Below are 166,780 nucleotides of genomic sequence, written 5' to 3'. Positions count from 1 at the left end.
CCGCCGCCATGCTCATGCTACGCCGTTTGGCTCGGTCAGCGTGAGTTTCGAAACCGACTCTAAGCAATCGGTGAGGAATCTAATTGCTGATTGGCGCCACATTTTTGCCGCGCCTCCATCCTGACCTCCAAACGCATCCGGCATCACTGATGAGGCCGTAAAATCATCTAGCGAAGCTGCGATTAAGCTGATTTGCGCAGGAATGCTGGGCTCTATCACTGTATCTTCCAGAAGGTTGAAGGCTCCTCTTATTACTCAAAACGAAGTACGTTGAATCATTCGCCGTCCGCTTGATCCTTAATTATCCGACTGCTTTCGGAAAGTTCGTGCGGCTGCGATGATGCCCGTAAAGGGGCGGAAGCTGCCGCTCGATAAAAGGCAGAAAAAACGGGTTCGCGCGGAGGCGCAAAGGTGTCGCGTGACGCCTCGAACTCTTTCATCATTTCAGCGGTGAGGAAAACGCGCCGATGGAAAAGAAAGCTGCGCTGCCGCGAGCGGACATCTTTGCGCCTCCGCGCCTCTGCGCGAACCATTCTGCTTTTCCTAGCCGGGCCCTAGGCCCAGCACGCTCCCGCAATGTCCGCCATGAGCGTGTCCAAAACAGCAGCCGGCCCTTACTCGAAACCAATCCACCTGCCTCAGGCCAAACCCACCTCGTCGCGCGGGAGCACTGCTCGTCGCATCCCGGTTTGCATCCGCCTCGCCGCCTCGACAAGGAGCGGGAAGATAACCCGGGGACGGAGACGAGAATAATGAGGGGTCCGATGATGCGTCCGGCCAGGTCGCTGCGGCGCATGTTGCTGGTGCTGGGCACGGCGGTGCTTTCCGCGCAGGCCTTTTCGGGCACGGCCCATGCCGACGATCCCAACGATCGCATGACGCCCGAGGATATCGCCCGCGATTCCGCGATCATCCGCAAGCTCAATCGCGACCAGCTGGACTATGTCCGCAAGCGCGACGCGCAGTATGCCTCGGGCTGGAAGGCCTATCGCGACAGTCATGGCGGCGATGACGAGGATGACTATTCCGGCGTCGATTATGCCGACGACGACAAGGGGCATAACCGGGACATGGCGGACTACAAGGCGGGCAGGCGCGAATATGCCGGTCAGTCGCGCGCCTATGCCCAAGCCCGCCGCGACTACGAGGCTGACCTCGCCCAGTGGCGCCGCGACGTGGCCGCCTGCCGCGCGGGAGACTATTCGCGCTGCGAATGAGCATGCCGCGCCGCAGGGCTTCATGGCCGCTTCTTTGCGCCGCGATCGCCCTCCCTTGTTCAGCAAGCGCAGCGCCGGCGGACGGGGAGATTGCGGGTGAGGGTTTCGAAGTCACCCGCTACGCGCTTGCGCTGACGCCGGATATGGCAGGCGGCACGATCGCCGGGCGCGAGATCGTATCGCTGCGCGCGACCCGCGAGGGCCTGAAGCGGCTCATTTTCTCCGGCAACGGCCTCAGCATCGACAGCGCCCGTCTGGACGGCGCGCCGGTCGCGCAGCGCCGGGGGGAAAAGACGCTTGCCTTCGATCTCGTCCGGCCGCTGGCGCGGGGCCGCACGGTCAGGCTGGAACTGACCTATCACGGACGGCCCGCGCGCGGCCTGGCCGCTTCGGCGACGGGGCTCTACACCAGCTATTTCGCCTGCGACTGGATGATCTGCGCCCAGGACAAGTTCGGAGAGAAGGCCGCCTTCTCGCTCGACCTCAGCGTGCCCGCCGGGATGCAAACGCTCTCGCTCGGCCGCCGCACGGCCGTTCGGCCCGGGCCGGACGGCCGCGAGATCCATCGCTGGCAGGCCCCTCGCCCCTATTCCGCCTATCTCTACGGCTTCGCGGTGGGCCGCTTCGCCCGCGCGAATGCGCGGGTCGGCGGGGCGGAACTCGCCCTCCTCTCCGACGTGGCCGGTGAAACCGAGTTGAAGCGCCGGTTTGCGGAAACGCCCGCGATGGTCCGCTTCCTTTCCGGCAAGGCGGGCCTGCCGCTTCCGGTGCGGACCTATAGCCAGCTTCTGGTGGAAGGCGGCGAAGCGCAGGAAGCCGCGACTTATTCGGTGCTCGGCAAGGATTCCCTGCCTTCAGGTGACGCTGTGCCCGAAGAGGACTGGGCGATCGTTCACGAACTGGCCCATCAATGGTGGGGCAATCTCGTTACTTGCGAGACGCTCCGGGATTTCTGGCTCAACGAGGGGATCACGACCTTCATGACCGCGGCCTGGAAGGAGCATCGCTACGGCCGCGCCGCTTACGATGCGGAACTCAGGGTGGCGCGCGCCCGGCTCGACCGGGCCAGAGCGCTGGGTTTCGACAAGCCGCTGGCCTGGGCAGGCCGCTACCCCTCGCTGGGCGCGCGGCGCGCCGTTCAATATGGCAAGGGCGCGCTGTTCATGGCCCATCTGCGCGAGCAGCTTGGCGAAGCGGCGTTCTGGTCGGGCCTGCGCCGCTACACCCGCGCCCATGCAGGAGGCACCGTCACCAGCCGCGACTTGCAGGCGGCGATGGAAGCGGCCAGCGGACGCGACCTGGCGCCGCTGTTTGGCGAGTGGGTCTATGGCAGCAACCCCGAACAAACCGCCGCTCCGCAATCTCACCCATAGGAGAACGGCGCCTGCGGGTTCATAAGCGGGGGGACCTGAGGGAGACGAGCGATGAAGCCGAAGTTCACCGTTGCCGGGCGGATCGCGAAGCCTCTGTCCGAAGTGTTCGAAGCGGTGGTCGCGCCGGGCGTGCTGTCCGAATACTTCACCACCGGCGGCGCTGCCGGGCGGCTGGAGACCGGCAGCGTCGTCACCTGGGATTTCCACGACTTTCCCGGCGCCTTTCCCGTCCATGTCGTCGAAGTGGTGCAGGACCGGCATATCCTGCTGCGCTGGGACGGCGAGGCGGATGCCGTTCTCCCCGATGTCGAGGGCCGGAACCGCACGCTGGTGACCTTCGCCTTCGAGGCGCTGGACGACGGGCGCACGCTCGTGCAGATCAGCGAGGAAGGCTGGTCGGACACGCCCGAGGGCCTCAAGGCCTCCTACGGCAATTGCGAGGGCTGGACCGGCATGCTGGCGGCGATGAAGGCCTGGCTGGAGCACGGCGTGAAGCTGCGCGAGGGGTTCTACAAGTAGGCGGCGATGTTCGTCGTCCCGGACCTGATCCGGGACGACGCGCCCCTTGCCTCCCCTGCCCCGGTCCCTAAAAGCGCAGATCATGAAGACTTCGCTCCTCCTCGCGCCGCTCGCCGCGCTGCTCGCCACCACCGTGTCTCACCCCGCCATCGCCCGGGAGGCCATAGACGGCGACCGCATGGTGGCCGACGTGAAGACGCTGGCCTCCGACACGTTCGAGGGCCGCGCGCCGGGCACCGTGGGCGAGGAGCGCACGATCGGCTATCTCATCGCCCGCTTCCAGGACATCGGCCTCCAGCCCGCCGGGCCGGACGGGCAATGGGTGCAGAAAGTGCCGCTGCTCCACACCACCCTGGGCGCGCCGAAGACGCTGGCCTTCAGCGGGCCGAAGGGGGCGATGCCGGTCACGGTCGCCAAGGACATCTATCTTTCCACCCTGCGGCCCGACGACAGCGCGCGCATCGCCGGCGCGCCGGTGGTCTTCGTCGGCTACGGCGTGAACGCGCCGGAACGCGGCTGGGACGACTTCAAGGGCATGGACCTCAAGGGCAAGGTCGTCGTCTTCCTCATCAACGACCCGGATTTCTACGCAAAGAAGGGCGAGCCAGTCGCGGGCAAGTTCGGCGACCGGACGATGACCTATTACGGCCGCTGGACCTACAAGTTCGAGGAGGCCGCCCGCCAGGGCGCCGTGGGCGCGCTGATCGTGCATGACACGGCGGGCGCGGGCTACGGCTGGAACGTCGTCACCAGCCCGGGCGGCGAGAACTACGATATCGTGCGCGAATCCGACAAGCTCACCAGCCTTGCCCTCCAGGGCTGGCTCTCGGGCGAGGCAGCGACGCGGCTGTTCGCCTCGGCCGGGCTGGATCTTGCGAAGCTGTCGGCTTCCGCCCGCCGCCCGGACTTCCGGCCGGTCGCGCTCAAGGGCGTCACTTTCGATGCCGACGTGCCGGTGAACCATCAGGAAGTCATGAGCCACAACGTGCTGGCCCAGATCCCCGGCACCACGCGCAAGGACGAAACGGTGATGTTCGGCGCGCACTGGGATGCCTACGGCAAGGGCGCTCCCGACGCGCAGGGCCGCATCTACCGCGCGGGCGCCAACGACGACGGCGTCGGCATTGCCGCCCTCTTCGACATCGCCCGCGTCATGAAGGCGGCCCCCGCGCCGCAGCGCACGGTGGTCTTCGCCGCCTGGACCGCCGAGGAGCGCGGGCTGCTGGGCTCGGAATTCTATGCCGCCAATCCGGTCTTCCCGATGGAGAAGACCGTCGCCAACCTCACCATCGACGTGCTCCAGACCGCCGGTCTCGCCAATGACGTGACCCTGATCGGCAAGGGGCAGGACACGCTGGAGGACGACATGGCCCGCATCGCCGCCACGCAGGGGCGCCGGGTCACGCCGGAAAGCCTGCCGGAACGCGGGCTGTTCTACCGCGCCGACCACTTCTCCTTCGCCAAGCGCGGCGTGCCGGTGATGCTGATGATGGGCATTGCCGGAGCCTCGGACCTCAAGCAGGGCGGCGTCAAGGCGGGGCAGGCCTGGATCGATGCCTATACCGGCCAGTGCTATCACCAGGCCTGCGATGCCTGGTCGCCCGACTGGAAGATGGAAGGCGCCGTGCAGGACGTGGAACTGGTCCGCACGATGGGCGAGGAACTGGCGAACTCGGCGCAGTGGCCGCAGTGGAAGGCCGGCTCCGAGTTCAAGGCCGCGCGGGACAAGTCGGACGCGGTAAGGAAGTAAGCCTACCTCGGCGTCCAGCCCCCTACCTCGCGTCCCCCCACCTCGTCATCCAGTCCCCACCTCGTCATTGCGAGCATAGCGAAGCAATCCAGGGCGGCTCTGCGCCCGCTCTGGATTGCCGCGTCGGCTTCGCCTCCTCGCAATGACGAAGTTTTTGGGAACTTGCGGCGTGGCATTGGGACGACCGAGGCCTTAGAACCAGTGAACAATCAAGCCCGCCGCCGCATGGATCACCACCGCGCCGCCGACCAGCCATCCCGCCAGCCTGACCGCCCGCGCCGTGCCTTCGTCGCGGGCGGGCGGTAGCGGCGCTTCCATCCGCACCGCCGCCGCGCGCAGGAAGCGCGGCGCTTCCTCGGCCACCCGCGAGAGTTCGAGCAGCGCGGTCTCCAGCTTGTCCGGCGCGGCAAGGCGCTGGAGGCGCGAGGCGACCAGCCTGCCGCGCATCCGCCCGAGCGCTTCCGACAGGTCGAAGTCCGGTGCGATCCCGGCCAGCACGCCGTCCATCGTCACCATCGCCTTGAAGATCAGCACGAGGTCGGGCGGCAGCACCAGCCCTTCCTGCCGCAGCAGCGGGAAGAAGTCCGCCACCATCGCGTTCAGCACCAGCGCCCCGGTGCCATGCCGCGCGACGAGGCGCTCCGAGGCGCGCAGCAGTTTCTCGCGCGGGACTTCGCCGTCCTGCGACCATGTCGCCAGCATGTCCGCCACGCCGCCGGGATCGCCGCTGCGCAGGGCGAGGATGAACGTCAGGAATTCGTGCTGGCGGCGCGGGCTGACGAAGCCCACCGAGCCCAGATCGAGCAGCGCCAGCCGGTCCCCGGAAAGACACAGGAGATTGCCCGGATGCGGGTCGGCATGGAAGCGCCCATTGACCAGCACCATCTCCAGCACCAGTTCCGCCCCCAGCGAGGCGATGCGCGAGGGATCGATCCCAGCCGCCCGCAGCGCCTCGGGATCGCGCGGGGGAATGCCCTCCACATAGTCCATGACCAGCACCTGCTCGCCAGTCCACTGCCAATGGATGCGCGGCACGTCCACCCGCTCCAGCGACGCGAGATCGGCGCGCAGCAGGTCGGCGTTGCGGCCTTCATTGGCGAAATCGAGTTCGTCGAGAATCTCGCGCCCCAGCTGCTCGATCATGGCGGAGGGCTTCATCCGCCGCACGACGAGACTGCGCGCCTCGGCCAGCGCGGCGAGATGGCGCATCAGCCGCAGATCCGCCTCCATCCGCGCGCGAATGCCGGGTCGGCGGATCTTCACGACGACTTCGGTGCCGTCATGCAGACGCGCGCGGTGGACCTGCGCGATCGAGGCGGCGGCCAGCGGCTCGGTATCGAAACGGGCGAAAGCACTTTCGGGCGCTTCGCCCAGCGCCGCTTCCACGTCTCCGCGCAACTGGTCGAAAGGAATGCGCGGGGCATCGCTCTGAAGCTGCTCGAAAGCGGCGATCCACGGATCCGGCAGAAGATCGCGCCGCGTGGCCAGGATCTGGCCGAGCTTCACATATGTCGGCCCGAGCGCTTCCAGCGCCTTGCGCGTCCGCGTCGGCAAGTCGCGGGGTTCGGCGCTCTCTTCAGGCTCACCCTCCCCGATCCCGAGGCGCACCCCCAGCGCGTCCAGCCCGAAGCGGGCGATCACCGCCGAGACTTCCGCCATCCGCCCGCGATCGCGCGCGGCCACGGCTATCGACTTGAACATGCCTGACTCCTTCGACCCTGCACAACCTGCCGTAACGCCGCGAAGTTCCTCCTACCATGGACAGGACGGCGCATCGGAGGCTAGTCCCCCCGCATGAGCGGCAGTTTAACGGCGGTGCTGAGGCCCGCATTCGCAATCCTCCTCACCGCGGCGCTGGCAGCCTGCGGCGGGGGCACGAAATTCCGCCCCGTCAGCGACACCCCGGTTCGCGTCGGGCCGCCGTACAAGGTACGCGGCAGCACCTACACCCCCGCCGCCGAGCCCGGCTACGACATGCTCGGCTATGCCACCTGGTACGGCAGCGAATCCGGCAACCAGGTCGCCAACGGCGAACGGTTCCGCCCCCAATGGATCACCGGGGCGCACAAGACGCTGCCCCTGCCCAGCTACGTCGAAGTGACCGCGCTCGATACGGGCCGCCGCATCCTGGTGCGGGTCAACGATCGCGGACCTTTCGGGGAAAGCGCCCGGATCATCGACCTTTCGCGCGGGGCGGCCGAGGCGCTGGGCATCCGGGGCAAAGGCAAGGCGGCCGTGCGCGTGCGCGTGGTGGACCCGGCCGAAAAGGACCGCGCCGCCCTGCGCAAAGGCAAGGCCGCAAAGGACCTGCCGCCGATCTCGGGCGCAACGCTGGCGAACCTGCAATCGCAGTTCGAGAGCGGCGTCGGCACGCGCTAGAACAACGGAAGCCCGCAGAACAACGTCGTCCCGGACCTGATCCGGGACGACGTGTCAGGTCAGGCCGCTTCCAGCTCCGCGTAGGCTGCGGCTTCCTTGCCTATGAGGATATCGGCCAGGAACCAGTAAGCCTCGCCCCAGGCAGCAAGCACTTCGTCGGTGGCCACCTCGGCGCCCAGCACTTCGCGGATGGCAGGCAGCAGCGCCTCGGCCACCAGCGGATAGTGCTCGGCCTTCACGCCGGTATCGACATGGCGCTGCACCATGCGCGCAACCGCGCCCGTCAGGTTCTGGAGCTTGTCGACATTCTGGGCATAGCCGAGGATCGCCGCTGCCAGACGACGCGGCTGCTCTCCCGATTCCTGGGCGGCCTGATCAAACATGGCGCGCACCTCGGCATTCTCGAACAGGCGGGCGTACATGCGCGTGGTGATCTCCACCCCGTGCTGCTGGAGCGCGGGCGCGGTGGCCTTGATCGTGGCGACGGTCTGTTCGCTGAGCGGAGCGGCCATTCGATTCGTCCTTTTTAAAGATGCAAACTGGATGCATCTATACGCCGATCTAAAAAGATGTAAACAAGCTGCATCATTTATCGGAGAAGCCGCCTTGCGCCTGACCGCGCACACCGACTACGCCTTGCGCATCCTGCTCCACGCCGCCGTGGAACCCGAGCGGCTGTTCTCGATCGCCCAGGTGGCCGAGGCCCATGCGATCTCGCGCAACCATGCGATGAAAGTGGTGAACCTGCTCGGCAATGCGGGCCTGCTGGAGACGGTGCGCGGCCGGAACGGCGGATTTCGCCTCGGCCGCCCGGCAGGTACGATCACGCTGGGAGAAGTGGTGCGGCTGACCGAACCGAACATGAGCCCGGCAGACTGCGGCAATTGCCTGCTCCAGGGTGCCTGCGGGCTGACGGCCCTGCTGCGCAAGGCCATGGGCGCCTTCCTGTCCGAACTGGACGCGCATACGCTGGCCGATGCCGCGAACGGAACCCGGCTGCCTTTTCCCTTGCTCGCCTAAAACGGTCGCCGAAAAACCCTCCCACAGGGGAACTTTCCCCGCCCCGCCGCGTTTCTCCTCCAAAGAGGAGAGCCTGAAATGAATATCGGAGCCGAAATTCCGTTTCGCCGCAGCCGTTTCGCGCGCAAGACGGGATCGCTGATCCTGGATCGCCAGCGCGAAGAGCACCGCCGCGACCATGAAGACGGCACCGATTCCATGCTGGTGTGGACCAACGGTCGCTTCCGGTCGAACTGACCGGACCGATTCCCCCTGTCGGAGCGACCGAACGGCGCGCCGGAGCGTAACTTGATTACGCTCCGGCGCGAATTCGTGTGCGCCTGGAAATGTCGCATACGTCATTTGCGCAAGGTGCTTCCACAGACCTGACCTGTGCTTGCAAGCCCCGGTCATCTGCGCTTCAACCCTGCTCCTCGATTACCTCGGCAGCCTATCGCGACGCCCCAGGGAGGCGCCGCGATTTCCCTACCTGACTGCCGAAGCCAGGAGAAAAACGAAGATGAAGACCCGGCTCATGGCCGCCGCCGCGCCGTTCGTGCTTGGCGCCGCGCTGCTTGGAGGATTTTCCGTGACGGCGCATGCGACGACTGCTGAAAAGACCGCTGCGACCTATAGCGGCCCCTTCGCCAAGCCCAGCACGCTGCCGTTCCATGCCCCGGACTTCACCCAGTACAAGGACGCCGACTGGCAGCCCGCCATCGAAGCCGGCATCGCCGCCAAGCGCGCCGAGATCAAGGCGATCGCCGCCAACAAGGCCAAGCCCAGCTTCGAGAATACGATCGTCGCGATGGAACGCGCCGGTACGCTCTATGACCGCGCCTACAACGTGTTCAGCCAGCTGACCTCGGCCAATACCAGCGATGCGCTCGACGCCATCGACACCGCCATGAGCCCGAAGATTTCCGCGCTCAACGACGATATCTACCTCGACGACGCCCTCTTCGCGCGCGTCAAGGCCGTCCATGACAGCGCGGAAGGCAAGGCCCTGACCGGCGAGGACGCCATGCTGCTGGCGACGACTTATGACAAGTTCGTCCATCGCGGCGCCCTGCTCTCGGCCGCGCAGAAGGTCGAGCTGAAGGCGATGAACCTCGAGATCGCCAAGCTCGAAACCGCCTTCTCGCAGAAGCTCACCACGGCCACCGCCGCCAAGGCGCCGATCTTCGACAGCGCCGCGCAGCTGGACGGCCTCTCGCAGGCCGAGATCGCCGCCGCCGCCAAGCTCGCCGCCGACAAGGGCCATGCGGGCAAGTTCATGCTGGCGCTGGACAACACCACGCAGCAGGCCGCGCTCACCAGCCTCAACAACCGCGCCAGCCGCAAGATCCTGTGGGACGCCAGCGTGAACCGTACCTCGGGCGCCGACGCTTACGATACCACCGCGATGGTCACCCAGATCGCCACCTTGCGCGCGAAGAAGGCCAGGCTGGTCGGCGCCCCGGACTTCGCAACGTACCAGATGTACGACCGCATGGTGAAGACGCCCGCCAAGGCGATGGAATTCATGAAGGGCTTCGTCCCCGCCCTGCGCGCCACGCAGGACCGCGAGGCCGCCCTGCTCGAAGCCGCCGCCAAGGCCGATGGTCAGGCCATCAAGCTGGAGCCCTGGGACTGGTCCTACTACGCCGAGAAGGTGCGCAAGGCGAAGTACGATCTCGATGAAAACCAGATCAAACCCTACTTCGAAGTCTGGCGCACGCTGGAAGACGGCGTGTTCTACGCCGCCAACAAGACCTACGGCCTGACCTTCAAGCGCCGCACCGACCTGCCGGTCTATCATCCGACCATGCGCGCCTACGAAGTGTTCGATGCCGACGGATCGTCGCTGGCGATCTTCTACTACGATCCCTTCGCCCGCTCCAACAAGCGCGGCGGCGCCTGGATGAACAACTACGTCGAGCAGTCCTACCTGCTCGGCGAGAAGCCGGTCGTCAGCAATACCCTGAACATCGCCCCGCCGGCGGAAGGCCAGCCCGCGCTGGTCAGCTTCGACAACGTGGAAACCATGTTCCACGAATTCGGCCACGCGCTGCACGGCTTCTTCGCCAGCCAGAAGTACCCCTCGCTCTCGGGCACCAATACCGCACGCGACTTCGTGGAGTTCCCCAGCCAGTTCAACGAGAACTTCGCGACGATCCCGGAAGTGCTGAACCACTACGCCAAGCATTACCAGACCGGCGCGGCGATCCCGCCCGAACTGATCGCCAAGATCGAGGCCGCCAAGACCTTCAACCAGGGCCTTGGCCTGGGCGAGACGCTGTCTGCGGCGATGCTCGACATCCAGTGGCACCAGCTCTCGCCGGAAGAAGCCGCGCAGCCGCCGATGGCCTTCGAGGCCAAGGCACTGGCGGCGACCGGCCTCAACACCGACATGATCCCGCCGCGCTACAAGACGCCGTATTTCCGCCATATCTGGGACAACGGCTATGCCTCGGGCTACTACTCGTACATCTGGACCGAGATGCTCGCACATGACGGCTGGGACTGGGTGGTCAAGCACGGCGGCATGACCCGCGCCAACGGCGACCACATCCGCAAGACCTTCCTCGGCCAGGGCCACACCAAGGACTTCGCGGAACTCTACCGCGACTTCACGGGCCATGATCCCGAAGTCCAGCCGATGGTGGAAGCACGCGGTCTGGCGCCGAAGGCGAAGTAAGCGGTCGGTCGGAAATCCGCCCTAGGCGGATTTCGGCGGCACCAGCCCTCTCCCCCACCCGACCTCCCACTAGTGTATCCTGATGGGAGGTCGGGTGGGGGAGAGGGCTGGTGCCGCCAAAAATGCCCACCGGGCATTTTTCAAGCAAACACAACACGCCGCCGTTCCCGCGAGGGGACGGCGGCCTTGTTTTTGGCAGGCGAGATGGTAGCAGCCCGCCATCCGATCTTGAAAAGGTGCCGAATGGACATTCGCGACGCCGTTCCGGCCGATGCCGAGGCGATTACCTCGATCTACAACGACGCGGTCGTCAACACGACGGCGATCTGGAACGATACCCCGGTCGATGCCGCCAATCGCATCGCCTGGCTGGCTGACCGGGCGCGGCAGGGCTATCCGGTGCTGGTGGCGCTGGATGAGGACGGCACCGTCGTCGGCTATGCCTCGTTCGGGGACTGGCGCGCCTTCGACGGCTATCGCCATACCGTGGAGCACTCCGTCTACGTCCGCGCCGACCAGCGCGGCGGCGGCATCGGCAAGGCCCTGATGATCGCGCTGATCGACCGCGCACGCACAATCGGCAAGCATGTCATGGTCGCGGGGATCGAGGCGGGCAACAGCGGCTCGATCGCCCTGCACGAGAAGCTCGGCTTCGAACATACCGGCGTGCTGCGGCAGGTCGGCATGAAGTTCGGCGCCTGGCTGGACCTTGCCTTCATGCAGCTCACGCTGGACGATCGCGAGAAACCGTAAGTTCTAGAACTGCTGCCGGAAGTCCACCGCCAGCGGCGCCGGGGCACCGATCGACAAGGCTCGCTCCCCCGGTTCGCCCAGCCAATGCGCCGGGCAGTTCCACACCCGGCTGATCACTTCTCGCGAGAGGGCCATTTCCGGCGGCCCTTCCGCCTCCACCCTGCCCTTCGCGAGGACCAGCACCTGATCGGCATGATTCATCGCCGTCGCCAGGTCGTGCAGGACCAGGACAACGCCCTTGCCTGCCCGCGCCTGCTGGCGAAAACGCTGCATCAGGGCCAGCCCGTGGGCGAGGTCGAGGCTGGCGAAAGGCTCGTCGGCCAGCAGCCAGCCGGGCTGGGTGGCCAGGACCCGCGCCATGAGCGCCCGCGCCCGCTCGCCGCCGGAAAGGGTCGAGACCGGGCGGTGGCGCAAGTCCTGAAGGTCCATCGCGGCGATCGCATCCTCGATCGCGTCCTGCGCTTCGGCAGCGGGGGCATCGCGCCAGGGCAGGCGGCCGAGCGAGATCAGCACTTCCACCGAGACGTCCCAGGCCACTTCCGGGGTCTGCGGCAGATAGCCCAGCCACTGCGCGCGCTGCGCCAGCGAAACGGCGGCAAGCGGCCGGCCGCCCATCACCGCCTGGCCGGAGTCCGGCTTGACCAGCCCTGCCATGACCGACAGCAGCGTGGACTTGCCCGCGCCGTTGGGGCCGCAGATCGCCGTGATCATGCCGCGCCGGCAGTTGAGCGAAACCCCGTCGAGACGGCCCGCTACCGTGACGTTGTCGGCGCCGAAGCCGAAGCTCATGCCACCATCCCCTGCCGCATCTTCAGCAGCAGCCGCAGGAAGAACGGCGCGCCGATCAGGCTGAGCGCGATACCCAGCCGCAGTTCGCCGCCCGCAAGCGGCATGATGCGGCAGAGGCAGTCCGCGAAGAGCAGCAGCAGCGCTCCAGCCAGCGCCGAGGGCACGATCAGCGAGGACGGCTTGCGGTCGGTCATCGGGCGCACCAGATGCGGCACCATCAGGCCGACGAAGCCGATGATCCCCGCCACCGCCACGCCCGAGCCGACGATCAGCCCGGCGCCCAGGATCATCATGGCCTGAAGCCGCAGCGGCTCCACGCCCAGCGACCGGGCGGCCATCTCGCCCAGGGTCATGGCGTCGAGATCGCGCCCGGCATGGAGCAGCACGCCGATCCCCGCGAGCGTCAGCGGCGCCGCGATCCAGACTTCACGCCACGACCGGTCGGCGAGCGACCCCATCATCCAGGTGACGATCTCGCTCATCGCGAAAGGCGACGGGGTGAGGCTGATGGCGAGGCTCATCAGCGCGCCCGCGAGGCTGGAGACCATGAGCCCGGCCAGCGTGAACAGTGCGACGCCGCCGCCGCGCCCGGCGATCAGCGCCAAGAGGGTCATTGCCCCGCCTGCACCGATCAGCGCGAAGACCGGCAGCATCCACGGGGCCGAGGCATAGCCGGTCCAGAAACTCAGCACCGCCCCCAGCGCCGCACCCGGCGCTATGCCGAACAGGCCCGGATCCGCGAGCGGATTGCGCAAGTAGCCCTGCATCGCCGCACCCGCCGCGCCGAGGCCCGCCCCCAGCACCAGGGCCAGGACGGCACGCGGCATCCGCAGCTCCACCAGGATGGTCGAGGCGCTGTGCAGCTCGGGAGAAAAAGGGTTGATCCAGACGCGGCCCGCCAGCAGCGACAACGGCACCGCCACGCAGAGCGCGAGGGCCAGAAGCAGGACAAGACGCAGGTTCATGGCGTTGAAGAAACGGTCCTTACGGCAATCGGCGCATTGGCAGTCCGGGATGAAAGGTATTCCCGGCGGGCCTCGCCCAGCTCGTCCAGCGCGCCTGGAATCGTCGGCCCGCCGCACCACAGGATGGAGCGGCTGAGCAGGAAACGCCGGGTACTTTTCAGCGCGGAAAGCGCCGGGTGGTGCAGCATTCGGTCCTCCTCGGCGAGCGGATCGCCCACCGCGAAGACCACGCGCGGCGGATCCGCCAGCACTTGCTCCAGAGGCAGGTAATCGGCCTGGGAGAGACCGCGCGCGCCGGCAATATTCGTAAAGCCGGTGTGCCTCATCATGTCAACGATCAGGGTCCGGTCTCCGGCGACAAGTCCACCGGATTCCCACACCAGTGCCGGAATTTCGCGCAAGTCCGCAGGCGGCGCATTGCGGGCCACGGCAGCGTCTATCTGGGCGACCAGCCTTTCGCCCTCGGCGACATGTCCCGTCAGCCGCGCCAGTTCGCGCACCTGCTCGCGCGCGGCGGCAAGATCGGAGGCGATCGGCATCTTCACCAGCCGGTAGCCCAGCCTGCGGAACGCCGCCTCGCTCGCGGGATCGAGGAAAGCGCTGGCCACCACCACTTGCGGATGGATCCTCGCCACTTCCTCCACCGTGCCGGAAACGGCGCGATAACGCCGCGCCTCGGCGATCGGCATGGAACTGCTCTCGGGATCGTGGCTATAGCTGGAGATCGCCAGCAACTGGCCCGGTCCGGTCACTTGCGCCAGAATCGCATCGGTGCAGGGGTTGAGCGAGACGATCGTCGGATAGCGGCCCGGTTCCGCGGGGGCGGCCTCGGTGGTGTCACCGCCCCCGCAGCCCGCCAGCGCCGCGACCGCTCCGGCAAGTGCCAGCGCGGCCGCGATGCGACGGGCCTCGCGCTTCCCCCTCCCGAAAGAGGACGGGGAAAGCGACAGGATCACATCTTCACCCGAACCCCGGCATAAGCCGCGCGGCCGGGCGTGCCGTAAGTCCGCACCACTTCGTAGTGCTCGTCGAACAGGTTCTCGACCCGGCCGTAGACCTGGACGTTGTGGGTGACATCATAGGCGGCGCGCAGGCCGACCACGACGTTTCCGCCGAGATAATTGACGTTGGCCACATCGTCGTAGCGCCCCCCGCCCACGCGCAGGTCCGCGCCGAGGCGGAAGCCCTGCGACCAGTGCTTGTCGAGGCTGGCGTAGAGGTTGGTCTTGGGACGGCGGGCCAGGCGCGCGCCGGTGATCTCGTTGGTGGCGTCGAGGTAAGTGGCCGAAAGGCTCATGTCGAAGCCCTCCCAGTCGGTCACCTGCATGCCCAGTTCCACGCCCTTGGCGCGGGCGCGGCCGACATTGTAGTAGTTCCACGCGGCCAGGTCGTAATCGATCAGGTTCTTCGTCTTGCGATCGAAGTAGGTGACCGAGAACGTGCCGTGCCCTTCCGCGAAGGGCTGCTCAACGCCCACGTCCCACGACTTCGAGGTCTCGGGATCGAGCGCGCGGAAACCGGCATTGGTATAGAGCTGGTAGAGCGAGGGCGCCTTGAAGCCCTCGCCATAGCTGGCGCGCAGGATCGGCGCGCTTTCGCTGCCGCCGATCACCCAGGCGCCATTGGCCGAGAAGGTCGTCTTGTGCCCGAAGTCCGAATTGTCGTCATAGCGCAACCCGCCGTTCAGCGTCAGGCCGGTGACCGGGCGCAGGGTGAGCATGCCGAAGACGCTGTCGATCGAGGTGGAATCCTTCGAGCCGTAGTTGTCCGAGAACTTCTGCTTCTCGGTCTCGGCGCCGACCAGCACGCTGACCATGCCGATCGGGGTGTAGGAGACCTGCCCTTCGAAGCGGTCGTTGCGGCCATTGGTGGTGAAGGGACCGAATACGGCATCGTCCGAGATGCGGCGGGTATCGGTAAGGCCGTAGCCGACACGCGCGGTCAGGCGGCCGTCGAGCCCCTTGTAGCGCAAGTTGGCATAGCCCACGGTGTCGCGCTTCATGCCCACATTCAGGGCATCGGCGCCGGTATTGTCGTAATCGTAGTTCGCCTTGGTCCAGTAGGTCCCGGCGTCGGCGGAAAGGCCGTTCACGATCTGCACTTCGGCGCGGGCATTGGCGCTCTTGCTTTCGAAGCCGTCTTTTTCGGCGCCGCCGCGGCGCTCGTTGAAGGCGGAATAGCCGTCACCCTTGAGCCAGTTGCCGCCCAGCGTCAGGCCGACCGGCCCCACTTTGCCCGCGGCCGAGGCGCCGAGCTGCTTCTGGTCACGCCAGCCATATTCGGCCTGGCCGCGCGCGGTCCATTCCTCGGTCGGGCGCGCGGTGATGAGGTTGATCACGCCGCCGATAGCGCGGCTGCCCCAGAGCACGCCGGAGGATCCGCGCACCACCTCGATGCGGTCGAACTGGCCGACGGTGAGGCTGCCGAAGTCGAAGCCGCCGCCCACGTCGCCCGGATCGTTGATGCGCACGCCGTCGATCAGCACCAGGCTCTGTGCGTTCTCGGCCCCGCGGATGAAGACGCTGGCGGGCTGGCCGAAGCCGCCGGACTGGGTGAAGGTCACGCCCGGCAGGCGGGCCAGCACGTCGGTGGCGGTCACCGCCTGGGTGCGCTCGATATCCTCGCGGGTGACGACCGAGACGGACTGGCCGATTTCGCTCGTGGGCGTTTCGGTGCGCGTCGCGGTGACGACGATATTATCGATGGCCGCTTCATCCGCCAGAGCGGGGACGGCAATGGACGTCGAGACCGCAAGGGCGGTCCCCAGCAAGAACAGGTACTTCACGCGTATTCCTCCAACCTGAACGACTTGTGCCGTCCATGGCGGAGCCGCGCGCCTTTTCCTTGCGCGTCTGCTCGCTGCAAGCCGGGACACCCCGCCCGGCTGCGGAACGACGGTCACAGGCAGGTCTCCTGGCTCCCGGATCGTCGCGCCGCCCTCCGCCTTCCCGGTGTGACCCAGTGGCATCGCGTGGAAGGGGCGCTCCCCGGTCACAGTTGCGGGGGCAGCTTTTCGACTTGCGCCGAAATTCCCTCTATGGGCCCGGCTCCGGGCCACCCATGACGTGGCGCGCAAATACGGGGCCGCGCGGGGGTTGGCAAGCGGGGCAGATGGGTGACGCACCGGTATCGCCGGGGGAAATCGCAAAGAGAGTCTTAAGCGATTCAGGCTATCCCGCGCGCCTGTACCGCTTCGGGACGCGCCGATCTCGATGGATGCCGCGCGGGCCAAAGCAGGATAGGCGCGAAGGGCGCCTCATGCGAGGAATGCCGAGAGGAACCGAATTGACCGCCGCCGCCCTGCCTTCCTGCGCCGAGACCTGGGAACCGCGCCCGCGCGATTTCCAGGGGAACTTCGTGCGCGGCGGACGCAGGCGGCTCCAACGCAGGCGACGGCGCTGGACGCTGGGCGCGGCCGGGCTGGTGGCGATCGCCCTGCCCGCTTTCGCCTCCCCGCCGCTCACCGCATGGAACAGCCTGACGGTCGGCACCGCCACGGCAGCGGACCAGACCGTTCTGCCCATGCCTTTCGAACAGGTGGGCGCCAGCTTCCCCGGCTCGGCCTATTACTACCTCGAAGCGGAAAAGCCGGTGCTGAAGGTCGGCGAAGGCATTCATTCGGACGCCGGCGATGCCGCGAGCGGCCCTGTCGCCCGCGCGTTCAGGATCGACAATTCCGGGGTGGACCGCAGCCGCGCGCTCCAATGCCTCACCGCCGCGATCTACTACGAAGCCGCCAGCGAGCCGGACGGCGGCCAGCGCGCGGTGGCCCAGGTCGTGCTCAACCGCGTGGCCCATCCGGCCTATCCCAAGACCGTCTGCGGCGTCGTCTACCAGGGATCGGAGCGGCCAACCGGCTGCCAGTTCTCGTTCACTTGCGACGGTTCGCTGGCCCGCGCACCGCAGCGCTACTTCTGGCAGCGGGCGGAGGACGTCGCCCGCGCGGCGCTGTCAGGCTACGTCTACGCGCCGATCGGCCTGGCGACGCATTACCACACGATCCAGGTCAATCCCTACTGGGCGCCGAGCCTCCGCTACCTGACGACGATCGGCGCGCACCGCTTCTACGCCTTCAACGGCGCGGCCGGAAACCCGGCCTCGTTCCGCTTCGCCTATCTCGGCGGCGAACCGCTCGCCGCGCCCCATCGCCGCGACGATTCCGCCGCAAGCGCCCTGGCCAATGCCGCACTCGACCCGCTGGCCGTGCAGCGGGCTTTCGAGGTTACGGCGCCCGTCCGGGGTGAGACCGTCACGCCGCCCGCCGCACCGGTCGCGGCGGCTCCCGCCTATTCCAGCGACGTGCGCGAACGCGGCGGCGAGGATCTCTACCGCGCCCGCAACCTGCCCGAAGCCACCGTGCGCCCCGAATATGCCAACTCGGGCAAATGGATCGCCCAGCCCACGAGCTAGGCGCGCGCTTTAAGGATTCGCCAAGGATCGGCCGCAAGGTTTCAGCAACCATAGGCCATCACCAAGACTTAGCGGCTTCATCCTATAACTGCCCTCCGAGACGCCATCTCCGAGCGTCCTTCAAAAAGAGGCGCACTTACCCATGGCCATCCGCTTTTCCGCAGCCCGGAAACGCTCCTGCCCCGTGATCGTGCGCGCTCTCTGCCCCTCGGTACCGCTCTGCGCAGCCAACGACAATTCCGCGCCCCGCGCACGCCTCCGCCGCCGCATCCGCGAGGCCACCGCCGATACCGCCAACGCGCGCATCTTCGCGGAAGCCCTGCGCCACTTCGCCCGCCACGGCCTTTCCGCCGCCGCCCATGCCCGCGCCCATGCCGCCGCCGCGCGTCTCGCCGGGGACGAGCATGCCTGCACCTGGTGGATTGCCATCTGCCGCCAACTCGACCGCCCCATGGCCGACGCCTTCGCCCGGCGCATCGGCAACGGGTAAGGCCTGCACAGCGCTTACGGGAGGGGACTTCGACAAGCTCAGGCTGAGCGGGGTTGAGAGCTGAGAGCGGACCGGAGCTAAAATGGCGCGCGGACGGGTCATTTCAGGCCCGGCTTCTGCCCTTCACATGCGGCATTACCCCCATTCCGCTCGCCCTGAGCCTGTCGAAGGGCTTGCACAGCGCCCGCCGGAGGAGCCTTCGACAGGCTCAGGCCGAGCGGCGTTGAGGGCCGGAGCAGACCGGAGCAAGAATAGGCATGGACGGGTCATTTCAGACCCGGCTTCCGTCCTTCACATGCGGCATTACCCCCACTCCGCTCGCCCTGAGCTTGTCGAAGGGCCTGCACAGCGCTCGCCGGAAGGGCCTTCGACAAGCTCCGGCTGAGCGGGGTGAGAGCTGGGGGCAGAATGGAACGGGTCGAGAGCACCATCATAGACAGTCCCCTTCGGAAACATTCCGCAAGAACGGCGACACCCGCCATTCGTCTGCGCCCTCTACAATAGCCTCGAGCACAATCTTCGGCGCGACCGTCTGCCCTTTCTTCGGGGCGACTCGCTGGCGGTGACGCTTGCCGGTCATCGGCGCGTGCGAGAGACTCGAGAGCGCGATGCGGGCCGGATGCGCAGGATGCAATCTGCGCCCTGACGGTTGCGGAAAAGAGGCCGAAACCCTCGTTTCGGACAGTGTTTTTCGCGCACTCCCGTGGCTTATTGCAATTGCGAACTATTATCAGTAAAAAGCGACGCACCAGCCATCCATGCGGGCTTTTCCCGGTTGCAATGTCGGTTCGGGGGGCGTAGGCCGCCCCTCGTTGAACACCGGCACCTGCCTCAGCGGGACAAGAGCAGGCCGCCTTTTCGTCCGTAGGTCCCGCCTTTGGGAAGGACAAGCAAGCATCATGGCTCGTAAGAAGATTGCCCTCATCGGCGCCGGCAACATCGGCGGCACCCTCGCGCACCTCGCCGCGCAGAAGGAACTGGGCGACATCGTCCTCTTCGACGTTGCCGAAGGTCTGCCGCAGGGCAAGGCGCTCGACCTGTCGCAGTGCGGCCCCGTCGAAGGCTTCGACGCCAAGATCACCGGCACCAACGACTATGCCGACATCGCCGGTGCAGACGTGATCATCGTCACCGCCGGTGTCGCCCGCAAGCCCGGCATGAGCCGCGACGACCTGCTGGGCATCAACCTCAAGGTGATGAAGTCGGTCGGCGAAGGCATCGCCGCCAACGCGCCCGACGCTTTCGTGATCTGCATTACCAACCCGCTCGACGCGATGGTCTGGGCGCTGCGCGAATTCTCGGGCCTGCCCGCGAACAAGGTCGTCGGCATGGCCGGCGTGCTCGACTCGGCCCGTTTCTCGACCTTCCTCGCCTGGGAATTCGGCGTCTCGATCCGCGACGTGAACACTTTCGTGCTCGGCGGCCACGGCGACACCATGGTGCCGGTCGTGCAGTACTCGACCGTCAACGGCATCCCGGTTCCCGACCTCATCAAGCAGGGCCGCACCACCCAGGAAAAGATCGACGCGATCGTCCAGCGCACCCGTTCGGGCGGCGGCGAGATCGTCGGCCTGCTCAAGACCGGCTCGGCCTTCTACGCGCCTGCCGCCTCGGGCATCGCCATGGCCGAAGCCTACCTCAACGACCAGAAGCGCATCCTGCCGATCGCCGCTTACGTCGACGGCCAGTACGGCGTTGACGGCCTCTATGTCGGCGTGCCCGCCGTGATCGGCGCGAACGGCGTCGAGGAAATCGTCGAGATCGAACTGGACGCGGAAGCCAAGGCCAACCTCCAGGTCTCGGTCGACGCGGTCAAGGAACTGCTGGTCGCCTGCAAGGGCATCGACCCCGCCCTCGCCTGATCCGAACACCACGGCCCCGCCCGCCCCGTAATTCGACGGGGCGGGCGGGGCTTCGGCCTATCCGGCCGTTGATTTTAACACTGGGGCGGTTGCACTTCGCGGAATTTGCGCCATGGCGCTACTCAAGCCGGAATCGGCCTACACCAGGAACAGGAATTAGGATCGACCTATGTCCATTCTCGTCGACAAGAACACCAAGGTCATTACCCAGGGCATGACCGGCAAGACCGGCAGCTTCCACACCGAAGCCGCGCTGGCCTACGGCACCCAGATGGTTGCCGGCGTCACCCCCGGCAAGGGCGGCACCAGCCACCTTGACCTGCCCCAGTACGACACCGTCGCCGAAGCCAAGGCCGCGACCGGCGCGACCGCCTCGTGCATCTACGTGCCGCCCGCAGGCTGCGCCGACGCCATCCTCGAGGCGATCGACGCCGAGATGGAACTGATCGTCGCGATCACCGAAGGCGTGCCGGTTCTCGACATGGTTCGCGTGAAGCGCGCCCTTTCGGGTTCGAAGTCGCGCCTGATCGGCCCGAACTGCCCCGGCGTCCTCACCCCCGGCGAATGCAAGATCGGCATCATGCCCGGCAGCATCTTCTCCAAGGGTTCGGTCGGCGTCGTCTCGCGTTCGGGCACGCTCACCTATGAAGCCGTGTTCCAGACCACCAACGCCGGTCTCGGCCAGACCACCGCAGTCGGCATCGGCGGCGACCCGGTCAACGGCACCAACTTCATCGACGTCCTGGAACTGTTCCTGGCCGACGAAGCCACCAAGTCGATCATCATGATCGGCGAAATCGGCGGCAGCGCCGAAGAAGAAGCGGCCCAGTTCCTCAAGGACGAAGCCAAGCGCGGCCGCAAGAAGCCCATGGTCGGCTTCATCGCCGGTCGCACGGCGCCTCCGGGCCGCCGCATGGGCCACGCCGGTGCCATCGTCTCGGGCGGCCAGGGCGGCGCCGAAGACAAGATCGCAGCCATGGAAGAAGCAGGCATCCGTGTCTCGCCCTCGCCGTCGCTGCTGGGCGAAACCCTTGTGGAAGTCCTCAAGGAATACGCCTGATCCAATACCCGCGGGCGGCGCGAATCTTCGGATTTGCGCCGCCCGCGGGACCCACAGGCGATCCGGCACGTTCGAGATGCCGGACGCACAATGCGAACGAAACGGCCCCTCCTCTCCCTCGGGACCATCGAACGCACTATTTAGCTTGGTAGCGCCGGCCGTTTTCCGGCGCGACAAAAGGTGACACCCGATGGGCGACGAAAGTTTCGACTTCACCCCCGATGATATCCTCGACGGACCGCAGGCCGGCCCGAGCTGGCAGCGCAAGAACTGGCCGCTGGTAGGCGCCGAGTTCGAGGACGACCTGACCCAGGGCCTCGACCCCAGCGCGCTGAAGGTCAAGATCGAGAAGGCAGCGGCAAAGGGCGGCCAGAAGGTCGACCAGTCCCGCATAGACGAAGCCGCGGCCGACGCAATCCGCGCCATGATGCTGATCCGCACATATCGCGTGCGCGGTCACCTGGCTGCCGATCTCGATCCGCTCGGCCTCAACCAGCGTCAGCTTCCCGCCGACCTGACCCCCGAATACCACGGCTTCGTAGGCGCCGCGCAGGACCGTCCGGTCTATGTCGGCGGTGCGCTCGGCCTGGAGTGGACGACCGTCCGCGAGATCGTGCAGATCCTGCGCGCGAACTATTGCGGCAAGGTCGGCCTCGAATACATGCACATCGCCGATGTCGAGGAACGCCGTTTCCTCCAGGAGCGGATGGAAGGCGCCGACAAGGAAATCGAGTTCACCCCCGAAGGCAAGAAGGCGATCCTTCAGGCCGTCGTGCGCGGTGAGCAGTACGAGAAGTTCCTCGGCAAGAAGTACGTCGGCACCAAGCGCTTCGGCCTGGACGGCGGCGAGGCCATGATCCCGGCGCTCGAAGCCGTGATCAAGTACGGCGGCACGCTGGGCGTCAAGGAAATCGTCTACGGCATGGCCCACCGCGGCCGCCTGAACGTCCTCGCGAACGTCCTTGCCAAGCCCTACAAGGTGATCTTCCACGAATTCTCGGGCGGCACCGCCAACCCGGAAGACGTCGGCGGATCGGGCGACGTGAAGTACCACCTCGGCACTTCGGCCGACCGTGAGTTCGACGGCATCAAGGTCCACATGAGCCTGATGCCGAACCCGTCGCACCTCGAAACCGTCGACCCGGTCGTGCTCGGCAAGGTCCGCGCCTACCAGACCATCGCCGACGACATCGGCGACGACATCGGTCCGGGCGCCAAGCACAAGCAGGTCCTGCCGGTCCTCATCCACGGTGACGCGGCCTTCGCCGGCCAGGGCATCATCTGGGAGTGCTTCGGCCTCTCGGGCGTGAAGGGCTACAACACCGGCGGTTGCATCCACTTCATCATCAACAACCAGATCGGCTTCACGACGAGTCCGCAGTTCGCGCGCAACTCGCCGTATCCCTCGGACGTCGCCAAGGGCGTCCAGGCGCCGATCCTGCACGTCAACGGTGACGATCCGGCTGCGGTGACCTTCGCGTGCAAGCTGGCGATCGACTATCGCCAGACCTTCGGCCGCGACATCGTGATCGACATGTGGTGCTATCGCCGCTTCGGCCACAACGAAGGCGACGAGCCCGGTTTCACGCAGCCGCTGATGTACCAGAAGATCCGCCAGCACCCGCCGGTCAGCAAGATCTACGGCGATCGCCTGAAGCAGGAAGGCGTCATCGACGACGCATTCCTGTCGCAGACGGAAGCGGAGTTCACCGCGCACCTCGAAGACCAGTTCGAGGCGGCCAAGACCTACAAGTCCAACCAGGCCGACTGGTTCTCGGGCCAGTGGAGCGGCTTCCACAAGCCCGCCGATCCCGAAACCGCGCGCCGCAACGTCGACACCACGATCGAGAACAAGCTGTTCGACAGCCTCGGCCGTACCCTGACCACGGTTCCCGAAGGCCTGACCGTCCACAAGACGCTGGCCCGCGTGCTCGCGGCCAAGGAAGAGATGTTCAAGTCGGGCGACGGCTTTGACTGGGCCACGGCGGAAGCACTCGCTTTCGGCAGCCTCGTCACCGAAGGCTACAACGTGCGCCTCTCGGGCCAGGACTGCGAACGCGGCACCTTCTCGCAGCGTCACTCGGTCTGGGTCGACCAGACGGACGAACGCAAGTACACGCCGCTGACCACCCTGCCCCACGGCCGCTTCGAAGTGCTGAACTCGACGCTGTCGGAATATGGCGTGCTCGGCTTCGAGTATGGCTTCGCCAGCGCCGATCCGAAGACGCTGGTGCTCTGGGAAGCCCAGTTCGGCGACTTCGCCAACGGTGCGCAGATCATCATCGACCAGTACGTCGCCTCGGCCGAGTCCAAGTGGCTGCGCGCCAACGGCCTCGTCATGCTGCTGCCCCACGGCTACGAAGGCCAGGGACCGGAGCACTCGTCGGCCCGTCTGGAACGGTACCTGCAGCTCTGCGCGCAGGACAACATCCAGGTCTGCAACATCACGACGCCCGCGAACTACTTCCACGTTCTGCGCCGTCAGATGCACCGCCCGTTCCGCAAGCCGCTGATCATCATGACCCCGAAGTCGCTGCTCCGCCACCCGCTGGCGAAGTCGGCTGCCTCGGAGTTCACCAGCGGCACCTTCTCGCGCATTCTTTCCGACCCCAAGGGTTCGGAAGACGCCGCGACCAAGAAGGTCATCCTGTGCTCGGGCAAGGTCTTCTACGACCTGCTCGAAGCCCGCGATGCCGCAGAGATCGACGACACCCAGATCATCCGCATCGAGCAGCTCTACCCCTTCCCGGGCGAGCCGCTGGCCAAGCGCTTGGCGCGCATGCCGAACCTCGAAGAGGTCGTGTGGTGTCAGGAAGAACCGCAGAACAACGGTTCCTGGTTCTTCGTCGAATCGCAGATCGAGGCTGCCGCCAAGGAAGCCGGCGCGGCCCAGCCGCGTCCGCGCTACGCCGGCCGCAATGCCTCGGCCTCGCCTGCCACCGGCCTCGCCAAGCGCCACGTTGCCGAACAGGCCGCGCTGGTTGCCGACGCGCTGCACCTTTCCGTTCGTTCCGAACTCCGTCGCAAGCAGAAGGCTTGAGATAAATCATGACCACCGAAGTCAAGGTCCCCGTCCTTGGGGAATCCGTCGCCGAAGCCACCATCGGCCAATGGCTGAAGCAGCCCGGCGAAGCCGTTGCCGCTGACGAGCCCATCGCCAGCCTCGAGACCGACAAGGTCGCGATCGACGTCATGGCGCCCCACGCGGGCGTCATGGGCCAGCAGATCGCCAAGGAAGGCGACACCGTCGTCGTCGGCGCGCTGATCGCCACGATCGAAGAAGGCACCGGCGGCGCCGCTGCACCCAAGGCCGCAGCCGCTCCGGCCGCTGCTGCCCCGGCTCCCGCTCCGGCAGCTGCTGCCGTGGCTCCCGCTGCCGCTGCTTCCGACGAAGGTTCGGCCGGTTCCTCGGTCCTCTCGCCGGCCGTGCGCCGCGCGATCCTGGAACACGGCATCGACCCGGCCACCATCAAGGGCACCGGCAAGGACGGCCGCATCACCAAGGACGACGTCCTCGAAGCGGCCAAGAACAAGCCCGCCTCGGCGCCTGTCGCAGCCTCGGCTGCCGCTGCTCCGGCTGCGCGCAGCGAGGAACGCGTCAAGATGACGCGCCTGCGCCAGACCATCGCCAAGCGCCTGAAGTCCGCGCAGGACAACGCCGCGCTGCTCACCACCTTCAACGACGTCGACATGTCGGCCGTCATCGAGGCGCGCGAGAAGTACAAGGACGTGTTCCAGAAGAAGCACGGCATCAAGCTGGGCTTCATGTCGTTCTTCGCCAAGGCTTCGGTCCTGGCGCTCAAGGACATCCCGGCGGTCAACGCGCAGATCGACGGCGACCAGATCGTCTACCACGACTACGTGGATATCTCGATCGCCGTCTCGGCCCCGAACGGCCTGGTCGTTCCGGTCGTCAAGGACTGCGACAAGCTGGGCTTCGCGGGCATCGAGAAGGCCATTGCCGAATTCGGCAAGAAGGCCAAGGAAGGCACGCTGACCATGGCCGACATGGCCGGCGGCACCTTCACGATCTCCAACGGCGGCGTGTTCGGCGGCCTGATGTCGACCCCGATCATCAACCCCCCGCAGTCGGCCGTGCTCGGCCTGCACCGCATCGAGGACCGCGCCGTCGTGCGTAACGGCGAAATCGTGATCCGCCCGATGATGTACATCGCGCTGTCCTACGATCACCGCCTGATCGACGGCCGCGAGGCGGTCACCGCGCTCAAGACGATCAAGGAAGCGATCGAGGATCCCACGCGTCTCCTCATCGACCTCTGAGTTACGAAACCCCGCCCACCCCGATCCGGTCGGGCGGGGTTTTCACTTGAGCCGAAATGACTATTTTCCGCTCGTGCCCTGAATAGTGCGAAGCACGAGCGTACGGAGGCCTGAACAATGGCTGATTACGATTACGACGTCCTTGTCATCGGTGCCGGCCCTGGCGGCTATGTCGCAGCGATCCGCGCCGCGCAGCTCGGTCTGAAGACCGCCTGCGCCGAAGGCCGCGAGACGCTGGGTGGCACCTGCCTCAACGTCGGCTGCATCCCCTCGAAGGCCCTGCTCCACGCTTCGGAATATTTCGAAGCAGCGAAGGAAGGCGGCTCGATGGCCAAGATGGGCATCAAGGTCACGCCCGAGCTGGACCTCGACACCATGCAGGGCCAGCGCCTCGACGCAGTGAAGGGCCTGACCGGCGGCATCGAGTTCCTGTTCAAGAAGAACAAGATCGACTGGCTGAAGGGCTATGCCCAGTTCAAGGACGCGCACAGCGTCGAGGTGGCCGGCAAGACCGTGACCGCCAAGAACATTGTGATCGCCACCGGCTCCTCGGTCACCCCGCTTCCGGGCGTCGAGATCGACAACGCCGGCGGCGTGGTCGTGGATTCGACCGGCGCGCTGGAACTGAAGGCCGTCCCCAAGAAGATGGTCGTCATCGGCGGCGGCGTGATCGGTCTGGAACTCGGTTCGGTCTGGCGCCGTCTCGGCGCGGAAGTCACCGTCGTCGAGTTCCTCGACCAGCTCCTGCCGGGCATGGACGGCGAAGTGCGCCGTGAAGCCGGCAAGATCTTCAAGAAGCAGGGCATGACCCTGAAGCTCGGCACCAAGGTCACCGGCGTGACCGTTGAGGGCAAGACCGCCAAGGTCACGGTGGAACCCGCCAAGGGCGGTGACGCGGAAGTCATCGAAGCCGACGTCGTGCTGGTTTCGATCGGCCGCCGTCCCAACACCGAAGGCCTCGGCCTCGGCAATATCGGCCTCGAACTGAACGCCCGCGCCCAGATCGAGACCGACCACGACTTCGCCACCAAGGTGGACGGCGTCTGGGCCATCGGCGACGTGATCCCCGGCCCGATGCTCGCCCACAAGGCCGAAGACGAAGGCATCGCCGTCGCCGAGAACATCGCGGGCCTGACCGGCATCGTGAACCATGACGTGATCCCGGGCGTGGTCTACACGCAGCCGGAATTCGCGGGCGTCGGCCTCACCGAGGAAGCCGCCAAGGAACGCGGCGCCATCAAGGTCGGCAAGTTCCCGATGCTGGCGAACTCGCGCGCCAAGACCAACCACGAGCCCGACGGTTTCGTGAAGGTGATCGCCGATGCCGAGACCGACCGCGTCCTCGGCGTGTGGTGCATCGCCTCGGTGGCGGGCACGATGATCGGCCAGGCCGCGCAGGCCATGGAATTCGGCGCGACCTCGGAAGACATCGCCTATACCTGCCACGCGCACCCGACCCACTCGGAAGCGATCAAGGAAGCGGCCATGGCCGTGCTGGGCAAGCCGATCCACATCTGATCGGCGGCCTCTTTCCCAGGGTTTGCAAAAGACCGGCGGTGCGCAAGCATCGCCGGTCTTTTCGTTTTGGTGAACCTGTTGAAAACTACCCTATCCACCCGCTCAGGCTGAGCCTGTCGAAGCCCCCTGCGGCGTGGCGCTAAGGGTCCGTTGGCTGAAGAACGCCACATTGTGGAGCAAGAGCGGCCGATAGTCCGGCGTGGCGGGTGGGCTTCGACAAGCTCAGCCTGAGCGGGTGGGTTAAAACCGCGCCAGCGTGCGGGTGCTCCGGCACTCGGAGAGATAACAAGCCCCCGAAACCACCGGCAACCTTTCAATGGTTTAATACACTAGCGGACTGATTGGGAACGCCGAAATTGCGGACATCACTTAGCTTGGGCATTGTAGATTAATGCATCAATCCGAACGCAAATTTGCCCATGTCGACGCCCCTAAAGCAAGAAAGCAATTCGGCAGCATTGCCGGAGTTCTGTTTGTGTTTTTCTCCACCGCAACCCAAGCGGAGGCGCCGCCGTCGTCAGTCCCCGATGTCCTGAAAGCAACGACAACTTATATTTGCACACTCGACCGGCCCGATGGAGCAATGACATTACTGGCATTGCAGACTTCCAGCACGCAAAAAGACCTTTACTTTCGCGCGACAGGACTAAACGGTTGGCCTGAGAAGACAGTGTCAGCCAAAGCCCAGACACTCATCGCCGCCCCAATACCGCCGTTCGAGGGTGGAATTTCTCATCTGGTAATCTTCGAAACATCCATGGCAGGAAGCCCTTACCGGTTTCAATTCACGGTTAGCCAGGTCCCGGTGCTAAAGGCACACAAACCCATTGATCAGAATGGAATCATCCTGACTAATCGATCCGCAACCCTGTCAGTCAGCACAAGACAACAAAATGCCACCAATTTCAAACCCGTTGGCAGCGGCTATTGCGAAGTCCAAAAGGATGCCGAGGTGTTCGAACTCGTCGAATGACTACTTCGCGGCGCGCCCGCTGACTTAACCACTTGCCAGGCGACATCGCGCCGAAAAGCATCGCCCATTTAGTTAGCAACCGGAAGTGCTCTTGCCGTACAACGCTCCGATGCGAGCGGCATGATGGATCCTGAAACAAGTTCAGGATGACGGCGGGGTGATACCCATGGCCTCCCCTCGCCATCCCCGCTATCCCTCCCCCATGACCCTGCGCCCGTTCCATCTCGCCTTTCCCGTCCACGATCTCGATGCCGCGCGGGCGTTCTGGGGTGGGGTCATGGGGTGCCGCGAGGGGCGCAGCAGTGCCACCTGGGTGGACTTCGACTTCCATGGCCACCAGATCGTCGCCCATCTCGTGCCGGGCATGGCGCGCGGGGATGCCGGGGCCAATCCGGTCGACGGCCACGGCGTGCCGGTGCCGCATTTCGGCATCGTGCTTGACATGGAGGACTGGCAGGCGCTGGCCGCAAGGCTGCGCGAAGCAGGGACGGCGTTCGGCATCGAACCTTATATCCGCTTTGCCGGACAGGCGGGCGAGCAGGCGACGATGTTCTTCCGCGACCCTTCTGGCAATGCCGTCGAGATGAAGGCCTTCGCCGATCTCGGCCAGCTTTTCGCGAAGGACTGAACGCCTTCCAGGACAGGCAATTTCAACCGCCGGACACAAACCGGACATGTCCGCCTGCTACCTCCGATGCACAACAATTGAGCAGGCAATGCCTTATTTTTAGGCAACATCTGTTCCTGAGCACAACGAGAGGATGTAAGACGTGAGCCTCCTGATCCTGACTGCCGCTGCCCTCGGCGCCTCTACGCCCGTCCCCGCGCCCAATGCCGCCCACAGCGTCCAGATCGACCATCGCGGCGCCAGTTATGCCGTGGACTACGTCACCCACGTCGAGACGCGCGCCAAGGCCATAGGCATTTCGCCCTCGACCCGGCCCAGCTCGCGCCGCTGCATCGTCACTGCCGAAGTCAGCGTCGAGCGCCGCATCCAGCCCGCGGGCGGCGGCCATGCCATCGCCACGCGCCTGCCTGGCACCCGCAGCTTCACCCAGAACCACCCGGGCGACTGCCGCAAGGGCAGCGACGACGGCGCCCGACTGGTCGCGGCCCGCTCCGACGCGATCGACGCCCACGTCCGCGAACTCGCCTCGGCCGATCATCACGACACCCTGGCCGCCATCGACGCCGCCCGCGATTTCGCCGTGAACTGAATCAGGCTAGAGGCCTGCGAATGAACCGTTTCCTGATTCCGGCGGCCCTCTCGGCCGCCGCCTTCGCCGCGCCCGCAGCCGTTCTCGCGCAGTCCGCCTCCCCCAGCGTTTCCATCGAAGCGACCACGGACCTGCGCGAACGCGGGCTGAGCTGGTCGGACGGCAAGGCGGCCATGTCGCTCGACGCCACCCTGCCCCTGTCGCAGAGCGTGACCGTCGACGTCAGCGCCGCGACCCTGAGGGACAGCGCGCGCCACGGCGGCGCCGACCTTGGCCTCGACGTCACCCCCGAAATCGCGCTGCTGTCTAGCGGCGGATGGACGCTCTCGGCCGGTGCCGCGGGCCATGTCTTCGTGGGCGGCGCGGGCCTGAGCTACGGCGAGGCGACCTCCCGGCTCTCCTACGCCCTCGGCCCGGCGCAGCTGGCCCTGGGTGCCAGCTTCGCGCCTTCGCAGAAGGCCATCGGCGGCAGCAACCTCTACCTTGAAGCCAATGCGGCGATGTCGCTGCCCGGCACCGCGTTCACGCTCTACGGCGGCGGCGGCTACAGCTCCGGCTCGACGCGGGACGGCCTGCAGGCCGCCGAACGCGTGCGCCGCCTGCGGCCCGACGGCAGCTACTGGGACTACTACCTCGGCGTCGAGCGCCAGATGGACCGCCTTGCACTGGGTCTGCGCTACACCGGCACGTCGGTGAGCGACGACACCGCACCCGGCCGCTATCTGGACCGCGACACCGGCTCGCGGATCTCGGCCTATTTGCGTTTCACCCCCTGAGGGGATGAGTCTGTTTGAAAATCCGCCGCAGGCGGATTTTGGCGGCACCAGCCCACGCCCCCACCCGACCTCCCATCAGGATACACTCGTGGGAGGTCGGGTGGGGGCGCCTGAATCCAAACGGGGCTGGTGCCGCCTTGAAAATGCCTCTCGGGCATTTTCAAAAAACTCCAACTCGCAACCAGCGCCAGCCTCGGGTATTGTCCCTTCTCAAGGGGAGATATCCGGGGCAACCACGGCATGAGGACAGCAACCATTCGCTCGGCCCGAGCGCCTCGCAGGCGAGCCTCGCGGGCGCTCATGGCCCATCTGGCTCTCGTCCTCGCAGTGGCCGGATGCAAGGGCGGCTCCGACGACGAGCCGCCGCCCAGAGCGAACGACACGATCGCGGTCGAGCCGCAGGCCTCGCTCATCACCGTGCCGATCCATGCCGACGTCACCGGCCTTGCCGCCGCGCTGGAAGAGGAAATCCCGCGCCGGCTCTGGGCGATAGACCGGCCCGAAACGCCCTGCGTCGCCTCGAAGCGGGTCAAGGTGGCCTTCGTCAAGCTCAAGACCCCCACCATCAAGTGCCGCATCGTCGGCGAAGTGACGCGCGGTCCCTTGCGCTTCGTGGGCAAGGGGCGCGACATCGTGCTGTCCATGCCGCTTCACGCCGTCGTCCGTGCCGAGGATATCGGCGGCATCCTGAAGCGCGAGACCGCCACTGCCGATGCCAATGCCCATGCCACCATCCGCCTGACCATTGGCCGGGACTGGTCCCCGCGCGGCACCGTGGATATCCGCTACGACTGGACCAACCGCCCGCACCTCGACTTCCTGGGCCAGCGCGTGGACTTCGCGGACAAGGCCGACGAGAAGCTGAAGCCGGTGATCGCCCGCCTCGAACGGACCCTGCCGCGCCACCTTGCCCGCATGGAACTGCGCCCGCAGATCGAGCGCGCGTGGGATTCGGCCTTCACCTCGCTGCTGCTCAACGAGAAGAACCCGCCCGTCTGGATGCGCGTAACGCCGCAGGAGCTGCAATATGGCGGCTACGAGCTGAAGGGCAATCACCTGCTGCTGCGCCTCGGCCTCAAGGCGCTGACCGAGACTTTCATCGGCGATCGGCCAGCCGATCCGGCGCCCCGCGCGCTGCCGCCGATGCGGCCGCTGGAGGAGGAAGCCGGAAAGCTCGCCTTCTTCATCCCCGTGATCGCCGACTACCGCCAGCTGGAACCGGTGCTGATCCGCGCCTTGTGCAAGCGTGCGCAGCGGCCTTTCGAAGTGCCGCATTTCGGGCCGATCTTCGCCGATTTCCAGAAGGCGACGATCTACGGCACCACCGGCCGCCGCATCGCCGTGGGCGTGACTTTCACAGCCCGCGACAAGGCAGGCCGGATCAAGCCCGCGCGCGGCACCGTGTGGATGACGGCCATGCCGGTCAATGCGGAGAATTCCCGCAAGGTCGATTTCGCCGACTTCCACGTCAGCGGCACGACCGACGCCGTCGGCGGGGACCTGCTGCTGCGGCTGGCCAATACGCCGGGGATGTCGGGCACCCTGTCGTCGGCGCTGGGGCAGAATTTCGAGAAAGACTACCAGGAACTGCTGGGCAAGATCGCCCATGCCATCGACGACAAGCGCGAAGGTTCCTTCATCATCCGCGCCCAGGTCCGCCAGGCCCAGACCGGACGGATACAGGCAAGCGGACAAGGCCTCTACCTTCCCGTTTCCGCCCAGGGCACCGCCGCGATCGAGCTGCGCCCGCAGAAGTGACCCCCGGCCCAAATCGGGAAGGGAAAGGCCCCGCCTGCACCAAAACGGGATTCCCCGGAATTCGAGCAGCCTTGACGTGCAAACGATTTTATACAGAGTTGTCCAACATTCCTAACTCCAACCAGACGACTACGGGGATCGCTTGAAGGCTGTACTTTGCTCCGGGACAGGAGGCCGCCCCACACTGACATTCGGTGAGGCACCCGATCCGGTCATCGCGGACGACATGGTGCTGATCCGCGTGGAACTCGTCTCCATCGAAGCGATCGACGTGGTCAAGCTCGCGCTCTATCGCAGCGGGCTGGCGGACGTACCGGCAGGCGGCATCGTCGGCTGCCAGGCCAGCGGCACGGTGATCGCGATGGGCAGCGCCGTCACCCGGTTCGGCGTGGGCGACCGGGTCGTGGCCTATCACGGCTGCGGCAGCCATGCGGAATTGTTCGCGGCGCCCGAAGCCTCGACCTGGCACCTGCCCGAGGGCCTCGACCCCGGCAGCGCCGCCGCCGCGCCCTTCACCCTGGCCGCCACCCACGACACGCTTCTCGCACGCGGCAAGCTTGTGCCGGGCGAGACGATCCTGATCAACCATGTCACCAGCAGCCTCGGCCTCGTCTCCGTGCAACTGGCGATCGAGGCCGGCGCCCGCGTGATCGGCATCGCCCGCGACCCGATGTGCGAGGAACGGCTGAACCGGATCGGCCTTGCCGACGTGCTCAACGCGGGCCGGGACGACATCATCGCGCGGTGCCTGGAACTCACCGGGGGCCAGGGCGTGGATTTCGTGTTCGACGTAAGCGCGGGAGACCGGATCACCCAGCTCGCCAGACTGGTCAAGCCGGGCGGCCGCTATGCCGCGTTCTCCCCCGCCGAAAGCCTGGCGAGCGTGGGCTATGGCCGCGATGGAACCACGCCCGATATCGGCCGCCTGACGATCATGCCGTCATCGCCGATGCAGGATCCCCTCGTCCATGCCCAGGTCGCCGCGATGCTCGCGCGCGTCGCGGGCGGCGAACTGCTGCTGCCGATCGAGCACGAATTCGCCTTGTGCGAGGCGGCCGAGGCTTACGAATTCATCCTGAGCGGCCAGCCTTTCGGCCACATCGTGATGCGGCCCTGAACGACCGGTCCCCTCACACGCCCTCAGGATAGACCGGACGGATGTCCACCGGCAGGTCCGCCATGCTGGCGATCACCGCTTCCGCCTGCGGATCGAGCTTCGCCCAGCGCGCCATGAAGGCCTTGGTGCCTTCGTAGTCGCCGCGCGCCTGAAGCATCAGCATGTCGTGCAGCAGGTCGCGCAGGCCCGCTTCCATCTTCGCATCGTCGTAAGTGTAGCGCCTGGTCGCCGCGTCGTAAGTGAAGGCACCCTTGTCGAGCAGGTAGCCGTATTGCAGGGCCGCGCCCTTGCCATGGGCCTCCACCGCGCCGAAGCGCACCGCGCGGAAGATGCCCGCGACATAAGTGGCGAAAAGCTGCGGGCGCTCCGAAGCGGGGATCTCGCCCTTCTTCATCATCAACAGGATGTCCCAGACCCCGGCGACATCGGCCTTGGCTTCCTCGATCGCCGAGTTCTGCTCCTTGAGCGCCTTGTCCACCGTGGTCGTCTGGCCGTTCACGACGATCGTGCCCGGCCCCAGGCTGTGCGACAGTTCGTGGAACAGCGTTTCCAGCTGCATGTACTTGCGATCGACCTGCGCCGCCTGCGCAGGCACCAGCACCAGCGCGCCCATCGGCTTCAGGATGCGCTCGAACTTGGCGCCAAGCACGTTGGAAAGGATCACTTTCTTCGCGCCTTTCGCCTCGCGCACGCGCTCGTCGTTGGGCAGGTTGAAGGCCACCGTCTGCGGCCCCGGCACATTGTCGCCGCCGCCGCGAATCTGCTCCGCCACGGCAATCGGGCTTTCGAAGCCGCGCTGGAAGTTCTTGTATTCCTCCTCGATCGGCAGGTTCGCTTCCATGTCGCGCAGATAGTTCTTGTACTTGGCGAGCGACGCCGATTCCACCGGGTCCTTCAGCGTCACGAAGCTCTCGAACGAGGTCTTCGCCCCCATCAGCCGGTCGGTATAGACCTCGTAAGGCCCGATCGCGACTTCGATGGGCGTGTCCTTAAGGTCCATCCACGCCAGTTCGCTCTCGTAGTAGTCGTCCGTGCGGAAGGCCTTGGCGCGAAGGGAGAGGAACTTCTTGAGGCTGGCATTGGTGGTGCGCGCCGCCGCCTGGTCCAGCAGCTTGGCCGCCGGTTCCAGCCATTCCTTGTAAGCGACCGAATAGGGCACCGCCACCAGCTTCGCGCCGTCGCGGCGAACCACCGTGTAAGGGCTGGTGAGCGCCGCCTTCTGGTCCGGGTGCGCGGCGAGATAGGCCTCGAAATCGGCGCGCGTCAGGTCCTCGGGATAGAAGCCCGCGCCTTCCGGCATCGGCGCGGTGCCCCAGAACGGGTGCAGGTCGGCCAGTTCGTCCCAAGGACCGAAATTGCGGTCGAACATCTCGACCAGCAGGTCGCGATCGGCGCGGCGGTTCATCGCGATCGCGCGGCGCACTTGCGGGTTCTCGGCATAGCGCTGTCGCAGATAGACCTCGCTCATCAGGTCCGACGCCTTGATGAGCAGGTTCACCACGTCGCGCTCCTCGGCGGAGAGGAACTTCGTCTCCACTTCCATGGGAATCGTCGCCAGCTTCGCCTTCTGCGCGGCAAGGTCGTAGGCCGGTTCAGCAGCAAGCGCCGAAACGGAAACGAGACCGGTCGCGGCGAGCAGCGCGGAGGCGAGGAGGAACTTGGGCATGGAATAGGGTCCGTCTGGGGGATTGATGGAGCGGACCCTAGGCCTCTCGTTTAGGGAAAGAAAGGTAGAAGCAGGGGAGCTTAGCCCCCCTGCACCCCCAAGACTGTCGAGGTCATGCGGACCAACCACGTCGTGCGCCCATGGCTGCGTCGGGAGACATATTGGCTGCGCCGCAAGGAGCGCACTACGGATAGGTGGCGCACGACGTTGACATTCCGAGGGTCCGGGGGATCATCCCCCGGAATCTTCTTAAACTTCCAGCAACCGATCCGCCTGCGCCCGCGCCTCAGCCGTCACCTCGGCCCCGGAGAGCATCCGCGCGATCTCTTCCTTGCGCTCGCCCTCGTCGAGCAGCGCCACGGAGGTCCGCGTAACCGTCCCCTCGCTGGACTTGGCGATCATGTAGTGCCGCCGCCCACGCGCCGCGACTTGCGGGCTATGGGTGACGGCCAGCAGCTGCCCATCCGAGGCGAGCCGCGCCAAACGCTCACCGATGGCACTCGCCACCGCGCCGCCCACGCCCCGGTCGATCTCGTCGAAGATCACCGTCGCCGCGCCGCCCTCTTCCGCCAGCGCCACCTTGAGCGCGAGGATGAAGCGCGAGAGTTCGCCGCCCGAGGCGATCTTGGCGAGCGGGGCGAAATCGGCGCCGGGGTTGGTGCTGATCAGGAATTCGACCCCGTCCATGCCCTGCGCGTTCCAGCGCTCCTCGGGCAGGCGGATCACCGAAGTCTGGAATCGCGCGGCATCGAGCTTGAGCGGTGCCAGTTCGGCGGCCACGGCCTTGTCCAGCCGCTTCGCTGCCGAGCGCCGCAGATCGTGCAGCGCCTCGGCCAGTTCGCGATAGGCCAGCGCGGCCTTCTGCGCCGTGCGCTCCAGCGCCGCGACATGCTCCTCGCCGCCTTCGATGGCATCGAGCGCGCTGCGCATCTCGCGCATCTTCTCGGGCAGATCGTCGACCTGGCAGGCCTGCTTGCGCGCGGCGGCGCGAAGATCGAACAGACGGGTCTCGATGCGGTCCAGCTCGTCGGGATCGAAGGCCAGCGCCTCGGCGGCGCGGTCAAGCCGGTCTTCCGCCTCGCTTGCCTCGATCACGGCGCGGTCGAGCGCCTCCATCGCCTCGGCCAGCAGCGGATGCTCCCCGGCGATCCGGTCGAGCCGCCGCGATGCACCGCGCAAGCTGGCCAGCGCGGAATCGGAGCCGGTCCAGAGATGCTGAAGCGCGGCCAGATCGTCGGCCAGCTTCTCACCCTTCTGCATGCCGGCGCGGGCCTGCGCGAGTTCCTCTTCCTCGCCTTCCAGCGGCGCAAGGGCATCGAGTTCGGCAAGGTGCGCCAGCAGGAGGTCCTGGTCCTCGGCCGCCTTGGCCACTTGCGCGCGGGCACTGTCGAGCGCCTGCTGCGCCGTGCGCCAGGTCTTCCACGCCGCCTCCACGCCCGCGACGTCGCCCCCGGCGAACCTGTCGAGCAAGGCGCGGTGGCCCCGGGCATTGACGAGACCGCGATCGTCGTGCTGGCCGTGGATCTCGACCAGCGTGGGCGCGATCTCGCGCAGCAGGGCGACGCCCACCGGCTGGTCGTTGAGGAAGGCGCGGCTGCCGCCGTCGGCCTTGAGCTGGCGCTTGAGGATCAGCGGCTCGCCCGGCTCGATCTCCACGTCGGCATCGTCGAGCACGGCGCGCAAGCCGTTCGGAAGCTGCGCGAACTCGAAACTGGCGGTAACCGTGGCCCGGTCCTCTCCCGCCCGCACGAGGCCGCTGTCGGCGCGGTTGCCGATGACGAGGCCCAGCGCATCGAGCAGGATCGACTTGCCCGCGCCCGTTTCACCGGTGAGAACGCCCAGCCCCTTCGCAAAGTCGAGGTCGAGCGCTTCGATCAGCACGATATTGCGGATGGAAAGGCGGTTCAGCATGTTCGCGGTCCGTTCTAGCGAAAGAAGTTCCGCCCGTCACGCCCGTTTGCAACTTTGCCGGAGGCGAATTCCGGCGGCGCCAGACCCTTTCGCATCGGAGAGAGCCCTTGCCGCCGGGAAAATGCCTCAGGCCGCGGCGAGGTTCTCGGGCGCGTTCTTGCTCATCAGCTTGTAGGCGCGGTCGTACCACTTGCTGTTGGGATAGTTGTGTTCGAGCACGGCGGCGGCCTTCTGCGCTTCCTCGGGAACGCCGAGGGCCAGGTAGCCTTCCACCAGGCGGAACAGCGCCTCGGGCGCGTGGCTGGTGGTCTGGAAATTGTCCACCACGTTGCGGAAACGCAGGGTGGCGGCCAGCCACTTGCCGCTGTTCTCGTAGCCGCGGCCGATGGTCATTTCCTTGCCCGCGAGGTGATCGTTGACGAGGTCGATCTTCAGCTTGGCGTCCGAGGCATAAGCCGTGTTCGGATAGCGGCGCATGATGTCCGTCAGCGCCTGCTTGGCCTGCTCGGTGGTCTTCTGGTCGCGCGTGACGTCGCTGATCTGTTCGTAATAGCAGATCGCGATCAGGTAATAGGCGTAAGGCGCGTCCTTGTTGCCCGGATGGATCGAGAGGAAGCGCTGCGCCGACTGGATCGACTTGGTATAGTCGCGCGCGGCATAGTAGCTGAACGCGCTCATCAGCTGGGCGCGGCGGGCCCAGGGCGAATAGGGATGCTGGCGCTCGACTTCGTCGAACAGCGCGGCGGCCTGACGGGTGCGGCCCTGGTTCAGGCGATCCTGCGCGGCGGCATAGAGCGTGTCCACGTCGCGCGCGACATAGGCGGTATCCTTGTTCCCGCCTCCACGTCCGGCGCAACCGGCAGTCAGTACGAGCGCCCCGGTAGCGGCGGCGGCGAGAGCGATCTTGAAGCGCGAACGTTCGAACATGGGGCAGGTCTATAGCCAGCGCTTTGCTGAACGCCAAGTGAAGTTGCGCGGGGATACACTATCGCAGGAGTGGACAAGTCGGAGCGGGCCGGAATGCCGTCGGGAAACGCAGAAATACTCGGGAATAGCGCCCCTTCGCCATTGTCTGGCGCGCCGCGCCTGCCATAGTCGGGCCATGGCCGGCAGCAACGCACTCTCTTCTCCCGTCATGTCCGACGCGCTCGTTATCCTGGGCGCGGCAGGCATCGTGATTCCCGTCTTCAATCGATTCCGCATCACCCCGGTCATCGGCTTCATCCTGGTGGGCCTGCTGGTCGGCCCGTTTGGCCTGGGCAGGCTGGTCTTCGACCACCCCGCCTTGTCATGGGTCACCATCACCGACCCGGACGGGCTGGAGATATTCGCGGAATTCGGCATCATCCTGCTGCTGTTCTCGATCGGGCTCGAACTCTCGTTCGGGCGATTGTGGGCCATGCGCCGGTTCGTCTTCGGCCTGGGATCGCTGGAACTGATCCTGACCGGCTCCGCGCTGACCTTCTTCTTCGCGGCGATCGGACAGGGCTTTTCCGGCGCCATGGCGCTGGGCCTCGCGCTGGCGCTCTCCTCCACCGCGCTGGTCCTGAAGATGACCGACACGACCACGCCGGTCGGCCGCGCGGCGCTGGCCATGCTGCTGTTCGAGGATATCGCGCTGGTGCCGATCATCTTCCTGCTCGGCGCGCTGGCCCCCCATGCCAAGGGCGCGGGCGTGGACGGCCTGATCCACACGCTGGTCTGGGGCACCCTGGTCGTCACCGCGCTGCTGGTGCTCGGCCGCTACCTGCTGCCGCCGCTCTTCGCGCAGGCGGCCCGCACCAAGAGCCCCGAACTGTTCCTGGCAGCCAGCCTGCTGGTGGTGATTCTCGCCTCGCTGGCAACCGGGGCCACCGGCCTCTCGCCGATCGTCGGCGCGCTCGTCGCGGGCCTGCTCATCGCCGAGACCGAATACCACACCGAAGTCGAACAGATCATCGAGCCGTTCAAGGGCCTCGCCCTCGGGGTGTTCCTGATCACCATCGGCATGAGCATCGACCTCAGGATCGTGTGGGAGAACCTCGCCTCGATCCTGATCGCGACGGTGGGCGTGGTCCTGCTCAAGTCCACGGTCACCGGCCTGCTCCTGCGCATGATGGGCGCGCGGCGCGGCACCGCGACCGAGACTGGCATCCTCATGTCGAGCCCTTCCGAAACCACGCTGATCGTGCTGAGCGCCGCCAGCGCCGCCCAGCTGATCCAGCCCGGCACGGCGATGTTCTGGCAGATCGTCACTGCGCTGGGCCTGACGGTCACGCCGCTGCTGTCGATGATCGGCAAAGTCCTCGCCCGGCAGGTTGACAGCGTGGAGGCGCCGCACCAGCCCGCCGAAGCGCCGGACAAGCCGCCCGTGCTGATCGTCGGCTTCGGGCGCGTCGGACGGCTGGTGGCCGATATGCTGGCGCGCCACGGCCGCCCCTACCTTGCGGTGGACAGCAATACCGACCTCGTCACCGAAGGGCGGCGCCACGGCTACACGGTCGCCTTCGGAGACGCCGGGCGCGGCGATGCCATGCTGCGCTTCGGCGCGGCGGGCGCGGCGGCGGTGATCCTGACCATGGACGAACCCGTCACCGCCCAGCGCATCGTCCGCAAGCTGCGCGCCGACTTCCCCGAACTTCCCATCATCGCCCGCGCCCGCGACGCCGAACACGCCGCCGTGCTCTACCGCGCCGGGGCCACCCATTCGGTGCCCGAAACGCTGGAAAGCTCGCTCCAGCTATCGGAAGCCGCGCTGGTGGAAATCGGCGTCGCCATGGGCCCGGTGATCGCCTCGATCCACGAAAAGCGCGACGAATTTCGCGAGCAGATCATGCAGCAGGGCGGCCTCTCGCAGAAGCCCGCACTCAAGTCGGGGCAGCTGCGGGAACCGGAGAAGGCCTGAGGCAGACTGAGATCGGCACGCCCCATACTTCCGCGTCCGCTCATACTGGGCATCCTCCTCCCCCGCTCATCCTGAGCTTGTCGAAGGATGGGAGACACAGCATCACGCCGCCGGGGGCTTCGACAAGCTCAGCCTGAGCGGTGTTGAGAGCGCTATTGAAAAAAGAAGTTAAATCACGCGCGGCTCGAACACCGACCATCCGGTGCGCTGGACGAGCCGCTCCAGCGCCATCTGGCCAAGCTGGGAATTGCCGCTCTCGTTGAGGCCCGGCGACCAGACCGCCACGCTGGCGATCCCCGGCGCCACCGCCAGGATACCGCCACCCACGCCCGACTTTCCGGGCAGGCCGATGCGATAGGCAAAGTCGCCGGAATTGTCGTAATGCCCGCAGGACATCATCAGCGCATTGATGCGCCGTGCCCGCTTCTCGCTGATGACGCGGTGGCCGTCAGACCGCCCGCCGTCCATCAGGTAGCGGCCGGCAAGCGCCAGCTGGCGGCAGCTCATGGCGAGCGCGCAGAAGTGGAAGTAGGTCCCCAGCACCGGCTCGACATCGCCGCGGACATTGCCGAAGGCGCGCATGTAATTGGCCAGCGCGCGGTTGCGGAAACCGGTCTCGCTTTCGGCGGCGGCCACCGTCTCGTCGATGGCGATGCTGTCGTCGCCCGCCAGTTCGCGCACGAAGCGCAGCATCTGCCCGATCGCCTCGCGCGGTTGCAGGCGGCCGAGCAGCACGTCGGTCACGACGATGGCCCCGGCATTGATGAAGGGATTGCGGGGAATGCCGTGCTCGGTCTCCAGCTGGACGATCGAGTTGAACGCGCTACCCGAAGGCTCGCGCCCCACCCGCTCCCAGAGCTGGTCGCCCACCGCACCCAGCGCGAGCGTCAGCGCGAAGACCTTGGAGATCGACTGGATCGAGAAAGCCTCGTCCGCGTCGCCCGCGACATGAGCCTCGCCATCCGCCATGACCACCGCCATGCCGAACTTGTCCAGCGGCACCGCCGCCAGCGGCGGGATATAGTCGGCAACCCTCCCCCGGCTGCCGACCTCGCGCATTTCCTCGGCGATTGCGGTGACGATGGCGGCGATGGACGACATTGGCAGCTCCCCTCCCCCGTCGTCCCGGACTTGATCCGGGACCGCTGGCCCTGTCCAGCACACCTCGCGATAGGGCGCTATCGATACCTCATGCCTGAAGAACCGCCAGCGGTCCCGGATCAAGTCCGGGACGACGAGCGGATCACCCCGCCAGCACGGCCTTGACCGCAGCGATGGCGTCTGCCGCCTTGTCACCGTCAGGACCGCCGCCCTGCGCCATGTCGGCGCGGCCGCCGCCGCCCTTGCCGCCCAGCGTCTCGACGCCCTTGCGGACGAGATCGACGGCGCTGATCGTGCCGGTGAGGTCCTCGGTCACAGCAGCGGCGATGCTCGCCTTGCCCTCGTTCACCGCGACGATCGCGGCGACGCCCGAGCCCATGCGCTGCTTGGCCTGATCGAGCAACCCGCGCAGTTCCTTGGGATCGAGGCCGTCGAGCACCTGGCCCGAGAACTTGACGCCGTTCACCTCTTCGTCGGCCGCTTCGGCCTTGCCCGAGCCGCCGCCGAGGGCGAGCGCCTTCTTGGCTTCGGCGAGTTCGCGTTCCAGCTTGCGGCGCTCATCGAGCAGCGCGGCAACGCGGGCCTCGACATCTTCCGGCGTAGTGCGCAGCGCGCTGGCCGCACCCTTGAGTGCTTCCTCGCGAGCCACGAGCCACTGGCGCGCGCCTTCGCCGGTCAGCGCCTCGATACGGCGCACGCCCGAGGACACCGCGCTTTCCGAAACGATGCGGAACACGCCGATGTCGCCGGTGGCGCGGACGTGGGTGCCGCCGCACAGTTCGACCGAGTAGTTGCGCTCGCCCGCTTCGGTCCTGGCGCTGCGGCCCATCGAGAGCACGCGCACTTCATCGCCGTACTTCTCGCCGAACAGCGCCATGGCGCCCGCTTCGATGGCGTCGTCGGGGGTCATCAGGCGGGTGAGCACCGGATCGTTGGCGCGGATTTCCGCGTTCACTTCGGCTTCGATCGCGGCAATGTCCTCGGCTTCGAGCGCCTTGGGGTGCGAGAAGTCGAAACGCAGACGCTCGGCGGCGACCAGCGAGCCCTTCTGGGTGACGTGATCGCCCAGACGGTTGCGCAGCGCCGCGTGGAGCAGGTGCGTGGCCGAGTGGTTGGCGCGCACGGCATCGCGGCGCTCGGCATCGACCGTGAGGTTGACGGCGTCGCCCACCTTGATCGTGCCCGCCTCTACCGTGCCGCTCATGGCATGGAGACGGCCAAGCGGCTTGGCGGTGTCGGTCACGACGATCTTCAACCCGTTCGCGCCCAGGATCGTGCCGCGATCGCCTTCCTGGCCGCCCGATTCGCCGTAGAACGGCGTCTGGTTGGTCAGCACCACCACCGCTTCACCGGCGGCGGCGGACTGGACTTCCTTGCCGTCCTTGACCAGCGCCACGACCTGGCCTTCGCCGGTGGTGGAGGCATAGCCGGTGAACTCGCTGGCGCCTTCGCGCTCGGCGATGTCGAACCAGACCTCGCTGTCGGCGGCTTGGCCCGAGCCCTTCCAGGCGGCGCGGGCGGCGGCTTTCTGCTGGGCCATGGCGGCATCGAAACCGGCGCGGTCAACGGCGATCCCGCGCGAACGCAGGGCGTCTTCGGTCAGATCGTAAGGGAAGCCGTACGTGTCATAGAGCTTGAATGCGGTTTCGCCGGGAAGCTCTCCGCCTTCGCCCATATCGCCGGTCGCCTCGTCGAGCAGCTTGAGGCCGTTCGACAGGGTGCGGCGGAACTGCACTTCCTCGCGTTCCAGCGTTTCCTCGATCAGCGGCTGGGCGCGGCCGAGTTCGGGATAGGCCTGGCCCATTTCGGCCACGAGCGCGGGCACCAGGCGGTGCATCAGCGGGTCGCGGGCACCGAGCAGATGCGCGTGGCGCATGGCGCGGCGCATGATGCGGCGCAGGACGTAGCCGCGGCCCTCGTTCGAAGGCAGCACGCCGTCGGCCAGCAGGAAGCTGGTCGAGCGCAAGTGGTCGGCAATGACGCGGTGGCTGGCGCGCTGCTCGCCCTGCGCCGCAACGCCGGTCAGGCTTTCCGACGCGGCGATCAGCGCCTTGAAAGTGTCGATGTCGTAGTTGTCATGCACGCCCTGCATGACCGCCGAGATGCGCTCCAGGCCCATGCCGGTGTCGATCGAGGGCTTCGGCAGGTTGCCGACGATCTCGCCCGCCGACTGCTCGAACTGCATGAACACGAGGTTCCAGATCTCGATGAAGCGGTCGCCGTCTTCTTCCGGCGATCCCGGAGGGCCACCCCAGATGTGGTCGCCGTGGTCGAAGAAGATTTCCGAGCACGGACCGCACGGGCCCTCGTCGCCCATGGCCCAGAAGTTGTCCTTGGTGGGGATGCGGATGATCTTCGATTCCGGCAGTCCGGCCACTTTTTTCCAGAGGTCGAAGGCTTCGTCGTCGGTGTGATAGACAGTGACGAGCAGCTTCTCGACCGGAAGGCCCCATTCCTTGGTCAACAGGGTCCAGGCGTGGGTTATCGCCTGTTCCTTGAAATAGTCGCCGAACGAGAAATTGCCGAGCATCTCGAAGAACGTGTGGTGGCGCGCGGTGTAGCCGACGTTGTCGAGATCGTTGTGCTTGCCGCCGGCGCGGACGCACTTCTGCGAGGATGTGGCGCGCGGCGCGAAGGGCGTTTCAAGACCCGTGAACACGTTCTTGAACGGCACCATGCCGGCATTCACGAACATCAGCGTCGGGTCGTTGTAAGGAACGAGCGGCGCGGACTGAACGGCCTCGTGACCATTGCTGGCGAAATAGTCGAGGAAGGACCGGCGGATTTCGTTGGTCGTGTGCATAGAACGCGCCGATAATCCAGCGACGCGGCGGCGGCAAGCGGGTTGCTGTGGTCAGACTGTTCGCTTCTCGCGATAAGCGGCTGCGGTGCAGGTGTGTTGCATGTAGGCCACGGGTTTTGGTCGCGGATTTTCGGTCGTCGTCGTCCCGGACGTGATCCGGGACGACGTAATTCCCCCGCTCCCCCTGGTCGCCAAACAAAAACCCCGGCGCGGGGGCCGGGGTTTTCTTCGTCCTGCGGGGACACGCAGACTTGTTCGGCCCGGACTTATTCCGCGTCGTCTTCCGCCGAAGGGCCGACCATCATTTCCTCGGCCAGCCCGGCGGTCTGCGCGCGGATCGCCTTTTCGAGGCGGTCACAGACTTCCGGGTTTTCCTTCAGGTAGTTCTTGGCGTTCTCACGGCCCTGGCCGATGCGGATCGAATCGTAGCTGAACCAGGCGCCCGACTTCTCGACGATGCCCGCCTTGACGCCAAGGTCGAGGATCTCGCCGATCTTGGAAATGCCCTCGCCGTACATGATGTCGAATTCGACCTGCTTGAACGGCGGTGCGACCTTGTTCTTGACGACTTTCACGCGGGTGGCATTGCCGACGATATCGTCGCGGTCCTTGATCTGGCCGGTGCGGCGGATGTCGAGGCGGACCGAGGCGTAGAACTTCAGCGCGTTGCCGCCCGTGGTCGTTTCCGGGTTACCGTACATGACGCCGATCTTCATGCGCAGCTGGTTGATGAAGATCACCATGCAGCGCGAGCGGCTGATCGAGCCGGTCAGCTTGCGGAGCGACTGGCTCATGAGGCGGGCCTGGAGGCCGACGTGGCTGTCGCCCATCTCGCCTTCGATTTCAGCGCGGGGGACCAGCGCGGCGACCGAGTCCACCACCAGCACGTCGATCGCGTTCGAACGCACCAGCGTGTCGGTAATTTCCAGAGCCTGCTCACCCGTGTCGGGCTGCGAAACGATCAGTTCGTCGATGTTGACGCCCAGCTTCTTCGCATAGACCGGATCGAGCGCGTGTTCGGCGTCGATGAAGGCGGCGGTGCCGCCCGTCTTCTGCGCCTCGGCGATGACGTGGAGCGCTAGCGTGGTCTTGCCCGAGCTTTCCGGCCCGTAAACTTCGATCACGCGGCCGCGAGGAAGGCCGCCGACGCCCAGGGCGATGTCGAGGCCCAGCGAGCCCGTGGAGATCGCCTCCACCTGCATCGCTTCCTTCGACCCCAGCTTCATCGCGGAGCCCTTGCCGAACGCCTTGTCGATCTGTGCAAGCGCGGCTTCGAGGGCCTTCTGACGGTCCATGTTGTCCTTTTCCTTGCCTTCCTGGATCAGCTTGAGCTGAGCAGCCATGTCACTTCCCCTTTGCTACCGGCCTGACCGGAAAGGTCAACGTCGCGGGGATCTATGTATCGCCTTTGTTCTCGTGGAACAAGAGGCGAACAACGGCTTATTTCCTATTTTTAACGCCGCCTGCCGTCCGTGCCAGAACATCCCCGACTTTTTCCGAGAGCTGCTGCACGGAGAACGGCTTGGGCATGAACCAGGCGTTGGCAATGCCGATTTCCTTGCGCAGCTGCTCTTCGGCATAGCCCGACATGAACAGCACCGGCAGGTCCGGGGCGATGCGGCGAATCTCGCGCGCCATGCCGGGGCCGTCGAGCGTGGGCATGACCACGTCGGAGACGACGAGGTCGAAGCGCCGGCCTTCCTCCACGAGTTCCAGGCCCTCCTCGCCGTCGCGGGCGCAGGTGACTTCGTAACCCTGCCGGGTCAGCGCGCGTTCGGCGACGATGCGCACCGGGTCCTCGTCCTCGACCAGCAGGATGGCGCCGCCGCCCGCCCACTGGCTGGGTTCCGCTTCCGGCTCCTCGACCGGGACCGGATCCGGCACGGAGCCCGGCGCGATGTGATGGACCGGCAGGTAGACGACGAAGCGGGTGCCCCGCCCTGGCTCGCTTTCCGCGAAGATGAAGCCGCCCGACTGCTTGACGATGCCGTATACGGTCGAAAGACCAAGCCCCGTGCCCTTGCCCTGCTCCTTGGTGGTGAAGAACGGCTCGAAGATCTTGCCGAGATGCTCGGGCGGAATGCCGCCGCCGGTATCCTCGACGATCAGCGCGGTATAGTCGCCCGCCGGAATGATCTCGCTGCGCATCGCCCGCACGTCGGTATTGCTGATGCGGCGGGTGGCGAGCGTAAGCGTGCCCGGGCCGTCGCCCTTCATCTGCATGGCGTCGCGCGCGTTGACGGCAAGGTTGACGATCACCTGTTCCAGCTGCGTCGGGTCGGCGCGCACCGGGCCGAGATCGCGGTCATGCGTGACCACCAACTGGATCTTCTCGCCGATCAGGCGGCGCAGCATCTGCGAGACGTCCGCCACCACGTCGGGCAGCTGGAGCACTTCCGGGCGCAGGGTCTGCTGGCGCGAGAAGGCCAGGAGCTGGCGGGTCAGCGAGGCCGCGCGGTTGGAATTGGCGCGGATCTGCTGGATGTCGTCATAGTCCGAATCGCCCGGCGTGTGGCGCATCAGCATGAGGTCGCAGGTGCCCAGGATCGCCGTAAGCACATTGTTGAAATCGTGCGCCACGCCGCCCGCGAGCTGGCCGACCGCCTGCATCTTGGTGGCCTGCGCGACCTGCCGCTTGAGGCGGGTTTCCTCGGACGTGTCGGTAAGGCCGAGCAGCACCGCCGCCTCTCCGAGGCCCCGCACGCCTGCAAGGCTCAATGAGACGGGATCGTCGGGCTGCGAGGCCAGGCGCACGGCGATGTCGCCGGCGGCGGCGGGCCCTTGCGCGAAACGGCGGATCGCCTCGGAAAGCGCGCGCTTGTCGTCGCGCACGACGAGGTCGGTCGGATAGCTCGGCGGAAGCTGGCCCTCCTGCCCGGCGGCGCGCATGAAGGCGGGATTGGCGAAGAGCAGGCGCCCGTCGCGATCGGCCATGGCAAGGCCGAGCGGCAACTGGCTGAGCAGCGCCTCCAGATGCGGCGCGGCCGTACCGCCGCCGCCGCCCGCGCCGATGCCCTGCCCGGCTTCCACCACCAGCATCAGCGAGGGCGTGAGGTTGGGGTCGGGCTCATGCGGGGAATCGGGGTCGGCAATCGGCACATGGTAGAGCACCAGCGCCCCACCGCGCCCGGCATCGCGCGCCCAGCCGATCCGCTCGCCCTCCTCCTGGCTGATCAGGGACACGAAATCGAGGCCGGTCATGTCGGCCAGCACGTCGCCGGTCGCCCGCTGCGAGAAGCCGGCGCTGGCGGCGCGGATCATGCCGTCCGGGTCGACGACGGCGGCGGAAATGCTTGCCCGCGCCAGGCCCCGGCCCAGCTTGCCATCGACCTGCCGCACGAGTTCGCCGACCAGATCGACCGTGCTGACCGGCTGGATGCGCCAGACCAGGAAGTCGTCGCCCCGGCCCGAACGCTGGATTTCCACCCGCCAGTCGGCCGCCGTCTCGCCTTCGGTCCGCACTTCGGCGCCGGCATGGCCGTCACGCCAGGCCGCCCGCACTGCTTCGGTGAGGCGCTCCATCGCGGCATCGTCCACCGGCAGGCGCGGCGGGGGATTGGCGGTGCCGAACCAGAGTTCGAAGCTGCCGTTGGCGCAGGCCAGTCGCCCGGCCCTGTCGGTAACGGCAATGGCGGTATCGGTGCGGTCGATCGCGGCAACGGTGACCGACCAGTCGGGCTGCGCGAACTCCGCCTCGGGGGCATCCGGGCGGCGATTGGCCACCATCCAGGCAATGCCCGCAAAGACCAGCAGGGCTCCGGCGAGAACGGCGGTCAGCAGGCCGTCGCCGCTCACCACCCAGACCAGCGCGGCGCTGGCCACCAGGGCGAGCGCGACGACCATGGTATCCGAAAGCCCGGCGATCCGGCCGCTGGCCTGCCCGATGCTGGCCTGCCCGATGCTGGCCTGCCCGATTTCGTCGCCTCGCTGGCCTGCCTTCATGCAATCCCTTCCGTGTCGCCCGGCTTGACCGAGGAATGGCCCTCTTCGCTTTCGGCATGGCGGAACAGCGAGCGGTGGCGGCGCGCGTGGTGCTTGCGGCCGATCCAGTAGCGCCAGAACCACATGGCCAGGAAATAGCTGACGAAGGCGGCGACGATCGACTGGATGAACAGCCCGATCAGAACGGCGGGCGCGGTGTCAGAGAGCAGCCAGCCGCGCCACTCGGCCAGCCCCGCGCCTTCGCGCACCATGGCCTCCACCGTGGCGATGTCCGCGTGGTAGCCGAAGCTGTTGCCGATCGCGACGGCGACCGGGAGGATGATCAGCAGCGTCGTCACCGGATTGGAAATGAAGGTGACGGCGGCGGCGAGCGGGATATTGCCGCGAAACGGCACGCACATCAGCGCCGCACCGACGATCTGCACGCCCGGAATCAGCGCGAAGATGCCGATGAACATGCCCACCGCCACGCCGCGCGGCACCGAGCGGCGGGTGAAGCGGAACAGTTCGGGGCGGCGCGTAAACGGCGCGGTGAAGCGATTCGCCTCAAGCTGCGCATGCGTGGGCATCTGGCCGTGAAGCCAGGCGCCCAGGCGGTGCAGCAGCGCGCTCACTTGTGCTCGCGCAGGATGCGGCCCTGCTCCCGCTTCCAGTCGCGTTCCTTGATCGTATGGCGCTTGTCCGCCGCGTTCTTGCCCTTGGCCAGGGCCAGTTCGACCTTGGCGCGGCCGCGTCCGTTGAAATAGATCGAGAGCGGCACCAGCGTCATGCCCTTGCGCTCCACCGAGCCTTGCAGGCGCGAGATCTCGCGTTCGTGCAGCAGCAGCTTGCGCGGGCGCTTGGGCGTGTGGTTGTAGCGGTTGCCGTGGCTGAATTCCGGCACGTTGGAATTCACCAGCCAGCATTCGCCGTTCTTGATCTCGGCGTAGGATTCCGCGATCGACCCCTCGCCGAACCGCAGCGATTTCACCTCGGTACCGGTCAGCGCGATGCCGGCCTCGAAGGTTTCCTCGATGTGGTACTCGAAGCGGGCCTTGCGGTTTTCCGCGACGCTCTTGTGCTTGTCGAATGTCTTGTGCTGCGGACGTGCCATGATGACCCGGCATGTAGGGATTCGCGCGCAAAAAGGAAACGCCCCCTTTGCGTCATTTCGTCATGTCGTGACCGGCCCCGGACGAGAGGCGCGGGCGAAGCCTTCCCCGGCTCGCCCCTCCGCCCCCGACCGCCCTGCGCAAGTGCCGACAGGATGACGCTAATTTAATCGCGGAGACGCCGCCAATTGTCCTTGCCAAAATCGCGCGGCGGCTCGAAGGATCGGGAACAAACGGGGGAAATACATCTTGCGCCTGATACTTGCGACGGTCCTTCCGGCCGTGCTTCTTGTTGCCGAAGCTGCGTCTGCCGCGGCCGTGGAACCGCCACCGCTCGATTTCTACGGCGAACTTCCGCAAGTGGAGGACGCCGCGATCTCGCCGGACGGCCACTCCATCGCCAGCGTCGTGCGAACCGGCGGCGAGCGCCGGGTTCTCGTGCTGAAGGACGGCAAGACCCTGCTCAACGCCTCGCCCGGCACCACCAAGGTCCGCGCTATCGAATGGGCGGACAACGATACCGTGCTGCTGACCAACAGCGCCACGGTGCCGCTTTTCGGTTTCATGGCCGAGAAATACGAGATGACCGGCACGATCATCCTGCCGATGCGTGCTGGCAACGAATCGGGCATGGTCTTCGGCAAGAGCAAGGCAATCGCGAAGACCACGCGCGGGCGCTACGGCATCCGCACCGTGGACGGGCGCACGGTCGGCTATTTCGGCGGGATCGCGCTCGACGTGGACGGTTTGAACACCCGCTGGCGCCACGGCCGCGCGACGCTCTATGCCGTGGACATCGCCACCAACCGCCCCCGCGTTCTCGCGCCGCCGCCCGGCGAGGAACATTACCGCGACTGGCTGATCGACCGGGGCGGCAATGTCGCCGTCATTCTCGACATCTCGGAGACGAACGGCAGCTGGAAGATCACGGTGCCCAAGGGACCGGAACTGGCGCGCGGCGTGGATCCCACCGGCGACGTCAGCCTGATCTCGTTCGGCAAGGGCGGCTCCACCGTCGTCTACGAGATCGAGGACGAGGACGGCACCTCGCACTGGTACGAAGTGCCGCTGGCCGGCGGAGAGGCGAAGGAGATCCTCGGCGACGTCGCCATCGATCGCCTCTTCGTGGACCGCAGCAACGGCGACATGATCGGCTACCGCACCGCGGGCGAAACCCCGCAGACGGTCATGGACAACCCCGTCTACCAGAGCGCGATCAGCCGCATCTTCAAGGCATTCGCCGGCCGCGAGGCGCATCTGATCGACTGGACGCCGGATTTCTCGAACGTGCTGGTGCGCACTACCGGCAACCGGGACAGCGGCACCTGGTATCTCGTGGACGTGCGCGCCAAGCGAGCCGACCCGATCGGCAACGAGCGGCCGGAAATCGCCCCGGAACAGGTCGGCGCCATTTCCACGGTCGGCTACAAGGCGCAGGACGGCCTCGACATGGACGGGATCCTCACGCTTCCGCCCGGCCGCGAGGCGAAGAACCTGCCGGTGATCCTGCTGCCCCACGGCGGCCCCGCCGCGCATGACAAGGCCGAATTCGACTGGTGGGCACAGGCCTTCGCCTCCCGCGGCTATGCCGTGTTCCAGCCCAATTTCCGTGGCTCCACCGGCCGCACCGACGCCTTCCGCCATGCCGGAGACGGCCAGTGGGGGCGCAAGATGCAGACCGACATTTCCGACGGCCTGGCCGAACTGGCCAGGCGCGGGATCGTCGATCCCAAACGCGCCTGCATCGTCGGCGCCAGCTACGGCGGCTATGCCGCGCTGGCGGGCGTCACCCTGCAACAGGGGCTTTACCGCTGCGCGGTCTCGGTGGCCGGGGTGGCCGATCTCAAGCTGATGTATGCCACCGACATCCGCGAGAGCGGCGATTCGAAGATGCTCACCAAGTCCCTGCGCGAACAGCTGGGCGATCCCAGGCTCTACGACGAAGTCTCACCCCGCCGCTTCGCCGCGCGCGCCGACGCGCCGGTGCTGCTGATCCACGGTAAGGACGACACGGTGGTCGGCTACAAGCAGAGCCTGGTCATGGCCGATGCCCTGAAGGATGCCGGAAAGCCCTACGAACTGGTGACGCTGGCGGGCGAGGACCACTGGCTCTCGCGCGAGGAAACCCGCAAGCGCATGCTCTCGGAAGCCATGCGTTTCGTGCAGAAGCACAATCCGGCAGATTGAGGGGCCGGCGGATTGAGGGGAGCGGGCCGAGATCAGCCGTCGTCCCGGGCTTGACCCGGGACCGCTGGCCGTGAACGGCCCACCTTTCGGCAAGCCGCCCAGCCGATGGCGCGCGCCTGAAGAACTGCCAGCGGTCCCGGGTCAAGCCCGGGACGACGTCGTTCTTCAAGCCCCATTCCTCAGGCCGCCAATCCTCAGGCCGTCTGCAGCAGTCCCGCATGGACGAGCGCTTCGTCTACTGCCGTGCGGGCCTTTTCGCTGCACGGCACCAGCGGCAGACGAAGTTCGTTCTCGATCCAGTCGTGGACCTTCGACAGCGCGTACTTGCACGGTCCCGGCGAGCTGTCCTCGAACATCGCATAGTGCAGCGGATAGAGCAGGTCGTTGAGGCGGCGCGCTTCTTCCAGGTCGTTGGCCGCGCAGGCCGCCTGGAACTCGGCGCAGAGCTTCGGCGCGACGTTCGCCGTCACCGAGATGCAGCCCACGCCGCCCGCCGCATTGAACGGCAGCGCCAGTTCGTCATCACCGCAGAGCTGCACGAAATGCTTGCCGATGCCCATGCGGTGGTCGGTCACGCGGCTGAGATCGCCGCTGGCGTCCTTGATGGCGATGAAGCGATCGGGGAAACGGCGCGCCAGTTCGCAGACGGTTTCCGGCAGCAGGTCGGTGACGGTGCGGCCGGGCACGTTGTAGAGCACGATCGGCAGGTCGTTGTTTTCCGCCAGATATGTGAAGTGGGCAAGCAGCCCTTCCTGGCTCGGGCGGTTGTAGTAGGGCGCCACCAGCAGCGCGGCAGAGGCGCCGCACTTCTTGGAGAAATTCATGTGCAGCAGTGCATTCATCGTATCGTTGCTGCCGCAGCCGGCGATCACCGGCACACGTCCGGCCGCCTGCTCGACGCAGAGTTCGATGACGCGGTGGTGCTCGGCGTTCGAAAGCGTCGAATTCTCGCCGGTCGTGCCGCAGGGAACGAGCGCCGAGGAGCCCGATTCGATCTGCCAGTCCACGAGTCGCCGAAAGGCCTGTTCATCGAACGCTCCGTCGCGAAACGGTGTAACAAGCGCAGGAATGGAACCCGAGAACATGGACTTTACCTCACCTGATGTTCAATGATCGGGGCCGACGGACCCGATGTTCAGCGCCTGATAAGGAGCCTTTTCCCAAAATGTCCAGCATGCAGCGTGTCGCCCCCCTCGTCTTGCTTGCTTCGACCGCCGCATTCGGCATCGCTTTCGGGACCCCCGCAGCCGCTCAGGACGGCCGCGAATGGGACCTTGCGAAGGCGCGTTCCATGCAGTCGCACGACATGGCCGTCCACCAGTCGATCGACCGCTGGCGCCAGCTCGTGGCGTCGGACGGATTCGATTTCGGCAGCTATTCCAGCTTCCTGCTGACGTTTCCCGGTTATCCCCAGGCCGACAAGATTCGCGGTTCGGCTGAACGCGCGCTGGTGAATCAGGCGCCCGACGCCAATTCCGTGGTTGCGTTCTTCACCCGCTATCCGCCGCTCTCGAACCAGGCCGCCGGGCGCTATGCCACGGCGCTGACCACTTTGCGCCGTCCCGATGCGCAGCAGCGCGCCCTCGCCGCTTGGCGCGGCGGCACGCTTTCGCCCAGCGACGAGGTGGCAATCCTCGCGACCTGGCGCGGCGCGCTCACCACGGCCGACCACGACATCCGCATGGACCGCCTGCTCTGGCAGGGCGAAACCGCGCAGGCCGAGCGGCAGATCTCCTTCGTCTCCGCCGAACGCCGTGCCCTGTTCATGGAGCGGCTGACGATGCTGCAAGGCTCGCCTCCCGGCACCCTGGGCCTGACGCTGACGCCGCAGATGAACGCCGATGCGGGATACATCTATGCGCGCGCCGTCCAGGCCCGCAAGAGCGGCAACCTGCCCGCCGAGATCGCCCTGCTCTCCAGCCGTCCCACCCTGACGACCCCGGTGCCGGAGCAGGAAAAATGGGTGCGCGAACTGCTCACCGCCGCCAAGGGCGCGGGCGCGGATTCGGCCGTGCGCATCGCCAGCGGCATCGATGACGCTTTCGCCCCCGGCACCGACATCAGCCAGCTCTCGTTCCGCCTGCGCGACGACTACACCACGCTTGTCTGGCTGGGCGGCACCAAAGCGCTCTGGCAACTGGGCGACGCCCGCCGCGCCGCGCCGCTGTTCTACCGCTACGGCGCCGCCGCGCAGACCCCGGGCACGCGCTCCAAGGGGTTCTACTGGGCAGGCCGCGCGCTCGCCAAGGCGGGGGACACCACAGGCGCCAACCGCTACTTCCAGATGGCCGCCGCCTATCCGCACTACTTCTACGGCCAGCTCGCGCTCGAACGGCTGGGCCGCCCCCTGCCCGACCTCGACACCCGCCCGCGCGCGGTGCCGACCCAGGCCGAACGCAGCGCCTTCAACGCCAAGCCGCTCACCAATGCCGTGCGCGACGTCGCCCGCGACGGCGACTGGCGCACCACCGTCCAGTTCTTCCGCGAGATTTCCGACCAGGCGCAGAGCGAGAGCGACCATGTCCTCGTGGCCGATCTCGCCCGCGAAATCGGCCGCCGCGACCTTGCCGTGATCCTCGGCCAGAGCGCGCATGGCGACGGCTACCAGGACTTCGGCCAGATCGCCTATCCGCTGATCCCGGTGCCGCCGGGCGCAGACTTCGCCATGGTCCACGCCCTCACCCGGCAGGAGAGCCAGTTCGCGCAGAACGCGCTCAGCCACGCAGGAGCGCGCGGCCTCATGCAGCTCATGCCCGCCACCGCGCGCGAACAGGCCGGCAAGCTCGGCATGGCCTACGACCAGAACCAGCTGGTCAGCGACGCCAGCTACAACATCCGCCTCGGCGACGCCTACTTCTCGCGCATGCGCAACTACTTCAGCGGCTCGCTGCCGCTGGCGGTGGGCGCCTACAACGCAGGCGCGGGCAACGTGAACAAGTGGCTGCGCGCCAACGGCGACCCCCGCACCGGCGCCGTCGACTGGATCGACTGGCTGGAGCAGATCCCGATCTACGAGACCAAGAACTACATCCAGCGCGTGCTGGAAAACGCCGTGGTCTACGAGACGATGTACCCGAAGGAATCGGGCTATCGCGGGAATACGCCGCTGACGCAGTTGATCGGGAAGCGGACGCCGGGGTGACGGTTTGGAAGGTTCAGGGGAAGAAGCAGGGGTTAACACCCCTGCACCCCGATACCGTCTAGGTCACGCCCAGCCTATCCGTTGTGCGCTCATAGCAGCGTCGGGAGACTTATTGGCTGCGCCGCAGGGAGCGCGGTACCGATAGGTTGCACGCGACGGTAACATTCCGAGGGTCCGGGGGATCATCCCCCGGGTCTTCCCCTTCTTAAATGCCCTTAACCCTGAACAACCCCGCCCCGTGCGAAGCAAGCCGCGCTGAAACGCGCCCTTCGGCCGCACCGAGGTCCTTACCCTCCCAAAGGTCCCGCACCGAAGCCTTCGCGCCCAAATCAAGCAGTGAAAGCGGCACGCTCACCTCCCGCTCCTTGTCCGACACATTGAACAGCGCCACGTAGCGCTCCCCGCCGCCCTCCGCGCGCGCGGTCCAGACCTTGGTGCCGTCGTCGAGGAACAGCGGCGTGTTTTCGGTGCTGGACTGGTTCACCGCCAGCACTTCGCGGTTGGTGAGCAGCGCCAATGTCGGTGCGTCGAGGTGACGCAGATCGCCGCCCATGATCAGCGGCGAGCGGGCAATCGACCAGAGCGTCATCAGCGTGCGCTGCTCGTCGGGCGTGAAGCGGGTGTCGCGGTCGCCCAGCGCGAGGCGGCCGAGCGGCAGCATGTCGGCGTCGGGCCAGGAGCCGGGACCGCGGAACGGCGTCCAGTTTTCGAGGCGGGTGAACTGCGCGTAGAGCTGCGCCCATTCGTCCCAGAAGTCGTCGGAGATGCGCCACATCTGCGCATGCTGGCGGACATGGGCACCGCGCAGGACGGGGGTTTCGCCCGGCGAGAGGCTGAGCACCATGGGGCGGCCGCAGCGGGCGATGGCCTTGGCGGCGGCCTCGATCTCGGGCGCGTGGGCGTCGTAGGGGCGGCTCATGTCGTCCATCTTGACGAAATCGACGCCCCACGAGGCATAGAGCCTGAAAATGCTGTCGTAGTATTCCTGGGCGCCGGGTTTGCTCATGTCGACGCCGTACATGTCGGGGTTCCAGGAGCAGATGCTGGAGGTGTCGGCAATGTCCTGCGCGCGCAGTTTGGTGCCGAGCACCGGGAGGTTGAGCTTCACGGCGTGGCGCGGGATGCCGCGCATGACGTGGATGCCGAACTTCATGCCCATGGCGTGGACCTTGGCGGAGAGCGGCGCGAAGCCCTTTCCGCCCTTGGACGAGGGGAAGCGGTTCGGCGCGGGGATCATCCGGCCGTTGGCGTCCAGCGCCGGCACCGGGTTGGCGTTGTAGGTGTAGCTCTTGGCATCCGGCTCGTACCACTGGATGTCGACGGTGAAGACGTCGTAGCCGAAGGGCAGCAGCTTCTCGCGCATGATCGCGGCGGTTTCGAGCGCCTGTGCCTCGGTGATGGTTCCGGCGAAGCTGTTCCAGCTGTTCCAGCCCATCGGCGGGCGCGGCGCGAGAGCGGCGCCTGGCGCGGTAGGCAGCGTTGCGGAAGTGGCGCCGGCAGGAGCGATCGCCTGGGCACCGGCCTTGGCGGCAAGCCCGGCCAGCGGTGCGGAAGCGGCGGCGAGCAGCGCGGTGCGGCGTGAAATGTCCATGATGATCCTCAAATCCCGTTAGATCTTGGCCGTTCTTTTGTCGGACTAATAGGCAGTGCGCAAGCCGGTGACGAAGCGGATCGGGGACTTGGCCGAACCGGCAATGCTTTATAAGGATCAGGCCATGAAACCCGCCGGTCCTCCGATTTCGCCCGCAGGCATGGCTGCCCTGCGCGCCCGTTACGATCACCTGCTCGGCAAGGAGCGCCCGGAGATCGTCGAGATCGTCTCCTGGGCGGCCGGCAACGGCGACCGCTCGGAGAACGGCGACTATCTCTACGGCCGCAAGCGCATGCGCGAGATCGACCGCGAACTCGGCTATCTCGCCCGCCGCATGAAGGCGCTGCGGGTGGTGAACCCGGCCGACCAGACCGAGCGCGGCAAGGTCTTCTTCGGCGCCACCGTGACGATCGCGGACGAGGACGACAACCACAAGACGCTGACCATCGTCGGCGACGACGAACAGGACGCGGCAAAAGGCCTGATCGGCTGGAGCGCCCCCCTCGCCCGCGCCCTGCGCGGCGCCGCCGTGGGCGACCTCAAGATGGTCCGCCTGCCTTCGGGCGAGAAGGAATGGGAAGTGATGGAGATCGAGTACCCGGCACCGTGACACTCCGCTCGATAGCCGTCACGCTCCTTGGCGCCTCCCTGCTCCTGACCCTTGGCTACAAGGGCAAGGCGGAGGCGACGAACACGGCATTTGCAGAGTCGGTAGCGCAATCTTCTGGAGAAGCGCTGAACTTGCAAAGGCGAGTGAACGATGCGGCTGGAGCATTGAGCCGTGACGCCGAAGAACGATTGACGCGCCAGTCCGAAGCACTGGAACGCGCGACGAAGCATCAACTCGTGATCGTGACCACCCCATCTCTGGGCGGCGAAACGATATCCGATTATACCCGAAAGCTCGGCAATCGCTGGGGTATCGGCCGTAAGGACGCGAATGACGGGATCATCGTGCTGATCGCACCGACCGAACGCCAGGCCCGTATCGAAGTCGGCAAAGGCCTGACAGACCAGCTCCCCGACGAACTCTGCAAGACGATCACGGAACACGACATGACGCCGCATTTTCGGAACGGCGATTATGCCGGTGGCCTGGACGCGGGAGTTTCCGCTCTGATCGAACACTTGCGCTGAGACTTCCGGGCGGGGCGCTTTCGTGCCATGAGCCGCGCTCGATGCTTCCCATCCGCTTTCATCGCCTGGCCGCCCTGGCCGCCTTCCTCGCCCTCCCGTCCGTGCCCGCGATCGCTCGCGAGAGTCTGGGCATCTACGCAGGCTGGGGGGCGTTTCGCGATCCGGTGATCCCGCGCTGCTATGCCATCGCCATGGCCGAGCCCAATGCCGCCGCGCGCGAGTATCAGCCCTTCGCGGCGATCGGCACCTGGCCCCGGCGCGGCGCGCGCGGGCAAGTCCATTTCCGGCTCTCGCGCCGTATCGCACAAGGGGCGCAAGTCACGCTGTCACTGGGCGGTCAGCGCTTCATCCTGGTCGCGGGCGAAGGCGATGCCTGGGGGCGGGACGAGAAGGACAATGCCGCGATCGTCGCCGCCATGCGCTCGGCCCCGCGCATGACCGTGACCGCGCGCGATCGTCAGGGGCGGCGTTTCGTCAATGCCTGGGCCTTGGCCGGCGCGGCATCCGCAATGGACGCCGCGCTGATCGGTTGCGCCAGGCCGCAGTAGAGCGCGGCCGGGGGTTATTTCCCGTTCTCAGCCTCCCACCCCGCTCATCCTGAGCTTGTCGAAGGATGGGAGCCACAGCGCCACGACGCAGGGGGCTTCGACAAGATCAGCCTGAGCGGGGTGGGAGGTGGGCGTTTGGGGGAGCGGACAGAAATTGACCCTCACCCACCCACGAAAAAGGGCGGGAACTTTCGTCCCCGCCCTCTTCCTCACTCGCCGTTCGCTCAGAAGCGGACGCCGGCGCCAACCATGACCTGGTGGCGGTCGGTGTCGAGATTGAAGCGGGTGCCGTCCGGGATGTCGCCGGTGTAGTCGAACTCACCCTTCTCGTAGTTCGAATAGCGGTATTCGAGCTTCACGAAGGCGTTGTTGGTCACGGCCTGCTCGACGCCCGCGCCGATGCGCCAGCCGTCCGCATCGATGTCGCGGTTGGTTTCGACGTCGCCGAAGGTGCTGCGCACGTCGAACTTGGCATTGGTGTAGCCGCCCTTGGCATAGACCATCGTGGTCGGGGTCACGACATAGCCCACGCGCGCGCCGACGTAGAGGTCGCGGTTGGTCTTGACGTTGCCGAGACCGAAGCCTTCGAAGTCGCCGTCATCGAACTTGGTCTTGGCGGTGGACCAGGTTACTTCCGCCTCGGGGCCGAACACGAAGTTGCCCGAGCGGAAATCGTAACCCGCGCCGACGCCGTAGGCGAAGCCGTCGATCGACTGGTCGTTGTCGACATTAACGTCGTCATCGACGCTGCTGCCTGCCTTGGTCACGTCGTAACCGGCGAGCGCTTCGACGTGGAAGCCCGAGAAGGGCTGTGCCGGGCCGGTGTCCTGCGCCATGGCGGGAACCGAGGCGATTGCCGAACCGGCGGCGAGGCAGATGAGAATCTTCTTCATGGGATGCTCCATACGTAGTTCTTTTTCGACGGGCATCCGTTGCGGCGACCGGCCCGTCTGGAATGGTCAAATGTTCGTCATGCAGGGCTGGTTTCCTGAACCTAACACAACGAAATGACTGATGTTTTTCTGTCACACTTGATCGACGGAGCGCCTTTGGCACGCGCCCGGAAGCGGGAACCGCGCAACCATTGCGAGGGTTCGCGCGGGCCTGTCTGCGCGCGCATCTTCCGTTTTTGCCGGGAATGCACTATATGCCCGCCCAATCATGACAGACGCGACCCACACCCTTTCCGGCGCCACCGGTGCTGCAGCCCATCCCGGTGCTTCCATGCCGATCCCCGGCCATATCGACCCCGTGCCGGTGCCCCGCCCGAACCTCGTGGAGGGCGTGACCCCGCGCGAGGACGGCCGCCTGGACCTTATCGGCCTGCCGAAGAAACGGATCGCGGAACTGTTCGAAAGCGCCGGCCTCGATGCCAAGGCCGCCAAGCTGCGCGCCAAGCAGGTCTATCACTGGCTCTACCACCGCGGCGTGACCGAGTTCGAGGCGATGACCGACATCGCCAAGACCATGCGCCCCTGGCTTGCCGAGCGTTTCGTGATCGGCCGCCCGGAAATCGTCGAGGCCCAGCACTCCAGCGACGGCACCCGCAAGTGGCTGCTGCGCACGGCGGACGCGCACGATTTCGAGATGGTGTTCATTCCCGACGCGGATCGCGGCACGCTTTGCGTGTCCTCGCAAGTCGGCTGCACGCTCAACTGCCGCTTCTGCCACACCGGCACCATGCGCCTCGTGCGCAACCTGACGGTGGGCGAGATCGTCGGCCAGGTCATGCTGGCGCGCGACACGCTGGGCGAATGGCCCAAGGGCCGCATGGACTTCGCCTTCGGTGACGGCGTGGACGGCGCAGAATCCGATGACGAGGAAGGCGGTTACTCGTCCGACGGCCGCCTGCTCACCAACATCGTGATGATGGGCATGGGCGAGCCGCTCTACAATTTCGACAATGTGCGCGATGCGCTGAAGCTGGTGATGGACGGTGACGGCCTGGCCCTGTCCAAGCGCCGCATCACCCTCTCCACTTCGGGCGTGATCCCGCAGATGGCGCGCTGCGGCGAGGAAATCGGCGTGAACCTGGCCGTCTCGCTCCACGCGGTGACCAAGGAAGTCCGCGACGAGATCGTGCCGGTCAACAAGAAGTACGGCATCGAGGACCTGCTCCAGGCCTGCGCCGACTATCCGGGCGCCTCGAACGCGCGCCGCATCACCTTCGAATACGTGATGCTCAAGGACAAGAACGACAGCGACGCGGACGCGCACGAACTCGTCCGCCTGCTCAGGAAGTACGACCTGCCCGCCAAGGTCAACCTGATCCCGTTCAACCCCTGGCCGGGCGCGCAGTACGAATGCTCGACGCCGGAGCGGATCAAGGCCTTCTCCGAGATCGTGTTCAAGGGCGGCATCTCGGCCCCGGTCCGCACCCCGCGCGGGCGCGATATCGATGCGGCCTGCGGCCAGCTCAAGACCGCCGCCGAGAAGAAGAGCCGCGCCGAACTGGAACGGCTCTATGCCGAGAAGGAAAAGGAACTCGGCTGAGCCGAATGTCGATCTCACGCCGTCCCTGACGTCGCTTTGACATTACGCGTTTGGCGCGAGGTCAAAGCGACTCTAGACAGAGCGGAAGATCGACAGAGAGGCCCTTCCGAATGACCGAGACTTTGCCCCCGACTTCGGCCGAAGGCAGCACGCAGTTGCGCGGCATGATCCACGTACCGGGCGGTACGTTCACGATGGGCTCGGAGCGGTTCTACCCGGAGGAGGCGCCGCTGCGGCGTGTCTCGGTCGATGCCTTCTGGATCGACGAAGTGCCTGTCACCAACCGGGATTTCGCACGCTTCGTGGAAGCGACCGGCCATGTCACCGTGGCCGAGGTTGCGCCGGACCCCAAGGACTATCCCGGCATGCCGCCCGAAATGGCGCAGGCCGGATCACTCGTGTTCCGCAAGACTTCCGTGCCGGTCGACACCTCCAACCCCGCAAACTGGTGGCGCTTCGAATTCGGCGCGAACTGGCGCCATCCGCTCGGGCCGGACAGCGATATCGACGCGCTCGACCTCTGGGACCATCCCGTCGTCCACGTCGCCCATGCCGATGCCGAGGCTTATGCGAAATGGGCGGGCAAGGACCTGCCGACCGAGGCCGAGTTCGAGTTCGCGGCCAAGGGCGGCCTGGACGAGGCCGACTATGCCTGGGGCGACGAACTCGCGCCGGAAGGCTGGATGATGGCCAACTACTGGCAGGGGCTGTTCCCCTTCGCCAACCAGTGCCTGGACGGCTGGGAACGGACTTCGCCGGTGCGCAGCTTTCCCGCCAACGGCTACGGCCTCTACGACATGATCGGCAATACCTGGGAATGGACGCAGGACTGGTGGTCCGAGCGTGCCGAGGCGCCGAAGAAGTCCGGCGGCTCCTGCTGCACGATCAGCAATCCCAAGGGCGCGAAGCTGAAGGACAGCTTCGATCCCGCGCAGCCGCAAGTCAGGATCGGGCGCAAGGTCATCAAGGGCGGATCGCACCTTTGCGCAGCCAACTATTGCCAGCGCTATCGCCCTGCCGCGCGCCATCCCGAGATGATCGACACGGCCACCACGCATATCGGCTTCCGCTGCGTGGTCCGCCTTTAAGGCGGATCGACATTCAGCCCATGCGGGCCTGCGAAGCGCGATTTCCTGTGCTTCGGTGCTCACGGACCGAAAGTCCGCTGCGCTCCGATGCTCGGAAATCACGCTTCTCGGCTCCACCTGAACTGAATGTCGATCCGCCCTGGGTAAATCGCTGCGGCCCCGCGCCGCAGCTTATTGGGCAGTTGGATGGGGCCGGTGCGAAACCGGCCCCATCGAAACATCCGGTCAGCGCGCCAGGGCGAGCGGAACGGGTGCCCGGCTGATTTCCTCGACCGGAACGAAATCCGGGGTTTCGCGGAATTCGCCGCCATGGGTGATCAGCCCCTGGTTCACTGCCCAGATCGCCGCCTGCGTGCGGTTCTGCACCATCAGCTTGCGCAGGATCGCCTTGACGTGGACCTTCACCGTCGCCTCGCTGATATCGAGACGATAGGCGATAACCTTGTTGGGATAACCCATGACCAGGCAGCGCAGCGTGTCGATCTCGCGATCGGAAAGCAGCTCGCTGAGTTGGACCTGCACTTCGGCCTTGCCTTCGGCGATGGCCTGCTTCTGCGGAAGATGCTGAAGCAGCGCGCTGGGCAATACCTTTTCACCCTGATTAACCAATCGCAGCGACTCGATCAGGGGTTCGGCGCCGATTTCCTTGAGCAGGAAGGCATGGGCGCCAAGCTGGAAGGCTTCGACCATCTGGCCGAATTCGAACTCGTCCGCCAGCAGGACCGCCCGCATATGGGGGTGGCGCTCCTTCATGGCCGGAAGGCATTCGAGCAGATCGCCGCAGGTTCCCATATCGAAAACCGTGAGGGCCACCGCCGGAACATCGCTGTCGCTGAGCACCGCGTCACAGTCCTTGAAGAACCGGGTGCACGTGAATTCGCACTTGTCGAGGATCTTGCAGATCCCTTCCCTGACCAGGGAATTGAAACCGACAATGCTCACGCAAACTTCATCAAAAGTCGACATCGTCTTTCTCTCCTGAACAACGGAAATACGGACGACCCAAGTCATTATAATATTATTTTAGGGCTGCTCCCGACACACCTAAGCGCAGGACGAAGCAGCCAAAGGATTATCCCGATGGGAAAATCCCGAAATCAGAAATCATCGACAATCGCCGGATGAGATAGCCAGAATGGCAAGCCCCCCTTTGTATGCCCCCTATTTCCACCCACACCTTAGGTAGATCACCTTAGAACATATCCTCGTCTTTAAGTCGAGGGGGTGGATGTGTTCTATTCGAGCCCCGAACGAGCATTCGAGGTGGTGCTCAATTCCTCTTATGATCAGTGAGATAACCCCCCTTTCCAAATGTTCATTCTGGAGGCGAGGGAGTCGACCGTATAATTCTGGTACAGTGTACCCCGAAAGAGGTAGCGTTAGTATAAGTCGCGCTTTTTCAAGGCGTTAACTTACACAAACTAATGCCTGCCCGAATTGCCGCAGGATGCCGGAAGGCCGCGCGGCTTACCGGCCCGAGGCGCGGGATGGGATCGCCGATTCTGGAAAAGCCAGCTTTTCCGCCACGCGACTCGCGCTGCATCTGCCCATTGCCGTGGATCGGGCGAAAGACGGCTGAATTCAGACAGACACCATTGCGAATCGATTCCCCGAGTCGCGCGCCCTTCGATTCTCCTTCGCGGCTGCACCACTGTTATGCTGCACTGCCGTCGCAACTCCTGCAGGCCGATGCTCCAAGGTTGTACAGTAAACTAACCAGGCGAATCGATTCGGAGTGTGGCCGCGTCCATTGGAGCCTGTGCCCGGCTACCCATCGGCATAGTCTCCAGACGACATGCAAAGACGACGCAAAGAGAACATCCAAAGTATTCATTGCCTATACACGTACAGTTCGGAAGCGCACGAAAGACGCCAGAGACGTCACTCCGAATGCAGTCTTGCCTGTCGCGCTCAAAGGTCGCGGCAACGTAAGGCGGCAGCGACGGATCTGTGCGGAAATGTTCGGAACAAGGGCGCGGATGATACCGCGCTGCCGCAAGGGCATTTGTTTGAAAATCCGCCGCAGGCGGATTTTGGCGGCACCGGCCCTCTCCCCACCCGACCTCCCATCAGGATACACTCGTGAGAGGTCGGCCCCCTCAGCGAAAAGGTCCCCCGGACCTTTTCGTGTTCTTCGGGACGGGAGAGGGCCGGTGCCGCTCAAAAATGCCCTTCAGGCATTTTTCAAACAAATACTCAGCGCTCGATCGCGCGCACCAGAACGAAGCCTTCGGCGGCTTCGGAAAAGACCGTCGAGCCGCGCAGGCGGGCCAGGGCCTCGATGGTGATCAGCGAGCGTTCGTCGGGAAAGTCGCGGACCTGGCTTTCGAACATCGCGAAGGCATCGAGCTTGCGTTGCAGCGTGGCGGCGATGTCGATGTGGACGTTCGGCACGAAGGGCGGCGTGAGCGGCGCGGCGTACCAGTTGGTTTCCGACAGCGTCTCGTAGGCGAGTATCCGCGTCGGCACGGTGCGGTCGCGCGGCCGGGCCGCCACCATCGCGGCAAGGAAGGCCAGTTGGTGATCCTGGTGGATATCGCCGAGAAACGGCACGAACAGCGTGTCCGGCCTGACCTCGCGGACCACCCTGCCCAGCGCCGCGTTAAGCTCCGCTGCGGGCACGATATCCAGCGAGGCCGCCGGGAAATCGAGCATATGCACCTGGCGCACGCCGATATGGGCATGGGCGCGGCGCATCTCGGCTTGGACGCGCGCCACCCCGTCCTCGGAAAAGGCCGGAGGCCGCCCGCTGGTGACGACCACCACCTGCACGTCCATTCCCGCAGCCGCCATGCGCGCCATCGTGCCGCCGCAACCGAGAATCTCGTCATCGGGATGCGGCGCGACGACGAGGACCTTTCCGTAGTGTTCGAGAGCCAAGCGCTATCCTTTCAGCACGGCATGCAGGGGCGGAGGCTTGCCCTCGGCCATTTCCCAGTCGGTCAGTTCGAGCAGGCCCTCGCCGGTCTGCACCGTCAGAACGCCCTCGCGGCTGGCCATGACTTGTCCGGGAATGGCGTGATGCCGGTCGGCGCCGCCCACCGGGCGGGTCGCCCAGACGGTCAGCCTGCGCCCGGAAACATGGGTGAAGGCCCCCGGATAGGGCCGCCCCACCGCGCGGACCAGCCGGTCGATCGCAGAGGCCGGATCGCGCCAGTCGATCAGGCCGTCGGCGGGGGTGCGTTTGGTCGCCCAGGTCGCATAGCGTTCGTCCTGTACCCGGCGTGGCTGCTCGCCCGCCGCCAGCCGGGGCAGCGCGTCCTTCAGCATCGCGCGCAATGCATCCATGTGCTTGTCGTAGAGCCCTTGCGCGGTCTCGTCGCGGGCGAGGTGGAAATAGTGCTGCGCCAGGATGTCGCCGTCGTCGGTGCCTTCCGCGATCCAGAACAGGCTGGAGGCCGAGATCGGCTCGTCCAGCAGGATCGTCCAGGGGATCGCCGCCCTTCCCCGCAGGCGCGGCAAGGGCGCGGGATGATAGCCGATCGCGCCTTTCGCGGCGATCGACAGGAATTCGGGGCCGACGATCTGCGACCAGCCGACCACGAAGACATAGTCCGGTCGCTCCGCGCGGACCAGTTCGAGCACTTCGGGATCGTTGCTGCGAGCGATATGGGCCAGCCGCGCGCCAGCCTTCCGCGCGAAAGGCGCCATGTCCACGAGGTCAGAGTGGCGGGCGTGCAGTTCGGGCGGGAGCGTTCCCACCAGGGTAAGCTCCCAGCCCGGCGCCTCCGCCAGTTCCTCGACAAGAACCTGGGTGCTCCCGACGGCACCGATCACGACAGCCCGCATCGCCTTTAACCCGCGACGGCCCGCGACGGCCCTCCGCCCGCTGCGGAGCCAAGCCCTTGCAGATGCGGCCCTGTCGTTTCGGGGCCCTTGGTTCCGGGGCCCATCGTTTCGGGCGGAAGATCGTCGCCGGAGGCCGCGCGGACCGTCGCCGGCTCGTTCCAGGGTTCGCGCAGGAGGTCCATCTCGTCGAGCAACTGGTGGTTCACCTTGCGCACGTCGTAGATCTTCTCGGCTAGGTCGCGCGAGCGGGCGGCCATGCTGGTGACCAGCGCGGGCGCCTCTATGAAGCGCTGCATGGCCGCCTTGAGCGCGGCGGCATCGCGCGGGGCGACGAGGAAGCCGTTCTCGCCCTCGATGATCGGCTCGCGGCAGCCCGGCATGTCGGTGGTGATGACCGGACGCCCGGTCGCCATGGCTTCGAGGATCGTGCGGGGCAGCCCCTCGCGGTAATAGGACGGCAGCACGAAGACCGAGCAGCTCGCCAGATAGGGGCGCACGTCGCTGGTGCCGGGGATGAACTGGACCGGGTACTGGCGCGCCAGCCGGGCGCATTCCACTTCGTCGATCCCGGTGGGATTGTCGCGCTCGTAATGGCCCAGCACGCAGAACTCCACCTCCGGGTGGTCGAGCTTGAGCTGACGCGCGGCCTCCAGGAATTCGTAGATGCCCTTGTCGCGCATGAGGCGGCCCACCAGCAGGAACCGCAGGCGGCCCCGCGGCAGCGGTTCGAGGCGGAAGCGTTCGAGGTCGATGCCCGATCCCGGCACCTGCACCACGTTCTGGCGCGGGGTGACGATGCCCAGGTCGATCATGTCCTGCCGGTCGTCGGCATTGAACACGAAGACCCCGCGCGCGCGGCGCACCGCCTCGCGATAGAGCCGGGTCACTACCCAGCGCAGGCCCTTGCGGGCGCCGCTGTCCTCGCTGAACACGTAGCCGAGGCCCGACATCAGCGCGAAGAAGCGCGGCACGCAGAGCATGCGCGCGGCGATGCCGCCGTAGATTATCGGCTTCTGCGTATAGGCCAGCACGAGATCCGGCTTCTCCGCCATCATCAGCCGCACGTAGGCGGAGAGCAGCGCCGCATCCTTCGCAGGATTGGTGCCGGTGCGCGCCATGGGCACGATGCGCAGGCCGATGCCCCAGGCGGCGAGGTCCCTCTCCACGGCGGGGTTGCTGTCTGGCGCCACGGCGACGACCTCATGCCCGTTCGCCTTCAATTCCCGGAGCAGCGCGCCCCGGAAATTGGTGAGCGAATAGGCCAGACTGGACAGGACGAGTATCTTCATGCGTAATCGAGCCCCAGGCTGACGGATGGTGCCGTGAGGCCGCCACCACGCCCCCGCGTGAGTGCCCCCATCCCTTGTCGCCCTGAATGATGGCCCTCGAACCGCTGATCGCAAGCGACTAATCGGCTGATAGCCCTTCGAGATAAACGGCGGCGATTAAGGGATGGGGCAGCACGGCGAAGCCCGCTCCCTTTGGATCAGCGCCCTGTCCGACAGTCGAAACCGCGACCTATTCGCAAGAGTATCGGCAATTACGGTTGATGGCTTCATGCACAAGTGCGCGGGCCGGAAATGGTCAATAGATCATGAACAAGAAGGTCGGATGCGGCCCTTCGAGCATTGTTGCCGGTCCCGAAAAAGCCCCGGAAATGCCCTCCCGAAAAGGCAGGGCGGAAGAGCCGGAGCCGAAAAGGCCAGGGAAATGAAGGCAGGCTCGGCGGAACTGCGTTCCGGGAAAAATGGGACTGAAGGACACCGCGCTGCGGCACCGGACCCGAACAGCTGAGAAGGTCGACGCGATGAGTCATACCGCTACAGGAGGCAGTGCCACGATGTCCGTCGGCACCGCGAACAGGTTCCTCAAGGTACGCAAGTTCGGTTCGTCAAACGCGCGTTCGCGTTCTTCGGTGTCCCAGTTCAGCCTGCGGCGCACGTTCCGCAACACCGTGCTGATGACGATCGACTTCCTGGTCCTGTCGCTGACCCTGGCGCTGGCGTTCGAACTGATCGGCAAGACGGGCTTTCCCAAGTCCGACGGGCATCTCGGCGCGATCCTCTCCTTCGCATTGGTGGTGATCGGGGTGTTCTACACGGCGGGCATCTATCGCCGGTCTTGGCGTTACTTCAGCTTTTCCCATGCGATCCAGCTGGCCATGCTGACCCTGCCCGCCTTCGCACTGGCCTGGGTGGCGATCCTGATCGTGCCGGGCGTTCGCGCCGAGCGCGGCCAGCTGATGGAAATCGCGCTGGCCCAGTGGCTCTTCGCGATGACCGCGCTGTTCTTCGTGCGCGGCGCCCGCCGCGCCCTGCGTGAAAAACTGACCCATACCGCCAAGGCGCTGCCCGCCCATGTCGACAGCAAGAACCTGCGCGGCGCCCTGCTGGTCGGCTCGCCCGACTGGGTGCTCTCGATCATCGAGATGCTCAAGCGCGAGACCACGCCCAGCTTCTTCGTCACCGGTATCCTGCTGCCCGCCGACAACGACACCCTGCAACAGATCGCCAGCGTGCCCGTGCTGGGCAGCCACGACGATCTGGCCCATGCGGTCGAGACCTTGGAGCTTCAGGGCCGCCGCCCCTCACTGGTGATCGCCTGCGACGACGGCACCGACCTTTCCAACCGCGAGATGGCGCGCCTTACCTCGCGCGCGCGCAATCTCGGCCTCGAACTCTCGCGCATCCGCGACGGCTGGAGCCATATCCTCCAGCGCAACCACGGCGCATCGCCGGACGAGCTTTCCGTGAAGGACCTGCTCGGCCGCAACGAATTCACGCTGGAAGGCGAGCAGGTCACCAGCCAGATTTCCGGCAAGTGCGTGCTGGTGACCGGCGCCGGCGGCACGATCGGCGGCGAACTGTGCTGGCAGCTCGCCAGCTTCCGCCCCTCGCGCCTGGTGCTGGTGGAGCACAGCGAGTACCACCTCTACGCGATCGAGATGAAGCTGCGCGAGCAGTACCCCGATCTCGATATCCAGCCCGAGCTGTGCAACATCCGCGAGCGCGACGAAGTGCGCCGGGTGTTCGAGCGCCACCGGCCGGTGATCGTCTACCATGCCGCCGCGCTCAAGCATGTGCCCATCGTCGAGGCCAGCCCTTGCGCCGGGGTCCATACCAATATCCTCGGCACCCGGATCGTCGCCGACGCGGTCTGCGAATATTCGGCCAAGGCCATGGTCCAGGTCTCCACCGACAAGGCGGTGAACCCGGTGGGCATGATGGGCGCCACCAAACGCGTGGGCGAACTCTACAGCCAGGCGCTCGACATGTGCGGCGTCGACGATCCCGAGGCCCCGCGCTTCATGACCGTGCGCTTCGGCAACGTACTGGGATCGAGCGGTTCGATCGTTCCGCTGTTCCACCGCCAGCTGCGCGAAGGCCGCGCCCTGACGGTGACCCATCCCGATATCGAACGCTTCTTCATGACCGTGCGCGAGGCGGTGCAGCTGATCCTGCAGAGCAGTTCGGCAGCGCTCAGCCAGAATTCCCAGCGCGGCACGATCTTCGTGCTCGACATGGGCAAGGCGGTGCGCATCGTCGACCTCGCCTACCGCATGATCCGCCTCTACGGCCTCCAGCCGGAGATCGACGTGCCGGTGGAATTCGTCGGCCTGCGCCCCGGCGAGAAGCTCTATGAGGAGCTGTTCGACATCTGCGAGGAGCAGCTTCCCTCCGGTATCAAGGGCATCTTCGAGGCCCAGTCCAAACCGATCCCCCTGCCCTTCATCTCGCGCAGCATCGACCGCCTCGCCCGTGCGGTGGAGCTGGGCGACCATACCGAAGCACGGCGGATCACTCATACGCTCGTCAAGGTTCCCAGCGGCAGCGCCGGTTTCGAGGTGATCGAGAACCAGAGCCTGATCCATCCGCACGGCACCGGCGAACCGGTAAAGGCTTGAGGAGAACGCATCCGTGAATCTGGCCAGTACGCCCGCAGTCGAGGATTCCTCCCCGACGCTGGAAATCCTTCCCGCTGCCTCCTCTTCGCCTCCCGAGCCGGTCCGCAGCCTCTGGCCCCGGCACGAGCCTGACGAGATCGAGGCCGTCGCCCATGTCCTGCGCTCCGGCAAGGTCAACGCACTCGTCCACGGCGAGCAGAACCGCGCCTTCGCGGCGGAATTCGCCCGCTTCGTCGGCATGCCGGAGGGGCAGTACCCCAGCGGTCTTTGCATCGCCAATGGCACGCTCACCCTGGAAGTGGCGCTGCGCGCGCTCGGCGTCGGGCCGGGACACGAAGTGATCGTGCCCGCCCGCAGCTTCTTCGCAACGGCCAGCTGCGTGTTGGCGGTAGGCGCACTGCCGGTCTTCGCCGATGTCGATCCGGTCAGCCAGAACATCGATCCCGCCTCGGTCGAGCGGCTGGTGACGCCCGCCACGAAGGCAGTGATCTGCGTCCATCTGGCCGGCTGGCCCTGCGACATGGATGCGCTCGGGCGGATCTGCGACGAACACGGCCTTTCCCTGATCGAGGACTGCGCCCAGGCCCACGGCGCCACCTGGAAGGGGCGGCAGGTCGGCTCGTTCGGCGCGGCATCGTCGTTCTCGTTCTGCACCGACAAGATCATGTCGACCGGCGGCGAAGGCGGGCTGCTGCTGCTGCGCGACCCCGAAGCATGGCTGCGCGGCTGGGCCTTCAAGGACCACGGCAAGAGCTACCGCAAGGTCACCGAAGGCGCGGCAGGCGGTACGCCGGGCGCCTTCCGCTATATCCACGACGGTCCCGGCTCCAACTACCGGATGACCGAGATGCAGGCCGCGCTCGGCCGCTGTCAGCTCGGCAAGCTGCCGCGCTGGCTGGCGGCCCGGCGCCGCAATGCCGAAACGCTGCTCGGCGCACTCGCCGGCGTGCCCGGCCTGCTGCTGCCCGATCCGCCCGCACATATCGGCCATGCCTGGTACAAGTTCTATGCCCGCCTCGACGGCCCCGAAGAGCAAGTCGAGGAACGCCGCCGCAAGGTGCTGGCCGGTCTGCTGGCGCGCGGCATTCCGGCAGGCAGCGGCTCCTGCCCCGACATGAGCCGCGAAGAGGCGCTGCACGGCCTGCCCGTCCGCCGCGACGGCACGCTGGCGAATGCCGTGGCGCTGGGCCGCCGGACCCTGATGTTCCCGGTCGACCATACGCTGGAGACGCGGGACATGCTGCGCATGGCCGAGGCCCTGCGCGAGACGATGCCCGAGACGATGCCGGAGACGACTACCCGATGAAGGCTCCCGACTGGCAACCCCGCTTCATCGTGATCGGCGCCGTCAAGGCGGCCACGACCTGGATACAGGCACGCCTCCAGGACAATCCCGCGATCCATATGCCCGACCCCGAGCCGCACTACTTCAGCAGCGAATTCGATCGCGGCGAGGACTGGTACCGCGCATTCTTCGAACACCGCGCCCAGGACGCCGCGCAAGGCCGGATCGTGATGGGCGAAAAATCCGCCGACTACCTGGCCCATCCGCTGGCCGCCGAGCGCATCGCCCGCGCCCTGCCGCAAGTCCGCCTGGTGCTGCAACTGCGCAACCCGGTGGAACGCGCCTATTCCGACTACAAGATGTTCTTCCGCCGTGGCACCGTGAAAGGGCCGCCCGAGGACTATCTCCGCTCGCCCGACAATCCCCATCCGCGCTTCCTCCAGGACGGCCTCTACGCCCGCCATCTCGCGCGGTGGTACGACCTGTTCCCGCGCGAGCAGATCCTGATCTACCTCTACGACGACGTGCGGGTGCAGCCCCGGCGCATCGTCGAGGCCGTGTCCGGGCATATCGGCGTGCCCCCGGTGTTCCGCCCGGAACTGGCACTCGCGCAGGAGAACAGCAGCCGCTCCGCGATCCTGCCCCTGTCGCTGCGCAAGGCGCTGGCGCCGCTGAAGCAGACGATCCGTCCCTTGCGCGGCAAGCCGGTGTTCGAGAACATGCGCTCGCTGCTCGCCCGCGAAATGCACTATCCGCCGCTGGCACCGAGCCTGCGCGAGCAGCTGCGCGACTTCTATGCGCGGGACGTGGAAACGCTGGAGGCGATCTGCGGCCTGGACCTCTCGCGGTGGAAGGCCCCGGCGCGCAGCGCGGCGTGATCCGCCGGAGTTAGTCCAGATCCAGCAACTTCGGCGCGCCCATGCCGTCCATGAAGTTCGCCAGGTTGCGGTGGAGATTGATGACCTTCTGCTCCTGATGCGGATTGGGCAGCGGGCCGCGAAAACCGCTCGACTTCATGCCCTTCTGCACGAACTGCATGTTCGAGAAGTCCTGTGCCAGCACCGATCCCCAGTTCTCGCCGATGGGATCGGCATAGACCCATTCGGTCTGCGGCGCTTCGCCTTCGGGGAAGCGTTCGAGGGCGTAGCTTTCGAAAATGCACTTGTCCGGGTCGTCGCCGTAGGGGCGCACGCGGTAGCAGAGCGCGAAAGTCTCGCCGTGGAGGATGTTCTGGTTGGGGAACAGGCCCCAGGCGAGGCCGCCCTCCTTCTTGATCTCCGGCGGGACTTCCGGCCAGACCACCCCGCGCGCGGCATCGTCGGCCTTGGCGCTTTTCAGCCAATGAGCGATGATCTCGCCCGGCGTGGCGGTTTCCGGAAGCTCGTCCACCAGACGGCTGGCGGCGTTGACCAGCGTTTCGGTGGAGGCGGAATAGTTCACCGTCTCGTAGTTCTCACGGATCAGTTCGTACGTGGAGACGCGGGCGTCATCCCCCTTGCCGGCGCGGGTGGTGCCGGCGCTTTCGCTCATCTGGAACTTGGCATCGCGGGTGTCGTAGCTGGAGACGGAGTGAAGGCCGTACTGCTTCGACAGCGCGTAGTAATCGCCATAGGCCAGGAGCTGCGTATGCGTCCCGGCGACGTGATAGGGCTCCAGAAACGCCTCGATCGCGGTCTTCCAATTGCAGTCGTAGATCGCCCATTGGCGCCACTTGTAGTGCATGCCCGCAAGGTCGAAGTGATCGAGGATCTCGCCCGCGCGGCCCATCCATTCCTTCAGCGGCACCGCATCGGGGTCCATCGAGATGTAGATGTAGCCGCCCCAGGTATCGACCTGCACGTCCGACAGGCAGGTCATCTCGGGCGTCAGCTTGTTGTGCCAGTCCTGCGGGTCGAGGATGTAGGTGTTGTTCCCGTCCAGGTCGAAAGTCCAGCCGTGGAAGCCGCAGATGAAATTGCGGCGATTGTTGCCGCGCACATCGTGGACTTTGCCGGGCAGCATGGCGGGCACCGAGACGAGCTGGCGGCCGCGATGCGGGCAGACGTTGTGGAAGGCCTTCAGCGTGCCATCATCCCCCCGCAGCACGATGATCGATTCGTCGGCGACGTCGTAGGTCATCCAGTCGCCGGGATTGGGCAGGTCGCTCTCGCGCTCCACCATCTGCCAGACCTTGGGCCAGAGCAGCTTCTTTTCCGCCTGAAGGTAGTCCTTCGAGAGGAAGGCGGTGGTGGGATAAGTGGCGAGGCGTTCCTCGTCCATGTCCCTGGCTGTCAGCGTGGCCGTCTTGGTGCCCGTCTCTTTCACGTGGCCTCTCCTGTTATCAACAGGACTGTTCATTAAGCCATTGGCAAAGTGGTTTCCAGCCGCAGTGCGGGGTCGGCGCAACGCCCCTGCGATACAAATGGAAAAGGGCGCACCCGCAGGCGCGCCCTTCCCGTATGGACTGGTCTGGCGATCAGAGCGCGATGACGCCGCCGTCATCCTTGGTGATCGCGATCACCGCCGAGCGCGGGCGCACGGTGGCGCCGGGCGTACCGGCCTGGCTGTCGGGCCAGTGGCTCGACGGCGCGGCAGGGGTGCCGTCCTCGCCGGGGTGCTGGATGCCGACGAACAGCGTGCGGCCGTCCGGGGTCGAGTCGATGCCGGTGATCTCGCACTGGACCGGGCCGACCAGGAAGCGGCGCAAGTTGGCTGCCGTTGCCGGCGCGCCGACCACGGTAGCCTGGGTGGCGGTGGCGCCGTTCGAGCCGGTATTGGTGATCGTCTTGGCACCGCCGTCCCCGACGCGGCCGGGGATCGCGGCCAGCAGCATGCAGTTGGTGCGGTCGGTCAGGGCGCCGTCGTCGGTCTCGATCCAGAGCACCGGGTTGAACTGCCCTGCCGCATTGGTGCTGCGCGAGAAGTAGGCGCCGTCCGGGCTGGAGAAGTCGTTGTCGACCGTCAGGCCCGAGACGTTGACATTGGCACCGGCGTCGGTGGCATCCGCGCCGAACAGGTAGATGTCCCACTTGAAGGTCGTGGCGGCAGTGGTGTCGCCGTCTTCGCGCAGGCGGACGATGTGGCCGTTGGGGTTGCCGTACTGGGCCGAATTCGAGGCGCCCTTCGGGTCGTTGTAGTGACGCGGGTTGGCGGCATCGGTCCCGGTCAGCGGGCGTCCGGCGGCATTGTTGTTGGTGAGCGTGAGATAGATCTCGCCGGTCACCGGATTGCCCGCCGTCCATTCCGGGCGGTCCATCGGCGTCGCGCCCACCGCGTCGGCGGCAAGGCGGGTGTTGACGAGGATGTCGGCCTGGTCGGCGAAGACATATTCCGGCGTCGTGCCTGCGGCCGGACGGTTCGGCACCTGCCCGAACACCAGCGGCAGCCACTGACCGCTGCCGTCGGCGTTAAACTTCGCCACATAGAGCGTGCCGGTGTCGAGGTACTTGTCGCCCATGGCCAGACGGCTGGTGCTGGCCGCGTCGGCAGCGGCATAAGTAGCCGAGGACACGAACTTGTAGAGGTATTCGCGGCGCGAATCGTCGCCCATGTAGACGCCCAGCTTCTGGCCGTTCACGGCGCGCACGAAGGCGCCTTCATGGCCGCAGCGGCCCAGCGCCGTGCGCTTGCGCGGCGTGGAAGCCGGATCGTAGGGATCGATCTCGACCACCCAGCCGTACTGGTTCGGCTCGTTGCGATAGTCTTCCGCCGCCGTGGCGCCGGTGATCGTGGCGTTCCACTTGGTGTAGAGCGAATCGGTGGAGTCCGCGAAGGACCAGGCATAGTTGCCGGTACGGCTGGTCACGCCGAAGCGCGCGAGCGAAGTCATCTCGCGGACGCTGCGCTTGGCATCGTCGGCCGTGTCGCGGCGGAAGTAACCGGCCCAGTTTTCCTCGCAGGTGAGGTTGGTGGCCCAGGGGGTCATGCCGTTGGCGCAGTTGTTGATCGTGCCGCGACCGGCCGTGCCGTTGGTGGAATAGGCCGTCACGAGCATCGCCGAACCGGCGGCCGGACCGTGGAAGCTCATCGGCGTGTTCGGGGTGATGCGGCGGTTGTAGGTGCTGGTGGGCACATAGGACCACTTGCGGCTGCCCGCATCCACGTATTCCGACACCGAAACGCCGTGCGCCTCGATCTCCTTGATGGCCTCTGCCGCGGGACGCGGGCCGGTGGAGACGTTGGTCGGGCCGTTCGGATGAAGGTACTGGACGTTCAGGTTCTCGTGGTTCTGCACCATGAGCCCGCGCGTGGAGCTGTTGTCGTCACGGCCGCCCGCGGCTGCGAGACCGAAGAAATGCAGCCCGTCGCCGTGGTCGCCGATGCGCTGGGCAAAGTTGCCGTCCGTGCCGTCGTTCGCATAGGCGGAGACGCCGGTAGCGAGCGGATCGCCCAGACGGGTCATGATCGTCACCGAATAGCCGGTGGGAACCTTCACCACGTCCGCAAGGCTGTGGGCGACGGCGGTGAAGCCGAGCACGCCCGGCGAGACCCGCACGGTCGTGGTGGCGGCGCGCATTTCGCCGGTGACGCTGGTGGCCGAGAAAGTGAAGACCAGGTCGGTCGCCGCGCTGACGGCAGGGGCGATGAAGCTGACGGTGGAGCCGGAGCCGGTCAGTTCGACCGTGGTGCCCGAAGTCTGCGCCCAGGCCGTGCTGTAACCGGCATAGCCGTTCTCGGGGCTGCCCGTCAGCGTGACGACGCGGCCCGCGCTGGTGGCGGCATTGGCCCCGGCGCTGACGGAGACGCTGTTCTCGTTGTCGTCGTCGCCGCAAGCGGCAAGCAGCGCCGTGCCCATGAAGGCCATGGTGGTGGCGCCTGCTCCGCGGAACAGGGCCTGGCGGCGCGAGTAGCGCTCTGCCGCCATGCTTTCGAGCGAGCGCTCGTTGGTGGGATTGGTATCGACGTCGCCGTCGGTATAGCCGTTGGCGGGAAGCCTGTCAGTCATGGTTGATGCCCCTGTTCTTTCGACATTCGCAGGGGCGTTGCTAGGGGCGCTTCATGTCAATTGAGCGCAATATCGATGTCATTTCGATGTCGATTTCACGACATCGAAACCACAATGGATGTCATGATCGAGAGATTATTGCGGATCGCCCGGATAGACGCCGGCCAGCACCTTGGAAAAATGGGCGGCGACATGCTCGTTGCAGGAACAGGCCTTGCCGCGCAGGGCCTCCCGGTCCGAGATGCTGATGCCGCCGCGCCGGGTGCGCACCAGCCCCTCGCGCTTGAAGCGCTGGAGCACGCGGCTGGCATAGCTGCGGCCGATGCCCATCATCGATGCGAGCTGCTCCTGGGTCATCGTCACGTCGTTGCGGCCGATCCTGTCGATCGCGGCGATCAGCCACTTGGCGGCGCGTTCCTCGATGGTGTGAACCGCATTGCAGGCGATCGACTGGAACACTTGCGCCATCATGCAATCGGCATAGCGCGCGAAGAGGTTCGCCACCGAGGGCGAGGCGCTCTTCACCTCGTCCATCTGCCGCGTGGGAACGCGCCAGAACAGGCCGCCGTGCAGCACGCTGGCACGCGCATAGGCCGGCAGGCTGCCATGGCTCACCACCCCGCCCAGCGCGCCTTCGCGGCCGACCAGGATCGTTTCCACCGACATGCCGCTGTCCAGTTCCACGAAGTAGGAGCAGACCGAGGCACCGCGCGGTAGATAGCAATATTCCACGGTGTCGCCCGGCCGGTAGATCACGTCGCCCGCGCGCATCGCCACTTCGGAAAGGTGCGGCTCCAGGCGGGCGAAGTCAGTGGGCCGCAGCGCCGCCAGGAGATCGCTTTGCTCTTGGCTCGCATGTGACGCCATTTTTCACCGGCTCCCTGATAGATCGATCACCTTGCATGCGCGCCGGATGCCGCGCCGCAAGGCAGACAATGCGGCAGGCCGCCGAGGGTTCCCGCGACAAGTGTACAGAAATGAACAGACGGGGGGCGGAGAGGCCGCTACGTTCCTGAGGAACATTTCTCTTTCGCCCGCGTTGGAATGCCCTAAGCGGGGGCTCGTGCGCGGTTGCGCGCGCTTCTCCCCCGTTTGCCAACTGCTTGCAGATACTACTTTTCAAGGCGAATCCCGAATGCAGACCGAGGACATGACAGCCCGCCCCGCCGACCTGCTTCTGGAATTGCGGCTGGAATTGGAGGCGTCATTGCGGGCAGGTGACGCTGCGGCGCCTCGGTGGCACGGCGGCGCCCGTGGCTGACGCCATGCACACGGTGGATCTGAGCACCTGCGATCTCGAACCGATCCACGTCATCGGCCGGATCCAGAGCTTCGGCTGGCTGCTCTCGTTCTCCAGCGACTGGATCATCAACCACGTCTCGGTGAACTGCGAGGACCTGTTCGGCGCGTCCCCGCGCGACATGGTGGGCCTGCCCGCCATGCAGTTCCTGTCTCCCGACGCCATGCACGACATCCGCACGCGCCTGCAGGTGCTGGGCGGCGCCAGCACGGTGGAGCGGATCTTCGAAGTGGACTTGCGCGGCGACGGGCGGCTGTTCGACATGGCCGTCCACGTCTCGGGCCGCTCCTACGTGCTGGAGATCGAGCCCCACGAAGGCGGCCGCCGCCGCGATTTCGTGAGCTATGTGCGCCCGATGATCGACCGGCTGCGCCAGTCCACCTCGATCGAGCAGCTCTGCACCAGCGCCGCGCGCCACTTGCGCGGGCTGACCGGGTTCGACCGGGTCATGGTCTACCGCTTCGACAACGACGGCGCGGGCGAAGTGATCGCCGAAAGCCTCAACGGCATGGTCGACAGCTTCAAGGGCCAGCATTTCCCGGCTTCCGACATTCCCGCCCAGGCCCGCCGCCTCTATACCCGCAACCTGCTGCGCATCATCAGCGACGTGGACGATCCCACCGTGCCGATCCACCCGGCGACCGACCCCAACGGCGATCCGCTGGACCTGTCGATGTCGGGCCTGCGCGCGGTCTCTCCGATCCATATAGAATATCTGCGCAACATGGGCGTGAAGGCATCGATGTCGGTCTCGATCATGCGGCGCGGCAAGCTCTGGGGCCTGCTCGCCTGCCATCACTATTCGCCGCTGACGCTGTCCTATTCGGTGCGCACGGCCAGCGAACTGTTCGGCGAGTTCTTCGCCTATCTGCTGGAGCAGAAGGAAACCGATTTCGCGCTGGAGTTGCGCGCCGCCTCGATGCGTCTCCATGACGAGATGATGTCGCGCGTGGCTGCCGGTGGATCGCTGCTGGAAGCCTTCGAGGATTTCTCGGAATCGATCGGCCGGGTGATCCCGTTCGACGGCATCATCGGCTGGGTGGACGGGCGCTTCGTCAGCCACGGACATACCCCCGCCGAAGCGCAGTTTTCCGAACTGGCGCGGTTCCTCAATACTGCGGGCGCCAGCACCGTGTGGTCCACCGATGCGATCGGTGCGGTCTTCTCGCCCGCGCAGGAATGGGCGGACCGCGCCGCCGGTCTGCTCGCCCTGCCCGTCAGCCGCACCCCGCGCGACTATATCGTGCTGTTCCGCCGCGAGCAGGTGCGCGAGGTGAGCTGGGCAGGCAATCCCGAAAAGGCGATCGAACTCGGCCCCAACGGCGCGCGGCTTACCCCGCGCAAGAGCTTCGAGATCTGGAAGGAAGAACGGCGCGGCCAGTCCCGCCCCTGGACCGAGGAAGAGACGCTTGCCGCCGATGCGCTGCGCGTCACCTTGCTCGAAGTGGTGCTGCGCCTGGCCGATGCCGCCCATGTCGAGCGCGAGCAGGCGACCCGCCAGCAGGACATGCTGATCGCGGAACTCAATCACCGCGTGCGCAACATTCTCAACCTGATCCGCGGCCTCGTCACCCAGAGCAAGGAAGGCGCCGCCACGATCGACGATTTCGCGGAGATCGTCGGCAGCCGCATCCACGCCCTCGCACGCGCGCACGACCAGGTGACGCAGAAGGACTGGACGCCCTCCTCGCTCTACGACCTGATCCGCACCGAAGCCGCCGCCTATGCCAGCGACAGTGCCGACCGCGTGGTGATCGACGGCCCCGACGCGCTCGTGGCGCCCAGCGCCTTCACCACGCTGGCGTTGGTGTTCCACGAGCTGATGACCAATTCCTGCAAGTACGGCGCCCTCTCGGACTCGCGCGGAACGGTGACCATCACGCTCGATCGCGGAGACGACGGCTCGCTGGAGATCGACTGGCGCGAGGCGGACGGCCCGACCGTCAAGCCGCCGACCCGGCGCGGCTTCGGCTCCACCATCATCGAACGCACCATTCCGCACGAACTGGGCGGTTCCGCCTCGGTGGTCTTCCCCAGCGAAGGCCTCAAGGCGCTGTTCCTGCTACCGGCGGATCACATCGCCAGCTTCGAGACGCCCAGCCCCTCCGAACATAGGCCCACCGCCGAGGTGCCCGAAGCCGCCGATCTGGCGGGCACGCTTCAGGACGGGATCGCGCTGATCGTCGAGGACAACGTGATCATCGCCATGGAAGTCGAAGACGTCCTGCGCGGCCTGGGCTTCAACGACTGCCGGATCGTGGGATCGGTCCATTCGGCCATGGAAGTGGTCGACGGCGGCGGCGTGTCTTTTGCCATGCTCGACGTCAATCTCGGCAAGGACACCAGCGAACCGGTGGCGCAAGCGCTGCTGGAGCGCGGCGTGCCTTTCATCTTCGCCAGCGGCTACGGCGAACGCGCGCTCGTTTCCGGTGCGTTCAAGGGGGTTCCGGTCGTGACCAAGCCTTACGGCGAACGCGAAGTCCGCGCGGCGATCGGGCGCTTGCGCAAGGGTTGAGGGCGGAGAGCGACCTGCCCCACCGTCTCCTTAATAACTCCGACGTCATCCTGAACTTGGTTCAGGATCCATTTCTGACCATCGACGGCGGTTCGATCGGCGCGATGGATCTTGAACCAAGTTCAGGATGACGGTAGGGGATGGGGCTGAGTTTGGCTGATCCGCCTCCCTCACCACCCTCCCCGCTAATCCCAGCTGGCCGCCGGAGGCGCTGCGTCGAGAAAGGCGATCAACCCGCGCTCCTCGCGCGCCAGCCAGCGGGTGCGGCGCGGCAGGTTTTCCGGCAGGTCCGGCACCGGCTCGGTTCCCCGCACGCAGGCGATCAGCGCCGGGTGGACGTAGGACTTGCGGGCGATCGCCGGGGTATTGCCGAGGTGCTCGGCAACATCGGCCAGCATCGCCTTCAGGCTAATATCGGGCTTTTCCCAGATCCGCGCGAAAGCCAGAGTGCTGGCGGCGAAAGTGCGGAAGTCCTTGGCCGAGAAGTCCTCGCCCATGGTCTCGTGCAGATAGTCGTTCACGTCCTGCGAGCCGACCGGACAGGCGCAGCCCTCCTCGTCCATATACTGGAACAAGTGCTGCCCCGGCAGATCCTGCATCTTGCGCACGCAGGCCACCAGCGCGCGGTCGCTGGACAGGATCTCGCGCAGCTTGCCGTGCTTGGCGCGAAAGCGCAGTTTCAGGGTGCGCCCTTTCAGCGTGGCATGGCGCCCGCGCAAGGTCGTGGCGCCGAAACTGCGGTTCTGCTCGGCATAGCGCTCATTGCCGATCCGCATGGCGGCACTGTCGAGCAGGGCCACCACCGAGGCGATCGCCCGTTCCCGGCAGAGGCGCGACAGGACCAGATCTTCCGCCACCCGGCGGCGCAATTCCGGCAAGGCCCGGCCGAAATCGGCGCAGCGGTCGAACTTGCGGGCATCCCGGTCCGCCCGCCAGTCCGGGTGATAGCGATACTGCTTGCGGCCCCGCGCGTCGAAGCCGGTGGCGAGGAGATGGGCTTCGGGCTTCGGCGAGAACCAGCAATCGACATAGGCAGGCGGCAGGGCGATGCGGTTGAGCCGGTCGATCTCCTGGCGGTCCTTGATGCGCGCGCCGTCGGGGTCGAAATAGGCCCACCTGATCGGCCCCTCGCCGCTGCGGCGGATCGGCTTGCGGGTGATCCCCGGTTCGTTTCCTTCGGCGAAGACGAGGCGCGGCATCGTGGCTCCCTGATGGCCTGAGCTGATCGCCCGGGACGGTGCGAAACGGCTCCGCGGGCATCCGTATCAGGCAACGCACGACAGGCCGCGAAGTTGTGCCGCCGTGAGGCGCGGCGCGGAACCCTGCCGCGCGGCGCCCGTTCCAGTTCGATACGACCAGTTCGATACAAATTGCCCCAGGAAGGAGCGACACCATGGCCGATGCCCGTATTTTTCAGGATCTGAAGGAAGACCACGACCGCCACCGCGACATGCTGGCCCGCCTCGGCGAGACCCAGGGCGACAGCAAGGAACGCCGCGAACTGTTCGAAGCCTTGCGCCGTGAACTCCAGGCCCATGCGGCGGCGGAGGAAGAAGCCCTCTACGCGACGATGCTCGCCTGCCCGGACTTGCGCGACGAAGCGCGCCATTCGGTTTCCGAGCACAAGGAGATCGACGATTTCCTGGGCGAGCTGCTCGATATCGACATGAGCTCCGGCGCCTGGCTGATGAAGTTCAAGGACATGCGCCACCGCTACCTGCACCATATCGACGAGGAAGAGGAAGAGATGTTCCCCTCCGCCGCCGAGACGCTTTCGGCAAAGGCGGAGCGCGAGATGGCGCAGACCTTCGAACGCCGCAAACCGCGCGAACTTTCGCTCGCGGCCCACCAGAAGCCGGGCGACGAAAAGGAATGAACGCCAGCTGAAGCCCCCGGGAACATCCGGGGGCTTGGCGGCGTTGCTTTGTTAACGATTGGGCTTCGTTAATAACCAGGAGGAAACCTGCCATGGAAAGCCACGTCCGCGAGAGGTTCTGGAAAGCCTTCGCCGCCAGTCCGTTCATGATGATCAAGCTCGACGCGGCGCATGGCCATGCCGAACCGATGACCGCGCTGCTCGACAAGGAAGCGCATCATGCGGTGTGGTTCTTCTGCAAGCGCGACAACCGCATCGGCGGCGGCGGCCGTGCGATGGGGCAGGTCATGACCAAGGGCCACGACGTATTCGCCTGCCTGGCCGGAACGCTGGTGGAGGAAACCGATCCCGCCGTGCGCGAAAGGCACTGGAGCAACGCCGTGGAAGCGTGGTTCCCCAAAGGCAAGGCTGATCCCTCGATCGTCATGCTGCGTTTCGAGGTGGACGATGCCGAAGTCTGGACTTCGGATGTCGGCATTACCGGCTTGTTCAAGCTGGCGACCGGCGGCACCATCGATCCCTCAAGAGCTGGCGAGCACGAGGTAGGCGCGGTCTGAATCCCTCGTCGATCGCGCGACCGTGTTCCCAGGGGGCGCGGAGGCCAGCCCCTCCGCGCCCTTACTCGTTCTTTAAGAAATTGCGGCACCGGCCCCAGTTGGATTCAGGCGCCCCCACCCGACCTCCCACGAGTGTATCCTGATGGGAGGTCGGGTGGGGGTGTGGACCGGTGCCGCTAAAATCCGCCAAGGGCGGATTTTCAAATAAACGAGCGGGACTGTTTGAGAACCATGTTGCAGACCGTCTTGCGGACCGACTTGGGCGCCTTGTCCAGCGAGAACGGCGCGCTGCCGCTGCTGAGGAGTGTGCCTGTGGAACCGGTCTTGAAGGCGTCGGACTGCTCGGCGACTTCCGGCTTCTTCGCAAGCAGGCCGTAGACCGAATTGCCTTCCACGGAATCGACCAGTTTCTGCTTCATGCAGTAACTCAGCACCCCGGCGGCATTACCCGCCCCGGTGGATGCAACGTCGGGCAAGGCGGACGTGAGCCCGCCCGGAATCTGGGCCTGTATCTGTGTCGAGGCGCCAGCGGCGACGGCCCCGCAAAGAGCGAGAAGCGAAAGGCGGAACGACGAAGGCGAGAGGCTGCGAGGCATGATCGGCTCCCTGCTGGCGCTGTAAACCGTTGCGGAAACTGTTTGCGCCCGGCCTCTTACCACGTTTTCCAGTCTGGGTCAGGGCCTGGATCAGGCTTGGGCCAGCGGCTCCAGTTCGGCAGGCCTATCCGTTCCGCAGCCACCGGCCATGGCATAAGCGATCGCGGCGAGGATGGCCTGCCGCGAGAACGGTTTCTGGACGATGCCGACGGCCGTTGCCGCGGGCTTGTCGATCTGGCCGGGATTGGCGGTGACGTAGATCACCCTGGCGCCGAAACGGCTGGCGAGGTCGCGCGCGACCGAAGGACCCGTCAGCCCGTCCCGCAAGTTGAGATCGACCAGCGCGACATCGGGCGCTTCCGCGAGGTCGGCCACGGAAGCCGCATCGGGAAGCGTCCCGAGCACGGCATGGCCGCCTTCCGCGAGTATGTCTTCAAATTGCAGGGCTACCAGGAATTCGTCCTCGACTATGAGGATCCTCGCGCCCGGAGAAGCTAGCGCGGCCAAGGCACAAGGGTTCCTGAAGCCGCGCCGGAAGTCATGCGATCAGGCCGCGACGGCATCCCGTTCGTCCGCATTGGCGATCTTGACCAGTTCGCCGAAGAAAGCGTCGATCGCTTCGCCGGTCAGCACGAAGTTGTGGCGGAAATCCGGGAGCTGGCCGGATTCGATGACTTTCGAGAGCATCGCGCGGGCGCGGCAGATGCGGCTCTTCACGGTGCCGAGGGCGATGCCGCAGATCCGGGCGATTTCCTCATAGGAAAGATTGCCGGCGGCGACGAGGATCAGCGCTTCGCGATAGGTCTCGGGAATGGCGGTCAGGGCGCGCAGCACATCGGCCAGTTCGACGGCGCTTTCCTGGCTGGCTTCGGCGCGCAGGATGCGCTCGGCGGCCAGTTCGTCGTATTCGCCGTGGAAGCGGGCGCGGCGCGCTTCGCTGTAGAAGTGATTGCGCAGGATCGTGAAGGTCCAGGCCTTGAAATTGGTGCCGGCGGCATAGCGTTCACGCGCGGCCCAGGCGCGGAGCATGGCTTCCTGCGCAAGATCGTCGGCGCGATCACGGCAACCGCAGAGGCCGCGTGCAAAAGCGCGAAGGTGCGGGGCTACCTCGGCGAGAGCCCGCTTGAAATCCCGGTCGCTGAGGGCGGCCACAGGCGCTTGTGCCTGAAGCGTTTCGGTTCCAGCGCTGGTTTCGGTTGCTGCGGACATTGCGTTCCCTCCTTGGCTGATCACGTTTCATGATCCGTCGAATTGGCAAACGCGACTAATGCACACAAAGTTCCCGGTATGGTCCGGTGCCCACACAAGACCAGCACCTGCGAGCACCGGTTTCCCGCGATTTCCTGCGTTCAATACAAGACAGAACGAGCCGGACGCGCGATTTTCGGCGCAACCGAATGAATTTTTTCGTTCATGCTGGGAACATCACGGCGCCGTAAACTTTGAGGCCTCCGTCCACTCTGCGGTGAACGGAGGCCTCCGGGATCGGGTCACCACTGGTTTGCGGGGGGTGGGGGAGCCAGTGGTGACATCGACCAAACGGACTATCGCCCGGTTGGTTCCCGTCGAAACCGGCTGTTCGCGAAAAATTTTGAGGTTGCCCTGCTCTTGTTGTGACGTCAGAAATCGATGTCAATTCGGGAGGGGAAGCGGGCCACCGATGTCATGAATACGGGAAAACACGGGAAGCCGACTTCCCACGAGCCGAGGAATTTCGATGTCCGTCTCTGACCAGATCGCCATCCAGCTGCCCTATCTGCGCCGCTATGCCCGTGCGCTGACAGGATCCCAGCATTCGGGCGATGCCTATGTCCGCGCCACTCTGGAAGCCGCGCTGGCCGACAAGGTCCTGCGCGAGGATATCGCCCATAGCCGCGCCGCGCTTTATGGTGCCTTCACGCGGATCTGGGCGACCGGCCATGTCGAGGAACCGGGCCTGGCCGAAGGCGGCCAGCACGAACAGGCGGCCCAGACCCGCCTCGCCACGATCGCGCCCACCCATCGCCAGGCGCTGCTGCTCACCACTGTCGAGGAATTCTCGCGCGAGGATACCGCGCGCATCCTCGCGGTCTCGCCCGAGGACGTGGACGCCCTTGTCGCCCAGGCGATCCTCGAGATCGAGAGCGAGAGCACGACCGACGTTCTCATCATCGAGGATGAGCCGCTGATCTCGATGCAGCTCGAAGGGCTGGTCAGCGAACTCGGTCACCGCGTGGTCGGCACGGCCGCCACCCATGCCCAGGCGCTCGACATCTTCGAACGCTCGCCCGCCGGGCTGGTGCTGGCCGACATCCAGCTCGCGGACGGCAGTTCGGGCATAGAAGCGGTGGAAGACCTGCTGAAGTTCGGCGACGTGCCGGTGATCTTCATTACCGCCTATCCCGAACGCCTGCTGACCGGCGAAAGGCCCGAGCCGACTTATCTGGTTACCAAGCCCTTCCAGGAAGCCACCGTGCGCGCGGCGATCAGCCAGGCCCTGTTCTTCGGGTCGAGCAAGCCGCTCGGCTGAACCTGCAAATAATGCCTGAGGAAAAAGCCCGCCGGATCACCGGCGGGCTTTTTCATGCCCGGCGCGCGCCGCGCGGTTCTCCGGCGCCCAGCGGCGGCAAGTGGCGGCCGAAGCGATCGCGCGGGCCCTGCCAGTCCTGAACAAAACGCCGGTCCTGAACAAAACGCTTATCGAGCGTGTAGGGAGGCGCCTGAAACCCGAGATGGCGCACGAGTGCGTCATGGATCGGGGAAAGGAAACGCACCCCCGCGCAGCCCGCTACCTGCCAGACGATCTCGCCCGGCACGACCTGATCGCGGCACAGGTCCAGTTCCAGCCGCTGCCCCTTTTCCGGCGCATCACCGGAAAATTCCACCATGCAGCCCCCGGCCGACAGGTCGTAAAGAAAGACCGGGGCATCCTGCCCGCTCGCCCGGCATGCAATCCTGCGTTCGACGATATGCCGATCCCAGCTACGCGCATCCATTCCCATCCCCTCCGATGGGCGCCCGCCCTCCTCGGCGACCACCCATTCCCTTCGATGAACAGACGTTCATCTCTACAGAAGATTCGCCTAAGTTTTCCTAAATGCCGCGTGCGAGCAGGAAAGGTGCCGTCATTTCCGCTCGGTCCGCAGCGCGAATTCGCGGCTCGCGCGAACCGGCACCTTGAGGCGGCACTCGACGCCGCCCGGATTGAAGCGCAGATCGACCTCGGACTTCAGCTCGTGCGCGACGATCTTCTCGATCAGATCGCGCCCAAACCCGCGCTTCACCGGCTCGCGAACCGGGGGACCGCCCTCCTCGCGCCAGTCGAGCGAGGCGAGTTCCGGCGTATCGAGCGTCCAGTTGACATGGATGCGGCCGCCGCTGCTGCTGAGGGCGCCATATTTCGCCGCATTGGTCGCCAGTTCGTGGATCGCGAGGCCAAGCGACATGGCGTCGTTCGGGGCCAGCCGGATTTCCGGCCCGGACAGTTCGACGTGGCGCTCGTTCCCTTCCATGTAGGGCGCCAGTTCCGATCGCACGACATCGCCGAGAATGGCATGGGTCCAGTCCGACTGGGACAGCAGGTCATGCGTCGCGGAAAGCGCCCGGATGCGGGCCGTGAGGCTTTCCGTGAAGTCGTCTATATCGCTGGCGCGCCTGCGGGTGAGCGCGGCGATCGAGAGCACGTTGGCCAGGGTGTTCTTCACCCGGTGATTGAGTTCGCGAGTCAGCGAATTGCGGATCGCGGCCTGGCTCTGGAGCCATTCCAGCACCATGCGGTCTTCGGCGGCGCGGCGGGTGATGAGCCGCCCGATCGCCATGACCATCAGCGAGGCCAGCGCGCCGAAGAACAGCGTGATGCGCGAGGCGGTGGAGAGCACGCCGCTCTTGCGGTCGCTGATGACGACCACCCAGGTATGGCTGCCCAGGTCTATCCGCCGCTGCATCTGCGGTTCGGCCGAACCTTCCGCATGGCGCTCCGCCAGCAGGGAGTCCGGCTCGACCGCGCCGTCATATACGGCCACGTCGATATTGTTGTTGCGATAGAGTTCGCTGGCCGACTCCAGGAAGGTTTCCGCACGGAACGGGCTGAACACGAAGCCCTTAACCTGCCCGCCCGAGCGCGGGGCGATGACCGGCATGTAGATCAGGAAGCCTGGCGTCTGCTGGCGGTTGCTGACGTCCTGCACGAGATGGACCTTGCCGGACGCCACTGGCTTGCCCAGCTTCATCGCCCGCTCCATCGCGGCGCGGCGCACTTCCTCCGACAGCATGTCGTAACCGATCGCCGTGCGGTTGGTGCCGTCGTCCGGCTCCAGGTAGACGATGGGCGCCGCGCTGCGTCGTGAAAGGTCGGGCCTAGGATAGACCAGGAAATCCGGCTTTTCGCTATTCTGGACCGAAAGCTCCAGCGCGGACAGGCGATCGACCGGCACCAGCGGCGCCCAGCCCATGCCGAGCGAGCCGTAGAGATCGCCCCTGCCCTGAAGGTCTTCCGCGAAGGAACGGAACTTCGCGGCGCTCACCTGCTCCTGCGTGGCGAACAGCGCGGCGCCGGCGCGCAGCAGCGCGATATTCTCGGTAGCGCGGCGCTGCAGCGCGGACGCGATCTCGGTAAGATTGCGGTCCAGCTCGACCTGCCGGGTCTGCCGGTCGGCGCGCTCGATCGCCATGACGGAGACCGCCGTTGTGATCGAAGCAATGATGAAAAGCAGGAAGGGCCAGCCGCGCGGATACTTGTGAAACCACGCCTGCTTCTGGACCCTGTCGAGCAAAGCCTGGTCAATCACCGGAAATCCACGCCATTTCAGCCGAACCGAATCGTTCCTCAAGAGCATCGCCATGCTCCAGGCCATTCGCAAGGCCGCCCGGGACAAGACTTTGTAGGAAATGGAACCAAGACCGGCCTCGATTGTTCCAGCGAAAACGACGTTCGGTTGCCTTGCCGGCGATAGGACAGCGGATCGGTCTGCCCCGACGGCACATGCACTGCGATTGCAGCATGACACTTGACCCGCTCCCGGCCAGCAAGCAAGTGTTCAGGTTGCAATGGAGTTCTGAGTTGAATCAACCCGATGGACAAGGCGCTGCTCGCCCGATCGCCGAAAATTCCGGCGATGCGGCGAGGCCCGGTCTCCCGCCGGACATCCGCAGGGATGGCGAACCCGGCTGGGCGGGAGGGTTGAGGAAGCTCTACAACTCCGTGGTGGACGAACCCCTCCCGGACAGCTTCAAGGATCTCCTCAAGAAGCTGGACGGGGCGGATGATGCCTGACGATACCGGCACGCCCCCTCCCCGCGAACAGCGTCCAGATCCCAGCATTCCACGCCCCGAGGATAACGAATTCCGCCGGGAACTGCTGACCGTCCTGCCGCACTTGCGCGCCTTTGCGCGCGGCCTTTCGGGCAGGCCCGACTTCGCCGACGACCTTGTGCAGGAAGCCGCGATCAAGGCCTGGACCGCGCGAGACCGCTACACCGCCGGGACCAACATGCGCGCCTGGACGTTCGCCATCCTGCGCAACCATTACTTGTCCGAACTGCGCAAGAGCAAACGCCAGACCGACCTCGACGAGGGCGCGGTTGAGCGCATGCTGGTGATGGAGGCCGATCAGGAAGGCCCCCTGCACCTCGGCGACATGGAATCGGCGCTGCAGAAGCTCGCCCCCGAACGGCGCGAGGCCGTGCTGCTCGTCGGCGCATCAGGCTTCAGCTACGAGGAAGCCGCCGAGATTGCCGGTTGCCCGATCGGCACCATGAAAAGCCGCGTCGCCCGCGCCCGCGCCGATCTCGCTCGCATGCTGGATGGCGACCCCGAACTGCTGGAAGTCGGGGAGCGCCGGTCGGGCTGAGGGGCCGGTGCCGCTTAAATCCGCTTCAAGCGAATTTTCAAACGACTCCTCAGCCCTTAGCCGTATCGATGGTATGTTCGGCCATGATCGCCCAGTCGCGATCCGCGTGGCCTGCCGCGATCGCCTCACCCATGCGGGCGTGGACGGCATCGAGCATCGGCAGGCTGCCCTGCGTTCCCTTCGCCGTTTCCGCCGCCAGTTCGCGGGCCAGCCGCAAGTCCTTGAGGCCGAGTACCGCCTTGAAGCCCGGCTCGTAGCGCTGCTCGGAAATGATGCCCGAATAGTTCTGGTAGACGCGGTTGCCGAACAGCGTGCCCAGCATCAGTTCGAAGAACTTCTCGCGCGGCAGCCCCTTGCCTTCGGTCAGGACGACGGCTTCGGCCATGCCTTCGATGGCCATGGTGATCATCATGTTGCAGGCGATCTTCGCGGCATTGGCCAGCGTAGGGTCCTCGCCCATGTCCCAGACCTTGCCCGCGATCGCCGCGAAGACCGGTTCCAGCCGCTCGGCAAGTTCGGCAGGACCGCCAAGGATGATGTTTAGCTGCCCCGCTGCCGCCACGTCGGGCCGGCCCAGCACGGGGGTGGAGAGATAACCGACACCCGCCGCCGCATGGCGCTCCACCAGTTCGCGGGCGAAGGCGATCGAGATCGTCGAGCAGACGAGGTGGACCACGCCTGCGGGCGCCGCGTCCAGAACCCCGCTGTCCAGCAGGACCTCACGGATCGCGCCGTCTTCCGAAAGCATCGTCAGCACCGCGTCGCCGGCAAAGGCCTCGGCCGGGGAGGCTACCATCTCGACGCCCTCCACTTCGCCGCCGGAGCGGTTCCAGGCACGCACCCGGTGCCCCGCCGCCGCCAGATTGCGCGCCATGGCGCTGCCCATGGCGCCGAGACCGATGAAGCCGATATCCATAGTGATTTTCCCGATAAGAAGAGGCCGTAAATGCCGCGGGCCGGATCGCGCTTCGCAGCGGCGACCCGGCCCGGTTCAGTTTGTTACAGCAGCCTTACGGCCGCCACCCGATCAGGATCAGGCCGGGTAAGCCCAGACCGTGCCGCGATCGAAGTTGTCCGATGCGAACTTCCAGTTGATGAGGTTCTCAAGCACCGTCTTCACGTAAGCGGGGCGCTTGTTCATCTGGTCGATGTAGTAGGCGTGTTCCCAGACGTCGATGGTGATGAGCGGGTTGACGTCGGTGGTGATCGGGGTGCCAGCGTCGTGGGTCGAGATGACCTTCAGCTTGCCGCCGTCGACGACCAGCCACGCCCAGCCCGAGGCGAAGTGGTTGACGGCTTCGTTCGAAAGCGCTTCGAGCAGGGCGTCGAGCGAGCCGAAGTCTGCATTGATCGCGGCCAGCAGGCTTTCGCTCGGCGCGGTCTTCTCGGGGCTCAGCGAGTGCCAGTAGAAACCGTGGTTCCAGGTCTGGGCGGCGTTGTTGAACAGCGGACCCGAAGCCGAGCGGGTGATGTCCTCAAGCGACTTGCCGGCGTTCTCGGTGCCTTCGATGGCGGCATTGAGCTTGTCGACGTAGGTCTTGTGGTGGGCGCCGTGGTGGATTTCCAGGGTCTTCGAAGAGATGTGCGGTTCGAGCGCGTCCTGCGCGTAGGGCAGCGGGATCAGGGAAATGGTCATGGCTGTCTTCCTGTTTCAGGTTATCAAAGGGTTGAGCCGCACCCTGAACGGGCGCGTGGAATGGCGTCGAACTTTCGGGGGCTATGTCTGCCCTCTTGCCCGACAATTCAAGCGTCTATCGGCGGCATTTTGATTGTGCCGGTTAAAGGCGGGGTTTCCTTGCCCGAAAAGCCCCGTCCTGATGAGTCGGTTTGAAAACTTGCGATACGAGTGTTTCGCGGCACCGACCTTATCCGAACCGCATCATTCCCCCAAATCCAACGCAAGAAGGATGGCGAACCCGCCATCCTTCCCGTGTCTTCTCGCAATGAACGAAGAGATCAGTTCTGCTTCTTGATCTCGTCCGCCTTGTTTTCCAGCGCGTCAGACTTGGCTTCGCCAGCGGCTTCTACCGCATCGGCCTTTTCTTCCACGGCTTCGGAAGCTGCGCCGGTCATCTGGTCTGCCTGGTCGCGCATGGCGTCGGCCGTGGCATCGGACGACTGCTCGACGGCGTCGGCCTGCTGTTCGGTGGCATCGTCCGCCTTGTTGTTGCAGGCCGCAAGGCCCAGCGATCCGGCAGCGACGACAGCGATCATGGCAAGACGCGAAGTGGTTGTGGCTTTCATGTCAGGCTTCCTTATCCCTGTTGAAAAGGCGCGTTTGCGGTTGGAGGACGCGCCACCTCCTTGGCGACCTTCTGAAACCGGTCGCATAGGTGTTTTAGCGGATCGAACCGCGACGGAACAGGTTCACGATCGCCAGCAGCACGATCGCGCCCAGGAACGAAGCGAAGAGCGACATGATGTCGAACGCGCCGCTCGTAATGGGCGCACCGCCGATCAGCGGGGTGATGAGCAGACCAGCGATCAGAGCGCCGACAACGCCGACGACAACATTGAGAAAGACGCCCTGCTGAGCATCCGTGCGCATCACGATCGAGGCCAACCAGCCGATGACGCCGCCGACCAGGAGAATAAGAAGTAGAGTCATTGTTGCTTCTCCGAAATTGTGTCGTTGGCGGAATAACGATGTTGCAAGATCAAGGTTCCGCAAGCACCGCAACCATTCGTCGCGGCCCTGCCGTCATCCGATGTCTCTTCCGCGACGGGGAGCTTTCGTGGCCTGCACTTGTTTCCAGAGGGATGTGGGAACGACAGGAGAAGGCACGCTTGCAGGTTCCGGCGTCCAACCGCTGGCTTTCCGCCCTGGCCTCGGCAGCGGTCGTAGGCGGCGGCCTGGCGGCGCTGGCACTGGGGCTTGGCGTGGATATTCCGGCGCTGCCGGTGCGGGCCGCCCTGACCGCGATCACGACCATGCCAGAGCGGCCACCTCCGCCCCCTCCACCGCAAATCGAAAAGCCCGCCGCCGCACCGAAGGATCGGCCCGCCCCTGAAGGCCGCAAGGGCAGCGCCGCGCCCGTCACGGCGCCGCCTCCGCGCATCGTCCTGCCGGTTCGTCCGCCGATTATCGCCGCGCCGCGCCCCGGCGAGGGTACGCAATCCTCACAGGGTGCAGGCGCGGCGGGCACCGGCAGCGGCGCGGGAGGAAGCGGTGACGGGATTGGCGGTGACGGGATTGGCGGTGGCGGAAAGGGCGGAGACGGCGCCGGTACGAACGCAAGCGTCGCCGCCTATCCGCGCCAGACCGCCGGGCGCATCCATTTCTCCGACCTTCCGCCGGACTTGCGCAAGTCGCGCGAGGGCGCCGACATTACCGTGCGCTACCGCATCGGCGTGGATGGACGGGTCAGCGGCTGCACCGTCGTCACCTCCAGCGGCCGACCGGACCTCGATGCCGGAACCTGCCGCCATATCACCGAACGCTTCCGCTTCCGGCCCGCCCGCGACGCACAGGGGCGCCCCGTCCCTTTCGTCATGACCGAAACCCACGGCTGGGACGACCGCGAAGAGGGGCCGTGACGTAGCGATTCGGACCCGGCGAAACGGTTGCCGCATTTTCCGAGTCATCAGGTGATTCCACCTGATTGGAAAACGCTCTAGGGAAGCGCCACCAGACAACACGGTAGAGGAGAATCCCATGGCCACGATCGACGAAACCCATGACCCCGCGCTGCGGTCCTGGGTGGCAAGCGCGAATGGCCACGTCGATTTCCCGATCCAGAACCTGCCGCTCGGCGTGTTCTCCCGCGCCGGAGAAGCGGCGCGCGGCGGCATCGCGATCGGTGAGATGATTCTCGACCTCGCCGCGCTCGCCGCATCGGGCCTGCTTGCGGGCGATGCCCTGGAAGCGGCCCGTGCCGCCTCGGGCGAGACGCTCAACCCGCTGCTGGCACTGGGCGCCGGTCCGCGCCGCGCGCTGCGCCGCCGCGTCTCCGCACTGCTGGCGGAAGGCGCCGCCGAGCTCGCGCAAGTGGAACCGCTGCTGGCGACGATGGCCGACGCGACGCTCCACCTGCCCGCGCGCATCGCGGACTACACCGACTTCTACGTCGGCATCCACCACGCCACCAATATCGGCAAGCTGTTCCGCCCGGACAATCCGCTGCTGCCCAACTACAAGCACGTCCCCATCGGATACCACGGCCGCGCCTCCACGGTGCGGGCGAGCGGCGCCCCGGTGATCCGCCCCAACGGCCAGACCAAGGCGCCCGATGCCCAAGCTCCCGCGTTCGGCCCGATCGCCCGGCTCGACTACGAACTCGAACTCGGCGTGTGGATGGCGCAGGGCAACCGCCTCGGCCAGCCGATCCCCATCGGCGAGGCACTGGATCACGTCGCGGGCCTGAGCCTGCTCAACGACTGGTCCGCACGCGACGTGCAGGCCTGGGAATATCAGCCGCTCGGACCGTTCCTGGCCAAGAACTTCCTCACCACCGTCTCGCCCTGGATCGTGACGATGGAGGCGCTCGCCCCCTTCCGCATTCCGCAGCCCCCGCGCCCCGAAGGCGATCCCCAGCCCCTGCCCTACCTCTGGAACGAAGCCGACCAGCGCGAGGGCGCGCTGTCGCTCGACCTCGAAGTGGGCCTCAGCACCGCAAAAATGCGCGAGGAAGGCCTTGCCGCCCGGCGGCTCAGCCAGGGTCCGGCCAGCAACATGTACTGGACCATCGCGCAGATGGTGACGCACCATGCCTCGAACGGCTGCGAGATGAACCCCGGAGACCTGCTGGGCACCGGCACGATTTCCGGCCCGGAAGACGGCTCGCAAGGCAGCCTGATGGAGATCACGCGCGCGGGCCGCGAGGCTGTGACCCTGCCGACCGGCGAGACGCGCACTTTCCTTCAGGACGGCGACGAACTCATGCTGTCAGGCCGCTTCGTGGCCGCAGGGGCAGTCTCGATCGGGTTCGGACCCTGTACCGGCGTGGTTCAGGCGGCGCCTGCACTGGCATGACGGGATAGGGGGAGGGGTGCTCCGCGGCGCCCCCCCCTCCTCGGCCTTCTCAAAGCCAGTCGTTCGCCCGATACCACTCGGCCGTGGCCCGCAGGCCGTCGCGCGTATCGATGCGCGGCTGCCAGATCGCGGCGGGCACGGCCGCCTCCTGGCCGACGACCCAGTCCGGGTGGCTGAAATAGGCGGCGCGATCGGCGGTCATCTTCGCACCGTCACCGCGCAGGAAACGGTCCACCTTGGCCACCCTGTGCAGCGTGGCCGCCGAAAGCGAGAGCACGCGCACGCGGCGGCCCACGGCGGCGCCGATGGCGCGGGCGGTTTCGGCATTGTCCCAGCCATGCGGCTTGCCGTCGTCGGGTTCGAAGAGCTTGCCGGTCACGTCCTCGCCGCCCGGCACCAGCGCCACCAGCAGGCGGGCCAGGTCCTCGACGTGGATCAGCGAGGCCGCTCCGCCCTTCGGCACCGGCACCAGGCCCCAGCGCGCGGCGCGGAACAGCTCGAACATTTCCTTGTCGCGCGGGCCGTAGATCGCGGGCGGGCGCACGATGGTCCAGTCTAGCGGGCTGGCGCGCAGCAGCTTTTCGGCCTTCGCCTTGGAAGCGCCATAGTCCGAAAGCTGCGGCTCGCGCGCCGAGAGCGAGGAAACGAAGACGAAGCGGCGGATCCCCTTGGCCACCGCCGTCTCGATCAGGTTGAGCGTGCCGGTAACGTTGCCCGCCTCGAAACCGGCGGCATCGGGCGCATTGACGACGCCCGCTACATGCAGGATCGCCTCGGCCCCGCGCGTAAGCTCGGAGAGCGAGGCGGTGTCGCGCAGTTCGCCGCGCACCCAGGTGACGTGCTCGCGCGGCTCCTGTTCGCGGCGCGCGAGGGCGCGCACTTCGTATCCGGCGGCCACGGCTTCATCGAGCAGGCTCTGGCCGACGAAACCGGTGGCACCGGTCAGGGCGATAGTGGGACGATCGAGTTCCATCACTTCAAAACAAGCTGGTCGCGATGCACGACGGATGAACGGGGCGAGTAGCCGAGCACTTCGGCCTGCTCGCTGGAGTGAAGTCCGCGAATCGCATCGCATTCGCCCGCGTGATATTCGGAAAGCCCATGCGCGACCACGCGCGCCCCGGCATCGACGATCGCCACCGGATCGCCGCGCTCGAAATGGCCTTCCACGCCGGTAACGCCCTTGGCCAAAAGGCTCGATCCGCGCAGGAGCGCTGCGGCGGCGCCCGCATCTACGTGAATGCTGCCCTTGAGGCGCAGCCTGCCGCCCAGCCAGGCCTTGCGCGCACCGGCCCGGCGGCGCGGCAGGAACAGCGTGCCGATGCCCTGCGCCATGATCCGCTCCACCGGTCGGTCGTGCTGACCATTGCCGATGACGAGGCAGATACCCGCCAGTTCGGCGATCTCGGCGGCCTGCAGCTTCGATACCATGCCGCCCGAGCCCATGCCGGAGTTCGATTCGGCGCTGGCCATGGCGTGGACTTCCGGCGTCACGCCTTCGACCACCGGGATCATCCGCGCGCCCGGCTCCTTCGGATGACGGTCGTAGAGCCCGTCGATATCCGAAAGCAGGAGCACGGCGCTGGCCTGCGCGGCCTGGGCGACGCGGGCGGCGAGGCGGTCGTTATCGCCGAAACGGATTTCCTGCGTGGCCACCGAATCGTTCTCGTTGATCACCGGCACCGCGCCCGCATCGAGCAGGCGGGTCAGCGTGGCGGTGACATTGAGATAGCGGCGGCGGTCTTCGAGGTCGTCGAGGGTCAGCAGCATTTGCGCGGCGGTAAGGCCATGGCTGCCGAGCAGTTCCGCCCAAAGGCCGGACAGCGCGATCTGCCCGACGGCAGCCGCCGCCTGGGCATCCGCCAGCGAGCCACGTCCGCCCTTGTCGAGCCCCAGGGTGGCCGCGCCCAGCGCGATCGCACCGGAGGAGACGACGATTACGTCCTGCCCCCGTGCCCGCGCTTCGGCGATTTCGGCCACCAGCGCGGTCAGCCATTCGCGGCGCACCCCCTGCTTTCCGACGAGCAGCGCCGAGCCCACCTTGACGACAAGGCGGGGAGCCAGGGCTCTGTCGGAGAGATCGGAAAGGCGCGATACAGGCATGGAGGCAGAGCCTCTAGGACAGTTGCCGCCTTGTGGAAAGCACTTGCGCGTGCCCCTGCACTTCAGGCCCCGTATTTCAGCCGGTGCGCTTCGCCTGCCGGGCGCGGAACATCTCGTGCCCGCTCACCAGCAGAATGCCGGCCATGACCATGACCGCGCCGCCGATGAAGGCGGGTTCGAGCCGTTCGCCCAGCAGCACCACGCCGAAACCCACGCCGAACAGCGGGGTCATGAACGAGAGCACGCCGAGCCGCGAGGCGAGATAGATGCGCAGCATACCGAACCAGACGAGCAGGCTGATCAGCGAGACGAAGACGATCTGGAACGCCATGCTGAGCGCCAGCATCGGCGTGATCGTGACGGCGGTCTGCCCCGCCGTCAGCGCCAACAGGCTCAGCAGCACGAAAGCGCCGAGCAGCTGATAGAGCGTCGTCACCGTGCTCGGTGCCTGCGAGAGGCGCGAAAAGCGAAGGGTGAGCGTTGTCGCCCCCCAGGCCGCACCCGCGCCGATGCCCATGAGATCGCCGATCCAGGCCGAGCTGCGGTGCGATGCCTCCCCCGCGCCGCCCAGGAACGAGACGGCGACCCCGCCGAAGGCTGCGGCGATGCCCAGCCATTGCAGCGGGCTCAACCGCTCTTCCGGCAGGCCGAAATGAAGGCCCAGCGCCGTGAAGATCGGGGCCGTATAGAGGAAGATGCCCATGTGCGAGGCGCTGGTGAAGCGCAGCCCTTCACCCATGAAGAAATATTCGAGCGCAAAGAGCGCGCCGATCGCGATCCCCGGCTTCCAGGTGCCGCCGCGCAGGGCATGGCTTTCGCGCCGGGCGAAGACCAGTGCGGCAATGAACAGGGCGGCAACGCCCGAACGCAGCGCAATCTGCAGGACCGGCGCCATGTCCGGCGCCGCTGCCTTGAGCGCGGTCTGCTGGAGGCCCCAGATCGCGCAGAGCCCGATCATCATGGCCGCCGCGCGGCCGTCCACCGGCCTGCGCGCGGCTGCTCCCGTCATGCCCTATCCCGCTTTACGCGGTCGCTCAGAGCGGCGACCACGGCTTGTCGTCGGCTTCCTCGCGCTCGCCTTCGGGGCGTTCGGTCACCGTGGCGGCAGGCAGATAGTCGATCACGGCATCCAGCAGCTTCGACATGCCCTTGCCCGTGGCACCGGAAATCGGGAAGACCTCGTGGGCGCCTGCCTTGAGCAGTTCCTTGGCATATTCGGCGGCCAGGGCATCGTCGACGAGGTCGATCTTGTTGAGCGCGACCAGGCGCGGCTTGCCTTCCAGATCGCCGCCGTAGGCTTCGAGTTCCTCCTCGACGATGTGCATGGCCTCGACCGGATCGGCATTCGAGATGTCGATGAGATGGACCAGCACGCGGCAGCGCTCGATATGGCCGAGGAAACGGTCGCCGATGCCCGCGCCTTCGGCCGCGCCCGCGATCAGGCCGGGAATGTCGGCCAGCACGAACTCGCGGTTCTTGTGCATGACGACGCCGAGCTGCGGGCGAAGCGTGGTGAAGGCATAGTCGCCCACTTTGGCCTTGGCGTTCGACAGCTTGTTGATGAAAGTGGACTTGCCCGCGTTCGGCATCCCCACCAGGCCCACGTCGGCCAGCAGCTTGAGACGCAGCCAGACCCACATTTCCTGTGCCGGGATGCCGGGCTGGTGCTGGCGCGGCGCGCGGTTGGTGGAAGTCTTGTAGCTGGCATTGCCGCGCCCGCCCATGCCGCCTTCCAGCAGGGTCACGCGCTGGCCCGCCTCGGTAAGGTCGGCCAGGACCGTCTCGCGATCCTCGTCGTCGACGATCTGGGTGCCCACGGGAACCTTGATCACAAGTTCCTTGCCCTGCGCGCCGTTGCGGTTCTTGCCCATGCCGTGGCCGCCGCGCGGGGCCTTGAAGTGCTGGGTGTAGCGGAAGTCGATCAGCGTGTTGAGACCGGCCACGGCCTCGAACACCACGTCCGCGCCCTTGCCGCCGTTGCCGCCGTCGGGACCGCCATACTCGACGTATTTCTCGCGCCGGAACGAAACCGCGCCGGGGCCGCCTCCGCCCGAACGGATATAGATCTTGGCCTGATCGAGAAAATGCATCGTATTGGTTCCGGCGCGTTCAAAGACGTTCAAGGGCGAAGGACGAATGGCCAGAGCCATGTCCATCCATCGCGGATAAACAAAAAACCCGGCCATGTCGCGTCAAACGCCTCATGCCGGGGGAGATCCGGTCTAACCCGGATCGCTTCAGATTATCATACTGGTGGAGCCGAGGGGGATCGAACCCCTGACCTCGTCATTGCGAACGACGCGCTCTCCCATCTGAGCTACGGCCCCGTTCCAGTATCTTCGCCAGACGACAAGCGCCCTGCGACGCGCTCCCTTAGCGAACTGCCCCTGCTCATGAAAGAGCAAAAATGCCTTCGCGCCAAATTCCGCGCATCGGAAGCGGCAGGGAGAAATCGGCGGCGGGACGCGGCTTTGATCGCCGCTCCCCGCCCCCCGAATGCCACTTCAACTCAGCGCGCGGAAGCCTGCTGCACGGAAGCGGGCGCCACGGCCACAGGCGTGGTCACGCCCGGCGCGCTGGCCGAAGCTCCTGCGCCGTAACGCGCTTCCCAAGCCGCGAGATCGGCGCGGTACTGGTCGTAGCTGTTGAAGAATTCCTTGAACGGCGCTTCCGCCTTGGCCAGCCCGGTGACGGCGAAACCGTCAAGCTGCCCGGCGGGAAGCGCCTGCAGGTCGACCGCCAGCCCCATCGCCGCATTGCACAGCGCGGGCACCACCGGAGGCAGCGCGAAGAAGTTGTAGACCTGGGTCTGGTAGGATTCGCGTTCGCGCACGGACTTCGCGCCGAAACGGGTGCGGAATTCCTTGTCCAGCGCCTTGTTGGCCGCCGTCAGGCTCTTGGTGTGCTTCTTCAGGAAGTCCTTGTAGCCGGCCAGGATCGGCTCGTACTGCGGCCCGATGCAGTTGAGCGCGGCGACGTTGTAGGCCGAACGCAGGTTCCACAGGGCCTGGGCCGAAGAGATGCCGGTGTTCACGGTGCGACGCGAACCGTCCACGGCCACGGCCGGGATGATCATGTTCGGCGATGCGCCGAGCGGCGGCATCGGGCGCGGCGGAATCACGACCACGGGCGGCGGCGGCGGCGGTGCGACCGCCACTTCCTTGGGGCCGCAGCCCGAAAGCAAGGCGACGAGCGAGCCCGTCATCAGCGAGAGGCTGCGCAGAACGCCTCTTTTCTTCAGGTTAACCACCCCGGACACTCCAATTTCACAGAATTGCCCGATTCTATCCCGTCTCGACTCCAATGAAAATGCCCGGTGCGACGAATCGCACCGGGCATGATCGCTTGAACCGTCAAAAAACGGTGGATTAACGGCGGTCGCCCAGGAAGCTCAGCAGGAACTGGAACATGTTGATGAAGTCCAGGTAGAGGCTGAGGGCACCCATCACCACGGCCTTGCCGATGAATTCGGTGCCGCGAAGCTGGGCGTACTGGTTCTTGAGCATCTGGGTGTCATAGGCGGTAAGACCAGCGAAGATCAGAACGCCGAGCACCGAGATCGCCAGTTGCAGCACGGTCGAACCCACGAACAGGTTGATCAGCATCGCGATCAGGATGCCGAACAGGCCCATGATCAGGAAGGTGCCGAAGCCCGAAAGATCCTTCTTGGTGGTGTAACCCACGAGGCTCAGGCCCGCGAAAGCGGCGGCCGTGGCGAAGAAGGTCGTGGCGATCGAGGTGGCCGTGAAGACCAGGAAGATCGTCGAGAGCGAAAGACCCATGACCACGCAGAAGCCCCAATAGAGCATCTGCACCGTCGAGGTCTTCATCCGGTTGAGGCCGAAGTTCATCGCCAGGACGAAGCCCAGCGGCGCCAGCATGACGACCCAGCGCAGCGGGGTGCCGAGCACCTGCATCGCCATGCCGGAATTCGCGAAGAGCACCGCCACGATGCCCGACAGCAGCACGCCCGAGGCCATGTAGTTGTAGATGGACAGCATGTAGCTGCGCAGGCCCGCGTCATACGTGGCCCGGCCTTCCGTGCGTCCGTCAAGGCTCGGAGACGCACCGAAGCCCGTGCGGGGCTGGGGGTCGTTCCAATTCGCCATTTCAAACTCCTTTGGCGGGCGCCAGCGAAATGCGGCGCCCGGACGGTTTGAATATCGGCTGTCCGCCGTCCGAATTCAAGAAAAACCGGAAGCGTGACTTTGTGTCAAAATGTAAAGAACGTCCGAAACGGACCGGACAATTGCCCGATCAGCTTCTACGCGCTTCGGCCGCCATTTCGGCATTGCGATCGCGCGAGGCCGTCATGGTGGCGGCGATCAGCGCGGCCAGCGCGCCGTCGGCGTCGAGCACGTTCATGCCCGCACGGGTCGAACCGCCCGGGCTGGCCACCTTGTCAGCCAGTTCGCCGGGCGAAAACGGGGAGGCCGCAGCAAGCTGGGCGGCGCCTTCCACCATCGCCACGGCCAGCCGCTGCGACTGTCCTTCGTCCAGCCCCAGCGCCGCACCGCCCGCCGCCAGCGCGTCGATGAAACGGTAGACGAAAGCCGGGCCGCAACCGGCCAGCGCCGTGACGGAATCGAACAGATCCTCGCGCGCCAGCCATTCCGGCGTGCCGAGATGCGCCATCATCGCCGTGACGGCGGCGCGGCCGGTCTCGTCAAGACCGCGCGAATCCAGCGCGATCGGGGATTTGCCGATAGCCGCCGCCAGATTGGGCATGATCCGCACGACGGCGCCCGCATCGGGGAAGCGCGCGGCAAGGCTGTCGAACTCGACGCCCGCCAGGATCGAGAAAAGCACGGTGCCCCGCCCGACCAGAGGCGCGATTGCCGGAGCGGCTTCGTCCAGCCCCTGGGGCTTGATGCCGAGCATGACCGCATCGAAACGGCCTTCGCGCGGCAATTCGCGCAGCAACGTGACACCTTCCGGCACATCGGCGCGGCGGGGATCGACGACCGTGAAGCACGACGCGGGAATGCCGCCCTTCAGCCAGCCTTCGAGCATGGCACCGGCCATGTTGCCGCAGCCGACCAGAAGGATGTTACCGAAGCGCTCCATGTCATTCCCCTTGCGCAAATTCGCACGATGCCCCGGCGCTTAAGCGACGGACAAGGGACTGCCAAGGGCCAATGACCTGATCATCGCCGGACCAGCGGATAACCCCGCACTCAGGCCTCTCCGGCAGCGTCGATCATGGCTGCGGCCAGCGCCTCGGTGGGCGTCTTGTCGCCCCATAGGATGAACTGGAACACCGGGTAAAAGCGGTCGCACTCCTCGATCGCGGCCTCGACCACGGTCTGTGCCTGGCCGGGACCGAGCAATCCGTCCTCGCCCAGCATCAGGCCGTGGCGATAGAGCACCACGCCGCTGCTGGACCAGGTGTCGAAGTGCCCGACCCAGAGCTGCTCGTTGATGAGCGCCAATGCCTCGAACATGGCCTGCCGCTTGCTGTCGGCGATGCGAATGTCGGGCAGGCAGAGCAATTGCAGGACGCGGTCTTCCACCCGCCAGATCGCCTGGATCTGGTAAGTGGCCCAGGCGCCCTTCACTTCGGCGGAAATCTCGTCCTCGCCCGCATATTCGAATGCCCAGTCGCGCGCTTCGAACAGCGACGCCAGCATTTCGATCGGGGCGGATTCGTCCTCCCGGCCGATGTCGTCCTGTACCGTCCTCATGATTTCCGACATTTGCCCTCCGCGACGCGACAAGCCATGGATGCTTTGACTGGGGGGGCAAGCACAATCCGGGGCACGCGATCGCCTGCGCAAAACTCCACTAGCCTGTTCACAGGATGTGGATAAGGCCGGACGCTCCCGAATTCGGGTGACCCGAGATCAGGCCCCCGCTCTCAGGTGCCAGCCCTCACTTGTCCGAAAGCGGATCGACCACCTGCCCGGCCGGGCTCGTCCATGGCAGGGCATCGCCGAAGCCCTGCTTCTTCGCGTCGGCCAGGAAGAGATTGGCCGCCTTGGCGGTCGCGAACGGGCCAACGAGGATGCGATTGGTCCGCCCCATGTCGCTGACATAGGCCTCGCGCCCCTTGAACAGGGCAGGCGCCTGCTTGTTGTAGCGCCGCCAATCGAAGGCGATCGCCGCCTTGTCCCGCCCGACCCCGATCTGGACCCAGATCCGACTGGGGTGCGCAGGCGGCGCGGGCTTCTTGGACTTGGCGGCCTCAGCCTTGGTCTTGGCCTTGGCATCCACCTTTTCGTCTTCGGCCTTCGCGCCCTTGTTCGTCCTGGAATCGGCCTTTGCCTTGGCATCGGTCTTGTCCGCAGCCTTGGGCGCCTCCGGCTCGGGCTTGGGAAGGTCGATCTTCGGCGCAGGCGGACGCGACGGCTCGATCTGGCGGATATCGACCGCGCCCGATGTCGGCATGATCTGCATCGTCGGCTTGCCGAGGTCGGCGAAGATCTGTTCGAGCGAAAGCTGCTGGGCGTTAGGCTCGGGCGGTGCTTCCGCCGCCGCTGCCTTGACGGGCGGATTCGCGGCTGGCGGGGGCGATGACGCAGCGGGAGCCGCAGGCTGGTTCGGGGAAACCCGCGCGAGGTCGAAACCGGGGGTTGCCGCCGGAGCCTGCGACGCGGCCGCCGTGCGCGCCGGAAGCGCGGCAGCGGGCTTGGCTTCGGTGGCGGGTGGGGTAGCCGGTTTTGCCGCCGCAAGCGTGCTGGAGGAAGAGACGGCCGGAAGTTCGCCTTTGGGCTTTACCGGAGGCAGTTCGCCGGTCGCGGCATCGTTGCGCTCGATCGTCGGCATGGGTTCGGGCGGCGCCACGCGAGCAGGTTCCGGCGCCGCCGCAGCCGGGGTGCGCGAAGACGTGCTGCGCCCGCCGCCGATGCGATAGGAATCGGCAGCGGAAACCGCAGAGCCCCCCGTTCGCGGGCCGACCTTGGTTTTCGCCTTTGCAGGCTTGGCGGCCTGCGCGGGACGGGACTTGGCCGAAGCGGCGCCTGTTCCCAGCGCTTCACCGCGCGGCACGAGGTTCGCGTCGGCGGAAGCCACCTGTACCGGGCGATAGGCGGCGATCCGGGCGTCGTCATGCCCGATTTCCGAAGCACGCGGGAACTTGCCGAGGTTGGCGGCGGCGGCCTGCTGGGACCGCGTCAGGCGCGGCATGTAGCGCAAGTAGGGCGCAATGTTCTGCGCAAGCTGCGGCGGCAGGATGGTGTTGGAAACCTCCACCGCCTGCTTGGTATCGCCCGCGATGGCCAGCGAGAAGGCGCGCGTACGCCAGCCCGGCTTGTCCTGCTTGCGCAGCAGCGGCATGATCGTTGTTTCGGCAGCCTGCGCATCGCCTGCGATCGCCTGGCTGATCGCCAGGCGCATGCGGACTTCCTCGTCGTTCGCGCCGCCGAGCGCCAGCGCGTAGTATCGCTGGGCGGCGGCATTGTCGCCGACGAGGTCGTAAGCGAGACCGCGATCCGACGCGAGCTGGCTGGGGCTGGCCCCGGCCTTTTCCGCCTCTGCGAAGAGCGGCAGCGCCGCAACGGGATCGCCGTTCTGGGCCAGCGAGGCCGCAAGCCCCGCCTTGACCCGCGCATTGCCCGGCGAAATGTCGTCGGCGCGGCGGTAGAAGCCGATCGCGGCTTCGAAATCGCCAAGCCTGCGGGCGGAATCACCGGCATCGAGCAATGCGGAAACGTCTCGGGGGTCGCGGCCGAGCCGGGCCAGCGCGGCATTGAGCTTCTGCTGGTCGGCGCTCGGCAGGGCCTGCACGACCGGCGCCGCCAGCGCCGCGACAGGAATGGTCATGACAGGACCGGCCAGTGCGATACAGGCGGCCGTCGTGGCCAGCCACTTGCTCGAAACCCTCTGACGTACCCGCAAGATCCGAGAAACCTCTTTAAAAACGCGCAAAGGCCCGATGCGAATCGGGCCTGCCGGATGCGACTGCAATTCGATGGATCGCGGCTTTGCGACCGCGATCATGAACCTTGAAGAAACGGGCGGGAAACGGCCTGCACCGCATCCCGCCCAGTTCTCTTACTGGTTGTTCTGGCGCCCGAGGAAACGCGGGATGCTGATCGAGGCGCCGTCATCCTCGTCGCTGCCGGTGGGCTCCGCCGGGGCGGGCTTGGGACGCGAAAGGCTGGTCATGCGCTCGAACAGCGTGCTGCCGCCGCCGACCGGACGCGCCGGAGCGGGGGGAACGGGCGCTGCCTGGACGGGTGCCGGCTGGACTGGCGCCGATTGGGCCGCCTGAACAGGGGCACGGACCGGGGCCTGAGGCTCTGCCTGACCGCCGAGCAGAAGCTCATCCTGCTGGCGCGAGGTCGACTGGCTGGCCGCACCGAGATCGAGCGGCTCCGAACGCTGGCCGTTCAGACCGGCATAGGCGGCAGGCGCTTCCTGCGTGACTTCCTCGCTGGCGCCGAGTTCGAGTTCGAAAGGCTCATCGGCCTGCTCGGAAGCAGGGGTCGAGAGTTCGAACGGCTCGGAGGCCGAAGCGGCGGGAGCCTGCGGGATCGCCACTGCCGGAACCGAAGCCGGGGTGACGAGCGGCGCGGGCGCGCTGGGAACCGGACGCGAGACCATCGGGCGAACCGGGCCGCGCGAGGCGCTGAGGTTCAGCGGGCGCGAGGCGATTTCGGCCATTTCCGAGGTCTGCTCGATGCCGGTCGCGACAACCGAGACGCGGATCTTGCCCTGAAGGTCGGGGTTGAAGGCCGAGCCCCAGATGATGTTGGCGTCGGGATCGACCAGTTCGCGGATGTGGTTCGCCGCTTCATCGACTTCGAGCAGCTTCATGTCGTCGCCGCCGATGATCGAGATGATCACGCCCTTGGCGCCCTGCATCGACACGCCGTCGAGCAGCGGGTTCGCTATGGCGCGTTCAGCCGCTTCGAGAGCGCGGTTCGGGCCTTCGCCCTCGCCCGTGCCCATCATCGCCTTGCCCATCTCGCCCATGACCGAGCGGACGTCCGCGAAGTCGAGGTTGATGAGGCCCGGCATGATCATCAGGTCGGTGATCGAGCGCACGCCCTGCTGGAGCACTTCGTCTGCCAGCGAGAACGCTTCCTTGAAAGTGGTGTCCGCCTTGGCGACCAAGAACAGGTTCTGGTTCGGAATGACGATCAGCGTGTCGACGTGCTTCTGAAGCTCTTCGATGCCCGCATCGGCAGAGCGCATGCGGCGCGTGCCTTCGAACATGAACGGCTTGGACACGACGCCGACGGTCAGCACGCCCTTGGCGCGCGCGGCCTGCGCGATGATCGGCGCGGCGCCGGTGCCGGTGCCGCCGCCCATGCCGGCGGCGATGAAGACCATGTGGACGCCTTCGAGCAGGCGCTCGATATCCTCGATGGTTTCTTCTGCGGCAGCGCGCCCCACTTCGGGGCGAGCACCCGCACCAAGGCCCTGGGTGATCTCGGGCCCGAGCTGGATGCGCGTTTCCGCGATCGAATTGTTGAGCGCCTGCGCGTCGGTATTGGCAACGACGAAGTCCACGCCCTCTATCTGGGCCTGGATCATGTTGGCGATGGCGTTACCGCCCGCACCGCCTACGCCGATGACGACAATCCGCGGACGAAGCTCTTCGATCGCCGGCGGTCCGATGTTGATGCTCATTTCGTTCTCCTGGCAGGCACGTGCGCGAAGAAATTTACCTTGACTAGCCTGATTGCACGGTTGCCTTCATCTAGGCAAAGCGTGCGAGCCTGTTGTCCACAGCCGAAACCGCGAATTCCGGCCAATCCCGCCATCCCTGTCGCAGGGATTGCACGACTGGCCAGATGATCAAAAGTATTCCCTCAAGGCTTTATAGATGCGATTGACTACGCCCAGCCCGCTGTAACTGACTGTACCTTGACGGTTCTTGCCGAAAGTGCGGATGTCGATGGGGTCCGCGGCGGCATAGAGGACGAGGCCGGCCAAGGTCGAAAAGCCCGGTTTTACATGGGCTTCGGCCAGGCCCGAAAGATGCGGCACGCGGCCGATGCGCACCGGCTTGCCCAGTGCGGCCTGTGCATAGTCCGCCAGTCCCACAAGTTCGGCGCCGCCGCCGGTGAAGACCACTTGCTTGCCCCGCTGCGCATTGAAGCGCATCAACTTGAGCGCCTTGTTTATTTCTTCCATCAGGATACCGAGCTGACCCGTGATCACGCCGATCAGTTCGGCGCGCGGGATGCGGTTCTTGTCGTCGGCATGGCGGGCGATCGGGCCGGTGCCCTCCTCCCCCGGCGCATTGACGGGAATCATCTCGCGGTGATCGTGCGGGCTGGCGATGGCCGAGCCGTTCACGCATTTCAGCCGCTCCGCCTGGAAACGCCGGATGCCGAAGGCCGAAGCGACCGCATCGGTAATGTCCGCCGAGCCCATCGGGATCGAGATCATGTCGATCAGCAGGCCATGCGAATAGACCGCGACATTGGTGACTTCGGCGCCGAATTCGACAAGCGCCACGCCAAGATCGCGTTCCTCAGGGGAAAGGCAGGCCTGACCCGCCGCGATGGGGGAGCCGACAACCGCCTCGACTTCGAGGTGCGCGCATTGCACCGCCTCGGTCAGGTTGCGGATCGGCGCGCCGTCCGCCAGCATGATGTGGATGTCCACGCCGAGCCGCTCGGCATGGAGCCCGGTCGGGTTGCCGACGCCGTGGGCACCGTCGAGGCGATATTGCGCGGGCTGGGCATGGAGCACCATGCGCCCGTCCGGCTGGATCACCTCACGCGCGGAGATCAGCAGCTGGTCGATGTCCTCCTGCTCGATGCGGCGACCGCCGATCTCGGCATCGAACTGGTCGATACGGCTGGCCAGCCCTGCCCCAGAGCAGCCGATCCAGACTTTGGTGACGCTGGTGTCGGCCATCTTTTCGGCCCGGTCGATGGCATCGCGCACCGCGTAAGTCGCCGCGGCCATGTCGGTGACGAAACCGCGCTTGATGCCCTGGCTGGCACGGTGGCCCGAGCCGAGCACGATCATGTCGCCCATCTCCGACATGCCCGCGACGATCGCGGAAATGCGGAACGAGCCGATGTTGACCGCGCCGAACACGCGGGTGATGCGAGGCGGCGCCATTACTGTTCCTCCGCCGCCACGGCGGTCGTGGGAGCCGTGGCGTTAACTGCCGATGGGCTCGCTTCTGCACCGTTATGCGGCACTGCCCCCGCCTTCATCGCCAATTCCTGTCCTTCGCCGTCCGGCACCCGCAAGTAGATGCGGTCCTTCGCGCGCATGTCGATCGCCGTCACTTTGCCCCCGATCAGGCGGTTGGTGCCGTCGAGCCTTGCGAAGGTGACGAGCGCACCGGCCGATTCCGTGTCCCCTTCCGGCAGGGCGAGCACTTGCCCGGTCTGAAACGTCAGGTTCCAGCGGCGGTTGCCGATCCATTCGGCTTCCTGCACTTTCGGCTGGAGCGCGGGCGCGGCTTCCAGCAGATGCCCGAGCTGCGTCACCTGCTGGCCCGCACCGGGACCGGAGACGATCAGCTTGCCCTTGGCGTCCTTGCGGTTGATCGCCTCAAGCTCCTGCCCGGTCTCGTCGATCAGCATGAAGCGATCGGCCTTGCGCAGCACGGCATGGGGTTCACGCTCGACGATATCAATCACCAGCGTGTCGGGAAGCTGGCGCGAAACGCGTGCGTCCTTGACCCAGGAAAGCCCCAGCAATTCGCCGCGCAGCCCGTCGAGATCGACCTGGGTCATCGCCCGGTCGCGCTCGGCAAGGGCCTTCTCGTAGACTTTCAGCTCGTTGAGGTTCTTCACCCCGCGCACTTCGACGCGCTTCACCTCGAACCCGGCATCGGCGGCCACTTGCGCGAACTGCTTGCCCGCCAGCATCGGCACCCCCGCCGCATTGGCCACGACCCAGACGAGCAGCCCCGCGCCGCCGAGGATGGCGACGAGGAAGATCTTGTGAAGCTGCTCCTCGGTGAAGGGCAGCCAGCTCATCAGGCTATCGACGGCGCTGCCGCCGGTCGCCTTGGCCTGGCGCACCTTGGCCTTGGTATTCTGGGCGGCGGCCGCCTTTCGCGCTGTCTTCGGCTTGCGCCGGATCGTCTGGCTCATTTGCCCCCCTTGGCGACCTTTCCGGCATCCGCCAGCGCTTCGGCAATGATAGCCTCGACGAGATCGGGGTATTCCATGCCGCAGGCGCGCGCCTGTTCGGGAACGAGGCTTAGCGGGGTCATCCCCGGCTGGGTATTCACTTCCAGCAGGAACAGCCCCTCGACGCCCTGCGTGTCGTCCCAGCGGAAATCGGCGCGGCTGGTGCCCTTGCAGCCGAGCAACTGGTGGGAGCGCAGCGCGAGGTCCTTGCAGGCCGCGGTGATCTCGTCGGGGATTTCCGCCGGGCAGACGTGTTCGGTCATGCCGTCGGTATACTTGGCGTCGAAGTCGTAGAAGCCGGACTTGGGCTTGAGTTCGGTGACCAGCAGAGCGCGGTCGCCAATCACGGCAGTCGTCAGCTCGCGCCCGCGAATGAAGGGCTCGGCCAACAGACGGTCGAATTCCTGCCACGGGCCCTTGGCGTCCCTAGCAATCGGATTGCCATAGTTGCCTTCGTCGGTGACGATGGCGACGCCGACCGAAGACCCCTCGTTGACCGGCTTGAGCACATAAGGACGTGGCAGCGGATCGCGCTCGTGGATCGTGGCGCTCTCGACGATGCGGCCGCCCGGCATCGGGATGCCGTGCGGCACGAGCGCCTGCTTGGTCAGCTCCTTGTCGATGGCGATCACCGAAGTGGCGAGGCCCGAATGGGTGTAGGTCAGGCCCATCAGGTCCATCATGCCCTGCACCGTACCGTCCTCGCCCGGCGCGCCGTGGAGCGCGTTGAACACGACGTCCGGCTTCGCCTCCGACAGCCGCAGCGCGACATCGCGGTCCATGTCGATGCGGGTGACCGTGTGGCCCTTGGACTCGAGCGCCTTGGCCACGCCTTCGCCGCTCATCAGCGAGACCGGCCGTTCGTTCGACCAACCGCCCATCAGAACCGCGACGTGGAGTTTGGAGAGGCTCACTGGATCACTCACTTGTTATCTGCTTCGGCAAACATGCCTACGCGCTGGATTTCCCATTCGAGCGTCACGCCCGAGTTTTCCTTGACCCGGCGGCGGACTTCCTCGCCCAGGGCCTCGATATCGCTGCTGGTGGCGTCGGCTACGTTGAGCAGGAAGTTGGTGTGCTTCTCGCTCACTTGCGCGCCGCCGAGGGTCAGGCCACGGCAACCGGCTTCATCCACGAGTTGCCAGGCCTTGTGGCCCTCGGGGTTCTTGAAGGTGGAGCCACCGGTCTTGCTGCGCAGCGGCTGGCTCGCCTCGCGGCTGGCGGAAATGCGGTCCATCTCGGCCTGTATCGCCTCCGGTTCTCCGGCGCGGCCCTTGAAGCGCGCGGCGACGACCACGGCGCCCTCGGGCAGCTGCGAGTGGCGATACGTGTAGCCGAGATCGGCATTGCCCAGCGTCACCAGCGTTCCGTCGCGCAGGACCACGTCGCAGTCGATCAGGATATCCTTGACCTCGCCGCCATAAGCGCCGCCGTTCATCCGCACGAAGCCACCGACGGTGCCGGGGATCGAGCGCAGGAACTCCACCCCGGCAATGCCGTTGTCGCGCGCGGTTGAGGAGACGAGAATGCCGCTGGCCCCGCCGCCGCATTCCAGCGTGACGTCATCGACGCGAGTGACTTTGGCGAAAGCCTTGCCGAGGCGGATAACGACGCCGGGAACGCCGCCATCGCGCACGATCATGTTGGAGCCGAGACCGAGCGCCATGACCGGAACCGACGGATCGAGATCGCGCAGGAAGCCTTGCAGGTCGGCTAGATCCTTCGGCTCGAACAGCCACTCGGCCGCGCCGCCCGACTTGAACCAGACGAGCGGTGCCAGCGGCGCGTCGGCTTTCAGCTTGCCGGAAACCTGCGGAAGATGCGCGGCTTCGCTCAAGCGGCCCTCCGCTTGACGATCGCGTCGGCAAGGCCTGCGGCCCACTTGGTGATGTCGCCCGCCCCGAGGCAGACCACCATGTCGCCCGGCTGGACCGACGTGGCCAGCGCGTCGGCCAGGGCATCCGGCCCGGCAATGACTTGCGCGGAGCGGTGTCCGCGCGCCTTCATGCCCGAGACCATGTGCTCGGAATCGACGCCTTCGATCGGCTGTTCGCCTGCCGCATAGACCGGCGCGGCATAGACGACGTCGGCATCGTTGAAGGCGGCTTCGAAGTCTTCCATGTGGTCGCGCAGGCGGGTGAAGCGGTGCGGCTGGACCACGGCGATGACCCGGCCCTTCACGCCCTCGCGCGCGGCGGCCAGCACGGCGCGGATCTCGACCGGATGGTGGCCGTAGTCGTCGATCACGGTGACGCTGCCGCCCTCGACTTCCACTTCACCGACTTTGGTGAAGCGGCGCTTCACACCGCCGAACTTCGAGAAGCCCGTCTGTATGCACTCTTCCGAACAGCCCATCTCCACCGCCACGCCCACGGCGGCGAGCGCGTTCTGGACGTTGTGGCGGCCCGGCATCGGCAGTTCGATGCCTTCGATCCGGCGGAACGAGCCGTCGCGCTGGCGCAGGGCCACGTCGAAGCGGTTGCCGCCCGGGATCGGGGTGACGTTCTCGCCGCGAATGTCGGCCTGGGCGGAGAAGCCGTAGGTCACCACGCGGCGGTCGCGGACCTTGGGGATCACCGCCTGCACCTCCGGGTGGTCGATACAGAGCATCGCCGCGCCGTAGAAGGGCACGTTCTCGATGAACTCGACGAACGCGTCCTTCACCTTGTCGAACGAGCCGTAGTGGTCGAGATGCTCGGGGTCGATATTGGTGACGACGGCGATGGTGCCGTCGAGGCGCAGGAACGAACCGTCGCTCTCGTCGGCTTCCACCACCATCCAGTCCGAGGCGCCGAGGCGCGCGTTCGAACCGTAGGAATTGATGATGCCGCCGTTGATGACGGTGGGGTCGACCCCGCCCGCATCGAGCAGCGCCGCGACCATCGAGGTCGTGGTGGTCTTGCCGTGGGTGCCGGCGACGGCCACGGTGTTCTTGAGGCGCATCAGCTCGGCAAGCATTTCCGCGCGGCGCACCACCGGAATGCGGTGTTCGAGCGCATGGACGACTTCGGGGTTGTCCCGCTTGACGGCGGTGGAGGTGACGACGACGGCCACGCCCTCGACGTTCTCTGCCGACTGGCCGATCATGACCTTGATGCCGCGCTGGCGAAGGCCTTCGACTACGTAGCCCTCGGCAATGTCGGAGCCCTGCACCGAATAGCCAAGGTTGTGCATCACTTCGGCAATGCCGGACATGCCGATGCCGCCGATGCCCACGAAGTGGATCGTGCCGATGTCGGTGCCGACGCCCCTCACTGAACCGAGTCCTTCGCGAGCTTGCTTTTGGCCAGCGCTTCTCCGCCCTTGGCGGGCATGGCCTTCTCCATGCGGATCACGTCCATGATCGGCGCCGCGCCGAAGCTTTCGACAAGGTCGGCCAGATCGCTGGCGGCATTGGGATAACCGCAGTTCCACGAGGCGTGGGCGGCATTGGCAAGGGTTTCGGGATGCTGGGCCATGGCCTGTATCTGTTTCGCGAGCGTGGTCGCGGTGAAGCTTTCCTGGCGGATCGCGCGGGCGCCGCCCGCAGCGACGATCTCGCGCGTATTGGCGGCCTGGTGGTCGTCAGTGGCGATCGGCAGCGGGATCAGGATCGCGGGTCGACCGACGGCGGTGAGTTCCGCGATGGTCGAGGCGCCCGAGCGGCCGATGAACAAGTGCGCACCGGCAAGACGCTCGGCCATGTCCTCGAAATAGGTCGCGAGTTCGGCGGGGATGCCATGACCCGCATAGCGGGCGCGCACGGCCTCGATATCCTCCGGGCGGCATTGCTGAATCACCTGGAGCCGCGAGCGCAGCGCCGGGGGCAGCATGGCGAGGCCGTCGGGCACGACTTCGGACAGGACGCGCGCGCCCTGGCTGCCGCCGGTCACGAGGATCCGCAGCAGGCTGTCCTCGGTGAATTCGGGGAACGGCGCATCGCGTAGCGCGAGGACTTCGTCCCGCACCGGATTGCCGACGAGCGTCACCTTGTCCGCGAACTTCGCATCGAGCCGGTCAACTTGCTCGAATGCCGTGGCGATGGCGTTGACCTTGCCCGCGAAATAGCGGTTCACGCGGCCGAGCACCGAATTCTGCTCATGCAGGATCGTCGGGATCTTCGCGGAATGGGCCGCCAGCATCGTCGGCAGCGCGGGATAGCCGCCGAAACCGACGACGGCGGTGGGCTGGAAGCTCTCGAACAGGCGCAGCGCCATGCCGCGGCCCGAGAGGATGCCCTTGGCACCCTTCAGCCAGTTGAGCGGATTCTTCCCCGCGATGCGGCCCTGCGGCAGGACATGGGCGGGCAGATAGTCGGGCTTGCCGGGAATCGCGGCGCCGCGCTCGTCGGTGATGAGCGCGACGTGATGGCCGCGCCGGTCCAGCTCCGCGGCGAGCGCGAAGGCGGGGATGAGGTGCCCGCCGGTTCCGCCCGCAGCGAGGACGTAGTGACGGCTTACCGAGCCTTTTACGGCCGAACTCATGAAGAAAGGTCTCCAACGGCGCGAAGCGAGAACTTCTCGCGCTTGATGAACGGATTGCGGCGGGTGATCGCCAGCAGCAGGCCCACGGTCATGCACATGGCGACCGTGGAGGAGCCGCCGTAGCTGATCAGCGGCAGGGTCATGCCCTTCGAGGGGAAGAGCTGGAGGTTGACCAGGATGTTGATGAAGGCCTGCCCGCCGAACTGCGAGGCGATGCCGGACGCGGCCAGCACGGTGAAGAGATCTTCCTCGTCCACCAGCCTCAGCATGACCCGCGTCAGCAGCGCGAGGTAGATCATGACGATGATCATGCAGGCCACCAGGCCGAATTCCTCACCGATGACCGAGAAGATATAGTCGGTATGGGCTTCGGGCAACGCCATCTTGCGCGATCCCATCCAGAAGCCCTGCCCGAACCATCCGCCGTTCAGCAGGGTGCGCTGGGCAAGGTCCACCTGGTCGAAGGCATTGCCGCCCGAAAGGAAGGAATCGATGCGGTTGCGGCCGTTGTCGTAGGTGAAATACATCAGGACAAGGCCGGCCACGCCCAGCCCCGCGAACATGCCGATCCGCTTGAGCGGAATGCCCGCCAGCAGGATCATCACGAAGAAGGTGCCCGAAAACAACATGGTCGAGCCGAAGTCCGGCTGCGCCATGAGCAGCGCGCCGAGCAGGCCCATGAGGCAGAAACAGATCGCCACGACCGGGATATTGGGATCGCGCGCGCGCCAGGACAGGATCCAGGCGAGCAGGATCGGAAAGCCCGAACCGAGGAACTGCGAAGGCTGGATCGAGATCCCCAGCTTCAGCCAGCGCCGCGCGCCATTCACTTCGGAGCCGATCACCGGCACCAGCACCAGCCCCACCAGCATCACTGCGGCGATCAGGATGCCGACGCGCCGGGCGCTGTCCTTCGACAGGCTGGAAGCCCAGAACATCGCGCAGAGCCCCACGAACTGCCAGCGAAGGTGCAGCCAGAAGAAGTGCAGCTGCGAAAGCTTTTCATGCGCGGTCGAGAGGCGCCGGGCACTGGCCGGAGAACCGGCTGCCACGGCCACGGCCCCGATCCCCATGAGGATCAGCACCACCGCCAGCACGGTGCGGTCGATCTCCTGCCACCAGATCGCCAGCTGGCCGCGACGGTTGCGGTTGTAGCGGACATTGGCGGGAGACGCCCCGTTGCCGGGCACAGTGCCGGGCCCAGTACCGGACGCTGCGGTGGCCATCAGTGTTTCATCCCTTCGGCATCGCTACCCTGAGACTCCAGCAGGGCCTCGACGATCTGGCGGAAGGCCAGCCCGCGCGCTTCGTAGTCGCGGAACTGGTCGAAACTGGCGCAGGCCGGCGAAAGCATGATGACGTCGCCCGGCACCGCGCGGGTCATCGCCGCGCGGATCGCCTCGGCCATCATCTCGCTGCGGTGTACTTCGGTGTAGGGCGCCAGGATCTCCGCGAAACGCGGCCCGGCGTCGCCGATCGTATAGGCGGCGGCGACATTGCCGAAATAGGGTGCGCATTCGTCAAGGTCGTCGCCCTTGGGAAGGCCGCCGAGGATCCAGTGGATGCGCGGCGCCGGATCGGGCGGAAACGCGGCCAGCGCGGGCGCGGTGGAAGCCGGGTTGGTGGCCTTGCTGTCGTTGATGTAGAGAACGCCGTCCGCCTCGGCCACGCGCTCCATGCGGTGGGGCAGCCCGCTGAAGGTGCGCAGCCCCGCCTGCCAGTCCTGCTCGGAAATGCCGAGAGCCTGGACGATGGCCACGGCAACGGCCGCGTTCTGAAGGTTGTGCGGGCCTTGCAGCGAAGGCCAGTCCTTCTGGAGCGCGACGATATCCTGCCCGTTAACCCTGCGGACCGTGCCGGGTGCGCGGCGGCGGCTTTCCGTCTCGGCAATGTCGGCGGTCTCGCGGTCGCCGGTGCCGAACACGGCGGGACGCTCCGCGCCCTGCATCTCGAACAGGCGCGCCTTGGAGGCGGCATAGGCCTCGAACCCGTCGTAGCGGTCGAGATGGTCGGGCGTGATGTTGAGCAGCGCCGCCACGTCGCAGTCCAGGCTGCGGGTGAGATCGATCTGGTAGCTCGACAGTTCGAGCACATAGACGCCGCCTTCGGGCAGCGGTTGCTCGCCCAGCACCGGCACGCCGATATTGCCGCCGACGCGCGCGGGCACGCCGGCGCTTTCCAGCAGGTGGTGTACCAGCGAGGTGGTGGTGGACTTGCCGTTGGTGCCGGTGATGCCGACCACGCGGTGCGCGGGCAGGCTTTGGCGGGCCAGCGCGAAGAGTTCGATATCGCCGATCACCGGCACGCCCTGGCGGCGCGCGGCTTCGGCGATCGGGTGCTTGTTGAGCGGCACGCCGGGCGAGACGATCACGCCGTCATAGCCGGTGATATCCGCCGTGACCGGATCGGCCAGTTCGATGCGATCCCTGTCGCCCATGCTGTCGCGGCCCGCGCAAAGGGCCTGCCTCGGCTCCTCGCGTGCATCCCAGGCCATGACGTGGGCGCCGCTGGCCAGCAGCGTCTCGACCGCGGTCAGGCCGGAGCGGGCCAGCCCGAGAACCGCGTAGCGCTTTCCGGCAAAGGCAGGGGAGACGATCAAGGCCCGGCGCCCCTTATCGCAGCTTGAGAGTGGAGAGGCCGAGGACGGCGAGGACGATCGAGATGATCCAGAAACGGATCACGACGGTCGATTCCTTCCAGCCCTTCTGCTCGAAGTGGTGATGGATCGGGGCCATGCGGAACACGCGGCGGCCGGTGCGCTTGAACCAGAACACCTGGATGATCACCGAGGCAGCTTCCAGCACGAAGAGCCCGCCGACGATGGCCAGCACGATCTCGTGATGCGCGGCCACCGCAATGGCGCCGAGCGCGCCGCCCAGCGCGAGGCTGCCGGTATCGCCCATGAAGACGGCGGCGGGCGGCGCATTGAACCACAGGAAGGCCAGGCAGGCGCCGATGATCCCGGCGCAGAACACCGCCAGCTCACCGGCGCGCGGAACGTGCGGAATGCCGAGGTAGTTGGCGTAGTCGACGCGGCCCGCAAGATAGCAGATGATCGCGAAAGTGCCCGCCGCGATGATCACCGGCATCGTCGCCAGTCCGTCCAGCCCGTCGGTCAGGTTGACGGCATTGCCCGCCCCCACGATCACGAACGCAGCGAAGACGTAATAGAACGGCCCCAGCGGAATGTAGCGGCCCGAGAGGAACGGCACGTAGAGGTTGGTGTTGAGCTGGCTGACGATTATGTAGGCCGCAATGCCCGCCACCAGGAATTCCAGTGCGAGGCGCAGCTTGCTGGAAAGCCCGGCGGTGCTGCGCTTGGCGACCTTGTCGTAATCGTCGAGGAAGCCGATGATCCCGAAGCCCACCGTCACGGCCAAGCAGGCCCAGACGAAGGGGTTGGTCACATCCATGAACAGGATCATCGAGCTGACCAGCGCGGTCAGGATCATGAGGCCGCCCATCGTCGGCGTGCCACGCTTGGCGAGGTGGCTCTGCGGGCCGTCCTCACGGATCGGCTGGCCCTTGCCCTGGCGCACGCGCAGCATGTTGATGAAGCGCGGCCCGATCAGCAGGCCGAGGCCGAGCGCGGTCATCAGCGCCGCGCCGGAACGGAACGTCTGATAGCGGAAGAGGTTGGACAGTCCCTCGTAGTGGAACCAGTCTGCGATGAGATACAGCATCTTCTGGGGGGATCCCCCTACCCTTCCTGTTTGTCGAGCGCGTTCACCAGGGAAGCCAGGCCCACGGAATTCGAACCCTTCACCAGGATGACGTCATCCCGTTCGAGGCCGAACCGCCGCAGCGCGTCCACAGCTTCTCCCACAGTCAGGCAATGCGCGAAGGGCACGGCCTTGCCAAGCGGATCACCGGCGGATTTCCCCAGTTCCCCTGAAATACGCCCCTCTTCAAGGGCCTGCGCCAAGACCTCTGCGAGCGGTTCCATCTCCTGGCCGACCAGCACGGCATAATCGACTCCGGCATCGCGGATGGGACCGGCCAGCCCGGCGTGATAGTCGGGTCCGTGGCTGCCCAGTTCCTTCATCGCACCGAGCACGGCGATCCGCCGATGCGCGGGTGTGCGCCCGAGCTGCTCCAGGGTAGCGCGCATGGATGCGGGGTTGGCGTTGTAGCTTTCGTCGATCAGCAAAGCGGGGCGGCGGCCGTCAACGTCGGGCTCCCCACCCGGAACGTCGATCTGGAGCCGCGCGCCCCTGCCCGGCAGCCCGCCCATTTCGGCGAGTGCCACGCCTGCGGCGCCGAGGTCTCCCTTCACCCCGCGCACCGCGGCCATGACCGCGAGCGAATTGATCACATGATGTTCGCCGGGCGAAGCGACGGTGTAGCAAACCCGCCGGTCGCCCATGTCGATTGTCACCAGCGAGCCGCCGCCGATGGCCGGAACCGCGTCGAGCAGGCGCACGTCGGCATCGCGCGCCTTGCCGAACGAGACGACTTGCGCGCCGGAAGCGAGGGCGGCTTCCTTCAACCGGTTGAAGTAAGGGCTATCGGCCGGAATCACGGCAGTGCCGCCCGCTTCCAGCCCTTCGAAGATCTCGGCCTTGGCGTCGGCAATGGCCTCCATCGAGCCCAGCATCTCGATGTGCGCGGGCGCGATGGTGGTGATGACCGCCAGGTTCGGGCGCACCTGCCGGGTCAGCGCGGCGATTTCGCCTGCATGGTTCATGCCCATCTCGAAGATACCGAAACGCGCGCGCGCGGGCATCCGCGCAAGGCTGAGCGGCACGCCGACGTGGTTGTTGTAGCTCTTCACCGAACGATGCGCGTCGCCCCGGCTGGCGCGGTCGAGCGCCGCGAAGATCGCTTCCTTCACGCCGGTCTTGCCCACCGAACCGGTGACGCCGATGATAGGCCCGCGCGCCCGCTCGCGTGAGGCGGCGCCGAGAAGTTCCAGCGCTTCCGTGGTATCCGTCACCAGGATATGCGGGCCGTCTACCGGGCGATCGACCACGACCGCCGCCGCGCCCTTGGCAAAGGCGCCCTCGACGAAGCGATGGCCGTCCATCGTCTCGCCCTTGAGCGCGAAGAACAGGTCGCCGCCCTGCACGTCGCGGCTGTCGATCTCGACCCCGGAAACGGTGAACGCACCGCTGGCTTCGCCCTTCATCACCCGCGCGAGCGTGGCGGAATCCCAAAGCGCGGAAGACCACGGGGCAAGCGGGTTTTCCTCGACCTCATCAGTGGGCCATTCGAGGATCCGGGCTACAGCATTCATCGCACTACCTTCCCTGCGGACCAGACATTTCCCTGGCCACGGTGACGTCGTCGAATGGCAGGACGCGCACTGCATCGCCGCTGCCGATGATCTGCCCCTGTTCATGCCCCTTGCCGGCGATGAGGACGATGTCCCCACGTCCGGCTTCCGCGACCGCCGCGCCGATTGCCGCGCGCCTATCGCCGATTTCCCGCGCCTCCTTGCCCATTCCGGCAAGGATCATGGCGCGAATTTCCGCCGGGTCTTCGCCGCGCGGGTTGTCGTCGGTGACGATCGCCACGTCCGCGCCCTCGCTGGCCACCCGGCCCATTTCCGGCCGCTTGCCCTGGTCGCGGTCGCCGCCCGCACCGAACACCACGATCAGGCGCCCCTCCACATGCGGACGAAGCGCCGCGATCGCCGCCTCAAGCGCATCGGGGGTATGCGCATAGTCGACATAGACCGGCGCGCCTACCGAAGAAATCGCCGCGCGCTCAAGCCGCCCGCGTACCGTGACGAGCCGCTTCAGCGCATCGAACGTCTGGTGCGCGTCACCGCCGCTGGCCAGGACGAGCCCCGCCGCGACGAGCGAATTGGCGGCCTGATAGGCGCCGATCAGCGGAAGCTCGAGCACGTAGGCTTTGCCCTCGTGCTCGAGCTCCAGCTTCTGGCCGAGTCCGCCCGGCTTGCGACCCGAGAGGCGGATGCTGGTGCCCTTGGCACCCACGGTGAACGTCTTGAGCCCGCGCTTTTCGGCATGGGCAATGGCTTTTTCGGACCAGGGGTCGTCAGCCCAGATCACGGCCGTGCCGCCATCGACGACGACTTCGTCGAACAGGCGCATCTTTGCCGCGAAATAGTCGTCCATGTCGGCGTGGTAATCGAGATGGTCGCGCGAGAGATTGGTGAAGGCGCCTGCCGAAACGCGGGGGCCCTCGATGCGGAACTGCGAAAGACCGTGGCTCGACGCCTCGTAGGCGACGTGGGTAACGCCCTCGCGGGCAAGGCCGGTGAGGTTGGCAAGGAACGTCACGATATCCGGCGTGGTAAGGCCGGTGGAGACGGTCTCGTCGCTGGTGGTTACGCCCAGCGTACCGATCGAGGCGGCGCGCTGCCCGGCCATGCGCCAGATCTGGCGGGTCAGTTCGACGGTAGAGGTCTTGCCGTTGGTGCCGGTGACCGCCACCAGCGTCTCCGGCACGGGCTGGAAGAACGGCGCGGCCAGGCGCGCGAACAGGCGGCGCGGTTCGGCGTCAGCAAAGTGGACCGCACCTTCCACCTTGGCGTCGGGGTGTGCGACCACCGCAACGGCACCCGCCTCTACGGCAGCGGCGATATAGTCCTCGCCATTGAACTTCGCGCCGCGAAACGCGCCGAACACCGTGCCGGGCGCCACCTTGCGATGGTCGATGGCAAAGCCGGTCACGTTGATATCTGCGCCCCGGAAAGGAACATCGGCAGCAGCGCAGAGGGCAGTAAGTTTCATTCTTGCAGGCTCACTCTTCAGCGGTTCCGGCCGGGATCAGCGGCTTGAGGTCGGAAATGTCGATGTCGCGGGTCTCGTCGGGCATCACGCCCAGCAGCGGGCCGATGCGCGGAACCACGCGCTGGATCACCGGCGCCGAGTTCCACGCGGCGGTGCGCTGGAACGAGGTCGCCTCGGTGCCCTGCGGCTCGTCCATCATGGCAATGACGACGTAGCGGGGGCGATCCATCGGGAAGGCCGCGGCGAAAGTCGCGACCAGCGAATGCTTGCGATAGCCGCCGACGCCCGGCTTTTCGGCCGATCCGGTCTTGCCGCCGACGCGGAAGCCGGGCGCGTCGGCCTTTCGGCCGGTGCCGTAGGACACGATCATGCGCAGAAGCTGGCGCATGCGGGCGCTGGTCGCGGCGGTGAAGACGCGGCGGCCGGCCGGAACCTGCGAAGGCTCCAGCTTCTTCAGCGTCGCCGGACGCCAGATGCCGCCGTTGACGAGCGAGGCATAAGCGGATGCAAGATGCAGCGGGGTCACCGCGATGCCGTGGCCATAGGCGACCGTCATCGTGCGCAGGCGCGGCCATTCGCCGCGCGGCCAGAGCGGGAAACCGCGCGCCGGAAGCTCGACATAGGGACGCTGGTTCATCGCCAACGATTCCATGGTCTTCTTGAGACGCTCTCCGCCCAGTTCGTCGGCGATATGCGCGGTCACCGTGTTCGACGAATGGATCAGCGTTTCCAGCACGTTCAGCGAAGAGCCGTAATTGTGCAGGTCGTGGATCGTGAACTTGCCGACATGGAGCGGCGTGGCGGGCCAGCGGCGGCGCAGATCGGTGATCGTGCCCGCATCGAGTGCGGCGGCGACGGTGATCGGCTTGAAGGTAGAGCCGAGTTCGTAGACCTGGTTGGTTACGCGGTTGAACCCGCGCGGCACGTCGCCCGCCTTGGCCTGCTCCTCGGTGATGACGAGGTCGCTGGGCTGGACATGGTTGGGATCGAACGAGGGCAGCGAAGCCAGCGCCAGGATCTCGCCAGTATCGACATCCAGGATGACACCCGCCGCGCCCTTGGCCTTGCTAAGCGCCATGCCCTTGCCCAGTTCGTCCTCCAGCGCGCTCTGCACGCGGAAGTCGATCGAGAGCGTGGCAGGCTGCGCGCGGCCTTCGGGGCTGGTGAGCTGCTTGTCGAAGGCCTGCTCCATGCCGACCTGACCCTTGCCGAAAGTATCGACATAGCCCAGCACCGATGCCGCCATTGAACCCTGCGGATAGAAGCGCGTGGCTTCCTGCGGGTATTCCAGCGCCGGTTCGCCCAGCGCATGGACCTTGTTGGCATCCTCGGGCAGGATCGACTTGCGCAGATAGCCGGGCTTGTCCGAAGAGAGCTTGGCGATCAGTTCCGCCCGGTCGAGATCGGGGAAGATGCGGATCAGCCCGCTGGCGACTTCGGCCGGGGTATGAATCAGCGACGAACCCTCGCTCATCGCCTTGGGATTGAACCATAGCGAATAAGTGCGGAATTCACGCGCAAGCGGCACGCCGTTGCGATCGACGATCTCGCCGCGCTGGGGCACCAGCAGGTCCGACAGGTCGCCGCCGCGCACCGAAGGTCCGGTCACGCCCAGAAAGATGATGCGCAGGAACGCCAGCAGCCCGATCAGCGTGAAGACCCCCAGGATCCACAAGGTGCGCATCTTCGCGACCAGCAGCGATTGCTGCCTTACGTTGAACAGCTTGCGCCGGCCGGTCGAAACCGTGGTGGGGACCGCTCCGATCGGGAAGGCCGGAGCGTTCACTGCTGGGCGGCCTCCGCCACTTCGATCCGCGCCAGGCGGCTGCCGAGAGCAGCGGCGTCGCGCGCCATTTCCTCACGCTCTGGATCGCGGTTCCTGCCGCCCGTTCCCTTGGTTTCGGGCTGTGAGGCGGCGGCTGCGGCACCGTTCACCGGCGAGACCATCGCCAGCAATCCGCCGTTGTCCGCCCCAGCGTCGCCCGCAGGATCGGCATTGGCATAGCGGATCGGCGCCGGCGCGCCCGGTCCCACCGGCATGCCCAGCGCGGCAAGCTGGCGCTCGCCCTCGATGTACTGCGCGGCCGTCGGCGCCTTGTAGCCAAACTCGACGTCGTTCAGTTCCTTGAGCGCCTGCTGGTTCGAACGGGTCTGGAACTCGGTTTCCAGGAAGTTGATGTCCTGCTGGACCCAGACGATCCGCTTCTCGGTATCGTGAACCTGGCTCTTCACCGCATTGACGCGCAAAGTCAGGCCGATCGTCAGGGCGCCGCAGACCAGCAGCACGGAAATCCATCCAATCGAATGGACGCGATCGCGAGTGAGGTTCATGCGGCACTCCTGTGGTCTTTACGGCCATCTGGCGTTCTTGGGGGGGCTTGTGTGCGCACGGCGGCGCGCAGGGTGGCGGATCGGGAACGGGGATTGGCGGCAAGTTCCGCCTCCCCCGGCCGCACGGCTTTCGCCACCTGTTCGAACGTCGCCTGCGGGCCGGACCCCAGTTGCGGCAAGTGCCGCGACGTGGTCTGCGCCTGCCCGGCGGCGTCGCGCAGGAAGCGCTTCACCTTGCGGTCCTCGAGACTGTGGAAGGTCACCACCGCCAGCCGCCCCCCGGCGCGCAGCAGGGTTTCGGCCCCTTCCATCCCGGCATCGAGTTCGTCGAGCTCTCCGTTCACATGGATACGGATCGCCTGGAAGCTGCGCGTCGCCGGATCCTTCGGCGCGGAAGCTCCCTTGTAGTTTGCATTGTAGCCTACGGCCTTGCGGACCACGCGGGCGAGTTCGCCCGTCGTCTCGATCGGACGTGCGGCCACGATCGCGCGGGCGACGCGGCGCGACTGGCGCTCTTCACCATAGAGATAGAGCACGTCGGCGATCTGGGCCTCGTCCGCCTCGTTCACGAAATCGGCGGCGGACATGCCCGACTGGCTCATGCGCATGTCGAGCGGACCATCGGCGCCGAAGGCGAAGCCGCGCCCCGCCTGGTCGAGCTGCATGGAGGAGACACCGATATCCATGACAACGCCGTCCACGCTCGTGACTCCGGCTTCTTCCAGGCCCGCGACCATCTCGGAGAAGCGGCGGGCGTGCAACACGAGGCGGGGCGGATTGGCGTCCAGTTCCGGCCATTTCGCGCGGTTATCCACGATTGCAGCGATGGCGTCGGGATCGCGGTCGAAAGCATGGACGGTCGCGCCGGCATCGAGCAGGCGCCGGGTATAGCCGCCCGCGCCCAGAGTGCCGTCGACGATGACGTCGCCGCCCTGGGGGTTCAGGGCGGCGACGACCTCCTCAAGGAGCACCGGAACGTGGGGAACGCCCTCGGGTATGGTACGAGAGGCGCTCATTTCTTCGAAGCCTTCTGGAGTTCCTTGGCCGCCAGGCTGCGGCAGGCGGTTTGCGCCGCCTTCCAGCCATCGTCCATTTCGTTGAGGTTTTCCGGGCTCCACACCGTGAAGAAGCGGCCGTTGCCGCGGAAGTAGAGCTGATCGGTGACATTGGCGAGCGCGGCCAGATCCTCGGGCAGGACGAAGCGGCCGCTGCCGTCGAACGGCACTTCGTAGGACGCGTAGATATCCGCCGCGCGCTTTTCCGCGTCGAAATCCTTGCCCGCACGCACGGCCAGGTCCTGCTGTTCGCGAATTTCCTGTTCGAAGTCCTGGATGCGGGAGAGACCGAAGCCGACAAGGCAGGGCCAGCGGTCATGGGTGGTCAGGCAGAGCAAGTCCTTGCCGCTCGATTCGCGCACGGTGCCGCGAAATGCATTGGGCAGCACGAAACGGTTCTTGTCGCGTAGCAGCGAGAAGCCCTGTCCGTTGTAGATGAATGGCTGCCCAGCCATGATATCCCTGTTTCGCCCCTTGGCTCGCTTCTCGGGCATGACAGGGTCCCTCCCCACCGCGCAGTCGCACGATAGGGTCCGCGTCCTGAAGACAGGACACGACGAGACTCAGCCATTCCGATTGACATTGCTTTTATAACGGGAATTTCGGGGATTAAAGGGAAAATTGGGGATCGGAGGGAATTTATTGGCGGATTTCTTCGGATTTCAGGCACGGGTCGTCTTGCCGAGCCGCTATTTAAGCTCTGCGAAACCAATAAAATCGCTGATTTTTCACGGGTTTTCCCTTAGCGCAGGGCTATCCCACACGATCCCCAGTCAATCCCCACTCTCTGCCCAATCTATGAGCGCCCCCAAGGCCTCGCGTCGCCGGGCGAGTGCCGCAGGATCCGGCACTTCTTCCAGCAGCGCGGCATCGGAAACCGCGAAAATCCGGCCTTTTTCGACACGGCACCGGGCAAGAAGGCCTTCCGCAGACAACGTACAGGTACCCGGCGCATCCCCGGCTTTCCCCGCGATCCCGGATTTTCCCGTCGGCCGCGCGGACGGGCTCTCCCCGAAATTCCCCGCCAGGCGAAACCGGCCCGGCAGATTGACGGGGAGTGGGCCGCGTTCGGTATCGACAAGTCGCTCGCCGGGAGGCGCCGCCTCGTCGAACTCCAGCCCCATCCCCCACCGCGCGAGAATGGGAGATAGCAGCACGGTGTCCTGCGGCCTGCGCGGATCGCCCAGGGCAAAGCGGCTGGGCATGGTCAGCGCCGGATCGGCGAAGAGCAGCACGCGGCCGCCCTCCCGGACCCAGCGATCGAGAACGACGTTTTCCTGCGGTGACAGAGGGCGCGGCTGGGCCAGCACCAGCAGGGCGTCTCGCGGCAGCGCGAGCCGTCCTGCCGCGTCGACCAGGGTATCCAGCGGCTTCAGCGTTCCGTGCGAGGAGAGTTCCTCCATCGCCCAGTGCCCGGTCCGCTCGGGGGCGAGCAGTTCGCGAAGATCGCCGCTCTCGCCCCAGACGATCGGCAGGCTGGTATTGAGGCCGATGACACGCGCCGCGCCATGCGGCGGCGAATCGCCGCAACCGGCAAGCGTCAGGACGCCTGCCAGAAGCGTGAATGCATTGCGCAGATTACTGGCTATCGATGGGAACGCCGGTCGCTTCGGGATCGCCGGGAACGGCAGGCGCCGGGGTCGGGCTGGATTCGGCAGCGGGCACGACGCCGATATCCGCCAGGGGATCGCTCGAAGGCTTCTTCGGCTTGGCATCGACGGCGACGACCTGCTGGATCGGATCGGCGGTATCGATCAGGCGCGTGCGATCGTTGATGATGTTCGCCAGCCCCACGATCAGCAGCATGGCGCAGAGGCCGAACAGCCCCACCTGGAGGCGGTGAACAGCCTGCGAACGCAGCTCGCGCGCCGTGGGCGGCACGAAGTGCTGCGGGGTGGTGATCGGTTCGACCATTGTAGGCGGAATGTGCCCTGCCATCGACAGATCGTTTACCTCAGGATCGCAGCCATGGGAAGACGGGCAGATTCTTCGATTCCAGCCATTCCGGGTTGTAGAGCGACGAGAGGTAGCGGAAGCCGGTATCGCACAGGATCGTGGCGACCCGTGCGTCCGTCTTGCCCTCGGCCACCAGCTTGCGGCCGAGCGCGACGGCGCCTGCCACGTTGATCCCCGATGACAGGCCCAGGCATAGCCCCTCTTCCGAGAGCAGGCGGCGAACCCATTCCAGGCCTTCCTCGTCCGAGATGCGGAACTGGGTGTCGATCGGCGCGCCTTCGAGATTGGCGGTGATGCGGCCCTGCCCGATGCCCTCGGCCACCGAATTGCCCTCGGCCTTGAGTTCGCCGTGGGCATAGTAGTTGTAGAGCGCGGCGCCGTGCGGATCGGTGAGCGCGATGGTCACGTTCTCGTCGAAGGCCTTGAGGCCAAGGCCGGTTCCCGCGATCGTGCCGCCGGTGCCCGCAGCGCAGGTGAACCCGTCGATGCGGCCGTCAAGCTGCTGCCAGATTTCCGGCGCGGTGCTTTCGATATGGGCCTTGCGGTTGGCGATATTGTCGAACTGGTTGGCCCAGACCGCGCCGGGCGTCTCTTCGGCAAGGCGGCGCGAGGTGTGGACGAAGTGGCCGGGGTTCGAGAACGGCGCCGCCGGTACGAGCACCAGTTCCGCGCCGAGCGCGCGCAAGGTGTCCATCTTCTCGCGCGACTGGGTTTCGGGCATGACGATGATCGTCTTGTAGCCCAGCGCATTGGCGACCAGCGCAATGCCGATGCCGGTATTGCCCGCCGTGCCCTCGACGATGGTGCCGCCCGGCTGGAGCAGGCCCTTGGCCTCGGCATCGCGCACGATCCACAGGGCGGCGCGGTCCTTCACCGAGGCGCCGGGATTGGCGAATTCGCACTTGCCCCAGATCTCGCATCCGGCGGCTTCGCTCGGTCCCTTGAGCAGGACGAGCGGGGTGTTTCCGATGAGGTCGAGAGTGGAGCGCTGGGGAATGGGTGCAGTCATGGCCGCACAGGTAGGAAGTCAGACCGAAAGGCGCAAATGATTTGCGCTTCTATCTTTCAAATCGGGATTTTTGCGGGATCGCAGCCCCGCAAAAATCGTCATCCCGGACTTGATCCGGGACCGCTGGCCGCCCGCGCCTTGCTCCAAGGCGAATGCCTGAATCAGGCGCCCGCGAACGGCCAACGACCCAAATGAAGATCCGTTTCTCAGTCTTCCTGTGCGATCGTGACCTTGCAGCCTTCGAGAGCCGCCGTCACCGGCACCTGGCAGGACAGGCGCGAATATTCGTTGCGATGGTCCGAACTGTCGAGCAGGTCGTTCTCGTCCTCGCTCATGGCCGGAAGCTTGTCCGCGAAGGCAGGGTCGATGTGAACGTGACAGGTCGCGCAGGAGCAGCAGCCGCCGCAGAGAGCCAGAAGCTCGTCGAACCCGCTGTCGCGGATCGTTTCCATCAGAGTGCGGCCTTCGGTGGCCTCAACGGTGGATTCTTCGCCCGATTGATTGATGACGATGATCTGCGGCATTCTCGTCGATCCCCTTATGATACTGCATGTATCGCAACATGCCTATTCTGGCTTTTGTGGCCGGCTGCTAATGGCTGCAACCCCCTTTTGCAAGGTAATCGAACATGGGCTTGAGCGCGGACGCACTAAAACTGGGACTGGACGCCATCGCCGCGGAAGAACCCGCCATGGCCCGCGCGCTCGATCTGGCCGGGTACCCCGAGCCGCGCATCCGCCCGACCGGCTATGCCACCCTGCTCCGCACGATCGTCGGCCAGCAGGTTTCGGTCGCGGCGGCGGCCTCTGTATGGCGGAGGCTGGAAGATCTCCTCGGCGAGGGGATCGCACCGGAAACCCTTCTGGCCGCCGAATTCGAGGCGCTGCGCGGCTGCGGGCTTTCCCGCCAGAAGCAGGGCTATGCGCGCAGCCTCTGCGAACTGGTGCTCGCGGGGACGCTGGATTTCGAAAATCTGCCGCCTGATGACGAGGAAGCCATTGCCCAGCTCGTCCGCATCAAGGGGATCGGCAGGTGGTCGGCCGAAATCTACCTGCTTTTCGCGGAAGGGCGGCCGGACGTCTGGCCTGCAGGCGACCTTGCGGTTCAGGCCGGGCTGCACAGGATCCTGGGCCTGGAGGGCAGGCCGGACGAGAAGGAAACGCGCAAGCTGGCGGAAGGCTGGCGGCCACATCGCGGCGCCGCGGCGATCTTCACCTGGCATTGCTACAACAACCCGGCTCTCTAGCCAGACTCTCTAGATAGCGAAAACCCCGCGCCGCTCATCGAGAAAGCGCGCTTCCATCCACCGCCTCAGCCGAGGAGACTGGCGCTCGGTCAGGAGCGAGATCGCCGCACTCGCCAGCACGATGAGGGCGATCAGGGATGCGAACAGCGCAAGGCTGCGCCCCGCATCCAGCCCCCAGGAGCGCAGCAGCTGGATCAGCGGCCAGTGGAACAGATAGAGCGTGAAGGAGAAGCCCGCGAGCCGCTTCGCTGTCGCATCCAGCGAGACGATCGGCTCGGCGAAGCGGCCCGAAAGGCTGCGCGCCGCTGCCAGCACCGGCATCATGAGCAGGCCCATGGCGATGTCGGACAGCGCCCATTGCGACCACTCGGTATCCCCCGGCCACCAGGCCTTCAGCAGCGGATTGAGCACCTCGCGGTCCACTTCGAACAGGGCCAGCGCCAGCAGGCCCGCGCCGACAAGCACGAAAGGCGCGGCGGCCAGCGGTAGGCGCCGCGCGGCGGGCACATGTGTCAGGGCGACGCCGAAGAGCCATACCGGCATCAGCAGCAGGATCGCGCCGCCTGCCGCCAGACAGCCCAACACCACGGCGACGACGCGCGCCCAGCCGCGCAGGAACACCGCCAGCGCGAAGATCGCATAGTACCAGACCTCGTAGCAGAGCGACCAGTAAGGCGGGTTCCAGACCGGCCCGGCCACACCGGGCCAGGCGCTGAGGAACGTGAGCGGTGCAAGAAGCTGCCGGGTGATCGCCAGCGCATCCTCCGGGCTGTTGTCCATCCGCACCGGGCTCGGTCCTGCCAGGACATAGGCCGCCAGCGTGCTGAAGATCAGCGCCGGGATCGCCACCGGCAGGATCCGGGCCAATCGCGCAATCGCGTATCGCGGCAGGCTGGATCGGCCGCCCAGCACCGATGTGCTGATGACCAGCCCGGAGAGCACGAAGAACACGATCACGCAGTAATGCTGCATACGTACGCCGAACGGGAACCAGCCCTGATAGAGCCCCAGTTGCACGGCATGTCCCACCGCCACCAGCAGCGCGGCGCCGAAGCGCACGAAATCCAGCACGACCGAAAGCGGCCGCGTGAGGAAAGGCTCCCCGGCAGACTGCGCCACGGCGCGGTGCCCGTTCAGGCCTGGGGCGCGACTGCGTTGATGAAGCGGGCCATGTCGACATCGCGGCGGCTGAGACCGTCGGCATCGTGGGTGGTCAGCGTGATTTCAACGCGGTTGTAGACGTTGAACCACTCGGGGTGATGGTCGGCCTTGTCGGCCTGGATCGCCACGCGGGTCATGAAGCCGAAAGCCTCGTTGAAGTCCGCGAACCGGAGCTTGCGCACGATGGCCAGTCCATCCTCGCGCAGCTGCCAGGCAGGCAGCCCGGCCAGGGCTTCGGCACGTTCGGCATCGGTAAGACGGGCTATGGACATTCGGGACGACTCCGGCAGCAGCCAAGACCATTGGCAACTTGGCACTGGGGGGCCTTTCCACTATCGCGTCGGTGCATGCAAGGGGCCTCCATCGCCATCGACGATCTCGCCTGCCGGCGCGGCGACAGGCTGCTGTTCCGCGGCGTCAACGTGCGCCTGCACGCGGGAGAGGCGCTGCGCGTCTCGGGCCGCAACGGCATCGGCAAGTCCAGCCTGCTGCGTATCGTGGCCGGACTGGCACCTGCCTTCGCCGGGACGGTCAGCACCGAAGGCGCGATCGGCCTTGTCGACGAGCGCCCTGCCCTCGATCCCGCGCGGCCTCTGAGCGATGCGCTGACGTTCTGGCGGCAGATCGACGGCAGCACGGAAAACGCGTGGGAACTCGAACGGCTCGGCCTGGCAGACCTGCTCGACGTGCCGGTGCGCTACCTTTCGACCGGGCAGAAGAAACGCGCGGCGCTTGCCCGCCTGCTCGGCCAGAAGGCACGGATCTGGCTGCTCGACGAACCGCTCAACGGGCTGGACGTCCACGCCGCGACGCTTGCCGAAGAACTGACGGCGGAGCACTGCGCGGCGGGCGGGATCGCGCTGATCGCCTCGCACCAGCCTTTCACGGTGCCGGGAATGGCCACGCTCTCGCTTGCGGACCACGCGGCATGACGGGGCGGGTCCTGCCCCTGCTCCGGCGCGATCTGGCGCGGCTGCTGCTGGGCGGGCGCGGCGGCGGGGCATTGCTGCCGGTCCTGTTCTTCCTGTCCGTCGCCATGCTCTATCCCTTCGCGGTCGGCCCCGACGCGCCCTTGCTGGCGCGGACCGGGGGCGGCGTGATCTGGGTGGCCGCCCTGCTTGCCGCGATCCTGCCGCTCGACCGGCTGGTCGAGCCCGACATCGAGATGGGCCTGTTCGACCAGTGGGCCCTGCGCGGCATTTCCGAAGAACTGGTGATCGCCGTGCGGGTCCTCGCCCATTGGCTGAGCTTCGGCCCGCCGCTGATGCTGGCGGCCCTGCCCGCCGCCGCCCTGCTCGGGCTGGACGGCCACACTCTGGCCATGGTCGAGATCGGGCTCCTGGCAGGCACGCCCGGCCTTGCCGCGCTCGGCGTCACGGTGGCGGCGCTTACGGCCGGCCTGCGCGGCGGCGCGGCTCTGGGAGGACTGCTGATCATTCCCATGGCAGTGCCGGTGCTGATCTTCGGCGCAGGCAGCCTCGGCGCCGGTGGGACCAGCGGCCTTGCGCTCACTGGCGCCGCCAGCCTGGTCCTGCTCGCCATGGCACCTTTCGCGGGCGGTGCGGCCGTACGCGCGGCGCGCGGCTGAAGTTTCATCGCCCTGGCGGTTGGCGCAGCGCCCTCCCGCCACGCATAGTGCCTCCAGACCCGGCGGGAACCGGGCTGGGGAGAGTGCCATGCGCCATCGGATCGGGGGCCGGATTCCGCCCCCTCGGGACCTGACCGAAAGAGCGGAAAAGGAAACCGGCCTCAGCGACTTCGGCGCGGAGGGCTTTCGCGAGGGCCTGAAAATCCTGGTGGATTCCCTCAACAGCGAGGCCCGGCTGAATGCCCTTGGAGAAAGCGCGTTGACGCAGCGGATCCTGCTGCACCTCAAGCAGAGGCTGGAAATCGAGGCGTGGTATCGCCGCCACCCCGAGATCGAGGACGAGGAAATCCGCAATCCTCTGTTCGGCGTCAGCCTGCCGCGTACCGGCTCCTCGGCCCTGTCCTTCCTGCTCGCCAGCGATCCTGCGGTCCGCTACCTCAGGGTGTGGGAGAGCAGCCGTCCCTGCCCGCCGCCGGGCATGGTGGAAGGCCCCGATCCGCGTCGCGGCGTTTCGGCGAGCAGCGCCGACGAACAGCTCAAGGGCGGTACGCGCACACCTACCGGCATCGACGGTGCCATGGAGTGCCAGGACCTCATGGCGCTCGATTTCAGGAGCCAGATCTTCCAGGCTTTCGCCCAGATACCGCGCTATTCGGAATGGCTGCTCCAAGCGGACCTTTCCGGGACTTACGCCTATCACAAACGCGTGCTGAAGCTGCTCCAATGGCGTCAGCCCCGCCGCCCCTGGCGGCTCAAGGCACCGACCCACCTGCTCTATCTCGATGCACTGGTCGCAACTTATCCAGACGCACGATTTGTCATGACGCACCGCGATCCGGGCGAGGTGATCCTCTCGGTTGCGGCGGTCTACGCCGATATCGCCGGGAAGTTCAGCGATGCGCTCGACCATGCCTGGCTGGGCGAACTCAACTTGCGCACCTGGTCCGAAGCCATGCGGCGGGGCATCGCATTTCGCGATGCTGGTGGCGACCCGCGTTTCCACGACATCCATTTCCGCGCGATGCTGGCCGATCCCATCGGGCAGGTCCGGGAACTCTATGCCTGGCTGGGCGAACCGATATCCCCCGCGTTCGCCCGCAGCATGGCGGATTGGTGGCAATCCAACGAAAACGCGCAGCGGATGCCCAGGCCGGATGCGACGCTCTTCGCCCTCGACCCCGACGCCGTAAGGCAACATTTTTCCGAGTATCGCGCGCGAATGGAGCGATGGGCGCCCTTCGGCGAGGCCGCATGATCTCTCAAACCACAGGTGAAGACAGATGGGTGAAGTAACCACCGGCGCGGTACGGTTCGACAGGGCCGCGCGGGAAACGCAGACGATCGCGGGCGGCCCCCGCTACGCGCCGCTGCGGCTCGACGAAGTGAGTCCCGAGGGACAGGAGCAGGTCGATGCGATTCGCGCGGCGTTCCAGATCCCCGAAAGCCGCCCCTTTCCCGACGTCAGCCTCATCACCCTACGCCATCCGGGCATGTTCAAGGGTCAGATGGTGCTCGGCATCGAACTCGCGGCCAAGGGCACGATTCCCGGACGTGAGCGCGAGTTGATGATCCTGCGCCTGGCCCTGCTGGCCCGTGCCCCATTCGAATGGTGCGAACATGTGGATATCGGCAAGGCCTTCGGGATCACGTCCGAGGAAATCGAGCGCGTGATCGCAGGCTCCAGCGCGCCGGGTTGGACGGAGCACGAATCGGCCATGCTTCGCGCCGTGGAGGAACTCGTGGCGGACCATTGCATCGGCGATTCGACTTGGACGATTCTCGCCGCCAGCTGGGATGAAAAGCAGATGCTCGAGCTTCCCATGCTCGTGGGCGCCTATCTGATGACCGCGATGCAGCAGAATTCTCTGAAAATTCAGCCCAAGGGCGGCTTCGACTACCGCTGAAGCAGCCTGTCCGGGGCGGAGTCGCGAATCACCTCTGCGAATCGCTAATTCGCCGTCCCGACTCGCTCACTGATTCGCGCGCCGATTCGCCGAACCGTCGTCCCAGCGGACGGGGGCCTTTTCGCGTGGAAAATATCGCCCGGTTTTTGCCACGGCTCATCGGTGCCCGTTCAGGACGGCCACTGTGGACAAATCCGGCAAAAACCACGGACAACCGCGGTAAAAGCTATGGATTTTCGGGGAAAAAACGGGCCGGGGCGGTTTCTCGCGCATAGCGTGAAATCGCCCCGGCCCAGTCGACAGGAAGGGCAGGCAGGCGCCCCATGACAAGCGCCGGCCCTAGGTCCTTGGTGCAGGCTTGACGGGCAAGACAAGCTGCGTAGACATAGCTAATGATAATCATTCTCAAATACAAGCCCATGGAGAACCAGGCATGTATCAGTACGTCGATCGCCCCCTGAATTCGCTCGACGAGGGCTGCCGTTTCCTCGTCTGGTCGATGCGCGCCTGGGTCACGACGCTGGGGCGTCGCCAGTGCCCGGCGCAGGCCTTGGCCCCCGCTTTCGCGAAGTGGCGGATGATCGGCGGGCTCCAGCCGTTCCACCGCGCGATGCTGCTGTTCAACCGCGACGCGCTGGAGACTTTCGCGTTCTGCCCGATGGCCTGCAGCCACGTATCGGAGCACGAGGCGGTGATTCTCGAACTCATCACCTCGCTGCGCGACCGCGGCCCGCAGCAGACGCGCGAGACGCTGGAACTGGTGGTTTCGGAAGACAGCGTGGGCGACGTGCTGGAAACCCTGTCCAAGCTCGGCGCGGCCATGGCTATCGCAGGCATATTTCCGGGCGAGACGGTGCCTGCGAAGAACATGCGGCACTGAGTGTTTGGGGAGTTTCCGAGTCTGAAACTCCCCTAATAGTTCAGATTCCGATCAGTTCGCGCCCGATCAGCATGCGCCGGATCTCGTTCGTGCCCGCGCCGATGTCGAGCAGCTTGGCGTCGCGGAGATAACGCTCAACCGGCCAGTCCCTGGTGTAGCCTGCACCGCCCAGCGCCTGCACGGCCTCTCCCGCCACGCGGAAAGCATTCTCGCTCGCCAGCAGGATGGCTCCGGCAGCATCGAAGCGGGTGGTCCGCCCGTTGTCGCAGGCCCGCGCCACCGCGTAGACATAGGCCCGCGCCGACTGCAGGGCGACGTACATGTCCGCCACTTTGGCCTGCATGAGCTGGAACGTCCCGATCGCCGCGCCGAACTGGCGCCGTTCGCGCACATAGGGGATCACGGTATCGAGGCAGGCCTGCATGATGCCGATCTGCAGCCCCGCCAGCACCACGCGCTCGTAATCAAGGCCGCTCATCAGCACTTTCACCCCGCCGTGCAGCGGTCCCATCACGTTTTCCGCAGGGACGAAGCAATCGTCGAACACCAGTTCGCTGGTGGGCGAGCCGCGCATGCCCATCTTGTCGATCTTCTGCCCGATCGAGAAACCGGCCATGTCCTTCTCGACCAGGAAGGCGGTGATGCCCTTCGAACCGGCCTCGGCGTCGGTCCTGGCATAGACCACCAGCACGTCGGCGCAGGCGCCGTTGGTGATCCAGAACTTGGTGCCGTTCAGCCGGAAACCGCCGGGCACCGCATCCGCGCGTAGCTTCATGCCCACGACATCCGACCCTGCCCCGGCCTCCGACATGGCAAGGCTGCCGACATGCTCGCCGGAGATCAGCTTAGGCAGGTAGCGGGCCTTCTGCGCGTCGCTGCCCCAGCGGCGGATCTGGTTGACGCAGAGATTGGAATGGGCGCCGTAGGACAGCCCGACCGAGGCCGAGGCCCGGCTGACTTCCTCCACCGCAAGCACATGTTCGAGGTAGCCCAGGCCAAGTCCGCCCCACTCTTCCTCGACGGTCATGCCGTGCAGGCCGAGTTCGCCCATGGCCGGCCAGAGGTCGCGGGGGAACCAGTCTTCCACGTCGACCCGCGCGGCGATCGGCGCGATCTTCTCGTCGGCGAAGCGCGCAACGCTCTCGCGGATCATCTCTGCCGCCTCGCCCAGCGCGAAGTCGAAATCGGGGGTTGCCTTCATACCCATCATCCCGGTTTTTCCGGCCACCAGATCCTGGGGCCGCTCGTTGCCGCACAAGGTAGCGAGGAGGCGCTACGCAAACAAATTGAAACTATCCGTGCCATTCGATAAATTTTACCAATGATAAAGCGCGCCCATATCCGCCATTTCCTGGCCGTGGCCGATTCCGGCAGCTTCAAGCAGGCCTCGGCGCGGCTTCACGTCACCCAGCCCACCGTCTCCACCAGTATCGCGGAACTGGAGCGGCTGGTCGGATCGCCGCTCTTCGTGCGCGATCGCCGCCATGTCAGGCTGACCGAGGCGGGCGGCGCCTTCCTGCCGATCGCCCGCGACCTCGAAGCCGGTTTTCGCCGCGCGGATCAGTTCGGCCGGGCCATGCCGCAGCCCTGGCCCGGCCTGAAGCTGGGCGTGATCCCGACCGTTTCGGGCGCGATGCTGGAAACGGTCGTGCGCGAACTGGCCCGCGATTTCGGGATCGAACTCGTCGAGGGAGACGACCGCAGCCTGCGCGGGGATCTGGCCGCCGGGAAGATCCAGCTCGCGCTGACCCTGCTGGGAGAAGACGAAACAGGATGTTCCGTCCATCCGCTTCTGGAAGAGCCCTATGTCCTCGTCATGCCCGGCACGCATCGCCTTGCGGATGCGGCTTGGATCGCGCCGGAGGACCTTGCCGGGGACATCATGATCGCGCGGAGGTCCTGCGAAGTGCTGCAAAGGACCAGCCGCTTCTTCACGGCGGCAGGCGTGCGACCCCGTTTCGCCCTGCGCAGCGATAACGAGGATCGCTGCATGCGCATGGTCGCGGCCGGGCTCGGGGTAACGGTGGCGCCCCGGTCGCTGGCGCCGGATGGCACCGCCACGGCACAGATAACGGGCTATGGGCTGCGTCGCAGGCTGGGTCTGGTGCGTGGCCCCGGCTTCCCGGCCGAAGCAGAGGAACGACTGACGGCGACGCTGGAGATCGTCACCGTCAGCCTTCCCTCCCTGGCCCTTCGATCTCGCGACGCTCCCTCATAGCGCCGCTCGGCGGTCTCCTTTCGGAAGCCCCGATCAATCTGCCTTCAAATCCTGCCCTGAAACCTTGGCACCTAACCATCGACCTTACGCCCAACGGCTTTTTCAGGCCGCAAGCGGGGGCGCCCCCGAACCGGGTGTCCCTTTTTACCCCCGATCCGGGAAGCGCGCCCCCAACCGCCATGCGGTCGCGCGCCGACAGCCACCTCGTTGGGAGAAGAAGCTGCTGCCGGCACGGTCGCACGTTTCGGTGTTGCCCTATGCGTAAAGAGGTGACAGGGTGCGATCAAACGCAATGAATATGACACAGCGTTGCAAAAATTAGAGCAGGTAGAGAAACCCCAGATGCCGGCCTTTTCGCGCTTCCTGCGCTATTTCATGGCCGTCGGCCGCCTCGGCTCGATCCGCAAGGCGGCCGACGAACTCAATGTCTCCGCCTCCGCCATCGACCGGCAGATCCTCAATGTCGAGGCGGAACTGGGCCTTCCCCTGTTCGAGCGCCTGCCCACTGGCCTGCGGCTGACGGCGGCCGGCGAAATGATGATGGCATCGGGCGCGCAGTGGCAACAGGGCATGGCCGGCCTGCGCGGAAGGATCGAGGACTTGCGCGGGCTCAAGCGCGGCCATGTCGACATTGCCGTGATAGACGCCTTGGCGACGGGGCAGGTTCCCATGATGATCGCCGCCATCCAGCAGCGCTATCCCGGCATCACCATCGGCGTGAAGGTGCTGGGCAACGATGCCGTGCGGCGCGCGGTGATCGGCGGCGAAGTGGACTGCGGCATTCTGTTCGAGCCGCAATCCTACCGCGAACTGTCCGTCCGCGCCTTCACCGAAGTCGTCCTCGGCTTCGTCACCCCGCCCAGGCACCCGATTTCACGGCGCGACGAGGCCCGCTTCTCGGTCTGCGCGGACGAGCCGATGATCATCCCGGCCGAGCCGCTGGCGGTCACCCAGCAGATCTCCGTGCTGGAAGGCGCCACTGGCATCACCCTCAACCGCAAGGGCACGGCGGACAATATCAGGATGATCACCTCGCTGGTGCTGCTGGGGGCCGGGGTCGGCGTTCTCACTTCGCTCGACGTGCAGACCGAAGTGCAGCAGGGCACGCTGGCCTTCACCCGAATTTCCGATTCGCTGCTGCGCCCGATGACCCTGGCGCTCTGCACCGCTTCCGCCCGCACCCCTTCCTACGCGGCGGCCATGGTGATCGGCGAGTTCGAGAACGGTTTTGCCGCGCTGGGTCACGCCGCTTCAAGAACTTAGGCCGGGGGAGCGCCGCGAAAATCCTCGCGATCGGCTCCGCCGCCAGTGTCATGATTGCAAATTTCGCACCGACGCGGTAACGGGAGCAGCTTCCTCTCCAAATGCCCGTTCAGGATTTCATGCTCATGAGTGAAGCTTCCGAGCCTCAGCTCCACTATCTCGAATATTACGAGGATTTCCTCGCCAAGGTCCGCCAGCTTTCGCGTCAGGTGGCGCAAGGCGAATGGATGCCCGAATTCATCATCGGCCTGGGCCGCGGCGGACTGGTTCCAGCAGTCTATATCTCGCACCAGCTCTCGCTGCCGATGCTGTCGATCGATCACTCGTCGAAGATCCCCGGCTTTGCCGACGAACTTCTCGCGAAAGTCGCCGCCATGAGCGCCGAAGGCACGCGCATGCTGTTCGTGGACGACATCAACGACACCGGCGGCACGATCGAATATGTTCGCGGCCAGCTCACCCAGGGCGGCTGCAACCACGACAATCTGCGTTTCGCGGTGGTGATCAACAACAAGAGCTCGAAAGTCGAAGTCGATGCCTGGGCGGACGTGATCGATCGCGCCGATGACAAGCGCTGGTTCGTGTTCCCCTGGGAATCGGTAGGCACGCGGGACAGCATCGTCGAAGAGGCGCTTTCGGTGCCCGAGCGGTTGGCCTGAGGTTCCGGGGGTCCCTGCGTTTATCGAAAGGCCCCAGGACTTCCTCTCGTCTGCAAAACCTCCCTGAGCCCGTCATCATCCCTGTCCGCGAGCGCCAGCATCGCCAGATAGGGATCGCCCTCCAGCCCCAGCACCCGCGCAAAGGCAGGCTCCGTCTTCGCCCCTGCCCGCCGGGCCGCCATGACGGCTTCGTGCAAGTCCGCGCCGCCCAACCGCAGCAGGCGCGCTTCCACCGCGAAGTGGCGCCAGCCGTGCTGCGCCTCCACGGGCTGCGCCTGGCCGAATATCTCGAACGGCACCCCCGCCAGCGAAAACACCGCGATCACCGGGCGATCCGCCTTGCGCCACTGCCACATCGCGAAGTCTTCGAAGTCCCCGCAGGCGTCCCACAGGGCCGCGGCGAAAGCATCGGCATCGGGCGCGTGGCAGAGCACGTCGATGTCGCTGCCGGAGACCGCGAGGCCGAGCGGGAACGTGCCTGCGACGCGCGGATCGAACGCGGCAAGCCGCGTCAGGATGCCGCTGGCGGCCAGCGCCGCCCGCCAGTCGGGTTCGGTCAGCGCCCCGCTTCCAGATAGGCGTCCAATCGGGCGAGATGTTCCGCCACGGCCGCGTCAGGCAGGAACGAGCCGGTGAAGCTGTTGCGCGCCAAAGTCGCCAGCGCCTTCCGGTCCAGCCCTCGCGCCGCTGCGATCGCGCGGTAGTTGTCCGCCACATAGCCCCCGAAATAGGCCGGGTCGTCGGAATTGACGGTGGCCTTGAGACCGTGGGCGAGCATGGCATCGATCGGGTGGTCGGCCAGATCGTCCACCACGCAGAGCTTGTGGTTGGAAAGCGGGCAGACCGTCAGCGTCATTTCCTCGCGCACCAGCCGTGCGATCAAGGCCGGGTCTTCCAGCGCGCGATTGCCGTGGTCGATACGGTGGACGCCCAGGACGTCCAGCGCCTGGTGGACATACTCAGGCGGGCCTTCCTCCCCGGCATGGGCCGTGATCTTCAGGCCCTTTTCGCGCGCGGCGGCAAAGACGCGGGCGAACTTCTCGGGCGGGTGGCCCAGTTCGGAGGAATCGAGCCCCACCGCCTCGATCCGGTCAAGCCAGGGCTCGGCCTCCGCCAGGGTGGCGAAAGCGGCTTCCTCGGGAAGGTGGCGCAGGAACGAAAGGATCAGGCTGCTCGACATGCCGTGCTCGGCGCGCGCCGCTGCCATGGCGGAGAGCAGGCCCTCGATCACGTCTTCGAAAGGCACGCCGCGATCGGTATGGGTCTGGGGATCGAACATCAGCTCGGCATGAACCACGCCGTCGGCCGCCGCACGTGCGAAGTAGGCGGCGGCAAGATCGTGGAAATCCTGCCGTTTCAGCAGCACGTTGGCGCCCGCGTAGTAGATGTCGAGAAAGTCCTGGAGATTCGAGAAATCGTAGGCCGCCCGCACCTCCTCCACGCTGGCGAAGGGGATCGATACGCCGTTGCGCTCCGCCAGCGCGAACATCAGTTCGGGTTCGAGGCTGCCTTCGATGTGGAGGTGAAGCTCGGCCTTGGGCAGGCCGGTGATGAAGCTGTCTAGGTCGGTCATGTCCTGTTCCCGTTCCGGGCCGCCCGGTGGACGAGGCGGCCCAGCAGATAAGTGCGCGCCACGGCGCGGTCGTCGCCGAGCACCTGCAACGCGAAGAGCCGCTGCGCAAGGTCCGCGCCTCGGGTGCGGCGGGAAAGCAGCGGCGTGGCTTGCGGGTCGAGGACGAGGAAATCGGCCTCCTGCCCCGGTTCCAGGTTGCCGACGCGGTCGGCGATATGCAGCAGCGCCGCGCTGCCTGCCGTCGCCAGCCAGAGCGCGCGAAAGGGGTCTAGCGCAGTGCCTTTCATCTGCCCGGCCTGATAGGCGATGCCCTGGGTATGGAGCAGTGAAAAGGTCGTGCCCGCGCCCACGTCGGTGCCGAGGCCGAGGCGCAGGCCGTGGCGCTGCGCCTGCTCGAAATCGAAGCAGCCGGAGCCGAGGAAAAAGTTGGAACTGGGGCAGACCGCGATCCCCGCGCCGCTTTCGTTCAGGCGGCGGCAGGCGCGATCGGACAAGTGGATGCCATGCGCGAAGACCGAGCGGCCGGTGACGAGCCCGAACCGGTCGTAGACGTCCAGATAGTCCGCCGCCTGCGGAAAGCGGGCGGCAACTTCGGCGCATTCGCGCCGGTTCTCGGCCAAGTGCGTGTGAAGGAGCGCTTCGGGGTGCGCGGCCAGCAAGGCACCGGCGTCGGCCAGTTGCGCATCGGTGGACGCCAGCGCGAAACGCGGGGTTATCGCATAGCCCAGCCGTCCCCGGCCCCGCCAGCGCCGGATCAGCGCCTCGCTGGCAGCGCGGCCCGATGCAAGGTCGTCGCGCAGGCCCTCCGGCCCCAGGTCCATCAGGACCTTGCCGGAGACGATCCGCATGTCCCGCGCGCACGCCGCCTCGAACAGGGCATCGACCGATTGCTCGTGGACGGTGGGATAGACGAGCGCACTTGTCGTGCCGTTTCTCAGCAGTTCGTCCAGGAAGAAAGCCGCCACCCCGTCCGCATGGCCCTTGTCGGCGAAGGCCGTTTCGGCGGGGAAAATGTGCCGCTCCAGCCAGTCGAGCAGTTGCTCCCCGTGGGAGGCGATCCGGTCGGTCTGGGGATAGTGGACATGGGCATCGACGAAACCGGGCACCATCAGGCCGCTCAGGCTCTCCATCGAAACCTGCGGAAATCGGGCGATCAGTTCGGCATAGGCCCCGCGCGCCACGACCACGCCGTCCTCCACCACCAGAAGGCCGTCGGGCTCGTGCCGAACGGCTTCGGGATCGCCCGTGGGGTCGCGGGAAACGGAGAGGATTTCGGCGCGGAAGGCGTGGATCATCCGCTTTTTACTAGGGCGTAAACTCCCGGATGACGAGAGCGCGCTTGTTCACCCTCCCGCCAGCCATGCGAAGCGGGCGACGAAGACCAGCGCCAGCAGCAGCAGGAACCAGTCCTTCCGCTCGATGGTCCCGCGCACCAGCTTGAGCAGGGCATGGGCGGTGATGCCGAAGGCAAGGCCGTTGGCGATCGAGAACGTGAAGGGGATCATGGCCACGGTCAGGAAGGCCGGGATCGCCGCCAGCGGATCCTCCCATTGCACTTCGGTGAGCGGCAGCAGCATGAGCCCGCCAACTATGATCAGCGCAGGCGCCGTGGCCGCCAGCGGGATGACTTGCGCATAAGGCGCCACGAACATGGTCGCAAGGAACAGCAGGCCGGTCACGACCGCGGTAAGCCCCGTGCGCCCGCCCGCCTGCACGCCTGCCGCGCTCTCGACATAGCTCGTCACCGTGCTGGTTCCCGCCATGGAGCCGACGATGGTGGCGGCCGCGTCGGTCATGAGGATGCGATTGAGGCGCAGGATACGCCCCTGCCCGTCGATCAGACCGGCCCGCTTGGTGACGGCCACGAGCGTGCCGATATTGTCGAACAGGTCGACGAAGAGGAACACGAAGAGGATCTCGAACAGGCCGAGGCCATGGCTGCCGGAGAGTCCGAATACACCCGCAAGGTCCAGCTTGAAGGCGGTGCCGGTCAGCGCTTCCAGCGAATAGGGCTCCGGGTGGACCGATACGAGGCCGAAGAGCCAGCCCAGCGCGGTCGTGGCCAGAATGCCGATCAGCATGGCGCCGCGCACGTTCCATACCGAAAGTGCGCCGATCAGCACCAGCCCGAACAGCGCCAGCGCCGCGCCCGGTGCCTTGAGGTCCCCCAGCGCGACGATCGTGGCGGGATCGGCCACGACGATGCCCGCGCTCTTGAGGCCGACGAATCCGATGAAAAGCCCGATCCCGCCCGCGACGGCGGCAAAGAGATATTGCGGGATCGAGGAGACGATGAGCTGGCGCACCCCGGTGACGGTCAGTGCCAGGAAAGCCACGCCGGAAAGGAACACGCAGCCCAGCGCCACTGGCCATGGCACGCCCATCTGCTGGACGACGGTGAAGCTGAAATAGGCATTGAGCCCCATGCCGGGCGCCAGCGCCAGCGGCGTATTGGCAACCAGCCCCATCAGGATCGACGCAAATGCCGCCGCAAAGCAGGTCGCCGCCGCCACCGAGGCCACCGGCATGCCCGCCGCGCCCAGGATCGCGGGGTTGACCAGCACGATATAGGCCATCGTCAGGAAGGTTGTCGTGCCCGCGAGCACTTCGGTACGGGCATCGGTGCCACGCGCGCTCAGGGCGAAGCGGCGTTCCAGCAGACCGCGTCCCGGCAGGCCATTGCGCTCGATTTCGGTCCGGCTCCGCATCGCGTCCTGGCTTCCCCTGGAAAGGTTCGATTACTCGCCCCCTCCTATCCACAATTGCCAGATGCTGCCAACGCTTCGTGCCCTGGGGAGAGACTACGCAGGCTCCTCCACCCACTCTCGCCGCAATGCCGGACCGGCAAGGCTCATCAGCAGCGCCGCCAGCAGGTAGAGCCCGAGCCCGATCAGCATCGAATAACGCAGCGATTCCGCGCCATAGACCGGCGCCAGCGCCTTCGACAACACGCCCAGCGCATAGATCCCGCCGCCAAGGCCGATCAGATTGTTGATGAGCAGGAACAGTGCCGAAGCCGTTGCCCGCGCAGGGGGCGGGACGAGGTGCTGGACGGCGCTCGTCACCGGGCCGAGCCATACATAGGCCAGCGCCTGCGGCACCAGGAACAGCAGGAAGGCGAGCGGCACGCTGGAGGTCCAGATCCCGCCCGCGAACAGCGGCACGGCGGCGACATAGGCCAGAGCGGGAACCCGGCCGTACCAGGCACGGTCGCCCTTGCCGAGACGGTCGGCCAGCAACCCGCCCATGAGCACGCCCGCCGTCCCGCCGATCAGCAGGACCGCACCGATGAACCACGAGGTCTGGACGAGATCGAGCGCGAAACTGCGCTGGAGCAGGCTCGGCAGCCAGAAGGCAAGGCCGTAGCCCAGCATCGAACTGGAAGCGGCGCCGAAGCTCAGCAGCCAGAATGCACGCTTGCCGGCAAGCAGCGCGGCCACTTCGCCGAAGCGAACCGCAGGCGCGGTCGTGACGACGCGGGGCTTGTCCCTGACCACCAGCTTGAACAGCGGCGCGATCAACAGTCCCGCCAGCCCCACGGCGACAAAGGCCGCGCGCCAGTCCACCCGCGCCGCGACGTAACCTCCCGCCAGCACCCCCATCGCCGAACCGAGCGGAATGCCCAGCGAATAGACCGAAAGCGCGAAGGCCCGCCGCTCGCTGGGGAAATGATCGCCGATCACGGCATAGGACGGCGCGACGCCGCCCGCCTCGCCTACCCCCACGCCGAGCCGGGCCAGGAAGATATGCCAGAACCCCGTGGCCGCCCCGCACAAGGCGGTGAACAGGCTCCAGACCACCAGCGAGCCGGTGATTACCCACGAGCGGCTGGTGCGATCGGCCAGCCAGGCGAGCGGCACCCCGAGCGTGGAGTAGAGCATGGCGAACGCCAGCCCGCCCAGCATGCCCATCTGGGCATCGTCGAGACCCAGTTCCTGCTGGATCGGCGCGGCCAGGATCGCGAGGATCTGGCGGTCGACGAAATTGAAGATGTAGACCAGCAGCAGCATCGCCAGCACCAGCCGTGGCGATGCCGCGCGGGCACTTTTATCGTTCATCGTCAGCCTCATTCGTCGTCCCGGATTTTTCGAAAGCGGGAAGGCACCCGCGTCTTGCCGCGATGTGGGTTGTTCATGGCCAGCGGTCCCGGATCAAGTCCGGGATGACGGGACCTGCTCTCGCAGGAACGCAGAGATTGCCGCCACTGCGGGCAATTCGTCGAGAATCGGTGCGTGGCCGACGCGCGGCACTTCCACCGCGGCGAAAGGCCCCGCGTGGCGCTGCGCCATCTCCCTCACCGTCCCGGCGGAAAGCAGATCGGATAGCGCCCCGCGCACGACCAGTACCGGGGCCGCATCCAGCAGGTCCCACAAGGGCCAGAGATCGGGCGGCACGGTCTGCGGCGTGTCCCCGTCCATACCTTGCGATATCGCCGGGTCGTAAGCGAAGGACACGGTTCCGTCCGCATTCTCGCGGCAGGTCCTGCGGGCGAAGGAGAGCCAGTCCGCACCGCCGAAATCCGGGAAAGCGGCAGCGTTGACGGCGCGGCACCGCGCCGCCGCTTCCTGCCACGAGGCCATGGTCCTGCCCGCGCCGACATAGCCCTGGATCCGCGCGAGACCTGCGGGGTCCAGCACCGGGCCAATGTCGTTGAACACGAAACCGGCAGCAAGCTCAGGCCGCAGGGCATTCATCACCATGGCCATGAGCCCCCCCATCGACGTGCCGATCAGGCAGGCGCGGGTCACGCCGAGGCCGTCCAGCAGCGCCAACATATCCTGCGCATAGACGTCGGGCCGGTACTGCGAGGGCTCGGGGTCCCACTGGGAAAGCCCCCGCCCGCGCTGGTCCGGCACGATGAGGCGATATCGTCCGGCGAGATGCGCGGCGAGCGGCTCGAAATCGGCGCTGTTGCGGGTGAGGCCGTGCATCAGCAGCAGATCGGGCGCCCCTGCCTCGCGCGCCGGATAGTCGCGCGCGGCAAGATCGAGCCTCCCGCAGGCGCTGCGGTAGCGGTGGAGGCGGTAATCCATGGCGGCATTGTCCTTTCGGCCCGGAAACGGGCGCGATGAAGGGCTGAAACGTTTGGCGGCGGTGATGGGCCTCACCTTCCCCGGATGAGGCCCACCCGGCGTGATCAGAACTGCAAGGTGCCGGTCACGAAGACCTGCCGCGGGTTGCCGTAGAACGCCGTCAGCGTGCCTTCCTTGCCCAGCGAAGGGATCATGTTGCCGCTGCCGTCGCGCAGGATCGTGCCGGTAACCGGATCGGCCCGCATGAAAGTATAGCCCGAAGTCTTGTATTCCTTGTCGAGAATGTTCTTGCCGTGGACGCCCAGGCTCCAGAGCCCGCCCGGCGCGGTGTAGACCAGGCTGGCATCGAGCAGGGCATAGCCCTTCTGGTCGATATAGGGGTTCGGGATCTCGAACTGATAGGTCTTGCTGCGATAGGACAGCGTGGTGTTGAGCGAGACGTCGCCCTCGCCCACCGGGGCGTTGTAGGCCAGAGTCGCGCTGGTGGTCCATTTCGGCGTGTTCTGGACCTTGCGGTAATCGGCCACGTCCACCGGGCCGACGCCGGGCACCTGGGTGATATATTCCTTGTAGCGGGCATGGATATAGCCCACCGATCCCGAAAGGTTGATGCGGTCGCCCGCGGTCATCAGGTTCTGCGCCAGGCGGGCATTGGCCTCGAACTCGGCGCCGTCGATCTTCGCCTTGCCGGCATTGGTGATCACGCCGCAGAAGGTGGGCAGCCCGTTCACGGTGCAGCCCGAGGATCCGGGGATCTGGACGTCCTTGTAGTCCATGTGGAAAGCGGCCAGCGCCACGTAGAGTCCGCCGCCGAAGAGATTGCCCTTGTAGCCGATCTCGTAGCTGTTCACCGTTTCCGGCTTGAAGCTGAGATAGTCGGCCACTTCGCTGTCTTCGCGAATGCCGTCTCCGTTGAGGTCCGGCGCGTTCACGCCGATGCCGCGCGGGTCGAAGCCGCCGCCCTTGAAGCCCTGGGAATAGCTGGCGTAGATATTGTGGTCCGGCGTCGGCTTGAAGCTGAGCGAGGCGCGCGGAGTGAATTTCTTGAACACCGCCTTGCCCGAGAAATTCGTGTCCGGCGCTCCGAACGGCACGCCAAGGCCGCCGAAGACCGGCGATCCGCCGCCCAGATAGTTCTGCCGCAGGATCTGCGCCTTGCGTTCGTCCCAGGTGTATCGGCCACCGACGGCCAAACTGAGCTGGTCGGTGAAGTCGAACGTGAAATCGCCGAAGACCGCCCAGGTGCTGGTATCGACATCGGCCTGCGTGAACGCGGTCAAGCCGTTCAGCGCCGTGAACAGGCGCACGTCGAAGGCGGTATCCGCCTTGGCGCCAAGGTAATAGGCACCGATCATGCCCTGTATCCAGCTGCCGTTGTCGTAGAGCAGCTGGAATTCCTGGCTGACCTGCTCGTTGTCGTAATAGGCCGGTACGTCCACGTCGACGGCGGGCAGTGCGTCGAAGTCGATCGGAGAGGCGCTCCTGTCCTTGCGCCAGGCGCTGATCGAGCGGAACGTCAGCGCGTCGCTGAGATCCGCGCTGGCATTGATGGCGAAACCGTAGGCCTTCACGTCCTGCCGGGGATCGATGAGGCCGCCCTGGCTGTCGAACACGTCATCCAGCACCGGCGTGCCGGAAACCATGGCGGGGATCAGGCGATGGCCGCCGCGCGTGTTGGACTTGTCGCGCGTGTAGTCGCCCGAAATGCGGATCAGCACCGGCTGGCCGTTGCCGCCGATCTCCACGGTGCCGCGCCCGGCCCAGACGTCCTTGTTGTAGTTCTCTTCCCCGGTGGTCAGGTTCCTGCCGAAGCCCCCGCGCGACAGGCGCGCCACCGATCCGCCGACACGCACGAGATCGGTGATCGGGGTCGACACCGTCAGCACCCCGTCGGCCTGGTCATAAGTGCCGTAAGTACCGCGCAGCTTGAGCGAGAAATGGTCCGGCAACTCCCGCGTCACGTACTTCACCGCGCCGCCGATGGTATTGCGGCCATAGAGCGTGCCCTGCGGTCCGCGCAGCACTTCGATGCGCTCCACGTCGTAGATGTCGAGCACGGCCGCCTGCGGACGGTTGAGATAGACATCGTCCAGATAGATGCCCACGCCCTGTTCGAAGCCGGAGACCGGATCCTGCTGGCCGATGCCGCGAATGAAGGCGGAAAGCGTGGAGTTGGTGCCGCGCGAGACTTCCAGCGTGACGTTGGGCGTGGACTGGGCGATGTCGGTGATGTCGAGCGCGCCGGACTTGGCAAGCTGGTCGCCGCTGAAGCTGGTGACGGCGATCGGCACGTCCACCAGCCGCTCCTCGCGCCGACGCGCGGTGACGACGATCTCGCCGGTGCTCACCTCGCCGGTCGCGGCGGCCTGACCCTGGGTTTGCGCGGAAGCTTGGGCCTGCACCTCCTGGCCGACGGCAGGCATGGCGCCGCCCCCGATCGATGCCAGCACCAGCAGGCTGGATCCCCTGGCGCCCAACCATCTGCCGCCGAAACGCGCCTTGTGCATCACTGTTACTCCCATCGTATATTTATCTTGTCCGCCCCTCATATTGAAACATGAACCGTCTTTCAACATTGAAGGTTTGCCAAGGTGTCGATCAGGGTCTAACTGTGCCTTCGTGACCACAGAACGCGCCAAGCCATCGCCGCCCGCCAGCCGGGACCGCGCGCAGGAACCGGCCGCTTCGGCCTCTCATTCCGACAAGACCCCGCGAACCGAGCGGGGACGGCGCACCTTGCGCAAGCTGTTGGATGCCGCCGCGATCGAATTCGGCGAACGCGGCTTTCACGACGCGTCGATCACCGGCATCACCACGCGCGCCGGAACCGCGCTCGGCAGTTTCTATACGTATTTCGATTCCAAGGACGAGATCTTCCGCGCACTGGTGGACGATCTCTCCGGCAAAGTGCGCCAAGCCGCCCGCGAAGCGCTGGAGGCGCCCCTGCCCGCGCTCGAGGTGGAAAAGGCTGCGCTCACCGCGTTCCTGCGCTTCGCCCGCGAGCACAAGGAAATCTACCGCATCATCGACGAGAGCGAGTTCGTCGATCCGGCCGCCTTCCGCATCCACTACGAATCGACCGCGCGCCGCATCCGCGAGCGTCTGGCCGAAGGCGCCGACAAGGGCGAACTGCGCGAAGGCCTGGGCGAAGCCCACGCTTGGGCTATCATGGGCATGAACGTGTTCCTCGGCCTGCGCTATGCAGTCTGGTCGAACGAGGGCACGCCCGAGAGCCTTGCCGAGCTTGCCAACTCGATCCTGCGCGAAGGCATCGCCGCGCGGGATGCGAACGGGGACTGACCCAGGCCGCCGTTAACTTCTGCCGCTAGGCCAGTCCCCCTGCGGGACAGCGCCTGCAGCGCTCTGGCAATTGCGGCAGGCTTGCGCGATGACAGGCTGGAGAAAGCTGCCGAACCGACAGGAACCTTCCAACCGTGAATGCCCGCCTCCTGCTCGCCTCCGGTGTGCTTGCGATTGCCGTGATCGTCGGCGTCTTCGCACTGTCCTCTTCCAGGCCTGCCGCGCCGGTGCCCGACCGGGCCGTCGCCGCCGCGCACCCGACGAATCCCGCTCCCAAGCCAACCGTACCGCCCAAGGACGAGCCTTTCGTTATCAAGCGCATCCTGCCGATCGAGGGCGCCATCAAATACGGCGAATGGCACTGGGACGAGGCGGAGGTCCCGGCCGGGCCGATCGTCGTCACCGTGGACCTCGATGCGCGCGTGATCTCCGTCTTCCGGGGCGGCTACGAAATCGGCACCAGCGCGGTCCTGCTCGGCACCGAGGACAAGCCCACCCCGCTCGGCGTCTTCCCGATCACCCAGAAGGACAAGGACCACGTCTCCAACATCTACACCGGTGCGCCGATGCCCTACATGCAGCGGCTGACCAACGACGGCATCACCCTGCACGGCTCGCAAGTGGAACTGGGCTACGCCAGCCACGGCTGCGTCGGCATGCCGGTGGACTTCGCCGCCAAGCTGTTCGCCGCGACCAAGATCGGAGACAAGGTCTACATCACGCGCGGCAAGCAGGTGGGCCTGGGGGATAACCTCGCGGGCGGGTAGCCCGTCGCCCCGGACTTGATCCGGGACCGCTGGCCGTGAACAACCCAACCCTCGGCCGGGCGCTGACCAGCTAGGTTGCGTCTAAAGAACTGCCAGCGCTCCCGGATCAAGTCCGGGATGACGAGGTTGTGCATCAACGCCCACCTTGCGCACGCCGCCACAATGCCCGAAGACCCCGCCACGATGACTGAAACCAGCCTCTACGACCGCATCGGCGGCGCCGCGACGATCGATGCCCTCGTCGACAGCTTCTACGCCCGCATGGACCAGTTGGACGAAGCCCGCTCCATCCGCGCCCTGCATCCACAGGATCTCGCCCCGCTGGGGCAGGTGCTGAAGGACTACCTGTCCGAATGGCTGGGCGGCCCGGCGCTGTTCTCGCCGGTGCGCGGCCATCCGCGCATGCGCCAGCGCCACATGCGGGTGCCGATCGACTCCGCGGCGCGCGATGCCTGGCTGCTCTGCATGCGCGGCGCCCTGGCCGAAACGGTGGCCGACGAACAGGCGCGCGCCGCCATCGACGAATCGATGGCCCGGCTCGCCGACTGGATGAGGAATGTCCCCGACAGGGAACCCGCAGAAACCACGATTAGCCAGAACTAATACCCGATGAGGGCAATCCCCTTCGCCTTTCCTGCGGCTGCGGGCCTAGAATGACGGCCTGAAATTTCGATAATGCAGGAGAGCACGTGATGAGTGGTATCGTCGTTCAGAACATCGAACGGGCCGACCCGGCGGTGATCGACGGCCTCGCCAAGTGCGGCGTCGCAACCGTCCATGAAGCCCAGGGCCGCACCGGCCTTCTCGCCAGCTACATGACCCCGATCTATCGCGGGGCGCGCATCGCCGGTTCGGCCGTGACCATCAGCGCGCCTCCGGGCGACAACTGGATGGTCCATGTTGCCATCGAACAGCTTAAGGAAGGCGACGTACTGCTCCTGGCGCCGACCAGCCCCTGCGAGGACGGCTATTTCGGCGATCTCCTCGCCACCAGCGCCATCGCGCGCGGCTGCCGCGGCCTGATCATCGACGCCGGTGTGCGCGATGTGCGCGACCTGACCGAGATGGAATTCCCGGTCTGGTCCAAGGCGATCTATGCGCAGGGCACCGTCAAGAACACGCTCGGTTCGGTGAACGTCCCGGTCGTCTGCGCCAATGCCGCCGTGAACCCCGGCGACGTGATCGTGGCCGACGATGACGGCGTGGTCGTGGTGCCGCGCGAAAAGGCCGCCGAAGTGCTCGCCGCCGCACAGGCCCGCGAAGCCAACGAAGGCGAAAAGCGCGAGAAGCTGGCCGCCGGCGTGCTCGGCCTCGACATGTACAAGATGCGCGAGCGCCTCGAAAAGGAAGGCCTCAAGTATGTCTGAGCGGATCACCTCGTGGCACGCGGCCCCGAGCAAGCCGCTCTACACCCCGCCCGCAGGCGCGATTGACGCCCATTGCCACGTCTTCGGCCCGATGGCGCAGTTCCCGTTCAGCGCCAAGGCCAAGTACCTCCCCGAGGATGCCGGGCCGGACAAGCTCTTCGCCCTGCGCGATCACCTCGGCTTCGCCCGCAACGTGATCGTGCAGGCGAGCTGCCACGGCACCGACAATGCCGCGACGCTCGACGCCATCGCCAAATCCGACGGAAGGGCACGCGGCGTGGCCGTGGTCGATCCGGCGATCTCGGACGCGGACCTCGCGAAGCTGCATGAAGGCGGCATTCGCGGCATCCGCTTCAACTTCCTGAAGCGCCTCGTGGACGATGCGCCGAAGGACAAGTTCCTCGAAGTCGCCGCTCGTCTGCCCGAGGGCTGGCACGTCGTGATCTACTTCGAAGCCGACATCCTCGACGAAATGCGCGCCTTCATCGACGCGATTCCCGTGCCGGTCGTGATCGACCACATGGGCCGCCCGGACGTGACCCAGGGACCGGACGGCGTGGACATGAAGGCGTTCCGCACCCTGCTCGATTCGCGGTATGACATCTGGTTCAAGGCCACCTGCCCCGACCGGCTCGATCCTACCAACGATCCGTGGGACAAGTTCGCCGAAGCCGTTGCGCCGCTGGTGGCGGACTACCCCGACCGCGTGATCTGGGGCACCGACTGGCCGCACCCGAACATGCAGGACAACATCCCGGACGACGGCCACCTCGTCGACATGATCCCCCGCATCGCGCCTACGGAGGCGCTTCAGCAGAAGCTGCTCGTGACCAATCCGATGCGGCTTTACTGGCCGGAAGAGCTTTGAGTTAAAGGAAGGCAGGGGAGCATAGCCCCCCTGCACCCCCAATACTTTCTCGGCGCGCCCCGCACTCGCGGTTGGCGCGCCGTTTGCGTCGGAAGACAAAAAAGCCTGCGGCGCAGGCAGCGCACGAGGCATCTGCGCGCGCAACATAGACATTCCGAGGGTCCGGGGGATCTCCTGAGCTTGTCGAAGGGCCCCGGGTCTTCCTCTTCTACTTCAGCCTTTCCGCATGCCAGCCCACATGCTCGGCCATGAACGTCGAGATGAAGTAGTAGGAGTGGTCGTAACCCTCCTGCATGCGGATCGTCGCGGGCTGCCCAGCCTTGGTGCAAGCCTCTTCCAGCAGATGCATCTTGAGTTGGCCTTCAAGGAAGCCATCGGCCGTGCCCTGATCCACCAGCAGGTCCGGCAGGCGCGCACCGTCCTCGATCAAGGCGCAGGCGTCGTACTCACGCCATGCGGCACGGTCCGTGCCGATGTAGCCCGTCAGTGCCTTCTCCCCCCAAGGGCAGTTCAGAGGCGAGACGATCGGCGCGAAGGCACTGACCGAGCGGAACCGCGACGGATCACGCAGCGCGATCGTCAGCGCGCCGTGGCCGCCCATCGAGTGGCCGGTAATCCCCTGCCGCGCCATGTCGGCGGGGAAGTGCTCGGCGATCACGGCGGGCAGTTCGATCTCCAGATAGGAGCGCATGCGGAAGTTCGCCTTCCACGGTGCCTCGGTGGCATCGACGTAGAAGCCCGCGCCCTTGCCGAAGTCATAGCCTTCATCGTCCGGCACATCGTCACCGCGCGGGGAGGTATCCGGCGCGACGAAGATCACGCCATGCTCGGCGCAGGCGCGGCGGAACTCGCCCTTCTCGGTGACGTTGGCGTGGGTGCAGGTCAGCCCCGAGAGGAACCACAGCATCGGCAGCTTCGCGCCCGGTGCATGCTCGGGAACGAAGACCGAAAAGGTCATCGGCGTGCCGGTCTCGGCGGAGGCGTGGGTGTAGACACTCTGCACGCCCCCGAACGCCTTGTTGGTCGAAACCGTCTCCATCAGAAGACGACGACCGAGCGGATCGACTTGCCTTCGTGCATCAGGTCGAAGGCGGTGTTGATCTCTTCCAGACCCATGACGTGGGTAATCATCGGGTCGATTTCGATCTTGCCGGTCATGTACATGTCGACGATCTTCGGCACGTCGGTGCGGCCCTTGGCCCCGCCGAACGCGGTGCCGCGCCAGTTACGGCCGGTGACGAGCTGGAACGGGCGCGTCTCGATGGTCTTGCCCGCTTCGGCCACGCCGATCACGATCGAGGTGCCCCAGCCGCGATGGCAGGCTTCCAGCGCCGTGCGCATCACTTCGGTATTGCCGGTGGCGTCGAAAGTGTAGTCCGCACCGCCGTCGGTCATCAGCACGATCTTGGCGACCACGTCCTCGCGGCTCATGCCCTTGGTGTTGAGGAAGTCGGTCATGCCGAAGCGGCGGCCCCATTCCTCACGGTCCGGGTTGATGTCCACGCCGATGATCTTGTTCGCCCCGGCAAGACGCGCGCCCTGGATCACGTTGAGGCCGATGCCGCCAAGGCCGAAGATCACCACGTTGTCACCCACCTGCACCTTGGCGGTGTTGATGACCGCGCCGACGCCGGTGGTGACGCCGCAACCGATGTAGCAAGAGGACTGGAACGGCGCGTCTTCACGGATCTTGGCGACGGCGATTTCCGGCAGCACGGTGAAGTTCGAGAAGGTCGAGCAGCCCATGTAGTGGTAGATCGGCTGGCCCTTGTAGGAAAAGCGCGTAGTGCCGTCCGGCATCAGGCCCTTGCCTTGCGTGGCGCGGATCGCGGTGCAGAGGTTGGTCTTGCCCGACAGGCACGACTTACACTGGCGGCATTCCGGGGTGTAGAGCGGGATCACGTGGTCGCCCGGCACCACCGAAGTCACGCCCGCGCCCACTTCGCGCACGATGCCCGCGCCTTCGTGACCGAGCACGCTGGGGAAGATCCCTTCGCTGTCAAAACCGTCCAGCGTATAGGCGTCGGTGTGGCAGATGCCGGTCGCCATGATCTCGACCAGAACCTCGCCCGCCTTGGGGCCTTCCAGATCCAGCTCGACGATTTCGAGCGGCTTCTTGGCCTCGAAGGCGACGGCGGCGCGGGTCTTCATCGGTATGCTCCTTGAATGTCTTGCGCGCTTTGTAAAACCGGACGCTGCTGTGATAAAGCGCTCGTTCTGAAAAGGATTATCACCGTACGGGGACAATGATGCTGGGCCAGTGGGATGGTATCGAGGAATTCGTGATGGTGGCCCGCCACGGCAGCTTCACCCTGGCGGCGGAAGCTTATGGCGCCAGCGTCACGCATATGAGCCGGGCGCTGGCGCGGCTGGAAACGCGGCTGCAGGTCCAGCTGATGCTCCGCACGACGCGCACCCTGCGGCTGACGGAAACGGGCCAGATCTTCCTCGATACCTGCCGCCGCCTGATCGAGGAGCGTGACGAGGCAATTGCCGCCATCACCTCGCAAGGCGAGCCGCGCGGGCACCTGCGCGTCACCTGCTCCTACGCGCTGGGCGAGAAGTTCGTGGCGCCGCTGGTGCGCGAACTGTCGCAGGCCTATCCGGCGATCTCGGTGACGCTGGACCTGGACAACGCGCTCGTGGACCTGATCGCGGCGGGGTACGATCTGGCGATCCGCACCGGGCATCTCGACGATAGCCGGCTGGTGGCGACGCGCGTGGCGAGCCGCGCGCTGGTGACTCTCGCCTCGCCCGCCTACCTCGATGCGCATGGGCGGCCGCAGGATCTGGCGGACCTTCGGCACCACGAATGCCTCGTCGGCTCGGCGGCGCAGTGGCATTTCACCGGGGGCAAGACCTTCCGCCCGCAAGGCCGCTGGCGCTGCAACAGCGGCAATGCCCTGCTGGAAGCGGCGCTGGCGGGCATGGGGCTATGCCAGCTCCCCGCCTTTTACCTTGGCGACCATGTCGCGGCGGGGCGGCTGGAGCCGGTGCTGGTGGATCTGGCGCCGGAGGAGGAGCCGATCTGGGCGGTCTATCCGCAGCGCCGGCATCTCTCGCCTAAAGTCGGGGCGCTTGTGGCGCATCTGCGGGCCAACCTGCCTGCGCGACTGGCCGAGGCGAGCGCCTAGCCCGTCGTCCCGGACTCGATCCGGGACCGCTGGCAATTCTTTAGGAGCAACCCCTCAGGAAAGCGCCCCGCCGAGAGCACGGTGACGCCAGGCCAGCGGTCCCGGATCAAGTCCGGGACGACGGCATTTCTGTTACCCGATCACCAGCGGCGGCGTACCGCCTTCTTCCACATCGTCGTTGGCATGTTCGACCGGATCATCGATCGTCGGCGCGGGCACGCGGAAGTAGCCATGCCGTTCCGCCCGCTCGCCAAGCTGCTGGCTCGACGTCAGGCTGATCAGCCAAGGCGAGGCGAGCAGGCCGAGAGTGAGCGGCGAAAGCCACAGCGCGGTCACCGGATCGATGAAGGCCGTGGCCGCAAAGAGCACGCCAAGGGCGATATGCTCCTTGAGGTCCGGCAGCACTTCCCGCACGGCGATGCGGCGGGCGTCGCGCTCCTGGGTGTTCCAGTGCGCGGGAATGCCGAGCGCGAGGCCGACCAGTGCCTTGACCTGCATGACCATGGTGACCGGCGCCAGCAGGATCGCCAGCGGCACTTCCAGCGCGACGGAGCGCAGGACGCCGCCCCAGCCGCCGAAGCTGCGGCGGCGCTTGCCGTCGGCCAGAACCCAGATCGTGCCCATGGCCTTGGGGCCGAACAGCAGCAGCACGGTAAGCCAGAGCACGCTGGGCGGCGTGCCCACGCCCAGAAGCTGCCCGCCCTTGCTGGCCGCCGCCTGCGCGATGGACGTGATGAGCAGCAGCAGCCAGCTCGGCGAGGTCAGGTAGGCCGAGGCGCCGATCAGCAGGTGCAGGCGGCTGGCCCAATGCAGGCCCGAGGCGTCGAGCAGGCGCAGATGCTGGAGATTGCCCTGCATCCAGCGCCGGTCGCGGATCGCGTGATCGACGATGGTGGGCGGGAATTCCTCGTAACTGCCGTCGATCATGACCATGTGGACGGCCCAGCCCCGGCGGCGCAGCAGTGCCGATTCGAGCATGTCGTGGCTGAGGATGTGCCCGCCGAACGGCGGCTTGCCCGGAAGCTCGGGCAGCCCGCAGGCTTCCGCGAAGGCGCGGGTGCGCACGATGGCGTTGTGGCCCCAGAAGTTCGATTCCGCGCCCGACCACCAGAGCAAGCCCGCCGAGGCGATCGGCCCGTAAGCCTCGCTGGCGAAGCGCATCCAGCGCTGGAACACCGTCTTGGCATTGATGATCATCGGCACGGTCTGGAGCAGGCCGATCGAGGGACGCTCTTCCATGATCGCGGCCATGCCGACGATGGCATCGCCGCTCATCAGCGAGTCCGCGTCGAGGATCAGCATGTTCTCGTAAGCACCGCCGAAACGCTGGACCCATTCGGCGATATTGCCGGGCTTACGGGCGATGTTCTTCTCTCGCCGCCGATAATAGACGTTGATCGGCGCTTCGGCGGCCACTTCGCGCCAGGCGGCTTCCTCGCGCTTGCCGTGGAAGGCATTGGAATCGCTGAGCACGAAGAAGTCGATCCATTCCGCCGCGCCGGAAGCCGCGATCGAATTGGTCATGGCCCGCACACGGCCGAAGGTGGCCTCGACGCTCTCGTTGTAGACCGGCATCAGCACGGCCGTACGGTGCCGCAGCGAGGAAGCGGGGCTGGGAATGGCGGTAAAGCCGGGATGCTTGCCGCTGATGAGCTGGAGGAAGCCGATCGTCGCGGTGACGAAGCCGAAGGAAATCCAGCAGAACAGCGGCACGAAGAACAGCAGCAGGATCACCTCGATCACGTCGAGGCCATCGCGCGAGAAGGCGAAGCGCACTTCGCTGGAAGCGGCAAGGCCGATCGTGGCGGTGAGCGCAATCAGCAGCAGACGCTTCACCAGCATACCATGCGGGCTGGTAGGCACGGCGATGGTGCCGGGCGCGATGCCGTCCAGATCCTGGATCGGCATGGCCAGCGGCGCTTCGGCCGGAAGTGGGTTCAGAGCGCGGTTCATGGCTGGACTCCCTGGATCACCGTCTCGCTGAGCGCCTGCTCGCCGCGCTTGATGTATAACCTGAATTCGGGCGCGGGGACAGCCGCGGGCTTGACGTCCAGCGTCACCCGCCAGCGTCCTTCCTGCCCCGCCACCGGATAGGCGGCGGAATGGAGCAGTGCCTGGGGCGGCAGGTTGGTGACTGCCGTCACCCCGCTGTCGCGGCCAAGTCCCTTGAGCGCACCGCCTTCGAAGTCGAACACGAACTTGCGCGCCTCCTGCGTGGTCGGCGTATCGCCCGGCCGCCCGGCCCGGCCCTGCCAACTGTCGACGCAGCGCGCCGCACCCGCAGCGGCGCTGGGATCCTGCGAGGTCCAGGTCAGACGATAGGCGTATTCGCGGCTGCCGCCTGCCTTCGCCGGTTCGTCGGAAACCCAGAAGGCGGCGATATTGTCCTGCGTCTCGGCATCGGTAGGCATGCGGTAGAGCATGACCGTGCCTGCCCCCCAGTCCCCCTGCGGCTCGATCCAGAGCGAAGGGCGCCGGTCGTAGAAGGCCCCGTCGTCCTGATAATGGTCGAAGGCCTGGTCACGCTGCAGCAGGCCGAAGGCTTTGACATGATCGGCGCGCAGGGCATTGGTGCGGTTTTCCGAAGGATTGGCAAGCGGCACCCAGATCCGCTCGCCATTGCCGGACCAGAGCGCCAACCCGTCGGAATCGTGGATTTCGGGGCGCCAGTCCGCACGCTTGGTGGAATCGGACTGATCGTACCAGAACATGCTGGTGATCGGCGCGGCGCCAAGCCGCTCGATATCGCGGCGGAAGAACAGCGCCGCGCGCACGTCCTGCGTCACGCCTGCGGCGGACTTGCGGCAGTCGAAAGCATAGGCGCCCGTCAGGCTGGGTCCGTCGAGCAGGGCATGGATGCGCACATGGTCGCCGCCGAGGTTCTCGATCCAGAACGCGGTGAAGGCGGGAAACTCTTCCGCCTTGGGCAGCGCCGTGTCGATGGCGATGCCGCGCGCGGAGAGACCGTACTGGTCGCGCGAGCCCGAGGCCCGGAAATAGGAGGCGCCGAGATAGGCCATCCAGTCCGAGTGCTGGTCCGCGGTCATGACCCGGAAGCCCGCCGGATCGGCCTGCCTGCCGCCCACGAACAGGCCGCGCGCATCGACCAGCTCCCGCGCCGCGCCGTTTTCGACAAGGTGAAGCTTCACGGCATGGGGCGAGGTGCCCTGCGCGGTCGGGAACAGGCGGACATTGCCGCCCAGCGCCTGCGCCTGCCCGTAAGTCAGCTTGCCCACGGCGTCGAAGTCCTTCACCGCATGGGGCGAGGTCGTGGGCGCCGTCCACGGCTTGCCGGCAGCGGCGCGGGCCGTCTGGACGAGCGTGTCCCAGGAAAACGGCCTGGGCGCTGCGAATTTCGGTTGCGGGGCAGCTTCCGCCATGCGCGGAAAGGCGGCAAGGCCGGCCATCATCGCCAGCAGGCCGGAAAACTCCCGCCGGGCGATCGACCGCCGCGAAGCGGCGGGATCAGCCTGGATATCGGCCTGATCGGCACTGTTCGGATCGTTTTCCGGGCTGGCGCCCCTCATGTTCGTTCGGTTCATGCGGTCAATACGCATAGACGAAACCAAAGTTTCGTTGCGCCTGAAGGGTCCTTCTATTGTTTGCCCCGCTGCCGGAGCGATTACCGGCCCAGGAGCGGTTACCGAGTGGGCGGGTTGCGCCATCCGATGATCACTTCGTCACCGGGCTTGAGATCGTTGGCGAAGACTTCCGTGCGTTTGCCATCGCCCGCGCCCGTGGAAACATAGACCCGGCGCGGTTCGCCGTCCGGTGAAACGAGATAAATGCGCGCCCTGCTGCGATCGGACGAGTTTTCCGGCTCGAACGTGAGCGCCCCGTCCGGCACCAGCATCACGCCCTTGCGCGGCGGCAATCCGATCTCGACAGTCGCGGCCATGCCGGGGCGGACGGTTTCGGCGGGGTTTTCGAGCGCGAAAGCCGCGCGGCGCGAACCCGGCGCATCGGCCCGGTCCACCAGCACGCGGGCCAGCGTGGCCTGCTGGACGTCCCCCGGCATGGCATCGAGCCGCACCCTGGCCACCGTGCCCGTGCCGATCTCGGCATCCCCGGCCTTGGCGAGCGGGACCTCGATCTCCAGCGTCTCGTCGCTGGCCGCGATCGTGAACAGGCGCATGCCGCTGCGCACGCGCTGGCCGGTGCTGATGTTGCGATCCACCACGAAGCCCGCGATGGGCGCCCGCACCACAGCCGAAGCAAGCTTCTCGCTATCGGCCTTGAGGCTGCTGCGGGCGGCGGAAAGCCGCGATTCTGCGGCGGACACTTCCCGGCTCGCCCGGTCCACCGCGCTGCGCGCGCCTTCAAGCTCGTTGATGGCGGGTACGCGGTGCCCGGAACGGCGCCAGACATCCTCGAACCGGCCGAGACGCGCCGCCGCTTCCTCGCGCGCGGCGCGGGCCGCGGCAAGGTCGGACTCCGCTGCGGAAACCAGCGCGCGATCGGCAGAGAGCGTGCTGCGCAGCGGCTCCGCATCGATCGTCGCCAGGACTTGTCCTTCCTCGACCCTTCCGCCTGCGGGCACGCCTTCGGCCGAAACCGTGCCGTCCAGCGCGGCGGCCAGCACGACCTCGCCGCTGCCGTGGATGGTGCCGCGCTCGGAAATCAGCGGTACGATATCGCCCCGCTCGACGATCGCGGTGTAATAGGGCGAATCCGTACCGCTCAGGAAGCGCACCAACAGCAGGATCGCCGCCACCGCCGCCACCGCCAGCAGCAGCAGGCTGAGCAGATGGCTACGCCCGCGCCGCCGCCCGGATCCCAGGAATGTATCGAGTACCCCCGATTCGGCCTCAGTCACAGGTCGCAGTCCCCATCGGCGGGTTCAGGTCGGCCGCCGACCAGCCCCCGCCTTCCATCTTGTAGAGGCGGACAATCGCCGCTGCCCGGTCGGCCTTGATGTTCACGCGCGCCTCGTCCGCTGCAAGTGCCGCCGCTTCCGCCACATAGAGCGTCGCGAAATCGCCGAAACCGGCCTTGTAGGAAGCGCGCGCGTCCGAAACCGCCCTTTTTGCCTGCGCTGCGGTTTCGTCGATCGCGGACTGGCGTGCATCGAGCGCCGCCAGCGACTGGCGCATCGAGCCCATTTCCGTCCGCGCGCCGGTTTCCGCCTTCTCCAGCTTCTGAAGCGCGTCGCGCAGGGCGGGCGCGGTCGTCTCGTCGGTGGGCGCGGCGCGCGCGGCGTCGAGTTCGGCCTGCGTCACTTTGGCATGGGCCAGGCTCGATTCGAGGCGGCTGCTCAGCGCCAGCAGATCGGCACGGCGAAGCGGCGCATCGGCTGCGGGCGGCGCACCGGGCGAGATCACGGGGACTTCCGCCTTTTCGCCCAGCGCGGTGAGCAGATCGTTATCCGTCATGCCGGTCATCGCCGCGAGCGCCGCGCGGGCGGCATCGAAGCGGGACCGCGTGGCGGAAACATCGGCGTCGACCACGCCCGCGATGCTGTTGCCGAGGCCTCCGTCGATGGCGGTGACGAGACCGGCCTGACGGCGGAATTCGGCAATCACGGCATTGTCGCGGAACTGGTCCAGCCGTCCGGTGCGAAGCGTGAGGATCTGCTGGAGGCGGCGGACCTGCACATAGGCGAGCGCCACTTCGGTCGCGCGATCGGCGCGGGCCTGGGCATAGGCATAAGCCCAGGCCATGCGCGCCGCGTCGCGTTCGGGGGCCTGGTCCTTGCCGACCAGCGCCCGCACTTTGCCCGCCAGCCGCCGCGAGGCCGCAGCGTCGGTCTCTTCCTGCTCGTGGAGGCGCGCGGCGCGGCAGGCCAGGTCGTTGTCGGCGGCGATGCCGCGCTCGACGAGATTGGCCAGCAGCGGATCGCCCGCCGTCTTCCACCAGTCACCGTCCGCAGGCGCCTCCACCGGCGGTGCGATCACGAGGCTGGCATCGGCTTCGGGCGCGGCCGTGGTAGCGCACCCGGCCAGCGCGCAAGCGAGCGCTCCGACCATCAAGGGCCGGGAAGCACTGAAAGGGAAAGCATGTTTTCGCACGATTGCTGCGATAGCAGCAAAGTCCGCAGAGGCAATCATGCTGCGCATGCGAAGCGGCCAACTTCTTGCTCCAGGCGCGAAAAGCCCCTGCCCCACATCGACCGAAAGGCCGTCGATCCACCGCTGACCACACCTCTATCCATTACCCTGCCGGCCCTCCGCTCAATCCGTTTCGACAACCGAACGCACGGAAAGGCGTCAGGTTGTCGAAAGGAACGGCGATGAATGCCGATCGGGCGGATAAGGTTCCGGCTCCTGCCCGGTTATCGAGTCAGACGGGGAGACCCACGTAGTTCTCGGCAATCACCCGCCGCGCGTGTTCGCTCGACGCGATATAGTCGAGTTCCGCCAGCTGCATGCGCCGCTCGAACGGGCCGTCCTCGGGGAAGCGGTGCATCAGCTTGGTCAGCGACCAGCTGAACCGCTCCGCCGCCCAGACGCGGCGCAGGGCCTTGGTCGAATAGGCCGGGATCGCGTCGTTATCGGCCTTCCTGAAGAAGCCGGTCAGCGCTTCGTGGGCATAGTAGACGTCGCTGGCGGCGAGATTCAGGCCCTTGGCGCCGGTTGGCGGCACGATGTGCGCCGCGTCGCCGCAGAGCAGCAGACTCCCGTGGCGCATCGGTTCGAACACGAAGGAGCGCAGCGGGGCGATCGACTTCTCGATGGAGGGGCCGCGCGTTATATGCGCGGCGGCATCGGGGCCGAGGCGGATCGAGAGTTCATCCCAGATGCGGTCGTCGCTCCAGTCTTCCAGCTTCTCGGTCAGCGGCACGTCGATGTAGTAGCGGCTGCGCGTATGACTGCGCTGCGAGGCGAGCGCGAAGCCGCGTTCGTGGTGCGCGTAGATCAGTTCGTGGTTGCAGGGCGGCACATCGGCCAGGATGCCCAGCCAGCCGAAGGGATAGACGCGCTCGAAGGTCTGGCCGACGCTCGCCGGGATCGCCTGCCGCGAAGGGCCGTGGAAGCCGTCGCAGCCGACGATGAAGCGGGCGTCGATGCGGTGTTCGCCGCCGTCCTTATGGTAGGTAAGGTAAGGTGCATCGCTTTCGATGTCGTGCAGGGCGACATCGCTCGCCTGGTAGATCACCTCAAGCCCGCGTTCCTCGCTGGCTTCCATCAGGTCGCGCGTGAGTTCGGTCTGGCCGTAGACCATGACCTGCTTGCCGGTCAGTGCCTTGATGTCGATGCGGATCAGGCGCTCGCCGTCGGCCAGGTTGAAGCCGTCGTGCGGCAGGCCCTCTTCCTTCATGCGGGCATCGAGCCCGAGGCGCTCCATCAGCGCGACGGTGCCCTGCTCCAGCACGCCAGCACGAATGCGCGAGAGGACATAGTCGCCGGTCTGGCGCTCGACCACAACACAGTCGATACCCTCGGCGCGGAGCATGTGCCCGAGGAGGAGACCGGCCGGACCGGCACCGATGATGGCTACTTGTGTGCGCATTTTCGCATTCTCCCAATTCCAAACCTGCGGGCTCGCTCTTCGACCTTGTGGCCGACTTCATGGGGTGCCTCGCTTCGCCATCGGGATTGACACTGCGCGCGGTCTGGCGGAATGCACCGGAAGGCCATTCTTCAGGTACTTTCGAGACACACCTCATGCTTGCCCGTCCCGTCCCCTCCTATGTCCTCTACGGCGAAGATATTCCCGAAAGCACTGCGGAATTCGGGCATATCGAGACGATCGCCGCGCGAAGTTCCTTGCATGACTGGGAAATCGCGCCCCATCGCCATGTCCGGGGCGTGCAGGTCATGCTGGTATCGAAGGGACAGGTGACGCTCACCATCGACGATACCACCGAGACGCTGGAGGCGCCCTGCCACATCGTGGTTCCGGCCGGCAGCATTCACGGCTTCCGCTTCCGGCCGGAGACCCTGGGCTACGTGCTGATGCTCAGCAGCGGCTTTGCGGAACGGCGCAGTGGCCCCGGAGATCCGCTGCTCCATGCCGCCACCCACGGCCGCTTCGCGCCGACGCCGCCCGAGATATTGCAGCGGGTCGAGTTTCTCTGCGCCGAAATGCTCGCCATCCCGCAGGACTGGCGGCGGCCGAATGCGCTCTTCCTGTCCATGGCGGAGGCGCTGCTGCGTTCACTGCTGCCGGAGGAGGAGACGGCGGACGAAGGCAGCGGCGACCAGCGCATCTCGCACCTCCGCCACCTCGTCGAACTGCACTTTCGCGACCAGTTGCCGGTAGGCTGGTACGCCGAGCGGTTGGGCATGACCGCGCGCACCCTCACCCGCCTGTGCCGCGCCCGGCTGGATTGCTCGCCGCAGGAACTGCTCCACGCCCGGCTCGCGCTGGAGGCGCAGCGGCTGCTTTGCTTTGCCAATGCCAGCGTGGTGCAGGTCTCGAACGAACTGGGGTTTTCGGATCCGTCGTATTTCTCGCGATTCTACCTGCGGATGACGGGGCACCGGCCGCATCTGGACAAGTCCACCCATGCGCATGGGGAATGAAGGGATAAGGAAAAGCAGGGGAGCATAGCCCCCCTGCACCCCCATGACTGTCTAGGTCATGCCTTGCCTATCCGTTGTGCGCCCATGGTGGCATCGGGCGATTTATTGGCTGCGCCGCAATGAGCGCACGACGGCCAGGCAGCGCGCGAGATAGACATTCCGAGGGTCTGGGGGATCATCCCCCAGAACTTCATCTTCTTACTTCGCCAAAACAACCGGCCCGATCAGCCCCGAGGGCCTCAGCGGCGCATCGGCGCGATACGTCGGCATGGCCGTCCAGGTGATCGGTTTCGCGCCCGGCTGAGCATCGCCGACCAGGCGATTGACCCAGAGGTTCGCCACCTTCACCTCGATCGTGTTCGCACCACGCTTCACCGCCTTGCCCACGTCGATCCGGTAAGGCGCATGCCAGACCGCGCCGACCGATTTGCCGTTCACCGTGACTTCCGCCAGATCGCCCACCTGCCCGAGATCGAGCCAGAGCGGCTGCCCGGGCTTGGCGCCCCCCGGCAGGGTAAAGCTGCGCGAATAGGTCGCCTCGCCGGAGAAGTACTTTACGCCCGCTTCCGCGTTCCGCTCCAGCGGGGCCAGCTTCGCCATCTCGATCGAAGCGGGAGCGCCTCGGTCGGCCTGGAACTTCACTGTCCAGCCGTCGTCGAGCGACGCCAGCGTCTGTACCGGCTTGGTCGGCAGTGTCAGGCTTTGCTTCATGGCCGCCTTGCGGAATACCACGAAGACCGCATCGCCTTCGACTAGCGAAAGCGGCACGATGGTCTGGCCGTTTTCGATGCGATAGCTTACCGGCTCGCTGGTTCCGGTTTCGGGGTGCCAGAGTTCCGGGACCTTGCCGGTGATGCGGAAGCGCGCCTCGATGCTCTGCGGGCCTTGCGGGTTGGAGAGGTAGTAGATTTCACCCTGCCCGTCGCGGCGGTGGACGAAGGGAATCTTCGCGTCTGCTGCCGCGCCGGTGAAGGCGAAGTCGGAAGCCACTCCCATGGCCTTCAGCGCGCCTTCCGCGTCCTTGCCCGCGATCACCCGGCCATTTCCGACCACTGCGTCACCACTGCCCGGCCAGAGCTTCGCCACCAGAGCAGACCATTCGCCGGTCTGCCCTGCCATCATGCTGGGCGTAGACACCGGCGCATTGCCGATCACCGTCGCGCCGCCTTCCACCAGCGCCGCCAGCTTCTTCAGCGCCCCCAGCGTCATGCGCTGCGAGGAACCGCCAAGGTAGATCGCCCGGTAACGCGCGCCGCTGGGCGCGGCGACCTCATTGCCGTCGTTGGACAGCAGGCCGGTCAAGGCATCGTAGCTGAGGAAATCGTATGCGTGCGATACCGGCGCATCGGCCACCGGCTTGTCGCCATAGAGCCCGGTCAACGGCGCTTCCTCGCCGTAGAAATAGGCCACGTCCGCCACGTTCCGCCCCGCCTGGAGCAGCAGCGACGAGCGCGCAATATAGTCCACCCAAGGCTTCGCCATCTCGCCCCAGCTTTCCATCCGGTTGAAATACTGGCCGAAGATGAATAGCGAGAGGCCGGGCTTCTTGTCGTCCACCGGCACATGGACCGAGGTGTGGACCACGGGCCGGTTGACGCCGTTGACGAACTCCATGTCGATGAAGCGCTTCAAATCCTTGGGCGCGAAAGCCCAGGGTGACATCGAGGCAGTCATCGATTCCGCCGCGACAAGGTTCTGCCCATAGAGATGCGCGACCGACGCCGCGCCCTTCATGTCGGCGATCAGGGTCTGGCGCGGGCCTTCCTCGCGGAAGGTCCACATGGCGGCCATCGGAATGTCCGTGTGGCTGCGCATGGACATGTCGTCGCCCAGCATCGGCCGCTTGTCTTCCAGCGCCTCGCCATAGACCTTCAGGCCGTTCTCGTGCGCGACCTTGGCGACCGTGCCGTAGTGCTCGCTCGCCAGCAGATCGGCCAGGGTGCGGCGATAGTCGTAGAGGAACTTGTCCGTCTCCGCCCGGGTGCCGACCAGCACGCCGGTGAGCGTCGGCAGCCATGGCCGCGCATCGTAGCCGCGCAGGCGCTGGAACTGCTCCAGCATCTTCGGCGTCCAGTTCGCCTCGCCCACCTCGATCGAGTCTGTCAGCAGCGCGCGTACGCCGCGCTGGCCGATCATGTCCGGCCCGGCGGCCTCCTTGTACATACCGATATAGTGGTCGAGATAGCGGCGCACCGCGTCGCCATCGAACTTGTCCACCTCCAGCCCTGTCGCCTCGGGCGGCGCGGGGTGGTTGGTGGTGCCGAGCAGCGAATAGCCCATGCGCAGCACCCGCCAGCGCTGACCCTCGGGGAGCGCCGGAGCCTGCCAGTCCAGCGTGCCGTCGGCCCTGAGCTTGCCGGTCAGGTCGATGACGCTGCCGGGCGCTACGCCCTCGGCGCCGTCCTTGGGCTCTGCCAGCGCGTAGTAATCGCGGCTCATCACGAAACCGGCCTTGGTCTCGAAACGGTCCACCCTCGCCCCGCTATCGAGCGCGAACGTGCCGACGATCAGCGGCTTCTTCGCCATCATGGCGCCGACGCCGTCGAACAGCCCGCCCATGGCAATGCCCGGCGCGGGCGAGCCGAGGCCGCCGTCGGGCTTGCGGGGATTGAGGACCAGCCGGAAATGCGCGGCCGTGACGGCAGGGAAGCTGACAGTGGTGGGCACTGCGCCCAGCGTCAGTGTGGTGATCGGCGTCCACGCCTTGCCGTCCACACTCGATTCCAGCGCGCCGGTGAAGGCCGCTCCGGCGAAGGGGATCACCACATCGGGGACGAAGACCGTGGCCGAGCCGGCCTTTGCCGGCTTCGCATAGTCGAGCCGCAGGCTGGGTGCTTCACCATCCTTGCGGGCCAGCGTCACGCCTTTGGCGAGATCGCCGTCGAACAGCGTCGCCGCCGACAGCCCATTGCCAAGACCGTCGACCGCGCGCGGCAGGGCGGCGGCAGGCGCAATGGCTTCGGGCACGGCAAAGACACCGACTTCGCCATAGTACGACGGGCCCGGAGGCGCGGGATGGCCGGAGATCATCTCCTCGATGGAGAGCGCGGGTGCGAGGCTCTGGTAAGGCCCGGTCTGCACCGGCGGCGCGGTCAGCTTGCCGGAGAAGCGCTGTCCGGCAGGCACCGCAGTCTCGGACCAGACCAGCTTCTTCAACCCGTCCTGCGGCTGCACCCATGGGCCGCCGGTTTCGGACCAGCCGGGCGAGGCGGCAATGGCCAGTTCCAACCCCTGCCGGTCCGCCTCATGCGCGGCGAAGCGGAAGGCGTCCTTCCACTCGGGCGTCATGTAGACGAGGCGCTTGTCCACCACTTGCGGCGTCTGGAGGTTGGCGTCGAAGTTCTGGAGGCCGCCGATGCCGACGCGCTTCATCCAGGCCATGTCCTTGGCAATGCCGTCCTTGGAAATGTTGCCGTTCATCCAGTGCCACCAGACGCGCGGGCGCGCGGAATTGGGCGGATCGCGGAACTGATCTTCCAGCGAGGCGGCTGACGTATCGGTGTTGGCGGCAGGCGGCTGCTCCTGCGCGATAGCAGGAACGGCAACGAGTGCGGTGGCGACGCACAGCAGAGTACGCAGCGTATGGATCGGCATAATCCCTCCCGGATCCAATGGTTGTTTTTTGGCGCAGCGGCCATGCCGGGAGGGCTTTTGCCCTTCCCGGCGGCAGTTCAGGTATCGAAAAGGATCAGACGATCCCGGCGCCGAGGCCCACGGCCTTGCGTTCCTGGGCCTTGCGGTCGCGCCAGCGGCTTTCGCGGTAGACGCCCAGCACGTCCGCCGCACCGCCCGCTTCCACGCGCGCCTTGGCGAGGATGGGGCTGACATCGACGTTGTAGGCCCGGCGCAGCGCCTGGAAGGCCATCATCGTGTCGTTGGCTTCCTGCGAAAGATGCAGGGCCTCGCGGTCCACCAGCAGGGCCTTGGCGTAGCAGGAGCCGATGGCTTCGGCGGAGGACAGCATGGATTCGATCGGGTCGGTCACGTTGTGCGACTGGTCGATCATGTAGCTGGGCTTGAAGCCGTCTCGCGGCGCCAGTTCGGCCTCGACCAGTTCGTTGAACACCAGGAACAGCTGGTGCGGGTTGATCGAACCCGAATCGAGATCGTCGTCGCCGTACTTGCTGTCGTTGAAGTGGAAGCCGCCCAGCTTGCCGAAGCGGTGGAGGCGGGCGACGATCTGCTCGATATTCACGTTCGGCGCATGGTGGCCCAGATCGACCAGGCACTTGGCCTTGGGGCCCAGTTCCTGCGCGGCGAGGATCGAGGAGCCCCAGTCGCTGATGACGGTGGAGTAGAACGCCGGTTCGAACATCTTATGTTCGAGCAGCATGCGCCAGTCGTCCGGCAACGCGGCATAGACTTGCGCGGCCGCGTCCAGATAGCGGTCGAGGCTGCGGCCGAGATCCTGCTGGCCGGGGAAGTTGGTGCCGTCGCCCACCCAGACGGTGAGGTCGGTGGAGCCGAGCTGCCGGCCGATCTCGATGCATTCGATGTTATGCTCGACGGCCTGCTGGCGGGTCGCCTCGATGGTCGAGGAAAGCGAGCCGGTGGCGTAAGTGTGCGCCTGGTCCTTCTGGTCCTGGAAGGTGTTGGAATTCACCGCATCGAAGCCCAGGCCGAGGCTGGCCGCCTCTTCGCGCAAGGCCTTGTAGTCGCTCACCTTGTCCCAGGGGAAGTGCGGCGAAACGCGCGGGGTCAGGCGCGAAAGCTGGTTGATGACAGCGCAGTCTTCCAGCTTCTCATGAATGGTGGTCGGCTCGCCCGCGATGGGGAACTTGGCGAAGCGGGTGCCGCCCCGGCCAGCGCCCCACGAAGGAACGGCGACCGAGAAGGCGGCGACCTTGTCCTTGATCGCGTCGATGGCGATGCCCGAACGCTCCAGCTTGCGGCCGAGCGAGGCATATTCGTCCTCCAGCGCATCCGCGGCGCGGGCATTGGCTTCGGCGATCAGCTCATCGGAAATCGGCAGTCTGCTCATTCTTCTATCCTCTTGCCCGTTCGGGGACCGCGCCGGTCCGCGCGTTCCCCGAATTCATCTCTTATCAGCGCGTGAAGGCCTGTGCGTTACCGGCATCGACATTGATCATATTGCCGGTGGATTTCGCCGACTGGTCGCCGGCCAGGAAATAGACCGCCTCGGCAATGTCGGACGGCAGCACGTCGCGCTTCAGCATGGAGCGGTTGCGGTAGTGCTCTTCCAGTTCCTTGCCGGTGTCGATGCCATGGGCGCCCGCGCGTTCCTTGCGCCAGTCGCCGTCCCAGATCTTGCTGCCCTTGATCACGGCATCGGGGTTGACGACGTTGACGCGGATGCCGTGCGGCGCGCCTTCCAGCGCCAGGCAGCGCGCAAGGTGGTTCGCCGCCGCCTTGGCCGAGGCATAGGCCGAGGCATTGGTGGCAGCGGCCACGCCGTTCTTCGAACCGATGAACACCACCGAAGTACCGCCCTGCTCCTTCATGCCCTTCAGCAGCGGCCAGGCGGCGCGGCTGGTGAGGAAGTAGCCTTGCGCCAGCACGTCGTAATTGCGGTTCCACAGCTCGATCGTGGTCTCCTCGATCGGGGCCGAGGAAGCGATGCCGGCATTGGCGACGAGGATGTCGAGCCCGCCGAATTCCCGTGCGGCCACGGCGAAGGCTTCGGAGACTTGCGCTTCATCGGTCACGTCGCAGACGGCGGCGCGGACCACGTCCTTGCCAAACTGCTTTGCGAAACCGGCGCGGACTTCCTCAACGGCACCCGCATCGCGGTCCGCCAGCAGCACGCAGGCGCCGTCCGCCATCAGGCGCGCGGCGGTGGCGGCACCGATGCCGCCAGCGCCGCCGGTGACGAGCGCCACGCGGCCGACCAGCGGCTTGGGAGCGGGCATGCGCTGGAGCTTGGCTTCCTCAAGCAGCCAGTATTCGATGTCGAACGCTTCCTGCTCGTCGAGCGCGATGTAGTCGCCGATGGCTTCCGCGCCGCGCATCACGTTGATGGCGTTGCCGTAGAATTCCCCGGCAAGGCGCGCGGTGGTCTTGTCGGTGGCGAAAGTGATGCGGCCCACGCCCGGCACCAGCACGACCACGGGGTTGGCATCGCGCATCGCGGGCGAGTTCGCACGCTTGCAGCGCTCGTAATAGGCTGCATACATGTCGCGATAATCGGCAATCTTCTGCGCCAGATAGTCCTGGTCCCGAAGACGCGTGGGGTCGAGGGTCAGGGGAGCGATCTTGGTGCGCAGGAAGTGATCGGGGCACGAGGTGCCGAGACCGGCCAGCCGCTCGAACTCCACCGAGTTCACGAATTCCAGCGCCTCTGCGTCGTCCGAGAAGTGTCCGACCTTGCGGCGCGCGCCGGTCATCAACCCCCGCAGGCGCGGCATCAGCTCGGCGGCGATTTCGGCGCGGTTTCCGGCCGTGTCATGGGCCGCGCCGCCGAAGGCAGGCTTCTCGCCCAGCTTGGCATTGAGATAGTTCGCCGCGTCCGCGATCAGGTCGACGGTGTGTTCGTAGCAGGCCTTGGCGCTGTCGGCCCAGCAGATGATGCCGTGGCCTGCCAGCATGACACCTTCGACGCCCGGATTGGCCGCAACATAATCGCGAAGCTGGACGCCGAGCGTGTAGCCGGGGCGCTTCCAGCCGAGCCAGCCGATCTTGCCGCCCCAGATTTCCTGCGTCGCCGCCTCGCCGCCCGAGCTGGCCGCCAGTGCGATGATCGCATCAGGGTGAACGTGATCGACATGGGCGAACGGCAGCAGCGAGTGCAGCGGCGTATCGATAGAGGCCGCGCGGCCGTTCAGGTTGAACGTGCAGTGCGGCAGGTAGCCGACCATCTTGTCGTCATCTTCGGGCCCGGCATAATGCGCCTCAAGGCCGAGCAGCTTTTCCTGATAGAGCGTGGCGAAACCATCGAGCTTCATCGAGCCGATATCGCCGCCCGATCCCTTCACCCAGAGCACTTCCACCGCCTGGCCGGTCAGCGGATCGATCTCCTCCAGCTTCGCGGAGGTATTGCCGCCGCCGAAGTTGGTGACGGTAAGGTCGGAGCCCAGCAGGTTCGAGCGATAGAGCAAGCGTTCTTCCGGGGAAAACGTCGCGGCGAGCGAATCGTCCCAGCGGCTGGAAGGAACGGCAAAAGGAAGCGCCGCAGTGCGGGAAGCAGTCAGGGTATCCATGATCATCCTCTACCAATTCGTGCTTGCATGAGCAATCTGTTTCGCTACAAAACGATCACGTTCGATCGTCAAAGTCAATCATAATTGGTCAGAACGCGCAAAAGGCAGAGGATGATTGGAAGAGGCATGACCGGCACGGGTACATTCATCGTCGTCGATATCGGCAAGACCCTCAGCAAGGTGACGCTCTGGACGCGCGGCGGGCGCATGCTCGACCGGCAGGTGCGCCCCAATGCGGTCTGCGCGCACGAAGGGCTGCGCCGCCTCGATGTCGAGGGAATCGGCCAGTGGCTGCGGGCAACGCTGCGTGGCTGGTCCGGGCATCCGGTGGAAGCGATCATCCCGGTGGCGCACGGTGCGGGCTTTGCCGCGTTGGGCGGAGCGGGTGGCGCAGAGGGCCTGCTGTTCCCGCCGCTCGATTACGAGCAGGCCGTTCCCGAAGAAATCGTCGCGGACTATCGCCGGGAACGGGACGCCTTCCCCCTCACCGGATCGCCCGCCCTGCCCGAC

143 protein-coding genes, 1 tRNA gene and 1 riboswitch (1 of these 145 only partly in view) are annotated in these 166,780 nt (G+C 66.2%); of the genes, 58 read left to right on the top strand and 86 right to left on the bottom strand.

All coding sequences use genetic code 11. The annotated features are described in order from the left end of the window. Nucleotides 1-275: 275 nt before the first annotated feature. Nucleotides 276-533 (bottom strand): hypothetical protein, encoded by a 258-nt coding sequence (locus tag NTCA1_RS06710; RefSeq protein WP_159829452.1) that lies wholly within the window; start codon nucleotides 531-533, stop codon nucleotides 276-278. Between the two features lie 231 nt (nucleotides 534-764). Here NTCA1_RS06710 and NTCA1_RS06705 point away from each other — a divergent pair, with 231 nt between their 5' ends. From NTCA1_RS06705 to NTCA1_RS06690, 4 genes are all read left to right on the top strand, one after another. After that, a complete protein-coding gene (locus NTCA1_RS06705) occupies nucleotides 765-1,217 on the top strand; it encodes a hypothetical protein (RefSeq protein WP_236549134.1) in 453 nt (150 codons plus the stop codon). A 2-nt stretch (nucleotides 1,218-1,219) separates the two neighbouring features. Next, nucleotides 1,220-2,590, top strand: coding sequence for a M1 family aminopeptidase (locus tag NTCA1_RS06700; RefSeq protein WP_159829450.1), 1,371 nt, complete (start codon nucleotides 1,220-1,222; stop codon nucleotides 2,588-2,590). A gap of 51 nt (nucleotides 2,591-2,641) precedes the next feature. Continuing rightward, entirely contained in the window at nucleotides 2,642-3,109 is a 468-nt protein-coding gene (locus tag NTCA1_RS06695) for an SRPBCC family protein (protein ID WP_133083698.1), read from the top strand. Between the two features lie 82 nt (nucleotides 3,110-3,191). Further along, the gene (locus NTCA1_RS06690) at nucleotides 3,192-4,859 is read left to right on the top strand and encodes a M28 family metallopeptidase (RefSeq protein ID WP_159829448.1); all 1,668 of its coding nucleotides are present in this window, start codon (nucleotides 3,192-3,194) and stop codon (nucleotides 4,857-4,859) included. Nucleotides 4,860-5,051: 192 nt separating this feature from the next. On the opposite strand, the gene NTCA1_RS06685 is transcribed toward NTCA1_RS06690, so the two are convergent. Continuing rightward, complete coding sequence (locus NTCA1_RS06685) at nucleotides 5,052-6,560, bottom strand: AarF/ABC1/UbiB kinase family protein (RefSeq protein ID WP_159829446.1); 1,509 nt, start codon at nucleotides 6,558-6,560, stop codon at nucleotides 5,052-5,054. A 93-nt stretch (nucleotides 6,561-6,653) separates the two neighbouring features. On the opposite strand from NTCA1_RS06685, the gene NTCA1_RS06680 reads away from it, so the two are divergent. Next, the gene (locus tag NTCA1_RS06680) at nucleotides 6,654-7,238 is read left to right on the top strand and encodes a septal ring lytic transglycosylase RlpA family protein (RefSeq protein WP_133083695.1); all 585 of its coding nucleotides are present in this window, start codon (nucleotides 6,654-6,656) and stop codon (nucleotides 7,236-7,238) included. 59 nt (nucleotides 7,239-7,297) lie between these two features. Here the strand turns inward: NTCA1_RS06680 and NTCA1_RS06675 are convergent, their stop codons facing one another. Next, complete coding sequence (locus NTCA1_RS06675; RefSeq protein WP_159829444.1) at nucleotides 7,298-7,750, bottom strand: globin domain-containing protein; 453 nt, start codon at nucleotides 7,748-7,750, stop codon at nucleotides 7,298-7,300. A gap of 94 nt (nucleotides 7,751-7,844) precedes the next feature. Here NTCA1_RS06675 and NTCA1_RS06670 point away from each other — a divergent pair, with 94 nt between their 5' ends. From NTCA1_RS06670 to NTCA1_RS06660, 4 genes are all read left to right on the top strand, one after another. Then, complete coding sequence (locus NTCA1_RS06670; RefSeq protein WP_159829442.1) at nucleotides 7,845-8,258, top strand: Rrf2 family transcriptional regulator; 414 nt, start codon at nucleotides 7,845-7,847, stop codon at nucleotides 8,256-8,258. 78 nt (nucleotides 8,259-8,336) lie between these two features. Next, complete coding sequence (locus tag NTCA1_RS28440; RefSeq protein WP_201282422.1) at nucleotides 8,337-8,495, top strand: hypothetical protein; 159 nt, start codon at nucleotides 8,337-8,339, stop codon at nucleotides 8,493-8,495. Nucleotides 8,496-8,757: 262 nt separating this feature from the next. Then, nucleotides 8,758-10,917, top strand: coding sequence for a M3 family metallopeptidase (locus NTCA1_RS06665; protein WP_159829440.1), 2,160 nt, complete (start codon nucleotides 8,758-8,760; stop codon nucleotides 10,915-10,917). Nucleotides 10,918-11,160: 243 nt separating this feature from the next. After that, nucleotides 11,161-11,670: a GNAT family N-acetyltransferase gene (locus tag NTCA1_RS06660; RefSeq protein ID WP_159829438.1), complete on the top strand. Its 510-nt coding sequence runs from the start codon at nucleotides 11,161-11,163 to the stop codon at nucleotides 11,668-11,670. A gap of 3 nt (nucleotides 11,671-11,673) precedes the next feature. Here NTCA1_RS06660 and NTCA1_RS06655 read toward each other — a convergent pair whose 3' ends face one another. The 4 genes from NTCA1_RS06655 to NTCA1_RS06640 are packed head-to-tail and all read right to left on the bottom strand — an operon-like array spanning nucleotide 11,674 to nucleotide 16,209. Continuing rightward, the gene (locus NTCA1_RS06655; RefSeq protein WP_133083690.1) at nucleotides 11,674-12,459 is read right to left on the bottom strand and encodes an ABC transporter ATP-binding protein; all 786 of its coding nucleotides are present in this window, start codon (nucleotides 12,457-12,459) and stop codon (nucleotides 11,674-11,676) included. Then, on the bottom strand, nucleotides 12,456-13,424 hold the full coding sequence (locus NTCA1_RS06650) for an iron ABC transporter permease (RefSeq protein ID WP_133083689.1): 969 nt from the start codon (nucleotides 13,422-13,424) through the stop codon (nucleotides 12,456-12,458). The genes NTCA1_RS06655 and NTCA1_RS06650 overlap by 4 nt, the downstream gene beginning before the upstream one ends. After that, entirely contained in the window at nucleotides 13,421-14,380 is a 960-nt protein-coding gene (locus NTCA1_RS06645) for an ABC transporter substrate-binding protein (RefSeq protein WP_159829436.1), read from the bottom strand. The genes NTCA1_RS06650 and NTCA1_RS06645 overlap by 4 nt, the downstream gene beginning before the upstream one ends. Beyond that, nucleotides 14,377-16,209, bottom strand: coding sequence for a TonB-dependent receptor domain-containing protein (locus tag NTCA1_RS06640; RefSeq protein WP_159829434.1), 1,833 nt, complete (start codon nucleotides 16,207-16,209; stop codon nucleotides 14,377-14,379). Before NTCA1_RS06640 ends, NTCA1_RS06645 begins: the two co-directional genes overlap by 4 nt. A 100-nt stretch (nucleotides 16,210-16,309) precedes the next feature. Continuing rightward, nucleotides 16,310-16,501, bottom strand: a riboswitch (cobalamin riboswitch). 208 nt (nucleotides 16,502-16,709) lie between these two features. Between NTCA1_RS06640 and NTCA1_RS06635 the strand changes: the two genes are divergently transcribed. From NTCA1_RS06635 to NTCA1_RS06575, 13 genes are all read left to right on the top strand, one after another. After that, nucleotides 16,710-17,834: a cell wall hydrolase gene (locus NTCA1_RS06635; protein WP_236549133.1), complete on the top strand. Its 1,125-nt coding sequence runs from the start codon at nucleotides 16,710-16,712 to the stop codon at nucleotides 17,832-17,834. A 142-nt stretch (nucleotides 17,835-17,976) separates the two neighbouring features. Continuing rightward, nucleotides 17,977-18,324 (top strand): hypothetical protein, encoded by a 348-nt coding sequence (locus tag NTCA1_RS28640; RefSeq protein ID WP_236549132.1) that lies wholly within the window; start codon nucleotides 17,977-17,979, stop codon nucleotides 18,322-18,324. 899 nt (nucleotides 18,325-19,223) lie between these two features. Next, nucleotides 19,224-20,186 carry a malate dehydrogenase gene (gene mdh / locus NTCA1_RS06625; RefSeq protein ID WP_086491709.1) on the top strand — a complete coding sequence of 321 codons (963 nt, stop codon included), beginning with the start codon at nucleotides 19,224-19,226 and terminating at the stop codon, nucleotides 20,184-20,186. A gap of 169 nt (nucleotides 20,187-20,355) precedes the next feature. Then, on the top strand, nucleotides 20,356-21,246 hold the full coding sequence (gene sucD, locus NTCA1_RS06620) for a succinate--CoA ligase subunit alpha (RefSeq protein ID WP_086491710.1): 891 nt from the start codon (nucleotides 20,356-20,358) through the stop codon (nucleotides 21,244-21,246). A 190-nt stretch (nucleotides 21,247-21,436) separates the two neighbouring features. Beyond that, nucleotides 21,437-24,286, top strand: coding sequence for a 2-oxoglutarate dehydrogenase E1 component (locus NTCA1_RS06615; protein WP_159829430.1), 2,850 nt, complete (start codon nucleotides 21,437-21,439; stop codon nucleotides 24,284-24,286). Nucleotides 24,287-24,294: 8 nt separating this feature from the next. Beyond that, entirely contained in the window at nucleotides 24,295-25,527 is a 1,233-nt protein-coding gene (gene odhB / locus NTCA1_RS06610) for a 2-oxoglutarate dehydrogenase complex dihydrolipoyllysine-residue succinyltransferase (RefSeq protein ID WP_133083682.1), read from the top strand. 117 nt (nucleotides 25,528-25,644) lie between these two features. Continuing rightward, entirely contained in the window at nucleotides 25,645-27,045 is a 1,401-nt protein-coding gene (gene lpdA, locus NTCA1_RS06605; RefSeq protein WP_159829428.1) for a dihydrolipoyl dehydrogenase, read from the top strand. 391 nt (nucleotides 27,046-27,436) lie between these two features. Beyond that, on the top strand, nucleotides 27,437-28,018 hold the full coding sequence (locus NTCA1_RS06600; RefSeq protein WP_159829426.1) for a hypothetical protein: 582 nt from the start codon (nucleotides 27,437-27,439) through the stop codon (nucleotides 28,016-28,018). A 202-nt stretch (nucleotides 28,019-28,220) separates the two neighbouring features. Beyond that, nucleotides 28,221-28,646 carry a VOC family protein gene (locus NTCA1_RS06595; protein ID WP_159829511.1) on the top strand — a complete coding sequence of 142 codons (426 nt, stop codon included), beginning with the start codon at nucleotides 28,221-28,223 and terminating at the stop codon, nucleotides 28,644-28,646. Between the two features lie 142 nt (nucleotides 28,647-28,788). Beyond that, complete coding sequence (locus NTCA1_RS06590) at nucleotides 28,789-29,235, top strand: hypothetical protein (RefSeq protein WP_159829424.1); 447 nt, start codon at nucleotides 28,789-28,791, stop codon at nucleotides 29,233-29,235. A 20-nt stretch (nucleotides 29,236-29,255) separates the two neighbouring features. After that, the gene (locus NTCA1_RS06585) at nucleotides 29,256-30,011 is read left to right on the top strand and encodes a TorF family putative porin (RefSeq protein ID WP_086491717.1); all 756 of its coding nucleotides are present in this window, start codon (nucleotides 29,256-29,258) and stop codon (nucleotides 30,009-30,011) included. 240 nt (nucleotides 30,012-30,251) lie between these two features. Continuing rightward, the gene (locus NTCA1_RS06580; RefSeq protein ID WP_236549131.1) at nucleotides 30,252-31,769 is read left to right on the top strand and encodes a DUF4403 family protein; all 1,518 of its coding nucleotides are present in this window, start codon (nucleotides 30,252-30,254) and stop codon (nucleotides 31,767-31,769) included. Nucleotides 31,770-31,911: 142 nt separating this feature from the next. After that, nucleotides 31,912-32,886 carry a zinc-binding alcohol dehydrogenase family protein gene (locus NTCA1_RS06575; RefSeq protein WP_159829422.1) on the top strand — a complete coding sequence of 325 codons (975 nt, stop codon included), beginning with the start codon at nucleotides 31,912-31,914 and terminating at the stop codon, nucleotides 32,884-32,886. A gap of 13 nt (nucleotides 32,887-32,899) precedes the next feature. On the opposite strand, the gene NTCA1_RS06570 is transcribed toward NTCA1_RS06575, so the two are convergent. From NTCA1_RS06570 to NTCA1_RS06560, 3 genes are all read right to left on the bottom strand, one after another. Then, entirely contained in the window at nucleotides 32,900-34,552 is a 1,653-nt protein-coding gene (locus NTCA1_RS06570; protein WP_159829420.1) for a hypothetical protein, read from the bottom strand. Nucleotides 34,553-34,801: 249 nt separating this feature from the next. Beyond that, on the bottom strand, nucleotides 34,802-36,463 hold the full coding sequence (gene recN, locus NTCA1_RS06565; protein WP_086491721.1) for a DNA repair protein RecN: 1,662 nt from the start codon (nucleotides 36,461-36,463) through the stop codon (nucleotides 34,802-34,804). A 126-nt stretch (nucleotides 36,464-36,589) separates the two neighbouring features. Beyond that, nucleotides 36,590-37,390 (bottom strand): outer membrane protein assembly factor BamD, encoded by an 801-nt coding sequence (locus tag NTCA1_RS06560; protein WP_086491722.1) that lies wholly within the window; start codon nucleotides 37,388-37,390, stop codon nucleotides 36,590-36,592. 175 nt (nucleotides 37,391-37,565) lie between these two features. Between NTCA1_RS06560 and NTCA1_RS06555 the strand changes: the two genes are divergently transcribed. Then, nucleotides 37,566-39,347 carry a cation:proton antiporter gene (locus tag NTCA1_RS06555; protein ID WP_086491723.1) on the top strand — a complete coding sequence of 594 codons (1,782 nt, stop codon included), beginning with the start codon at nucleotides 37,566-37,568 and terminating at the stop codon, nucleotides 39,345-39,347. Between the two features lie 168 nt (nucleotides 39,348-39,515). Here the strand turns inward: NTCA1_RS06555 and NTCA1_RS06550 are convergent, their stop codons facing one another. The 6 genes from NTCA1_RS06550 to smpB all read right to left on the bottom strand — a co-directional run bounded on the left by NTCA1_RS06550 (nucleotide 39,516) and on the right by smpB (nucleotide 48,286). Continuing rightward, nucleotides 39,516-40,448: a glutaminase gene (locus tag NTCA1_RS06550; protein ID WP_159829418.1), complete on the bottom strand. Its 933-nt coding sequence runs from the start codon at nucleotides 40,446-40,448 to the stop codon at nucleotides 39,516-39,518. A gap of 142 nt (nucleotides 40,449-40,590) precedes the next feature. Next, nucleotides 40,591-43,251 carry an alanine--tRNA ligase gene (alaS, locus tag NTCA1_RS06545; protein WP_159829416.1) on the bottom strand — a complete coding sequence of 887 codons (2,661 nt, stop codon included), beginning with the start codon at nucleotides 43,249-43,251 and terminating at the stop codon, nucleotides 40,591-40,593. Nucleotides 43,252-43,517: 266 nt separating this feature from the next. After that, entirely contained in the window at nucleotides 43,518-44,594 is a 1,077-nt protein-coding gene (recA, locus tag NTCA1_RS06540; protein ID WP_086491726.1) for a recombinase RecA, read from the bottom strand. A 97-nt stretch (nucleotides 44,595-44,691) separates the two neighbouring features. After that, nucleotides 44,692-47,094 (bottom strand): ATP-binding protein, encoded by a 2,403-nt coding sequence (locus NTCA1_RS06535; protein WP_236549138.1) that lies wholly within the window; start codon nucleotides 47,092-47,094, stop codon nucleotides 44,692-44,694. Between the two features lie 95 nt (nucleotides 47,095-47,189). Continuing rightward, a complete protein-coding gene (locus NTCA1_RS06530) occupies nucleotides 47,190-47,807 on the bottom strand; it encodes a DUF2062 domain-containing protein (RefSeq protein WP_086491728.1) in 618 nt (205 codons plus the stop codon). Further along, nucleotides 47,804-48,286 carry an SsrA-binding protein SmpB gene (gene smpB, locus NTCA1_RS06525; RefSeq protein WP_086491729.1) on the bottom strand — a complete coding sequence of 161 codons (483 nt, stop codon included), beginning with the start codon at nucleotides 48,284-48,286 and terminating at the stop codon, nucleotides 47,804-47,806. The genes NTCA1_RS06530 and smpB overlap by 4 nt, the downstream gene beginning before the upstream one ends. Nucleotides 48,287-48,533: 247 nt before the next feature. Here smpB and NTCA1_RS06520 point away from each other — a divergent pair, with 247 nt between their 5' ends. Further along, nucleotides 48,534-50,471 (top strand): S9 family peptidase, encoded by a 1,938-nt coding sequence (locus tag NTCA1_RS06520; RefSeq protein WP_236549130.1) that lies wholly within the window; start codon nucleotides 48,534-48,536, stop codon nucleotides 50,469-50,471. A gap of 194 nt (nucleotides 50,472-50,665) precedes the next feature. Here NTCA1_RS06520 and dapA read toward each other — a convergent pair whose 3' ends face one another. Beyond that, the gene (dapA, locus tag NTCA1_RS06515) at nucleotides 50,666-51,556 is read right to left on the bottom strand and encodes a 4-hydroxy-tetrahydrodipicolinate synthase (protein WP_086491730.1); all 891 of its coding nucleotides are present in this window, start codon (nucleotides 51,554-51,556) and stop codon (nucleotides 50,666-50,668) included. An 80-nt stretch (nucleotides 51,557-51,636) separates the two neighbouring features. On the opposite strand from dapA, the gene NTCA1_RS06510 reads away from it, so the two are divergent. Then, the gene (locus NTCA1_RS06510) at nucleotides 51,637-53,613 is read left to right on the top strand and encodes a lytic transglycosylase domain-containing protein (protein ID WP_159829412.1); all 1,977 of its coding nucleotides are present in this window, start codon (nucleotides 51,637-51,639) and stop codon (nucleotides 53,611-53,613) included. 205 nt (nucleotides 53,614-53,818) lie between these two features. On the opposite strand, the gene NTCA1_RS06505 is transcribed toward NTCA1_RS06510, so the two are convergent. After that, nucleotides 53,819-55,204: a glycoside hydrolase family 27 protein gene (locus NTCA1_RS06505; RefSeq protein ID WP_159829410.1), complete on the bottom strand. Its 1,386-nt coding sequence runs from the start codon at nucleotides 55,202-55,204 to the stop codon at nucleotides 53,819-53,821. Between the two features lie 124 nt (nucleotides 55,205-55,328). On the opposite strand from NTCA1_RS06505, the gene greB reads away from it, so the two are divergent. Genes greB through NTCA1_RS06490 form a run of 3 tightly spaced genes read left to right on the top strand, consistent with a single transcriptional unit; the run spans nucleotide 55,329 to nucleotide 56,889 of the window. Further along, on the top strand, nucleotides 55,329-55,814 hold the full coding sequence (gene greB, locus NTCA1_RS06500) for a transcription elongation factor GreB (protein ID WP_159829408.1): 486 nt from the start codon (nucleotides 55,329-55,331) through the stop codon (nucleotides 55,812-55,814). Next, nucleotides 55,778-56,341 (top strand): YgcG family protein, encoded by a 564-nt coding sequence (locus NTCA1_RS06495; RefSeq protein ID WP_159829406.1) that lies wholly within the window; start codon nucleotides 55,778-55,780, stop codon nucleotides 56,339-56,341. The genes greB and NTCA1_RS06495 overlap by 37 nt, the downstream gene beginning before the upstream one ends. A gap of 41 nt (nucleotides 56,342-56,382) precedes the next feature. Further along, nucleotides 56,383-56,889, top strand: coding sequence for a hypothetical protein (locus tag NTCA1_RS06490; RefSeq protein WP_159829404.1), 507 nt, complete (start codon nucleotides 56,383-56,385; stop codon nucleotides 56,887-56,889). A 224-nt stretch (nucleotides 56,890-57,113) separates the two neighbouring features. On the opposite strand, the gene NTCA1_RS06485 is transcribed toward NTCA1_RS06490, so the two are convergent. Beyond that, nucleotides 57,114-57,782, bottom strand: coding sequence for an outer membrane protein (locus NTCA1_RS06485; RefSeq protein ID WP_086491828.1), 669 nt, complete (start codon nucleotides 57,780-57,782; stop codon nucleotides 57,114-57,116). A 331-nt stretch (nucleotides 57,783-58,113) separates the two neighbouring features. Between NTCA1_RS06485 and rlmN the strand changes: the two genes are divergently transcribed. Both rlmN and NTCA1_RS06475 read left to right on the top strand, forming a co-directional pair. Beyond that, nucleotides 58,114-59,382 carry a 23S rRNA (adenine(2503)-C(2))-methyltransferase RlmN gene (gene rlmN, locus NTCA1_RS06480; protein ID WP_159829505.1) on the top strand — a complete coding sequence of 423 codons (1,269 nt, stop codon included), beginning with the start codon at nucleotides 58,114-58,116 and terminating at the stop codon, nucleotides 59,380-59,382. A gap of 164 nt (nucleotides 59,383-59,546) precedes the next feature. Beyond that, nucleotides 59,547-60,470, top strand: coding sequence for a formylglycine-generating enzyme family protein (locus tag NTCA1_RS06475; protein ID WP_159829503.1), 924 nt, complete (start codon nucleotides 59,547-59,549; stop codon nucleotides 60,468-60,470). A 225-nt stretch (nucleotides 60,471-60,695) separates the two neighbouring features. Here NTCA1_RS06475 and NTCA1_RS06470 read toward each other — a convergent pair whose 3' ends face one another. The 4 genes from NTCA1_RS06470 to NTCA1_RS06455 all read right to left on the bottom strand — a co-directional run bounded on the left by NTCA1_RS06470 (nucleotide 60,696) and on the right by NTCA1_RS06455 (nucleotide 65,548). Next, the gene (locus NTCA1_RS06470; protein WP_159829402.1) at nucleotides 60,696-61,436 is read right to left on the bottom strand and encodes a response regulator transcription factor; all 741 of its coding nucleotides are present in this window, start codon (nucleotides 61,434-61,436) and stop codon (nucleotides 60,696-60,698) included. A gap of 1,230 nt (nucleotides 61,437-62,666) precedes the next feature. Then, entirely contained in the window at nucleotides 62,667-63,350 is a 684-nt protein-coding gene (locus tag NTCA1_RS06465) for a PIG-L deacetylase family protein (protein WP_086491734.1), read from the bottom strand. Between the two features lie 3 nt (nucleotides 63,351-63,353). Beyond that, nucleotides 63,354-64,247 (bottom strand): methionyl-tRNA formyltransferase, encoded by an 894-nt coding sequence (locus NTCA1_RS06460; protein ID WP_236549129.1) that lies wholly within the window; start codon nucleotides 64,245-64,247, stop codon nucleotides 63,354-63,356. A gap of 17 nt (nucleotides 64,248-64,264) precedes the next feature. Then, complete coding sequence (locus tag NTCA1_RS06455) at nucleotides 64,265-65,548, bottom strand: glycosyltransferase family 4 protein (protein ID WP_086491736.1); 1,284 nt, start codon at nucleotides 65,546-65,548, stop codon at nucleotides 64,265-64,267. Between the two features lie 551 nt (nucleotides 65,549-66,099). Here NTCA1_RS06455 and NTCA1_RS06450 point away from each other — a divergent pair. From NTCA1_RS06450 to NTCA1_RS06440, 3 genes are read left to right on the top strand one after another with little or no spacing between them, the layout of a single operon-like run. Next, nucleotides 66,100-68,163, top strand: coding sequence for a nucleoside-diphosphate sugar epimerase/dehydratase (locus NTCA1_RS06450; RefSeq protein ID WP_159829400.1), 2,064 nt, complete (start codon nucleotides 66,100-66,102; stop codon nucleotides 68,161-68,163). A 13-nt stretch (nucleotides 68,164-68,176) separates the two neighbouring features. Beyond that, nucleotides 68,177-69,469 carry a DegT/DnrJ/EryC1/StrS aminotransferase family protein gene (locus NTCA1_RS06445; RefSeq protein ID WP_236549128.1) on the top strand — a complete coding sequence of 431 codons (1,293 nt, stop codon included), beginning with the start codon at nucleotides 68,177-68,179 and terminating at the stop codon, nucleotides 69,467-69,469. Then, on the top strand, nucleotides 69,466-70,326 hold the full coding sequence (locus tag NTCA1_RS06440; protein WP_159829398.1) for a sulfotransferase: 861 nt from the start codon (nucleotides 69,466-69,468) through the stop codon (nucleotides 70,324-70,326). Before NTCA1_RS06445 ends, NTCA1_RS06440 begins: the two co-directional genes overlap by 4 nt. Before the next feature lie 10 nt (nucleotides 70,327-70,336). On the opposite strand, the gene NTCA1_RS06435 is transcribed toward NTCA1_RS06440, so the two are convergent. The 3 genes from NTCA1_RS06435 to NTCA1_RS06425 form a co-directional block, all read right to left on the bottom strand. Beyond that, nucleotides 70,337-71,707 carry an SRPBCC family protein gene (locus tag NTCA1_RS06435; protein WP_159829490.1) on the bottom strand — a complete coding sequence of 457 codons (1,371 nt, stop codon included), beginning with the start codon at nucleotides 71,705-71,707 and terminating at the stop codon, nucleotides 70,337-70,339. A gap of 196 nt (nucleotides 71,708-71,903) precedes the next feature. Then, nucleotides 71,904-74,372 carry a PhoX family phosphatase gene (locus tag NTCA1_RS06430; RefSeq protein ID WP_159829396.1) on the bottom strand — a complete coding sequence of 823 codons (2,469 nt, stop codon included), beginning with the start codon at nucleotides 74,370-74,372 and terminating at the stop codon, nucleotides 71,904-71,906. A 135-nt stretch (nucleotides 74,373-74,507) separates the two neighbouring features. Beyond that, nucleotides 74,508-75,239 (bottom strand): Crp/Fnr family transcriptional regulator, encoded by a 732-nt coding sequence (locus tag NTCA1_RS06425; protein WP_159829394.1) that lies wholly within the window; start codon nucleotides 75,237-75,239, stop codon nucleotides 74,508-74,510. 398 nt (nucleotides 75,240-75,637) lie between these two features. Here NTCA1_RS06425 and NTCA1_RS06420 point away from each other — a divergent pair, with 398 nt between their 5' ends. After that, nucleotides 75,638-78,187, top strand: coding sequence for an HWE histidine kinase domain-containing protein (locus NTCA1_RS06420; protein WP_374705166.1), 2,550 nt, complete (start codon nucleotides 75,638-75,640; stop codon nucleotides 78,185-78,187). A 185-nt stretch (nucleotides 78,188-78,372) separates the two neighbouring features. On the opposite strand, the gene NTCA1_RS06415 is transcribed toward NTCA1_RS06420, so the two are convergent. Further along, a complete protein-coding gene (locus tag NTCA1_RS06415; protein WP_159829392.1) occupies nucleotides 78,373-79,386 on the bottom strand; it encodes a DNA topoisomerase IB in 1,014 nt (337 codons plus the stop codon). Between the two features lie 194 nt (nucleotides 79,387-79,580). On the opposite strand from NTCA1_RS06415, the gene NTCA1_RS06410 reads away from it, so the two are divergent. Continuing rightward, the gene (locus NTCA1_RS06410; RefSeq protein ID WP_133083659.1) at nucleotides 79,581-80,063 is read left to right on the top strand and encodes a hemerythrin domain-containing protein; all 483 of its coding nucleotides are present in this window, start codon (nucleotides 79,581-79,583) and stop codon (nucleotides 80,061-80,063) included. A 92-nt stretch (nucleotides 80,064-80,155) separates the two neighbouring features. Further along, entirely contained in the window at nucleotides 80,156-80,620 is a 465-nt protein-coding gene (locus NTCA1_RS06405; RefSeq protein ID WP_159829390.1) for a pyridoxamine 5'-phosphate oxidase family protein, read from the top strand. 200 nt (nucleotides 80,621-80,820) lie between these two features. Here the strand turns inward: NTCA1_RS06405 and NTCA1_RS06400 are convergent, their stop codons facing one another. The 3 genes from NTCA1_RS06400 to NTCA1_RS06390 form a co-directional block, all read right to left on the bottom strand. Further along, nucleotides 80,821-81,216, bottom strand: a complete 396-nt coding sequence (locus tag NTCA1_RS06400; protein WP_159829388.1) for a DUF2501 domain-containing protein — start codon at nucleotides 81,214-81,216, stop codon at nucleotides 80,821-80,823. Nucleotides 81,217-81,306: 90 nt separating this feature from the next. Then, the gene (locus NTCA1_RS06395; protein WP_159829386.1) at nucleotides 81,307-81,723 is read right to left on the bottom strand and encodes a response regulator; all 417 of its coding nucleotides are present in this window, start codon (nucleotides 81,721-81,723) and stop codon (nucleotides 81,307-81,309) included. Nucleotides 81,724-81,762: 39 nt separating this feature from the next. Continuing rightward, nucleotides 81,763-82,425: a sigma-70 family RNA polymerase sigma factor gene (locus tag NTCA1_RS06390; RefSeq protein ID WP_236549125.1), complete on the bottom strand. Its 663-nt coding sequence runs from the start codon at nucleotides 82,423-82,425 to the stop codon at nucleotides 81,763-81,765. Between the two features lie 508 nt (nucleotides 82,426-82,933). Here NTCA1_RS06390 and NTCA1_RS06385 point away from each other — a divergent pair. Then, nucleotides 82,934-83,725: a response regulator gene (locus tag NTCA1_RS06385; RefSeq protein WP_159829384.1), complete on the top strand. Its 792-nt coding sequence runs from the start codon at nucleotides 82,934-82,936 to the stop codon at nucleotides 83,723-83,725. 52 nt (nucleotides 83,726-83,777) lie between these two features. Here NTCA1_RS06385 and NTCA1_RS06380 read toward each other — a convergent pair whose 3' ends face one another. Together NTCA1_RS06380 and NTCA1_RS06375 are read right to left on the bottom strand one after the other, a co-directional pair. Then, the gene (locus NTCA1_RS06380; RefSeq protein ID WP_159829382.1) at nucleotides 83,778-84,191 is read right to left on the bottom strand and encodes a PilZ domain-containing protein; all 414 of its coding nucleotides are present in this window, start codon (nucleotides 84,189-84,191) and stop codon (nucleotides 83,778-83,780) included. Between the two features lie 129 nt (nucleotides 84,192-84,320). Next, complete coding sequence (locus NTCA1_RS06375) at nucleotides 84,321-85,982, bottom strand: CHASE domain-containing protein (protein ID WP_159829380.1); 1,662 nt, start codon at nucleotides 85,980-85,982, stop codon at nucleotides 84,321-84,323. 272 nt (nucleotides 85,983-86,254) lie between these two features. On the opposite strand from NTCA1_RS06375, the gene NTCA1_RS06370 reads away from it, so the two are divergent. Then, nucleotides 86,255-86,467, top strand: coding sequence for a NepR family anti-sigma factor (locus tag NTCA1_RS06370; protein ID WP_133083654.1), 213 nt, complete (start codon nucleotides 86,255-86,257; stop codon nucleotides 86,465-86,467). Then, nucleotides 86,460-87,044, top strand: coding sequence for a sigma-70 family RNA polymerase sigma factor (locus NTCA1_RS06365; RefSeq protein WP_086491835.1), 585 nt, complete (start codon nucleotides 86,460-86,462; stop codon nucleotides 87,042-87,044). Before NTCA1_RS06370 ends, NTCA1_RS06365 begins: the two co-directional genes overlap by 8 nt. A gap of 49 nt (nucleotides 87,045-87,093) precedes the next feature. On the opposite strand, the gene NTCA1_RS06360 is transcribed toward NTCA1_RS06365, so the two are convergent. The 4 genes from NTCA1_RS06360 to NTCA1_RS06345 form a co-directional block, all read right to left on the bottom strand. Further along, complete coding sequence (locus tag NTCA1_RS06360; RefSeq protein ID WP_159829378.1) at nucleotides 87,094-87,960, bottom strand: NAD(P)-dependent oxidoreductase; 867 nt, start codon at nucleotides 87,958-87,960, stop codon at nucleotides 87,094-87,096. Between the two features lie 117 nt (nucleotides 87,961-88,077). Continuing rightward, nucleotides 88,078-88,680 carry a superoxide dismutase gene (locus NTCA1_RS06355; protein ID WP_086491751.1) on the bottom strand — a complete coding sequence of 201 codons (603 nt, stop codon included), beginning with the start codon at nucleotides 88,678-88,680 and terminating at the stop codon, nucleotides 88,078-88,080. A 320-nt stretch (nucleotides 88,681-89,000) separates the two neighbouring features. Continuing rightward, a complete protein-coding gene (locus tag NTCA1_RS06350; RefSeq protein ID WP_086491752.1) occupies nucleotides 89,001-89,288 on the bottom strand; it encodes a hypothetical protein in 288 nt (95 codons plus the stop codon). A gap of 94 nt (nucleotides 89,289-89,382) precedes the next feature. After that, the gene (locus NTCA1_RS06345; RefSeq protein ID WP_086491753.1) at nucleotides 89,383-89,652 is read right to left on the bottom strand and encodes a GlsB/YeaQ/YmgE family stress response membrane protein; all 270 of its coding nucleotides are present in this window, start codon (nucleotides 89,650-89,652) and stop codon (nucleotides 89,383-89,385) included. A 179-nt stretch (nucleotides 89,653-89,831) separates the two neighbouring features. Here NTCA1_RS06345 and NTCA1_RS06340 point away from each other — a divergent pair, with 179 nt between their 5' ends. Beyond that, nucleotides 89,832-90,581 (top strand): TonB family protein, encoded by a 750-nt coding sequence (locus NTCA1_RS06340; RefSeq protein WP_159829376.1) that lies wholly within the window; start codon nucleotides 89,832-89,834, stop codon nucleotides 90,579-90,581. Nucleotides 90,582-90,699: 118 nt separating this feature from the next. Beyond that, on the top strand, nucleotides 90,700-92,016 hold the full coding sequence (gene fahA / locus NTCA1_RS06335; RefSeq protein WP_159829374.1) for a fumarylacetoacetase: 1,317 nt from the start codon (nucleotides 90,700-90,702) through the stop codon (nucleotides 92,014-92,016). Between the two features lie 49 nt (nucleotides 92,017-92,065). Here fahA and NTCA1_RS06330 read toward each other — a convergent pair whose 3' ends face one another. From NTCA1_RS06330 to NTCA1_RS06185, 30 genes are all read right to left on the bottom strand, one after another. Continuing rightward, on the bottom strand, nucleotides 92,066-92,989 hold the full coding sequence (locus NTCA1_RS06330; RefSeq protein WP_159829372.1) for an NAD(P)-dependent oxidoreductase: 924 nt from the start codon (nucleotides 92,987-92,989) through the stop codon (nucleotides 92,066-92,068). Then, nucleotides 92,989-94,119, bottom strand: coding sequence for a glutamate 5-kinase (proB, locus tag NTCA1_RS06325; protein WP_159829369.1), 1,131 nt, complete (start codon nucleotides 94,117-94,119; stop codon nucleotides 92,989-92,991). The genes NTCA1_RS06330 and proB overlap by 1 nt, the downstream gene beginning before the upstream one ends. A 76-nt stretch (nucleotides 94,120-94,195) precedes the next feature. Further along, nucleotides 94,196-95,128 (bottom strand): DMT family transporter, encoded by a 933-nt coding sequence (locus NTCA1_RS06320; protein WP_086491757.1) that lies wholly within the window; start codon nucleotides 95,126-95,128, stop codon nucleotides 94,196-94,198. Nucleotides 95,129-95,153: 25 nt separating this feature from the next. Continuing rightward, the gene (gene obgE / locus NTCA1_RS06315) at nucleotides 95,154-96,209 is read right to left on the bottom strand and encodes a GTPase ObgE (protein ID WP_086491837.1); all 1,056 of its coding nucleotides are present in this window, start codon (nucleotides 96,207-96,209) and stop codon (nucleotides 95,154-95,156) included. A 161-nt stretch (nucleotides 96,210-96,370) separates the two neighbouring features. After that, nucleotides 96,371-96,446 (bottom strand) — tRNA-Ala (locus tag NTCA1_RS06310). 182 nt (nucleotides 96,447-96,628) lie between these two features. After that, a complete protein-coding gene (locus tag NTCA1_RS06305) occupies nucleotides 96,629-97,369 on the bottom strand; it encodes a hypothetical protein (RefSeq protein WP_159829367.1) in 741 nt (246 codons plus the stop codon). Between the two features lie 118 nt (nucleotides 97,370-97,487). Continuing rightward, nucleotides 97,488-98,228 carry a Bax inhibitor-1/YccA family protein gene (locus tag NTCA1_RS06300; RefSeq protein WP_086491759.1) on the bottom strand — a complete coding sequence of 247 codons (741 nt, stop codon included), beginning with the start codon at nucleotides 98,226-98,228 and terminating at the stop codon, nucleotides 97,488-97,490. 148 nt (nucleotides 98,229-98,376) lie between these two features. Next, the gene (locus tag NTCA1_RS06295) at nucleotides 98,377-99,186 is read right to left on the bottom strand and encodes a pyrroline-5-carboxylate reductase (RefSeq protein WP_159829360.1); all 810 of its coding nucleotides are present in this window, start codon (nucleotides 99,184-99,186) and stop codon (nucleotides 98,377-98,379) included. A 110-nt stretch (nucleotides 99,187-99,296) separates the two neighbouring features. Continuing rightward, on the bottom strand, nucleotides 99,297-99,803 hold the full coding sequence (locus NTCA1_RS06290; protein ID WP_236549124.1) for a YbjN domain-containing protein: 507 nt from the start codon (nucleotides 99,801-99,803) through the stop codon (nucleotides 99,297-99,299). A gap of 187 nt (nucleotides 99,804-99,990) precedes the next feature. Further along, complete coding sequence (locus NTCA1_RS06285) at nucleotides 99,991-101,955, bottom strand: SPOR domain-containing protein (protein WP_236549123.1); 1,965 nt, start codon at nucleotides 101,953-101,955, stop codon at nucleotides 99,991-99,993. Nucleotides 101,956-102,111: 156 nt separating this feature from the next. After that, nucleotides 102,112-103,695: a cell division protein FtsZ gene (ftsZ, locus tag NTCA1_RS06280; RefSeq protein ID WP_159829316.1), complete on the bottom strand. Its 1,584-nt coding sequence runs from the start codon at nucleotides 103,693-103,695 to the stop codon at nucleotides 102,112-102,114. A gap of 168 nt (nucleotides 103,696-103,863) precedes the next feature. After that, on the bottom strand, nucleotides 103,864-105,144 hold the full coding sequence (ftsA, locus tag NTCA1_RS06275) for a cell division protein FtsA (protein ID WP_086491763.1): 1,281 nt from the start codon (nucleotides 105,142-105,144) through the stop codon (nucleotides 103,864-103,866). Beyond that, a complete protein-coding gene (locus tag NTCA1_RS06270) occupies nucleotides 105,144-106,133 on the bottom strand; it encodes a cell division protein FtsQ/DivIB (RefSeq protein ID WP_086491764.1) in 990 nt (329 codons plus the stop codon). The genes ftsA and NTCA1_RS06270 overlap by 1 nt, the downstream gene beginning before the upstream one ends. After that, on the bottom strand, nucleotides 106,130-107,086 hold the full coding sequence (locus NTCA1_RS06265; RefSeq protein ID WP_159829314.1) for a D-alanine--D-alanine ligase: 957 nt from the start codon (nucleotides 107,084-107,086) through the stop codon (nucleotides 106,130-106,132). Before NTCA1_RS06265 ends, NTCA1_RS06270 begins: the two co-directional genes overlap by 4 nt. Before the next feature lie 8 nt (nucleotides 107,087-107,094). Continuing rightward, nucleotides 107,095-108,009 (bottom strand): UDP-N-acetylmuramate dehydrogenase, encoded by a 915-nt coding sequence (gene murB / locus NTCA1_RS06260; RefSeq protein WP_159829312.1) that lies wholly within the window; start codon nucleotides 108,007-108,009, stop codon nucleotides 107,095-107,097. Further along, a complete protein-coding gene (gene murC, locus NTCA1_RS06255; protein ID WP_159829310.1) occupies nucleotides 108,006-109,427 on the bottom strand; it encodes a UDP-N-acetylmuramate--L-alanine ligase in 1,422 nt (473 codons plus the stop codon). Before murC ends, murB begins: the two co-directional genes overlap by 4 nt. Beyond that, entirely contained in the window at nucleotides 109,424-110,635 is a 1,212-nt protein-coding gene (gene murG / locus NTCA1_RS06250; protein WP_159829308.1) for an undecaprenyldiphospho-muramoylpentapeptide beta-N-acetylglucosaminyltransferase, read from the bottom strand. The genes murC and murG overlap by 4 nt, the downstream gene beginning before the upstream one ends. After that, nucleotides 110,632-111,861 (bottom strand): FtsW/RodA/SpoVE family cell cycle protein, encoded by a 1,230-nt coding sequence (locus NTCA1_RS06245; RefSeq protein ID WP_086491769.1) that lies wholly within the window; start codon nucleotides 111,859-111,861, stop codon nucleotides 110,632-110,634. Before NTCA1_RS06245 ends, murG begins: the two co-directional genes overlap by 4 nt. Beyond that, nucleotides 111,861-113,234, bottom strand: coding sequence for a UDP-N-acetylmuramoyl-L-alanine--D-glutamate ligase (murD, locus tag NTCA1_RS06240; RefSeq protein ID WP_159829306.1), 1,374 nt, complete (start codon nucleotides 113,232-113,234; stop codon nucleotides 111,861-111,863). The genes NTCA1_RS06245 and murD overlap by 1 nt, the downstream gene beginning before the upstream one ends. A gap of 13 nt (nucleotides 113,235-113,247) precedes the next feature. Continuing rightward, nucleotides 113,248-114,318: a phospho-N-acetylmuramoyl-pentapeptide-transferase gene (mraY, locus tag NTCA1_RS06235; RefSeq protein WP_086491771.1), complete on the bottom strand. Its 1,071-nt coding sequence runs from the start codon at nucleotides 114,316-114,318 to the stop codon at nucleotides 113,248-113,250. A gap of 17 nt (nucleotides 114,319-114,335) precedes the next feature. Further along, nucleotides 114,336-115,871, bottom strand: coding sequence for a UDP-N-acetylmuramoyl-tripeptide--D-alanyl-D-alanine ligase (gene murF, locus NTCA1_RS06230; RefSeq protein ID WP_159829304.1), 1,536 nt, complete (start codon nucleotides 115,869-115,871; stop codon nucleotides 114,336-114,338). Nucleotides 115,872-115,875: 4 nt separating this feature from the next. After that, nucleotides 115,876-117,336: a UDP-N-acetylmuramoyl-L-alanyl-D-glutamate--2,6-diaminopimelate ligase gene (locus NTCA1_RS06225; RefSeq protein WP_159829302.1), complete on the bottom strand. Its 1,461-nt coding sequence runs from the start codon at nucleotides 117,334-117,336 to the stop codon at nucleotides 115,876-115,878. Between the two features lie 10 nt (nucleotides 117,337-117,346). Then, complete coding sequence (locus tag NTCA1_RS06220; RefSeq protein ID WP_374705165.1) at nucleotides 117,347-119,020, bottom strand: peptidoglycan D,D-transpeptidase FtsI family protein; 1,674 nt, start codon at nucleotides 119,018-119,020, stop codon at nucleotides 117,347-117,349. A 98-nt stretch (nucleotides 119,021-119,118) separates the two neighbouring features. Then, nucleotides 119,119-119,667, bottom strand: coding sequence for a hypothetical protein (locus NTCA1_RS06215; RefSeq protein WP_086491775.1), 549 nt, complete (start codon nucleotides 119,665-119,667; stop codon nucleotides 119,119-119,121). Continuing rightward, on the bottom strand, nucleotides 119,664-120,683 hold the full coding sequence (gene rsmH / locus NTCA1_RS06210) for a 16S rRNA (cytosine(1402)-N(4))-methyltransferase RsmH (protein WP_159829300.1): 1,020 nt from the start codon (nucleotides 120,681-120,683) through the stop codon (nucleotides 119,664-119,666). The genes NTCA1_RS06215 and rsmH overlap by 4 nt, the downstream gene beginning before the upstream one ends. After that, nucleotides 120,680-121,177 carry a division/cell wall cluster transcriptional repressor MraZ gene (locus NTCA1_RS06205; protein WP_133083632.1) on the bottom strand — a complete coding sequence of 166 codons (498 nt, stop codon included), beginning with the start codon at nucleotides 121,175-121,177 and terminating at the stop codon, nucleotides 120,680-120,682. The genes rsmH and NTCA1_RS06205 overlap by 4 nt, the downstream gene beginning before the upstream one ends. Before the next feature lie 318 nt (nucleotides 121,178-121,495). Continuing rightward, nucleotides 121,496-122,125 carry a GldG family protein gene (locus NTCA1_RS06200; protein ID WP_236549122.1) on the bottom strand — a complete coding sequence of 210 codons (630 nt, stop codon included), beginning with the start codon at nucleotides 122,123-122,125 and terminating at the stop codon, nucleotides 121,496-121,498. Nucleotides 122,126-122,300: 175 nt separating this feature from the next. Then, nucleotides 122,301-122,660: a hypothetical protein gene (locus tag NTCA1_RS06195; RefSeq protein WP_236549121.1), complete on the bottom strand. Its 360-nt coding sequence runs from the start codon at nucleotides 122,658-122,660 to the stop codon at nucleotides 122,301-122,303. A gap of 16 nt (nucleotides 122,661-122,676) precedes the next feature. Next, entirely contained in the window at nucleotides 122,677-123,687 is a 1,011-nt protein-coding gene (locus tag NTCA1_RS06190; protein WP_159829298.1) for a cysteine synthase A, read from the bottom strand. Between the two features lie 206 nt (nucleotides 123,688-123,893). Continuing rightward, nucleotides 123,894-124,211, bottom strand: a complete 318-nt coding sequence (locus NTCA1_RS06185; RefSeq protein ID WP_086491779.1) for a 2Fe-2S iron-sulfur cluster-binding protein — start codon at nucleotides 124,209-124,211, stop codon at nucleotides 123,894-123,896. Nucleotides 124,212-124,315: 104 nt separating this feature from the next. On the opposite strand from NTCA1_RS06185, the gene NTCA1_RS06180 reads away from it, so the two are divergent. After that, the gene (locus NTCA1_RS06180) at nucleotides 124,316-124,933 is read left to right on the top strand and encodes a DNA-3-methyladenine glycosylase (RefSeq protein ID WP_159829296.1); all 618 of its coding nucleotides are present in this window, start codon (nucleotides 124,316-124,318) and stop codon (nucleotides 124,931-124,933) included. A 9-nt stretch (nucleotides 124,934-124,942) separates the two neighbouring features. Here NTCA1_RS06180 and NTCA1_RS06175 read toward each other — a convergent pair whose 3' ends face one another. Continuing rightward, a complete protein-coding gene (locus NTCA1_RS06175) occupies nucleotides 124,943-126,052 on the bottom strand; it encodes an acyltransferase (protein WP_159829294.1) in 1,110 nt (369 codons plus the stop codon). A gap of 14 nt (nucleotides 126,053-126,066) precedes the next feature. After that, entirely contained in the window at nucleotides 126,067-126,366 is a 300-nt protein-coding gene (locus NTCA1_RS06170) for a 4a-hydroxytetrahydrobiopterin dehydratase (protein ID WP_159829292.1), read from the bottom strand. A gap of 75 nt (nucleotides 126,367-126,441) precedes the next feature. On the opposite strand from NTCA1_RS06170, the gene ccmA reads away from it, so the two are divergent. The 5 genes from ccmA (at nucleotide 126,442) to NTCA1_RS06145 (ending at nucleotide 130,466) form a co-directional block, all read left to right on the top strand. Further along, nucleotides 126,442-127,026 (top strand): heme ABC exporter ATP-binding protein CcmA, encoded by a 585-nt coding sequence (ccmA, locus tag NTCA1_RS06165; RefSeq protein ID WP_133083627.1) that lies wholly within the window; start codon nucleotides 126,442-126,444, stop codon nucleotides 127,024-127,026. Next, the gene (locus NTCA1_RS06160; RefSeq protein ID WP_159829289.1) at nucleotides 127,023-127,682 is read left to right on the top strand and encodes a heme exporter protein CcmB; all 660 of its coding nucleotides are present in this window, start codon (nucleotides 127,023-127,025) and stop codon (nucleotides 127,680-127,682) included. The genes ccmA and NTCA1_RS06160 overlap by 4 nt, the downstream gene beginning before the upstream one ends. 88 nt (nucleotides 127,683-127,770) lie before the next feature. Then, nucleotides 127,771-128,937 carry a sulfotransferase gene (locus NTCA1_RS06155; protein WP_086491785.1) on the top strand — a complete coding sequence of 389 codons (1,167 nt, stop codon included), beginning with the start codon at nucleotides 127,771-127,773 and terminating at the stop codon, nucleotides 128,935-128,937. A gap of 25 nt (nucleotides 128,938-128,962) precedes the next feature. Further along, nucleotides 128,963-129,586, top strand: a complete 624-nt coding sequence (locus tag NTCA1_RS06150) for a carboxymuconolactone decarboxylase family protein (protein ID WP_133083624.1) — start codon at nucleotides 128,963-128,965, stop codon at nucleotides 129,584-129,586. 433 nt (nucleotides 129,587-130,019) lie between these two features. Beyond that, nucleotides 130,020-130,466 (top strand): hypothetical protein, encoded by a 447-nt coding sequence (locus tag NTCA1_RS06145; protein ID WP_086491787.1) that lies wholly within the window; start codon nucleotides 130,020-130,022, stop codon nucleotides 130,464-130,466. A 40-nt stretch (nucleotides 130,467-130,506) separates the two neighbouring features. Here NTCA1_RS06145 and NTCA1_RS06140 read toward each other — a convergent pair whose 3' ends face one another. Beyond that, nucleotides 130,507-131,667 carry an isovaleryl-CoA dehydrogenase gene (locus tag NTCA1_RS06140; RefSeq protein WP_133083623.1) on the bottom strand — a complete coding sequence of 387 codons (1,161 nt, stop codon included), beginning with the start codon at nucleotides 131,665-131,667 and terminating at the stop codon, nucleotides 130,507-130,509. 120 nt (nucleotides 131,668-131,787) lie between these two features. Here NTCA1_RS06140 and NTCA1_RS06135 point away from each other — a divergent pair, with 120 nt between their 5' ends. The 3 genes from NTCA1_RS06135 (at nucleotide 131,788) to NTCA1_RS06125 (ending at nucleotide 134,606) form a co-directional block, all read left to right on the top strand. Then, nucleotides 131,788-132,684, top strand: coding sequence for a LysR family transcriptional regulator (locus NTCA1_RS06135; RefSeq protein WP_159829287.1), 897 nt, complete (start codon nucleotides 131,788-131,790; stop codon nucleotides 132,682-132,684). Nucleotides 132,685-133,026: 342 nt separating this feature from the next. Further along, nucleotides 133,027-133,947, top strand: coding sequence for a LysR family transcriptional regulator (locus NTCA1_RS06130; RefSeq protein WP_159829285.1), 921 nt, complete (start codon nucleotides 133,027-133,029; stop codon nucleotides 133,945-133,947). A gap of 125 nt (nucleotides 133,948-134,072) precedes the next feature. After that, nucleotides 134,073-134,606, top strand: coding sequence for a phosphoribosyltransferase (locus NTCA1_RS06125; RefSeq protein WP_159829283.1), 534 nt, complete (start codon nucleotides 134,073-134,075; stop codon nucleotides 134,604-134,606). 20 nt (nucleotides 134,607-134,626) lie between these two features. Here NTCA1_RS06125 and NTCA1_RS06120 read toward each other — a convergent pair whose 3' ends face one another. From NTCA1_RS06120 to NTCA1_RS06090, 7 genes are all read right to left on the bottom strand, one after another. Next, nucleotides 134,627-135,121 (bottom strand): DUF4269 domain-containing protein, encoded by a 495-nt coding sequence (locus tag NTCA1_RS06120; protein WP_236549137.1) that lies wholly within the window; start codon nucleotides 135,119-135,121, stop codon nucleotides 134,627-134,629. 41 nt (nucleotides 135,122-135,162) lie between these two features. Beyond that, on the bottom strand, nucleotides 135,163-136,179 hold the full coding sequence (locus NTCA1_RS06115; protein ID WP_159829281.1) for an adenosine deaminase: 1,017 nt from the start codon (nucleotides 136,177-136,179) through the stop codon (nucleotides 135,163-135,165). Then, the gene (guaD, locus tag NTCA1_RS06110) at nucleotides 136,176-137,474 is read right to left on the bottom strand and encodes a guanine deaminase (protein ID WP_159829279.1); all 1,299 of its coding nucleotides are present in this window, start codon (nucleotides 137,472-137,474) and stop codon (nucleotides 136,176-136,178) included. Before guaD ends, NTCA1_RS06115 begins: the two co-directional genes overlap by 4 nt. A 48-nt stretch (nucleotides 137,475-137,522) precedes the next feature. Next, nucleotides 137,523-138,887: an NCS2 family permease gene (locus NTCA1_RS06105; RefSeq protein ID WP_159829277.1), complete on the bottom strand. Its 1,365-nt coding sequence runs from the start codon at nucleotides 138,885-138,887 to the stop codon at nucleotides 137,523-137,525. Between the two features lie 93 nt (nucleotides 138,888-138,980). Beyond that, nucleotides 138,981-140,237 (bottom strand): MFS transporter, encoded by a 1,257-nt coding sequence (locus NTCA1_RS06100; RefSeq protein WP_159829275.1) that lies wholly within the window; start codon nucleotides 140,235-140,237, stop codon nucleotides 138,981-138,983. Nucleotides 140,238-140,330: 93 nt separating this feature from the next. Beyond that, nucleotides 140,331-141,212 (bottom strand): alpha/beta fold hydrolase, encoded by an 882-nt coding sequence (locus NTCA1_RS06095; protein WP_133083615.1) that lies wholly within the window; start codon nucleotides 141,210-141,212, stop codon nucleotides 140,331-140,333. 104 nt (nucleotides 141,213-141,316) lie between these two features. Continuing rightward, nucleotides 141,317-143,734, bottom strand: a complete 2,418-nt coding sequence (locus tag NTCA1_RS06090) for a TonB-dependent receptor (RefSeq protein WP_374705163.1) — start codon at nucleotides 143,732-143,734, stop codon at nucleotides 141,317-141,319. A gap of 97 nt (nucleotides 143,735-143,831) precedes the next feature. Here NTCA1_RS06090 and NTCA1_RS06085 point away from each other — a divergent pair, with 97 nt between their 5' ends. The 5 genes from NTCA1_RS06085 (at nucleotide 143,832) to NTCA1_RS06065 (ending at nucleotide 147,514) form a co-directional block, all read left to right on the top strand. After that, entirely contained in the window at nucleotides 143,832-144,512 is a 681-nt protein-coding gene (locus NTCA1_RS06085; protein ID WP_086491796.1) for a TetR/AcrR family transcriptional regulator, read from the top strand. A 134-nt stretch (nucleotides 144,513-144,646) separates the two neighbouring features. After that, nucleotides 144,647-145,279 carry a L,D-transpeptidase family protein gene (locus NTCA1_RS06080; protein WP_133083614.1) on the top strand — a complete coding sequence of 211 codons (633 nt, stop codon included), beginning with the start codon at nucleotides 144,647-144,649 and terminating at the stop codon, nucleotides 145,277-145,279. A gap of 183 nt (nucleotides 145,280-145,462) precedes the next feature. Beyond that, a complete protein-coding gene (locus tag NTCA1_RS06075; RefSeq protein WP_159829273.1) occupies nucleotides 145,463-145,882 on the top strand; it encodes a group II truncated hemoglobin in 420 nt (139 codons plus the stop codon). Nucleotides 145,883-145,971: 89 nt separating this feature from the next. Next, a complete protein-coding gene (ligK, locus tag NTCA1_RS06070; protein ID WP_086491799.1) occupies nucleotides 145,972-146,646 on the top strand; it encodes a 4-carboxy-4-hydroxy-2-oxoadipate aldolase/oxaloacetate decarboxylase in 675 nt (224 codons plus the stop codon). Then, entirely contained in the window at nucleotides 146,639-147,514 is an 876-nt protein-coding gene (locus NTCA1_RS06065; protein ID WP_159829271.1) for an amidohydrolase, read from the top strand. Before ligK ends, NTCA1_RS06065 begins: the two co-directional genes overlap by 8 nt. Before the next feature lie 208 nt (nucleotides 147,515-147,722). On the opposite strand, the gene fghA is transcribed toward NTCA1_RS06065, so the two are convergent. Both fghA and NTCA1_RS06055 read right to left on the bottom strand, forming a co-directional pair. Then, on the bottom strand, nucleotides 147,723-148,553 hold the full coding sequence (gene fghA, locus NTCA1_RS06060; protein WP_159829269.1) for an S-formylglutathione hydrolase: 831 nt from the start codon (nucleotides 148,551-148,553) through the stop codon (nucleotides 147,723-147,725). Next, nucleotides 148,553-149,665 (bottom strand): S-(hydroxymethyl)glutathione dehydrogenase/class III alcohol dehydrogenase, encoded by a 1,113-nt coding sequence (locus tag NTCA1_RS06055; protein ID WP_159829267.1) that lies wholly within the window; start codon nucleotides 149,663-149,665, stop codon nucleotides 148,553-148,555. Before NTCA1_RS06055 ends, fghA begins: the two co-directional genes overlap by 1 nt. Before the next feature lie 95 nt (nucleotides 149,666-149,760). Here NTCA1_RS06055 and NTCA1_RS06050 point away from each other — a divergent pair, with 95 nt between their 5' ends. After that, entirely contained in the window at nucleotides 149,761-150,648 is an 888-nt protein-coding gene (locus NTCA1_RS06050) for a LysR substrate-binding domain-containing protein (RefSeq protein ID WP_305080992.1), read from the top strand. Nucleotides 150,649-150,780: 132 nt separating this feature from the next. Here NTCA1_RS06050 and mdoH read toward each other — a convergent pair whose 3' ends face one another. From mdoH to pobA, 5 genes are all read right to left on the bottom strand, one after another. Next, the gene (gene mdoH, locus NTCA1_RS06045; protein ID WP_159829265.1) at nucleotides 150,781-152,601 is read right to left on the bottom strand and encodes a glucans biosynthesis glucosyltransferase MdoH; all 1,821 of its coding nucleotides are present in this window, start codon (nucleotides 152,599-152,601) and stop codon (nucleotides 150,781-150,783) included. Beyond that, entirely contained in the window at nucleotides 152,598-154,190 is a 1,593-nt protein-coding gene (locus NTCA1_RS06040; protein ID WP_236549120.1) for a glucan biosynthesis protein, read from the bottom strand. The genes mdoH and NTCA1_RS06040 overlap by 4 nt, the downstream gene beginning before the upstream one ends. Before the next feature lie 98 nt (nucleotides 154,191-154,288). Continuing rightward, complete coding sequence (locus NTCA1_RS06035) at nucleotides 154,289-155,464, bottom strand: efflux RND transporter periplasmic adaptor subunit (RefSeq protein WP_133083609.1); 1,176 nt, start codon at nucleotides 155,462-155,464, stop codon at nucleotides 154,289-154,291. Beyond that, the gene (locus NTCA1_RS06030; RefSeq protein WP_159829263.1) at nucleotides 155,457-156,614 is read right to left on the bottom strand and encodes a TolC family protein; all 1,158 of its coding nucleotides are present in this window, start codon (nucleotides 156,612-156,614) and stop codon (nucleotides 155,457-155,459) included. Before NTCA1_RS06030 ends, NTCA1_RS06035 begins: the two co-directional genes overlap by 8 nt. A 313-nt stretch (nucleotides 156,615-156,927) precedes the next feature. Beyond that, a complete protein-coding gene (gene pobA, locus NTCA1_RS06025; protein ID WP_133083607.1) occupies nucleotides 156,928-158,097 on the bottom strand; it encodes a 4-hydroxybenzoate 3-monooxygenase in 1,170 nt (389 codons plus the stop codon). 155 nt (nucleotides 158,098-158,252) lie between these two features. Between pobA and NTCA1_RS06020 the strand changes: the two genes are divergently transcribed. Beyond that, on the top strand, nucleotides 158,253-159,113 hold the full coding sequence (locus NTCA1_RS06020) for a helix-turn-helix domain-containing protein (protein WP_133083606.1): 861 nt from the start codon (nucleotides 158,253-158,255) through the stop codon (nucleotides 159,111-159,113). Between the two features lie 198 nt (nucleotides 159,114-159,311). Here the strand turns inward: NTCA1_RS06020 and NTCA1_RS06015 are convergent, their stop codons facing one another. From NTCA1_RS06015 to NTCA1_RS06005, 3 genes are all read right to left on the bottom strand, one after another. After that, the gene (locus NTCA1_RS06015; protein WP_159829261.1) at nucleotides 159,312-162,707 is read right to left on the bottom strand and encodes a glycosyl hydrolase; all 3,396 of its coding nucleotides are present in this window, start codon (nucleotides 162,705-162,707) and stop codon (nucleotides 159,312-159,314) included. Between the two features lie 94 nt (nucleotides 162,708-162,801). Next, nucleotides 162,802-164,094: a TIM barrel protein gene (locus NTCA1_RS06010; protein ID WP_086491810.1), complete on the bottom strand. Its 1,293-nt coding sequence runs from the start codon at nucleotides 164,092-164,094 to the stop codon at nucleotides 162,802-162,804. A 64-nt stretch (nucleotides 164,095-164,158) separates the two neighbouring features. Next, nucleotides 164,159-166,270 (bottom strand): bifunctional rhamnulose-1-phosphate aldolase/short-chain dehydrogenase, encoded by a 2,112-nt coding sequence (locus tag NTCA1_RS06005; protein WP_159829259.1) that lies wholly within the window; start codon nucleotides 166,268-166,270, stop codon nucleotides 164,159-164,161. A gap of 126 nt (nucleotides 166,271-166,396) precedes the next feature. Between NTCA1_RS06005 and NTCA1_RS06000 the strand changes: the two genes are divergently transcribed. Continuing rightward, on the top strand, nucleotides 166,397-166,780 hold the 5' end (the start) of the coding sequence (locus tag NTCA1_RS06000; RefSeq protein WP_159829257.1) for an FGGY-family carbohydrate kinase. Its footprint extends 1,044 nt past the window's final position; the window shows 384 of its 1,428 coding nt (coding positions 1-384); the start codon lies at nucleotides 166,397-166,399; its stop codon lies beyond the right edge, outside the window.

Source organism: Novosphingobium sp. TCA1 (genome assembly GCF_009811895.1).
Taxonomy (GTDB): domain Bacteria; phylum Pseudomonadota; class Alphaproteobacteria; order Sphingomonadales; family Sphingomonadaceae; genus Novosphingobium; species Novosphingobium panipatense_A.
This window is presented reverse-complemented; position numbering and strand designations above follow the sequence as displayed.

Bases quoted from the DNA above. Each gene is read 5' to 3' on its own strand.
- NTCA1_RS06710 (WP_159829452.1), bottom strand. From the start codon at position 533: ATGGTTCGCGCAGAGGCGCGGAGGCGCAAAGATGTCCGCTCGCGGCAG.
- NTCA1_RS06705 (WP_236549134.1), top strand. From the start codon at position 765: ATGATGCGTCCGGCCAGGTCGCTGCGGCGCATGTTGCTGGTGCTGGGC.
- NTCA1_RS06700 (WP_159829450.1), top strand. From the start codon at position 1,220: ATGCCGCGCCGCAGGGCTTCATGGCCGCTTCTTTGCGCCGCGATCGCC.
- NTCA1_RS06695 (WP_133083698.1), top strand. From the start codon at position 2,642: ATGAAGCCGAAGTTCACCGTTGCCGGGCGGATCGCGAAGCCTCTGTCC.
- NTCA1_RS06690 (WP_159829448.1), top strand. From the start codon at position 3,192: ATGAAGACTTCGCTCCTCCTCGCGCCGCTCGCCGCGCTGCTCGCCACC.
- NTCA1_RS06685 (WP_159829446.1), bottom strand. From the start codon at position 6,560: ATGTTCAAGTCGATAGCCGTGGCCGCGCGCGATCGCGGGCGGATGGCG.
- NTCA1_RS06680 (WP_133083695.1), top strand. From the start codon at position 6,654: ATGAGCGGCAGTTTAACGGCGGTGCTGAGGCCCGCATTCGCAATCCTC.
- NTCA1_RS06675 (WP_159829444.1), bottom strand. From the start codon at position 7,750: ATGGCCGCTCCGCTCAGCGAACAGACCGTCGCCACGATCAAGGCCACC.
- NTCA1_RS28440 (WP_201282422.1), top strand. From the start codon at position 8,337: ATGAATATCGGAGCCGAAATTCCGTTTCGCCGCAGCCGTTTCGCGCGC.
- NTCA1_RS06665 (WP_159829440.1), top strand. From the start codon at position 8,758: ATGAAGACCCGGCTCATGGCCGCCGCCGCGCCGTTCGTGCTTGGCGCC.
- NTCA1_RS06660 (WP_159829438.1), top strand. From the start codon at position 11,161: ATGGACATTCGCGACGCCGTTCCGGCCGATGCCGAGGCGATTACCTCG.
- NTCA1_RS06655 (WP_133083690.1), bottom strand. From the start codon at position 12,459: ATGAGCTTCGGCTTCGGCGCCGACAACGTCACGGTAGCGGGCCGTCTC.
- NTCA1_RS06650 (WP_133083689.1), bottom strand. From the start codon at position 13,424: ATGAACCTGCGTCTTGTCCTGCTTCTGGCCCTCGCGCTCTGCGTGGCG.
- NTCA1_RS28640 (WP_236549132.1), top strand. From the start codon at position 17,977: ATGGCCATCCGCTTTTCCGCAGCCCGGAAACGCTCCTGCCCCGTGATC.
- mdh (WP_086491709.1), top strand. From the start codon at position 19,224: ATGGCTCGTAAGAAGATTGCCCTCATCGGCGCCGGCAACATCGGCGGC.
- sucD (WP_086491710.1), top strand. From the start codon at position 20,356: ATGTCCATTCTCGTCGACAAGAACACCAAGGTCATTACCCAGGGCATG.
- NTCA1_RS06615 (WP_159829430.1), top strand. From the start codon at position 21,437: ATGGGCGACGAAAGTTTCGACTTCACCCCCGATGATATCCTCGACGGA.
- odhB (WP_133083682.1), top strand. From the start codon at position 24,295: ATGACCACCGAAGTCAAGGTCCCCGTCCTTGGGGAATCCGTCGCCGAA.
- lpdA (WP_159829428.1), top strand. From the start codon at position 25,645: ATGGCTGATTACGATTACGACGTCCTTGTCATCGGTGCCGGCCCTGGC.
- NTCA1_RS06600 (WP_159829426.1), top strand. From the start codon at position 27,437: ATGCATCAATCCGAACGCAAATTTGCCCATGTCGACGCCCCTAAAGCA.
- NTCA1_RS06595 (WP_159829511.1), top strand. From the start codon at position 28,221: ATGACCCTGCGCCCGTTCCATCTCGCCTTTCCCGTCCACGATCTCGAT.
- NTCA1_RS06585 (WP_086491717.1), top strand. From the start codon at position 29,256: ATGAACCGTTTCCTGATTCCGGCGGCCCTCTCGGCCGCCGCCTTCGCC.
- NTCA1_RS06580 (WP_236549131.1), top strand. From the start codon at position 30,252: ATGAGGACAGCAACCATTCGCTCGGCCCGAGCGCCTCGCAGGCGAGCC.
- NTCA1_RS06570 (WP_159829420.1), bottom strand. From the start codon at position 34,552: ATGCCCAAGTTCCTCCTCGCCTCCGCGCTGCTCGCCGCGACCGGTCTC.
- recN (WP_086491721.1), bottom strand. From the start codon at position 36,463: ATGCTGAACCGCCTTTCCATCCGCAATATCGTGCTGATCGAAGCGCTC.
- NTCA1_RS06560 (WP_086491722.1), bottom strand. From the start codon at position 37,390: ATGTTCGAACGTTCGCGCTTCAAGATCGCTCTCGCCGCCGCCGCTACC.
- NTCA1_RS06555 (WP_086491723.1), top strand. From the start codon at position 37,566: ATGGCCGGCAGCAACGCACTCTCTTCTCCCGTCATGTCCGACGCGCTC.
- NTCA1_RS06550 (WP_159829418.1), bottom strand. From the start codon at position 40,448: ATGTCGTCCATCGCCGCCATCGTCACCGCAATCGCCGAGGAAATGCGC.
- alaS (WP_159829416.1), bottom strand. From the start codon at position 43,251: ATGCACACGACCAACGAAATCCGCCGGTCCTTCCTCGACTATTTCGCC.
- recA (WP_086491726.1), bottom strand. From the start codon at position 44,594: ATGGCTGCTCAGCTCAAGCTGATCCAGGAAGGCAAGGAAAAGGACAAC.
- NTCA1_RS06535 (WP_236549138.1), bottom strand. From the start codon at position 47,094: ATGGTCGTCGCGCTCGCCCTGGTGGCCAGCGCCGCGCTGGTCTGGGTG.
- smpB (WP_086491729.1), bottom strand. From the start codon at position 48,286: ATGGCACGTCCGCAGCACAAGACATTCGACAAGCACAAGAGCGTCGCG.
- dapA (WP_086491730.1), bottom strand. From the start codon at position 51,556: ATGTTCTCGGGTTCCATTCCTGCGCTTGTTACACCGTTTCGCGACGGA.
- NTCA1_RS06510 (WP_159829412.1), top strand. From the start codon at position 51,637: ATGTCCAGCATGCAGCGTGTCGCCCCCCTCGTCTTGCTTGCTTCGACC.
- NTCA1_RS06505 (WP_159829410.1), bottom strand. From the start codon at position 55,204: ATGGACATTTCACGCCGCACCGCGCTGCTCGCCGCCGCTTCCGCACCG.
- greB (WP_159829408.1), top strand. From the start codon at position 55,329: ATGAAACCCGCCGGTCCTCCGATTTCGCCCGCAGGCATGGCTGCCCTG.
- NTCA1_RS06495 (WP_159829406.1), top strand. From the start codon at position 55,778: ATGGGAAGTGATGGAGATCGAGTACCCGGCACCGTGACACTCCGCTCG.
- NTCA1_RS06490 (WP_159829404.1), top strand. From the start codon at position 56,383: ATGCTTCCCATCCGCTTTCATCGCCTGGCCGCCCTGGCCGCCTTCCTC.
- NTCA1_RS06485 (WP_086491828.1), bottom strand. From the start codon at position 57,782: ATGAAGAAGATTCTCATCTGCCTCGCCGCCGGTTCGGCAATCGCCTCG.
- rlmN (WP_159829505.1), top strand. From the start codon at position 58,114: ATGCCGATCCCCGGCCATATCGACCCCGTGCCGGTGCCCCGCCCGAAC.
- NTCA1_RS06475 (WP_159829503.1), top strand. From the start codon at position 59,547: ATGATCCACGTACCGGGCGGTACGTTCACGATGGGCTCGGAGCGGTTC.
- NTCA1_RS06470 (WP_159829402.1), bottom strand. From the start codon at position 61,436: ATGTCGACTTTTGATGAAGTTTGCGTGAGCATTGTCGGTTTCAATTCC.
- NTCA1_RS06455 (WP_086491736.1), bottom strand. From the start codon at position 65,548: ATGAAGATACTCGTCCTGTCCAGTCTGGCCTATTCGCTCACCAATTTC.
- NTCA1_RS06450 (WP_159829400.1), top strand. From the start codon at position 66,100: ATGTCCGTCGGCACCGCGAACAGGTTCCTCAAGGTACGCAAGTTCGGT.
- NTCA1_RS06440 (WP_159829398.1), top strand. From the start codon at position 69,466: ATGAAGGCTCCCGACTGGCAACCCCGCTTCATCGTGATCGGCGCCGTC.
- NTCA1_RS06435 (WP_159829490.1), bottom strand. From the start codon at position 71,707: ATGGACGAGGAACGCCTCGCCACTTATCCCACCACCGCCTTCCTCTCG.
- NTCA1_RS06430 (WP_159829396.1), bottom strand. From the start codon at position 74,372: ATGACTGACAGGCTTCCCGCCAACGGCTATACCGACGGCGACGTCGAT.
- NTCA1_RS06425 (WP_159829394.1), bottom strand. From the start codon at position 75,239: ATGGCGTCACATGCGAGCCAAGAGCAAAGCGATCTCCTGGCGGCGCTG.
- NTCA1_RS06420 (WP_374705166.1), top strand. From the start codon at position 75,638: ATGCACACGGTGGATCTGAGCACCTGCGATCTCGAACCGATCCACGTC.
- NTCA1_RS06415 (WP_159829392.1), bottom strand. From the start codon at position 79,386: ATGCCGCGCCTCGTCTTCGCCGAAGGAAACGAACCGGGGATCACCCGC.
- NTCA1_RS06410 (WP_133083659.1), top strand. From the start codon at position 79,581: ATGGCCGATGCCCGTATTTTTCAGGATCTGAAGGAAGACCACGACCGC.
- NTCA1_RS06405 (WP_159829390.1), top strand. From the start codon at position 80,156: ATGGAAAGCCACGTCCGCGAGAGGTTCTGGAAAGCCTTCGCCGCCAGT.
- NTCA1_RS06400 (WP_159829388.1), bottom strand. From the start codon at position 81,216: ATGCCTCGCAGCCTCTCGCCTTCGTCGTTCCGCCTTTCGCTTCTCGCT.
- NTCA1_RS06390 (WP_236549125.1), bottom strand. From the start codon at position 82,425: ATGTCCGCAGCAACCGAAACCAGCGCTGGAACCGAAACGCTTCAGGCA.
- NTCA1_RS06385 (WP_159829384.1), top strand. From the start codon at position 82,934: ATGTCCGTCTCTGACCAGATCGCCATCCAGCTGCCCTATCTGCGCCGC.
- NTCA1_RS06380 (WP_159829382.1), bottom strand. From the start codon at position 84,191: ATGGATGCGCGTAGCTGGGATCGGCATATCGTCGAACGCAGGATTGCA.
- NTCA1_RS06365 (WP_086491835.1), top strand. From the start codon at position 86,460: ATGCCTGACGATACCGGCACGCCCCCTCCCCGCGAACAGCGTCCAGAT.
- NTCA1_RS06360 (WP_159829378.1), bottom strand. From the start codon at position 87,960: ATGGATATCGGCTTCATCGGTCTCGGCGCCATGGGCAGCGCCATGGCG.
- NTCA1_RS06355 (WP_086491751.1), bottom strand. From the start codon at position 88,680: ATGACCATTTCCCTGATCCCGCTGCCCTACGCGCAGGACGCGCTCGAA.
- NTCA1_RS06350 (WP_086491752.1), bottom strand. From the start codon at position 89,288: ATGAAAGCCACAACCACTTCGCGTCTTGCCATGATCGCTGTCGTCGCT.
- NTCA1_RS06345 (WP_086491753.1), bottom strand. From the start codon at position 89,652: ATGACTCTACTTCTTATTCTCCTGGTCGGCGGCGTCATCGGCTGGTTG.
- fahA (WP_159829374.1), top strand. From the start codon at position 90,700: ATGGCCACGATCGACGAAACCCATGACCCCGCGCTGCGGTCCTGGGTG.
- NTCA1_RS06330 (WP_159829372.1), bottom strand. From the start codon at position 92,989: ATGGAACTCGATCGTCCCACTATCGCCCTGACCGGTGCCACCGGTTTC.
- proB (WP_159829369.1), bottom strand. From the start codon at position 94,119: ATGCCTGTATCGCGCCTTTCCGATCTCTCCGACAGAGCCCTGGCTCCC.
- NTCA1_RS06320 (WP_086491757.1), bottom strand. From the start codon at position 95,128: ATGACGGGAGCAGCCGCGCGCAGGCCGGTGGACGGCCGCGCGGCGGCC.
- obgE (WP_086491837.1), bottom strand. From the start codon at position 96,209: ATGCATTTTCTCGATCAGGCCAAGATCTATATCCGTTCGGGCGGAGGC.
- NTCA1_RS06300 (WP_086491759.1), bottom strand. From the start codon at position 98,228: ATGGCGAATTGGAACGACCCCCAGCCCCGCACGGGCTTCGGTGCGTCT.
- NTCA1_RS06295 (WP_159829360.1), bottom strand. From the start codon at position 99,186: ATGGAGCGCTTCGGTAACATCCTTCTGGTCGGCTGCGGCAACATGGCC.
- NTCA1_RS06290 (WP_236549124.1), bottom strand. From the start codon at position 99,803: ATGAGGACGGTACAGGACGACATCGGCCGGGAGGACGAATCCGCCCCG.
- ftsZ (WP_159829316.1), bottom strand. From the start codon at position 103,695: ATGAGCATCAACATCGGACCGCCGGCGATCGAAGAGCTTCGTCCGCGG.
- ftsA (WP_086491763.1), bottom strand. From the start codon at position 105,144: ATGGCGCCGCCTCGCATCACCCGCGTGTTCGGCGCGGTCAACATCGGC.
- NTCA1_RS06270 (WP_086491764.1), bottom strand. From the start codon at position 106,133: ATGAGCCAGACGATCCGGCGCAAGCCGAAGACAGCGCGAAAGGCGGCC.
- murG (WP_159829308.1), bottom strand. From the start codon at position 110,635: ATGAGTTCGGCCGTAAAAGGCTCGGTAAGCCGTCACTACGTCCTCGCT.
- NTCA1_RS06245 (WP_086491769.1), bottom strand. From the start codon at position 111,861: ATGGCCACCGCAGCGTCCGGTACTGGGCCCGGCACTGTGCCCGGCAAC.
- mraY (WP_086491771.1), bottom strand. From the start codon at position 114,318: ATGCTGTATCTCATCGCAGACTGGTTCCACTACGAGGGACTGTCCAAC.
- murF (WP_159829304.1), bottom strand. From the start codon at position 115,871: ATGAATGCTGTAGCCCGGATCCTCGAATGGCCCACTGATGAGGTCGAG.
- NTCA1_RS06225 (WP_159829302.1), bottom strand. From the start codon at position 117,336: ATGAAACTTACTGCCCTCTGCGCTGCTGCCGATGTTCCTTTCCGGGGC.
- NTCA1_RS06220 (WP_374705165.1), bottom strand. From the start codon at position 119,020: ATGCGCACCTTGTGGATCCTGGGGGTCTTCACGCTGATCGGGCTGCTG.
- NTCA1_RS06215 (WP_086491775.1), bottom strand. From the start codon at position 119,667: ATGAACCTCACTCGCGATCGCGTCCATTCGATTGGATGGATTTCCGTG.
- rsmH (WP_159829300.1), bottom strand. From the start codon at position 120,683: ATGAGCGCCTCTCGTACCATACCCGAGGGCGTTCCCCACGTTCCGGTG.
- NTCA1_RS06205 (WP_133083632.1), bottom strand. From the start codon at position 121,177: ATGGCTGGGCAGCCATTCATCTACAACGGACAGGGCTTCTCGCTGCTA.
- NTCA1_RS06200 (WP_236549122.1), bottom strand. From the start codon at position 122,125: ATGGAGGAACTCTCCTCGCACGGAACGCTGAAGCCGCTGGATACCCTG.
- NTCA1_RS06195 (WP_236549121.1), bottom strand. From the start codon at position 122,660: ATGGCAGGGCACATTCCGCCTACAATGGTCGAACCGATCACCACCCCG.
- NTCA1_RS06190 (WP_159829298.1), bottom strand. From the start codon at position 123,687: ATGACTGCACCCATTCCCCAGCGCTCCACTCTCGACCTCATCGGAAAC.
- NTCA1_RS06185 (WP_086491779.1), bottom strand. From the start codon at position 124,211: ATGCCGCAGATCATCGTCATCAATCAATCGGGCGAAGAATCCACCGTT.
- NTCA1_RS06180 (WP_159829296.1), top strand. From the start codon at position 124,316: ATGGGCTTGAGCGCGGACGCACTAAAACTGGGACTGGACGCCATCGCC.
- NTCA1_RS06170 (WP_159829292.1), bottom strand. From the start codon at position 126,366: ATGTCCATAGCCCGTCTTACCGATGCCGAACGTGCCGAAGCCCTGGCC.
- ccmA (WP_133083627.1), top strand. From the start codon at position 126,442: ATGCAAGGGGCCTCCATCGCCATCGACGATCTCGCCTGCCGGCGCGGC.
- NTCA1_RS06160 (WP_159829289.1), top strand. From the start codon at position 127,023: ATGACGGGGCGGGTCCTGCCCCTGCTCCGGCGCGATCTGGCGCGGCTG.
- NTCA1_RS06155 (WP_086491785.1), top strand. From the start codon at position 127,771: ATGCGCCATCGGATCGGGGGCCGGATTCCGCCCCCTCGGGACCTGACC.
- NTCA1_RS06150 (WP_133083624.1), top strand. From the start codon at position 128,963: ATGGGTGAAGTAACCACCGGCGCGGTACGGTTCGACAGGGCCGCGCGG.
- NTCA1_RS06145 (WP_086491787.1), top strand. From the start codon at position 130,020: ATGTATCAGTACGTCGATCGCCCCCTGAATTCGCTCGACGAGGGCTGC.
- NTCA1_RS06140 (WP_133083623.1), bottom strand. From the start codon at position 131,667: ATGAAGGCAACCCCCGATTTCGACTTCGCGCTGGGCGAGGCGGCAGAG.
- NTCA1_RS06135 (WP_159829287.1), top strand. From the start codon at position 131,788: ATGATAAAGCGCGCCCATATCCGCCATTTCCTGGCCGTGGCCGATTCC.
- NTCA1_RS06130 (WP_159829285.1), top strand. From the start codon at position 133,027: ATGCCGGCCTTTTCGCGCTTCCTGCGCTATTTCATGGCCGTCGGCCGC.
- NTCA1_RS06125 (WP_159829283.1), top strand. From the start codon at position 134,073: ATGAGTGAAGCTTCCGAGCCTCAGCTCCACTATCTCGAATATTACGAG.
- NTCA1_RS06115 (WP_159829281.1), bottom strand. From the start codon at position 136,179: ATGACCGACCTAGACAGCTTCATCACCGGCCTGCCCAAGGCCGAGCTT.
- guaD (WP_159829279.1), bottom strand. From the start codon at position 137,474: ATGATCCACGCCTTCCGCGCCGAAATCCTCTCCGTTTCCCGCGACCCC.
- NTCA1_RS06105 (WP_159829277.1), bottom strand. From the start codon at position 138,887: ATGCGGAGCCGGACCGAAATCGAGCGCAATGGCCTGCCGGGACGCGGT.
- NTCA1_RS06100 (WP_159829275.1), bottom strand. From the start codon at position 140,237: ATGAACGATAAAAGTGCCCGCGCGGCATCGCCACGGCTGGTGCTGGCG.
- NTCA1_RS06095 (WP_133083615.1), bottom strand. From the start codon at position 141,212: ATGGATTACCGCCTCCACCGCTACCGCAGCGCCTGCGGGAGGCTCGAT.
- NTCA1_RS06090 (WP_374705163.1), bottom strand. From the start codon at position 143,734: ATGGGAGTAACAGTGATGCACAAGGCGCGTTTCGGCGGCAGATGGTTG.
- NTCA1_RS06075 (WP_159829273.1), top strand. From the start codon at position 145,463: ATGACTGAAACCAGCCTCTACGACCGCATCGGCGGCGCCGCGACGATC.
- ligK (WP_086491799.1), top strand. From the start codon at position 145,972: ATGAGTGGTATCGTCGTTCAGAACATCGAACGGGCCGACCCGGCGGTG.
- NTCA1_RS06065 (WP_159829271.1), top strand. From the start codon at position 146,639: ATGTCTGAGCGGATCACCTCGTGGCACGCGGCCCCGAGCAAGCCGCTC.
- fghA (WP_159829269.1), bottom strand. From the start codon at position 148,553: ATGGAGACGGTTTCGACCAACAAGGCGTTCGGGGGCGTGCAGAGTGTC.
- NTCA1_RS06055 (WP_159829267.1), bottom strand. From the start codon at position 149,665: ATGAAGACCCGCGCCGCCGTCGCCTTCGAGGCCAAGAAGCCGCTCGAA.
- NTCA1_RS06050 (WP_305080992.1), top strand. From the start codon at position 149,761: ATGATGCTGGGCCAGTGGGATGGTATCGAGGAATTCGTGATGGTGGCC.
- mdoH (WP_159829265.1), bottom strand. From the start codon at position 152,601: ATGAACCGCGCTCTGAACCCACTTCCGGCCGAAGCGCCGCTGGCCATG.
- NTCA1_RS06040 (WP_236549120.1), bottom strand. From the start codon at position 154,190: ATGAACCGAACGAACATGAGGGGCGCCAGCCCGGAAAACGATCCGAAC.
- NTCA1_RS06030 (WP_159829263.1), bottom strand. From the start codon at position 156,614: ATGGTCGGAGCGCTCGCTTGCGCGCTGGCCGGGTGCGCTACCACGGCC.
- pobA (WP_133083607.1), bottom strand. From the start codon at position 158,097: ATGCGCACACAAGTAGCCATCATCGGTGCCGGTCCGGCCGGTCTCCTC.
- NTCA1_RS06020 (WP_133083606.1), top strand. From the start codon at position 158,253: ATGCTTGCCCGTCCCGTCCCCTCCTATGTCCTCTACGGCGAAGATATT.
- NTCA1_RS06015 (WP_159829261.1), bottom strand. From the start codon at position 162,707: ATGCCGATCCATACGCTGCGTACTCTGCTGTGCGTCGCCACCGCACTC.
- NTCA1_RS06010 (WP_086491810.1), bottom strand. From the start codon at position 164,094: ATGAGCAGACTGCCGATTTCCGATGAGCTGATCGCCGAAGCCAATGCC.
- NTCA1_RS06005 (WP_159829259.1), bottom strand. From the start codon at position 166,270: ATGGATACCCTGACTGCTTCCCGCACTGCGGCGCTTCCTTTTGCCGTT.